Here is a 230686-nt window from a genome sequence, read left to right on the forward strand (position 1 = left end):
GGCGCCATGCTCATGACCTACCGCCCCTTCAAGGCGGGTGATTTCGTGGAAATTGGTGGCCAGACCGGGGTAGCAGAAACCGTAGGCATCTTCCACACCCGGATTCGCACCACCACTAACCAGGAAATCACCATTCCCAACTCGCGAATCTACGGGGATGTGATTACCAATTATTCCGCCCGGGACCGCCGCCGCATCGATGTGACCGTGGGCATCAGCTATGACGATGACATCGCCCAGGCCAAACAGCTAATCCGGGACGTAATGAGCGAAGACGAGCGACTCCACAAGGAACCTGAGCCGATTATCTGGGTCGGCGACATGGCCGATAGCAGCATCGACCTCTGGGTGAAAGTCTGGACCGACCTGGACCCCTTCTGGGATGCCCGCAGCGACTTGCTGGAAAACATCAAGCGGCGATTCGACCAGGAAGGGATTACCATTCCCTATCCCCAGCGGGATGTGCACCTCTACCAACAGGGTGATGCCTGATGCGTGAAGCGGTAGACCTGCTGATTGAAGCCGGCTGGGTGGTCCCGGTGGAGCCGGAAGGCTGGATATTGACCGAGCACACCGTGGCGGTCCGGGACGGCAGGATCGAAGGGATCCTGCCCTGGGCCGAAGCCCGGGAGCAGTATCAGGCCGAGGAAGTGGTACAGCTTCCGAACCATATGGTGACTGCGGGTCTGGTCAATGCCCACACCCATTCCGCCATGAGTCTGCTCCGGGGCTTTGCCGATGACCTGCCCCTGATGACCTGGCTCAACGAGCATATATGGCCGGCGGAAGGTGCCTTCGTGGGCCCGGATTTCGTCCGCGACGGCACCGAACTGGCCATTGCCGAAATGCTCCGGGGCGGGACCACCTGCTTCAATGACATGTACTTCTTTCCGGATGTGGTGGCGCGCACGGCCAGCCGGGCCGGCATGCGGGCCTCGGTAGGCATGATCCTGATCGAGTTCCCCTCGGCCTGGGCGGAAAAACCGGAGGAGTACCTGAGCAAGGGCCTTCAGGTTCGGGATGACTTCAAGGCCGACCCCCTGATCAGTTTTGTCTTCGCCCCCCATGCGCCCTATACCGTCTCGGATGCGAGCCTGGAGCGCATGCGCGGCTACGCCGACGAACTGGACACGCCCATTCACATGCACCTGCATGAAACCGCCCAAGAGGTGGAAGATGCCGTCCGCGAGCAAGGTGAACGCCCCATTGCCCGCATGGCTCGCCTGGGCTTGCTGTCTCCGTCCATGATGGCGGTCCACATGACCCAGCTTAGCGATGAAGAGATCAGGCTCATCTCGGAATGCGGTGCATCCGTCCTCCACTGCCCCGAATCCAACCTCAAACTGGCCAGCGGCTTCTGCCCGGTGGCCAGGCTCCAGGAAGCCGGGGTTAATCTGGGGCTGGGCACCGATGGGGCGGCCAGCAATAACGACTTGGACATGATCGGCGAGATGAGAACCGCTGCGCTGCTGGCCAAAACCGTGGCCGGAGACGCCTCCGCCCTGCCCGCAGGCCGGGTGCTGACCATGGCCACGCTGGGTGGCGCCCAGGCCCTGGGCCTGGATCATGCCATCGGCTCCCTGAAGAAGGGGAAATGGGCGGATATCATGGCGGTGGACATGCAACATTTCGCCACCCAGCCGGTTTACAATCCCGTCTCTCAGCTGGTTTACGCAGCCAGCCGGGACCAGGTGAGCGATGTCTGGGTGGCCGGACGGCGATTGCTACAGAACGGTCGCCTGACGGAAATGGACGAATCGGCCATTCAGCGTAAAACTCGTGACTGGGCGGCGCGGATCAGCCGCCACCGGGACCAGGCCATGCCGGAGCAGAGCCATAATGACTGAGCATTCCGAAAACGTTGATCAGGGGGAAATTGGCAAATTCGAGGCCCACGCCTCCCGTTGGTGGGACCCCCAGGGTGAATTCCGCACTCTGCACGAGATCAACCCCCTGCGAGTGGATTATATCGCCCGGCGCTACGGCGACCTGCAGGGTGTTCGTACCTTGGACGTGGGCTGCGGCGGTGGCTTGCTCTGCGAAGGCCTGGCCGAACGCGGTGCCGATGTCACGGGGATTGATCTCGGCCAAACCGCCCTGTCGGTGGCCGATCTGCACCTGCTGGAATCCGGCCTGAAGGTGGAATACCTGCGCCGCAGCGTGGAAGCCCATGCCGAGGAACGGCCGAGTGAATACCAGCTGGTAACGTGCTTGGAAATGATAGAGCACGTGCCGGATCCCGCCTCCGTGGTGGCGGCCTGCGCCCGTCTGCTCCGCCCCGGTGGCCAGATTGTCTTTTCCACCATCAACCGCACCCCCAAGGCTTGGCTGATGGCCATTGTGGGTGCCGAATACGTGTTGAACCTGCTCCCCCGGGGCACCCATGAATACGACAAGTTCATCCGACCCTCCGAACTACGGCGCTGGGCAGCGGAGAATGGATTGGTCCATCAGGACAGCTGCGGGCTGCACTACAACCCTTTGAGCCGGGAGTACCGCATGGGTGGCAATGTGGACGTGAATTACTTCATGCATTTCGAGAAAAACCAATGAGTATTTGCGCTCTGCTGCTGGACCTGGATGGCACCCTGGCGGATACCGCCCCCGATCTGGGCGGTGCATTGAATGAGATTCGGGCACAACGGGGCTACCCGGCTCTGGCGGCGGAGGTGATCCGCCCGGTGGCATCCAACGGGGCTAGGGGCTTACTCAAGGTGGGCTTTGACCTGGCCCCCGAACACCCGGATTACGAGGACTTGCGCGAGGCCCTGCTGGCCGCTTACATTCAGCGGATCGCCCAGAAAACCCGGCTTTTCGATGGCATGGCCAAACTCCTGAAACAGCTTCAAGACCGGGATGTTGTCTGGGGCGTGGTCACCAACAAACCCGCCTGGCTCACCGACCCCTTGATGGAAGCGTTGGCAGTAAATCCGGCAGCCGCCTGCATCGTCAGTGGCGATACGGTCAGTCGATCAAAACCCCATCCCGAGCCATTGCTGCATGCAGCAACAATCATCGGCTGCCAGCCACAAGAATGTATCTACGTGGGTGACGCCCCCCGCGACATCCAGGCTGCTCAGGCCGCCGGCATGGTGCCCCTGGCCGCCGCCTGGGGCTATCTCCCTCCTGCCCCGCCCATTGAGGGCTGGGGGGCCATGGAGGTAATACCGGACCCGGCGGCTTTGAGTGACTGGCTGCTTGCCCGCTTGGCGGACCACGATAAAACCATGAGTGCTTCCTGATGCCCGGCAAGCCACAACCATGACAGCCATCCCTCCTGACACCATTAATGATCCCGAGCTTTCGCTCCTTCGGCCCTTCGCCCGGAATGAAGCTAGCCAAGCGGCTTTGGCCCTATATGCCCTGACGGCAGAAATCCGACATGGGATTCTGTCGGTCAACGACGAATCCCTGGCCCGGGTCAAGCTGGCCTGGTGGCGGGATGAACTGCTGCGAATGCTCAAGGGAGAGACTAACCACCCGGCCTGTGTCCGGCTCTACCAGAATTTCTCCGTGGACCGACTGGACCCGGGGGAGCTGATGGAACCGCTGGAAGGTTTGCGCTTGCAGCTGGAAGCCCCCCTATACAATGACCGGGATGAACTGCTGCTGCATGCCTGGCGCCTGGAGGGGGCACTGTCGGTGTCTGCGGCCCGGCTAGCGGGCGGGGAAAGACAATCCACCCTGGACACTGCCCGCGACTTGGGATTGAGTCGGGCATTGGCCCAAGTGGTCATTCTGTTCGATGTCGAACGACGCGGGGGGCGTTGCTGGGTGCCGGCCGATCTCTGCAATGAGCACGACACCCGGCCGGAGGCCCTCCTTCAGGGCAGCATGGATACCTCGCTTCGCGTTAAAATACTCTCGGCCGTGGCCCGGCTGGCAAAGCACTATCACCGAGGCCCGGGAACGATCCGGCGTGAATCCGGGGATGAAGCAGTGGCCCTACAGATTTCAGCCACATTGTCCGCACTGGCCATGGCCGATCTGAAACGCAGTCAGGCTCGGAGCTTCCAGCCAAAACAGGCCGGTGCCATCACCCGCCTGTTCATCAGCTGGCGGCTCGCCCGCAGCCTGGGGGCCGGCCCATCAAAGAGGCCCACGGCCACGGCCGGCCATTAACTTAACCTTTCAAGGATCAATCCGGGAGACGGAGCCATGCCCCGCAATATGCGAAATTATGAAGCCCCCGCCGACCTGCTCAAGGATCGAGTCATTCTGGTGACGGGTGCCGGAGACGGCATCGGTGCGGCGACGGCCAAGACTTTCGCCGCCCATGGGGCCACCATCATTCTTCTGGGCCGGACCGTGAAAAAACTAGAGGCCGTCTACGACGCCATTGAGGAAGCGGGCCACCCTACCCCGGCGATTTACCCCATGAATCTGCTGGGCGCCAACCTGGAGGATTATCAGGAACTGGCCGGCAAGCTGAACGAGGCCTATGGTCGTCTTGACGGACTGCTGCACAATGCCGGCATCCTGGGATCACGAACCCCCATCGACCAGCATGATGAAGAAGAATGGCAAAAGGTCATGCATGTGAATCTGACCGCGCCATTCGTGATGACCAAGGCCTGCCTGCCCCTGCTGATGGCTTCCAAAGATGCCTCCCTGGTATTCACCTCCAGCGGTGTCGGACGCAAAGGCCGAGCCTTCTGGGGGGCCTATGCCGTTTCCAAGTTCGGCACCGAGGGCCTGATGGAGACCCTGGCCGATGAGCTGGAAAACAAGAAAAACATTCGGGTCAATGCCATCAACCCGGGTGCTACTCGCACCGCCATGCGGGCGGATGCCTACCCGGCTGAAGACCCCAAGACACTGCCGGCGCCGGAAGACATCATGGGTACTTACCTCTTCCTGTTCGGCCATGAGAGCCAAGGCATTACCGGCAAGTCTTTCGACGCCCAGTAAGATAATGGCTTTCCCGGGACAATTTGCCGTTCCATAAAACATTGAGCTTTGCCGAAGCGCCGTGGAGAATTACACGGTCGACATTGCTTAAAAACATCTACCTGGGCGCCCAGAGCCCCAGGGATGGGTCCACGCGTCCCTGGACAGTTCCACCCTGTGCTCGAGCCGTGAAGCACTGAAAGCAGTTCACTCCTTCCGGCTGGCGAAATCAGAACCTCTTCGCAGGGCTCAGTTCACACAATATTGCAGCATTGTGCAATGGAAACGCTGGTCCATGTTCGACTTGGGCAGGTTCAGTACGTCGTTACTTCGCAGTACTACGGATCGTTCCAACTACAACCAGTTGAGGGTGTTGGTTTCTGTTTAAGGTCCACGGCTTGATTCGGATGTAGACAGTTTCTAATAGAGCCAGCCTAGCGATACTCAGAAAAAACTTAAACAAAAGCCAAAAAAGCCGGGCCTTAGGGGCCCGGCTTTTTTGGCCGTTAACGTTGCCTTTAACCGGCTTCTTTCTCGCTATTGAGACGATAGTGAAGATAGGTGTAAATCAGACCAGACAGATGCGCCCGCTGTTCCAGGTTGGCGGCCCCGCCATGTCCGCCTTCTATGTTTTCATAGTAAAGCACATCGTGGCCTTGCTCTTTCATCCGGGCCACCATCTTGCGGGCGTGGGCCGGATGAACCCGGTCATCCCGGGTAGAAGTGGTGAAGAAGACCTTGGGATAGTCTTCCCCTTCATGGACGTTATGGTAGGGAGAGTACTCCCGGATATAGGCCCACTCCTCGTCCACATCCGGATTGCCGTACTCCGCCATCCAGCTGGCACCGGCCAATAGCTTGTGATATCGCTGCATATCCAGCAGCGGTACCTGACAGACCACCGCATTGAACAGCTCCGGTGCCTGGGTAAATGCCGCACCCACCAGCAGACCGCCATTACTGCCACCCTGAATACCCAGTTGCTCCGGGGTAGTAATGCCCCGATCCACCAGGTCACGGCCCACTGCGATAAAATCATCGAAGGCGTGCTGGCGATTCTCTTTCAGGGCCGCCTGATGCCAACGGGGGCCGAACTCGCCACCGCCCCGGATATTGGCCAGCACATAGACACCACCCCGTTCCAGCCAGGCCTTACCCATCACGCCCGAATAGAAAGGCGTGCGGGGCACCTCAAAGCCGCCGTAGGCATTGAGCAGGGTCGGCATCCCCTTCTCGTCATCCATTTCTTCGGGATGAATCACGAAATAGGGAACACGGGTACCGTCCGCTGATTCCACCTCATGCTGACTGACGGTCAGGCCACTGCTGTCGAACTGCTCGGGTTCTGAACGGACCGAAACATGTTCGTCACTGGCCGCGTCAGCCTGATAAAGCGTGGATGGTGTCAGGAAACCGGTGTAATTGTAGAAGAAACCATCGCTCTTGTCGTCGGTGGTCACCACTGACAGCGTGCCCATGTCCGGAGCACCCAGTACCTCACTCTCCCAGCCGTCCTCGGTCTGACGAAAGCTCACAAGACGGCCAATGACATTATCCAGGACTGACACCAACACCCGGTTCTCGGTGGTAGTGACACCCGACAAGGCTTCCTGCATGTCTGGTTGATAGAGAAGCTGGAAGTCAGCCTCACCGGCTCTCACGCCCGCCATATCGGCGACCAGCAAGGCCCCTTGGGCAAACTGGCGATCATCCTTCTCCCAGTCCGACTTGAGTTCCACCAGCAGTTGGCCGTTTAGGACACCGGCCAGCGAAGCATCCTCCGGAATATCGATACGGTGGGTTTCACCATCCTCGAACAGGTAATAATGGCGGGTAAAAAAACCAATGGAGCGAATAATCATGTCGTAGGGCGTGTCGCTATCCCAGAAGCGCACTCCGTTAACGGAAACGTCAGAGGCCTCACCCTCAAAAACCAGCTCCGCCTCTTCCACCGGCGTGCCACGCTCCCAGAGCCTGACCTGACGAGGATAACCGGAATCGGTGAGACTGCCTTCTCCAAAGTCAGTACCCACAAAGACACTGTCCCGGTCACGCCAGCTGACGCTGCTTTTGGCTTCCGGTAGCACAAAGCCATCTTCCACAAAGGCCCTTTTTTCGAGATCAAACTCTCGCCGCACGGCTGCGTCAGCACCGCCACGGGAGAGGCCCACCATACAGCGGTCATAATCCGGGTAACGGCAGCTGGAACCGGCCCAGACCCAGTTCTCCTCTTCCTCTTCGGCCAGGGCATCCACGTCCAGGATAATATCCCAGTCCGGATCATCGGAACGATAGGATTCCCGACTGGTGGTGCGCCAGATTCCGCGCACGTGGGTGTTGTCCCGCCAGAAATTATATATCTCCCCCCCCATTAGGGACGGATAGGCGATTCGGTCATCCGAGGTTAGGATTGCCAGGGCTTCTTCCTGGATCGGTTCGAAGAGTGGCTGTGATTCCAGAAAGGACAACGATTCCTTGTTCTGTTTTTCAGCCCATTCCAGAGCTTGATCGCTGTCCACCTCTTCCAGCCAGAGATGGGGGTCTTGTTCCGCCATAATGGGTGACACTGCAATGGTTGTGGCTATCAAGGCCAGTGAGGAGAAAACAAAGGTCTTTCTGAACATGAATCCAACTCCCTTTGCCGGGCAAAACCCGGTAGACATGACGTGATTGGAATCCATCTCAGGCCTCACGACCGGAATTGGATTCACGGGGAAAGGCAAGATTGTAATCACAAACGGTGGCCAAGGCACAATCCCGGCAACGGGGCTTGGGGCGACAGACTTGACTGCCGTGACGAACAATCAGGGCATGGAATTCATTGAAACGCCGGACCCGGGCGCAACGGCTCTTCCGGCGCGTTACCTTCTCCACCGCTGCTCGCAGTGCCTCGTAGCCAAGCCCAACGCCAATGAGACCGAGACGTTCAAATATCCGGAAGGTATACGCATCCACCACAAAGACCGGCCTTTGAAAGGCGTACAGGAGAATATCATCGCAGGTCTCCGGCCCGACGCCTTTCACCGCCAAGAGACGCTTGCGCAATACCTGGGTGGATTGTCGTCGCAAGCGCTCGAAACCGCCACTGGATTGATACCACGTCGTGAGATGCTTAAGCCGGTCCGCCTTGATATTGAAGTACCCGGAAGGACGGATCCGTTCCGCCAAGGATTTCATGGGAAGAGCGTGGATGGCCTCTGGAGACAGGGACTTGGAGGCCTCGAGACGGGCCAGGGCTTTTTCCACATTGGTCCAGGCGGTATTTTGGGTCAGCACCGCCCCTACCATCACCACAAAGGGCTCATCCGAGCCCGGCCACCAATACTGGGGCCCATAAAATTGATACAGCCGAGCAAATACCCCTTCAAGTCGCGCCGGATCGATCCCTGCCTCACTCACTGGAAGGCCTCCACCTCGAAACTGAAATCAAGAACTGATAGCTTATCCACATGTACTTGCCCCGTTTCATCGAAACGCGGCTCAAACGACGCCGCCAAAAGCACGCAGAGGCCTTGTTTCATCAATTACCACTGGGCCCGAACGACCTGGTTATTGACGGCGGCGCCAACGTGGGGAAAATCACTGCTCTACTGGCAGGCACGGGCGCAAAAGTCCTTGCCTACGAACCCAATCCGGAGGCCTTTGTTCAACTTCAGTGTGCCTTTGAAGGTCACCCTCGCGTGGAATGCGTCCCCCAGGCCTTGTCGGATCATAATGGCAGCGAACTGCTGTACCAACACAAACGGCATAAGCCCGGCTGTCTCGATCATTCGGAAGCCGCCAGCCTGATATCCGACAAGCGCAACATCGATCCCGACCACCCAATCAAGGTGGAATGTCGCGACATACGGAATCTCATGGATTCCTTGAACACCCGTGTGCGCTTGATGAAGCTGGATGTAGAAGGTGCGGAATTCGCCATCCTGCACCGGCTAATAGATACAGGTCATATCCACCAAATTGACCAGATCTTTTGCGAGACCCATGAGCTAAAGGCACGCTCTCTGCGAAAAGAAAGAGAGCATCTCAGGAAACGCCTCAGACGCGAGGAAATCCGGCACGTTAATCTGGATTGGGGCTAGCGGGCCTTTTCCGCCGTGTCTTTTTGGCCCGGGCCGGGTTGCCGGTGGATTGGGTGGGGGCCTCGGCCAGGGGGGCCTCCGGCACCAGTTCCGCCGCATCCATCAGAGCCCGGACCGGTCCCGGCTTGAGCTCCCGCCATTTCCCCCGGGGCAGGTCCGAAGGCAGCTCCACTGGTCCGTAACGCACCCGTATCAGGCGGCTCACAGTCGCGCCCACGGCCTCAAACAAACGCCGGACCTCACGGTAACGTCCCTCCCGGAGAATCACGTGATACCAATGGTTTTGGCCGCGACCGCCACCATCGAGAATTTCCTCGAAACGGGCCGGGCCATCCTCCAGGCGCACACCGGTGGTCAGCTTCTCTACGGCCTCGGGACTCAATTCCCCACGCAGGCGAACCGCATATTCCCGCACCAGACGCCTTGAGGGATGCATCAGACGGGCCGCCAATTGACCATCGGTGGTGAGGATCATCAAGCCGGAGGTATTGAAATCCAGGCGGCCCACCGAAACCCAGCGACCCCGGTCCAGACGTGGCAGCTGGTCGAATATAGTGGGCCGGCCCTCGGGATCCTTGCGGGTGGTCATCTCCCCCACGGGCTTGTGATAGATCAGGACACGGCGCTCGGGCATCATGGCCGCGTCCAGGTGGATCACCTTGCCATCCAAGGCCAGGTGATCTCCCTCGCCGGCCTGATCACCGGGGCTGGCCACTTTGCCGTTGAGCTTGATCCGGCCCGCTTCGAGCCAGCCCTCCACTTCCCGGCGAGAGCCCATCCCGGCATTGGCCAGCAGCTTCTGGATCCGCTGACGCGGCAGAACCTCAGTCTCCGCGTCGCTCCCCGTCTTCCGATTCGCGCTCTTCTTCGACGGTTTCGGATACTTCGGACCGGGACCCTTGCGTTTCCCCGGCCGCTTCCTCGTGGCTGTCTTCTTTACTGTCTTGCGCTTCTTCTTCGCCATATGCTTCCTCGAAATCGAGGTCCTCACCGTCATCGTTATCCCCGGCAAAGGGGCTTTCCTCGAAGGGGCTGTCTTCGGCCTGGCGGCCAAGATGCCGTTCATCTACCGAATCACCCTGCTCGGCGTCATCCACAATCCCTTCGGCATCAGTATCACCATCAGCATCCGACATCGGAGCGTCCTGTGCGGGAGCATCGGAGGGCGCTTCCTCTTCCGCCTCGGACCCCTCCGGCGACTCGGATTCGACGACTTCATTGGCATCATCCCCGCCGTCGCCACCTTCAACGGCTGAACTTGCGGCCTCCTCGCCCGACTCATCCTGCCCATCCTCACCGGCACTCCCCCGAGTGGATTTCCTTGAGCCATCCTGATCATCCGGATCCAGCTCCAATTCCACATTGATGCTGTCGATATCCCGAATCTCAGCCAACGACGGTAATTCGTCCAGGCTCTTGAGACCAAAATAATCCAGAAACTCCCGGGTGGTGCCGAACATGGCCGGCCGGCCGGGCACATCCCGGTGGCCCACCACCTTGATCCAGCCCCGTTCCTGAAGGGTCCGGATAATGGAACTGGAGACGCTCACCCCGCGGACTTCCTCGATCTCGCCCCGGGTAACGGGCTGGCGATAGGCAATCAGGGCCAGCGTCTCCAACAGGGCCCGGGAATACCGACTGGGGCGCTCTTCCCAGAGCCGGGAAACCCAGGGGGCGACCTCCTGCCTCACTTCAATGCGAAAACCGCTGGCCACCTGGCGCAGGGCCAGGGCCCGGCCTTCATAATCCGATTCCAGGGCCTGCAGGATAGCTCGCAAGGTATTGCGTTCGGGACGTTCATCATCCTTGAACAAGGCCTCCAGCTCGTCCAGCTTCAGCGGGCGACCGGAGGCCAGCAAGGCCCCTTCCACAATATTCTTGATTTGCTGTTCTTCCATCATTTCCCCGCGTTCAACCGATCTGACTGTCCTGGCCATCGTCGGCCGGCTCATCGTTATCTTGCTCCCCATCCTCGGGCGGCTCGGCCTCCGGATTCTCGGCCTCTGTAATCGCTCCGCTGGCACGAACATGAATGGGGGCGTACAGCTCGGCCTGGATAATCTCTACCAGCTGTTCCTTGACCAGTTCCAGCAAGGCCATGAAGGTTACCACCACCCCCATGCGCCCCTCCTCACTGGGAAAAAGGCTGGTGAATTCCCGGAAACGGCCGCTTTCCAGGCTGCTTAGCATTTCCGACATCCGTTGCCGGACAGACAGGGATTCCCGCTGGACATGATGGTGCTGGAACATGTCCGCCCGTTTGAGCACATCCTTGAAGGCCACCATCAATTCCTTGAGGGTAACCTCTGGAACCATCTGAACCACCTTGCGGCCCACCAGCTCCCCTTCGGCCTGAAACACATCCCGCCCCATGCGCGGCATGGCATCGATATCCTCGGCCGCGGTCTTGTAACGCTCGTATTCCTGCAATCGACGGATCAACTCCGCCCGCGGATCATCACCCTCTTCTTCCTCGCTGACACTGGGCCGTGGCAGCAGCATTCGCGACTTGATCTCGGCCAGCATGGCGGCCATCACCAGATACTCGGCAGCCAGTTCAAGGCGGAGCTCCTTCATGAGCTCCACGTATTGCATGTACTGGGTCGTGATCTGGGCAATGGGGATATTGCAGATATCCAGATTCTGCCGCTTGATCAGGTAAAGCAACAGATCGAGCGGGCCCTCAAAGGCCTCCAGAAAGACCTCCAGGGCGTCCGGCGGAATGTAGAGATCCTTGGGCAGGGTGGTATAGGGCTCACCCTGTACCAGCGCGAAGGGCATCTCTTCCTGGGTTCCTTCCTCGGCAACCGGCCCGACCACCGGCTCGGCTTCCCGGCCAGCGCCCTCAAGACGGTCCTGGGAGGCTGTCTCCTCGGGCTGATCCCAAGCCGGTTCACCCTGCTTGTCTGAATCGTGCATGCTCACCGGTACTGCAACCCCATGGCTTGTCGGGTTTCATCCAGTGTTTCCCGGGCCCGGGAACGGGCGTTTTCACAACCATCCTGAATGATGCGCCGTACCCCTTCCGGATCATTCTCATAATCCTTCGCCCGTTCCTGAATGGGCTTGAGTTCGCTGCAGACTGCTTCAATCACCGGTCCCTTGCATTCCAGGCAACCGATGCCCGCTGTGGTGCAGCCCTTGTGGACCCAATCCTGAGTATCCTTGTCAGAGTACACCTTGTGAAACTCCCAGACCGGACATTTCTCCGGCGTACCGGGATCGGCCCTGCGCACCCGGGCCGGATCGGTGGGCATGGTGCGAATCTTCTTCTCCACCGACTCCAGCGGTTCCCGCAGCTCAATGGTATTGCCATAGGATTTGGACATCTTCTGCCCGTCCAGCCCCGGCATCTTGGGTGTTTCGGTCAGCAAGACCTCGGGCTCCACCAGAATCTCCCGGCCCCCGCCTTCCAGGTAACCGAACAGGCGTTCCCGGTCCCCTTTGGTGATATTCTGCTGGGCGGAGAGCATGGCCCGCGCCACTTCCAGAGACTCTTCATCCCCCTGCTCCTGCCAGCGCTTTCGCATATCACGGAACAGACGGGCATTCTTCTTGCCGGTCTTCTTCAACGCGGTCTCCGCCCGGCTTTCAAACTCCGGTTCGCGACCAAAGATGTGATTGAAGCGCCGAGCAATCTCCCGTGTGATTTCCACATGGGAAACCTGGTCCTCGCCCACCGGCACCAAGCCTGGCTTGTACATCAGAATGTCCGCGCTCTGCAGCAGCGGATACCCTAGAAAGCCGTAGGTGGACAGATCCCGTTCCTTGAGCTTTTCCTGCTGATCCTTGTAGGTGGGCACCCGCTCCAGCCAGGACAGGGGCGTGACCATGGACAACAACAGATGCAGCTCGGCGTGCTCAGGCACCCGAGACTGGATAAACAGGGTGGAGGAACCCGGATTCAGACCAGCGGACAGCCAATCAATGACCATATCCCAGGCCCGCTCCGAGATGTCGCCGCTGTCTTCATAGTGGGTAGTCAGGGCATGCCAGTCGGCGACAAAGAAAAAGCACTCAAACTCGTGCTGTAACTGCACCCAATTCTTCAATGCGCCGTGGTAATTGCCCAGATGAAGACGGCCGGTGGGCCGCATACCCGACACGATCCGGTTGTTCTGTCCGTTCGCGGAAACCAAGTCACTCGCTCCTGATGTCAGTTCTGGGAATCTCCCGCCAAGCGGGCCAGCCGGGCATTATACTGGCTTGAGGCCGCTCAGGTCTCAAAAACCGCAGGATCGCCCCGCCCGTGCCGGCGAATTCTGGGCGGCCCATCGGACAAATCCACCACCGTACTGGGCTCTAGGCCGCAGTTGCCGCCGTCGATGATCAGGTCCACATGGTGTTCCAGGCGATCCCGGATATTCTCCGGATCGCTGAGTGGCAACTCATCGTCCGGCAACAGCAGGGTGGAACTGAGAATCGGCTCACCCAGCTCCTCTAGCAGGGCCCGGACTATGGCATTGTCCGGCACCCGGATCCCGATGGTCTTTCGCTTCGGATTCTGCAGCCGCCGGGGCACCTCCCCGGTAGCCTTAAGAATGAAGGTATAGGGCCCCGGCGTGTAGGCCTTGAGCAGCCGGAAAACCACATTATCCACCCGGGCATAGGTACCGATATCCGACAGATCCCGGCAGACCAGGGTAAAGTTATGGTCCTTATCCATCTGTCGCAGCCACTGAATCCGCTCCACCGCCGGCTTGCGCTCCAGACCGCAGCCCAGGGCATAGATGGAATCCGTGGGATAGACTACCACCCCGCCGTCACGGATAATCCGCACGGCTTGCTTGATCAATCGGGGCTGGGGATCCACCGGATGGATCTGGAAAAACTGGCTCATGGCCCCTCCTGCGCTGGCAACAGAAGGGATGCTAACACGGCCCACCAGACCCTATGATAGGCTTTGCGGGCAAATAACCCCTGAGCGGCCCAAGGGCCCCGTTCCAGCAGGAGATCAACGGAATGTGGTATGTCATTATCGGCCAGGACCGGCCGGACAGCATGGACGCCAGAAAACAGGCCCGACCGGCCCACCTAGCCCGGCTTGAGGCATTGCAATCAGCGGGACGCCTGCTGGTGGCCGGCCCCTGCCCCCGGGATGATTCCCCCACACCGGGCCCCTCGGGGATCAGCGGCAGCGTGGTGATCGCCGAATTCCCGGACTTGGCCGAAGCCCGGGCCTGGGCCGAAGCCGATCCCTATCTGGCCCAGGGGGTATTTGAATCAGTAGAGGTTCGCCCCTTCATTCAGGCATTACCCTAAATCAGCAGTGACAGAACCCATGAGCAACCCGGAACGTATCGAGAAAATCAGAGCCCGACTGCAGGAGGCCCTGCAACCAGAGGCATTGGATATCCGTGACGACAGCCATCTCCATGTGGGCCATCCCGGCGCGCGTGACGGCCGCGGCCACTTCCACGTTCGCATCGTGGCCCAAGCCTTTGAAGGGCAGAGAACCCTGGCCCGACACCGTCAGGTTTACGAGGCCCTGGACTCACTGATGGAGAGCGATATCCACGCCCTTCAGATCCAGGCTCAAACACCCGATGAATAACCTTACCTTCAACACTGAACGAGGACATCATGAATAAATCCATTATCAGTATCTGTGCCCTCTCCTGCCTGCTGCTTGTAGGCTGCGAGAACGGTGAGGAGCGTCAACCGTCCAGCGAGACACTGGAAGGCGAAACCCTGGCCACGGTGGATGGCGAACGGATCCCGGAAGCCCTTTTGCATGCCTTCGCCCGACAGTTTCCCAATGTTGACCTGGACTCCATGGACAGCGATCAGCGTGAACAGCTGGCCGACCATGTCATCAATCTGCATATTCTCGCCCGGGAAGCCGAACGCCGCGGGATGGACAATGAAGCGGATGTGGTGGCGGAACTGATCCTGGAACGCCAGCAAACCCTGGCACAGGCTTTAATTGAATCAGAAGCGGTGAGCGAGGAAGCCATCCAGCAGGTCTATGAAGAACGTTATGACGAGGCCCTGGAAGTCAATGCCCGGCATATACTGGTAGAGGACGAAACTCTGGCTCAGGAAATCATCGACCGTATTCAGAATGGCGAGGATTTTGCTGAACTGGCCGAGGAATATTCCCAGGATCAGGGTGGCGTTGATGGCGGCAGCCTCGGCTGGTTCTCCCCCCAACAGATGGTGCCCCCCTTCGCCGAGGCAGTCTCCAACATGGAAGCCGGCGAACTGACCGACACGCCGGTTGAAACCAACTTTGGCTGGCATGTGATTCGCGTTGACGATACCCGGGTTGAACGCCCGCCTCTGGCAGACGTCCGAGAGGAGATCGTGGAAAACCTGCGTCAGGAAAATACACAGCGGGTGATCACCGAGTTGCGCGAGCAAGTAGACGTTGAACGTTGATCTGCAGCGTTTCCATTAAAAAAACCGGCTCCACGGAGCCGGTTTTTTTTTGCGATCAGCACCACGCCGTGGCGCTAGAGTCGCAAGCTGGAGCTGCCAATTCGCTCCTGGAATTCCTCGAGCAGGGTCTGAAGGGCATCAAAACGGTCCTGGCTGCGCTCTTTGTCCAGAGGACCGGAACGTGCCGCTACCCTCACATGAATGACGCTGCGCTGGGGAGGGAAGTAAAATTCCATCTCGTCCACCACCGAATCGGTTTCAAAGAAGAACTCCTCACCCTCCCGAAGAATGGCCCCGGTAAACTCAACCCGCAGGTAGCTACGATGACTGGACACAATACGTGCGCCGGGAAAACCCTGAATCACCGCTGCCATGGCGGTACGGCCTTCGCGTCGAGTGCCTTCATAGCGCAAATGCTCCACCCGAGACTCTTCCTGTTCTTCAGGATGACTGGACATGCAGGTGCGGTGATCGGCACAGGGAGGCAGCTGCCCTTCCCGAATACCATAGGGGGGAACCTGGGTCCCGCTACAGGCCGCCATCAGTACGGCCAGGCTGGACAACAACATGCTCAGCTGAAGCTGCTTCAAGACAGCCCTCCAGGCAATCAGACCAATTCCGAAGGTTACTCCGGCACGATCAAAATGCCAAATCCCGCGCGTCGGCCACCCGCCAACGCCATTCTTTAAGCGCTCTCCAGCAGGCGAGACAGACCCGATTCATCCAGTACCGTCACCCCCAGCTTCTCGGCCTTGTCCAGCTTGGAGCCGGCGGCCTCCCCGGCCACCAGATAATCCGTTTTGCCGGAAACACTGCTTGTCACCTTGCCACCGGCCTTCTCGATGGCCGCCTTGGCTTCCTCCCGGGTCATTTCGCTGAGGGTGCCTGTCAAGACGAAGGTTCGACCCGACAAGGGGGTCTGCTCGGTGCCACTTCGGTAGTGGCTCCGATCCTGGCGCCAGTGGATCCCCCATTCCCGCAGCAAGGCCTCAACCTGGTCCAGAAGCGGGCGCTGATCCGAAGCCATCAGAATCACTGCTGCCTTGTGCGCTTTTGCCCGATCACCCCCTTGCAAGGCCTCGGGGGCTTGCTCGGCATCTTCGGCAAAGGCCCACACTGGCCGCAAATCCGGAAAATGCTGCCCCATAAGCTCCGCCGATTTACCCTTCGCGCCTTTGAGCCCGAGAGCCTCGAGCAGCCGGGCCAACGTCAACGACTGAACCCAGTTCGGGTCAAAATCCCCTTCGTCCTTCAGCTCAATGGGCTGATCCCCGGAAAACAGGCGGCTCAGTTCCTCGGCGTTACCGGGATCGTCAAAGAAGTCACGAATCGCCCCGGCCACGCCCCATCCCACATCGGGAACGGTCAGCAACAAGGGGATGGGGGCGCGCCGAATCCGTTCCAGTTGGCCGAACGTACTCGCCAAAGTCCGGGCCAGTGTGGCACCAACCGTGGGGATCCCCAGGGCAAAGAGGAATCGCCCCAGCGTCACCCGGCGTTTCTCATCGATCTCTTCCAGCAGCTTTTCTACCGACCGTTCACCAAAGCCTTCCAGTGCCAGCAAGGCATCACGGCGCCGATGGAGGCGAAAAATGTCCGAAGGCCGGCGAACCCACTCCAGCTCGAAGAAGCGCCCCAGGCTTTTCTCCCCCAAGCCCTCGATATCCAGAGCGCCCCGGGCCACGAAATGACGCAGCGTTTCCAACTGCTGGGCTGGGCAATTCATTCGCCCGGTGCAGCGATGGACCGCCTCCCCTGCCTCGCGCACCACATCCGAGCCACACACTGGGCAGTGGGCCGGAAAAGTAATCTTCTGGGCATCCTCTGGCCGACGGTCCATCACCGCTGACACCACTTCAGGGATCACATCCCCGGCCCGCCGAACGATCACGGTATCGCCGATGCGAATGTCCTTGCGTTGAATTTCGTCCAGATTATGCAACGTAGCGTTGCTGACAGTCGCACCGCCCACGAATACGGGCGCCAGACGTGCCACCGGCGTTACCGCACCGGTACGCCCCACCTGGAACTCCACGTCCCGCAGCACGGTAGTCTTTTCCTGGGCGGGAAACTTGTGGGCAATCGCCCAGCGGGGCGCCCGGGAGAGCTGGCCCAGTTGCTGCTGCCAGTCCCTGCGTTCCACCTTGAAGACCACGCCGTCGATGTCATACGGCAGCTGCCCGCGCTTTTCCAGAATGGACTGGTAATAGGCTTGGCAGGCCTCAAGCCCTTTCAACGATTGCGCCTCCGGAGAGACCGGCAGGCCCCAGTCCGCCAGTTGCGCCAGCATCTCCGACTGGGTGGCAAAATCAGGGCCCCCGGCCTGCACCCCGATGCCGTAGCAGAATATCTCCAGGGGACGCCGACGGGCGATACGGGGATCCAGCTGGCGGATACTGCCCGCGGCCGCATTACGGGGATTCACGAAGGTTTTCTCGCCCCGCTTGCGCTGCACCTCGTTCAACTGCTTGAAGCCTTCATGGCTCATGAAGATTTCACCTCGAACCTCCAGCCGCTCGGGGTGAGCGGAACCGCTGAGCTGCACGGGCACCGAGGCAATGGTGCGGACGCTGTGGGTGACATCTTCTCCAGTGGTCCCGTCACCCCGGGTGGCGGCCCGGCGCAATTGACCCTGTTCATAGAGCAGACTGACCGCCAGACCATCCAGCTTCGGCTCGCCGTGGTAGGTTACCGGCCCTTCAATGTCGAGTCGCTCACGTAACCGTCGATCAAACCCTTCCAGGTCTGACGTCTCGAAGGCATTGTCCAGTGACAGCATGGGGACTTCGTGCCGGACGGGATGAAAGGCACTATCGGCGGCGCCGGCCACACGGCGGGTCGGGGAGTCCGGGCTTTGCAGATCCGGGAACTCGGTTTCAATGGCTTGGAGTTCGGCCATCAAGGCATCGTATTCGGCATCCGGAATTTCCGGCTCGTCCAGCACGTAATAGCGGTGATCATGATGCCGAATGGTCTCTCGCAGCTCCCGGGCTCTCTGGTCAGCGGCACGCTTCGCCTGCTGGCTCATCGTCGCAGCCCCCTCCCCCGGGCCCGGGCCTGCCGGCGCAGCCGCTCAAACTCGGTAATTTCTTCCTCCACGTAGGTCGCCCGTTGACGACTGAAGGGATTTCGGGCCTCATCACAGACCTCGCCATTCACCTCTTCGGCCACAGTCTGGGCCAGGCTGAGCATCTCGTGGAAGGTCTTTACTCCGGGCAAGGGGCCGGGCAATACCGCGAACAGGCTGATACCCCGGAAATATTCCTCGTCCATGGTTTCCAGCTCGAAATATCCCGGTTCCATCATGTTCGCCACACTCAAGAGGAGCTTGGGTTGGCCCAAAGCGTCACGCTCACTGCGATGGAAGATATTGTATTGCCCGTGGCGGGTACCGGCGGTTTCCAGCACCTGACGCAAGCGCTCACCAGCCATGCCGTCCTCATCGCGGGCCATGACATGCATGGCAATGATCTTCTGGGATTCGGGATCGAAGTTGGCCAGGGCCTCGGCGGAGGGTGCTTCATCATCCGTTTCCGCAGTCGCCGCTGGCGCTTCCTCCGGCTCGGTGTATGGCCCGGCGTCTGGCTCAGCGGGCGCTTCCCCCGGTCGGCGCGCAAAACGTTTCAGACCCGACAGGGCCGAAGCCGCCGCTTCCCGGGGACCGCCTCGGCGCCCGCCGTGTTCGACTCGGGGCAAGACCGGGTCTGTTTCTGCGGGCTCGGAATCCACCTCTTCCGAAGCCTCTTGCTCGGGAGGCGCTGTCTCATCCGAACCCGTCCCGGGCCACTCCGTTTCAGCCGCTGATGGTTCCAATTCCTCAGCGGCTTCCCCGTCGGCGGGTGGCTCCGCTTCCGGCTCAGGCTGACTGAAGGCCGACGGCCGCGCTTCAATCTCGTCCCGCTGGCCCGCGTCAGGGGCCGTCGGGTCGATACTGGGCAAGTCCTGATCCTTGAATTCCGGCCGACGTCGAGACAGCGAATTTCGACGGCTATGGGACGATTCCCCCTGCAGTCGACCACTCTGCCAGCGGCTATAGAGATAAACCGCCAGGACCAGCACGATCCCCAATACGATCAGGGCAAGCCGAAGCTCCGGCATGAATCACTCGCCTCTTCCATGTTGTCGGGTCAGAACGGGCCTGTGACGGCCCGCTCACTCAAGCGGTGGCCATTTCCACCGCTTCATCCACATCCACCGAGACCAGTCGGGAGACGCCGGGTTCATTCATGGTAACGCCCAACAGCTGATTGGACAGCTCCATGGTGATCTTGTTGTGGGTAATGAAGATGAACTGAACCCGCTCGGACATCTCCTTCACCAGATCACAAAAGCGGCCCACATTGGCATCATCCAGCGGAGCATCCACCTCATCCAGCATGCAGAAGGGTGCCGGATTGAGCTCGAAGATGGAAAACACCAGGGAGACCGCAGTCAATGCCTTCTCGCCACCGGACAAGGCACTGATGCTGGAATTACGTTTCCCCGGAGGCCGTGCCATCACCGTTACCCCGGCGTCCAGCAAATCCTCACCGGTCATTTCCAGATAAGCATGACCACCGCCGAACAGGCGAGGGAAAGTTTCCTTCAATCCGGCATTGACCTTATCGTAAGTTTCCTTGAAGCGGGTCCGGGTTTCCCGGTCAATCTTGCGGATAGCGGATTCCAGCGTCTCCAGGGCCTCGGTCAGGTCGTCATACTGGGCGTCCAGATACGTCTTGCGTTCCGATTGCTCCTTGAATTCGTCGATGGCCGCCAGATTGATAGCGCCCAGGCGGCTGATCCGTCGTTCCACCGAACCCAGGGCCTCGGTCCAGGCCTGTACATTGGCCTCCTCGGGCAGTGACTGGCTGACTGCTTCCAGGGCCACCTCCAGCTCTTCCAGTTGCTCCACCAGGGTCTCCCTGCGAACCCGGGCTTCCTGACTGTCCAGACGCAGCTTTTCCAGATCGCCCCGCAACTCGGCGGCCTTCTGCTCGTGGGAAACCCGCTGCTTTTCCTTCTCCCGCAGATCGGCATCGATGGTTTCCATCCGCCGTCGCGCCGAGCCCAGCTCTTCATCCACGGCCTTGCGCCGCTCCAGCAGTTTTTCCAGTTGCTCTTCATGCCCGGCTACAGGATCACCTTGGTCATCCAGGGACTCACTCAAACGATTCTGACGCTCATGCAGCTCTTCCAACTGGGTCTGCATGCGCTCCAAACTGCGGCGGGTGGATTCCAGGCTGGAGCGGCGGGCCTCCACTTTCAATGCCAAGTCATGGGCCGCTGCCTGGTCTTCGCGGGATTTCTGGCGGGCCGCTTCCGCCGCTTCACGCAGTTCATCCCGCTCCTGCTCCAACTGCTTACGCTCGTCCTCGCTGGCCTGCATGGAATTCATGGTGGTTTCCAACTCGGCGCGAGCCGCCTTGAGCTTGTTCTCCTGCTCCCGAACCTGGGTCCGTAATTCCTCAGCTTCCTGATCCAGGGACTGACGGCGTTCATCGGCCTGGTTGATCCGCGACTGGATGGACTCCAGGCGGGCGTCCAGGTCGGAGATGCTGCGGTGAAGCTGGTTGAACTCTCGCTGCGCGTCTTCCAACGCCGCTTCCTTTTCCTTGACCCCGGCCCGGGCCGCCTCCAGGGACTCACCCAAGGCTTCACTTTCCTGCTCCAGGGTCTGCTGCTCGGCCTGCAGGGTTTTCAGCTGCTGCTCCCGCTCAAGTACCCCGGCTTCCTCGGACTCACTGCGGGTCACGCGCAGCCATTCACGGCCCAGCCAGGTGCCATCCGGGCAGACGATGGATTCCCCTTCGTTCAGTTCCGAACGCAGGCGATCGGCCTCTTCCAGGGAGCCAGCCACCCGGATACCGGCCAGCAACTCTCGCACCACGGCCGGGCCTTCCACTTTCTCCGCCAGGGTGCCGCTGGTGGCCTGGGCGATCACCGGCGCACTGCCCACCAGGCCCACGGAGCCGGCCTTGAGCTCAGCCAGCTCATCCATGACCAGGCTCATTTCATTAACCGTCACCGATTCCAGGTGATGGCCCAGCACCGTTTCCACGGCCCGCTCCCAGCCGCCGGCCACCTGGATCTTCTCGGCCAGGCGGGGGCGCTCGGCCAGCCCCTGACGAGCCAGCCACTCGGCGCCCTCGCCTCCATCCTTGTTCAGGGCGGCCTGTTGCAAGGCTTCCAGGGAACTGACCCGGCCACTCAGGCTTTGCAGGGCATTACGCTTCTCGTGCAGGCGGCGCCCCAGATCCCGCTCTTCCTGGCGGACCGATTCCAGCGCCTCGCGTTGCGCCTCCAGCCCCTCGGAAAGGACTTCGTGTCGCTCGGACTGGCGAGCCCGGTCCTCTTCCAGGGATTCCTTCTGGCGCTCCATGGCCTCGGTGGAAAGCTGACTTTGCTCTTGCTCAATCTTGTCCAGGCGATCCAGTTGGCGGCGAACCTGGGACTCCATATGCTCAATCCCGGTCCGAGTCACTTCCGCGCTCTGCTGATGCTCTCCGGCACGACGGCTGAACTGGTCCCAGCGCTCCTGCCATTCCGCCAGACGTGACTCGGTGGCCTCCTGTTCCCGGGCAGATTGTTCGGCGGCTTCGCGCAATCGTTCCAGTCCCGGCTCCATTTCCCCCAGGCTGTTCTGGGTATCCTGGAGATACTCCTCATCCCGGCGAATATGATTGCGCGTCTGCTCCAGGGCATGTTCGGCCCGCTCCAGGTCCTCCAGCTGCCGCTGGCGCATTTCCCGGGCGTGCTGGATGGATTGTTCCACCCGGGTGATCTCGGCGCCGGTGCTGTAGTAACGGGCCTGGACTTCATTGAAGGCTTCACTGGCCTCGCTCTGGCGCTCCCGTTCCTGCTCCAGAGCGGTTTCCATGCGTCGCTGCTCGGCGATTTCGGCCTGCATGCGGTTCTCGGTCTCCGCCAGGCGCCGGTCCTGGCTTTCCAGACCGCTGTCCAGGTCCTTGATACGAAGGGCAATCAACTGGCTGCGAAGCTCTCGTTCTTCCGCCTTCAGGGCCTTGTACTTCTCGGCGGTTCGGGCTTGGCGGTCCAGGTGGTTGAGCTGTTTTTCCACCTCTTCGCGCAGATCGCTCAGCCGCTCCAGATTTTCCCGGGTATGACGGATACGGTTCTCGGTTTCCCGACGCCGCTCCTTGTATTTGGAAATCCCGGCTGCCTCTTCCAGGAAAACCCGCAATTCTTCGGGCTTGGCCTCGATCAGGCGGCTGATCATGCCCTGCTCGATGATGGCATAACTGCGCGGCCCCAGGCCGGTCCCCAGGAAGATGTCCTGAATATCCCGGCGACGGCAGCGAGCGCCATTCAGGTAGTAACTGGAAGTACCGTCACGAGCCACTTGGCGACGCACGGAAATTTCATTGTAGCCAGCATACTGCCCGCCAACGGATCCATCGGAATTATCAAAGACCAGCTCAATGGAGGCCGTGCTCACCGGCTTGCGGCTGCTGGAGCCATTGAAAATCACATCCGCCATGGAATCGCCCCGCAGGTGCTTGGCAGAGCTTTCCCCCATAACCCAGCGGACCGCATCGATGACATTGGATTTCCCGCAGCCATTGGGACCGATAATCCCGGTCATGGCGGTGGGAAAGCTGATGGTGGTCGGATCCACAAAGGACTTGAAGCCAGCCAGTTTGATCTTGCTCAGTCGCATGCATGTTCCATTTTCATGTGGTGGGCCGGGAGGCCTCGCTGCCGCCAGCGATTCCAGCCCCCAGGACTGACGGCCGGCGAGCGGCCGGAGACAATCCCGCCATTGTAATGTAATCCCAGCTTCGGTTTAATCCCGGTTTCACCGCAACGCTCATTCGGCAACTGCCATTCATACCGAGGATGACCATGATCGCGCAACCCAGCAAGAATCTGGAAACCTTTCCCAATCCCCGCCCTGGCCGGGATTTCACCATCCGCATGGAAATCCCCGAATTCACCTGCCTCTGTCCCAAGACCGGGCAACCGGATTTCGCTACCATCCACCTGGCCTATGTGCCGGATGCCCTCTGTGTGGAACTCAAGGCCCTGAAACTCTATATCTGGTCCTTCCGGGACGAGGGCGCCTTCCACGAGGATATTACCAATCGCATCCTGGATGACATTGTTGCCGCCATTCAGCCGAAATTTCTGCAGGTCACCGGTGAATTCAATGTGCGCGGCGGTATCTGGACCAATGTGATCGCCGAATACCGCCAGCCGGACTGGCAGGCACCGAGCCTGGTTGACTTGCCTTGAAGCCTACGGCAATTAGTCGGGACAAGGGCAATACGCATCGCTTAAGCGGTAAGTTTTGCATCAGCTTGCGCCCACTGAGTCCTTTCTGTATAACCTGCCTCTGATCAGCATCCACGACTCTAGCCGTGGAGCAACGCCAAAGGCAGTAACCCACGGGAGATAGGGGGAAGGGCCATGGCCAAGAAGAAGCAGAGCAAGAAGACCACCAAAACCCGGAAGAAGGCCGCGAAGAAGACCGTGACCAAAAAAACTGCGAGCAAGAAGACCGCTGCCAAGAAGGCCAGCAAGAAAAAGACTGCCGGCAAAAAGACCAGCAACAAAAAAGTCTCGGCAGGCACTGTGGCCACGGATGCGGGGATCAAGCCCTATGAGCCTCGCAAGGGCGAGGAATACATGAACGAGGATCAGCGGGAGCATTTCCGACAGATCCTGATGGCCTGGAAACGGGACCTGATGGAAGAAGTGGACCGCACCGTCCACCACATGCAGGACGAGGCCGCCAACTTCCCGGATCCCAGCGACCGCGCCACCCAGGAATCCGAGTTCAGTCTGGAGCTGCGCGCCCGGGACCGGGAACGGAAACTCATCAAGAAAATCGATGAATCTCTTCAGGCCCTGAAGGAAGACGATTACGGTTTTTGCCATTCCTGTGGCATTGAGATCGGCATCCGTCGATTGGAAGCCCGTCCCACGGCCACCTTGTGCATTGACTGCAAGACGCTGGATGAAATTCGCGAGAAGCAGATGATCGGTTAGTCAGGCCATCGCCCGGACCACGCATGAAACGGTCCGGGCGGGGTCACTCGCTTACCGCTCCGGCCCAGGCCAAGCTGTCGCATGAATAGCGCTGACCCCCACACCGATGAACGTCCCCATGTAGGTCGCTTCGCACCCTCGCCCACCGGCCCGCTGCACTTCGGCTCCCTGCTCGCCGCCACCGCCAGTTATCTCCAAGCCCACCGGGCCGGCGGCCAATGGCGTCTGCGCATCGAGGATATCGACCCGCCTCGGGAACAGCCCGGCGCCCGGGAAGCCATACCCGCTGTTTTGTCCCGCTTCGGTTTTGCATGGGACGGGCCCATCCAGTACCAGTCGGATCACCTGCCCTGTTATCAAAAAGCCCTGGAACAACTGCTGGAATCGGGATGGGCCTATCCCTGCGCCTGTACCCGTCGCGAGGTCCGGGAGGCAGGCCGGCAGGGGCCGGATGGGCCTATCTACCCCGGCACCTGCCGACAGGGACTGCCACCGGGGCGTCAAGGCCGTTCCATCCGCCTATCCACCCAAGACAGCGAGGCGAGCTTCCAGGACAGCCTCCAGGGCCGAATCCAGCTTGATCTGGAGCGGGACATGGGCGATTTCGTCATTCGCCGTGCCGATGGTTTAATCGCCTATCACCTGGCCGCCGCGGTGGATGACGGCGACCCGGAGATTACCCATGTGGTGCGGGGCATCGACCTGCTCTACAGCACGCCGCGACAAATCTGGCTGATGCAATGCCTGGGCCTGACCCCGCCCCGCTATGCCCACATCCCCGTGGCGCTGAGCCTGGATGGCCAGAAACTCAGCAAACAAACCGGCGCCCAGGCCCTGGACCCGGAGCGGCCCTCACCATCGCTGCATCAGGCCCTGCAGGCCCTGGGACAAGCCATCCCGCCCGAGCTCCAGACCGCTCCGCTGGACGAAATTTGGGACTGGGCGCATGCCAACTGGGACCCCGCGCCCCTCAAGGGGCGAAAAGAGATTGACTATCCGGTTTGGGAAAAGGGCTCAGTGCGCTAAGCTCAAACGTAGTACGGTATCGATTCCGCCCCTTCATTCAGGCAGACGGAGGTTCCATGGTCGATCGCAATGCTGTCTACCCGGTCCCCGAAACCATCGCCAAAACGGCCCATCTTAACCAAGCCGATTACCAGACCCTGTATCGCCGTTCCATTGAGGATCCGGAGGGTTTTTGGGCGGAACAGGCTGATCGCTTTATTGACTGGTATCGCCCCTGGGACCGAGTCATGGACTGGGATTTCCACGAACCCCGCATCCGCTGGTTCGAGGGGGCCGAGCTCAATGTCAGCCACAACTGCCTGGACCGTCACCTGGAAACCCGGGGCGATAAGACCGCCATCATCTGGGAAGGCGACGAGCCGGGGGAAACCCGCACCCTGAGCTACCGCGAGTTGCACACGGCAGTCTGCCGCCTGGCCAACGGCCTGCGCATGCGGGGTGTGCGCCGGGGCGACCGGGTCTGCATCTACATGCCCATGGTGCCGGAAGCCGCGGTGGCCATGCTGGCCTGTACCCGGATCGGGGCCATCCACTCGGTGGTCTTCGGCGGCTTCTCACCCAATGCCCTGCGGGACCGGATTCAGGATGCCGACTGCAAGCTGGTCATCACCGCCGATGAAGGTATTCGGGGCGGCAAGCGTATTCCCCTGAAAGCCAATACCGATGCCGCCCTTAAGGACTGCCCGGGGGTAGAGACCGTGGTGGTCTACCGGCGTACCGAGGCCGAGGTTGAATGGGTCACGGATCGGGATATCGACTATCACGAGCTGGTGGCCCAGGCCGACGACGAATGTCCGCCGGAATCCATGGGTGCCGAGGATCCCCTGTTCATCCTCTACACCTCCGGCAGCACCGGCAAGCCCAAGGGCGTGCTGCACACCACCGGTGGCTATATTCTGCAGGCCGCCATGACCCATCATTATGTCTTCGACTACCACGAGGATGATATTTACTGGTGTACGGCGGATGTGGGATGGGTGACGGGCCATAGTTACATCGTCTATGGCCCCCTGGCCAACGGGGCCACCACGGTGATGTTCGAAGGTGTGCCCAACTACCCGGACGCCTCCCGGCACTGGGAGATGGTGGACCGCCACGGCATCACCATTTACTACACCGCCCCCACCGCCATACGCGCCCTGATGCGAGCCGGGGACGAGCCGGTCAAAAAGACCCGCCGGGACAGCCTGCGCATCCTGGGCACGGTGGGTGAGCCCATCAATCCGGAAGCCTGGAACTGGTACCACCAGGTGGTAGGGGAAAGCCGCTGCCCGGTGATGGATACCTGGTGGCAGACCGAAACCGGCGGGATCATGATCACCCCCCTGCCGGGCGCCACCGATCTCAAGCCGGGCTCTGCCACCCTGCCCTTTTTCGGTGTCCAGCCCGCCTTGATGGATGCCGATGGCCGGGAACTGGAAGGCGAAGCCGCCGGTAATCTGGTGATCAAGGCCTCCTGGCCCGGCCAGATGCGTACCGTCTACGGAGATCACGAACGGTTTGCCCAGACCTATTTCAGCGCCTACCCCGGCTGCTATTTCACCGGGGACGGCGCGCGCCGGGATTCGGATGGCTATTACTGGATTACCGGCCGGGTGGACGATGTGCTCAACGTCTCCGGGCATCGACTGGGCACCGCCGAGGTGGAAAGCGCCCTGGTACTGCATTCGACGGTGGCCGAAGCCGCCGTGGTGGGCTTCCCCCATGATGTGAAGGGCCAGGGCATCTACGCCTACGTCAGTCTCATGAGTGGCAAGACCCCCGACCCGGCCCTGAAACAGGAACTGATCGATCTGGTGCGCAAGGAGATTGGGCCCATCGCCACCCCGGATGTTATCCAATGGGCCGCCGGCTTGCCCAAGACCCGTTCGGGCAAGATCATGCGTCGTATTTTAAGAAAGATCGCCGCCAACGAGCTGGATTCTCTGGGCGACACCAGTACCCTCGCCGACCCGGCCGTGGTGGATGAATTGATCGATCAGCGAATCGAGCCCAAGGGGTAAAACTTGTAATGATCACGGCCAGTCGATTTCGGCCCGCCTGGTGGGCCAGGAGCCGGCATGCGCAAACCATCTATCAGAACCTGCTGCGGCGCCGACCCCGCCCGAGCACCCGCTCAGAGCGACTGGAACTGCCGGATGGGGACTTTCTGGACTTGCACTGGGCCCAGGCTCAGGATGCGGCCGAATCTCAAGGAGAGCGGCCCATTGTGCTTCTGCTCCATGGTCTGGAAGGCTCCATCCAATCCAAGTACGCTGTCGGCCAAATGCAGGCCCTATCCAAGGCGGGCCTGACCTCGGTGCTGGTCCATTTCCGCGGCTGCGGCGGCGAGCCCAATCGCCTGCGGCGGGGCTATCACTCCGGGGTCAGCGACGATGTGGCCCTAGTGGTTCGCCATATCCGAGCCCACTTCCCTGATTCACCCCTGGCTGCCGTGGGCTATAGCCTGGGGGGCAATGTCCTGCTCAAATGGCTGGGTGAAACCGGCGCCAACAATCCCCTGACAACGGCCGTGGCCGTATCCGTCCCCTTCCGGCTGGGGCATTGTGCCAAGGCCATCAACAAGGGGGTATCCAGACTCTACAATCGCTTCCTGATGCGGCGCATGAAAGCCAGCTATGCCCGCAAGTTCCGGCAACGTTCGGATCCGCCCTTCCCCCTGGACGCCCTGGATGGTTTGAAAAGCTTTCATGATTTTGACAATGCCATCACTGCCCCCCTGCACGGATTCGACAACGCTTCGGACTACTACCAGCAAGCCAGCAGCATTCATTACCTCCCCAATATCCGGGTCCCCACCCTGATCCTGCACGCCCTGGACGACCCCTTCATGACCCCGGACACGGCCCCCTCGGAGTCGGAAATCTCCGATCAGGTCCAACTGGAGCTTAGCCCCCGGGGCGGGCACGTGGGATTCGTGGCCGGCCGCTGGCCCTGGAAACCCCGCTGGTGGCTGGAAGAACGCATTACCGCCCACCTTATCGAGCAATTTCAGTCAGTGTGAAGTCGCTCCCACAATGGGGGGAGTCAAAGCGGTTCATCCATCACTCCTAAGGCCTGAAACACGATGCTGGCCCCTTGATAAACATACCGTCCATACGGTATGTTTATCACAGAAATCACGGGGGTTCCATATGACTGAGTTGATGCTTTACTTAGGCGTATTCATTGGCTCCGCCACCCCGGCTTTTGAGGTATGGGTAGCCGTGCCCCTGGGCGTATTAGCCGGTCTACCGTGGTTAGCGGCTGCCCTGGTTGGATTCGTCGGAAACTTTATCACCTTACTGCCGGTGGTTTATGCAGGAGAGAAAATACGGTTTTGGCTTAACCGTTGGCGCAAGCAACCTTTAATGGAAGGTGCTGACGGTATCGATGCAAAAGCCTCTCGCAAGCAAAAGATATTGGATTGCTTCGGTATACCGGGCCTCGCTTTTCTTGGCCCCTTCTTGATTGGTGTTCACGCCGCTTCCGCTTTTGCGATCGCTTCAGGGGCAAGCAAGCGAGATGTGATCATCTGGTTTACGGTTTCCATCCTGATCTGCTCACTTTTCTTTGCCATTCTGGCTGAGATCGGAGCAGCAAGTTTTGTCGAGGGTCGCTCATTACCGTTCTCCACTTAGAGCAATGTCCTCAATGCGCTGAAACCTGATGCCCAGTAAATAATATAGGTTACATACCAATGGAATCACAGCGTCGCAAAAAACAGCCGGACCTTGTGAGAAGACGCCTTATCGAAGCGGGGATTTCCATTGCTGTTGAACATGGCTTGGCTGCAGCAACCGTTCAAGCCGTATCTGATAAGGCCGGCGTCACAAAGGGCGGCTTTTTGCATCATTTCCCCAGCAAACGCGCGCTTATCACAGCCATAATCAAAGATCTCATTACCTCGGCTGAAAGGGAGATAAATGAACACATGGCCGAGGACCCAGATAAGTACGGCTCCTTTACCCGCGCATACATCGAATTCTCATTAAATTCTGCTTGGGAAGGCCTCTATGACAGACCGACGGCAATCGCAATACTCGCCATAAGTGATTCCGAGCTCCGCTCCATTTGGGCTGATTGGTACAACGAGATGCAAAGAAAACATCGCCAAACAGACGGAGATGAGCATTTAGCAATCATTCGATTGACTGCCGATGGATTGTGGCTGGCGGCATTATCCGATTTGGATATTCCCAATCTTGCGAAAATTCGGGAAAGGCTGCTCGATCGGACGCGCAACTGATCGATTGCTGCCCACGTATCCAGCCCAATCGGTCCACAAAGGAATCGGTCAGACTAGCCAAAAAAAGCCGCCCCGGCGAACCGGGGCGGCTTGATGGATCGATCCTTGGAAACAGGGATCAGGCCGCGTCGACAGCCTTCATGCTCAGGCGAACCTTGCCGGAGCGATCCACTTCCAGAACCTTGACCTTCACCACATCACCTTCCTGAACCACGTCGCTCACTTTCTCGACGCGCTCATCGGCGAGCTGGGAGATGTGAACCAGGCCGTCCTTGCCGGGCAGGATGGTGACAAAGGCGCCGAAGTCCATGAGGCGGGCTACTTTGCCTTCGTAAATCTTGCCCACTTCCACATCGGCGGTGATGTCTTCGATCATCTTCTTGGCCGCTTCACCCGCGGCGCGATCCACCGAGGCAATCTTGATGAGGCCGTCATCATTGATATCCACATTAGCCCCGGTTTCCTCGGTGATGCTGCGGATGGTAGCGCCACCCTTGCCGATCACGTCCCGGATCTTGTCCGAGGCCACCTTCATGGTGAGAATTCGCGGCGCCCAGTCGGACATTTCCTCACGGGGCTTGTCGATGACCTTGTTCATCTCATCCAGGATGTGGAAACGTCCATCCTTGGCCTGGGCCAGGGCGTCTTCCATGATGGCGCGGTTAATGCCCTCGATCTTGATGTCCATCTGCAGGGCGGTGACACCGTCTTTCGTGCCGGCGACCTTGAAGTCCATGTCCCCCAGGTGATCTTCATCACCCAGAATGTCGGTCAACACGGCATGATCGTCACCTTCCTTGATCAGGCCCATGGCCACACCGGCCACCGGGGCCTTGATGGGCACACCGGCGTCCATCAGGGACAGGCTGGTGCCGCACACCGTGGCCATGGAGGAGGAACCGTTGGATTCGGTGATCTCGGAGACCACGCGAATCACATAGGGGTATTCCTCCATGTCCGGCATCACGGCCTGCACGCCGCGCTTGGCCAGCTTGCCATGGCCGATTTCCCGGCGCTTGGGCCCGCCCATGAAACCGGTCTCGCCCACACAGTAAGGCGGGAAGTTGTAATGCAGCATGAAGGGTTGCTTGTGCTCCCCCTCAATGGCATCAATGATCTGGGCATCACGGCCGGTACCCAGGGTGGTGACCACCATGGCCTGGGTCTCGCCACGAGTGAACACGGCAGAGCCATGGGTCCGGGGCAAATCGCCCACAGTGACGTCGATGGGGCGAACCGTTTTGGTGTCACGGCCATCAATACGCTTCTCACCCTTGAGAATACGGCCACGGACCAGCTCTTTTTCCAGCTTTCCCACCGCTGCCTTGACTTCGCCGGCGGACCAGCGAGGCGCTTCTTCCTCTTCCGGCACCAGGGCTTCAACCACCGATTTCCGGATTTCGCTCAGGCGATTGCTGCGCTCCTGCTTGTCCGCGATCTGATAGGCCGCTTCCACATCGGAAAGGGCCTTGTCACGCACCGTGGTATCCAGATCTGCGTCCGCTTCCGCCGGTTCCCACTCCCAGCGGGGATTACCGGCCTCCTCGGCCAGTTCCTTGATGGCATTGATAGCGGTCTGCATCTGCTCATGGCCGTGGAGCACAGCACCCAGCATGGCCTCTTCCGGCAGTTCCTTGGCTTCGGATTCCACCATGAGGACCGCGTTCTCGGTCCCGGCCACCACCAAATCCAACTGGGATTGTTCCAGTTCACTGGCACTGGGGTTGAGCAGGTACTCGCCATCCCGGTAACCAACGCGCGCCGCGCCGATGGGCCCGTTAAAGGGAATGCCAGACAGCATCAGCGCCGCAGAGGTGCCGAGCAGGGCCGGGATATCGGGGTCCACCTCCGGGTTCACCGAGATCACGGTGGCAATCACCTGGACCTCGTTCATGAACCCTTTGGGGAACAGGGGCCGAATGGGCCGGTCGATCAGGCGGCAGGTGAGGGTCTCCTTCTCGGAGGGACGACCTTCACGCTTGAAGAAGCCACCCGGGATACGCCCGGCTGCATAGGTGCGTTCCTGATAGTTGACGGTGAGGGGGAAGAAAGGCCGCCCCGGATCCGCCTCGCGCTGGCCCACCGCGGTGACCAGCACCACGGTTTCGTCCATGTTCACGAGCACGGCACCATCTGCCTGCCGAGCAATCCGCCCGGTCTCCAGGGTCACCGCATGACCCCCGTATTGGAATGTTTTGCTGACTGCTTTCACGATATTTTGACCTATTGCCAGTGGTTCAGCGACGCAGACCGAGTCGTTTGATCAGATCCTGATAACGGCTGCGATCCTTGCGCTTGAGATAATCCAGCAGCTTACGGCGCTGGTTGACCATCTTCAGCAGACCACGACGGGAATGATGATCGTGCTTGTGCTCAGCGAAGTGGTCCGTCAATTCGGTAATTCGGGTGGTGAGAAGTGCCACCTGCACTTCCGGGGAACCGGTGTCGTTTTCTTCGCGGGCGTACTCGCGGATCACCGCTTCCTTCTTTTCTGCGTTGAGAGACATGACTCTGATTTTCTCCTAAAGTTACTTTGCATCGTTGCAAAGGGTTTCTGAATACCGGCCGGGCCTTTGCACGACCGAACTCACTACCCGGACCCCACAGTGAAGCCGACCAGCTTTCGCCTGTCGGCTACCGTATGGGCCGTCCCAAGCCCCCTATTGTACGCTTGCCGGGCTTTCGCCCACAAGCAAGAGGCCCCAGTGGGCCAAAAGCCCGCTAGTCCAAATTCAGAAGACGGCGGGGGGCGACCCGGCCGTCTTCCAGAATTTCTCCAATTCCCAAAAAGCGATGGGCCTCTCCATAGACCTTGACCCGGCCTTCCGGCGGGGCCCCCGGGCTCATTACCGGGTTGCCGCGACCAAAATACCAGGCCGCATCGCCGCTCAGTTGCACGGATGACCACTCCGGCAATGCCGTATCCAGGGGCTGAAGCAGGCTGTCCAGGGCCTCTGTCCCAGACTCGGCGGCCTGCTCCAGCTGCGCCAGCGTCACCAGGTCCTTCTCGGTGTAGGGCCCGGCGGCGATTCGTCGCAAATAGCTCACATGGCCCACGGTGCCCAATTCACGGGCAATATCCTCGGCCAGGACCCTGACGTAGGTACCCTTGCTGCAACAGACCCGCAATTGCAGCGCCAAACCATCCACCGCCAACAGCTCCAGGGACAAAATCCGGACCGGGCGTGGATCCCGCTCCACCTCCCGGCCTTCCCGGGCCAAGCGGTAAAGCCGTTCACCCTGGTGCTTGATGGCGGAATACATGGGCGGAATCTGCTGGATATCTCCACGGAAGGCGGCTAGTGCCGATTCCACCACAGCTTCATCCAGAGCCGGCACCGGGGCCTCCTCCAGGACCTCGCCCTCAGTATCGCCGGTGGCGGTCCGTTGACCCAGTCGACAATGGAAATCGTAGTGCTTGTCCGAATCGAGTAGATGGGCGGAAAGCTTGGTGGCTTCACCGAAGCACAGCGGCAGGACACCGCTGGCCAGGGGGTCCAGGCTACCGGTATGGCCCGCCTTCCTGGCCTGGTACAGCCGTTTCACCCGCTGCAAGGCGTGGTTGGAGCTTTCTCCCAATGGCTTGTCCAGGGGCAGAATGCCGTGGACATCCCTGCCCCGCTTTCCGCGCCTAGCCATCCTTGGGTGGGTCCCCGTCGTTCTCCGGCTCACCGTCATTTCCCTGACGACGACGATCATCGGATACCGCCTGATCAATCAGGGAACTCAGGTGGGAGCCGCGCTCCAGGCTGTCATCATGCATGAAGACAAGCTCCGGGGCCCGTCGGATATACATGGTCCGGCCCAGCCGGGCCCTCAAGGGGCGGCCAGCGGCTTTCAGGCTGTCCATCAGGTCCTCTGGCGGATCCCCCAGAAAATCCACCCAGACATTGGCCCGGGAGAGATCCTTGGCGACTTCCACCGCCGTGACCGTGACCTGCCAGGCTGCGTCATGATCCACCTCTTCCCGGATAATCAGGCTGAGGCGACGTTTCATTTCCTCCGCCAGCTTCCGCTGGCGGGCTGTTTGGGGTTCTTTCATGATTCAGCTCCAGTTAGAGGGTCCGTTCCACTTCCTGGCGCTCGTAACACTCAATCTGATCACCGGGCTTGACGTCGTTGTAATCACGCACACCAATGCCGCATTCGGTACCGGCCCGGACTTCATTGACGTCGTCCTTGTAGCGTCTCAGTGACTCCAATTCCCCTTCGTAGATCACCACATTGTCCCGCAGCACGCGTATGGGGTTGGCACGCTTCACACTGCCGTCCACCACAAGGCAACCGGCAATGTTGCCAAACTTGGGCGAACGGAAGACATCCTTGACCTCGGCCAGACCCACGATCTCTTCCCGCAGCTCCGGCGACAACATGCCGGACAGGGCGGCCTTGACGTCATCAATGGCTTCATAGATCACGCTGTAATAGCGAAGATCCACACCTGATTCGGCTACCTGGCGCTTGGCTGCGGAATCAGCACGAACGTTAAAGCCAATGATAACGGCGTCGGACGCCGAAGCCAGGTTCACATCGGACTCGGTGATGCCACCCACACCGTTGGTAATAATCTTGACCTTCACCTCGTCGGTGGAGATCTTTTGCAAAGACTCGGCCAAGGCCTCGGAACTGCCCTGCACGTCAGCCTTGATAAGCACATTGAGAATACCTACATCGGCACCCTCGCCCATCTGCTGGAACATATCCTCCAGTTTCGCGGCCTGCTGCTTGGCTAGCTTGGTATCCCGTTCCTTGCTCTGACGGAACTCCGCCACTTCACGGGCCTTGCGCTCGTTCTCGACCACCACAACATCATCACCAGCTTGCGGGGTGCCGGACAGACCCAACACCTCCACCGGGATTGACGGACCGGCTTCCTTCACCGGTTTGCCCGCCTCATCGAACATGGCACGTACGCGACCGAATTCCCGGCCGGCCAGCAACATTTCACCCTGACGCAGGGTGCCATGCTGGACCAGAACCGTAGCCACGGGACCACGCCCCTTCTCCAGCTTGGATTCGATCACGATGCCGTGGGCCACGTCACTGTCCACAGCCTTGAGCTCCATGACTTCAGCCTGCAACAACAGAGAGTCCAGCAGGTTATCGATGCCGTCCCCGGAATGAGCGGAAACAGGCACAAACTGGGTGTCACCGCCCCAGTCTTCCGGAATAACCTCGTGCTGGGCCAGCTCATTCTTGACCCGGTCCGGGTCTGCTTCCGGCTTATCCATCTTGTTCACGGCCACCACGATGGGCGTACCCGCAGCCTTGGCGTGCTTGATGGCTTCAACGGTCTGGGGCATCACACCGTCATCGGCTGCCACCACCAGAATGACGATATCGGTCAGTTGAGCACCACGGGCCCGCATGGCCGTAAAGGCCGCATGCCCGGGTGTATCCAGAAAGGTGACCATGCCGTTATCCGTTTTCACGTGGTAGGCACCGATATGCTGGGTAATGCCCCCCGCCTCACCGGAGGCCACTTTGGCCTTGCGGATGTAATCCAGCAAAGAGGTCTTGCCGTGGTCCACATGGCCCATCACGGTCACCACCGGAGCCCGGGAGACTTCCTCGCCCTCGGTGGGCACTTCCATGACTTTCTCTTCCAGCTCATTCTCCTTCTGGAGCTTGACCTTGTGCCCCATTTCTTCCACCACCAGGGCGGCGGTTTCCTGATCGATGGACTGGTTAATGGTAGCCATCACGCCCATCTTCATCATCGCCTTGATGACTTCATTGGCCTTGATGGCCATCCGTTGAGCCAAGTCCGTCACCGTAATCGTCTCAGGCACGATGACTTCGCGGACCACTGGTCCTGCGGGGCGCTCGAAACCGTGCTTGCCACCGCCACTGGGTGCACCACGGGTGGGACGATCTCCCCGCTTGCGGCGCCCCTGTTTGCCACGGGCCACATGCAGTTCCTGGCGACCTTTCTGAGCCTTCTTGCCCTTGCCACCACTGCGGGCTCGCTGCCGTTTCTCGTCTTCTTCTTCCTGCCGGCGAGCTTCCCGCTCGGCCTTAAGCCGCTCTTCCTCGGCGGCTCGTGCCCGTTCAGCTTCCTCGCGGGCCTTTTCATCTTCCTTGCTGTTCTGTTCGCTGCGCGCTTCTTCTTCGGCCACCTCCCCGATGGCGGCTTCAACCGCCGCTTCCTCAGGGGTTTCAGCCACTTGGGCTTCTTCAGCTTGAGGCTCTTCGGCGGTCTTGGCAGCCGCTTCCTCGGCTTCCTTGGCCTTGCGTGCCTCTTCCTCGGCCTGTTCCCGGTCTTCACGCTCCTTGCGTTCGGCTTCCTCTCGGGCACGCTGCTCGGCTTCCTGGCGCTCCAGCTCTTCTTCCCGCTTCTTGCGTTCCTGCTCGACGATATCGCTACGCTTGACGTAGGTCCGCTTGCGACGGACTTCCACGTTCACGGTCTTGGTCCGTCCCTGTGACCCTGAGGTTCGCAGTTCACTCCGAGAACGGCGGCGCAGGGTGATCTTGCTGGGCCCCGATTCCTCACTGGATTCAGTGCTGGCCGCACCCTTGCCTCGACGAAGATAAGCCAGGAGCTCCAGCTTCTGGTCATCGTCAATAGTACCGTCCGGATCCGTGATATCGATGCCGGCTTCACTCAATTGAGTCAGCAGGCGTTCAACCGGAACACCCACTGTTTTCGCAAACTCTTTAACGGTCACTTCCGCCATACGGCAAAGCTCCTCGTTCCAAATTCTGACCGGTTAACCCGGTACGAGTACCCGTCGCGCACGCCACGGGATGAGTCAGTCTCCGCTTCTGCTTATTGAGCGGACTGTTCCTCGTCACCCTCCTGTTCTTCAAACCAGGGCGCACGGGCCTCCATAATGAGTTCCGCGGCTCGCTTTTCATCAAGGCCTTCCACATCGGCGATGTCATCCACGGCCTGTTCGGCAAGGTCATCCATCGTGCGGATGCCTTTTTCCAACAGCTTGGCCGCCAACTCATCATCCATACCTTTCATGTTCAGAAGGTCATCGGCTGGCCGGCTGCTGTCATCACCTCCGGCAATGGCCTGGGTCAACAAGACATCCCGGGCGCGACCACGCAGTTCATCGACCACGCCTTCATCGAACTCTTCTACTTCCAGCAGCTCGCTGGCCGGCACATAGGCCAGCTCCTCGATGCTGGAAAAACCTTCCTGGACCAGGATCATAGCGACTTCCTCATCCACATCCAGTTGTTCCATAAAGCTTTCCTGGATCTTCCGAGCCTCGGACTCGCTTTTCTCGGTGGCCTGGGTCTCGGTCATGACGTTCAGCTCCCAGCCACTGAGCTGACTGGCAAGACGTACGTTCTGCCCGCCCCGGCCAATAGCCTGGGAAAGCTGATCCTCTTCCACGGCAATATCCATGGTGCCGGTGTCCTCATCCATTACGATAGAGAGAACCTCTGCCGGTGACATGGCGTTGACCACGAACTGGGCCGGGTTATCGTCCCATATGATAATATCGATCCGTTCACCGGCCAGCTCATTGGAAACTGCCTGGACACGGGAACCCCGCATACCCACACAGGCACCCACTGGATCAATCCGGTCATCATTGCTACGCACCGCAATCTTGGCCCGCAGACCCGGATCCCGGGCTGCGCCCATGATATCGATCAGACCCTGGCCCACTTCCGGCACTTCAAGCTCAAACAGCTTAACCAGAAATTCCGGGGCACTGCGGCTGATAAACAGCTGTGGTCCACGTTGCTCGGAACGCACTTCCTTGAGGTAGCCACGTACTCGGTCACCGGGGCGAACCGCTTCCCGGGGAATCATTTCCTCCCGGGGAATGAAGCCTTCCGCATTTCCGCCCAGATCAAGCCAGACATTACCTCGCTCCACCCGCTTCACCTGACCGGTGAGCAGTTCGCCCACCCGGTCCTGATAAGCGTCCACCACCTGGGAGCGCTCGGCCTCGCGCACTTTCTGCACGATCACTTGCTTGGCGGTCTGGGCTGCGATTCGCCCGAACTCCACATTATCCAGCGGCTCTTCCACATGAGAACCAGGTTCCACATCATCGCCATAATAAGCGCGAGCCGCCTCCAGGCTGATCTCTTTCTCCGGGTGCTCAATGTCTTCCTGATCTTCCACCACCAGCCAGCGACGGAAGGTCTCATAGGAACCATCTTCCCGGTTGATGCTCACCCGGGCTTCAACATCACCACCATGCCGCTTGCGGGTGGCTGATGCCAATGCCGCTTCGATGGCTTCAAAGATGATTTCCTTGCCTACGCCTTTCTCATTGGATACGGCCTCGGCAACCAACAGGACTTCTTTATTCATTGTCCCAGTCTCCAGTTCGTGACTTCCGACTCACTGCTTGGGTGCAAGTCGTGCTTTCTCGATACGCTCAAAGGGCAGCTCAAAGATGTTGTCATCCACCTGAACCTGCACCATCTCATCTTCCACACCGAGCAAATGCCCCTTGAAGCGACGGCGCCCCTCGAAGGGGCCATCAAGCTGAATACGGACCCGCTCACCGGAAAAGTGCCGAAAATGCTCCAGGGTCCTCAGGGGGCGATCCACACCCGGTGAAGAAACTTCCAGGGTATAGCGGCCTGGTATGGGATCTTCCACATCTAGGATGCCGCTGATCTGGCGGCTAACGGCTTCGCAGTCATCCACCGTAACGCCTCGTTCCACATCAATGAACACGCGCAGCAAATTACCGCCGGCACTGTACTCCAGCTCGATCAAGTCGAAGCCCATGCCTTTAATGGCAGGTTCCAGCAAATCAATCAGTTCATCTTTCATCGCGTGTCATGCAATCCATATAAAAAAAGGGCCGCACGGCCCTTTCAGTATCGACCCCTCAGGGCCCCGACTGTTCGGGATGGCATCCATCCCGGGCCGTGGCACGAAGCCCTGGCCGAGCCGCTAACGAAAAAGGCCCCAAAGGGGCCTTTCACGTAGAAAGTGGTAGCGGGGGCAGGATTTGAACCTGCGACCTTCGGGTTATGAGCCCGACGAGCTGCCAGACTGCTCCACCCCGCATCCGGCAAGACGCCATTGTAGGGACAAGGCGCTGCGTTTGCAAGTCCAATCAAGGGGTTCGCGTAAAAAGAAGCCCCTTCTGATCCGCCTGCATTGCCCCTCCCGGTCCAAAGGGGCCAGAAAGGTATTACTTGAGAGTGAAAGCCCGGAAAGAAGTTTCCCTTCCGGGCGAAAAATCACATAAAGGCTTGGGCACATACCGCCATAAGGGCGCCCGGGAAAATCCCCAGAGCCAGCACCGCCAAGGCGTTGGTGCTCAACAGTGCCCTGAAACCCAGGCTGGACTCGGTCACCGGGGGCTGCTCCCCTTCCGGCTGATCGAAGTACATGACTTTCACCACCCGCAGATAGTAGAAGGCACTGATGATCGCGAAAATCACGGCTGCCACCGCCATCCAGATCCAGCCGGCATCAATGGCCGCATTGATCACCTGAAGCTTGGCATGGAAGCCGGCCAAGGGCGGCACCCCTGCCATGCCGAACATGAGCATGGCCATGCAGGCCGCGAACCAGGGGCTACGCTCGTTCAAACCCTGGAAATCGGCAATATTTTCAGCCTCATGGCCCTTGCGGCTCAGCAGAATGATCATGCCAAAGGCGCCGGAAGCCATGAGGACATAAATCAGGGTATAAAACATAGCGGACTGATACCCCAGGGTGGTACCCGCCATCACTCCCATGAGGATGAAGCCCATATGGGTAATGGTGGAATACGCCAGCATTCGCTTGATGTTGGTCTGGGCGATGGCCAGGAAACTACCCACGGCCATGGACAGTACGGCCAGCACAATCAGCATGCCCTGCCAGGCCTCATGGAAGCCACCGAAACCATCCGCCAGCAAACGCATGAACAGGGCAAAAGCCGCGATCTTGGGTGCGGCCCCTACAAACAAGGTAACTGCCGTGGGTGCCCCCTGATAAACATCGGGAATCCACATGTGGAATGGCACCGCACCGATCTTGAACGCCAGACCCACCAGAATGAAGGACAGCGCCAACGCCAGACCAATATGGGAGATCTCGGCCTCTTCCACATAAGCGGCAATATCGGTCAGATCCAAAGAGCCGGTCACCCCATAGAGAATGGACATGCCGTAAAGCAGCACCCCCGAGGCAATGGCACCCAGGACAAAATACTTCATGGCCGCTTCCGAGGAATTCGAAGACTCCCGATTGAAGGCCACCATGGTGTAGAGGGAAAGGGACAGCAGCTCCAGCCCCAGGTAAACCACCAGCAAGTTGTGGGCAGACACCATGATCATCATGCCCAGCAACGAGGTCAGGCTGAGCAGGTAGTACTCCCCCTTGAACATGCCACGATCCATCAGGTACTGGCGTGAGTAAGCCAACACCACGGCCAGGGTGCCATACAGGAAGAATTTCAGGGTGTGGGCCAACTGGTCTCCGATGAACATGCCACCAAAGGTAAAGGTGGCCGCATCACCCATGATTCGCCAGGTCAACAAGGCCCCGCCAGCCAACGTGGCCATGGTGAGCCAATGGGTGATGAAACGGTTCCTTTCTGACAGGAACAGATCCACCAGCAGAACCAGACAGGCCATCCCGGCGACAAACATCTCCGGAATGACGGGCGTAAACTGAGGCATTTCAAAGTTCATGATCCCTGGGGACTCCTAGACTGGGACGCCTTAAAGCTTGCTCTGCATCATATGTTCCACAAGTGCTTCCACACTTGGAGCGATGACATCAATCAACGGCGAAGGCCACACCCCAAGCACAAGAGTGGGCACGGCCAATGCCGTCAAGAACAGAATTTCTCGTCCATTGATATCGCTAAGGGAGGCCACCTTCTCATTGGCCACTTCGCCAAACATGACCCGCTTGACCATCCATAAGGTATAGGCTGCGCCCAGAATCAGGGTCAGGGCAGCCACGAAGGCGATCCAGAAATCGGCCCGGAAACTGGCCAGGATCACCATGAATTCACCCACGAAGCCGGAGGTGCCGGGCAAGCCCGCATTGGCCATGGCAAACAGGACCATGAAGGCGGCAAAAATGGGCATCTTGTTGATCACGCCACCATAGTCCGAAATCTCGCGGCTATGAATCCGGTCATACATGACCCCCACACAGAGGAACATGGCGCCAGAGATGAAACCATGGGAAATCATCTGCACGATGCCGCCCTGAATGGCGAAGGCCGAACCGTCCGCACTGCCGGTACTGGCGAGAATCAAAAAGCCCACGAAAAAGCCCAGGGTCGCAAAGCCCATATGGGCAATGGAGGAATAGGCAATGAGCTTCTTCATGTCCGATTGGACCAACGCCACAAGACCGATATAGGCCACCGCCACAAGGGAGAGAATAACGATAAACCAAGCCAACTCGGCGCTGGCATCCGGCGTAATGGGCAGGCTGAAGCGCAGGAAACCATAGGCACCCAACTTCAGCAGAATGGCCGCCAGGATCACCGAGCCACCCGTGGGTGCCTGAACGTGAGCGTCAGGCAGCCAGGTATGCACCGGCCACATGGGGACCTTGACGGCGAAAGCCAGCAGGAAGGCCACGAAGATCAGCTTTTGTTCGATCATGCTTAACGGCGCCAGATGGAAATCCAGCACCGAGGTACTGCCGGTCTGCCCGTAAAGGTAAATAAAGGAGACCAGCATGAACACCGAACCGAAGAAGGTGTACAGGAAGAACTTGATGGTGGCGTACACCCGATCCGCCCCGCCCCATATGCCGATGACGATGAACATGGGAATCAGCAGAGCTTCCCAGAAGACGTAGAATAGAACCACGTCCAGGGAGGAAAACACGCCGATGGTAAAACCTTCCAGGAATAGGAAGGCGGCAAAATACTGGGCAGGCCGATACTGAATCACCACCCAGCCGGCAATCACAACCAGCACGGTCATGAAGGTGGTCAGCAGGATCATGGGCATGGACAAGCCGTCCACGCCCAGGTGGTAATAAGCACCCAGGGTCTCAATCCAGGGCAGCCGTTCCTCGAATTGCATCGCCGCCGTGGTGGTATCGAATCCAGTCCACAGGGGGATGCTCAGAATAAAGACCACGGAGGAAATGCCCAGGGCCCACCAGCGGACATCGCCCAATCCCAGGCGGTCCACGACAAGCACTGCGATCCCGCCGAAGATCGGCAGCCAGATCAGGAGACTGAGCAGTGGCAGGGTTTCAAACATTGCGTGCAATCCCTTTTCGTCCGATCAACGGAGGATGAGCCAGGCCAACAGGGCCGCAAGGCCGATGACCATGGCAAATGCGTAGTGATACAGGAAGCCGGTCTGGGCACGACGGGCCGCGCCCGCAATCCAGCCAACCAGGCGAGCGGAACCGTTGACGATAAGCCCGTCAATCAAGCGAACATCGCCCACCTGCCAGAACAGCCGGCCAAGGCCACGGCTGGCAGGTGCGATCACCTTCTCGTTGAAGGCATCGAAGTAATACTTGTTTTCCAGCAGGCGATGGACCGGCCCAAGGGCCGTGGCCAGTTTCCCGGGAAGATCAGGCCGCTTGAGATAGAGGAACCAGGCCACCACCACACCGGCCAAGGCCAGATAGACCGGCGCGGCCACCAAACCATGGCTCAGAAGCGCCATGGCCCCGTCATACTTTTCGCCCAACATGCCCAGCACATCCCGCTCGGGCGCCACATGAATGCTGTTGGTGAAGAAGTCTCCCAGTAGCATGGAGCTGACAAACGGGGCTCCAATGATGACCGAGGGAATCGCCAGCAGGATAAGGGGGGCGGTGACCACCCAGGGGCTTTCCTTGAGGTCATGCTTGGTATGTTCGTCCATGCGCTCCTTGCCGTGGAAGACCAGGAAGAACATCCGGAAGGTATACAGTGCGGTGACAAAGACACCGATCAGAACGGCCCAATAGGCAAAACCGGCCCCGGGGATCTCGGACAGGGCCACCGCCTCGATGATCCCGTCCTTGGAAAAGAAGCCGGAGAAACCCGGGAAGCCGATCAGCGCCAGCGCCCCCACTAGGCAGGTGACGTAGGTGATGGGCATGTATTTTCTCAACCCGCCCATCTGGCGCATATCCTGAATATGATGCATGCCGATAATGACCGAGCCGGCCGCCAGGAACAGCAACGCCTTGAAAAAGGCGTGGGTCATGAGATGGAAAATACTCGCCGCGTAGGCCGACGCCCCCAGGGCAACGGTCATATAGCCCAGCTGAGACAAGGTGGAATATGCCACCACCCGTTTGATGTCATGCTGCACCAGGCCCAGAAGTCCCATGAACAGGGCGGTAATGGCACCGATGGTGATCACCACGCTCAAGGCCGTCACGGAAAGCTCGAACAGCGGCGACATGCGGGCCACCATGTATATACCCGCAGTCACCATGGTGGCGGCATGGATCAAGGCCGAGATAGGCGTGGGGCCTTCCATGGAATCCGGCAACCAGACATGCAATGGCACCTGGGCCGACTTACCCATGGCACCAATAAACAGCAGGATGCAGATCACGGTGAGCACTGACCATTCCAGGCCGCCAAATATGGACATGGTCTCGCCGGAGACATCCGGTGCCGCGCCGAAGACCTCCATGTAATCCATACTGTTGAAATAGAGAAAAATGGCGGCAATCCCCAGCAGGAAACCGAAGTCACCCACCCGGTTCACCAAAAAGGCCTTGAGATTGGCATGGATGGCGGAGGGTCGCTTGTGCCAGAAACCAATCAGCAGATAGGACACCAGGCCAACCGCTTCCCAGCCGAAGAACAGCTGGAGAAAGTTGTTGGACATCACCAGCATCAGCATGGCGAAGGTAAACAGGGAAATATAGGCAAAGAAGCGCTGGTAGCCCGGATCATCCTTCATATAGCCGATGGTGTAGATGTGAACCATCAGGGAGACGAAGGTCACCACCACCATCATCATCGCCGAGAGGCGATCGATTAGAAAGCCCACCTCAAAACGGACACCTTCACTGACCATCCAGGTGTAGACAGAGCCGTTGAATACGGCGGCATCACCGACCCACTGCTGCCAAAACACCCAAAGCGACAGCAAAAAGGCGATGCCCACAGCAATGATGGTGGCCCAGTGCGCACCGGCCCGGCCCACCTTGTGACCAAAGAAACCGGCGATAATGGCGGCCACCAGGGGTGCCAGCACAATTGTCAGATAGACGTTTTCCATCCCAGACTTCCCAATCGAAGTAAGAATTGCCTTGTGTCCAAGCCCGTATCAGCCTGCGGACATCAACCGCGCATGGTATTCAAATCTTCCACATTGATGCTGTTCTTGTTTCTGAACAGAACCACGAGTATGGCCAGCCCGATGGCGGCTTCCGCCGCGGCCACCGTCAGAATGAAGAAGACGAATATCTGCCCGGCCAGATCCTGTAGAAAATAGGAAAAGGCGATGAAATTCGTATTCACTGCCAGCAGCATCAGTTCGATACACATCAGCAGCAGCAGAACATTTTTTCTGTTAATAAAGATTCCGGCCACGCTCAAGCTGAACAGAACGCCGCTCAGAATCAAATAGTGATAAAGCGTAATCATCAGACCCCCTGAAAGTCTGTTAAATGCTGCTGATCAATCTTTCTTTTCCGTCGGCATATCCACCAGCCGAACCCGATCTTCACGACGTGCCTGAACCTGTTTGGCCGGGTCCTGGTGCTTGGTTCCTTCCCGACGACGCATGGTCAGCCCGATGGCCGCCACAATGCCCAGCAGCAGAATCATGCCGGCAATCTCAAAGGGATAGACATATTCGGTGTACATCAGCTGGCCCAGGGCGCCGGTATTATCGTAATCCGCCGGTGCCCGTTCGGGCCGCTCCATCATTTCGATGCCCAAATCCCGAACCCAGATCACATAGACCATCATGCCCACCAGTGCGGCCGCCACCACGGCACCCAGCGGTGCATTACGGGCGAAGCTCCCCTTGAGAGACGCCAGATTGATATCCAGCATCATGACAACAAAGAGGAACAGCACCATCACCGCACCCACGTAAACCAGAATCAGGGCGATACCCAGAAACTCCGCTTCCAGCAAGATCCAAAGCCCGGCGCTGAACACAAAGGACATGATCAAAAAGAGCACCGAATGGACCGGGTTCCGCGACAGGATCACCCCGAACGCGGCCCCGACCACCAGGGCGGCAAATACATAAAAGACCACTAATTCCATGCCTAGATTTCTCCGCTGGGTTCTTTCGCGCCTCCGATAGGCGCCCCTTCAATCAGCGATACTGGTTTTCCACAGCCCGGTCAGCGGCGATTTGCGGTTCCAGCTTGTCACCAATCGCGAGCAGCTTGTCCTTGTTCAGGATCTGCTGGCCCCGCTCCTCGAAATGAAATTCCGTGAAACTCGTTTCCACAATGGCATCCACCGGGCAGGCTTCTTCACAGAAGCCGCAATAGATGCACTTGAACATGTCGATGTCGTAGCGGGTGGTGCGACGGGTACCGTCATCACGCATCTCCGAATCAATGGTGATGGCCAAGGCCGGGCACACCGCTTCGCAGAGTTTGCAGGCAATGCAGCGCTCTTCGCCATTGGGATACCGCCGCAGGGCATGCAGTCCGCGATAGCGCGGCGACTTGGGGGTCTTTTCCTCGGGATAGTGGATCGTGGTCTTCGCGCTGAAGAAATGCTTCAACGTCAGTCGTAGACCAGCCAGCAGCTCCAGCAGGAAAAGGCTCTTGATGTAGTTGCCAATAACTTTCATCTCAGCCTCAATTGAACCAGGGTCCGACTTCACCCATGATCAGGCCACCCAGCACCACGATCCAGACGATGGTGATGGGAATGAACACCTTCCAGCCCAAGCGCATGATCTGGTCATAGCGGTAGCGGGGGAAGGTGGCCCGGAACCACAGGAAGACAAACATAAAGAAGAAGGTCTTCACAGCGAACCAGAGAATACTGCTTTCACCCAGGAAGGTATCCCCGATCACTGGAACACCCTGGATGGGACTCAACCAGCCGCCAAAGAAGAACAGGGCCGTCAGCGCCGAGATCAGGATCATGTTGGCGTATTCGGCCAGGAAGAAGATCGCAAAACCGGTACCCGAGTATTCCACGTGGAAACCGGCCACGATTTCCGACTCCCCTTCCGGCACATCAAACGGCGCGCGGTTGGTCTCGGCCACGCCAGAGATGAAATAAACCAGGAAAAGCGGGAACAGGGGCAGCCAGAACCAGGTAAAGATATTACCTTCCTGGCGAAGTACGATGTCATTGAGGTTCAAGCTCCCCGAAGCCATCAACACCCCCACCAAGGCAAAACCCATGGCGATCTCATAGGCCACAATCTGGGCCGCCGAACGCATGGAACCCAAAAAGGCGTACTTGGAGTTGGAGGCCCAGCCGGCCAGGATCACCCCATAGACACTCAGGGAAGTGAGCGCCAAGAGGTAAAGCAGACCGGCATTGATGTCGGCAATCACCATGCCGTCATCGAAGGGAATCACGGCCCAGGCGGCAAAGGCCGGCGCCAGCGACAGCAAGGGGGCGATCAGAAACAGGAAGCGGCTGGAATTGCTGGGAATCACCACTTCCTTGAGCACCAGCTTGATGACGTCGGCGAAACACTGCAGCAGGCCCTTGTAGCCTACCCGGTCCGGCCCGATACGACCCTGCATGGCCCCAATCACCCGCCGCTCGGCATAGGTGTAATAAGCCACCAGCAGGATCAGCACCCCAAGGAGAAGGCCGATCTGCCCCGTCGCTACCATTACCGTCTGCAAGGCAGGCGGCAAGGCTTCCCACTGATTAATGAAAAAATCCGTCATCGCGTTCGTGATTCCTGTGTACTTCCGAACGGTTCCGGCTTCCGCCACATGGGCGGTGCCCCGACTGGGCCCGTGGGCCCCGATTCAGCAACTAAAGTCTTTCAACCTCGATCGCACCGTGGCGCGGGCCGAGTCCGGCCGTCACCGGTGTGCCCTGGGGCACCACCACGCTGCCGACGGGGACGCCCTCATCCACGCTCACCGGCAAGGCGACCCGGTGGCCATTGTGCCCCACCTGGGCCTGGCCCTCGTCTTCCAGACCGAGCTTTTGCGCATCCTTGGGATTGAGGCGGATCATGGCACGCCCGTCCACGGTGTTTTGCAGCGGGCGAGCCCGGCGAATCAATGCGTCCACTGCATACAACGGGACCTCGCCCACTCGCCAGAGTCCCTTGCCGACACGACCCTTCTCCAAGGTGACCTCGCCGCGACTGCGGGTGTTGCTATCCACCTCGCCGATTGCCTGGTGGGCATCCGCCAGAACGGCTTCGGCATCCATCTGCTCGAAGCCATCCAGATCAAACAGCTCGCCCAGGACACGCAGTACCTTCCAGGCGGGCCGGGATTCACCCACCGGATTGATCACACCACCACTACTCTGCCAACGGCCTTCGGCATTCACCAGGGTGCCGAAGCTTTCCGCATAGCTACCCACCGGCAGCACCACGTCGGCGTATTCTTCCAGGCCGGGGCTGCGGAAGGTGGACAGAGACACCACCATTTCCGCCTCATTCAGGGCCTTCATGGCCTGCCCGCCGTCCCAGGCTTCCCGTTCGGGCTCCACGCCCATCAGCAGATAGGCATGACGCGGCTGTTCCAGCATGGCACGGGCATGGAGACCGGCCGAGTCACTGGCCTTGGCGCCGGCCTGGCGATGGGGCAAGACCCCCGACAGCCAGGCGCCGACGGCATTGCCGCCTTCCGGCAGATGACCCAGGGTGGCACCGGACAACTCGGCCATGGCATTGGCCAGGGCTTCCAGCTCCGCCCACTGGGGATGGGAGCGAGCCAGCGGGCCCAGCAGCAGCAGCGATTTATCACCGTCAAGCAGGGCTTCGGCCAGGGAATGCGCCGTCTCGTCGGCCTTCACCCCTTCGGTCAAGCCGGCAACCGCTTTCGGCAAATCCTGCTTGGCGCGCTCAGCCAGGGCAACGGCCACTTCCGCCAGACCCTGGACCAGTTCCGCACCATGGCAGTTCTTGTACCCCGCCTGAGGGAAGAGGAATTCATATTCCGCCGGATTGACGAAACCCACCCGTGCGCCATTGAGGACCGCCTTGCGGATGCGGTGGGCCAACATGGGGGCTTCCTTGCGGGTGTTGGAACCCACCACCAGGGCGCTGTCCAGATCTTCCACTTCACTGATCTTCATTCCCAGGCCGGGGAAGGCCGGTGCGATATCGTCACTGCGGAAATCTCCCTGACCCAGGCGATGGTCGATATTGTGACTGCCCAGACCGCGAACCAGGCGTTGGAAGAGGAACAACTCTTCCAGGCTGGAACCCGGGGCTGCCAGGGCGCCCAACTGCTCGGCACCGTGCCGGTCAATGGTTTCTTTCAAGCCATTGGCCGCCGCCTCCAGAGCTTCTTCCCAGCTGGCTTCCTCCAGCACGCCATTGCGACGAAGCAATGGCTTCTTAATTCGTTCGGGGCTATAGATCCCTTCACAACTGAAACGGTCGCGATCGGCGATCCAGGTCTCGTTGATCCCCTCGTTCTCCCGGGGCACGGCCCGCAGGAAATCGCCGCGTAGGGTGTGCGCCCAGATATTGGTACCCACCGGATCATGGGGCGTCACGGTGGCATGCTGGGTCATTTCCCAAGAGCGGCCACGCATGCGGAAGGGCTTGTTGTTCAGTGCGCCCACCGGGCACAGGTCAATCACATTGCCGGAAAGCTCGTGATCCACCGTGCGCTGGATATAGGTACCGATACGCATGTGCTCGCCGCGACCGGTGGCCCCCAGTTCCTTGAAGCCACCTACTTCCTCGGTGAAGCGGACACAGCGGGTGCAGTGGATGCAACGGGTCATGTCGGTGGAGATCAGGGGACCCAGGTTCGGGTCGGAAACCACGCGCTTACCCTCGTTATAGCGGGAAATATCCCGCCCGAAACCCAATGCCAGATCCTGCAGCTCACACTCCCCACCCTGGTCACAGACCGGGCAGTCCAGGGGATGATTAATGAGCAAGAACTCCATGGTGTTCTTCTGGGCGGACAAGGCCTTGGCGGAATGGGTATAGACCTTCATGCCCTCCCCTACCGGAGTGGCACAGGCAGGCAACGGCTTGGGCGCCTTTTCCACTTCCACCAGACACATACGGCAGTTGGCGGCCACGGACAGCTTACGGTGATAGCAGAAGCGGGGAATACGCTCGCCGTATTCATCCGCCACTTCGATCAGCATCTGACCCTTGCGGCCTTCCACCGGCTTGTCATTGATTTCAAACTTGACGGTTTCGTCGCTCATATCCGCTTGCATCTATAAGGGGACCGGACATCCGCCCGGTCGAAACCATTGGCTGCCTCAAACGGCAAAACCCAGATTATGGGGACCGGCCTGGGGCAGCGCCGGACGGGCCGGACCCACCATGGGTCGACCATTCTCAATCAGGTATTCAAACTCTTCCGGGAACTGTTCCAGGAAACTCTTCACCGGCATGGCCGCGGCATCCCCCAGGGCGCAAATGGTATGCCCCATGATCCCGTTGGAAGCGCTAACCAGCAGCTCCAGATCCGAGGAGCGTCCCTGGCCCGCCAGCATGCGGCGCAGCACCCGGTTCAGCCAGCCGGTGCCTTCCCGGCAAGGGGTACACTGGCCGCAGGATTCGGCGAAATAGAAGCGGGAAATGCATTCCAGGGCGCGAACCATGCAGGTGGAGTCGTCCATAATGATCACAGCACCCGAACCCAGCATGGAGCCGTGTTCCTGAACGGACTCATAGTCCATATTGGCCTTGAGCATGTTCTCACCCCGCACCACGGGCACCGAAGACCCACCCGGAATCACGGCCTTAAGCTTGCGACCTTCACGGATGCCGCCGGCCATCTCCAATAGATCCTTGAAGGGCGTACCCAGGGGGATTTCAAAGTTACCTGGATTTTGAACATGCCCGCTGACGGAGAAGCATTTGAGGCCGCCGCTCTTCTCGGTACCGAAGGCCTTAAACCAGTCCGCGCCATTTCGAATGATATCCGGTACCTGGGCGAAGGACTCGGTGTTGTTCACCGTGGTGGGCTGGCCATACAAACCCTTCTGGGCCGGGAACGGCGGCTTGTAGCGCGGCAGACCCTTCTTGCCTTCCAGGGAATCCAGCAGTGCGGTTTCCTCACCACAGATATAGGCACCGGCACCCAGGTGATCGTAAAGATCGAAATCCACACCGGAGCCCAGGATATTCTTGCCCAGCAAGCCGGCTTCATAGGCTTCTTTCAGGGCCTCCATGAAGCGCTGATAGGGTTCGTGCTCGAATTCGCCACGGATATAGTTGTAACCGATGGTCGCACCCATGGCGTAACCGCCGATGGCCATGCCTTCAATCACGGCATGGGGGTTGTAGCGGAGGATATCCCGGTCCTTGCAGGTGCCCGGCTCACTTTCATCCGAGTTGCAAACCACGAACTTCTGCCCCTGGAAATCCTTGGGCATGAAGCTCCACTTCAGGCCGGTGGGAAAGCCGGCACCACCCCGGCCGCGCAGGCCGGACGCCTTGACTTCTTCAACCACGTCCCCCGGCGAAATCTTTTCCTTCAGGATCTTTTTCCAGGCCTCATAGCCACCCAGCTTGAGATAGGTCTCAAGGGTATGGGGCTTATCCTGACCCAGCGTCTTGTAGCAGATGGAAGTATCCTGCATCCCGATTACTCCAGGCCGTCGAGAATCTGATCCACTTTTTCCAGAGTCAGATTCTCATGGTATTCGTGATTGACCATCATCATGGGCGCCCCTTTACAGGCGGCCAGGCACTCTTCCTCGCACTTGAGGAAAATCCGATCATCTTCAGTGGTCTGGCCCACCTTCACACCCAACTTCTTCTCCACGTGCTCGACGATTTCATCGGAGCCATTGAGCATGCAGCTGATGTTGGTGCAGATGGAAATCTTGTTGCGACCCACCGGCTTGGTTTCAAGCATGGAATAGAAGGTGGCCACCTCATAGACATCAATGGGCGGCAGCCCCAGATGATGGGCCACCGCGTCCATCCACTCTTCAGTGAGATAGCCGCCGTTGTGATGCTGGGCTTCCCGCAGGGCATCCAGCACCGCGGAGCGCTGCTGCCCTTCCGGATACTTGCCGATGCAGCGATCGATATAGGCCCGCATGTCCTCGGGCAGGAATTCTTTCGTGGCCTTGTACTTCACCGGTCAATCTCCCCGAACACGATATCCTGAGTACCAATCACCGCCACCAGGTCGGCCAACATATGGCCACGACACATTTCATCCATGGCGGACAGATGGGCAAAACCGGGGGCGCGGATCTTCACGCGGTAGGGTTTATTCGCCCCGTCGGAGACCAGGAAAATACCGAACTCGCCCTTGGGTGCTTCTACTGCGGCATAGGTCTCGCCTTCCGGCAGCACATAACCTTCCGTGAACAGCTTGAAGTGGTGAATCAGGGCTTCCATGCTGTCTTTCATTTCCCAGCGACGCGGCGGCACCACCTTGTGATCGTCCCCCATCACCGGGCCGGGATTCTCCCGCAGCCACTTGATGCACTGCTTGGCGATCTTGGCGGATTGACGCATCTCTTCAATGCGGACCAGGTAACGGTCGTAGCAATCGCCGTTGGTACCCACCGGAATCTGGAAATTCAGCTTGTCGTAGACTTCATAGGGCTGCTTCTTGCGCAGATCCCACTCCACGCCGGAACCGCGCAGCATGGGCCCGGTAAAGCCCAGCTGCAGGGCCCGTTCCGGACTCACCTGGGCGATACCCACGGTACGCTGCTTCCAGATCCGGTTGTCGGTGAGCAGGGTTTCGTACTGATCCACACAGCCGGGGAAGCGGTCCACGAAGTGCTCAATGAAATCCAGCAGACTGCCTTCCCGAGCCTCATTGAGGCGGTCCACATCCTTCTTGCTACGCCATTTGGAGTAGTCGTACTTGGGCATGGCATCGGGAAGGTCCCGATAGACGCCGCCCGGCCGATAATACGTGGCGTGCATCCGGGCACCGGATACGGCCTCGTACATATCCATGATGTCTTCACGTTCCCGGAAGGCATACAGGAATACCGTCATGGCACCGATATCCAGGCCGTGGGCACCGATCCAGAGCAGATGGTTAGCAATGCGAGTCAGCTCGTCGTACAGGGTCCGGATATAGCGGGCCCGAATGGGCGGTTCCACCCCCATGAGCTTTTCGATGGCCATCACATAGGCGTGCTCATTGCACATCATGGACACGTAATCGAGACGGTCCATATAACCGATACTGTGGTTATAGGGCTTGTTCTCCGCCAGTTTCTCCGTAGCCCGGTGCAATAAACCGATATGCGGATCAACCCGACGAATCACCTCCCCTTCCATTTCCAGGATCAGGCGAAGCACGCCGTGGGCCGCCGGATGCTGCGGCCCGAAGTTCATGGTGTAACTTTGAATCTCAGGCATCGCGGGAGGACTCCTTGAAGCCTTCCACATGTTGGTGATCGTGACGGATCACCTTGGGAACGGTGGTACGGGGCTCAATGGAAACCGGCTGATAAACCACGCGACCCTTCTCCGGGTCATAGCGCACTTCCACATTGCCGATCAGTGGGAAGTCCTTGCGGAAGGGATGCCCCACGAAACCGTAGTCTGTGAGGATCCGCCTCAGGTCCGGGTGGCCACTGAAAAGAATACCGAAGAGATCGAAGGCTTCGCGCTCGAACCAGTTGGCGCCGGCCCAGATGTCCACCACGGAATCGATGACAGGCGGATCCTGGGGAGGACACCAGCAGCGCAGGCGCAGGCGCTGGTTCTGGGAAATCGACATCAGGTGATAAACCACCGCAAAGCGCTTCTCCATGTCCGCCGCCTCATCGGGCGTGGCAAAGGCATGGGATTCAGTTCGATCCACCCCCCGGCTGTAACCCAGGGAGGTGCTTTTATCGGTGGCCCACTGGCTCTTGCCGTAGGCGAGATAATCCACACCGCCGATATCAATCAACTGTTCAAAGTTGAATGGCTTCTCGTCTCGCAGCGCCTGGCAGACGGATTTCAGATCCTCCGGTGCCACCTCATAGGTGAGCTCTCCCACGTGGTTTTCCACGCGCTGGAGCTTGTCACCGAAGCGTTCGGAAACCGCCTCGTTCAGGGATTCAATCCACTTAGTCATGTCGCGACCTGATCAACGGGCAATAGTGTTGGTGCGGCGAATCTTATTTTGAAGCTGCATGATGCCGTAGAGCAGCTGTTCTGCAGACGGCGGGCAGCCGGGGACGTAAATATCCACCGGGACCACCCGGTCACAACCGCGTGTCACCGAATAGGAATAGTGATAGTAGCCACCACCATTGGCACAGGACCCCATGGAAATGACCCAGCGGGGCTCGGCCATCTGGTCATAGACCTTGCGCAGCGCCGGGGCCATCTTGTTGCAGAGGGTGCCGGCCACAATCATCACATCGGACTGACGCGGGCTGGGACGAAAAATCACGCCGAAGCGGTCCATGTCATAGCGAGCGGCACCACAGTGCATCATTTCCACCGCACAGCAGGCCAAGCCAAATGTCATGGGCCACATGGAACCGGTTCGGGCCCAGTTGTAGAGCTTGTCCACGCTGGTGGTGACAAAGCCCTTCTCAACAACGCCGTTTTCTACTCCCATTCCAGAGCACCTTTCTTCCATTCGTAGATAAAGCCGACTACGAGAACGGCCAGGAAGACCATCATGGCCCAGAAGCCGAAGAGCCCGATATCCGTCAAGGCAACTGCCCAGGGAAAGAGAAAGGCAATCTCCAGGTCGAAGATAATGAACAGGATGGCCACCAGATAATAGCGGACATCAAACTTCATCCGGGTATCTTCGAAGGCTTCAAAACCGCATTCATAGGGGGAATTCTTCTCCGCATCCGGGTTTTGCGGGCCCAGGATGAACCCCACCAGGAGCAGGACAATGCCCAGACCGGTGGCGATACCAAGAAAAATCAGGATGGGGATGTAATTTTCCAGCATATTACCCGTGTCCCAGTGTCACTGTAAGGACCTGGCCGGCAAGCTCACAACATCCGCCTGTGGATGTTGGGGCCTGGGACCCAGCGTCCGCGCGAGCGGCATCCCGGGTCACACCTCCGGCAGGCAACCGGACGACCTGACGGTCGAGATTGGCAGGCAATACGTCAAATACACCCGCCGTACAACCTGCTCAATTGGAAACCGCCCGGCTTAGCGGGCGAGCTTCTGGTGTTGGTGCCGAAGGCCGGACTCGAACCGGCACGGCCGTAAGGCCACTGCCCCCTCAAGACAGCGTGTCTACCAATTCCACCACTTCGGCTTGGCTTGCTCCTGCTGGCCCGGAATTGCGCATCCCGGAGGCCGGCATATTACCATGAACGGGCACGCTTAGGCACCCCAAAACCACAATGAAAGCGGGACTTTAACGACCGTCCGGGGGCGGCAGATCCAGCCCGTCATCGTCTTCTTCCTCTTCATCTTCATCCGCCGGCGGCGCCAATTCTTCCTCCAGGGCGGGAACCGGCTCAATGCGCTCCAGCAAGGAACCCGGCTCGGCCACATCCCTGGCCGCGATCCAGGCCAATGCCGCGCTATTGAGCATGAAGACCGTCGCCAGAACCGCCGTCATGCGACTCAGGAAGCTGGCTGCACCCCGGGCACCGAACACCGTGCCGGAGGAGCCGCTGCCGAAAGCCGCGCCGGCATTGGCGCCCTGCCCCTGCTGAAGAAGAACCGAGACAACAATAACGATGGCTACAACGACGTGTAGTACGAGCAAAATGCTGATGAGCATGTCAAATTCCAGATTTATTGAGTGCTGGCCGAATTGGCCGATTCACAGATACTCAGAAAGCTGTCCGCGTCCAGGGATGCCCCACCGATCAAGCCCCCGTCAATATCGGGCCTGGCAAACAACTCGGCGGCATTCCCGGCCTTGACGCTTCCCCCGTAAATAATTCTCAGGCGGTCGGCAATTGTATCATCGGCCTCCGCCACGCGAGCGCGGATCATGGCATGCACGGCCTGGGCTTGCTCCGGAGACGCGGTCTGGCCGGTACCGATGGCCCAGACAGGCTCATAGGCCACCACCGCCTCCACAAAGGCATGCACGCCCGCGGCGTTCAGTACCGCATCCAGCTGGCGGCGAATAACCTGCTCGGTCACATCCTGCTCGCGCTCCTCCAGGGTTTCCCCCACGCAGAGGATGGGCCGAAGGCCCTGACGAGCGGCCGCCATGAACTTGCGCGCCACAGTTTCATCACTTTCACCAAAAAGCCCGCGACGTTCGGAATGGCCGACAATCACATAACGGCAATCGAAATCCTGCAGCATGGACGCCGACACTTCGCCAGTGAAGGCACCCGACTCTTCCTCGGAGACGTTTTGGGCACCTAAAACCAATTCCGACCCCTTGGCAATCCGCAAACCATCCGCCAAATAGACATAAGGTGGGCAAACGGCCGCTTCACAGTGTGAAGAAACCAGACCCTGCACCACATCTTCCAGCAACTCGGTCGCCGTTTCACGGCTGCCGTTCATCTTCCAGTTGCCGGCGACAAAGGGCTGTCGCATGCTGCCTCCAGTCTATTTCGGATCAGAGCCGCACCCGGTAGCAGCCGGGACTCGCGGATGGCTAAAAGGAAAAAGCCGTCGAACTCGGGCCTCTTGGCTAACGGCGCGAGACTTTACCCGGTGTCGGCCAACAAATCAATTTGACAAGCATGAAAAAGCGCTTTCCATGATCCCGATCAAGCCCCGGCATCCTGGCGAACCGCGTTCGCCAGCGTATCCACCCAATGGCTGACCAATTCGTCATCCTGCCCTTCCACCATTACCCGCACCAAGGGCTCGGTACCGGAGGCGCGAACCAGAATTCGGCCGCGATCCCCCAGAGCCTGCTGCGCCGCCTCACTGGCCAGCCCCAGCTGAGCACCCGACAGGGCGGCGGCACGATCGATCACTCGCACATTCACCAATCGCTGGGGGTACTTGCTGACCGGCTTCACCAGTTCGGCCAGGCCCTGCTCACGCCGCTGAAGCTCGGCCAGGACCTCCAGCGCGGCGATCAAGCCATCCCCGGTAGTGGTCCGGTCCAAACAGATCAGGTGACCGGAAGATTCGCCTCCAATTATTCCGTCATTGGCATCCAGGCATTCCATGACATGACGATCACCCACCTTGGCACGCTGAAAATCGATCCCCAGAGCCTGCAGAGCGTGCTCCAGACCGAGATTACTCATCACCGTGCCCACCACCGGCCCTCGCAACATTCCGGCAGCCTGACGGGCTCTGGCGATGATATAGAGCAATTCATCACCATCCCGGAGGGTCCCCTGCTGATCCGCCATGATCACCCGGTCGGCGTCCCCGTCCAGAGAGATCCCAAGATCCGCCTGATGGGTCAGCACGGCGCGCTGCATGGCCTCAGGGGCGGTGGAGCCACAATCCTGATTGATATTAAAGCCATCTGGATCGCAAGCCAGCGTCACCACTTGCGCACCCAGTTCCTGAAGCACCGCAGGTGCAACATGGGCAGCCGCGCCATTGGCACCATCCAACACCACCCGAAGCCCGTCCAGACGCAGGCCGGAGGGGGCCGCATTCTTGCAAAACTCTACATAGCGCCCGCCCGCGTCCTCAATCCGGCGGGCCTTGCCAAGCGCATGGGGCTCCACGGTGGCAAAATCCGTATCCATCTGGTTTTCGATGGCCGCTTCACGGTCATCATCCAGCTTGCGGCCATCGGCGCCGAAGAACTTGATGCCGTTGTCCTGGAAAGGATTATGGGAGGCGCTGATCACAATACCAGCCTGGGCCCCCAGGGTTCGAGTGAGATAGGCAATACCCGGGGTGGGCAATACACCCAACAACTCCACATCCACACCGGCGCTCACCAGCCCCGCTTCCAGGGCTGACTCCAGCATATCGCCGGAAATCCGGGTATCCCGACCAATCAGTACCTTGCCCCGGCCCTCGCGGCAAAAAACGCGGCCAGCGGCCCAGCCCAGCTTGACCACCTGATCCGCCGACATCAGCCCCTCGCCCACCGGGCCCCGAATGCCGTCGGTTCCGAAATAACGTCGACTCATCCTCGCTCTCCCTGACCTGAAGCCTTCACGGCCGCCATCATCTTCAAGGCATCCCGGGTAGCCGCCACATCATGGACTCGCACCACACTGGCCCCCAGCCAGGCAGCCAGTGTGGCTACCGACAGGCTGCCATACAGCCGTTCATCCACTGGCCGGTCTATCACATGGCCGATCATGGACTTGCGTGACATGCCCACCAACACCGGATAGCCGCTGGCGCTAAAAGCACCCAGTTCTCTAAGCAGAGTCAGATTATGATTCAGGGTCTTGCCGAAACCGAAGCCCGGGTCCACCAGGATTCGTCGACGCGACACCCCCGCCGCCTCCAGGGTCTCGGCCTGGGCCATTAAAAAACCCCTGACTTCACGAACCACTTCCCGGTACTGCGGGTTGGCCTGCATATTCCGCGGCTCGCCCTGCATATGCATGACGCAAACCGCCACATCGCTGTCCTTCACCGCCTCGATGGAGGCCGGGTCCTTAAACCCCCGCACATCGTTGATCAAATCCACACCCGCCTCGAGGGCAGCCCGCATCACGGCCGGCTTGGTAGTGTCCACTGACAGGATGGCATCGGTTTCGGGGCGCAGACGTTCGAGCACCGGGATAACCCGATCAATCTCTTCCTGCTCCGATACCCCCCGAGAGCCCGGCCGGGTGGATTCGCCACCGATATCGATAATATCGGCACCAGCCTCCACCATGGCCTGGGCATGGGCCAGGGCCTTGTCTCTGTCAATATAATCGCCGCCATCGGAAAAGGAATCCGGTGTGCGATTCAGTACACCCATGATCCGCGCCTGCGACAGGTCCAGTTCACGGTGACCACATTGCAATCTCATGTTGCTTAAACTCCCTTGAAATCGCCCCTGCAGCCAGATAGAAAAAAGGCCGGCGGTGTACCCGCCGGCCGTATCGAGTCCTTGCAGTCAGGCTCGCCCTTAATGCTGGCGGGCCGGATCTCCTATCGGATCCTCACCTTCATCAGGCTTGCGATCATCGTCAGCAGCCGCCGATTGGCCGCCATCATCATCACTGGGATCGATCCAGCCCTTGGGCGGACCGGGTTCACGCCCAGCCATGATGTCATCGATCTGCTTGGCATCGATGGTTTCATACTGCATCAGGGCTTCCGCCATCACATGCAGCTTGTCTTCATGCTCACGCAGCAGACGTTCGGCCCGCTCGTAATTCTGATCAATAATGGCGCGTATCTCTGCATCGATCGCACGAGCAGTCTCGTCCGACATATGACTGGAGCGCTGCTGCATCTCACGCCCCAGGAAGGGTTGACCATCATCTTCCTCGTAAGCCAGGGGCCCCAGCTTGTCGGACAGACCCCACTTGGTCACCATCTTGCGGGCAATACCCGTAGCGACCTCGATATCATTGGACGCACCCGTAGTGACTTTATGCTTGCCATAGATCTGCTCTTCCGCGATCCGTCCACCAAAGAGACTGGAAATCCGGCTTTCCAGCTTCTGCCGACTCTGACTGTACTCATCCTGTTCCGGCAGGAACATGGTCACACCCAGGGCACGGCCACGGGGGATGATGGACACCTTGTAAACCGGATCATGGTCAGGCACCAGGCGACCGATAATGGCATGGCCGGCTTCGTGATAGGCGGTAAGGCGCTTGTCTTCCTCGCTCATGACCATGGAGCGGCGCTCGGCGCCCATCATGATCTTGTCCTTGGCCTGCTCCAAGTGGTTCATGGTGACGTACTTGTCATTGCCACGAGCCGCAAACAGGGCCGCCTCATTCACCAGGTTGGCCAGATCGGCCCCCGAGAAACCAGGTGTCCCGCGGGCAATTAGACGGGGCTCGATACCGTCTGCCGCCGGCACCTTGCGCAGATGGACCTTGAGAATCTGTTCCCGGCCGCGCACATCCGGCAGCGGCACCACCACCTGGCGGTCAAAACGGCCGGGGCGAAGCAGCGCTGGGTCCAACACATCGGGCCGGTTGGTGGCGGCGATCACGATCACGCCCTCATGGCCTTCAAAGCCATCCATTTCCACCAGCATCTGGTTCAGGGTCTGCTCACGCTCATCATGGCCACCGCCCATGCCGGCACCACGATGACGCCCCACCGCATCCAGCTCATCAATAAAGATGATGCAGGGTGCATGCTTCTTGGCCTGCTCGAACATATCCCGGACCCGGGAAGCGCCCACGCCCACGAACATTTCCACGAAATCGGAACCGGAAATGGTGAAAAACGGGACACTGGCTTCACCAGCAATGGCACGGGCCAACAGGGTCTTACCCGTCCCCGGCGGCCCCACCATCAGCACGCCCTTCGGAATCTTGCCGCCAAGACGCTGGAACTTGGACGGGTCCTTGAGGAAGTCCACCAACTCGGTCACTTCCTCCTTGGCCTCGTCGCAGCCGGCCACATCCGGAAAACGGACACTGACCTGCTCGTCGCTAAGCATCCTGGCCTTGCTCTTGCCGAAGGACATGGCGCCCTTGCCGCCAGCACCACCGCCCTGCATCTGGCGCATGAAATAAATCCAGAGGGCAATCAAGAGCAGAAACGGTGTCCAGGAAATGAAGATCTGACCAAGCAATGAGCCCTGATCCTCTTCCTTGGCCACGATTTCCACCCGGTTGTCTTCCAGCTCGCCGATCAATGCGGTGTTGTCCGTCTCCGGATTGACGACCTCAAAGCGGTCTCCACCGGATCGCATTCCCTCAATCCGGTTTCCCTGGAGCACCACCTCATCCACATTCCCGCCACGAACTTCACGCAGGAACTCGGAATAGGACAGCTCCTCCCGGGTTTCTTCGGTGGGCCCGAAGCTGTTGAATACCGACAGGAGGATGACCGCGATGACGATCCAGATAATGAGATTCTTGGCCAATTCGCTCAAGATTTACTCCACGCGCCTTCAGGACGCATTCGACAGAATGTATTTCGCACCCGCAAGGCCAGCCAAAAGCCCCGTCAGGCACAGGTTTAGACACTACACTACCCGGTAGTTCCGGGCCAACAAATAGACCTCCGGGGAGCGGTCCCGGGACGCCTTGGGTTTGCGCACTTGCACTTTCGCAAATGCCTTTCTCAGCTCCGCCAGAAACTCATCAAAACCTTCACCCTGGAAGGTTTTGACCAGCAGATTGCCGCCTTCAGACAAGACCTGGCGCCCCAGATCCAGGCTCAGCTCGGCCAGATACATGGTTGCCGGCTGATCCACGGCCTTCATACCACTCATGTTGGGGGCCATATCCGACATTACAAGGTCCACCCGGCGACCCCCAAGGGTCTCCAGCAAGGCCTTCAGCACCGATTGCTCGGTAAAATCCCCCTGGATGAAATCCACATCCGGCAATGAGGGCATCTCCAGGCGGTCCAATGCCACAATCCGGCCCTGCCCCTGCAATCGATGGGCAGCATACTGACTCCAGCTCCCCGGTGCCGCCCCCAGATCCACCACGATCATGCCGGGGCGGAAAAGGCGATCTTTCTTATCGATTTCTTCCAGCTTGAACACCGCCCGCGAACGCCAGCCCTCCTTTCGGGCCCGGAGCACATGCTCATCCCGGTGATGCTCTTTCAGCCAACGATGGCTGCTGCCCTTCTTGCCCATGTCCACATGCCCTGCATTTACCGTTCATACCGGCGTTTCCGGCCAATCATTGCCAAAGCCGTTCACGGGCCTCAGAATACGAACTTCGTTCTCACCAGAGGAGATCAGTGAGCACCGTGAGCGAGACCATTGCCCAACTGAATGAAGCCCAGAAGAAGCATCTCAAGCGCCTGGCCCATCACCGCAAGCCCATTGTGCAAACGGGTGCCAATGGCCTCAGCGATGCAGTTCTGGCCGAGGTGGAACGCGCCCTGCATGATCATGAATTGATCAAGGTACGCCTGGTGGCCGGTGATCGAACCGAACGCTCCGCCATGATCGGCGAGGTCTGCGAACGGACCCGCTCTGCTCTGGTTCAGCGCATCGGCCACGTGGCCGTCCTGTTCCGGGCCAACCCCGACAAACCTGTCATTGAACTACCCGGCAGCAACCGGGGCAAGGCAGACAAGGCCCGGCCCGGCAAGCGCACCGGGCGCAAGACCGCTCACTCGTAGCGCACTTCCACGATTTCGTAGTGGCGGACCCCACCCGGGGTCTCCACTTCGCACTCATCGCCCTCTTCCTTGCCAATCAGGCCACGGGCAATGGGGGAATTCACCGATAGCAGACCTTGCTTGATATCGGCCTCGTCCTCACCCACGATCTGGTAGGTGGCCTCCCGGTCATCCTCTTCCACATAGACATCCACAGTGGCGCCAAAGACTACCTTGCCCTTGGCATCCACTTTGGTCACGTCAATGACTTCCGCCGTGGAAAGCTTGCCTTCAATGTCTTTAATGCGGGCCTCGATCAAGCCCTGCTCTTCTCGGGCCGCATGGTATTCCGCGTTTTCTTTGAGATCACCATGCTCACGGGCCTCTGCAATGGCTTCCACAACCCGCGGCCGATCCTTTGATTTAAGTTTTTTCAGTTCAGCCTTGAGGCGTTCGGCGCCTCGAACAGTCAACGGTGTTCTTTTCATTGGGTGTACTCCCGATGCAGATCCTGAAGCCGATTCACATCGGCAACGTCCATATGGTCCATGGCCAGGCAGGTCGCTTTGCCCGCGGCAATGGTGGTGTAGTAAGCCACCTTGTGATGGACCGCTTCACTGCGAATAGAATGAGATTCACGAATGGCCTTCTTGCCTTCCGTGGTATTGACGATGAGGGTGATCTCATCGTTTTTGATCATGTCCACGATATGAGGCCGACCTTCACGCACCTTATTTACCGGCGTCACGCTCAGACCAGCTGCCTCCAGGGCTTTGGCCGTACCCCGGGTGGCCACCAGCTCAAAGCCCCGCTCCTGAAGCAGGCCGGCCAGCTCCACCGCCGCATCCTTGTCCGGGTCCCGAACGCTGAGAAAGGCTCGTCCGCCCCGGGGCAACACCATGCCGGCACCCAGTTGGGCCTTGGCGTAGGCCTCGCCAAAGCTGCGTCCCACGCCCATCACTTCCCCTGTGGACTTCATCTCCGGTCCCAGGATGGGGTCGGCACCCGGGAACTTGGCAAAGGGAAAGACCGATTCCTTCACGGAATAGTACAGAGGCAGGCGCTCCTCGGTCAGACCCTGATCCGGCAAGCTGCGCCCGGCCATGCAGCGGGCGGCGATCTTGGCCAAGGGCACACCCACTGCCTTGGAGACAAAGGGCACGGTACGGGACGCACGAGGATTCACTTCCAACAGGTAGATTTCTTCCCCGCGCACGGCAAACTGGGCATTCATCAACCCCACCACATGCAGCTCCCGGGCAATGGCAGCCATCTGGGCACGAATTTCCGCCTGAACCGTGTCCGACAGACTGTTGGGCGGCAGGGAACAACCGGAATCACCGGAATGCACCCCGGCCTGCTCCACGTGCTCCATGACCCCACCGATGACCACGGTCTCGCCATCGGAAACCGCATCCACGTCCACTTCCACCGCCTCTTCCAGGAAGCGATCCAGCAATACCGGCGAATCATTGGAAACCCGCACGGCATTTTCAATGTATTCGATCAGATCGTTCTCGTTGAAGACCACTTCCATGGCGCGCCCACCCAGCACATAGGACGGACGCACCACCAGCGGATAGCCGATTTCCTCGGCCAGGCGAATCGCTTCCCCCCCAGCACGCGCCGTGCGATTGGGCGGCTGCTTGAGGTTCAAGCGATTCACCAGCTGCTGGAAACGCTCCCGGTCCTCGGCCAGATCGATGGAGTCCGGCGTGGTACCGATAATAGGCACGCCGGCCGCTTCCAGATCCCGGGCCAGCTTGAGCGGCGTCTGGCCGCCAAACTGGACAATCACCCCGACCGGCTTCTCGGTTTCCACCACTTCGAGCACATCCTCGAGCGTCAAAGGCTCGAAATACAGGCGGTCGGAGGTGTCATAGTCAGTGGAGACGGTTTCCGGGTTGCAGTTGACCATGATGGTCTCAAAGCCGTCTTCACGCAGCGCCAGTGAGGCGTGGACACAGCAATAATCAAACTCAATCCCCTGGCCGATGCGGTTGGGCCCGCCCCCCAGGATCATAATCTTGCGGCGATCGGATGGCCGCGCCTCGCATTCCTCTTCATAGCTGGAATACATGTATGCGGTGGTGGCCTCGAATTCGGCGGCACAGGAATCCACCCGCTTGTAAACCGGCCGTACACCCAGCTCATGGCGCCGGGCGCGAAGGGCCCCTTCATCGCAACCCAGTAATTTCGCCAGGCGGCTGTCGGCAAAGCCCTTGCGCTTGAGGCGGCGCAGGTGATCGGCATCCAGGGCCGCCAAACCCAAGCCTCGCACTGCATCTTCCTCGCCAACCAGATCCTGTATCTGAACCAGGAACCAGGGATCGATGCCGGTCAGCGAGTAGATATCCTCCATGGCCAGGCCGGCCCGGAAGGCATCCCCCAGGTACCAGAGACGGTCGGGGCCGGGGTCCTGCAGCTCCTGACGCAGCCGGTCCATAGCATCCTCGCCGTGGTCCAACAGCTTCTCATTGAGACCATCGGCGTCGATTTCCAGGCTTCGGAGAGCCTTCTGGAAGGACTCCTGAAAGGTCCGACCCACGGCCATGGCCTCGCCCACCGATTTCATCTGGGTGGTCAAACGCGGCTTGGCCTGGGGAAATTTCTCGAAGGTAAAACGGGGTAGCTTGGTGACCACATAATCAATGCTGGGCTCAAAGGAAGCCGGCGTCACCCCGCCGGTGATCTCATTCTGCAGCTCATCCAGGGTATAACCCACCGCCAGCTTGGCGGCCACCTTGGCAATGGGGAAACCGGTGGCCTTGGAAGCCAGCGCCGAGGAACGGGACACCCGCGGGTTCATCTCGATGATGATCAGACGACCGTCTTCCGGATTCACGGCAAATTGCACATTGGAACCGCCAGTCTCCACGCCGATCTTGCGCAGCACCGCCAGGGAGGCGTCGCGCATCACTTGATATTCGCGATCGGTCAGGGTCTGGGCCGGTGCCACGGTGGCGGAATCGCCGGTATGGACGCCCATGGCATCGATATTTTCAATGGAACAGATGATGATGCAGTTATCCGCCTTGTCGCGGACCACTTCCATCTCGAATTCCTTCCAACCCAGCACCGATTCCTCGATCTGAACCTCATTGGTGGGGGACAATTCCAGCCCCCGGCCACAGATTTCCTCGAACTCTTCCCGGTTATAGGCGATGCCGCCGCCGCTGCCACCCATGGTGAAGGACGGACGGATAATGGCGGGGAAACCGATGTCGTCCTGCGCCTCCCAGGCTTCGGCCATATTGTGGGCGAGCCTGGCGCGCGGTGACTCCAGGCCGATCTCATCCATGGCCCGACGAAAGCGATCCCGATCCTCGGCCATATCGATGGCGTCCCGGCTGGCACCGATCATCTCCACGTTGAAACGCTCGAGGATGCCTTCCCGGTAAAGGTCCAGGGCACAATTCAGCGCCGTCTGTCCGCCCATGGTGGGCAGCAGGGCCTGGGGCCGTTCCTTTTCGATAATCCCGGCCACGGTACGCCAGTGGATGGGCTCGATATAGATGGCATCGGCCATTTCCGGGTCGGTCATGATGGTGGCCGGATTGGAATTCACCAGCACCACCCGGTAGCCCTCCTCCCGCAATGCCTTACAGGCCTGGGCACCAGAATAATCAAACTCGCAGGCCTGCCCGATGACGATGGGGCCGGCACCGATGATCAGAATCGTTTCTATGTCTGTACGTTTTGGCATCGTTTTACTCGACTCTCAGCCCCGTCCAATGACGGGACCCATGGTGCATATCAATCGTGAACGAAGCGGGCCGGAACCCGGCTGTCCGGCTCAGGCTTGCTGCCCGGCACCCGCCCTGACCTGCTCCATCAGACGGATGAAATGCTGGAATAACGGCTTGGCGTCATGGGGACCCGGACTGGCCTCCGGATGCCCCTGAAAACTGAAAGCCGGCTTGTCCCGGTGCGCCATCCCCTGCAGGGTCTGATCAAACAGCGAACGATGGGTCACCCGGATATTGTCGGGCAGGGAATCTTCTTCGATGGCAAAGCCATGGTTCTGGCTGGTGATCAGCACCTGGCCGCTTTCCACATCCAGCACCGGATGGTTGGCTCCATGGTGGCCGAATTTCATTTTCACTGATTGCCCGCCACTGGCCAGGCCCAGTAGCTGGTGCCCCAGACAGATGCCGAACAGCGGCACACCGGCGGCCAAAAACGCCTGGGTGGCCTCGATGGCGTAATCACAAGGCTCCGGATCACCGGGGCCGTTGGAGAGAAACACCCCATCGGGCGACAGGGACATAACCTCGGAGGCCGGGGTACGGGCCGGAACCACCGTCACACGGCAACCCGCATCCACCAACAAGCGCAGAATATTGCGCTTGACTCCAAAATCGTAGGCCACCACATGAAAATCCTGGCGCTGTGCCGGACGGAATTCATTGCCTTCCAGCTGCCAGCTGCCTTCATTCCATTCGTAACCAGTCTCGGTGCTGACCGCCTGGGCCAGGTCCATCCCCTTGAGACCGGGAAATGACCGGGCCTGCTCGATGGCCTCCGCCTCATCCAGCTCGCTGGTGATACAGCCAGACTGGGCCCCCTGATCGCGAATCAGGCGGGTCAGGCGACGGGTATCCACTCCGGCAATGGCCACGGTTCCTTGGGCACGCAGATAAGCGTCCAGAGACTCATGAGAGCGCCAGTTACTGGCCAGCAAGGGTAAATCCCGGATGATCAGACCGGCGGCCTGAACCCGATCGGATTCAGCATCCTGGGGGTTGGTGCCCACATTGCCGATATGGGGATAGGTCAAAGTCACCAGCTGACGCGCATAGGAAGGATCCGTAAGGATTTCCTGATAGCCGGTCATGGCGGTATTGAAAACCACCTCCCCGGTGGTGGTGCCATCCGCACCCGCCAATTCTCCCCGGAAGATCGAGCCGTCCGCCAATGCCAAAAGGGCTTTCTTTCGCACACCTTCCTCCTGATCGGCCCGCCGCTGGCTCACCGCCACCGGACTCCGCATACACAAAGCGGGAAAGATTCCATCGGAACCCTTCCCGCCTGTTCGAGAACTCACTGTCTGTGGCGCTGATTTTACTGCAACAGGCTGCGCGCTGTCCATGCACCGCCTGGCGCCAGACCAGCTTGCCAGTAACTAAAACCCAAGCACGTCCCGCATCTCATACAAACCGGCCCGACGACCCGCCAACCATCGAGCGGCATCCAGCGCCCCATGAGCAAAGGTATCGCGGCTGGAGGCCCGATGGGTCAACTCAAGTCGCTCCCCAGGCCCGGCCAGATAAACCGTGTGTTCCCCGGCGATATCTCCGCCACGAACCACGGAAAAACCGATATCCCCGCCCCGCCGGGGGCCGGTCTGCCCCTTGCGGTGATGAACCGAAACCGCATCCAGTCTTTTGTGACGCGCCTCAGCCGCTTCCTCGCCCAACCGCAGCGCCGTACCGGAAGGCGCATCATTCTTGCGTCCGTGGTGGGCCTCAAGGATCTCGATATCGTAATCCTCATCCAAGGCCGCCGCCGCCCGGTGGACCAGTTCCAGCAGAATATTGACACCCTTGCTGGTATTCGGGGCAATCAGTACCGGAATCTTTTTCGCGGCCTGCTCCAATACCTGTCGGGTGGAGGCTTCCAGGCCGGTGGTGCCCACCAGCAGGGGCAGACCATAGTCCACACAATGCCGCACCAGCCCGATTTCATCACTGGCGGCGGCGAAATCCAACACCACTTCCGCCTCGGCCAAGCCGGCACCCCGGTCGCTCGTGTAGCAGATATGGGGCCAGTCTGGCACTTCCTTGTCCTCGGCGGGGCTGCCCGGCCGGACCAGCGCCCCCACCACGGCCACATTACCCATGGATTTAGCCAGCCTGAGAATGGACTGACCCATACGCCCGGAAGCGCCTACCACTGCGATTTTCAACATGGCTTTACCCCCTGCGGGCCCACCGGTCAGCCCAGATTTTCGAAGAAGCGCTTCACGCCATCCAGCCAGGAGTCAGAGCGGGGATTATGCCGTTTACCCCCCTCATCCAGACTGGCCTCAAACTCCTCCAATAGTTCTTTTTGGTGCTTATTGAGCTTCACCGGCGTTTCCACGGTCACCCGGCATAGCAGATCACCCCGAGGCCCGCCCCGAACCGGCTTTACGCCCTTGCCACGCAGTCGGAACAACTTGTTGCTCTGGGTTTCCGCCGGAATCTTGAGATTCACCCGCCCATCCAGGGTCGGCACTTCCACTTCGCCGCCCAGCACGGCGGTGCCGAAGCTGATGGGCACCTCACAGAGCAGATCATTGCCATCCCGCTGAAAAATGGGATGAGGCCGGACGTGGACCTCCACATACAGGTCCCCAGGCGGGCCGCCGTTCTCACCGGCCTCGCCTTCACCAGCCAGGCGAATGCGGTCGCCGGTATCCACTCCTTCGGGGATACGCACGGACAGCTTTTTCTCTTCCCGCACCCGGCCACGACCATGGCAAGCCTTGCAGGGGTCCTTGATGATCTTGCCATCACCCCCGCAACTGGGGCAGGTCTGCTGCACCGAGAAGAAACCCTGCTGCATGCGCACCTGGCCCATGCCGCCACAGGTATCACAGGTTTCCGGCTGACTGCCGGGCTCGGCACCGGAGCCGTCACAGACCTCACACTCCCGGGTGCCGGGCACTGTGATCTGAATGGTGTCGCCCTGGACCGCCTGCTCCAGGTCCACCTTCAGGCGATAGCGTAGATCCGCGCCCCGAAAGACCCGGCTCCGGCCACCCCGGCGGCCCGCACCGCCGAAGATATCGCCGAACACATCACCGAAGATATCGGAAAAGGCATCGGCACCGCCGCCACCAAAACCGCCACCGGGACCACCGCCACCACCAAAACCGGCCTCGGCACCGGCATGGCCGAATTGGTCGTAAGCGGCCCGTTTCTGGGGATCCGACAAGGCCTCATAGGCCTCCTTGACTTCCTTAAAGCGGGCTTCGGTGTCCTGATCACCGGGATTGCGGTCCGGGTGGAATTTCATGGCCATCCGCCGGTAGGCCTTTTTGATATCGGCCTCCGAGGCGTCCTTTTCCACGCCGAGCACTTCGTAATAATCCCGTTTCGACATTGTCGATCCCCGTTCACTTGATCTATGGCTTTAGTGCGTAACCCAATCTTCTCCAGCTCCCACACAGGACCGGGGGCATCCCATCCGGCCACCTTCACCCGAATGCGATACCCCCGCCCTGCTGAAGCCGCAATCGATTACTTGCGGTTTTCCTTCACTTCCTCGAACTCGGCATCCACCACATCATCATCCTTGGCGGATTCTTCACCCGAGCCGGGCTCGCCCTCTCCGGCACCCTCGGCCGCACCCTCTTCGGCCTGGTCAGCATAGGCCTTCTGGGCCAGCTGGCCGGCGGCCTGGGTCAGGGTTTCGGTCTTGGCCTTGATAGCCTCCACGTCATCCCCCTTCATGGCCTCTTCCAGCTCGGAGATGGCGGTTTCAATCTGCGCCTTCTCGCCTTCCTCGGCCTTGTCGCCGTGCTCTTCCAGGGACTTGCGGGTGGCATGAATCAGGCCATCCGCCTGATTGCGGGTATTGACCAGCTCCTGGAAGCGCTTGTCTTCCTCGGCATGGGCCTCGGCGTCACGAATCCGCTCTTCGATCTCGTCCTCGGACAGACCACCGGAGGACTTGATCTCAATGCTCTGCTCGCGACCGGAGGCCTTGTCCTTGGCGGAGACGTGCAGGATGCCGTTGGCATCGATATCGAAGGTGACCTCGATCTGCGGCACGCCACGCGGGGCGGGCGGAATATCGGCCAGGTCAAAACGGCCCAGGGACTTGTTGGCTGCGGCTTGTTCCCGCTCACCCTGCAGCACATGCACGGTCACCGCACTCTGATTGTCCTCCGCCGTGGAGAAGGTCTGGTTGGCCTTGGTCGGGATAGTGGTGTTCTTGTCGATCAGCTTGGTCATGACACCGCCCAGGGTCTCGATACCCAGGGACAGGGGCGTCACGTCCAGCAGCAACACATCCTTCACATCACCGCCCAGGACACCGCCCTGGATGGCGGCACCAACGGCCACAGCCTCATCCGGGTTCATGTCCTTGCGCGGATCCTTGCCGAAGAAATCCTTTACTGCTTCCTGAACCTTGGGCATGCGGGTTTGACCACCCACCAGGATCACGTCATCTACGTCGTTGACCGACAGACCGGCATCCTTGATGGCAATCTTGCAAGGTTCGATGGTGCGCTTGACCAGGTCTTCCACCAGGGATTCCAGCTTGGCCCGGGTGATCTTGATGCTCAGATGCTTGGGCCCGCTCTGATCCGCCGTGATGTAAGGCAGGTTCACTTCGGTCTGCTGACTGGAGGACAGCTCGATCTTGGCCTTCTCGGCGGCTTCCTTGAGCCGCTGCATGGCCAGCGCATCCTGGCGGATATCCATGCCCTGCTCTTTCTTGAACTCGGCGGCCAGGTAATCAATGATCGCCTTGTCGAAGTCCTCGCCACCCAGGAAGGTATCGCCGTTGGTGGACATCACTTCGAACTGATGCTCACCATCCACTTCGGCAATCTCGATGATGGAGATATCGAAGGTGCCGCCACCCAGGTCATACACGGCCACTTTGCGATCACCGCGCTTCTTGTCCAGGCCATAGGCCAGGGCGGCAGCGGTAGGCTCGTTGATGATCCGCTTGACTTCCAGACCGGCAATACGGCCGGCATCCTTGGTGGCCTGGCGCTGGGAATCGTTGAAGTAGGCCGGCACGGTAATCACCGCCTGGGTGACCTCTTCACCCAGATAATCCTCGGCGGTCTTTTTCATCTTCTTCAGCACCCGGGCAGAGACTTCCGGCGGGGCCATCTTCTTGTCCTGGGCTTCCACCCAGGCATCGCCGTTGTCCGCCTTGACGATCTTGTAGGGCACCATGTCGATGTCCTTCTGCACCACCGCATCCTCGAAGCGGCGGCCAATCAGGCGCTTGACGGCGAACAGGGTGTTATGGGGATTGGTCACCGCCTGACGCTTGGCGGATTGCCCCACCAACTCCTCTCCTTCCTTGGTGAAGGCCACGATGGACGGTGTGGTGCGATCACCCTCGCTATTTTCGATGACCTTGGTCTCGCCGCCTTCCATGATGGAAACGCAGGAGTTGGTCGTACCCAGGTCAATACCGATGATCTTGGACATAATCAATTCTCCAGATAAATGCTTGCTGATTCGTAAACCGCTGAAATTCGTCTCTGCTCTGTAGATGGGGATGCACCGCGCGCTTTCAAGCGCCGCGCGCCAATCCCTTAGCTGTCATTTTCGGGGGCTTTGGCGACAATGACCCGTGCCGGGCGCAACAGGCGCCCCTTGAGCAGATAGCCCTTCTGGATCACCGTCACGACGGTATCCGGGTCCTGCTCGCTGGTTTCCTGCATGGTCATGGCCTCGTGGAACTCGGGGTTAAAGGGTTCACCCTGGGGGTCGAGCTCGGCCACGCCGGCCCGCTCCATCACACCGCTCAGCTGGCGCAGGGTCATTTCCTTGCCTTCCTTGAGCTGCTCCACATTGGGCTCTTCGTCCTCGGCGGCTTTGAGCCCCATTTCCAGGCTGTCCTTGACCATCAAAAGCTCCTCGGCCAGCTTCTCCACCGCGAACTTGTGGGCATTCTCCACATCCCGGCGAGCCCGCTTGCGGACGTTCTCCATCTCGGCCAGGATCCGCAATTGCTCGGCCTTGGCCGCTTCCAGCTCCTCGCGCAACTGCTCAACCTCATCCTGGTCCTTGTCCTCAGACTCGGCGGATTGATTGGTTTCTTGTTCATTGACGTCCTGCTCGGCGTGTTCACGAGCTTGAGTGTCTTGCTCAGACATTGGCTGTAACCCCTTGATACAAATAGATTCTGTCCCCGCAAAAGCTGCGAGGATCCAAGCGTCTGACAGGTATTTGGGCCCTATTGGCGAGAATTCAAGGCGTGACCCAGCAATCGGGCTGTCATATCCACTACCGGAATGACCCGCTCATAAGCCATGCGTGTGGGACCGATTACCCCGAGGACCCCCACCACCTGGTCATCGGCGGCATAGGGGGCGGTGACCACGCTGCAATCATCCAGCACCTGATAACCGGATTCTTCCCCGATGAAGATCTGCACTCCATCGGCGGCCACTGCCTGATCCAGCAGGTGGAGGATGTCGCGTTTCTGGTTGAAGGCACCGAAGAGACGGCGCAACTTCTCAACATCCGACAGCTCGGCGAATTCCATCAGATTGGTCTCGCCGGCCATTACATAACCGTCATCATCGGAATCTTCGTCAGTGAATACTTCCTCTGCCATGTTGATGGCGGTGAGCATCAGCTCATTCATGCTCTCCCGAGCCTGCTGCATTTCATCCAGCAGCGCCCGCCGAACTTCGGTGAGATCTCGGCCTGAAAACTGGGCATTGAGGTAATTGGCAGCCTTCTGAAGCTGATCCCGGTCATAGCCACCTTCCAGGTGGAGAATGCGGTTTTGCACATCCTGATCGCTGAACACCACCACGGCCAACACCCGGGTCTCGGAGAGGGGCAAAAATTCAATCTGCTGCCAAGAAGAACGCTCCCGGCGCGGCAGGGTCACCACGCCGGCCAGACGGGTGACACCGGAGAGCAGGTTGCTGGCAGAGCTGATCAGACTCTGGTAATCGCCGTCTTCATTACGAAGGCCCAACTCCAGACGGCTGACCTCCCGCCGATTGAGCTTTTTCACCGTCAGCAAAGTATCCACGAAGAAACGATAGCCCTTGACCGTGGGAATCCGGCCGGCCGAGGTGTGGGGCGATTGCACGAAGCCCATCTCCTCCAGGTCCGCCATTACATTGCGAACACTGGCCGGGCTCAGGGAGAGACCGGACTGACGCGACAGGGAGCGGGAACCCACAGGCTGCCCCTCATGGATATAACGCTCCACCAGAGTCTTGAGCAGGTGTTGGGCTCGATTGGAGAGCGGATTATCCATGGAAGATTATACTCATCGGTGAACGGGATTAGCACTCTTATGACAAGAGTGCCAGACTGGCGAAAAGCTAGCAGCGGCGTCACAATACTGTCAAGCTACTCTTCACAAAAAGTTTCCCGCAGACAGAGACTTGGACCAAGAAATGAAAGAAGCATTCCAGCGTGTGGGCCTGATTGCCAAAAGTGGCGACGAACGGGTCATCCGCGTGCTCAAGGAACTGGCCGGACTCCTGGACGGGCTAGGCATGGAAGCGGTGCTGGATAAGCGCCTGGCCGAAGCCCTGCCCAACTGGCAGAGCCAAATCAGCGACGCCGAAGTCATGGCCGAGAATGTGGACCTGATCATCGTGGTAGGCGGCGACGGCACGCTGCTGAACGCCGCCCGCCTGCTGGCACCCCGGCCCGTACCCCTGGCCGGCATCAACCTGGGGCGGCTGGGCTTTCTCACCGACATGGCTGCAGACCGGGCCGTGGAAGAAATGACTGCGGTTCTCCAGGGCCGATACACTCGCGATCATCGCCATATGCTCCATGCCCGAATTCGCGAAGGCGATTCAGTGGTGGCCGAGGATCTGGCCCTGAATGATGTGGTTATCCAGAAGGCCGATGGCGGGCGAATGATTGAATTCGAGACCTGGGTGGATGACCGATTTGTCTCCCTGCACCGTGCCGACGGCATGATCGCCGCCACGGCCACCGGCTCCACGGCCTATGCCCTGTCAGGCGGCGGCCCCATTCTGCACCCGGACGTGGATGCCCTGGCGCTGGTCCCCATTTGCCCCCACACCCTGAGTGACCGCCCCCTGGTCATCCCTGGAAAGAGCCGGGTGCATTTCATTCTGCGGGGTGAACGAAGCAATCAGGCCCAGATCAACTGGGACGGACAACAGACCAGCCCGGTGGCCCCGGGCCAGACCGTGGAGTTGCAGCGTTCAGAACAGACCACCACCCTGCTGCATCCGCCCTCCTATGACTATTTCGCCCTGCTGCGTTCAAAACTGCACTGGGGACGGTCTCAGGATGGCAATGTGCCCCGTTGAAGGGGTTTGATATGCTCTTGGGATTAATCACACACCGATTATTGGGGACAGGGGCCGCATGCTCACTCACCTGCGAATCAAGGACTTTGCCCTGATCCAGGAATTGGATCTGGAACTCACCGGCGGACTCAACGTGCTCACCGGCGAAACCGGTGCCGGCAAATCCATCCTGGTGGACGCCATCGGACTGGTACTGGGGGACCGGGCCGATGCCGCCGTTGTCCGCCACGGCAAGGAGCGCGCCGAGATCAGTGTGGAATTTGACCTGGAAGACGACCCCGACACCCGCGCCTGGCTACAGGAAGAAGAACTGGACGACGAGGACCAATGCCTGTTGCGGCGCACCATCAGCCGCCAGGGCCGCTCCCGGGCCTATGTCAACGGCCACAAGGTCCCGGTACAGCAACTCAAGCGCCTGGGCGAGCAGCTCATGGACATCCATGGCCAGCATGAACACCAATCCCTGCTCCGCGGCAAAACCCAGTTGGCCCTGGTGGACCAGTACGGGGACCACCAGACGGCCATCGAGGCGGCCGACCAGGCCTGGCGGCAATGGCAGCAGGCCCGCAAGCAGCTGGCGCAGTTGGAAGAGGATGCCGGGGGTGGAGAAAGCGGCGCGGAATTCCTGCGCCACCAGGTCCGGGAACTGGAAGCCCTGGAACTGGCCGAAGGCGAACTGGAGTCACTGGAAAACGAACACGAGCGCCTGCGCCATGGTGGCCGCCTGCTGGAAGAAGGCCAGCAGGCCCTGGGCCTGGCCTTCGAGGGGGAAAGCGCATCGGCCTCGGAACTTCTGAGCCAGGCCCTGCATCGCGTGGAGGCGCTGGTGACCCTGGATTCACGCCTGGAACCCATTCGCGCCGGTTTCGAGCAGGCCGGCATCCATCTCGACGAGGCAGCCGAATCCCTGCAACGCTACCTGAGCGATCTGGACCTGGACCCGGCCCGACTGGACTGGGTGGCCGACCGAATCGGCACCGCCCACGAACTGGCCCGCAAGCACCGCGTGGAACCCGCCGAACTACCCGCTACCCTGAGCCGCATGCAGGAACGCCTGGATGCCATCGAACACGCCGGTGAGCGCCTGAATGAAGCTCGAGAGGCCGTGGCCGCGGCAGAGAAGGCGTGGTGGAGCCAGGCCGACAAACTCAACGGCCTGCGCCAGAAAACGGCCAAGACCCTGTCGGACAAGGTCACCCAGGTCATGCAGGGGCTGGGCCTGGATGGCGGCAAGCTGTCCATCCAGGTGGAAGCGGAAGCGGAGTCCCCCCGCCGGGGCGGTGCTGATTCGGCCCAGTTCCAGGTCTCGATGAATGCCGGACAACCCCTGCGCAGCCTGGCCCGGGTAGCCTCCGGCGGCGAACTATCCCGAATTGGCCTGGCCATACAGGTGGTGGCCGCACGCCGGGCCAGCATACCGGCCATGATCTTCGATGAAGTGGATGCCGGGATTGGCGGCGGGGTGGCGGAAATCGTCGGCCGCGAACTGCGCCGGCTGGGCAGCCGATGCCAGGTTTTCTGTGTGACCCACCTGCCCCAGGTAGCCTCCCAGGGACACCATCATTTCAAGATTGCCAAATCCATCCGCCAGGGCGAGACCTTCACTCAGGTCACCCCCCTGGCCGACGGCGAACGGGTGGAAGAACTGGCGCGCATGCTGGGGGGCACGGAAATCACCGACACCAGCCGCGATCACGCCCGGGAAATGATGGAAAAAGCCGGCTGACGAGCCTGCGGGGTGGCCTCACCCCAAGGGGCCTAGGTCCGACGCCAATAACTGCTGTAACACGAAGGACACGAAGGAACGAGAGTGCTGCTCCGAAGAGGATCATGGCGATCAGCAGGCAAAGCGCTCAACAAATGGTGCCCGCCAAGCCCCAACCCCTAATTCCTTCGTGCCCTTCCCTTTCCCTTCGTGCCCTTCGTGCTTATGCCTTTTGGATAAACGGCCAATTCCGTACGCTTGGTTCAGGAGTCAGCTTTCCTCGCTGCCCTTGCCCTGGCATTCGGGGCAGATGCCATAGATGTAGAGGGAGTGGTCGGTCATCTTGTAGCCACGGCTCTCGGCAATGTGGACCTGGCGCTCCTCGATCACATCGTCCACGAACTCATCTACCCGGCCGCATTTGACGCAGAGAATATGGTCGTGGTGCTCGCCCTCGTCCAACTCGAACACCGACTGACCGCTTTCGAAATGATGGCGCGTAACCAGTCCGGCGCTCTCGAATTGGGTCAAGACCCGATAAACGGTGGCCAGGCCAATCTCTTCGCCAGCTTCCAGCAACGCCTTGTAGAGATCTTCGGCGCTCATGTGGCGCTTCTCGCTGCCAGCCAGGGTGTCCAGAATCTTCATCCTGGGCACCGTCACTTTCAGTCCAGCCTTGCGCAGATCCTGACTTTCCATCTGACCTCCACTGGTCATAGGTATGATAATTCCCGTATTATCCCCTAACTGTCCGCAACAACCAAAGACATTGACACCATGCACATGATTCGCACACTGCTCAGCCTGACACTGGTCCTTTTCCTGGCTGCCTGCGTCTATCGTCAGGACATCCCCCAGGGCAACTACCTGGACGACGAGGATATCGAGGCCGTGGAAGTCGGCATGACCCAGTCCCAGGTGCGCTTCCTGCTGGGCACCCCCATGCTCAAGACCCCCTTCCACGGGGATCGTTGGCTTTACCATTACTATCTCGACAGCCGGCGGGAGCATCGCAGCCATCGCCGCGATCTGACCGTTTTCTTCGATGAAAACGGGGTGGTGCGGGAAATTCGCGACAGCGCAGATAGCTAATCAGTCGCCCTTGCGCATGGTGCGCCCTTCCCGGGCGCGCTGGCGCCGGACCTCCTTGGGATCCGCCTTCAGGGGCCGGTAAACCTCCACCCGGTCCCCTTCCCGCAGAACCTGGTCCGCCTTCACCAGGCGGCCAAATATCCCTACACGGCTTTCCTTCAGATCGATCTCGGGAAATAGCTTGGCGATGCCGGAACGGTTAACCGCCTCCTCCGCCGTGGTGCCCACCTCCACCTCCAGGACAAGAATCTCCTGGCGTTCCGGGCGAGCGTAGGCCACTTCCACCGAAATTCGCGGTGATTGGTCCCCGTGGTTCGACTCAGCCATGCCGATCCTGAGCGCGGCGCACGAAAGCATCCACCAGGGAATTGGCGATCTGGTGAAAAACCGGCCCCAGCACCGCATCCAGCAGGCCAGCCACCTCAAAGCGCATATCCAATTTCACCTTGCTGGCGTCATCGCGCAGTGGCTCAAAGCGCCACTCCCCTTCCAGATGCCGGAAAGGCCCATCCACCAGCTGAATATCGATCAGGCGCCCCGGCTCCATGCGATTGCGGGTGGTAAAAGAGCGGCGCAGCCCACCCTTGATCAGGGTCAGGCTGGCAGTCAGCTCAGTGTCGGCGGATTCCAGCACCCGAGCCTCCCGGCACCAGGGCAGAAAATCCGGATACCGCTCAATGTCATTCACCAAGTCATACATGGCCTCGGCCGAATATGGCACCAGGGCTTCACGTTGTACACTCCGCATGGAAACCCCTTATGCCGGATGCTGTTCTGATTCGATGACCATGGCGGTCTCTTCCCCGTTACCGTTCTCATCCTCCACGCCCAGAATGCCGTCAAAGACCCCCAGGGCATGAAGGAAGGCGATAATCACCGCCAAGGGCGCCACAAAGCGAATGAAGAACAGCCAGAGCTTGTAGCCAAGCCCCACACCCATGCCCAGTTCTTCCGCCGTGGAAGCCCGAGACATGACCCAGCCGGCGAAAATCGCAATCAACAGGCCGCCCAGGGGTAGCAGAATGTTATCCGCCAGGGACTCCACATTGTCGAAGACGGTCCCCGCCAGGAAAGTGATCTCGGACCAGAGGTTGAAACTGAGGACGGTCCCGATCCCCAAAAACCAGATAATGCCGCCCACGGAGGCCGCAGCCGCAACCCGGCTCAAGCCCATGTTCTCCACCACCCAGGCCACGGCGGGCTCCATGAGACTGATGGAAGACGTCCAGGCGGCAAACACCAGCAACAGGAAGAACAGGGTGCCGAAGAGAATCCCCCCGGGCATCTGTCCAAAAGCAATGGGCAGGGACTGGAACACCAAACCAGGCCCAGCGCCGGGGGAGACCCCTTCAAAGGCGAACACAATGGGGAAGATGGCCAGGCCGGCCAACAGGGCCACAAAGGTATCGGCCACCACCACACCGCCGGCGGTACGGCCAATGGAGACGTTCTCCGGCAGATAGGCGCCATAGGCCATGATGGCACCCATGCCGAGACTCAGGGTAAAAAAGGCCTGCCCCACCGCAATCAGGACCGCGTTAGCACTGAGCGCCGAGAAATCCGGACGGAAAAGATAGCTGAAGGCCTCGGCGAAATTGGCCTGGGCAATGCCATAGCCGACCATGGCCAACAACAGAATCAGGAGCATGGGCATCAGCAGGCGCACCAGGCGTTCCAGGCCGCGTTGCACACCTCGGCCCACCACATAAACGGTCAAGCTCAGAAAGGCCGTGTGCCAGAACAGCATCCACTGCCAGCTCCCGGTAAACCGCTCCCAGATGGCGGTGGCCTCTGCACTGTCGATGCCCGAAAAGCCCGCCTGGATGGACAACGAAGTGTAATGCAGGGAAGCCCCGGCAATGACACTGTAGAAGGACAGAATCAAAAAGCCGGCGATCACGCCCATCCAGCCCACCAGCTGCCAATAACGGCTGCCCGATTCCTCCTCGGACAAAAGGCGCATGGTGTTAATCGGGCTGCGGCGCCCCCGGCGGCCCAGCATGATTTCCGACATCATGATGGGCAGACCAATGGCCACCACACAGATGAGATAGACCAGGACAAAGGCCCCACCCCCGTTATCACCCACAATGTAGGGAAAGCGCCAGATATTGCCCAGACCCACTGCGGACCCGGCAGCGGCAAGGATAAAAGCCAGTCGCGTGGACCAGAAACCATGGACCGAAGTGCGTTTGGCCATTGCTCAGAACCCCTGAATTGGAATGAAATCGTCGATACCAGGCCCGCACGGGCCAGGGCTAAAAATCCGCCAAAGGCGGGAATTCTGGTGGAATTTGCGCCGATTCACAAGGTGCAAGCCCCGATTTCAGCCTATATCACCCCATAAGCACCCCGGGAACGGTGCAGGGCATGATGTTGCGCCCGTATTCGTTATAATGCTCTGTTCGCCAGCAACATTCAGTCCAAGTCCGGGCCCAAGGGAGCAGCATGGCAGGCAAGAAGAAGCAAAAAGCGCCGAGCAACACCATCGCCCTCAACCGCAAGGCACGCCATGACTTCGGCATTGAAGAAGACATGGAAGCCGGTCTGGTGCTGGAAGGCTGGGAAGTGAAAAGCCTGCGGGCCGGACGGGCCAGCCTGCAGGAAGCCTATTGCATCATCCGCAACGGCGAAGCCTGGCTGCTGGGCGCCAACTTCACCCCCGCCCCCGGCACCTCCACTCATGTGAACCCAGACCCTCGCCGTACCCGCAAGCTGCTCCTGCACGCCCGGGAGCTGAGCCGACTGATCGGTCTGGTGGACCAGCGAGGCTACACCCTGATCCCGCTCGCCATGTACTGGAAACGGGGCCGAGCCAAGCTCAAGGTGGGCGTGGCCAAGGGCAAGAAGAAGCAGGACAAGCGAGCCGACCAGAAGAAAAAGGATTGGGATCGCCAGAAGGCCCGCATCATGAAAAGCCAAAACATGTGAAGGGCGAGCTTCAAGCCTCAAGCTACAAGCTTCAAGCGGCTCGGTGCCACTCCCCAACAGGGAACAAATCCCCTAGCCGCCAGTCTCACTACAGTGATACGATGGAGTTTACCAAAGGGGGCGACCTGGCTTCGACGCAGGTGGCGAAACCCAAGGTGCATGCCGAGGTTCAGTCCACCTCGTAAAACAGACTGACCAATGATAGTTGCCAACGACGACAACTACGCTCTGGCGGCCTAAAACGCCTGCCAGCTCTTCACCGGGACTCGCCCATGGGTCCCGGAAAAGCCTTCGGGCTTGAAGAGTCACCTTACATGGGCTCGCGGTGATGGGCGTCCGGCCCTGATCCGTTAAAACCTTACCGGACTAGCCGTAAGCGTTCCCTGCCTGGCGGGAAGCTTGCGGCGAATCTCAAAGTCAGGCTAAGCATGTAGAGCCGAGGGCGGAGTGCCTGCGGACGGGGGTTCGATTCCCCCCGCCTCCACCATTTAAGCAACATAATCAGTCGCTTACAGTCTGACTAGTCAGAAGCCCCACAACCCGCCCCCCAAAAAGGGATCGGTTGCAAAGGGGCCGACAGATCAAAGCGGGTTCGCATTTCAGCGAACCCGTTTTTTTTTGCTCCCACGCTCCAGCCGCCCCAGATCGCCCTGCAGTTGACCCTCCCGCGAATACCCGATGTCTATTTGTTCATACCAGTGAGTGGGGTTCCAGCCCACTCTCCCAAAGAGTGATGAGATCGGGCCATATCAATTGCTGGATGGTGCACGCCGATGGAGAAAATGCCACCGTGCCTAGGTCGGAGAAATTTCCACTCAACTATCGACGTTCAGCTTCATCTCCAGGAGGGAGCCCCGAAAGCCAAATTTCTCATAGGCTCGAACAGCGGATTCATTTCCCGCATAGACGTCCAGATGGAAGTTGGTGACGCCTTGTTGGCGGCCCCAACTGACCAGGTCCCGTAAAATCACCTTGTTCAGGCCTAGCCCTCTGTACTCCTCAGTCACATACATGAAACCCAAATAGCCATGGCTATCGTGATTCAAGGCAGGCTTTGACCGACGCACTTGGACATATCCTGTGGCGATTATGGAACCAGAAACCTCTCCCACCACCAACCTGGCATTCTGGTCGGAGATCAGCTTTTCGATATCGTAGTAGTAAGCGCCATTCTCTTTCAGAGATTCATCATAAGGACGCTCGGCGTCGATCACCTTTTGTTCCAATCCCACAAGGCAATCATAATCTTCACCCCGAGCTTCTCGCACTACTAACCCATCCAACTTCATCACTATTCCAGCCTCAGAACACAAGCAACAAAATGACTTTCTTAGGTGTGGATTGGCAATACAAAGCTCACTACCAGCGCGGCAACATAAAGCCCCACGCCAAAAGATGCATGAGCCATAAGGCTCCTGACCCGGGCTTGCTTCGGGTTTGGCGTCTTCGATGCGGCCATCCCCAATCCAAATGATGGTTGCATAAGGAAAAACGGAACAACCACGGTCACCAAGCCAAAAATTAAAGGCGGAATCATCGTGGGCTCTTTTAACCATGCGGGCGACATGATGGCGATCAGAATCGCCGCGAAAACCACACCAATCACATAGTGAGCAATCCAACCAACCTGGCACTCCAGAAACTTGGGCTCAGATTGCCCGATGTTCTTATGGGTGAAACGTCCATCAAGCATATGCTCAAGCCAGCGACCTACCAGGCAGTAGTTTAGTGATGGAATTGCGAAAGCCTTTTTTAGGAAAAAGGCCCAAATATCCATTACCAGAGTCGCCCCAATCCCAACGGATACGACGCTTAAGAACAAACTGACTTCCATGAGGCCTCCTGACGCCTATTATTGACTAACACCTAACAGCTGAGCTGGTCTTGTGGTCCCTTTTTTAGTTGGCCAGGCGGCGGTCCAGTGACCACAGGGCTAGGGGAGCGAAGACTACGATCAAACCCAGGGCCCATAACAAAGACCAGACCACGGGCTCCATGACGGCTTCGCCGGCCAGCAGGCCGCGGGAGGCATCGGAGAGTTGCGAGACCGGGTTTGCGCTGACCACGACTTGCAGCCATTCCGGCATGGTTTCGGTGGGCACAAAGACATTGCTGACGAAGGTCACCGGAAACAGGGCGGTGAAACCGAACAGCTGCACATGCTCCGGATCGCGGGCGATGACACCCACCCATACCATGATCCAGGAGAATGCCAGGGCAAAGACCAGCAATAGACCCGACATGGCCAGCAACCCGCCGATACCGGCTTCCAGGCGAAAACCCAGCAGGAAGCCGAGGCTGAACAGGAGCAGGATGGACCAGGCCTGTTTAACCATATCCGCCAGAATCCGGCCGGCCAGAGGTGACCAGCGGGTAATGGGCAGGGAACGGAAACGGTCGAATACGCCCTTGCTCAGATCGGTATTGAGGCCATGCCCCACATACACTGTGACGAAGACCATATTCATCACAATGATGCCGGGCAGCATGAATCGCAGATACTCGTCAGTGGAGCCGGCGATGGCATTACCGAATACATAGAGAAACAGCAGCAGGAAGAGAATGGGCTGGATGCTGAAATCCAACAGCTCCCAGGGATTGCGCCGAATCTGGAGCAGGGTCCGCCACGCCAATGTCAGGGTCTGCTGAAGGCCCTGGCCGAGCCCATTACCGCTCGCCATGCGCATGCTCGCCCTCCCCTTTGCCGTCATTGAGGGCCGGGTGGCCGGTCAAGGACAGGAATACATCGTCCAGGCTGGCACCCCGGAGGTTGAAGTCGCTCAAGGCAATACCTTCGGCATCCAGACGCATGACTACCTCAGTAAGTCGAGCGGTATCAGAAACCGCGATACTAGCCTGCTTACCATCCATATCCGCTTCCCGGCCCATCAGGGTATTGAGGATCTCCGCCACCTGGCCCAATTGTTCCCGCTGGCTGGGGCGGATGGTGAGCACTTGCTCACCCACCCGGCGCTTGAGAGATTCGGGGCTGCCCCTAGCAATCACCCGGCCATGGTCAATGACCGCGATGTCATCAGCCAAGGCATCAGCTTCTTCCAGGTACTGGGTGGTCAAAAGCACCGTGGTGCCGGCCGATACCAGGCGGCGGATAAGTTGCCAGAGCTCCATGCGGGCCCGCGGGTCCAGGCCCGTGGTGGGTTCATCCAGAAACAGGATATTCGGCTCACCCACCAGACTGGCGGCCAGATCCAACCGTCGCCGCATGCCACCGGAATAGGTCTGTACCGCCCGATGCCCGGCTGCTTCCAGACTGAAGTCCTGCAAAAGCTGTCGGGCCTGGCTGCGTGCAGCCTGGCGGGGCTTGCCCAGAAGCCGGGCGATCAGCACCAGGTTCTCCATGCCAGTAAGCTTTTCATCCACGGAGGCGTACTGGCCGGTCAAGCCGATCTGCTGGCGCACGGCATGAGCGTCGCTCATGACATCATGGCCATTGATGGTGACCTGACCCGAGTCTGGCGAGATCAGTGTCGCCAGAATCCGAATCATGGTGGTCTTGCCGGCTCCGTTGGGGCCCAGTAGCCCCAGAACCGTTCCCCGGGGAACGGAAAGATCGACCCCCTCCAGTGCTCGGGTGGCGCCGAAATGCTTGCAAACGCCCTGGGCGTGAATCGCATCCATTTTTTGACCCTGTTCGATAATCAAGCGGTATGCTAGCCCAGAGTTTCAATAACAACCACATCAAGCGCGATTGAGGTCCGATTTCAGGCCGACCAAAGCCGGGCACACTTGTCAGGAAAGGCGGAATATGACAAGAATCGTTGCCAAGACATATTCCTGCCACATTAGGTGTAAAGGGCAACGATGCTGATTGACGACATTCTGGAAGATCTCCGGGCCGAGGAGCGCACCATCGATGACGCCTTGAGCGAAATCCGCCGGCGTGCTTCCGAAGAAAGCGAGGCCTTGGACCTTCCCACGCTTCATGAAAGGGTCAACCAGTCCCAACAGAAGGGACTGCTCCCTGCCCATGCCCGCCAAATTCGACATTGCCTGGACGGGGCCATGTCGGCCATGGAACACCGGTTCCAGGAAAAGCCCCAGGAGAATTTCGATGACTGGGGTGACTATGAGCTGGAACTTACGCTGGAACCCATTGATGAGCCCGTCCCCAAAGACGAGCGGAGCGAGACCGGCGAAGAGGAGACGGGCAGCGAGGATGAGGAAGAGGAGAAGGATGGGCTGGAGCTCCCGCCCCTCAATCGCCCCTCAGCTGACAGCGGACGGCCGGCCGAGGCCCCATCCACCCCGGCCGCACAAAACCCTTCGGAAGACGATTCAGGTCCCCACAATTCTGGGGATGAACATCCGGGAGAGAATGGGGCGGCGGAGGGGCTGCCGTCGGTGGAAGATGATCCCGATGCGGACCATGAAGTCATCCTCGAGACCGGAAAAGATCATCACTCGGAACGTTTCGAGTCCGAAGAGGAAGAACAGGCGTTCTATACCACCATGGTGGGAGCCCTACTGGGGGGGCGGTTTGAGCTGCTGAACCGGATCAGCCAGGACCCCTACGGCACCGTCTATCGGGCCCGGGACCATGAACGGGATGTGGATGATGCCGAAGCCCAGCTCTGTGCCGTTCGGGTGCTGCCCTCGGCGCTCTCCAAGCAGAGCAAGGTGGTGGATCGTGTGGAAGCCGTGGTCCGGCGCATGCAGCGCTTACAACACCGCAATCTGCTGACCCAGCGGGAACTGTACCGGGACGGGGATCAGGCCTGGCTGGTTTCCCCGCTGCCTCCCGGCGGGACCCTGGCGCGATTCATTCGCCGGGAATGCGTCAAGGGATTGCCCCTGGATCGGGTCCTGAAAATTGTGCGCGAGATTGCCGAAGCCCTGCACGCAGCCCATGCTCAGGATGTGGCACACGGGGATCTCAAGCCGGCCAGCATCTATATTGGCGAGAATGACGAAATCAAGGTCGGGGATTTCGGCCTCAGAATGGCTCTATTCGGCAAGCAATCACCCGCCGGGCAAGCCGGTTCCACGGAAATGGAACAGATGGAACCCATTGATGCCTACCGCAGCATGGAAGCCATGGAAGGCTCGCCGCCCCAACCCTCAGACGATATCTACGCCCTGGCCTGTATCGCCGCCACCCTGCTGACGGGCAGTCACCCATTTAATGGCCAATCCGGTCTCCGGCGAATGGAGAGAAACACCTCCCTGCCCCGCATACGGGGCCTGAGTGGTAATCAGAACCGGGTGCTGAAACGGGCCGCAGCCATTCAACGCGAGGACCGTCCGGATTCGGTGATGGCCTTCCTAGCGGATCTGGAAAGCCGACACGGGGAACTGCCCAAGAAGCAGATCGGCGTCGGGGTGGCAGCGGTGATCGCACTGGCCGCGGCCTGGTTCCCCCTTCAAATATGGCTGGATCACCGAGACCAGCAATCCCAGATCAACGAAATTCTGGATGCGGATTGGAATGAGACCCGCGGCATTCTGAACCTTCTGGATGACGACGAGCTGGCTTCCATGCGGGATGATCTGGGTAATTCCCTGGTGCCGCAGTATGCCAGCCGGGTGCGGGATCATCTGGCGGATGAAGAACCTCTGGATGCCGCCGATCTGCTGGCGGAAGGACGTCGCTACTTCCCGGAATCCGAGACACTGCTGACCCTGCAAGGCGAAGTGGAAGAGAGTCGCGAACAGCTTAGCCAGGAGACCGCCACGCAACTGCGCAACCGCCTGGACGCCGGCGATCTGGTGGCCCGGGATGATGAGATGGATGCGCCCGAACTGGTGGGCCGCCTGGAACGGCTTGCTCCGAACCATGAACTGGTGGATTCGGATTTCCTCAAACAGCAGTATCGGCAAGCCGCCATCCGGGCGGTGGAAGCGGCAGATATGGACCAGGTGGAGGGCCTATTGGACGCCGCGCAAGCCCTCTTTGATGACAAGACCCTGGAACAGGCACTCCGGGAAGCTCAGGCCGAGGCGGAAACCCGGCGATCAGAACAGGCGCTGGAAACCCTGGCACCCCGTCTCGCGGATCAGCTCCCACCAGAGAATCTGGCCGACATTGAAGCACTGTCCGAAAACTGGCAGGCGCTACAGCGCATGAGTGGCCATCACCCCCTGTTCGCAGAGCACAATGAGGCCGTAATGAGCATTCTCAGCGCCTCCATCAATGAATTGATTGCGGCTGGTCACTGGTCCCAGGCCAATGATGAGCTACGGGAATACGCGCCCTTGTGGGTGTCGGATGAATTGCGCGCCCAACGACGGGAGCTGACCCGTTTGCAACTGGCCGCCAACTACCGCCCGGCCTCCCTCAGGGCCGAACGCCAGGGACTCAATGAACGCCGGGCCCGGGTGGAAGCCTTGATCGAAGAACCGCGAATGACACCGGTCTGGAGCGGGGAGCTGGTCATCGCCTGGCGGGATATGCTGGCCTGGATGCGGCCGGGCCGGGACTGGCTGACGGATCTGCGGGATGAAATCGAAACCCTTTATGTGACGGCCATCGAAGCACAGATCGAGGACGGTGATCTGGAGCGGGCCGAGCAGCTGGCCCGGGAAGGCCTGGCCGTGACCGCCGAGCTGCGTGAACTGAACCGCTACGTTTCGCCCTAGTCAGGATCAATCATGGTCCCGGCCCAATCATGATCGGCCGGGACCTTTGATTTATTTTTCAGCCACTACGTAGCAGATCCAGCCGGCGTCGGCCTCGCCATGGGCCGCCGGGGTAAACTCACCATCCCCCTCGCCGCTTTCTTCATCGGTGCCTTCCCAATACACCGTCACCCGGGCAAACCCGGCTTCCTCCAACAACTCTTGGATTTCCGGCAGGGTCCACATGCGCCAGTGATAGGTGAAGGCCTTCTTGAGCTCCGAACCATCCGGAAAGGCAAAGTGGATGTGGCAGGTCATCTCGCCAGTGATGGGATCGTAGTGCGCCTGGTCCCAGATATAATCAAAACCGTCGCACTCCCGCTCTTCTTCCAGTTCCCGAAAGGCGTCATAGCCACCGAAGGCATCCAGGAACAGGACCCCGTCTTCGGCCAGATTGGTGCGGGCCTTCTCGAAATAGGTCCTGAGCGCCTTGCGGGTCTTGAACAGGTAGTAGCTGAAGTTCATGGCCAACAAGGCATCTACCGGCTCAGTCTTGGCGGTCATCACATCGCCTTCGATTAGCTGGATGCGGGCCTGCTGTTCCTTCTCAAGACGCCCCACGTGGTGTTCACGCCCCCAGGCTAGCACCTCGCCGTCCAGGTCCACGCCCACTGCGGTGTGCTCCTCATGACGCCGCACCCACTCCGCGGAGGAGTTACCCGTTCCGCAGAAGTCTTCTCTCAGGGTGATGGGTTCCCGGCCGCGGATTTCCTCGAAAACCGATTCCACGAAATCCATTTCTGCTTCCGGTTCCTGCACCGATTGCTCATAGAGGATATGCCGGTCCGCCTGACTGGCCATGCTGTTTTTCTTTGACCCACGCTTGCTCTTTGCCATTTCCAACCCTTTAACGATTCAAGACGAACACACGATGGATGATTTTCCCGTGCTCAACTGAGATAATCCAAGCCGTTTGGCCGGTATTCAAAGGGCGCATTGTACGCAGAAATGCGCCGTGACGCCCTACCCCCTTTGGCCGGCCCCGGTATCCAAGACAACCCTTCGGAGTGCAATCGATGAATTCTGTTCGAATCACCAGCCTCATCGCCCTGCTGTTTCTGGCTACTGTCCTGTGGTCAATTCCCGCTCAGGCCGAGGAGGAAGAGATCTCGGAACTGGACGCCGAACTGGTGGATACCGCCAATACACTCAAGACCGCGGGCCTTGAGAGTGACCTGGCCTGGAATCTGACCGAAGACTTGCTGACCAAGGTGGGGCCGCGCTTTGCCGGTACCGAGGGTGACCGGGCAGCGGTGAGCTGGGCCTTGACCCAGATGCGTGAGCTGGGGTTCGAGAACATTCAGGCCGAAGAAGTGGAAGTGCCCCGCTGGGTGCGCGGCGAAATCGACGTGGAGATCACCGGCCCCTATCCCCAGCCATTGGTAGCCGTGGCCCTGGGTGGCAGCATTGGTACCGAGGATGGCGGCATTGAAGCCCCGGTTCGCAAGGTGCATGACATTGAAGAGCTGGAATCCCTGAACCGCTCCCAAGTGGAAGGGCATATCGTCTACTTCAGCCAGCGCATGGAACGAACCCGGGACGCCTCCGGCTACAGTGAAGCGGTGGCCAACCGTTCCTCCGGGCCGGCGCTGGCCTCGGAGATGGGCGCGGTGGCTGCGGTGATCCGCTCCATCGGCAGCTCGGATGAACGCGTGGCTCATACCGGCGGCACCCATTTCCCGGAGGACGTCAAGCGGATTCCGGCCGCAGCCCTGTCCAACCCGGATGCCAACCTGCTGGAACGCCAGCTGGCGGAAGGCCGGCCCGTGACCCTGCGAATGGAGCTGACCTCCCGCAATCTGGAGCCCACCAAGTCCGCCAATGTGATCGGCGAGATTCCCGGCACCGACCCCGATGCCGGTGTGGTGCTGCTGGGCGCCCATCTGGATTCCTGGGATATCACCCCCGGCGCCCATGACGCCGCAGCCTGCGTGGGCATTATCACCGCCGCCGCCCGGCTGATTCAGGAAATGGACGAGCCGCCCCGGCGGACCATTCGCGTGGTGCTATTTGCCAATGAGGAGTTCGGGCTCTCTGGCGCCCGCACCTATACCGAGAACCGCCGTCATCAACTGGATGATCACTTCGTGGGTATCGGGGCGGATCTGGGCGCCCATGCGGTTTGGCGCTTTGAAACCCGCATGAATGAAGACAGCTTGCCCCTGGGTCGAGCCTTTCATCAGGTGATCAAGGACATGGCCATGCACGATGACGAGACCATCGAGCTGGGCGGCAACGATGCCTACGGCATTCCGGATTTCATTCCCCTGCGGGAAGCCGGCCTGCCCATCCTGGACCCCATGCAGGACGCCCGGCCCTACTTCGACATCCACCACACCATCAACGACACTCTGGACAAGGTGGATCCGGAGGAGCTGAAGCAGAATGTGGCCATCTATACCGCCCTGACCTGGCTGGCGGCTAACGTGGACGGGGATTTCCGGCCGGTGCCGGAAGAGGATTGATACCTGCGGGCCGGGCCGGACCGCTTCAGGCAACGTCCGGCTCGGCCACCCGCCCCAGGGCCTCCAGGACAGTGGCCTCGGCCGAAAGATTCCGGCCCATGTTCTCGGCCAGGCCCCGGCGCCAGTGACGGGCACCCGGCACACCCTGGAACAAGCCGTGGATATTTCTCAGGAGCAGGCTTTTGGGAACCCCCTCGACTTCCATCCGGGCACAATAGGCCGCGTATTCCCGGGCCACCTCGGCCCGGCTCAGACTCGCCGCCTTGTCACCGAATAACCGTTGATCCGCCTCGGCCAGCATCCAGGGATTACTGCAGGCGGCCCGCCCAATCATCACCCCGTGGAAATCATCCAGCAGGGTTTCGGCTTCATCCAGGCTTTGAATCCCACCGTTGATCACGATCTCCAACTGGGGGAAACGATGGCGCATCAGGCGCACCCGATCGAAATCCAGGGGCGGGATGTCCCGGTTCTGCTTGGGGCTTAGGCCCTTGAGCCAGGCCTTGCGGGCATGCACGGCAAAGTGCCGGCAGCTGGTGGCCGAGACGGTATCAAGGAATTCACTGAGAGCGGCATCGCTGTCCTGATCGTCCACCCCGATCCGGCATTTCACCGTCACCGGAATGGAGACCGCTTGCTTCATGGCGGCCACGCAGTCGGCCACCAGGGCGGGTTCGCGCATCAGGCAGGCGCCGAAACGTCCGGCCTGGACCCGGTCACTGGGACAACCCACATTGAGATTGACCTCGTCGTAACCCTGCCCTTCTGCGATTCGTGCCGCCTCGGCCAGGACCTCGGGTTCGGAGCCTCCCAGCTGCAGTGCCAGGGGGTGCTCGATGGCCGAGAAGGCCAACAGGCGATCACGCCGGCCCTGAATCACCGCGCGGGCATGCACCATTTCCGTGTACAGCAACACCCGGCGGCTGATCAGCCGCAGGAAATAGCGGAAATGTCGGTCTGTCCAATCCATCATGGGCGCGACAGACAGACGATGATCCAGGGCTTGCGTGCTCATGTCAGGCAGACTTGCGGGATGCCTTTTTCCGGTCGCTTTCGGTAAGCCAGCGCTTGCGCACCCGAAGGCTGCCCGGGGTCACCTCGATCAATTCATCGTCATTGATGAATTCCAGGGCCTGCTCCAGGGTCAGGTTGATGGGCGGTGTCAGCTGAATGGCATCGTCCTTGCCGGAAGCGCGCACATTGGTCAGCTGCTTGGCCTTCTGGGGGTTCACGGTAAGATCGTTTTCCCGCGCATGAATCCCGATCACCTGCCCCTCGTACACCGGATCCCCGGGAGAGACGAACAGCTTGCCCCGGTCCTGCAGGTTGAACAAGGCAAAGCCCACGGCCTTGCCCTGGCCATTGGAGATGATCGCGCCGTTACGACGAGCGCCCAGATCGGCACTGCTCAGCGGGCCATACTGATCAAAAACATGGTGCATGATGCCAGTGCCGGAGGTGAGCGTCCGGAAATCGGTCTGGAAACCAATCAAGCCTCGGGCCGGGATCTTGTAATCCAGACGCACCCGGCCCTTGCCGTCGGGGGCCATGTTTTCCAGTTGGCCGCCGCGTTCGCCCAAGGCCTCCATCACCGCACCCTGGGTGGCTTCTTCCAGGTCCACGGTCAACAGTTCCCAGGGCTCCTGCTTGACGCCATCGATTTCCTTGACGATCACCTCGGGGCGGGAAACGGCCAGCTCGTAACTCTCGCGGCGCATGTTTTCCAGCAGGATCGACAGGTGCAGCTCACCCCGACCGGAGACCTTGAACTTCTCCGGATCGGCGGTTTCTTCCACCTTCAAGGCCACGTTGTGGATGGTTTCCTTCAACAGGCGCTCACGGACCTGGCGACTGGTGACGTACTTGCCTTCCTTGCCGGCGAAGGGCGAAGTATTGGTCTCGAAGGTCATGCTGATGGTGGGCTCGTCCACGGTCAGCGGCTTCATGGCTTCCGGGTGTTCCGGGTCGCAGACGGTGTCCGACACCCGGGGGAAATCCATGCCGCTGAAGGCCACGATGTCGCCGGCGGAGGCCTCCTCCACCTCGACCCGCTCCAGGCCCATGAAACCGAAGACATTCATGATCCGTTCCCGGCGTTGCTTGCCGTCTCGGTCAACCACCACCACCGGGCTGTTCTTGCGCATAGTGCCCTTGCGAATTCGGCCAATGGCGATGGCACCCAGATAGCTGGAGTAATCCAGGGAGGTCACCTGCATCTGCAGCGGTGAATCCGGGTCCACTGCCGGCGGCGGCACTTCTTCCACCAGGGTCTTGAACAGGGCCTGCATGTCTTCGGCCGGCTCAGGCTCCATATTGGCCCAGCCGTTCAGGGCCGAGGCATAGACCACTGGGAAATCCAGCTGGTCTTCATCGGCACCCAGGTGGTCCAGCAGATCGAAGGTCTGGTCCAGCACCCAGTCCGGACGGGCCCCGGGACGGTCGATCTTGTTGATCACCACAATGGGCTTGAGGCCGTGGGAAAAGGCCTTCTGGCAGACAAAGCGGGTCTGGGGCATGGGCCCGTCCACCGCGTCCACCAGCAGCACAAAGGCATCCACCATGGAGAGCACCCGTTCCACTTCCCCGCCGAAATCGGCGTGACCGGGAGTATCCACGATGTTGATACGGTAGTCCTGCCATTCAATCGCCGTGTTCTTCGACAGGATCGTGATCCCGCGTTCACGTTCGATATCATTGGAGTCCATGGCCCGATCAGGCAGGGTCTCGGCCCGCTCAAGGGTGCCGGACTGCTGAAGGAGACGATCCACGAGTGTTGTCTTGCCATGGTCGACATGCGCGACAATGGCCACGTTTCTGAGCTTTTCTATCACTGAAATACCACCGGAAGGGAAAATTTAATCCACCATTGTATCATTGCTCGCATCGCGAAGCTCCCATAGGATGAAAGGGATCATTCAATTCGCCCCTGAACCGGAGCAAAACCGCATGCTCAGCGCCAGTCACCTTACCTTCCTGCTGATCTTCGGGTTGGTTCTCTGGCTGTGGCGGGACAATCTCGCCGCTCGCGAAGTGGCCATTGAGGCCGTCAAGCGTACCTGTCAGCAGTTGGGCGTGCAGATGCTGGACCAGACCGTGGCCATTCAGCGTGTCCGACCCAATCTGAGCAGCCGGGGGCTGCGCCTACGGCGCAAATACCAGTTCGAATTCAGCATTGACGGCGGCGAACGCTTCCCGGGCCGGGCCGAACTGCTCGGCCAGCGCGTGATTTCCGTCCAACTGGACGGCCCCGAAGGCATGGTGATTTCATGACGGAACTGGAGCGCCGGGAGATCAGCGCTACCCGGGAAGGCCGAGGCCGGGCCGAACTGGTGCTGGAGATTGGACGTGCCCTGCTCCGCCTGGGAGCACCTGCCTATCGCCTGGAAGACACCATGCGGCTGGTGGCCCGACGCCTGGGGCTGGAAGGGCAATTCTACTGCACGCCCACGGCCTTCATCGCCGCCCTGGGGCGGGGTTCTCGCCAGCGCAGCTTCATGGCCCGGGTGGATGAATCCGAGATTCACTTGGGCAAGATGTCACGCATCCATGATGTCATCGAATCCCTTTCCCAGGGCATCCTCAGCCCGGTGGCCGCCATTCGCCAGGTGCGGGAGATCATGGACAGCGCCGTCCAATACCCCCTGCTGGTTCGCTTGATTGCCCCCGCCCTGTTCTCGGCCGCAGTGGCCATCCTGTTCGGCGGGGGCGTGATTGAGCTGGCGGTAGCCTGCCTGCTGGGCATGGTGACCGGCGGCCTGGGGCTGGTGATGAGGCGATCGGTCAATCTCGCCCGGCTCTACCCCCCCGTGGCGGGCATGCTGTCGGCGGTCCTCGCTGGCATGGCCCTGCTGGTCCTGCCGGATTTCTCCGTCTATCTTGCCCTGATCGCCGGGCTGATCGTACTCATGCCCGGCCTGGGCCTGACCTTGGCCACCCGGGAACTGGCCAGCGGCCATTTGGTCGCCGGCAGTTCCCGCATGGCCGGAGCGATAGTGGCCCTGGTCGTTGTCGGCTTCGGGGTGGCCCTGGGCAGTCAGATCAGCCAGGTGGTCAGCGGCCCCTGGCCACAGGAAATCAGCCAGGCGATTCCCGCCTGGACGCCCTGGCTGGCCATTCTGGCGGCGGGCATCGGTTTTACCGTGCTGTTCAATGCCACGCCTAACAAACTGGGCTGGATCCTAGCCGGCGGCATCATCGCGGTGGAAGTGGGTGGACGAGTCTCGGATTGGCTGAACCCAGGTCTGGGGGCGCTAGTAGGGGCCTTGCTGGTGGGCTTGCTGGGTAATCTCTATGCCCGCTACCGCAACCGCCCGGCGGTCATCATCCAGGTCCCCGGCATCATGCTCATGGTACCGGGCAGTCTCAGTTTCCGGGGCCTGAGCTCTTTGCTGGAGCAGGACGCACTGGGCGGGGTTCAGATTGGATTCACCGTGGCGCTGGTGGCCGCAGGCCTGAGCACCGGGCTAATTCTGGCCAGCGCCCTGCTCCCGCCCCAACGTGCGCTGTAAGCGACAACCAAGGCAACAACATGCAAAGTTATTCGGATCTTTCTCCGAGCACCATTCTCAACGCCGTGGAAGCCGCTGGCTTTGAGCCGGACGGACGCATTACGGCACTGAACAGTTATGAAAACCGGGTTTATCAGTTGGGCCAGGTTTCCGGCGGGCTGATCGTGGCCAAGTTCTATCGCCCGGGGCGCTGGTCCGATGCCACCATTCTCGAGGAACACGGCTTCGCCCAGGAACTGGCCGAAGCGGAATTGCCGGTGGTGGCCCCCCATGAACTGGCCAACGGCAGCACCCTGCTTCACCATGCTGAGCATCGCCTGACGGTGTTCCCGTCCATCGGGGGCCGACCCCCAGCCCTGGATCAAAGCGAAGACCTGCGCCAGATGGGACGCTTGCTGGCCCGCATCCACAATGTGGGCGCGACCCATCCCTTCGAGCATCGCGCCAGCCTATCACCGGCCCGGCTCGCCGCGGAAGCCGTGGAGCAGGTCAATCGACGCCAGCTGGTACCGGATCACCTCACCGAAAGCTGGCACAACCTGTCCGAGGTGATCACTCAGCGCATCCGGCAACGGATGGAAGAAGCCGGACCGTTGCGCACTCTCCGCATCCACGGCGACTCCCATCCCGGCAATGTGCTCTGGCGAGACGATGGTCCCTGGGTGCTGGATCTGGACGATGCGGTCAACGGCCCGGCCATCCAGGATCTGTGGATGTATCTCTCCGGTGACCGGGAATACCAGAGTGCCCGACTGCATGAGCTACTGGAAGGCTACAGCAGCTTCAGAAGTTTCGATCCCAGGGAGCTGTATGTGATCGAGGCCCTGCGGGCCATGCGCATGCTCTATTTCCTGGGCTGGATTGCCGGACGCTGGGATGATCCGGCCTTTCCCCAGGCCTTCCCTGACTTTGCCGAACCCCGCTATTGGGACCGGCAGATTCTCGGGCTTCAGGAGCAACTGGCCGCCCTCGACGAGTCACCGCTGGTGTGGCAAGGCGCTGGTTTCTAGCAGGTCCGCTACCTGTCATCGTGATGCTTTTTGATAAAGCTTGAAAAGCGCTCGGGCCAGTCCCAAGATTAAGTAACGAGGGGATGTTTCATTCACGCTCCGAAGACTTCCCCGGAGCTACGGCAAGGGAGCTAGTCTATGAAGGTCGATATGCCGCTCACCTGGGTTGTGGTGGCTGACGCCAGCCGCGCCCGTTTCCTGCATTTCAAGGGTCATGTCAGTGGACTTGAAGAGATCCATGACATGGTCAACCCCGAAGGAAGACTCCGCAACCAAGATCTGGTCACCGACAAGCACGGCACCACCAGTGACCGCAAAGGGGTAGGCACCCCGCAAATGGGCGATAACGCCGAAGCTGCCCACCAGGTGGAACGCGCCTTTGCCCAGGAAGTGGCCAAGGAGCTGGGCAAAATGAGCCGGGAAGCTGGCGTCAAGGCCTTGCATATCGCCGCCCCGCCCCGTTTCCTGGGTGATCTCCGAAAAAGCCTGGACAAGAACACCAACGGCCTAGTGAAACACGAAATCAACAAGGATATCTCAGCCCTGAGCCTGGACGAGATCAAGCGGCATCTGGACCGGGCCGCCTGACGCCAGACCGGGTCATGGTGGGGACGGTCAGTGGCCGTCCAACTCATGACCCGGTCTTTCATTGGCCCCTTGATGCCAGTTGCGGGCAGCCGCCCGAATACAATCAGCCAGCAGTCGAACCGCCGGGCCCATGGCTTGGCCCCGATTCTTGACCAGATAAAGATGGCTGCGCTTGCCGCCGCCATCCACCAGGGACAGAACAGACAGCGCGCCACTGGTCACGGCCGCCTCCACCTGATGCGCGGGCAGCCAGGCGAACCCCGTGCCGCTCATCACCACCGATTGCGCGGTTTCCAGGGAACCCACCGTCCAGCGTCGGGGTGAGGCCAGCCAGCCGGAATCTCGTCGATCCCGCCGGGCGGAATCACGAATCACCACCTGTAGCTCGCGGCTCAAGGCATCTCCGGTCAAGGCCCTGCCGGCCCGGGCCAGGGGATGGTCTGGATGGGCTACCGGCAGAAAGGCCACGTCCATCAAGGGCTCGCCCAGAAAACCGGCCGGGGCGGTAGGGGTTAGCGCCAGATCCACCGAACCCGCCTCCAGTGCTTCCCCCGCCCCCGACAAGACCTCCTCGAACAAGGCCACCCGGGTGCCGGAAGCCTCGCGGGCGAAGGTGGCCAGGGCATTCATAATCAGCGGGCGAGGACAAATGGCATCCACGGCCAGTGCCAGTTCCGCTTCCCAGCCTTCTGCCAGGGTGGCAGCAAAACCCTCCAGCTGCTCCGCTTCCGCCAGCAGGTTCCGGGCGCCGCGCAGCAACAGGGCGCCGGCCTCGGTCAGACGGGCCCGGCGTCCCTCCAGACGCAGCAGGCTCACGCCCAGGCTTTCCTCCAGACGCGCCACGGCATAGCTGATCGAAGACTGGCTGCGGTTCAGAACCTCGGCCGCCTGAGCATAACCGCCCTCGTCCACCACGGCCTGCAGGCTTCGCCACTGGGCTAGGGTTGTTTTGGGACTGGCCCCCATGACATCTCATCAAATTTATCGATAAAAGAGATCGTTATTTTGCATTTTTTAATCGACAATTCCAATTCATAATAGGGGTTCATGTTTACAACAGGATGATCATTATGGGTTTGCTAGTCGATGGTGAATGGGTTGATCAGTGGTACGACACCGAGAAGCACGGCGGCCGTTTCGTACGGGAATCGGCCCAATTCCGCAACTGGATCACGGCTGACGGCAGTGCCGGCCCCGACGGTGAAGGCGGCTTCAAGGCCGAGTCGGGCCGTTATCACATCTATTTCAGTTATGCCTGCCCCTGGGCCCACCGAACCCTGATATTCCGGAAGTTGAAGCAACTGGAAGATGTCATTTCCGCCTCCCCGGTAGATCCGGACATGCTGGAGAATGGCTGGGAATTCGGACCGGAAAGCGACGGCACGGCCGACCCCCTGTTCGGCAAACGTTTCTTGCGGGAAATCTACACCCAGGCCGATCCCAAATACACCGGCCGGGTCACGGTTCCGGTGGTCTGGGACAAGGTCCGGGAAACCATTGTGACTAATGAATCCGCCGAAATCATCCGGATGTTGAATACGGCGTTCCAGGAATTTACGCCGGTGGAGACCGATTATTATCCCGCCGAGCTCCGCCAGGATATCGATGAGATCAATGAACAGGTTTATCACCAGGTGAATAATGGCGTTTACCGCTGCGGCTTTGCCACCTCCCAAACCGCCTATAACGAAGCCTTCGACAATCTCTTCCGCGCCCTGGACCAGCTGGAAGACCGCCTGTCCCGTCAACGTTATCTGGTGGGCAATCGCCTGACCGAGGCCGATTGGCGGCTTTTCACGACCCTGGTGCGATTCGATGCGGTCTATGTAGGGCACTTCAAGACCAATCTGAGGCGGATAGCGGATTACCCCAACCTCCATAACTTCACCCGGGAGCTTTATCAGGTGCCGGGGGTAGCTGAAACCGTGAATATGCGCCACATCAAGCGCCACTACTACTACAGCCACGGCAACATCAATCCCACCCGAATCATTCCCCGCGGTCCGGAACTGGATCTGGAATCCCCCCATGATCGCGACCGCTTCAAATGATCCCGGTCCGGCCCGGCTCAACAAGGATGGTTGCGGGGGCTTGCCATGATCGTCTAGTCTTAAAGGCAGTTACTGCGCCTCGTCAGAATCCCCCGGGATACTGACGGGGCGACTTTTTGACAGGCCGCCACAGGCGGCCCGGGAGAAGGCAACTCTGGATGGATATTGCGTCAATCAAGTCAGCTTATCGCCGCTATGCACGGTATTACGACCGGGTATTCGGCCCCATCTTCGCCCCCGGGCGAAATATGGCCATAGAACAGCTTGATTCGCAAAATGGCAAGCGGATCCTCGAAGTGGGCGTCGGAACAGGCCTCTCCCTGCCACATTATGAAGATGACACCCGAATTGTAGGCATTGATATCAGCAGCGACATGCTCAATATCGCTCGGCAGCGCGTCCAGGATGAGAATCTGGGCCATGTGGAAGCACTGCTGGAGATGGATGCTGAAAATCTAAGCTTCGAAGACAACAGCTTTGATGCGGTAATCGCCATGTATGTGGCGTCGGTTGTTCCTAATCCCGACCGCCTGATGGCCGAGATGGCTCGGGTCTGCAAACCGGGCGGTGATCTCATGGTCATCAACCATTTTGCCTCCCACAACCCCCTGCTGAGAGGCATGGAACGGGGCTTGACCCCCCTGTCCCGATTCGTGGGATTTCGTCCCAGCATGGACTTGTCTGAACTGCCCCAGCCCCAAGGCTTTGAACAACTGGGCATCTATCGGGCAAACATGATGGGCTACTGGAAGCTGGTTCATTATCGCCACACAGGTAGCGCCCCCTCAGCCCCGGAGAGCAAAGGCAACGGTGCCGCTCATCCATCATCCTCCGCCCATTCATAAAAAACGGCGATAGCACCAAGCTGGCACCACCGCCGTCCCCGGTCCCATCCTTGACACGTCATTTGACGCTCGAATGGCCGGGTCCCCCACACCTGAAATATTTCAACGGGCGACTACATTCTGGGCAGCATTGTCAAACCAGACTGTGATATTCATCACACTATGAAATAAAAAGCCCGGCGCAAAACGCCGGGCTTCAGAACGCTGATAAAAGCGACCGTCTTACCAGTTTTCGGCATCCGCCGTGCGCTGGCGATCCATGCCATCGCTGTCGCCACCACCGGCATCCTGGTTGCCCTGGATATTATGGTAGGCCCAGCGATAATAGCCTCGGGCATTGGCGGAAACCGGCTCATCCACCAGACGCAGCTGGGGAATATGCTCACGCAGGTACTTCTCCAGCACCTGCCCACCACCACCGGTCAGCAGGACGTGATCGTAACCGGCCACCTGCCAGAGTGACCGGATCTCCACCAACAGCTTGGTGGCCACTTCACCGAAGACCTGATCCCTCAGACCGGTGATATCCACTTCCCGTCCGGACACGTTGATTTTGCCGTTGATCACAGCCTCGTCCAGGGTGTGGGTTTCGCACTCAAGGCCATACTGGGTAGCCAAGGCGCTGGAAATACCGTCATAACCCACCGAAATGCCAATGGGTACGGTGCGGGTGAAGGCTGGCGCATAGTCCCCATCGATGATGGTGGACAGGTCACTGGTTCGGAAACCGATGTCGATAATGCCGACCTTGCCCTTCATCAGCGGGCTTTCCGGCTGAATTCGGGCCTGTTGATCCAGCACTTCGGACCAGAAGGTGCCTACCGGCTGGGGAACCACTTCAATGTTGTCCAAACGCACATTGCAGTCAAAGCGGTTACCTCCCACTTCGCGAACAATCTGATGATCGCCGCGCATGAGGTTCACCAGTTCATGGGCCATGTGCATCCGCCCAGGGGGCAGCCCGGTGACCACATAGAAGGTGTTCATGGGATCAGTGCAATAAAGACTCAAGGCACCAAGAAACAGAATCTTGATGTCATTGCCTTCCGTCCGGGTGGCTGACAGCCCCCGGTGGGCAATGCGTGAATGGCGAATGGCCAAGTCACCCAAAAAGTAGGACTTGCCACCTACGGTGACACGGAGATCCTCGGTGATTTTAGGCTTGCGGAAACCCAGGGACATGGGCGCCCCGGAACCGCCCTCGCCCACCACAGAGGGGAAAGAATGGCTGTCACGACCGTCAAATACTTTGACGAAACCGTAACCCAGGTCAAGACCGATGCAACGTTCCACTGCGTAACCCCCTTGGCTCGCTAAATGGGTGATTGGGGGCCCGTATGGACCGACCCCACACTACCTGCCTAGTTTTAGCAGCTAGGGCCTTGCAACCGCAAGCACCCAAGGGCAATTTTGGCAGAAATTTCAACAAATCCCGGTCATGACCGGGATTATGCTCAGAGAATGGTTTCGGTGGTGGTGATGGTCCGGATCTTGTCTTCGCCGAATTCCGCCGGATCCAGGGCCGACTCGATCTGCCATTCGGCGCCCGAACTGCCCCGGGGACCGGCCAGATCAACCAGCGGCCGTTTGCGATAGGGCGTACCACGGGGATCCTCTACCATCATCAAAACCGGTTTGAGCCGGCTTGTTCGGTTATGGGAAACCACCATGCCCTTGGCACCGTTGCTGAGACGCACAACCGTGCCAATGGGATAGACTCCCATGCACTTGATGAACCGTTCGATCCGTTCCCGACCAAAGCCCTTCTCCTCCTCGCGACGCAGTTTTGCCAGCGCCCGATGGGGGGAGAGCGCGGGATTGCCCGGCCAATCGCCACACATGGCGTCATACAGGTCCACGAGACCAACAAGCAGGGCCAGGGAATCAATCTGGCGATCCACCAGGGAGCGGGGATAACCGCTACCATCCAGGCGCTCGTGGTGCTGCACCACGATTCGCTTGACCGGTTCGGGCACTCCGCCGGATTGTTCCAGCAGGCGAAGCCCTTGCTCCGGATGGGTCCGCATCAGCTTCAGCTCGTCCTCCGAGAGTGGGCCTTCCCGATGCAATACCGAGCGGGGCACTTTTACCTTGCCGATGTCGTGAAGCAAACCACCCATGCCCACCGATTCAATAGCATCCCGATCCAGGCCCTCATGGCGAGCGAAGATCATGCCAATGACGGCGGTATTAATGGCGTGCTGGGCGGTATGATGATCTTTCTCCCGAAGCTGAATCAGCCACAGGGAAGCGGAAGGATTGATGAGAATGGTGTCCAGCAGCTCGGTGACCACCGTTTTGACGCCCTGAACGCTGACATGCTTGCCAAGACGGGCATCATCCATCAGCACATCCACGTACTGACGGGTCTTCTCCCGAATATCCAGGGCACGGGCCAGCTCGCGCTTGATGGCCTTGAAACGATGTTCCGGCGGGGCTTCCTCCTGCACCGTCTGACTAGGTTTTCCCCGGTCCAGCACGGCTTGGCGCCGTATGCGCGACTGCAGATCGGAGCGGGACCGCTCCAGATCAACAAATACATACTGACAGGTCTCGCGCAGCTGGCTCAGCTCGCGACGGGACTCCACCGTGAAGCCCTGAAACAGAAAGGGGGATTCCAACCACGGGCGATCAAGCTCCGCAACATACATGCCCGTGGAAACATCCGTTACCCGCAACTTGCATTTCATCCTGGTTCTCCTGATGCAAGGAGGCACCCCCTATTTCGGCCAACCCCATTGCCGATGGCGAAGTATACCAGCTGGTTATCAGAGTGACGGCAAAAGTTGTACAAGGCGCAAGGCAAACCGCATCACCGGGTGGTTCAGACCGATAGACGGGAAAATACCGTTCATCACAGATGGACGGTATCGGGGTCGGGCCTGCTAAACTGATTCCAAAAAGCCATCAACACCAACAACCCGGTGATCAAGCCGGCCCAGGGGAAATGGGAATGCAGCTTTCCGAATATCTACCTGTCAGCGGTTCCTGGTGGATCGATGTCGCGGTAGCGGTCATCGTCGCCATGATCCTACTGTATCTGGCGCGTCAAACCGCTCATGAAATCATCGCCGGCACCAGCCGAAGCTTGTCCAGCATCCTGCGGGTTGCTGCCCGGGCCACCCAGCTCTGGGCCGACAATCTGCAACGCAATGGCCGACACGGCGCCCTGCTGCTGGTGGCCGAGCACCAGGAACGGCTGGCCACCCGGGAGTTATCCAACCTGCGCAAGGAGGTCCGCGTTGGGCTGAAACGGTATCCGGCGTTGCGGGATGCGGTGAACCAGAATATTGAGCGGATCGAGGCCGAATACCAGGCCAGTCCCGAGCGCCCGGAACCGCCGGCCGCCTGGCGGGAACTGATCGAAAGCGTGGCTGGCATCCGTGAAAACAGTGACCCGGCCCTCAAAGACACCCTGGAATCCATTCGCGAGACCATCGAGAAGGCTGCCCAGCGTCTCACCGATCAGCATCAACTCCAGAATCGGGCCGCGGAACGAAGCCTGGCCCGTCTGGAACCCCGATGGAGCGAGGCTGCTGAAGAACTGACTGCGGTCAACAAGACGCTCCAGCAATTACAGGAGCGCATTGACAGCACCAATCGTCGAATTCGGCGTTTCGAAACCATCCATAATCAGCGCCGTTCCCGGACCGCCCGCTTCCGGGGCTGGCTGGCGCTTAATTTCGTGGTGGGGAGTTTCCTGCTGGCGGTGGGCATCCTCATCGCCCTGGTGAACTTCCACCTGATCCACGCCCCGCTGGAGGAAGCCTTCGGCCGTCAGGCCACCACCGGCCCCTTTCACACCGCCCTCCTGACCGCAGTCACCCTGATTCTCGCTCAGCTGGCCCTGGCGGTCATTATTTCCGATACCGCCCGTCTCAGCCGCTTAATCGCCCCAATCGGACGACTGACCGCCCTCAAGCGGCGTGTGACGCTGGGCATAGCCAGTGTCCTGATTGTCTTGCTGGCATTGAGCGAGGCCAGCCTGGCCTTCATGCGCGACAGCATTTACCTGGAGGCCGAATGGCTGGCCCGGGAGCTGGAACAGGGAGTGGCAGCCGGCAGCCCGGATCTGCGCTGGGTCCCTTCCCTGGCCCAGATGGGCATGGGCTTTGTGCTCCCACTCACCTTCATTGCCCTGGTCCCTGCCCTGGAGTCTTTCTTCCAGACCGCTCGTATCGCATTCCTGCTCACCACCGGTTTCCTGACCGCCCTATTGGCGACGGGCTTTCGACTGTTCAGCCGTCTGATTTCCAGCGCAGGCCAGCTGCTCAACTACGGCTATGATTTGCTCATCGTGCTGCCGCTCAGCATCGAGCGGCGATTCCGACGGCGGGAACCGGCCCTGGATAGCGGGAGCGAGCAATGAGGCTCGCTCCGCTTCGGGCCATGATGATAACGGTGACATTGGGCCTGCTTCTGGCCTGCCAGGATCCAGGCTCGCCCGAGGATAAACTCACGGCCTTGCTGATTCATCCCGCCAGCCTGCCGGCCCACCGCCACCAGGATGCCCTGGAATCCCTGCCACGGGCCTTTCTGGCCTCACAAGCCCCCAATGACCGGATGATCATCGCTCAGTCAGCCGGGGCGGAAGAGGCGCCCGAGGGAACCGTCACCCTGCTTCGGGAGCTGCATTTGTCCGACCGGCCACTGCAAAGTACCCGCCAATTGAGGGCGCTTTATCGATGGTTCAATAGCCAGGAAGCCAGGCTGGAAAACGATCTGGAAGACGCCCTGATTACCCTTGGGGCGAGACTTCGGGAAAGCCAGGAAGAACAGGCCTGTCTCTATCTGGTCATCAATCCGGATCGCCGGCGTGTGCCGTCCACCGATGCCATCGATTGGCAGCGACCACCGCAACCCTTTAGCGGCTGGACGGCTTTTATTCTGGTCCCTGATAGGGATACCGAGCATGATGCCGCCCGGGACGACTGGATGGCTTATCTGCACACCCTCGGAGCCGGTCGCATGCAGGTCCGGACATTAAGCGAGCCATTGCCCGCTTGCCGCTGAAACCGGGGTATTCTTTAATATTGGCACAAAAAAAACACCGCCCGTATGGGCGGTGTTTTGAATAGTGGCGTCCCCAAGGGGATTCGAACCCCTGTCGCTGCCGTGAAAGGGCAGTGTCCTAGGCCTCTAGACGATGGGGACGCTGAAACAGCTCGGGCGTCCAATTGGATCACTACGGATCCGGGCCACGAATTGTTTGGTGGAGCCAGGCGGGATCGAACCGCCGACCTCCTGCATGCCATGCAGGCGCTCTCCCAGCTGAGCTATGGCCCCAGTCTTGAGTGGGCGTGTTGCTGCTCCCTCTCAATAAGGCGCGCATTTTGCAGTACCTCGCCGGAGCTGTCAAGCGCCTTCAGGAATTTTCCTTTCTTTCTTCGATATAAGCCAGCGCTTTCTCAATTCGAGCCAGTGTCACCTCTTTACCGAGCAGCGCCAGTGTCTGATCAATGGGAGGAGAAACCGGTCCACCGGATACCGCTACTCGAATGGGCTGGGCCACTTTCCCCAGCTTCAGCTCAAGCCGTTCCGCCACGGCGGTTACAACACCATGCACCTTTTCCGGCTGCCAGTCATCCAGCGCAGCCAAATCCTCCTTGACGACTTTCAAGGGTTCTTCCGCCACTGGCCGCAGATTCTTCTTGGCGGCCTTTTCATCAAAGGCGTCAAAGTCTTGAAAGAAGAACAGGCTGTTATCCGCCATTTCCACCAGTGTTTTCGCCCGCTCCTGCTGAGATACCACGATGGCTTCCAGGGTGGCGTCATCGTTCACTTCACATCCCCGGGCTTGCAACAAGGGCTTGAGGGCCTGTGCCACGTAATCCGGGCTGCTGTCCTTGATGTAATGCTGATTCAACCAGAGCAGTTTTTCCGGATTGAAGGTGGACGCTGAACGATTGACTTCATCAATATCGAACAGCTGAATCATCTCCTCCCGGGAGAATACTTCCTGATCCCCGTGGGACCAGCCCAGCCGGACCAGGTAATTGAGCAATGCTTCCGGCAGATAGCCCTCCTCCCGGTACTGCAGCACGCTAACCGCGCCATGCCGCTTGGATAAACGGGCGCCATCGGAACCCAGAATCATGGGCACATGGGCGTAAACCGGCGGTTCACCACCCAGGGCCTCAATCATGTTGATTTGCCGAGGCGTATTGTTGAGGTGATCATCACCACGGATCACATGGGTAATCCTCATGTCCATGTCATCCACCACCACGGTGAAATTATAGGTGGGCGTGCCGTCGGAACGGGCGATGATCAAATCATCCAGCTCGCTGTTATTGAACGTCACATGCCCCCGGACCTGATCATTGAAGGTCACGGCCCCATCCAGCGGATTCCGAAAGCGAATCACTGGCTCGACACCTTCCTTGGCTTCGCTTCTGTTACGGCAACGACCGTCGTAGCGAGGCTTTTCCTTGCGCGCCCGCTGGGCCTCCCGCATTTCCTCCAGCTCTTCCTTGCTGCAGTAGCAACGATAGGCCTTGCCTTCTTCCAGCAACTTGTCAATCAAAACCTTGTAACGGTCATAACGCTCAGTCTGGTAGAAAGGGCCTTCGTCCCAATCCAGCCCCATCCATTCCATGCCATCCAAAATGGCCTGAACCGATTCCGGCGTGGAGCGTTCCCGGTCGGTATCCTCAATGCGCAATACAAACTTGCCCTGATGCCTTTTCGCATAGAGCCAGCAGAACAGCGCCGTACGCGCCCCGCCGATATGCAGATACCCTGTTGGGCTGGGGGCGAACCGGGTCCGAATCGTCATGCCATTCCTCCGCGGACAAAAAAGCGCCATTTTAGCAGAGGAATCACCCCCCACGGCACCTTGATTGTTGTTTCCGAAACCCTCAGATTAGGAGTCAGGCGAGTTGAGGCTTCGGGCCGCCGAGGTCGCAGCCGCCCTCGCCAATCATCTGGATTACAAGGAGGCACTATGCAACTTCCCCTAGAGGTTCATTTCCACAACATGGACCACTCCGACGCCCTGGAAGAACGGGCCCGGGAAGCCGCCACCAAGCTTGAGAACGCCTGCCCCCAGTTACAGTCCTGCCGCGTTTTCATTGAAGCTGCCCACTACCGCAAGGGCACGGGCAATATGTACGAAGTCCGCATCGACATGCGTGTACCCGGCCAAGAGGTAGCCGTCCACCTGACCCAGGATGAAGACGCCACCAAGAACGAGGATGCCCATTCCCTGGTCACCCGCACCTTTAAATTGGCCGAAAAGCGCCTGAGAGCCTATCTGGACAAGAAAATGGACAAGCGTAAGGGCCGTGGTGACAAGCCCGGCAAGGCCGAAGCCGATGCGCAAGCCGCTCAAGACGCTCAGGATCAGGCGGGACTCTGAAATAGAGAGGATTATTGCCAGCGCCACCGGGTCCGGTCATTAGACCGGGCTTGGTGGGGCGATAGGGATTGGATTGAGCAAAAAACCCAGTACCCGGCGGTCGACAACCATAGACACGCAATGGGGTTGGCGGGTGCCTTAACCGCCGACCGCCAGGCACCAGATCCGGCCCAACCGGCTCAAAAGTCAGGCCTGTTATGCCGCTTCGCACCCTTCCTCTGCCATCACCTGAGCGGCCCAGGCGAGGCAGCCGAGATCATTCCCTGACAAGTCCATTTAATCCGGCTCTAGGCGAGCCGCATGACTTCCGCGTCATCCCTGACACGGAACAGCCCCTTCCCTGGAGCGCACCCGCTCCTTCCTTAGGACGGGCGGTCATTCCTCTAGGCGCGGTTTGGAGACGCCCCGCCCTCACAGCGGTGACAAACCCAGCCCCGCTCCATGACTCATTTGCAAAATTGGGCGACCCCCTGTCGATATTCTTGGCGGTTCATGCCCTCCTCATTTTCCGGCTGAATCCGATCGAAGTTGTCATGCAGGCATGGCACGCCAGAAACCTCGCTTTCGCTCAGATAGCCATTGCCATCCCTGTCCAGCTCTTCAAAACTGGGTACCCGCTCTCGCTCTTCAGGTTCCGAAGCAATTGCACCACCGGCCAGCAAGACAAGACTGGCACCAAGCCCTATCAGCAGCTTCTTATCCATTTTTGCCTCCTTAACCTCGTCACTGGATTCGAATGTCCGTTTCACCTAGAACAGAGCACGCCCAATTGGGCATAACCGTACTATGCAGAAGCTGTGCCAGTTCCATTTCACTCTTTATTTTCAATACGTTAGCGGACAAAGATAGACAGGCTGGGTAGTAATGGCCCGACAGACTGTCGCCATTGAGCGACAGTCTGTCGGTTAAAATTCATAACCTCATGTTCTTAATAAGAAAAAGGGCTGTCGCCAATCGGCGACAGCCCTTTTTGTACGACGTTTCCTGAGGTAAATCCCGCTTTTCAGCTCTTGAAACCCCGGGGATTGAGGTGATGGCGCTTGAGAAGACGATAAAACTCAGTACGATTGCGGCCCGCCAGCCGCGCCGCCTCACTCACGTTACCGTCCGTCAGACGCAGCGTCCGGGCGATATAATCCCGTTCGAAGTGGTCACGGGCTTGTGCCAGAGAAATCATCTCGTCCCTACCCTCCCGCAAGGCACGCTGAACCAGATTAGTTGGCACGGGCCCCTTTCGGCACAAGACACAAACCTGTTCGACCACATTCCTCAATTGCCGAACATTGCCGGGCCAGCTATAGGCCAGCAAAGCCCGAACCGCTTCCGGCGAGAAACTCCCAACACGCTGTCCCGCCGGCCGTCCGGCATCGATCTCGGCCAAAAAATGCTCTGCCAACAAGGGAATGTCCTCAGGACGCTCTCTCAGTGGTGGCAGATCCAGGCGGACCACATTCAGTCGGTAATACAGGTCTTCACGAAATGCCCCTTCCACCATGGCGGCAGCAATGTCCCTGTGGGTGGCCGAGACCACCCGCACGTTCACCGGCCGCTCTTCCCGACCACCCACTGGGCGGACTTTTCGCTCCTGCAAGGCGCGCAGCAGTTTGGCCTGGAACGCCAAGGGCATATCCCCGATTTCATCCAGGAACAGGGTGCCGCCCTCCGCTTCCTGGAACAGCCCCGACCGGGCACGATCGGCCCCGGTAAATGCCCCCTTCTCATGCCCAAACAGCTCCGATTCCAGCAAATCCGCCGGCACGGCGGCGCAGTTGATGGCCACAAAAGGATGATTGGCCCGGTTGCTGGCAGCATGAATCGCCCGAGCCAGGACTTCCTTGCCGGTACCGCTTTCACCCTGAATCACCACACTGGCATCGCTTTGAGCGACCAGACTGACATCGGACAGGAGGGTCGCCATTTCGCGGCTGCGGGTCACAATGCCATGGTGGCGTTCCGGCTGATGATTCGTCTGCTCCTGTCCACTGGCCGCGGCCTCGGCCACCAAATCCAGCAACTCAGTACTGTCCACCGGTTTGGTCAGAAAACCAAAGGCTCCTTCCCGGGTGGCGGCCACCGCATCGGGGATGGTTCCATAGGCGGTAATGATAATCACCGGCAAGGTGGGGAGCTCCTCCCGTAGGCGTCGGAACAAAGCCATACCATCCATGCCTTCCATACGCAGATCGGTCACCACTACCTGGGGTATGCGTGTGGCCACCGCGCCCAAGGCCGCCTTGGCATTCTCTGCCACATCCACTTGATAGCCGTGCCCCTCCAGTCGGAGCGAGAGCAAGCGACGCAAGCCCGGATCGTCATCCACCAACAATACCCGGGCACCATGACGCCGCTCTGTAGCCGCTTCAACGTTCATCGTCTGCATCACCCTCTTCAATCAGTGGATCACCCCGACGTCCGATCTCTTGTTCAATCTGTCGCAATGCCTCCAATTTCTCCCGGGTATCGGCATGAGCGGCCCGCTCTTCGGCAAGCTGTGCTTCCAGGACCTGCAATTGTGCCTCCAGGGAGCCATGCCTTTCCCAGTGTGCAAGTAAAACCCCCAACAGTTCATGGGTCTCTGAATGTCGAAAGGCCTCGGGATATTTCCCAAACTGTTGCAGCCCGCTCACGCCCTTTTCCTGGTCTGAAACGGTATCGGGTCCATACAGAGCCAACAGTGCCAGCTTTACCCGGGCATCATTGTCGATACGGTGGGCCAGTTCCACTTGATGATCCAGGGCCTGCTGGCCGGACATCTCGTCAAATCGCTGGACCGTGGTAATGACATGCTCTACATCCATGTCGACAGTGACCACCGCATCCATGGATACCGCGACCTTTTCTCTTTCCGGCACCAACCATCCACAGCCTGACAGCAACCCAAGCAAAAGCAGGCCCAATATCCTAGTCCGCATGCCTATTCCTCACATCATCCGTCCCGTTGGACAGACGAATTTCAAAAGTGGTTTTCCAGTCCCGGCTCCGGGCCAGGGTCACATCGCCCCCGTGGGCCCGGATAAGATCCCGGCAAATACTCAGGCCCAGCCCGCTGCCGGGCACGGCCCCCTCGGCAGAGGCAGGTCCTCGATAAAAGGGTTCGAAAACCCGGTGACGGTCACCGCCACCAATACCCCGCCCATTATCACTGACCCGGATCCTTACCGTCCCTTCCTCCCGGACAGCAAACAAGCCCACACGACTGCCGGCCGGAGAGAATTTGATGGCATTGGAAAGCAGATTATCCAACGCCGTGCGGAGCATGTCCGGGTCGCCCCACACCGCCAGGCCGTCGTCCAGATGGGTTTCCACCTGAATGTCCCGTGCCGACAAGCTCAGGGAATGGGTCAGCAAGGCCTCATCAAACAGGGCCCGAACCGCGACGGACTGCGTTTGGGCGGGCTGCAAACCACCTCGAATCCGGTTGAACCGTAACAGGGATTCAATCTGCTCCTCCAAGCGGGCCGTACTGGTTCCGAGGATGGTCACCACTTCCGATTGACGTGGCGCCAGAGGACCGAGCAATTCTTCCTCCAGCAGGCCAACCCCTTCCCGAATTGCACTCAAGGGGGTTTTCAGCTCATGGGAGACCTGCCCCAGCAGGCGTTGCCGATCCCGTTCGATTCTCGACAAGCGACGACGAGCCCATTCCAGGCGAACCGACAGGACCTTCAGATCACGCGGTCCCTTGACCGCCTTGATCGGGCCGGCCTCGGGATGGGCCAGGCTGCGAATACTATAATCCAGTTGTCGAATCGGGCGTGTAATCAGACCAGTGAAGGTCAAGGCCAGCAATATGGCGATGGGGATCACGGCAGCCATTTGGGCATAAACCAGATCCCGTGCCTGCTCGCCGAGCCGTTTCAAATCAAAGACCGCCGATTCCGCCACTGCCTCACTCTCGTCAAGCAATGCCACCGACATTTGATTCAAAATGGAAAACGGGCGTGCAAGGAACGCCGGCCACGGCTCGGGGGCGACTTCGCTCAGGACCTGATCGGCCAGCAGCGCCTCCCGAACCACGGCATTGACGAGGGTGACCCGAGGGGCTGTAGGCAAATCCAGCGCCAGCATGGTCTGGACCTGGCGCAGAAAGGATTCACGGCGGGCCTGGAAATGAGTCAGGGCCTCATCATCCTGCAGCACACGGTACTGACGAGCTGACCGTTCCAGGGCCTGCACCCGATCCATGGTCTCGCGGGCCTCGCGGGTAATACTGACGGCCTGCTCCAGGGACCGCTCCCCCTCGAATGTAAGACGCTCAATCTGCTGACCGGTCACCAATAGTCCGAGAATCAAAGGCGTCCCCACAAGGAGAAAGCCGAACAAGACCAGCCCGAGGACACTGCTTGGCCACAGGTATCGAAACAGTTTGCGCGTCACACAGGATCTCCAGAAGGATCAGGATCACTCTCCATTGTCGTTTATTTGGGGAAAACCGCGCAAACCAGTTCTCAGTTGATTTAATTTTAGATTTTGCTAATATAAATAAAAGAAAAGTTGACACGGGTCATCTGTAAGCAGGCCCAAGGAGACAAAACCATGAAACCAGAAGTGACATCCTTCTTCCACGAAGACACCAATACCTTCTCCTATGTGGTGAAAAATCCCGACAACCATGGGGCGGTGGTAATCGATCCGGTACTGGATTTCGATTACAAGGCAGCCCGCACCTGGACCGACACTGCGGACGGGATTCTTGAATTCATCAGGAAAGAAGGCTTGGCCGTGGAGTGGATTCTGGAAACCCATGCCCACGCCGATCACCTCTCGGCAGCGCCCTATCTTGCCAAGGCTTTGGGGGCCAAAATCGCCATCGGTGAAGGCATTCAGCAAGTTCAGGGTCGATTCATAAAGGTGTTCAACCTGCCCAATGAACATCAGCCCAACGGGTCGGAATTCGACCACCTCCTGAAGGATGGCGAGATCTTCGAAACGGCAGGGATGAAAATCGAAGTCATGCATACTCCGGGGCACACCTCGGATAGCAACAGCTTCCTGGTCGGAGATGCCGTCTTTGTCGGCGACACCCTGTTCATGCCGGATGCAGGCAGCGCCCGGGCAGACTTTCCCGGCGGCGATGCCGGCATGCTGTATGACTCCATGCAGAAACTGCTCTCACTACCGGACGAAACGCGCATGTTCATGTGCCACGACTACGCACCCGGCGGTCGCGAGATTAAGAACGAAACCACCGTGGCTGAGCAGAAAGCCCGGAATATTCATGCGGGCGCCGGCGTCAGCCGGGATGACTATGTAAAGATGCGTGAGGAGCGGGATGCCACTCTCCCCATGCCGCGCCTGATTATCCCGTCGGTTCAGATCAATATGCGCGCCGGCAAGTTGCCTCCGCCCGAGGACAACGATGTGAGCTACCTCAAGGTCCCCCTCAACCTGCTGGGCCCAAAGCCCGGGGAGCGCAGTGGTCATGACTGAATTCACGCCCATTTCAGCCTTGATTGGCGGAGCCTTTATTGGCCTCGCCGCCGTTCTGCTGATGGCCCTTAATGGCCGCATTGCGGGCATCAGCGGTATTGCCGGTGGTCTGTTGGAAAGCAGCAGTGGAGACCGAAGCTGGCGCTGGCTTTTCATCATTGGCCTGCTTGCCGGGGTCGTCCTCCATGAGCTCATACGGCCGGAGAGCTTTGCCCTTCGAGAAGGCTATCCGCCCCTGCTGCTGGTTGCCGCCGGCCTGATCGTCGGCATCGGCACCCGCATGGGAAGCGGCTGCACCAGCGGCCATGGTGTCTGTGGGATTTCCAGGTTCTCTGCCCGCTCTCTGGTGGCCACCATCGCCTTCATGATCACCGCCGCGATTACCGTCGCCGTGGTCCGGCATGGCTTTGGAGTTCTGTGATGAAAAGTATTGCCGCATTGATCGCCGGCGCCCTATTTGGCCTGGGCCTGGCCATCTCGCAAATGATCAATCCCTTGAAGGTCCTGGCTTTTCTGGATGTTCTGGGTCACTGGGACCCCAGCCTCGCTTTTGTCATGGGCGGTGCCATCGCCGTAACACTGCCCGGCTTTGCGCTGCTGAAACGATGGGAGCAACCAATCCTGGCCCCACGCTTTCAATGGCCTCAACGCGAAGACATCGACCTTCGCCTGCTCACAGGTGCCGGACTATTCGGCATCGGCTGGGGGCTGGCAGGTTACTGCCCAGGACCGGGCATCGCTGCCATTGCGCTGAATGTGCGGGAATCGGCCTTTATCGAGCCGTTTCTATTCACCGCCGCTATGGCCGTCGGCTTCCTGCTCTGGCCATGGATTGACCGTCTACTATCCAAGCGGCCACAGAAATAAGGGACGAGGGAGGCATCAGTGACGCGTGATCAGATTCGCTTGGCCGCAGACTGGTGGCAAGATGTTGTCCCAAGCACCCTTGCCCGCGATGCCATTGCGGGCCTGGTGATTGCGGCGCTGCTGGTTCCTCAGGGGATGGCCTATGCCATGTTGGCGGGTTTGCCCCCTGAGATGGGCCTCTATGCTTCGCTATTACCCCCCGCGCTTTATGCTGTATTCGGCAGTAGTCGTTATCTGGCAGTAGGCCCGGTGGCTGTCATCTCACTGATGGTGGCTACCGCCACGGCTACACTGGGGCAACGGCACGGAATCGACCCCATGGTCGCCGCCCCGGCGCTGGCCTTCATGTCCGGCCTGATCCTGCTGATCATGGGTCTGCTCAGACTGGGTTTTCTCACGCACTTTCTTTCTCGCCCTGTGCTTCTCGGCTTCATGACGGCCGCAGCCATTCTAATTGGCCTTAGTCAGCTCCCTCACGCCCTGGGCCTGTCTGTAGATGCCCGGGCACCACTTGGCCAGATCCAGGAAGTGTTCGGGCAGCTAGGCGCAGTCAGCATGCTCACTGCGGGACTCACCGTGGGCACCATTCTGCTCATCCTTCTCATCGGTGGCCCCCTCGCCCGCCGCCTGCGTCAGCTCTGGCCACATGCCGGCTCTATCGTGGGCCGCATGGGTGCGCTTTTCGCTGTCACTTTCGGCATTGGACTGGCCATGTTTACTGGCCTCTCAGATCACCTCAGCCAGATCGGCGAAATCCCCCGGGGGCTTCCACGGCCGGAATGGCCAGCGCTGGAAATCGTCTGGATACTGGAGCTGAGCGGCATGGCCTTCCTGATCTCATTGGTTGGGCTGATGGAAAGCGTCTCGATTGGCCGGGGCCTGGCCGCTCGCGATAATGAAGATGTACAACCGAATCGGGAGTTACTGGGCATCGGCCTGTCCAACCTGGGGGCCGGTCTCAGTGGTGCCTACCCGGTCACCGGCGGCCTTTCCCGCACCGTGGTGGCAAAAGATGCGGGTGCCGTCACACCACTGGCTGGATTATTCGCCGCCCTGGCCGTATCACTGGTCCTGCTGTTCGCGACACCCTTGTTGGCAGAACTCCCCCGGGCTGTTCTCGCGGGAATCATCCTCCTCGCGATAGTGCAGCTGCTGGACGTGCATGCGGTTCAGGAAACCTGGCGATACAACCGGGGCGATGCGGCGGTGATCGGTATCACCTTTTTCGGGGTGTTATCGCTTGGTGTGGAAGTGGGGTTGATCGTTGGGATCATGGTCTCTATCGGCCTCCTGCTGTGGCGCATTAGCCAGCCTCATGTGGCCATGGTTGGCCGGGTTCCCGGTAGCGAGCATTTCCGCAATAGAGAGCGTCATGCGGTGGAAACCTTGACTGGCGTCTGCTTTATTCGCGTGGATGAAAGCCTGCAATTCCCCAATAGCCGCTTCTTGAGAGATACCGTGTTGGAGACCATTCGCGATAACAGCGATATCCAATCCATCGTGCTGGTCTGCAGCGCAATCAATGACATCGATAGCACCGCCCTGGCAACGCTAGAAGAACTCGATCTTTCCCTCAAGGCCAGAGGCATGGTCATGCACCTGTCCGAGGTAAAGGGCCCAGTGCTTGATCAACTCCTGAAAGTAGATTTCCCGTCCAAGCTCTCACCTGGCCGAATCTTTTTCACTAACCAGGATGCCTTTAGTGCCTTGCAGGAAAACCACTCCCGATGCAGATCCAAAAAGGAAATTAAATCATGAAAACATCAACCATCAGGATAATCAGCAGTCTTGCTCTTTCCCTGGTCTTATCGCTAAGTGCAGTGCAAGCTGGCGAAAACCAAGGCCATAAGAAAGGCCGCCACATGGATGGCAGTCAGAAAGAACTTTTCGTGACAGTCACCTCTGACGACAACATGACCCAGGGCATGGCCCTGGTTCTAGCCAATCAATCGCTGGACCAAGGGGCCGATGTTCGTATTCTGCTCTGCGGACCAGGTGGACGGCTGGCCATTGAAGGCGAAACCGGCGAAGCCCTGGCACCCCGGGATGTCACCCCTCAGCAGCTCCTGCAGCGACTCATGGATGAAGGTGCCAAAGTGGAGGTATGCGCCATTTTCCTCCCCAATACGGATTACGGAGAAGATCAGCTACTGGAAGGCATCGGGTCCGCTAATCCAACTGATGTCGCTGAACACATGCTGAAACGCCATGTGCATTTTTTCACTTTCTAAACCATTGGAAGGACGGATAATGCTGACACCACCATCGAATGCACTATGATTTGCGCAGTGAGAAGATAAAACATGGATATTCGCAGGCTCGACAAAAAACTCTCGGTCAGCCCACAGATTAGCGCTGGCGATCTTGTCGCAATATACGCTACAGGCTTCCGCACCCTCATTTGCAACCGTCCCGACGGCGAAGAACCCGCGCAGCCGGATTTTGAGGAAATCGAGACGGCGGCGAAGAACACAGGATTGGAGACGCGGCATTTACCGGTCACCTCAGGCATGGTGAGCGACAAGGATGTCGCAGAGTTCGAGCAGGCGCTGCGCGAGCTGCCCGGACCGGTTTTTGCCTACTGCCGGTCTGGCATGCGCTCGGCCATACTTTGGGCATTGAGTCAGGCAAGGCACAAGTCATCGTCTGAGATCCTGGGAACCGCCAGGGCAGCGGGTTACGATCTTGGAAAGATTGAACAGCGCATTGCTAATGTTGCCAACGCTACCAGCAATGCGGACGGTTTCCATTCCATGGGGAATGCACCATACATACCGCATGAGCATTTTTCAGGGCAGTTTCTTATTCGGCGATCGTAGTTCATAACAAGTCCTCGTAAAAACCAATTTAATTGTTATGCCAATCAAGCAATGTGCGCGATCTTCGAAAAATGCGCGCCCCCTTGGTCAAGGCAATTGAAGTTGGCATGATCGCCCAAGTCTATTTATTCGCGGGAGCGTTGCGGATGTCACTTGAGTTAGCCAACAAGGTAATGCAGGGGAGTCGAGATCTTTTTCCCGGTCTACGCTTTGACGTTTATGCCAACCATGCCTCGATCTCGCCGTTGAGTGAGCCGGTTTGCACGGCAATCAATGAGGTAATGGCAGCCCAGGCGCGTGAGGGGGTGGCTTTCTTTCCTGCCGAAGTGGCGCGGCGCGAGCGGCTTCGGGGGCAGCTGGCCAGCTTGGTGGGTACGGAGGCTGAGGATATCGCTCTGGTAGAAAATACCACGGCGGGGGTGGTGGCCGTTGCCGGCTCCCTGCCCTGGCGACAGGGTGATCGGGTGCTGGTGTTTTCCGGAGAGTTCCCCACCAATATCACCCCCTGGCAGCAGGCGGCCCGACGTCATGGGCTGGAGCTGGTCTGGATGGATGCCGACGATTTTCGTCGTGACCGGGCCGCAGCGCTTGAGGCCTTCGAGCAGCATCTGGCTCAAGGCGTGCGCCTGGTGGCCGTCAGTGCGGTGCAGTTCACCACCGGCCAGCTGATGCCGCTCGCCACCATGGGATATCTATGCCGTCGGCATGGCAGCGAATTCTTTGTAGATGCCATCCAGGCAGCCGGCATCGTGCCGCTGGACGTGAAGACGATGGATATTGATTACCTGGCCTGCGGCAGCCACAAGTGGCTGATGGGCCCGGAAGGAGTGGGCTTTGTCTATATTGCCCCGGAGAAAGCCGAAACGCTTGAGCCTAATCTGGCCGGCTGGATCAGCCATGAGGACGCATTTGAGTTTCTTACAGGCGGGCCGGAAACCCTGCGTTATGACCGTCCCTTCCAGCGTGGTGCCCGCATGCTGGAAAGCGGCACGTTCAATTCCATCGGCTGCGCCGGGTTGGAGGCCAGCCTGGGCCTGATCCAGTCCATCGGGGTGGAAACCATCCACGCCCATGTACAGACATGGCTGGATGTCCTGGAGTCGCAACTGCTGGAGCGGGGTTTTGAAAGCGCCCGCATGCCCGAAACGGAGAACCGCTCGGGGATTCTCAGTGTATGGCCGCCGGATCACCGCCCAGCGGCAGACTGGGCGGCGGACCTGGCCGAAGAGGGCATTTCCTGTGCCAGCCCCGCCGGCTGGCTACGCTTTGCGCCCCACTGGCCCAATGCCGTCGAGGAAGTGGCAAGCGTGGTGCAGGCGGTGGATCGTATCCTGGCCCGCTAAGCCGAATCTCGCGCAAAGCCCTTAGTCAATCCAACCTTGCTTTCTGGCATGCACGGAAAGCCACAATAGCAAGGCCCCGATCGCGAAAATCACCAAGGGAAACGGCAGGGCCTCCGCCGGCCCGAGCAAGCCGATGGCATCCAGCACAAACAAGACATAGACAAACTGGATGATCACCGCCACCAGTGATACGGCAAACACCCCGACGGCCCAGGCCTTGCGAAACAGCAACCCCAGGCTACCGCCAAGACCGGTAAAAATGGCCAGGGCATACAGGGCGAATATCCAGCCCGGGCGTGCCTCATAGAGATGGCGCTGGGCCTCACTCATTTCCTCCAGTGCCGCCTCACTGGTCATGGGATCCATAATCAGTGACAGCAATCCAAACAGCATCCAGACCAGCGCAAGCCCGGACACAAGCCAGTACCAACGTGGTGGTCTTGCCAAATCAGTACCCATAACGTCCCCTTTATCAAAGGTTCGATTCGCCCTTTTCCAGTACCGAGCGCATCTCCGCTTCCCTTTCCCGCAACTCTGGCATCATCGCCTCACCAAAACCCTCGGCTTCAAAGACTGGGCGAATCTCGATCTCCGCATCGCTACCCGGCATGGGGTGGGGACAGCGTTTCAACCAGTTTATGGCTTCGTCCAGGAAATTTACCTCCCATAGCCAGAAATCCGCAATCAGTTTCTTGGTTTCGGCGAATGCCCCATCAATAACAGCCCGCTCATCACCGGAAAAGCGGATCCTGACGCCCGTGCAGCTTGGTTTGAGGCCCTCCCCGGCCTTCATCCGCTAGCCCACTCTGATTCACTCAGGCGCGCAATACAGTTCGTAGAGCTTGCCCATCAACTCCAGCACCTTGGGGTCGGCTATTCGATAAAAGATGGTCTGGGATTCACGCCGAGTTTCCACCAGGCCCTCCTGGCGAAAGCGGGCCAGGTGTTGTGACAAAGCTGACTGGCTAAGGGGAACCTCCTGATTCAACTCGGAAACCGACCGCTCCCCCTCCACCAGGGCACACAACACCATCAAGCGATGGGAATTAGCCAGTACCTTAAGGATACGGGCAGCTTCTTCGGAATGCGCCGACATTTCCTTTGGAGAGGGCATATGTGAGGCAGAAGACATTTCAGTCGTTTTCCCCTGATCATACAAATGGCGCGACCCATCATATTAGCAAGTGCTGAAAAGGAATCCCAGCCTCCCATGGTCCCTACACAGGAAGACGAGGCATTGACCTGCCCCCCGCCATCCCCTACAATGCTGCGCTTTCGGGCGATTAGCTCAGTGGGAGAGCACTGCCTTCACACGGCAGGGGTCGCTGGTTCAAGTCCAGCATCGCCCACCAGAATTGCCAAGCCGGATCCAGTGGATCCGGCTTTTTTTTGGCTCGCCTGAGCATACCTTTACCTGAACTAGTTGATCGGCATTTCCCTGCCAAGGCGGGCCTGTGTAGACTCGGTTCATGCTAGCCTTGGGGAAGGACTCCCGGGAATCTGAGTATTCAGACTGGGAGGGGGCATGCGGGATAAATTACAAACATTTCAAGAATACTACTTCCCCAGCGTTCCACCGGCGCTCCATCCGGAGTTCGAACATTTCCAGCAACAAGTCGCCCGCCGACTGTCGGTTCTTGCGGCCGGGCTTATCCTGCTGATATTGCCCCTCTTCCAGCTCTTCGAGACCACCAGTGGCCACTTTAGCACCACAGCCTTGTACCACCAGGGCCAAATGCGTCTCCCCGTGGTTGTCCTGGCCATGCTGGTGATCATGCTGCGTCTGCTCCGCCCCCAGGGTCAATGGCCACGACCGGCCATGCTGACGCTGGGTTTTGCCCTGATATGCATGGTCCTGGGCATGCTCCTCTATCATCTTCACTGGGGGACCGGGTATGCCATGACCCTTTTCAGCGGGCTGGTCATGTCCCTTGCCGTCACGTCGATTCTCGCCACCCGCGGATCCCGGGACCTGCTGATCATCTATCTAATCCCCGGCTTGTTTTTCATCGCCGGTTTAGCCTTATTGGAAATCCCGCTGAGAAGTGAAGGACTGACACTGATCGTTCCCCTGATGACCGTCGTCATTGGCGTGATATTGGCTGAGAACCACTATCGTGGCTTTGTCACGATGTTTCTGCTTACCCACCACCTGAAACGCAGCGCCACCACCGACCCTCTGACCGGATTGCTGAATCGTCGGGCCACACAATCCATTCTTGATCTTGAATGTGCTCGGGCCAAACGTCACGACCTACACTTTGCCGTGATTATGGCCGATCTTGATCGTTTCAAGCGGGTAAATGATCAGTACGGGCACGAGGTGGGCGACGAAGTCCTGCGGGAACTGGCCGGCCGTCTAAGCGCCTCAGTCCGGAAAGAAGACTCGGTGGCTCGCTGGGGAGGCGAGGAGTTTCTGGTGCTGTTGAGGGAGGACCGACCAGAACTTGTCATGCAAGTAGCGGAGAAGATTCGCCAAGCCGTGGCCGGACAGTCCTTCGCCACCAAGGCCGGGCCGCTTTCCATCACCATCAGCCTGGGGGGGGCCTGTCACACCGGGGAAGAGCCCGCCGAGGCCACCATTTCCCGCGCCGACACGGCCCTTTATCAGGCCAAGGAAGCGGGTCGCAACCAAACAATGCTGGCTAAACCGGAGTCCTAATCCAAACCTACCAAGGGGGGACGACAGCAAGGGCCTTGCCTTATACTGGCACCCATCCATACGGTTTTTGGAGGTGGCTTTGTCCCGCCCATCGTCACAGTCCAGTCCATCCAGCCTGCTCGGCCTGGCCGTCATCCTCTTGAGTCTGACCCTGGTGGGCGGCTGCGCCCAAGTCAGGGAGTGGACCCAATGGGAGGACGATGAGGCTGATACCACCGCCGAAGCGCCGGATAGCGAGCGTAGCCCTTATCGCTACCAGCAAGTGGTCCAATGGCTGCAGGCCGGCGAGGTGGATGTGGCCGAAGGGGCATTGGCCCGACGTCTGGACAACGCGCCGGATGATGCCCGCGCCCAGCTGTTGATGGAACAGATCCAGGCGGATCCGGGCACCTATCTGGGGCGTGAAAACATTCACTATGAGGTGCAACCCGGTGACACCCTCTCAGTAATCGCCCAGCACTTTTTGGACGACAACCGGTTGTTTTTCATCCTGGCCCGCTACAATGATATCGAGGTGCCGGCGCATCTGGAGGCCGGCGAGACCTTGCGCATCCCCAGCGACTTTCGTGATATCGACGCACAAGCCCGCTTGGCCAAGCGGCATTCCGACACCCGTGACACCACCGGTGACGTTTGGGGCCATCTGGAACGCGGTGAGCCCGATGAAGCACTGGCCCTGTTCGAGGACCAGACACCAGATTCGCTCAACAGTGACGAACAGCGCGCCCTGGCCGAGGCCCATGAGGCCTGGGTGGAAAGGGCCCTCAGCCAGGGCGAACTGACCCTGGCGGCCAATCGCCTGGAACGGGCCCGGGAAGACGAACCAGACACGGCGGACTGGTCCGACTGGATCGGCCAAGCGGAAAACCGCATGGAATCGGAAACGCTGTATCGGGACGGCCGCGTCCGAATGAGCGAATCCCCCACCATGGCGGCCAGGCACTTCGCCCGGGTTCTGGAAATCAACCCCGAGCACACCGGTGCCCAGGCCGGGCTGGATGAGCTGCGCGACACCGTCGTACCGCAGCTCCATCGGGAAGCCATTCTGCTGTATCGCAATCATGAGCTGGATGGCGCCATCGAAACCTGGGAGGCCCTGCTGCGGGTCGACCCGGATTTCGAACCCGCCCAGGTCTACAAGGCCCGGGCCACCGAGCTTAAGGCGCGTCTGGAGGAATTGGACGAATAGGCACTCATTCCGAATCAATGGGCTGGGTGCCCTGGCCCCGGGAAAGGCGCTGTCGGACTGCCACCGAGGGGTCCCGGCGCTGCTGGCTCCTCTCCGACTCCTGCTGTCCCTGGAGCGACTCGGTCATCAGATTATAGCGAGCGAAAGCCTCGCCAAATTCGTCCCGGCGGCGCATGCGGATGCGATAGCTGTAATCCCCGGCCGCCACCCGGTCGAGACCACTACCCAACACCCGCAATGGCAGCTTGAGCCGGCGGCTCAATACATAGGCCCCCAGCAGCACGGTGAGGATAGTGGCCACCATCAAAGCGCCCATGGCCACCAGGCTGGTACGCAGCGCCCCGCTCAAGGGGCGCGCCGATATGCCCAGTGCCAGTCCGCCGATCACCCGGTCCTGGTAAATCACCGGTGATTGAAACAGAAAGCGTTCGGCCCCGTCGTCTCGGTAGCGTCCAACCTGCTGTTCCCCTTCGCCCCGGGCCAGAATCTCCCCGGTGAAGAGATTGGATGCGAGCTCGCCCCGCTCGTCGGCTTCGGTACTGGCCATCACCCGACCGTTGTGATCCGACAATCTGAGATAGACCATCTGCTGATTACGCTGCATGTCTTCCACCATGGCCTGGACCGCCACCGCATCCCCCAGCAGCAGATCTTCCGCCGACTCGGTGGCAATGACTTCCGCCATGCTGCCCCCGTAATCAAAGACCAGCTGGGTCATCACCGCACGCTGATGGTAATAGACAGCCGTGGCCCCCAGCACCAGGATCAGGGCTACCATCAAACCCAGGGCGGCCGGCCATTTCACGCTGATAGGCATGCCCCAGCCGGCCTGCCGTTTCTGACTGTCCATCTCCAGCTGGACCTGACGCAGGTCCTCGGCCAATTCCGCGCCGGTCTGGTAACGATCGACCGGCAGACGCGACATGAGAGTTTCTACAATACTGATCAGGGCGTCCGGGGTCTGCTCATCCCGCGATCTCAGCCGGGGCGCGCGTTTGTTCAGGATGGCATCCAAGGTGGCCCGCGTTGTCCCACGGGCGAAGGGAAGCCGGCCGCTCAACAGGCGATACAGCAGGACGCCCAGGGCGTAGAGATCCGCCCGGCCGTCCACGGCCTCATCCCGGATCTGCTCCGGCGCCATGTAATTGGGGGTCCCCACCACGGCGCTCACCGCCTCGCCTTCCTCCGCCCCTTCCTGAAGCAAACGGGCAATGCCGAAGTCCGTAAGCTTCACGCCCATGGCCTGTCCAGTCATCACCACGTTCTCGGCCTTCACATCCCGGTGCACGACACCCGCCCGATGGGCGTAATCCAGGGCCTCGGCCAGCTGAATACCAATATCCACCACTTCACGGGCAGACAGAGGCCCTTCAGAGTCCAGGCGCTGTTGCAGAGTGGCCCCCTCCAGGAGCTCCATCGCCATGAAGGGCTTGCCGTTGGATTCGCCCACATCATGAATGGTGGTAATGCCCGGATGGGAGAGACGCCCCGCCGCATGGGCTTCGGCCAAAAAGGCCCGGCGATGGCGTTTTTCACCGGAGAACTCGGCATGCAGGATCTTGACGGCGAGCTGGCGTTGCAGGCGTGGATCAAAAGCTCGGTGCACCACCGCCATATTGCCGCGGCCAATCTCCGGCCCCAGCTCATAACGCCCCAGATTCAAAGCCATGACCGCCCCCTCACAGCAACCAGAATAGAAGACCCACGGCAATCGCCCCGGCGATGGCCACGGCAGCGGCCACCTGTTTCTGGCGTCTGGTTACGGCTTGGGGGTGGAAGGAACGGGGCGAGGGATCCACCGAATCACTGGTGGCAAAGAGAAAGGCGGCATTGCCAAAGGCCAGACGATCACCATGCTCAAGGCGTGACTGGTGAACCTTCTGGCCATTGACGAAGGTACCGTTGGTGGAGAGCAGGTTCACCACCCGCCATTCCCCCGCGGTCCGGACGATACGGGCATGTTCAAAGGACACACTGGCCTCATCCAGCACAATATCGTTATGCGGCTTGCGTCCCACCTGGGTACGCTCGGGTTGCAGGCGATACCAGTGGTCGGAAAAAGGGGGGGCCAGGCCCACAAGGGCCGGAGACTCCGGCGTGATCCGCTCACCGTCTCCACCCTGATCCAAATCCGGCAGGTCCGTCGGGGCCACGAACACCGTGCCCTGGGGCCCTTGCTCCCGAAGCTTGCGCGTCCCCTCTGTGTCGTCGTGCTCAGTCAAGCGGACCTCCTGAATAGCTTACGATGCCGCAGGCATAATCAGACCACACCCGCCAACAACCCCAAACTTTAGCATAGCAGGGTTTGCCTATTGCCTTGCAATCCCCGGCACAGTGCAAGATCATCTTCGGCCAAACCACGACGAATGCCCGATATGCAGCCACCCTTTTCCCCGCGCATTATTCTGAATATGACACTCAGTGCTCTATCAGGCCTGTTGCTGTTGTTCGCCCAGCCCCTGGTCTCAACGGAACTCCAGGCGCCGTATATTCAGACACCACAGTCGGTGGTGACTGAGATGCTGGAGATGGCCGGGGTGGGCCCGGAAGACCGGGTACTGGATCTGGGGTCCGGAGACGGTCGCATTCCCATTCTGGCCGCAAGGGATTTCGGGGCCCGGGGCCGGGGCATTGAAATCGATCCCGATCTGGTGGGTTTGGCGAGACGCAATGCCGAGGCCGCCGAGGTATCGGGGAAGGTGGAATTTGAACAGGCGGATCTCTTCGAGGTGGCACTCGGTGATGCAGATGTCATCACCCTGTACCTCCTGCCCGAGCTCAATCTTCGCCTGCGCCCCCGGCTTTTGGCACTTGAACCGGGCACCCGGGTGGTCTCACACGAATTTGACATGGGCGATTGGCCGCCGGACCAAACGCAAACTGTCCGCAACCGCCCGCTCTATCTCTGGGTTATTCCCGCCGACGTGGAAGGCCGGTGGCAGCTAAGCCACGCTGACCAGCAAATGGATGTCAAGCTGGAACAGCATTTTCAGTCCGTCATGGGCCATGCCCGAATCGGGGGTGAGCAGTACCCGCTCCGCGACATTCGCCTGGAAGGAAAGGACCTGGGGTTTCGAGTCCAGCGGGACGGCCCCGACTCTGTATTCCAGGGCCAGGTCAAGGGCGACAAGATGACCCTGGAAGCACGCCCTGCCTTGAGCGGGCATACGGCCAGCCGTTTTTGGTCGGGCCGACGGCTCACCCCGGAAGACCAAGCAGAATGAGCCCTATTTTCCACCCCGTCGAAACATGCTTCACACCCCATTTTGAACCAAATTGACTGATTCACTTACTGGAAGCTCGGGCGCTGCCCCAATTCGATTTCCACCGTCTGGCTACGGCCACCACGCCGAATCCGTAATTCGGCACGATCCCCCGGGCGGGTCTCCTCCAGCAAAGCGAAAAGCTCGGCTACTGAAGCCACCGGCTCTCCGTTGATGGCGGTGATCACATCCCCTTCCACCGGAATACGGTGGGCCCCGTGGCGAATCATCCGCCCATCCTGGCCGTCCCGAAGGCCGGCCCGCTCGGCATTACCCCCCGGCTTGACCCGGGTAACCAGAATCCCCTGCCCGGGGGGAATACCCGCCTGACGACTCAGCCGCTCATTCAGGGCCAGGCCTTCGATCTCGATCCAGCCTCGCACCACCCGGCCTTCCTTTAGAATTTGGTGAGTGATACGTCGAACCGCATTGGCAGGAATGGACAGACTGATGCCGACACTGCCGGCGGAAGGGCCGATCAGCATGGAATTGATACCCACGAGCTGGCCCTGGCCATTGAGCAGAGGTCCACCGGAGTTACCCGGGTTGATGGCAGCATCCGACTGGATCAAATCCCGAATGATAAAGCCGGACTGCAGCTGCACCGGCCGATTGAGTGCCGAGATCACCCCAGCAGTCAGGGTGCCTTCCAGGCCAAAGGGGTTACCCATAGCCAGCACCGATTGCCCTACCTGAAGCCGGCCACTGTCGGCAAAAGGAAGCACCGTCAAGCTCCGACCCATGGGATCAAATCGCAAAACGGCCAAATCCATCTCCGGATCGGAGCCAATCAGCCGGGCCGGATACAGGCTGCCGTCGTAGAGGGTGATAATTAGCCGCTGGGCACCTGCCACCACATGGTGATTGGTCACCACTACCCCGCGTCCATCTACAATCGCCCCGCTGCCCGCCCCGGCAACGGGCACCGTGCCCGCCCAGCGGCTGTGATATGCGCTCAAAGTGGTCACACTCACCACGCCCCGATGGGCCTGACGATGCACCTGAATCCGGGACAGCTCTTCCTGGGACAAACCATCCTGGATCAGCGGCGGCAGCGGCTGCTCCTCCGGCACGCCCACCGTGAACAAGGGGGCCATGGCATCGAAATACTCCGGCGCCGGCGTGACATCCGTGTAACGGGCACAAGCGGAGAGCGATACAGCAACAAGCAAGAGGAGGGTCACAGCAGGCCGCATGACTTTTCCATTTTTCTATAGATTGGGATGCTAGGATAAGCCCATGATACCGCGAGCGTCGAGCTGGCCTACCCTCTTGCTGACGGCGATCACCGCCCTGGGAATGATCGCCTGTGCCTCATCGCCTTCTCTGCCACCCCCGGCAGCGGATCATCACCTTCATATACGCAGCGACACCGGTGGAGAGGCCCTGCCCCGGGTGCAGCTTGCCCGGGGAAAAAGCCGATCGGAACTGAGCCCGGGCCGGCAGGATGCCGATGATGTGCTGAAGGAGATGGACCGCCATGGCATCCAACAGGGCGTGCTGCTCTCGTTGGGGTATATGTATGCCATTCCGGAGATCAACTTCGAGAATGAATACAGGAAGGTTCGACAGGAGAACGATTTCGTGGCTGAGCAGGCCGCCCGTTATCCAGATCGGTTGATCGCCTTTTGCGGGATCAGCCCGATCCGGGATTATTCCCTGAAAGAGATCCAGCGCTGTGCTGGAATGGATGTGACCGGAATCAAGATGCACATGGCCAATTCCGGTGTGGATCTGGATAACCCACGCCATTGGGCATCACTGGAGGCTGCCTTTCGCGAAGCCAATGCCCGTGGTCTTGCCATCGTGATCCATTATCGTCCCCGGAACGGCGGTTACGGAGCAGCTGAAGCGGAACGATTCATGACATCGTTGATGCCCCTGGCATCGGATGTAACCGTACAGCTAGCCCACATGGGGGGTGGCGGCATCATCGATACAGCCACCATGTCGGCCATTCGACGTTTTGCGCAAGATCTGGACGATTACCCAAACCTCTACTTCGATATCTCTGCTGCCTGGGCCCGGGAACAGGATGTCCCTGCAAGCGTGGAACGAATAGAGCGCCATCGAAATCGTCGAAATGTCGCTCGGGCCGTGGAATGGCTGGGAACGGATCGAATCCTGTTTGGCTCTGACTGGGACAGCATCGAATTCCAGGATACCCTTCAGCCTCTCCAACGGACACAAGGCCTGACAGCGGAAATCGCTAAAGAAATCCTTTCTAACCGGGCACCGTATCTCCCGCAAGTCGACTAGGCCTGCCTCCGAATCCTCACCCGGTGGAGGACGGCCTATACGCGCTGGCCGGCCTCCAGCCAACTCACCAGCTCGCGAGTTTCTTCCTCGTCGGCCGCTCTAGTCGTTCGCCAAATGGTGCGTTGCAGCCGTTCTTCCTCGTCCAGAGGGGTTTCGGGGCTGATATAGCCCTCTGCCTCCAGCCATTCGGCCAGCTCTTCCCGCTTGTCATTGCGAAATCCACTCACCGCCTTGTTGGCCAGGGCCTCAATCAGGGCCCCGCCATCGCCACCCAGGGACTCGGCCTGTTCGCATACCCGTTCCATGAAGGTCTCGCTTACGGCCCCGGACGCTTCCAATGCGGCCCGGCCCACGGGCTTGCCGCGCCCATGCTGCCAGGCCTGCTGCCAGGCCCGGGCCGCGGCACAGCGGCTGGCCAATTGTCGGCGCCAGTTCTCATCAGGGATGGCCTTCTCGGCCACATCCGAGTTCAGCAGGCTTTCAAGCTGGCCAAGGCCCCAGACCCGATAGCGCTGCATCAGGCGATACAGCAAGGCCAGATCATCCCGCAGCAGGTGAAAGAGCGGCAGGCCGCCCACCGGCTGGCGGGGGTCAATAGCCGGAATGCCTACCCGGGCCGCCCACTGCTCCGGGCTTTCATCAACGGGTTCCGGCAATGTCTCCACCGCCGGCAGTCTGTAATCGGCCGCACCGAGATCACTTTGTCCGAATCGGATTTCGGCAAGATCCAGGTGATGGGGAGTGAGCCCGGCCAGCTGCTCCCACAGGGCCCGTTCCTGCTGGCGTGCGCTGAGGTAGAAGATCTGTCGTCCCTCTTCCCGAGCCAGGCTCGCCAGGTTCTGGGCCACTTCACGGAAACGGCTTTCATCGCTGGTGGTCAAGGCCTCGTCCAGAAACAGCGGCAAGGGTTCACAGCGCTCCTCCAGACGCCGGGTCCAGGCCAAGCGGACGGAGAGCAACAACTGCATGCGAGTGCCGGACGACAACTCGGACAAGCGGCGACGGCCGCTCTGGGTTAAATCCCGGGCAAGCAGGCCGGCGTCTTCGTCCAATGCCAGATCGAAGGCATGGTGAGTGAAGCGTTGGAAAAGCCGGCGGGCATCGGCCAGCACGGCGGGTTCGTGTTCGTTCTGATATTCGGCTTCCACATCATCCAGCAGAAACTGGCCGGCCTCGGCCAGCATGGCTTGCTGATGCTGCTCGCCGAGGGCATTTCTTGCCTGGGCCGCCGCAGCCATGGCACTTTCCAGGGCCTGGTCCTTGCCGGCGCTGCGCAGCCGTTCGCGGGTGGCACTCACCTCTTGCAGCAGGGACTCCAACAACTCGGCCTGCTCGTTGGCCCGCTGCAGCCCTGTTTCCAGGACCTCCCGCTCACCGGCTTCCGCCTGTTGCAGGCGTTCCGGGGCATTGACCAGGGTTTCGCGCAATTCCGCCTCCCGCCGATCCAAGACCCGCAGACTGTCCTGGGTCTGGCGCCACTCCGACAGCTGAGCGAGACGCTCGGCCAGACCGTTTCGATCGCTTTCATCCAGGCCCAGGCGCGCAAAGAGGCTGCGGCGTTCAACTCGGCGCTCCTCCAGTTGCTGCTCAAGCTGGCGCTGACGGTCCTCGGCCTCTCCCCACTCCCGCTCGGCAGCCTCCGCTTGTTCACAGCGGGCATCAAGGGCATTCAAGGCCTCGTCCAGCGCGGCCTCTTCAGCCGGAACCGACATGCCCCAGGCCTTGAGCCGCTGCTGCACCGCCTGCAACTCGCTTTGCTGTTCGGTTTCCAGCTGCTCGAGATGAGCCTCAACTTTCGCCACCTCGGTCGCCGCCCTTTGCCATTGGCCCAACACCCTGGCGATGAAATCCACGCTGGCCGCCGTCAGGGCCGGATCGAAACCGATTTCCCGGGCCAGCTCGGCCTTCTCCTCATTGAGGGCATTCAACTGTTGTTGCAGGCGGTCGCGCTCGGCCTGATCCTCGCTCACGGCATCGGCTCGACGCCGGGCCAATTGCAGTTCCGCCAGATCGGACTCCAGCTCGGATAGACGTTTCTCCACGGCCTCACGATGCCAGCCTGAAGGGCCCGCCAGGCCGCTGCGCTCAAACCGAGCGCGAGTCTGGCGACCATCGCTACTCACCGAGCGATTCACCATCACCCCGGCCGCGAACAATGACAGTGCCGCCGGGGCTAACAGCCACCAGAGACTCAGCCAGAGAGCGGCGGCTGCCGTAGCCAGCCCCCCCAGCGCGGCCAGTGCCATACCCAGACGGGAAGCGCCTGCCTCAGGTTGGCCAACCAGGCAGCTTCGCAAGGCCGCCACGGCCTGCTGGTGGGCATCCAATTGCCGCGCCTCCGGGGCTTGGCCCGCCGACTGGATGCGGCTGTCCAGGCGTTCGACATCGATCTCCAGCTTCCGCAACCGAACAGCCAGTTCGCTGGCCCGTTCCAGCGTCGCCACGGCGATATCCGGGGCCGAATCAGCGCCCCCTACCACTGTGTCCCGCAAGGGCTGACACGCCCGGTCCAGTTCAGCCTGCAGCCGGACCAGCTCCGACTGCTGACGAGCTATCTCCCCGCTCCGAGCCTTGACGCTCTCCAGTTGCCAGCGCGCTGCCCGGCGCTCATGGTTGACCGGTGGGTTGTCACCAAGCCCGGCCCGGCTCAGTTTCCGGTGGGCCGCATCCCCTTGCTCGCGGATGCGCAGCTGCTCTTCCTCCAGTTCATCGATCCGTCGGTCAAGCTGCTCCAGGCGTTCCTGCTCGTCACCCCGAAGCTTCTCCATGCCCTTCGGAAAACCGGCCAGTACCGCTTCCAGGGAACGGCGTTCGCTCAGGATCTTCTCCAGTTCCAGCGAACCCATCAGGGTGTCGCGTTCACGGGCTCCCTGCCGGGCGGCGTCCACCTCGCCTTGCAGGCGGTCCAGGTCTTGCTCGTCACGCTGCAACGCCTGATTCTCGGCCTCCACCTCACCCAGACGCTGCCGGGCCTCCTGCAGCTCACGGCCTTCCTTGCGCCCCCGGGCCGGACCGAAATCAAACGCATCACCCCGCAATGCGGCCAGATCAAAGCCACCGGCCAGGGCGGTGCGGATCTCGGCCACCAATGCGGCGTCCTGTTGGCCGTCCTCGGCCAGCAGGTCTTCCACCTTGAGCCAGTAGCAATGCAATTCATCACGGGCCGGCAGGCGCGGGCCGGTCGTCGCCGGCTCGCCATCCCGATACCACTGCACATGGCTGGCGGTGCGCTTCACTGTCCAGCGGACGTCATTGTCGAAATCCGCTTCCAGCACTAGATCACGCGGGTCTGCTGTGCGGACACCACCGGCCAAATACTCCAATGCCCGGATCAGGCTGCTCTTGCCAACGGCATTGGGACCGGTGATCAGGTTCAGACCCGGGTCCAGGTCCCGCAGGTGGATAGTGCCCTGGATGCCGGGCAGGCGGGTGATTTGCAGACGGGTCAACTTCATGCTGCTTGTCCCCCGTCCTGCTGGCGCAGCATCTGTTCCAGCAGCCGTCGCCCGGCCTGGCGCAGCCAGTCGGCCACGGCAGCATCGTCGAGCGACGGCTCGCCAAGGCCTTGCCAACGCGGGTCGCGGGCCCGGGCCATCAACCGCTCGCGGCCCTCGGCCAAAAGACGCCGCCGTGCCTCGCTATCTCCATCACTGTCCAGCAGCAAGAGACGACGGGCCAGCAGCCCGGCCGGGTCCTGGCGGTCGGCGAGTTCGGCCAGGGGAATCTCCGGCAGGGTATGGGGAATCAGTTTTTCAATGAAGTAGCGGATCGAGCTGCCGCCGGGACTCACATTATTGGCCCCCTGGCGTTCGCTTTCCAGAATGGCCAGGGCCTGTTTGCCGAAACGGCTGCGGCCATTAAGAGTGACGCGAAGCCCGACGGCATCAGGCGGCCTGAAGGATTGACTGATGCGGGCATCGATCTGCCGCAAGCACTCTGCCAGACGGCTACGAACTGCTTCGGCTTCTTCCAGCTCAGTGAGATCGAGCTGCAGGGGTTCGAAGCGGATGGGAGCCAGAACCCATTGCTCCAGCGACGCCAGGCGGCCGCGCTCGATTTGCAACAGCCAGGGACCCCGGTCACCGGCCTCGCCCGGGTCCATGCCGGAGACCGACCCCAGATAGCCGGAAGGGTTCTCAAGGGAGAGGGCATCGGGCTTGTGAATATGGCCGAGCAACCAGCCATCCAGGCCGGCGCCCCGCAGCTCGGCACTGCTGATCGGGCCGTAATGGCTGCCCGGTTGGTCGCGGTCGCAATGCAGCAGGCCCAGGTTCAGACCCGGGCGTCGTTGGAAGGTCTGCCCGGCCAGCGGGCTGTCATGCACCTGCTTGCGGGGAAAGGACCAGCCCCAGAGGGTGAGGGTCTCGCCGGCTTGCTCCAGCGACCAGGGCTCCCACTGGCCGTTGGCACCGATGAGTTCGAAATCAGGCAACTCCCGAACCAGGCGTGGCAGGACCTGCACATCGTGGTTGCCGGCCACGCCCACCACCCGGATACCGGCCGAGGCCAGCCGGGCCACCCCTGCATGGAGCTGGCGGCCAGCCTCGTAGAAATCATCCTCCCGTTCCACCACATCGCCGGCCAGGGCAACCACATCCACGTCCTCATCGATGGCCGCATCCACCAGCCGGGACCAGGCCACAGCCGGGCTCAACTCACCGCCCTGCTGGGTCAGATCGTCCGGCAGGCGGGACGGCCGTCGCCCCAAATGCATGTCGCCAACCGCCAACAGTTTCAAGCTCATCTTGCATCCTTCTCTTGATCGTCGGCGCACAGGATACCGAATAAGGCGACAGGGATTGTCGTGAAATCGCCCTGAACAACAGTCAGTCTTTATCCGACCCGTCGTCGGCCGCCCAGTAGCCCGGCTACCGCCAGCAACAGCATGGCGGCCAGTAAGGGATCAAAGCGATCAACCACTTTTGTTTGTCCGGCAAGCGGGCCCCTCTGGCTGATACTGCAGCCAAAGCTCGAAGATGAGCTGTCGGCCGAATCACGGGCCGGTGCAGAGACACTCACCGTGCGGCTGGTCTCCGCATTCTCATCGGCTTCATTGTTCACAGTCAGGGTGACGGTGTATTCCCCACCCTGGGGATATTCATGGCTGATTTGCTCACCCTCGCCCGTGCTGCCGTCACCAAAGCTCCAAGACAGCGATTCAATACCTGTTGTCCCGCCCTTTGAATCCGAAGCATCGAATTCACAGGACAAGTCATGACAGTCATAACGGAAACTGGCAATGGGCTGACTGGCCTGGCCATCCCGGGGCAGCACCTGACGGTTATTCGCAGTATCCGGATCATGCTGATCGGAAACCGCCCATACGATCAAACCCTCATCCACTGCCTCGTCTGCTTCTGCTGTCAGGTCCACCACAAAGGACGCCCCCGTGGCCAACGTGCCATAGCGACATCGCAGTACCCGCTCGCTGCTGTCACACGCCCCTGGCTGCTCGCCCGTAACAGCCAGTTCTCCACTGGCAGGCAAACTGGCCACGAACTCCACCCCCGATGCATCTTCCGGCCCCAGGTTCTCAACCGTTATCCGGGTACTCAGGGCAAAATCCTGCCCATTCGAGCCATGGGACTCAATCATGCCGCTGACTGAAAGGTCCGCACCATCGTCACTGTCTTCAGGCAAGCGGGGTCGTACAACGAACAGACCGTCCTCAATATCAGTGAACACCACCGTGCCGCTCTCAAACCAGGGATAGTTACTCCAAGTGCCACGAAAGGTGTGCTCTTCGCTATCGGGCTGGGTATCCAGATACGCCGCTTCCACGGGTCGATCCGGCGTACTGACATCCAGAATCCGGAGTCCGCTGGTGTAGTTGCTCTGATAAAGGTAATCGCCACGGACATAGTTATTATGGGCAATGGCAAGATCCGGGCTGTAGTACTCATAGGCCAGTTCGGGGGCCGCCAGTTCCGCCACATCGAACACCAATGTACGGGTGCGGCTATTATCGTTGAGATCAGCGGTCTCATCATTGAGATAGAACCAGCGATGATCTTCACTCAGCCAACCCTGGTGGGTATAACCGACCCGGGGATAGTCGCTTCGACTGATTAGCTGGGGTGAATCATGGTCACTCACATTAACCAGCGTCAATGAATCTTCATTGCTGTTAAAGCAGATTTCATCCCCCTGAAAGCCTTCATCCGGGCCTTGATAGATCACGCACTGGGCATCATGGGTATAACCATCCCCACCGTACCCCCCTGCATGACTGGGCATCAGCGGGTCCGACACATCCACGAAATGCGGCCCGCCATTGTAGTTGTGCCGGGCATCAGCATTGCTGGTCCCCACGGCATAGGCCATACCCGTCTCGCTGTTGAGCTCGAGATTGTGGGCGTTGCCAAAGCCATCATAATGGGCATCTTCATCAAAGGTTTCGGGAGCGCCCGACTCCACATCCAATAGGCGGGTAAGATCAAATATCTGCAAGCCATGACCTGCTTCTTCACTGACGATCAGAGCATAGTGTTGGTAAACCTTGGCATCGCGCCAAGCGCCTCCGGGGGCATCGCAGTCGTCGTGGCAAAACAGCCGTGCATCCCGACCATGAACCGGTTGTTCTGTCTTCTGCATGGCCAGGCGTGGCTCACCGGGCCGGTGGGTGGTCAGGCTGCGGGTGGGCAGATCCCCCAGATAAACCGGACTGGCCGGATCGCTGACCTCCACGAAGCTGGTTCCACCGGAACGGCCCACGAGGGCAAATTCACGGCCCGAATCCGGATCGGTCCAGCCCCAGACATCATTCAGGCTCTGCCCTTCGCCACCGATCTCTTCAATCGGCATAAAGGCGGCCAAATCCACCCGGCTACAGGGATAAGGCCCTGCCGTACCGTCTTCGCAGGGTTGTTCCCCCGCAACGGCGAAGGAAGACAACAATAGGGCCGTGATTGTGATGGATATACGCATTGACTCCCCCCGGAGATTGATCGATAAATCATGAATTGGAGCTTATCATGAAGACCTCGCTTGATCCCTTCCGGGCAGGCAGACACAATGACTTGCCCACATCCCGAAAAGGCTATTCTGATCCCATGGAACACTGCCCCTACTGCGACACCCCCATTGAAGCCGGTGTTGTGGTCTGTCCCAAATGCCGGGCCGAGAAAGGCTATGCCATGCGCAGCAACGGCTCCATCCGCCACTCCCCCATGCCCTGGCCGCTGGTGGGTCTGCTGGTACTGTGCAGCTTTTCCGTTGCCGCCGTCCTGATTTACACGGGGATTCTTGGCCTGATGGAGGAAGCCGATATCTGGGGGATCGTGGTCATCCTGCTGGGGCTGCTGTTTATCGTGCTGGGCGGCATGGGGCTCAGACCGCAAAGACCCAAATGGTTTCGCCCCTACCGATGATTTATCTCACGCCAATGAAGGGCCATCATGTCACTGGATTTTTTTCGCCTTAGCGACCGAACCGTTCGACGGCTGCGTATCACCTTCATCGCCCTGATTGTCCTGTCGCTCGCCGGCCTGGGCATTTTCCTGCTACTGGATTGGTTGGGGCTGAGCACATTGGAACACCCTGCCGTATTGCTATTGGTCGGCATGCTGCTGATTGCCGCTGTTCTTGAGTTCGGCCTGGAGAGCCTGCGCCAGGCCGGACGCCATGAAGACGGGTGGTGGCGTCCCTGACCCACCCGAAATAAACTCAGTGCACCAGGGCTAACTGCTTGCGACCACCTTAGCTTGGCCTGATATGTCGATTCATCCTCACGCAAATGCTCCCTATGCGTCGAATTCCAGTGCAGTCGTGCCATAATGCCGATTGCTTGCCTGAAAACGGTTTCAACAATCGCCTGAAGGGAGGATGGACAATGCGTGAGCCCAAATGGATGGTCCTGGTGGCAGCCGCTGCACTGCTCATGGCTTGCAGCGACGATCCGGACACCGTATCGGTTTCTGGAACCGCAGAACGGGATTTCATGCCCGACTACTACGATTTACATCTGCTGCTGGAAGTACGCGGCGATGATCGCGCAGCACTCAGCGAGGAACTGGAAAGCAATCTAGATGCGCTGATGCGCGTAGCCCAGAACCACGGACTGGAAGAAGACGATATTCGGGCCTGGGAAGTGCAATTGCGGCAGGAGAGCCATTATGATGCCGACGAACAACGCCGGATCATCACCGGCCTGCGACTGTCCCGCGAAGTTCGCCTGCGAGCGGATGCCGATCAGGACATGGGACGGCTCATCCGCGAGGTATTGGTGACGGAGATGACGCAAATGCGGCGCATTCAACCGGGCCTGGAAGACCGGGACAGCCGTCGCCAGACCCTGCTGGGCGAAGCGGTGGAAAATGCCCGCGCTCAGGCTCAGGCCCTGGCGCTTGGGGACGACCGTGAAGTGGGACGCCTGAAGGATGTCCGTCTTGCCGGGCCTGCCGGGCCCGGCTTGCGGGCCCATCAGATGACGGATCAGGAGGACGCCTCGGTGAGTTTTGAACCCGAGCCCATCACGATTTCGGCCCAGGTAGAGGCGGTTTTCGTACTGGATTGATCAACATTGCTGTGGAACCTGACGGACGGCGCAGCGTCTGAAGCAAGAAAGCATGCCCTTGCCCCGGAGAGGCAAACATCATGAATTGGAAATTGCTGATTCCCTTGATTGCATTGACGGTGCTGGCAGCGCTGGCCGCCATGGTCTGGTCGTCCAGTGGCGAAGAAACGGACGGCTCAACCCTGCCGGAGATGACGGTTTACAAGACGCCTGAATGTGGCTGCTGCAGCCTGTGGGCGGATCATGCCGAGCAAGCCGGATTTCCGGTAACGGCCCGGGACGTTAGTCACCGTGAGCTGAACGGGAAAAAGGCCGAGGCCGGCCTGCCCCATGGGCTGGGTTCCTGCCACACCACTTTCGTGGACGGCTACGTCATTGAGGGTCATGTGCCGATCGAGCAGGTTGAGCGCCTGTTGCAAGAACGCCCTGATGCCCTGGGGCTAGCCGTCCCCGGCATGCCAGTGGGTTCCCCCGGCATGGAAATGGGCGACCGGCAGGACCCCTACGAAGTGGTGAAATTCGATGCTGAAGGAGGGACTGAGGTATATGCCCGCTACCCTCAGTAAATGATGCATTCGGCCGGATTTTCAACGCTCAAACTGTTGACAAAATGGGTAAGCCAAGGCTGAAAACCCGGCTTGTGGAGAAATCAGCTGTTTTTTCCGGACTTTACATAAACGATTTCAAAAGACGCCCAGCCAATCTCCCACAATCGATTCAACCGCCCTCAAAACACCACCATTTATTTATTTCATTCAAGTAGTTATAAAGCATCTCCACCCAACTCGGGTGATACCGACCGTCAAATTCGGGAAATATTCACCTTGTAAGTCTTCCACAAAATCTGTGGATAAGTCTGTGAATAGATGCCGCAAACGGCATTCCTGACCACTCCTCATTTGGATTGGCGATTTTTTAACCACTGGGTCTTTCGGGCGGCTTAAACCCCGGTCCTGTTTTTCTTCCCCATTTTCTGTGGATCACCCTGTGGAAAACCTCGAGAAGCAGGCGCTCTCTCCCCATCCGTTTGGAATGGCGAAAGATTGGCCATTGTTGCCAATTCGCCACAGTAGTCCGAATCAACCATCCAGAGATCACTTTCCGGTGGGGCCTGCCCCACACACCGATGCCCGGCTATGCCACACTGTGCGCCATCCAACCACCCACCTTGTGAACAACTTGAGGACAAGCAATGGAAGCAGGATTGAAGCATTTGCACATGAGCCTGGCACTACTCAGCATTCTTGGTTTCCTGGCCCGCGGCGGATGGTTGCTGGTCACCGGCGAGAAACCCCAGCACAAGCTAGCCAGAATTCTTCCCCATGTAGTGGATACCTTTCTGCTGCTCAGCGGCATTGCCCTGTTGGCCGCCACCAGCTGGGTTTTCCTGACTCAACCCTGGATGCTGAGCAAGTTCGCCCTGCTGGTCTGTTACATCGGCTTCGGTGTGGTGGCTTTCCGGAGTCAGAGGCCGGCCATGCGCTGGGGGTTTTTCTGGCTTGCCGTGCTGACCTTCCTACAATTGATGGTCACGGCCTTCAGCAAATCACCGGCCGGCCTCCTGCTCACCTTCCTTTGAGGGCTCCTATCCAGCTGCGCGGGCGCCACCGCCGCCACCATCCCCGGGCGGTGGCGTCCAGCAATTGGAGATTGCCTGGCGGGTACCTTCGGGCAGATCCCGGCTGAAATTCAGGTATTGACGCCGACCCCGCCCCATAACCTCTACCCGACCACTTTGCACGCGGTGAAGCCGGGCAATATCCCGGCACCCGGCCAACAGTGCCGCGGGAACCCAGCCACGGGTTTCGACTACCTGACCGCCGGAGAAACGGATCATTCCCACCACGCCCCTGAGGCGGGCGATCAGACTGGGGGCTCGCTTTACCGTCAAAATACGCTCCTGTTTTCTTCATCGACACGGGAACCGTGCCAAAGTCGGCGATAATCGCGCATATTTGTGCCCCCGACAATGGTCAGGCATGGCCCGAGTGAATAACCGCGACACTTATTATATATACGCGGATTGCGCATAAATGTTCCCAAATTGCAGGGACTTGCCCCGAATTGGCCGTCTCGGTAAACTGCCGCCTCGCATTTTGCGATGCATCCCGGTTCGCGGAATCGTTCCGCGACATCCCGCTGCTTCAAGGAGCTGATCGTGCTGAAGTACACCGTCAGCCTGGCTGTCATTCTGGCCATCATCTGGCTTCTCTTCTCCGGCATGTGGACACATCCCATCATCGTGCCGCTGGGTGCGATATCGGTCCTGCTCACGGTTTACCTGGCAGCCCGGATGAAGATCGTGGATCGCGAAGGCCATCCCCTGCACCTGTTGCTGCCCTCGCTCAAGTACTGGGCCTGGCTGCTGGTGGAGATCACCAAGTCCAATCTGGTCGTCGCGCGTCATGTGCTGGCCGGAGAGAAAAGCATCAACCCGAGGATGGCCCGGGTCAAGGCCAGTCAGAAAAGCGCCCTTGGCCGCACCATCTTCGCCAACTCCATCACCCTCACCCCCGGCACGGTCACCGTACATGTGCGGGACAATGAGATCTGGTTCTATGCCCTGACCGAAGAAATCGAACAGGGCGTAAAGAATGGTGAGATGGACCGTCGGGCCACTGAATTTGAGGGGGACGCATAATGGAATTTGCCTTTATCGGTGCGGCGCTGGCTATTCTCGTCACCATGGGGCTTGCCCTGGTACGCGCCTTTATCGGCCCCGACACCTACGATCGGATCCTGGCGGTCAACGTATTCGGTACCAAGACGGTCCTCATCATTGCCGTGATCGGCTTTATTGTGGGGCGGCCCGAGTTCATCGACATCGCTATTGTCTACGCCCTGATCAATTTCATCGGCATCGTGGCCGTACTCAAGTTTTTCGAGTACGGCAGCTTTGCCGGGCAGTCCACCGACAAGCATGAGGGGGAAGACAGCTGATGGAACTGTTCATCAATCTAATCAGCGGCACCATGCTGGCTGTCGGCTCCCTGCTCCTGTTGATTGGCGGCGTGGGCCTGATTCGTTTTCCGGATTTCTACTCCCGGATTCAGGCCGCCGGCATTACCGACAGCCTCTGCTCCATCCTGATTCTGGTCGGGCTGATGCTCCAGGCTGACACCATCCCGGTGGCCGCCAAGCTACTGTTCACTCTGCTCTTTCTGCTGTTCACGGCGCCCACCGCCAGCCATGCCCTGGCCAAGGCGGCCCGTCACAGCAAGCTGGATCCCTGGCAGCCCGGGAAAGGGGGTGCGTCATCGAAACGTTAATCGACATTATTCTGCTGGCCTTTCTGGCCATGGTGGCCATTGCCATTGTGAAGATCCGTGATCTTTTCGCAGTCACCATGCTCACGGGGATCTACAGCCTGCTGGCGGCCTCCCTGTTCGTCGTCCTGGATGCGGTGGACGTGGCCCTGACCGAGGCCGCCGTGGGCGCGGGCATCATGATCATCCTGATGCTGGGTACCCTGGCCCTGACCACCAGCAAGGAGAAGGTGCACCGGAAGCCCCAGAATGCCCTGGCCCTGGTGGTGGTATTCATCACCGGCGCCGCACTCATCTACGGCACCCTGGACATGCCCCACTTCGGGGACCCGGAAGCGCCGGCCCACACCCATCTCTCGCCCCATTTCACCCAGGAATCGGTGGACGAGATCGGCATTCCCAATATGGTGACCTCCGTTCTGGCCAGTTATCGGGGTATCGATACCCTGGGTGAGGCCGTGGTGATCTATGCCGCCGCGGTGGGCGTGCTACTGGTGCTGGGCAGTGGTGCTGTGCGTCGTCGGCGCAAGGAAAAGACTGACAGCGGGGAGGCACAATCATGAACCAGTATGTGGTGCTTCGGGTCGTCACCAAGCTGATGATCCCGGTGATCCTGCTGTACGGTCTCTATATTCAGTTCCATGGCGAGTACAGCCCGGGTGGCGGTTTTCAGGCGGGCATCATCTTTGCCGCCGGTTTTGTCATTTACAGCCTGATTTACGGGCTGGACAAGGCCCAGGACGCCATCTCCCCGGAAGTGGCGCATGTCTTCGCTGCCTTGGGCGTGCTGCTGTACATCGTCATCGGCATTGCCTCCTTCTTCCTGGGAGGCAATTTCCTGGAATACAAGGTTCTGCTGCCCGATGACCATGCCGGGGAGACCTTCGGCATCATCGGCATCGAACTGGGCGTGGGCATCACCGTGGCCACGGTGGCCCTGACACTGTTCTACTCATTTGCAGGCCGGGAGCGTGACTGATGGAATGGCTTGGCCTTTATAACTACTGGGTTGTGGTTGTCCTGATGATGGTGGGTTTCTACATCGTCATCGCCCAGGGCAATCTGGTGAAGAAGATCGTGGGTCTGAATATCTTCCAAACCTCGGTCTTCATTTTCTTCATCAGCCTGGCAAAACTGGATGGCGGGACGGCCCCGGTCTATGTGGAGGGCGTCACCGACTACTCCAATCCCCTGCCCCACGTGCTCATCCTCACCGCCATTGTGGTCGGCGTTGCGCTGACCGCCATGGGCCTGGCCCTGGTGGTTCGGGTCCATGAACTGTATGGCTCCATCGAGGAAGACGAGATTCACGAACAGGACGGGAAACACTAATGGACCTTCTCATCCAACATCTACCTGCTCTGCAGGTGGTGCTGCCCATGCTGGCCGCACCCATCGTGATGCTGATGGCGCGAACACCGCGTCTGGCCTGGGCCGCCACCACGCTGGTGACCTGGCTGACCCTGGGGGTTGCCATCCTCCTGGCCCAGCAAATACTGGCCACCGGCCCCATTTCCTACCACATGGGTGGCTGGATGCCGCCGGTGGGGATTGAGTATTACGTCGATTCAGCCAATATCTTCGTGCTGCTCATCATTTCCCTGATGGGCGCCATCTCCATGCCCTTTGCCCTGCGCAGCGTGGAGCAGGAAGTCGACAAGACTAAGCATGGCCTCTTCTATGCCGCTTTCCTGCTGGCCAATTGCGGTCTGCTGGGTATCACCATCACCGGCGATGCCTTCAACATCTTTGTGTTCTTTGAGATTTCGGCCCTGGCCTCCTATGCCTTGATTGCCATGGGCAAGGACCGGCGGGCGGTGATGTCGTCCTATCAGTATCTGGTGATGGGGACGGTGGGCACCACCTTCCTGCTTATCGGCATTGGCTTCATGTACATCATGACCGGGACGCTGAACCTGATTGACCTGGGTGAGCGCCTGCCGGAGGTGAACGACACCGCCACCATCCGGGCTGCTTTCGCCTTCCTGGCCGTGGGGATTTCCCTCAAACTGGCCCTGTTCCCGCTGCACTTGTGGCTGCCCAACGCCTATACCTATGCGCCGTCCATGATCACCGTGTTCCTGTCGGCGACGGCAACCAAAGTGGCCATCTATGTATTGCTGCGCTTCATCTTCAGCGTCTTCGGCTACGAGTTCAGCTTTGAAGAGCTGAACATGGGCTATGTGCTGATGCCTCTGGCATTGCTGGGCATCCTGATTCCGTCGATCGTTGCCATTTTTCAAACCAACATCAAGCGCATGCTGGCCTACTCCAGTGTGGCCCAGGTGGGCTATATGATCCTGGGCATCAGCTTTGCCAGCACCCTGGGCTTGATGGCCTCTGTGGTTCACCTGTTTAACCATGCCATCACCAAGGCTGCTCTGTTTATGGCTTTGGCCTGCATCATCTATCGGGTGGGCAGTGTGTCCCTGGACCGCATGAGCGGCATTGCCAAGCAAATGCCCTGGACCATGGCGGCCTTCGCGCTGGCCGGCCTGTCCCTGATCGGCATCCCCCTGACCGCGGGCTTTGTTACCAAGTGGCATCTGCTGCTGGCGGCCCTGGAAGGCGGCCTGTGGCCGGTGGCGGTGTTCCTGCTGGGCACGTCCCTGCTGGCCACCATCTACATCTGGAAAGTGGTGGAGGCGGCCTATCTCAAGGAACCCGCGGAGGGTGTCCAGCCCGTGCGGGAAGCACCGCCGAGCCTGCTGCTGCCCACCTGGGCACTGACCCTGGCCTGTCTCTACTTTGGTATCGAAACATCTCTGCCGGTGGATATGGCCACCCGTGCTGCTGAAACCCTGATGGGAGGTTACCTGTGAATCAGGTCGTGTTCCTGGATCCCGCGCTGGCCATTCAGCTTGCCCTGGCCGTCCCGGCCCTGGGCGTGGTGCTGATCGCCCTGACCGGCCGCTGGCCCAACCTGCGCGATACCATCATGGTGGCCACCGCTGTAGTCATGTTCACCATGGTCCTGCAGGTCCTGCCGGAAGTGCTGGCCGGCGGTCGGCCCGGCGTTACCCTGTTTGAGCTTTTCCCCGGCCTGCGCATTGCTTTCGAGGTAGAGCCCCTGGGCATGCTCTTCGGCCTGGTGGCCTCCGGTCTGTGGATCATCACCTCCATTTACGCCATCGGCTATATGCGGGGCGCGGGTGAGGCCAATCACACCCGCTTTCACGCCTGTTTTGCGGTGGCCCTGTTCGCGGCGGTGGGCATTGCCTTTGCCCAGAACATGTTCACCCTGTTCATCTTCTACGAAATCCTCACCATCTCCACCTATCCCCTGGTGGCACACAAGCAGAACCAGGCGGCCAAGATGGGGGCGCGGACCTATATCGGTCTGCTGTTGGGGACCTCCATCGGCTTCCAGCTGGTGGCCATCATCGCGACCTGGTGGATGACCGGCACTCTGGATTTCACCGACGGCGGCATCATGGAAGGCCATGTGGGTCATGGCATGGGTGCCCTGCTGCTGGTGCTGTACATGTACGGCATTGGTAAGGCAGCCCTGATGCCCTTCCACCGCTGGCTACCCTCGGCCATGGTAGCGCCCACTCCGGTGTCCGCCCTGCTGCACGCCGTGGCGGTGGTGAAGGCCGGGGTGTTCACCGTTCTCAAGGTGGCCACCTACCTCTTTGGCCTGGACTACCTGTCCAATCTCTGGACCACGGAAGTGATCATGTATATCGCCGCCTTCTCCTTGCTGGCGGCATCCACCGTTGCCCTGCAGAAGGACAACCTCAAGGCCCGGCTGGCCTACTCCACCGTCAGCCAGCTGTCCTACATCACCCTGGGCGCCATGCTGGCGGTTGAACTGGCGGCCATCGGCGGCGGCATGCATATTGCCATGCATGCCTTCGGCAAGATCACGCTGTTCTTCTGTGCCGGCGCCATCTATGTGGCCAGCAAGAAGACCAATATCAGCGAAATGGACGGGATTGGACGGCGCATGCCCTTCACCATGGGCGCCTTCTTGCTGGGGGCCCTCTGCGTCATCGGGGCGCCGCCCATGGGTGGCCTGTGGAGCAAGTGGCATCTGGTCATCGGCGCCGCCGATGCCGGACAGGTGCTGATGATCTTCGTGTTCATGATCAGCACCCTGCTCAACATCGCCTACCTGCTGACGCCGGTGGTGCGGGCCTTCATGCTGCCCCCCACCGACGGCTACAAGGGCGGCATCAAGGAGGCACCACTGTTCTGCGTGGTTCCGCTTTCCATTACGGCTCTGGGCTGTGTGGCGCTATTCTTTGCCGCGGATCCGCTGCGGGCCATGCTCGCCGGCATGTTTGCCGGATGATCGAACCAAACTGCGAGACCTGACATGATCGTAAAGCTTTTGGACATGCTGGTACGACACGGGGCGGTGCTCAAATGGGCAACCCTGGGCTTCATGCTCACCCTGGTGATCATAGACCTGATCCTGCCCTCGGCCTATGACCGCTTTGTGTGGGAGACCTGGGGTGGCTTTGGTGCCTTTTTCGGCATCGTCGCTTCCCTGATTTTGATCCTTCTGGCCAAGGGCCTGGGTTTCGGCCTGGTCTATCGCTCGGAAGACTATTACGACGAGGAATTGAAAGGCCGGGAGATGAGCGGCGATCCCCGTGCCGAAGATGAAGAAAAGGACACGCTGAACAGGGAGGAAAACAACCATGCATGAGCTGTTCAGCATTAACTGGCCCGGCTTGGCGTGGCTGCACCCCTCCCTGATCTTGATCCTGGGGGCGCTGCTGATCCCCGCCTTCCGGGGGACGGTACAGCAGGTCTACCGCTTGGTTCTGGCCGCCCTGTTCATGGTGGCGGTGTTCAGCACCGTCCCGGGGACCTATGCCAGCTTCCAGTTCCTGAACATGGACATGGTCATGGGTCGCGCGGATCAGCTGAGCCTGGTCTTTGCCTATGTCTTCGCCATCATGGCCATGATCGGCACCATTTATGCTCTGCATGTAAAGGACAATGTCCAGCACATGGCCGGCTTCATCTACGCCGGCTCCGCCGTGGGCGTGGTTTTCGCCGGGGATCTGCTCACCCTTTATATCTTCTGGGAGCTCATGCTGCTCTCCTCGGTGTGGCTGATCTGGCGTAACCGCAATCCCATCTCCTTTGCCTCCGGTTTCCGATACCTGCTGGTCCACGCCGTCAGCGGTGTGCTGCTGCTGGCCGGTATCGTGCTGTATTTCAACCAGACCGGCAGCTTGGCCTTTGAGCGCATCGATGTGGAGGGCGCCGCCTTCTGGCTGATTCTTGTCGGTTTCATGGTGAACGCGGCAGTTCCGCCCTTGCATGCCTGGCTCACCGATGCCTATCCGGAAGCCACGGTCACCGGGGCGGTCTTTTTGAGCGCGTTTACCACCAAGACAGCGGTCTACACCCTGATGCGGGGCTATCCGGAAACCGAAGCCCTGATCTGGATGGGTGCAATCATGACCATCTGGGGCGTGACCTACGCGGTGCTGGCCAACAACATCCGCCGCCTGCTGGCCTACCACATCGTCAGTCAGGTGGGTTACATGGTGGCGGGCATCGGCCTGGGCACGGCCATGGCCCTGAACGGCTCCGCCGCCCACGCCTTCGCCCATATTCTCTATAAGGCGCTGCTGTTCATGGGGGCCGGCGCCATCATCTACATGACCGGTCGGGCCAAGCTAACTCAGTTGGGCGGGCTCTACCGCTACATGCCCCTGACCTTTATCTTCTACATGATTGCGGCTTTCTCCATCTCGGCCTTCCCGCTCACCAGTGGTTTTGTCAGCAAGACCATGATTCTGGAAGCCTATGCCGAGAACCACATGGCCATCATCTGGCTGATGCTTTCCCTGGCCTCCGCCGGTACCTTCCTGAGTGTGGGTCTCAAGCTGCCCTGGTTCGCCTTCATGGGTAAAGACAGCGGCCTGCGGCCAAAGGAAGCGCCCACCAATATGCTGGTGGCCATGGGCATTGCCGCCTTCTTCTGTATCTACATCGGCGTGCGGCCGGAATGGCTATACCAGTTCCTCCCCTATCAGCCGGTGGAGTACAACGCCTATACCACGGGCCATCTGCTCTGGGAACTGCAGCTGCTGCTCTTCGTGGGCCTGGTGTTCTTCGTGGGGCTGAAGTACATGGCCCCCAAGGACAAGATCACCATCGATACCGACTGGGTCTACCGCAAGGCGGCGCCGGTGGCTGTGCGCTTTGTTCATCAGCACGGCACCGTGGCCTGGCATGCCTTCCTGGCCGGCCTGCGCTGGCCCCTGGAGCGGATCGTGGAGGCCGCCTCCCGCCACCATGGCCCCCAGGGCACCCTGGCACGAACCTGGCCAACGGGGAGCATGGTGCTTTGGGTAGCGGTATTGCTGGCCGCCTCCCTGTTGATCTATTACTTGTAAGCTGCGAGCCAAGCGCAAAAAAACGGGGCCCAAAGGGCCCCGTTTTTTATGGTCGTCATCGACGATCGAAGGATTATTCAGATGTCGCCGTCCCGCCAGGCTTGCTCCCGTTCCAGGCGTTCCTGTTCTTCTTCCCGGGAGGCTTCGATTACCGCCAGCAAGTCGCCCATGTCCACCGAGGCCCTGTCTCGATCAAAGCGGCCGCTCAACTCAGCGTCCAAGCTCAGCAAGCCGGCGGCATAAAGGGACCAGATCTCAAGACCATATTCGGTGTCCAGAAGCTCCGGGGCAAAGCGGCCAAAATAGCGGCGCATATTGTCCACATCCCGAATCAACATCATGGCCGCGCTGTTGTTGTGTGCCGCGTTCACCGCCTGTGGCAAGTCGATGATCACTGGTCCATCCGGCCCCACCAGCACATTGAATTCAGAAAGATCACCGTGAATAAGGCCGGCATCCAGCATTCGCACCACTTCCGAAATCATCCGAGCATGGAAAGCCCTTGCCTGCTCAGGGGAAAGCGTCATGTCATCAAGCCGCGGCGCCACATTGCCCTCGCCATCTCCGACCAGTTCCATTAACAGGACACCATCCACAAAACCCATGGGCCGAGGCACGCGAACCCCGGCGTCCGACAATTTGTACAAGGCATCCACCTCGGCATTCAGCCAAGCGGCTTCCTGCTCTTTCTGACCATAGCGGGTTCGCTTGGCCATTGCCCTGGCACGTCGACTGTTACGGACCTTGCGCCCTTCCTGGTATTGGACCGCCTGCTTGAAGCCACGCTTATTGGCCTCCCTGAAGACTTTGGCACAACGGAGCTCGTCACCGCAGCGCACCACATAAACCTGAGCCTCCTTGCCGCTTTTCAATTCATTAACGACTTCATTGATCAAACCGTCGTCCATCAGTGACTGCAATCGCTTCGGTGTTTTCATACGAGCCTTTGTCGGACCAAAATGGTTCCAAAGCAGTCATTATGGTGACTTGTGGTCCGGCCGTCGAGGAAGGGACCTGTTTAGCGGAGAAGTTTGATAAGGACACGGTCGCAGCGACGGGTGGCGACGGCGTCGGGAGCGGAGGTATAGCCGGCGGACTCGTAGAGGGCAATGGCTTCTTTGAGGACGGCAGCAGTTTCCAGGCGGGCATGGCTGTAGCCTCGCTCCCGAGCCCGGTCCTCCAGGAAGCGGAGCAGCCAGCGGCCAAGGCCCTGGCCGCGGGCGCGGGGTAGCAGATACATTTTGCGAATCTCGGCCACCTCCGGCCGCCCTTCCAGGGGATAAAAGGCGGCGGTACCCAGCAGTTCGCCCTGCTCTTCGATGACCCAGAACTCGCCGCCGATATCCCAGTAGTGGCCTTGCACATCCACCACGTCCCGGTCGGCCTCTTCGGGTTCAAAATTCAGGCCGTATTCACGCAGCACCCGGCCCAACACGGAGAGCGATGCCTCCCGATCTGCCGGCGTCCACGGGCGTATGGTAAAGCCCTTGTACATCACCGCTTCGGGCTGTTGCTCAGGAATGCTCATACTGTTCCGCCTCCTGTAACCAGACGGCGCCGCCGCTTTTTTCATTTATAGCACGCATTCGCTCATCATGGACCCGGCGCTCTTCCTCGGAAGCCTGAAGCACCCGCAGCTGCATGCCTTCCCGCTTGACCCGTCGAATCCGGCTGTGGCGAGATTCGGCCCCATCGGTCTTGTCTTCCTCTCCGTCCAACAGCAAGGTCTTCTGACCACCGGTCATGGCCAGATAGACATCCGCAAGAATCTCCGCATCCAGCAAGGCGCCGTGCAGATCGCGGTTGGAATTGTCTACTTCATAGCGCTTGCAGAGGGCGTCCAGGCTATTGCGCTGGCCCGGATGCATGCGCCGGGCCATGACCAGGGTATCCAGCACACTGCAGCATCCCTCGATGCGTTGATCACGGCGCAGCAGCTTAAGTTCGTTGTCCAGAAAGCCCACATCGAAGGGGGCATTGTGGATAACCAGTTCCGCGCCGTGGATATAGTCGATGAAGTCATCCACCACTTCCTCGAAGCGGGGCTTGTCTTCCAGGAAGTCATTGCTGAGACCGTGAACCTCCACTGCCCCGGCATCCACCTGGCGGTCTGGATTCAGGTACTGGTGGAAATTACGACCGGTCAAGCGGCGATTGATCATCTCCACACAGCCAATCTCAATGACCCGATGCCCATCGCTGGTTTCAAGGCCGGTGGTTTCCGTATCCAGTACGATCTGACGCGTCATAAGCCGTGACTCCTGCAATATTTTTCAAGCCAGCATCTCATCAATGCCCAGATTGGCCAGTTCATCGGCCCGCTCATTGCCGGGGTTGCCATCGTGCCCCTTGACCCAGTGCCAGTTCACGGTATGGCGTTGGCATTGCGCATCCAGGGCTTCCCAGAGCTCACGATTCTTCACCGGCTTACGGTTGGCGGTCTTCCAGCCCCGGGCCTTCCAGTTGTCCATCCACTGAGTGATGCCCTGGCGGACATATTCCGAATCCGTGTAAAGCTCCACCCGACAGCGCCGCTTCAAGGCAGCCAGTGCTTCGATGGCGGCCTTTAGCTCCATGCGATTATTGGTGGTTTCGGCTTCACCGCCCTTCAATTCCCGGCAGTGTCCGTCCCATTCCAGCACGGCGCCCCAGCCACCCGGGCCGGGATTGCCTCGACAAGCTCCATCGGTATGCACAATGACCGCTTTCTCCGCCAAGCTACTATCTCCTGTTTATCTCCCCGAGAAAGCGCACAGGGTACTACAAGCGGCGGGATCGAGCGCCCCCTTGAAAGCTGTCCGGTACCGCAGCCGGGCCCAGATTTCGGCGCTGCTCCCATCGCGGACGAATCACATTCCCGGCCAAATCCCGCTTCTGCAGTAGCGCCGCATACGCCGCAGAAGGCCAGGGCCCAGGGATCATGGAATGCCCCCAATGCTCCAGCCAACGGCCTCGGCGCAGCAGCAGATCGATGTTCAAGGGCGGCCGGTAGAGATAACGCTCCAGGGTCAGAAGTTCCAGGCCCATCAACGCCATCCAGTCACCGATGCGGCGCTCGGCCAGCAATTCGGTTCGATCTGCGAAGGGAGCCCGTCTCAGTAGCGCTCTCAAGCCCCAAAAGCTATAGGGGCTGAACCCCAGCAGCAGGAGATGGCCGCCCGGCGCCAGCACTCGCTCTGCCTCCCGAATCACCCCGTGCGGGTCATCACAGAATGCCAAGGTATGGGGCATAAAGACCACTTCCATACTACCGCTTTCCACGGGCAGGGCTTGAAGGCGACAAAGCAGGTCTGCCGGCGCCCGGGGGCTGGCCAGGAGGCAGTGGTTGACCCGGCACTGTTCCAAAAAGGCGCTGGTTTCCGGCCAATGCCCCAGTTGTAGCATTCGCCCGCCGAAAAGTCGCTCGGCCAGGGCGGCGGTAATACGGCGCTCACACGCCAGCGCGGCCCTCCCTAGGGGGCTGTGGGACCAGTCTTCAATGTCACGCGATGGCACCGTCACCAGCGGGTCTCCTGTACTTCCCCCTCGAGCCGACGCCCGATTTCGTCTACCAGCATACCGTTTGTGGCCGGCTTGCGGGAGGTTTACTCCAGCGGCTCAAGGAGATTAGCCAAGGCCCTATTTTTGTTGACCTTTTCTGCAGTCCCGGTAGGATATGCGCCATGCATAAGGTGACCCCTGTTTCCGCCCTCAGCGACAACTACGTCTGGTTGATCCACGGCGAGGACCCCAGCCGGGTGGCCATCGTTGACCCGGGAGAAGCGGCCCCGGTTCAGGCGAAGCTGTGCGAGCACGGGCTCACCCCCGAGGCTATCCTGATCACCCATCGCCACTGGGACCATGTCAACGGCATTGAGGACCTGCTGGCGGTATACGACATCCCCGTTTACGGGCCCGCCGAGGAACCGGTTCCCTGCCGCAGCCAGGGCCTTCGGGATGGCGATACGGTGTCTCTGGACCACCTGGGCCTCACATTCCGGGTCCTGGGCATTCCGGGACACACCCTGGGCCATATCGCCTATCATGGCCATGGTCTGTTGCTGAGCGGAGATACGCTCTTTGCTGGAGGCTGTGGGCGCATGTTCGAAGGAGAAGCTGCCCAGATGCTGGCATCACTGGACAAGCTGGCGGGCCTGCCGGACAAGACCTATCTGTATTGTGGTCATGAATATACACTCAAGAATCTGGCTTTCTGCGAAGCGGTCGAGCCGGACAACCCGTGGCTACATAAATTGCGCCAGCGAGCCGAACAGCGTCTGGCCGCGAACCAGCCCACCTTGCCCACCATGCTGGGCGAGGAGAAGCAGTACAACGTCTTTCTCCGCTGCCGCGAGGCCGCGATCCAGGCCAGTGCCAGCCGCAAGGCCGGCCAGGAACTGCATCGGCCTGATGGCGTCTTCGCAACGCTTCGCCAGTGGAAAGATCAATTCTGACTGATTCAACCCGAGACCGAGTTATCATGACATCCCAAGTCACCATGGATTGTGCCCGTCCCTTACATTCACTGCTCCGTGCCGGACTGATGGCCCTCATCCCTGTGGCCCTGCTTGGCTGCGCCGCCCTGCCCTGGCAGCAAGAGGGTGATGAAAGTGAGCATGGGGATCCGGATGTGGGCCTGGGCGAGTACGCGGGCGTGGAACTGGATACCAGCTCCCCCGTTCTGGATACCACAGCCCACCTGAACTGGCAGGACCATGCCGATCATCTGCTGGATGAGGATGGCGAGTTGCGTGAGCCTGCTGATGTCTGGGAGCGGATTCGGCGAGGCTGGGGCATGGAAGGCGTGGTCAATAGCCGGGTGGAGCCCCAGCTGCGCTGGCATGAGCGGAATCCGGCCTATATGGACCGGGTAGCCACACGGGCGGAACCCTTCCTAGCCTATATCCTGGATGAGATTGAGGAGCGCGGCCTGCCCACGGAACTGGCCTTGCTGCCCATCGTGGAAAGCGCCTACGATCCTTTCGCCTACTCCCATGGCCGGGCGGCCGGCATGTGGCAATTCATCCCCTCTACCGGGCGTCATTTCGGTCTCAAGCAGAACTGGTGGTACGACGGCCGCCGGGATTTCATCGCTTCCACGGACGCGGCCCTGACCTATATGGAAAACCTGGCCGAACGGTTTGACGGCGACTGGGAGCTGGCCCTAGCAGCCTATAATGCTGGAGGTGGCAATGTTTCCCGCGCCATTCGCCGCAACCGTCAACAGAGTCGGGACCTGGATTACTGGAGCCTGCGCCTGCCCCGGGAAACCATGCATTATGTGCCCAAGATGATGGCGCTGCGCGAAGTCATCGAAAATCCCGAGAAATACGGCGTTTCACTACGCCCCATCGACAATGAACCAAGAATTGCCGTGGTAGAACTGGATGGGCAACTGGACCTGGCCCTGGCAGCCGAATTAGCGGAGATGGATATTGATGAAGTCTACCGCCTGAATGCCGGCTTCAACCGCTGGGCCACCGACCCGGATGGCCCCCATCGCCTGGTGGTCCCTATCGACCGAAAGAAGGCGCTGAAATCCGGATTGGCGGATCTGGACCCGGAGGAGCGGATCAGCTGGCACCGCCACGAAATTCAGCCGGGGGAAAGCCTCAATGTCATTGCCCGACGCTACAATATCACCGTGGAGATGCTCCAGGACGTGAACGAGCTGCGGGACAATGTGATTCGGACCGGGGATCACTTGCTGGTGCCCCAGGCTATGGCTTCGGCGGATGCCTACAGCGGCAGTGTCAGCCAGCGACTGGAACGTATACAGAATACTCAGCGGGGAAACCGAGAACGAGTCAACTATCAGGTACAGCCGGGCGATTCGTTCTGGTCCATCGCACAGCAGTATAATGTGAATGTGCGCCAACTAGCCCAGTGGAATGGCATGGCGCCCGGAGACACCCTGCGCGTCGGTCAATCATTGACTGTCTGGGTAGACGACCCCGCGCTGGCCCAGGCTGGTAACCGGCTGCGTAGCGGCCCGGCGGATCGGGAACGGCAGGTCAACTACCAAGTCCGCAGTGGTGATTCTCTAGCACGGATTGCCAGTCGCTTCGGCGTCAGTGTCAATGACCTACTGCGCTGGAATAGCCTGTCGGCCGATGATTATCTGCAGCCAGGGCAAAAGCTCACCATTATCGTGGATGTGACCAATACGTCCGGCAGTTGAGGTAGGAAAGCTCAAAAGTATCCTGTTCGTTTTTCATCGGGCCCTTGGCCCGGTATTGTTTTCAGACATCTCGCTCAAGGGGAGACGGAAATGGCATTTCTCAAAGGCAAAAAAGCCCTGATCGTTGGCTTGGCCAGCAATCGTTCCATCGCCTATGGCATCGCCCAGGCCATGCATGAACAAGGCGCCGAACTGGCGTTCACCTATCAGAATGAGAAGCTCAAACCACGGGTGGAGAAAATGGCCGCCGCATTCGGTTCTGAGCTCTGCTTCCCCTGTGATGTCACCAGCGACGATGAAATTCAGGCGGTCTTCGACGGACTGGGCCAATCCTGGGATGGCCTGGACGTCCTGGTCCACAGCGTAGCCTTCGCACCCCGGGAATCCCTGCAGGGTGGTTACCTGGAGAGCGTCACCCGCGAGGCCTTTGCCATTTCTCACGACATCAGCGCCTATAGTTTTGCGGCCCTGGCCAAGGCGGCTCGCCCCATGATGGAAGGTCGCCAGGGTGCTCTGATCACCATGAGCTATCTGGGTGCCGAACGGGCCATTCCCAACTACAATGTCATGGGCGTAGCCAAGGCCAGCTTGGAAGCGAATGTGCGCTTCATGGCCGCTGACCTGGGTGCAGAAGGCATTCGTGTCAACGCCATTTCCGCCGGCCCCATCAAGACCTTGGCAGCAGCCGGCATCAGTGGCTTCCGTGGCATGCTCGATCATGTCAAGCGAATCACGCCCCTGAACCGCAATGTGACCACCGAAGAGGTGGGTAACACCGCCGCCTTCCTCTGCTCCGATCTAGCCAGCGGGATTACCGGCGAAATTGTGCATGTGGACAATGGTTACAGCATGATGGGGATGACCCTGAACGACGACTGAGGGCGGAGCCCTCAGTCGCCAGCTGCAAGCTACAAGTCTCAAGCTGCAAGCTAAATACCAAAAAAGCCGGGCCCCGTAGGGCCCGGCTTTTTTTCTTGTGGCTTGAGGCTTGTAGCTTGGCGCTTAGATATTCACGTTACCCTGGGACTTGGGGAGAAGGTCCTTCTCACCTTCCAGATGGGCCACGATCAGGGCACAGACACCATCACCATAAATGTTGGTGGCGGTGCGCAGCATATCCAGGATCCGGTCAAAGACAAACAACAGACCCAATGCCTCAAGGGGAAGCCCCACGGCCGTCAGTATAATACCAATGGCCACCATGGAGGCCATGGGCACACCGGCTACGCCAATGGAAGTGACCAATGCCGCCACCACGATGGTGAACTGCACACCGAAGGTAAGATCCAGACCATAGGCCTGGGCAATAAAAATGGCCGCTACGCATTCATACAAGGCCGTGCCATTCATATTGACAGTGGCGCCCAGAGGCAGGACAAAACTACTGGTCTTCTGTGAAACACCCACATTCTTGCGAACACAATCCATGGTTATAGGTAGCGTTGCCATGGAAGAGGCCGTAGAGAAAGCGGTGAGCAAGGCAGGTCCCATGGCCATGTAAAGACGATAGGGGTTATGGCCCGTAATGACCCGGATAATGATGGGCATCACAATGAACACATGAGCCGCTAGGGCCGCCACTACCGTCAAGGCAAAGATAGCCAGTGGTCCGGCCGCATCCACCCCTGTCTCAGCTGCAACCTTTGCCACCAGCCCGAAAACACCAATGGGGGCGAACAACATCACCAGATAGGTGATCCGCATCATGACGTCAAATACGCCGTCCCAAAAACGATATAGGGTGTCGGCATTTTCCTTCTTCGCCCGGGTCATGAAAAAACCGAATAACAGCGCAAAGAAAATCAGGCCCAAAAGCTCATTGTCAGCGGCGGCGCGGATTACGTTCTCTGGAATCATGCGGTGGAAAATATCCACCAGTTCTCCAGCACCCCCCTCTTCCACCTGATCGACAACCTCTTCCGCACCGCGATCAAGAGCCAATTGATCACCGGCCGGTTCACCATTGATGAAACCAGGCCGTGCCATGTTCACGGCAACCAGACCGACAATCACCGCTACCAGGCCGGTGAAGATATAAAAGCCCAGGGTTTTGCCCCCCAGCGCACCCAGTCGTCCCTCTCGGGCGATACCGGCTATGCCAATGATGATAGAGGAAACGATCAAGGGGACGATGATCATCAACAAAGCGCTGATGAAAAGCGTGCCGAAGAAGTCATAGACCTCCACCGCTCTCGCCCCCAGCGCAGTCTCGTCCGGGTGACCGGTTATCAGACCCGCCACCACGGCCAGGGCGATAGCAATCAGAATTTGCCAATGGAGCTTGATTTTGGGCATACGGTACTCCCGTCTTCGGCTGACATCCGCCCCGATACGACACTGGAGAATCGGAGCTCAGGTAAAGACAAGGCCCCGGGTCCGGCATGGTGCCAGACCCGGGGCCACATCCGATCAACGCCGATTTGTCCTATCCAGCACAGGACAGCGCCTCGTTATCTGCAATACTTTATTGTTCGAAGAGTTCTTCTTCATCGTCCGCGTCAAACATCACTTCCACATCTGATACACGACGCAGTTCCTGAACATACGTCATGAACTCCAGATTGGACAGTTGACTGCGGGCGTCGTCCGCACGACTCCGGCGTTCATCTTCCGCCAACTCCACTGAATCAGTATCCACGGAATGCAGGGCAATCAATGACCAGTCTCCATCGCCCCGCTCAATCATTTCGTGGCGAGGCCCATTATCGGGAAGCGCCATGCGGAAAAGGCGCTGGCCCAGTTGTGAGTCCAGCCCTTCGTGGTTTCGGGAAACCCATTGACGCTCAGAGTAACGCAAGGCATCGGTCGGGGTATCGTCCCGATCCAAGAGCGTTTGCAGATCTGCGTCTGCATCAAGTTCTTCCTTCAGAGATTCAGCCAGGCTTCGCACTTCATTCCGTGCCTTTTCATCCCGCAACAATGAACGAACCTCATCCGCCACATCCTCCAGGGGACGTTGCTCCGGTTCATGATGGACACCCACGCGAATGACCACAAGGGTATCCTCATCCAGCTCAATGGGATCACTGTTCATCCGATCCCCCAGCACCATGTCGCTGAAGGCCTCCTGGCGAACCTGTGGGTTCTCGGCAATCCCCTGTCCTTCATCCCGGGTTACCCCTTCCACGGTCCGGATTTCCAGGTCCAGCAGATCAGCCAAAACATTGAGCTCATCCGGATTTGCATAAGCGGCTTCGCCCATTTCTTCCCGAAGTTCAAAATAGTAGCGTTCGGCCTCCTGCTCCTGAAGATCGGCACGGATTTCATCCCGCACTTCTTCATAGGGCAAGGGCTCGGGTGTATCAATCTCGTCCACACGAACCAGGTGGTAGCCGAACTCACTGCGAATAGGCTCACTGACTTCGCCGGTCTCCAGCTCAAAAATAGCTTCATCCACGGACTCCACCATATCATCCTGGTAGACCCATCCCAGGCTGCCACCGTCATCGGCGGAAACGGAATCTTCCGAATACTCGCTGGCCAGTTCCTCAAAGGACTCGCCGTCCCGGATTCGCTCACGAAGTGCTTCAATCTCTTCGCGGACCGCCTCTTCATCCTCGCCAACGGAAAGCAGAATATGGCGACTCAGACGCCGCTCATCCTCCATATACTCTTCCTGGCTTTGCTCCCAGGCCGCCCGAACCTCATCCTCTGAAATTTCCATCCGATCACGGACATCTTCCAGGGAGAGCTTCACGTAGTCCAAGTCCACAGCCTCGGGGGTCATGAAGCGATCCTGGTTGGCCTGATAATAATCGGCCACTTCCTCCTCGCTAACCGCCACCTGATCCCGGAAGGTTTCCAGAGAGACCCGAAGCTCCTCGAATTCCCGTCGCTGATTCTCCAAAGCCGCCATGCGCTCGACTTCATGGCCAGTCACGAAGGAGGAATTCACCAAGGCATTCTGGATGCGCTGACCCAACAGGTCCCGTTCAATATTGCGCTCGAGTTCACTTGGCGACATGTTCTGTGCGCGCAATAAGGCACGGTAGCGCTCCATGGAGAACTGTCCGCCTTCATGGAAGGCTTCCACGGAACGAATCTGCTGGACCACTTCCTGTTCCGATACACGCAACCGCTGGTCCTCGGCTCGATGAATCAGCAATTCTTCCTGAATCATCTGATCAAGCACCTGGCGACGCAGCTGACTCTCGTCAATCATGTCCGGATCGAATTGCTCCCCGAACATTTGCTGAACCTGCTGATACTGGTTCTGATAGCGATTCTGGAAGTCTCGATTACCGATTTCCTCGCCTTCCACCTGAGCCACGGCATCGGAGAAGCGCCCTTCGAAGTAGCTGTTGATACCGAACAGGGCAAAGGGGATGCTGAGCAGGATGACGACCACCCAGGCAATCCAGCCGGTAATGTTATCTCTGATGGACTGAAGCATAAGATCTCTTCGTGATTTGTTCGTCCCCGAACACGCCCGGGGTCCCCTGGCAGTTTGACAGACATTCTGTACGATTTGATCCGGGCCGTCCGCAACCGAAACACCCGAACCAAGCCTACTAGGATGCCACCAACCGGGCCGTGGGCCAAGCGTATGGGACCGTATCAGGGGATAATAAGCAAAAAAAAGGCGCCCCGTGGGGCGCCTTTTTCGTTTTGGCGGAGTGGACGGGACTCGAACCCGCGACCCCCGGCGTGACAGGCCGGTATTCTAACCAACTGAACTACCACTCCGACTTAACTGGTGGGTGCTGGAGGGCTCGAACCTCCGACCCTCGCCTTGTAAGGGCGATGCTCTCCCAACTGAGCTAAGCACCCTCAAGGAAAGCGTTTAGTTTACCGCATCCTTGAGCGCTTTGCCAGCCTTGAAACCCGGCACCTTGCTGGCAGCGATCTGGATGGTCTGACCAGTCTGCGGGTTACGGCCAGTACGTGCAGCCCGCTCCTTGACGGAGAAGGTGCCGAAACCGACCAGCGTGACTTGATCACCCTTTTTAAGAGTCTGAGTCACGGTGTCGACAACGGAATCCACGGCGCGAGTCGCATCGGCCTTGGACAGGTCCGCGGACGCAGCCACGGCTTCAATCAGTTCCTGCTTATTCATAGAACCCTTTCCCCTGTTTGCGGTGGAATATCCGCGACACAATCTGAAGGCAGGTATCTTGTTCGGTATCCGACAAAAAACCCGCCGGCCCCGACTACTCACCTCCATGAGGCGGGGCATTATGTCAGTGATCTTGATTCGCGGCAACTCTGAATCACTCATTGGCCAAAGGCCCAAGATGAGTGTCCTTGGGGTTATACCAAGGGGCTGAATTCAGTGTCAACCGAAACTTCAGCCCCTTGGGACAACCTGAAAACAGCTTACCACGGCGGCAGCAAAATACCATGGCATTTCCATGATTCGCCGGGATGCCCGCCATCAATCTCAACCATCAATGGGGACGAACACTATCCTCGTCCGATGCCTTGGCTTCGTCCTTGGGTGATTTCTTCGCCTTGGGCTCGTAATCCGCCCGCGGCTCGGGCATCCGCACCAGGGTTATCTGCAAGACTTCATCAATCCAGCGAACCGGACGAATCTCAAGCTTACCCTTGATATTATCGGGGATGTCCGCCAGATCCTTGCGATTTTCCTCCGGGATCACCACCGTGGTAATACCGCCCCGATGGGCGGCCAGCAGTTTTTCCTTGAGGCCACCGATGGGCAGAACTTCACCGCGCAGGGTGATCTCGCCAGTCATGGCCACGTCCGCCCGGACCGGAATACTGGTCAGAGACGACACCAGGGCGGTGCACATGCCGATACCGGCACTGGGCCCGTCCTTCGGGGTGGCACCCTCGGGCACATGGACGTGGACATCATTTTGTTGGTGAAAGTCAGGGTCGATACCCAGCACTGCCGTACGACTTCTCACCACGGTCATGGCCGCAGAAATGGATTCCTGCATCACATCGCCAAGCTGACCAGTCTGGATCAATTTCCCCTTACCAGGGACCACTGTGCTCTCAATAGTGAGCAATTCCCCGCCCACTTCCGTCCAGGCCAGACCAGTGGATTGGCCAATCTGGTCATTCTCTTCGGCCCGACCATAGCGGAAACGCTGGACACCGAGGAAATCCGACAAATTTTCCGGCGTTACCTCAATCTGCTTGAGCGAACGGTCCAGCAGCAGCTTCTTGACCACTTTGCGGCAAATCTTGGCCACTTCCCGCTCCAGATTCCGCACACCAGCCTCACGAGTGTAATGGCGAATCACCGCCATCAGCGTCTCGTCACTGATCTCCACCTCATCCTTCTTGAGACCATTATCCCTCAGCTGCTTGGGCAGCAGGAATTCCCGCGCGATATTCATCTTCTCGTCTTCGGTGTAACCCGGCAGACGGATCACTTCCATTCGGTCCAGCAAGGGAGCCGGAATATTCAGCGTGTTGGCGGTGCAGACGAACATCACATCGGAGAGGTCGAAATCCACTTCCAGGTAGTGATCCCCAAAGGTGGAATTCTGCTCCGGATCCAGGACTTCCAGCAGGGCCGAAGCCGGATCACCGCGGAAATCCATGGCCATTTTATCCACTTCATCCAGCAGGAAGAGCGGGTTTTTCACCCCCACCCGGGACATATTCTGGGTAATCTTGCCCGGCAAGGAACCGATATAAGTGCGCCGATGGCCGCGAATTTCGGCCTCGTCCCGCACCCCGCCCAGGGACATGCGAACAAACTTGCGGCCCGTGGCGCGGGCAATACTGCGTCCCAGGGAGGTCTTGCCGACGCCGGGCGGACCCACCAGGCAGAGAATCGGACCCTTGAGCTTTTTTACCCGCTGCTGGACGGCGAGATACTCGAGAATGCGCTCCTTGACCTTCTCCAGACCGTAATGGTCTTCATCCAAAATACGCTCGGCCCGAGCCAAGTCCTTGCGAATACGGCTACGCTTCTTCCAGGGCACGCTGGTCAGCCAGTCGATATAATTCCGAACCACAGTAGCCTCAGCGGACATGGGCGACATCAGCTTCAGCTTGTTGAGTTCATTGTTCGCCTTGTCCAGGGCTTCCTTGGGCATGCCCGATTCTTCAATCTTCTTTTCAAGCCCCTCGATTTCATTGGGAGCATCTTCCATGTCGCCCAGCTCTTTCTGAATGGCCTTCATCTGTTCATTCAGGTAGTACTCACGCTGGCTCTTCTCCATCTGCTGCTTCACGCGCCCACGAATCCGGCGTTCCACCTGCAGGATGTCGATCTCCCCTTCGATCAGGGCCAAGACATGCTCGAGACGCTGGCGCACATTGTCCAGCTCGAGAATCTGCTGTTTCTCCTCCAGTTTCAACGACATATGCGCCACGACGGTATCCGCCAGGCGGCCCGCTTCATCGATGCCGGACAGGGAGGTCAGCACCTCGGGGGGCACCTTTTTGTTGAGTTTCACATACTGATCGAACTGGGTCATGACCGAACGCATCAGAACATCCACTTCGCGCTCGTCATAATTGGCATCCTCGGCGACGGCTTCTGCCGAGGCCTGGAAATACTCATCGGCATTCAGATCCACAATGCGAGCCCGCTGTATACCTTCCACCAACACCTTGACGGTGCCGTCGGGCAGCTTCAGCAGTTGGAGAATCTGGGCCAGGGTGCCCACCCGATAGATATCCTTTTCGGCCGGATCATCCACTTCAGCACTCTTCTGCGCCACCAGCAGAATCTGCTTGCCAGTCTCCATGGCCTTTTCCAGGGCCTCGATGGACTTTTCCCGCCCCACAAAGAGGGGGATGACCATATGGGGATAAACCACCACATCCCGCAGGGGCAGCACGGCAACATCCATGCGCTCCCCTTCGTTCAGGATGGGTTCCTTCTTTTCGTCACTCATGCGTTCATCGCTCATCACTGCGACCTCTCATAGGGCAAACGGGCGTCCTCTTGGAGAGCCTATCCATTCACCGTGAATTCTTTCGTCATCTGGAGTCGATGTGGGGGCAGACAAGGCAGGTTTCAAGCATAAACTGCCGACCGTGTCACCACGGCCGGCAGCTGAGGGGCAATCATTCCTCTCCGGAGCCGGCCGCGGCCTTCTCCTCAGAACGGTAAATGATGTAAGGCCGGGCCTCGCCGTTGATCACGGCCTCGTCCACCACGACCTTTTCCACATTTTCCATGGAAGGCAGATCGTACATGGTGTCCAGCAGCACCCCCTCCAGGATGGTCCGCAAACCCCGGGCCCCGGTCTTTCGCTCCATGGCCTTGCGGGCGGCAGCCCGAATTCCGTCCTCGCGGAAATCCAGCTCCACCCCCTCCATATCGAACAACTTGCGATACTGCTTGACCACGGAATTCTTGGGCTCGACCAAGATTTCCATGAGGGCTTCCTCGTCCAGCTCCTCCAGCGTGGCCACCACCGGCAGACGCCCCACAAACTCGGGAATCAGACCGAACTTGATCAGGTCTTCCGGTTCCACGTCATGCAGCACCTCGCCCACATTGACATTGTCATCCCGAGAATGGACTTCGGCGGCAAAGCCGATGCCACTCTGGCGGGAACGATCACGGATGACCTTCTCCAGGCCGGCAAAGGCCCCGCCCACGATGAACAGGATATTGGAAGTATCCACCTGCAGAAATTCCTGCTGGGGATGCTTGCGCCCGCCCTGGGGCGGCACCGAGGCCACCGTGCCCTCAATCAGCTTGAGCAGGGCCTGCTGAACCCCTTCCCCGGAGACATCCCGGGTTATGGAGGGGTTATCGGATTTGCGCGAGATCTTGTCGATTTCGTCGATGTAAACAATACCGGTCTGTGCCTTGTCCACATCGTAATCGCATTTCTGCAGCAGCTTCTGAATGATGTTTTCCACGTCCTCACCCACATAGCCGGCCTCGGTCAAGGTGGTGGCGTCGGCAATGGTGAACGGGACATTCAACAATCGGGCCAGGGTCTCCGCGAGCAAGGTCTTGCCGCAACCAGTGGGGCCAATTAGCAGGATATTGCTCTTGGAGAGCTCAATATCATCCTTCCGTTGCACAGAATCCAGGCGCTTGTAATGGTTGTAAACCGCCACGGAAAGCACTTTCTTGGCCCTTTCCTGACCAATAACGTACTCGTCCAGGACGGAATTGATTTCCTGGGGGGTGGGCAGTTCGCTGCGACCGGTTTCGGCCGTTTCCTGCATTTCCTCGCGGATAATGTCGTTGCAGAGCTCAACGCATTCGTCACAGACGAATACGGAAGGCCCGGCGATCAGCTTTCGAACCTCATGCTGACTCTTTCCGCAAAAGGAGCAATAAAGCAGCTTGCCGTCTTCGTTTCTGCCGCCCTTCTCGTCGGTCATCGCTGGTCGGCCTCAAATGGCGGTGACTTTCGGCCCGCCACGTTCCGCAGCGAGCCTCGATTTCCTGATCCAATCCGCCCTTTTCAAGGGCATTGGGACCAGTGTATGCCATACGTCAATGTATATCATGGGTCCGGCGGCGGCCCAAGCCGCTCAAGGCCGCCCGGCTGTCACGCAGCGGACCAGCGGTACGCGGGCCCGCTTGATCCGCCCGCGCAGCCAGTCACGCCCGTCGGACTCAGGCCGGCATGTCCCGGCGGTTGAGCGCGCCGTCAATCAGGCCATACTCGGTGGCTTCCTCGGCACTGAGGAAGTTGTCCCGGTCGGTATCCTTGCGCACCTGATCGATGGTTTGACCGGTGTGATCCGCGAGAATCTGGTTCAAGCGCTCCCGGGTCTTGAGAATCTCCTTGGCATGGATGTCGATATCCGATGCCTGCCCCTGAAAACCGCCCAAGGGCTGATGAATCATCATCCGGGAATGCGGCAAGGAGTAACGCTTGCCCTTGGCACCCCCGGCAAGCAGCACCGCACCCATGCTGGCGGCCTGCCCCACGCAGATGGTGCTCACATCCGGGCGAATGAATTGCATGGTGTCGTAGATAGCCAGGCCGGCACTCACATGCCCCCCGGGAGAGTTAATGTAGAGATGGATGTCCTTGTCCGGATTATCGGACTCCAGGAACAGCAACTGAGCCACGATTACATTGGCCATGTAATCCTCCACCGGACCCACGGCAAATACCACCCGCTCTTTGAGCAGGCGGGAGTAAATATCATAGCTGCGCTCACCACGCGCCGTCTGTTCCACCACGATGGGGACCAGATTCAAAGCACTGGTATCCAGGGCACCGCCGCTACTGTAGTTGCTCATAATAAAGGCTCTTCCTGATTGATTTTGAACGACTTTACTGCTGGAAGTTCATTACGTCGCGGAAACCCTTTTCAACGTCCTTGATTTCCACTTCACCCAGCAGGGCATCCACCACCTGTTCTTCCAGGGCCATGGACTGAATCTGCTGCATGGCCTGGGGGTTGGCACGATATTGCTTGGCCATTTCCTCACCATTGGGCTGACCGGCAGTCAATCGCTCCAGCACCTTGGTGATGTGGGGTTCTTCGGGCTTGAGTTCGTGCTTTTTGATCACCTCACCCATGAGCAGCCCCAGTTTCACACGGCGACTGGCCTGCTCCTGAAACATGTCATTGGGCAGCTCCGGCGCCTGGCTGGGATCCTGAATACCCATCCGCTGCATGGTGTCCTGCTTCAGGCTTTCGATTTCCTGGTCCACCATGGCCTGGGGCACATCCACTTCATGCTTGGCCAGCAGCTTCTCCATCACCGCTTCCTTGACCTGGCCGCGAACGGTCTGATCCAACTCCCGACCCATATTGTCCTTCACTTCCTCACGCAGCTTGTCCACGCCGCCTTCGGTGATGCCGAACTTTTCACAGAATTCATCATTCAGTTCGGGCAGATCCTTCTCCTGAACTTCGTGCACCTTGACGCTGAACTCGGCCTGCTTGCCGGCCAGGTCTTCGCTGCCATAATCCTCGGGGAAGTTAACCTTCAAGGTCAGGTCATCACCAGCCTTGGCCCCCTTGAGACCTTCCTCGAAATCCTTCAGCAAACGGCCGGCGCCCAACTCAATGCTTACGTCTTCTCCGGAGCCGCCTTCAAAGACCTCGCCATCGATCCGGCCTTCAAAATCCAGACGGACCTGGTCGCCTTCCTCGGCCCCACGCTCCACCACCTTCCAGTCGGCATGCTGGCTTCGCAGGTTCTCGAGCATGGCATCCACGTCGTCCTCGGTGATCTCCACCTTGGGCCGCTCCACCGTCTCGCCGGCGATGCTCTCAAGCTCGATTTCCGGGTAGATCTCGAAGGAAGCCTCGTATTCCAGCTCTTCGCCCGGCTTGCTGTGCACTTCATTGATCTCCGGACCACCGGCGGGACGCAGGGATTCCTGTTCCAGGGCCTCGGACCAAGTGGAACGAACCACCTCGTTGATCACTTCGGCCCGGACCTGATCGCCGTATTGCTGGCGCATCACCTTGAACGGAACCTTGCCCGGTCGGAACCCGGGCAGCTTGGCCTTGCGACCCAAGTCACGCAGCCGGCTGTCCACTTCCTGGTCTACCCGCTCGGCGGGGACCTGGACCTTCATCCGGCGCTTGAGGCCACCATCGGATTCAACTGAAACCTGCATCATCAACTCCATCAAGAAACAAAGATCGGCCGTGCTCCCGGCAAACGGCCGTTCATGAAGGGCACGACCCCGGCTATCCCCAGGGTCACCTGACAATCTGGTGCGAAAGGAGAGATTCGAACTCTCACGGGGCGTCAACCCCACTGGGACCTAAACCCAGCGCGTCTACCAGTTCCGCCACTTTCGCAAGCTCGCCCGCTCAACCGGGCTGGTCACCCGCATAGCACGAATCCGGCATCCAGCGTCGGCCGAAATACGGCTCCATCGGCGCCGACCAAGCGGGTTCCCGAAACCAACTGACAATTATACCGGCTCGCAACGCCCCGGCGAAACCCCGCCCCCTCAAGCCCCAAGCTGCATAAAGGGGTAGAGCATCAGATAAACAATGAATACAACCGTCGCCAGCGCACCCAGATACAGTACAGGCTTTTTGCGCAAACTATCCCAAAATGTTTCCAGTTCACCGGATTGCCGCCGGGCTTCACGATCCGCCAGCACACGGGCCCGCCGCTCCATCTGATAATCCGCCATCAGGGCCTTGGCCCTGGGCAAATCATCGGCAGACCGAACCCAGATCCCGCCCATCGTAATGCCCCAGCGATTGGGCGGAGTTTCATAGTATTCAATATCCGCCTCTTCCAGCATGGCCCGCACATCGTCGGCTTCATCTTCCGGCACGTGCCGGAGATTGAGCAATAATCGCCCCATAGAACCTCCTAGGATCGGCTCTCTATTGTACGCCCACACCCGACGGCAGCCCACACGGGCAGACGATGTAGCGATTTTCCTACACATAATGGCGCCGGATTCGGGCATTCAAGACCTAATACTTCACATAAGCTTTGCATCAAATCCCGACATGCCGGAGAGGACCAATGATGAGCATGCCGCAAAACCAGGATGAGCAGCCCACCCTGATGGGCAGCCTCCTGCCCCAAGACAGCGCGGAAAAAACGCTGTGGAAACGACTCCGCCACCACCAACTGGGCGTCCTTTTCCGTCGCCGACACCCCCTGGGCAGTCAGCGGGTGGATTTCTACTGCCCGGATGCCGCCGTGGTGGTGGTAGTCGAACAGGAAACAATCGACTGTGAAGAGCAAGCTGCCCGGATTCGAGAAGAGGATGACCGCTTTCGGCGCTTTGGCCTTGAAACCCTGCGATTCAGCGATGAAGAAGTGCTGGAGAACACCGACCGGGTGGTGGTAGATATTTTCCGGGCCGTTCAAAAGCGCCTGATGCCTTCAGCCCGACTAGGCTGAATACAAGCCCTGGGCAACAAATCAGCCCGCCTGATACAGGCGGGCCAGTAATGCCTCCAGTTCCACACGGCGATCCAGGGGCGTTTCCTGAAGCAAACCGGCGGCTTGCAAGACCTCAATCAGTTTGACCGGTGGCTGATCGGCATCCCCGACAATTTCCACGTGGCCGGCCCGCACTTCCACATTACTTACCCGCGGATCGGCATCGACGCCTGAAAAATACTGCTCCTCCAGACCGAAGACCCCATCCCGGCTAAGGCATTCGCCCGAATCATTCTGTATGCGACAGCTGTCCCGTTCATCGGTCACCACCTTCAGGTGGCGCCGGGTCTCGGACACCAACTGACCGGGCTGGCGGATGAAGTCCGAGCTGGAGGTAATCTCCCACCACTTGTCCCCGCTGATGTAGCGGCAGATGCCCACAGTGATCCCCAGGGACAGCACATGCTTCAACCGGGAGCCGCAGGGACTGGCTGCGGAAATCCCGGCAAAGGGCGCAGAAACCGTCACAAGCTCTTCAGGGGCATGTTTAATCCTACGCCCATCCGGCCGGTTTTCCACCGCAGCCCGGCGAGCGATCAAGCCACCCTGGCTATGGGCCAGCACATTGATGGAAACTCCAACCTCCAGGGATTCCGCCAGGGCATCCAGGGCCTCTATCAGCTCTGCTGAACTCTTCTCCAGGCTGTCCCGATCATCGTATTCAAAACAGATACTTTGCTGACCGTGGAAGGCGTACACCTCGGACAAACTCCGCAGCCGCCCAGCAGAACCATAGCAACCATGGACAATAACGGTGACCGGCTGACTGCCATCCAGGGAAAAGTCACGATCCTCCCGGTCCGAACAGGGGCCCAGCCCGGCGATCTCTAGACTACGATCCGGCTCCGGCAGCCAACTGCGGTCAATATCCTCCAACCCCACCGGCGAAATGGTCGGCCGAGGCGCGCAAGCCGCAACAAACACCAAGATCAACATCATCCCCAAGACCCTAACCATCCCCGATCTCTCCCAATCCAGCATCTCGCCCAATACTAGCCGAGTCCACCCCAAACAAAAACGGCCCACCCAGACCGGGTGAGCCGTTCAAGCTTTATGGTGGGCCGCCAGGGACTCGAACCCCGAACCAATTGATTAAGAGTCAACTGCTCTACCAGTTGAGCTAGCGGCCCGAAAATGGGGTGGACGATGGGACTCGAACCCACGACGACCGGAATCACAATCCGGGGCTCTACCAACTGAGCTACGCCCACCATTGAACTGCTTGTCTAAAAGCCCTGAATACCCGGGCCGGGGACAATCCGGGCCGGAGGCAATCCGGGACTGGCGCGCCCGGCAGGACTCGAACCTGCAACCTACGGCTTAGAAGGCCGTTGCTCTATCCGGTTGAGCTACAGGCGCAAACCCTGTTTTCCTGCCTTTGGTCCCGACCGGAAAAATGGTCGGGGCAGAGGGATTTGAACCCCCGACTTCCTGCTCCCAAAGCAGGCGCGCTACCAGGCTGCGCTATGCCCCGTGCCGACCTGTCAGGCGATGATGCCGCCCGCTTCGGCAGACCGGGAATGATACGTGGTGGATCTGCGAGCGTCAATTGCCCGGATGCGGGAATTGCCCAACTATGCGAAAATCCCGCCCTCCTCGTCGGCATCGCCGATCCCGTTACTCCGTTTCACCTGGGGCAGCATCGCCATGAGCGCGCAATTGATTGATGGCAAGGCCCACGCGGCCAATATTCGCTCTGACATCCAACGCAGCGTGGATCAACGCATCAAGCGTGGCCTGCGACGCCCTGGCTTGGCCGTGATTCTGGTAGGCGATGACCCGGCCTCTTCCGTCTATGTCGGCCATAAACGGACCGATTGCGAACAGGTGGGGATCGACTCCCGGGTGCTTGAGCTGCCCTTCTCCACCACCCAGGCTGAAGTACTGCACCACATTGATGAATTCAATGCGGATGACAGCGTAGACGGGATCCTGGTTCAGCTGCCACTGCCACGACACATTGATTCCACCCGGGTCATCGAACGAATTCGGCCGGACAAGGATGTGGATGGCTTCCATCCCTACAATATCGGGCGCCTGGCTCAGCGGATTCCGGCCCTGCGGCCCTGCACCCCCTTCGGCGTAATCCGCTTGCTGGAGTCCATCGGCGAACCCTTCAAGCAGAGAGATGCCGTGATCGTGGGGGCCTCCAACATCGTGGGCCGGCCCATGGCCCTGGAACTGCTGTTGGCAGGGGCTACCACCACCGTCTGCCATCGCTTTACCCGGGATACCGAAGCCCATGTCCGCAATGCCGACCTGGTGGTAGTGGGCGTAGGCAGCCCTGCCCTGGTCAAAGGCGAATGGATTAAGAAAGGAGCCACCGTGGTGGATGTGGGCATCAATCGCATGGACGACGGACGCCTGGTGGGGGATGTGGAATTCGAAGTTGCCCGGGAAAGAGCCGCCTGGATTACACCGGTGCCCGGCGGCGTAGGGCCCATGACCCGAGCCATGCTGCTACAAAATACCCTGGACGCGGCACGTCACCATGATGGCTGAATGGCGGGCTTTTTTGGCCCGCCCACCATCAGCCTCGCTTCCACTTGGTACCATCCGGCCCGTCTTCCAGGATGATGCCCTGGGATTGCAGTTCATCCCGAATCCGGTCCGCCTCGGCAAAGTCCCGGTCCTTGCGGGCCTGGGTCCGCTGCTGAATCAAGGATTCAATGGTCTCGGCATCCAGGCCATCCTCGCCACCGGATTGCAGAAATGTCTCCGGCTCGTCTTGCAGAATCCCCAGCACGTCCCCCAACTCGACCAGTAACGCCACCTGGGCCGAGGCTCCGCCTCGATCGCCCTGGTCCCGCAGACGGTTGGCGTCCCGCACCAGGTCAAACAAGACCGCAATGGCTTCCGGGGTATTGAAATCATCATCCATGGCCGCCTGAAACTGATCTCGATAGGAGGAATCCGCCGGGGCCTGACCAGGTTCGATTTCCCGCAATACCGTGTAGAACCGCTCCAGGGCGGCGCGGGCAATATCAAGATTGTCGGTGGTGTAATTCAGGGGACTACGGTAATGGCTGTTCAACATGAACATGCGAATAATCTCGGCGGGATAGATCTTCAATACCTCCCGCACGGTGAAGAAGTTACCCAATGACTTGGACATCTTCTCTTCATCCACCTGCACAAAGCCATTGTGAATCCAGTAATTCACATAGTCCGAATCATGGGCGGCACAGGACTGAGCAATCTCATTCTCATGGTGGGGGAACTTAAGATCCATACCGCCGCCATGGATATCAAAATGCTTGCCCAGGTGGCGGGTGGACATGGCCGAGCACTCAATATGCCAGCCCGGACGTCCGTCTCCCCAGGGGCTGGGCCAGGCCGGCTCACCGGCCTTGGCCTGTTTCCAGAGGACGAAATCCAGCGGGTCCCGCTTGGCCTCCTCCACCGCCACCCGGGAACCGGCACGCAGGTCTTCGGTGCGCTTGCCGGACAGGCGGCCATAGTTCTTGAACCGGCTGACACTGTAATAGACGTCACCGCTCGCCCCCACATAGGCATAGCCTTTCGCTTCCAGCGTCTGAATCAACTCGATGATGGCATCCAGATGCTCCGTGGCCTTGGGTTCCACATCCGGAGCGAGCACATTCAAGGCCCGTTCATCTTCATGCATGGCGTCAATGAAGCGCTCGGTCAGGACATTAACATCTTCATCATTCTCCGCCGCTCGCTGAATAATCTTGTCATCGATGTCAGTAATATTCCGGACATAGGTCAACTCATAGCCCCGATAGCGCAGATAGCGGGCAATCACATCGAAGACCACCATCATGCGGGCATGGCCGATATGGCAGTAGTCATACACGGTAATGCCGCAGACATACATGCGGATCTTGCCGGCTTCCAGGGGCTTGAAGGGTTCCTTGCGGCGGGTCAGTGAATTATAGATTTCCAGCATAGCGTCGGACCGGGCAAATGGTTGCGATAATGTCCCCGGCACAGAACCGGCCCGGGGAACAGCAGATGGGGCACTTGATCAGCTAAGGCTGATACATCGTTCCAGACGACGCATGGCCTCACTCTGACCAATCAGGGCTAACACCCCATCCAGATCGGGGCCCGAACGCTGCCCGGTCAAGGCCACCCGCAGGGGCAAAAATAGCTTCTTGCCCTTTGCGCCGGTCAGTTGACGGATTCTCTGCGTCCAATTGGTGTAATCCAGGCCCGTTGCCTCCAGGGCATCCAGTGCGGTCTCGAAGAAATCCCGGCCACTTTCCTCAATCACGGCCTTGGCTGCCTCATCCATGGGAGCAGCGCCATTGAATAGGCGGTGGGCCCAGTCCCGGGCCTGCTCCGGGAAAGTGACATTAGGCTTGATCAAAGTGGCAAAGGCTTGAGCCTTGCCCGGTGGTACCGCGGTGGATACCGCATCGGCCATCCAGTTCCAAGCGGCTTCCGTATCCAATTCGGCCACCGCCTGCTTCTGCCAATAGAGAAGTTGATGGGCATCATAGCGGGCCGGCGCCTTGCCAACCCGTGCCACGTCAAAATCCCGGGCCAGTTCCACCAGGCTGCGCAGCCGCTCCTCCTCGTCGTAACGGTGCCCAAGACGGGCCATGTAATTGAGAATGGCCAGGGGCAAGTAGCCCTCCCGGCGCAGATCCCGAAGGCCAAGGCTGCCGGCCCGTTTGGAGAGCGGGCCGCCATCGCTGTCAGCGATCAATGGCAAATGACCATAGGCTGGCGTGGGCAGGCCCAGGGCTTCCAGCAACATCAGCTGCCGGGGGGTGTTGGTGAGATGGTCTTCACCTCGCATGACATGGCTGACCCCCATGAGAGCATCATCCACAGCATTGCTGAAGAAGAAGGCAGGGGTGCCATCGGTGCGGCGAATCACGAAATCACCAATATCATCGGTGGCAAAATGCTGGGGACCGCGAACAAAGTCCTCAAACTCGATCCGCTGACCGCTGGGCACCCGGAAGCGCCAGCTGGCCGGCTCTCCGGCATCCAGACGTCGCTGGGCCTCGGCGGGATCGAGCCGGGCACAGGTACCGGCGTAACGCGGCGGCTTGCCCGCAGCCCGCTGAGCCTGGCGACTGAGTTTCAGCTGTTCCTTGCTGCAGAAGCAGGGATAACTCAAACCCTGTTCTTGCAACTGGGTAAAATAGCGCTCGTAGATGGCCTGTCGCCGGGATTGACGATAGGGTCCCTGATCGCCCCCGGCATCGTGGCCCAGCTGCCAATCCAGTCCCAGCCAGCGCAGGTCACGCATTAGCGCTTCCAGGAATTCGTCCCGGGACCGCTCCGCATCGGTGTCTTCCACCCGCAACATGAACTGTCCCCCCTGGCCGGTGGCATACAGGGCGTTAAACAGGGCTGTCCGAGCATTGCCCAGGTGGATATGACCGGTAGGGCTGGGCGCAAACCGGGTGACGGGCTGGGGGATTGTGGGCTGCGTATTCATGGCGGGGCATCATAGCCGATCCAGCCTCCGCAAACAAAGCCTACGCCTGCCCCGGGAGAGTCAGTAGAATACGTCCTGCTGCGGATTTCCCATCAACTGCTGGAGACCTTGATGCCTGACCGAAAATATTGCCAGTGGCTTGCCCTGCTGTTTTTTCTCACTCCCTGGGCCATCGCCGCCGATGACCGCACCAGTCATCTGCTACTGGAAAGCAGCCACGGGGATATCATGATCGAGCTCAACCCCCAGCGCGCTCCGCTGACGGTGGAGAATATAGTGACCCATGCCCGGGAAGGTTTTTACGATGGGCTGATCTTTCATCGAGTCATTGAAGACTTCGTGATCCAGACCGGTGGCTACGATGCTGACTTTCAGTCCAGAAGCTCGGAAAGCACCGTGCACAACGAGTCCGGAAACGGCCTGAGCAATCAGCGTGGCACGGTGGCCCTGGCCCGGGGTGATGACCCCCATTCGGGCAGTGCCCAGTTCTACATCAATCTGGATGACAATGAGCGCCTGGATCCCAGCCGGGCCCGCTGGGGCTATGCCGTGTTCGGCAGAGTAGTCCATGGAATGGAGACGGTAGAGACCATTGGTGCTCTGCCCACCGAGGCCCGGGGTGGCTTGCGCTCGGATGTGCCGGAGGAAAATGTCATTATCGAGAAGGTGGAGGCCATGGATCGCAGCATGGCCTTCGAATGGCTGGATGAACAGGAAAGGGGCCAGGAGGAATGACCACACTTTTCATTTCAGACTTACATTTGCACGAAAGTCGCCCGGAAATCACGAAACTGTTTCTGGATTTTCTCGCCGGAGAAGCTCGGGACGCCAAGGCCCTGTATATCCTGGGGGATCTGTTCGAGGCCTGGATCGGCGATGACGCCCCCACTGAGCATGACCGGGAAGTCATTACCGGCATGGCGGCGCTCACCCGGGCCGGTGTTCCCGGCTATTTCATGCGGGGTAACCGGGACTTTCTGATCGGCGAACGCTTTGGCCGGGAAACCGGCTTCCAGATTCTCCCCGACCCCACCGTCATCCAGCTTCGCAATGAGCCGGTGCTGCTCATGCACGGAGATTTCCTGTGCCTTGACGACGAAGAATACATGGCCTTCCAGCAAGTCGTCCGCAGCGAAGCCTGGCAGGCAGACTTTTTGTCCAAGTCCATCGAGGAACGGATTGAGTTCGCCAAGCGGGCCCGAGCGGAGAGCGCCGCCCGGGGCCAGGAGAAGTCCATGGACATCATGGATGTGAACAAGGAAGCCGTAAGCCGGGCCATGCAGGAAGCGGGTGTACGGCGTTTCATCCATGGCCATACCCACCGCCCCGCCATTCACGAGTTCCAGCTGGCGGGTGAGCCGGCCCAGCGTATCGTGCTGGGAGACTGGTACGAACAGGGCAGTGTGCTGCGCGTCAATCAGGAAGGCTACGAGCTAGAAAACATTCCGCTGTAAGAATTAGATGTTTTGCTGGGGCGGTCCTGAGTGGAAACGGAACTGTTCATCGGGCCGGGTGACCAGCTCGGCTTCCTGCTCGGCGAACACCGCCACCCGATCATCCACCGGCCCGTCATTAGCTTGTTCCGCCAGAATCAGATAGTCCCGAAAATGTCGGGCTTCGGAGTTGAGCAGCCGCTGGTAAAACCCGGCGACCTCCTCATCCAGCACCGGAATCAGGCGTTCAAAACGTTCACAGGAACGGGCCTCGATGAAGGCGCCACAAACCAAGAGGTCTACCAGCTTGCCGGGTTCCTGCTTGCGCATGCATGCCCGCAGGCCGGACGCATATCGGGAGGGGGGAATCCGCCGGTAGCGCATGCCCCGCTGCTGAATGATTTTCAGTACCTGTTCGAAATGGCGCAGTTCTTCCCGAGCCAGCCGCGACATCTTTATCTGGAGCTCACTGTGGCTCGCATAGTCATGCATCAAACGCATGGCGGTGGCGGCAGCCTTGCGCTCGCAATGGGCATGATCCAGCAATAGCAACTCCATATGCCGTGGAGCAGTCTGGACCCAGGCCTCCGGCGTGGCGCATGGCAGAAAGTCGTGGATGGTTTTGGCTTGTGGCATGACTTACCTGCTCGGCAATTTCAAGCCGATAATCAGATCATTGATATTGGTTTCGGTGGGGCCGATATGGACCAAATCCCCGGCCGCGCCCAGAAAACGTCCCGCATCGGCCCAGTCCAGGGCATCCTCTGCCGTCAGCTCACCACTCGAACCCCGGGCCACGGTTTCCCCGTCCACCACCGCACCGGCGTCCCCTGACGGTCCATCCAGACCATCACTACCACAGGCGAGAAAATAGACATTACTCTGACCCTCGAGCCGCTCAGCCGCTGCCAGGGCCAACTGTTGGCACCGCCCCCCCTGCCCGGAGGCCTGAGGCAGGGTCACTGTGGTTTCACCACTCCAGACATGAATGCCGGGCGGGGCCTCAAGAACCGTCTCGGCCAATCGGCGCCCCACATCAGCGGCATCTCCTTCCAACCACTCATCCATGACCCGTACTGGCAAATCCCAGTCCTCGCACATGGCCGCGACCTGATTGCGCAGCGTGGCGGCATCGGCCAGCAAGTGATGTCGGATTGCGGCTGTGGCATCAGATCGGTAATCCCCCACCAGTACCGAAATCCAGTCCGGCAACGGTGGAAGGGAACCCCCGAGCGGCGGCAGAAAGGGTCCGGATGCCAGGGCGGGTAGCTGCCCCGGTGGTACATCAGACAGACACAAGACCTGGGCCGGGCAACCATTCAAACGTCGCGCCAAGGCACCCCCTTTCACGGCCGACAAGCACTGGCGGACTCGATTAACATCCACGATATCCAAGCCGGACCCCAATAGCCATTCATGCACGGCATGCAGGTCCTGTTCTGAAACGCCCTTCCGGGGTGCTTCCATCAAACTGGAGCCACCACCGGAAAGCAACACCAGCAAAGGCTCGTCCAACGGCAGGGAATCCATAAAGTCGAGCACGGCTTTGCCTGCACGAAAACTACCTGGTCCCGGCAGGGGGTGTTCCGCGGGTAGGGTGGTGAAGCTATCCGGTGCCTGTTCGGCGGACTGCTGCAACGGGTGAATCACCAAGCCGGAGCGGAGGCAATCGCCACCGACCTCATGTGCCCCTTCCGCCATTGAGAGTGCGGCTTTACCCACCGCCAGTACATGAAAAGGGGAATTGAATGGATGATCAAAAAGGAACTCAGCCACTTGGCGTCGGCCCGACAGACGGTCAACCGCTTGTCGGTACACCTTCATCAATTCCGCCCGCAGCGTGATAGCGCCCCCCGGCATCATGATCCCCTTCAGGAGGCGTTATGAAGATCAATGATACCGCGATACTCGGCATATTTGCCCTGCTTGGCGGCATCCGATCGTTCCTGGGCGAGTTGCGCCAAATACGCATCATCCACATCACCGGTCACATATTGACCATCGAACACCGAGGTATCGAATCCCTTGATCCGGGAATTGCCTTGATGGACGGCTTCAATCAAATCCGGCAAATCTTGGTAGACCAGCTTGTCGGCTCCGATCAGCTCACAAATCGCTTGGGTGTCTCTTTGATGGGCGATGAGTTCCTCGGCCGCCGGCATGTCGATACCATAGACATTGGGGTAGCGTACCGGCGGCGCGGCGGAGGCAAAATACACTTTCCGGGCACCGGCATCACGAGCCATCTGGATAATCTGACGTGAGGTAGTCCCGCGCACAATGGAATCATCAATCAATAAAACGTTCTTGCCTCGGAACTCCAGATCAATGGCATTGAGCTTCTGGCGAACCGACTTCTTTCTCTGCTTCTGACCGGGCATGATGAAGGTCCGCCCAATATAGCGGTTCTTCATGAATCCTTCCCGATATTTCACACCTAGCTGGAAAGCCACCTGCAATGCCGCGGTCCTGCTGGTATCCGGAATGGGAACCACCACATCAATATCATGCTCGCCCCACTCACGGACGACCTTCTCAGCCAGGGTATCCCCCATGCGCAGGCGTGCCTTGTAGACCGAGACATCGTCAATAATGGAATCGGGCCGGGCAAAATACACGAACTCGAACAGACAGGGGTTGGCGGAGGGTGATTCGGCACATTGACGGGTATGCAACTCCCCTGACTGATCAATGATAATGCCCTCACCCGGAGCCACATCACGAATCATCTTGAAACCAAGCACGTCTAGGGCAACACTCTCCGAGGCCACCATGTATTCCTTGCCATGCTCGGTCTCCCGGGAACCGAAAACCAGAGGCCGGATGCCCCAAGGGTCCCGGAACGCCACTAGACCATAGCCATTGATCAGGGCCACGGAGGCATAGCCACCACGGCAACGATGGTGGACGGCACTGACCGCTTGAAAAACATCCTCGACGGAGAGTTTGAGCTTGCCAATGCGCTGAAGCTCGTGGGCGAAGACATTGAGCAGGATCTCGGAATCCGATTCGGTGTTCAGATGCCGAAGGTCCTCCCGATAAAGCAGATCTCGCAGTTCACTGGCATTGGTCAGATTACCGTTATGAGCCAGGGCGATGCCATAGGGGGAGTTGGTGTACAGCGGTTGAGCCTCGGAAGAGCTGGAACTGCCAGCGGTGGGGTACCGACAATGCCCAATCCCCATGTTGCCACGCAAGCGCAGCATATGTTCCTGTTGGAAGACATCCCGCACCAGGCCATTGCTCTTGCGCAGAAAGAATCGATCGTCCTCGCAGGTCATGATGCCCGCTGCGTCCTGGCCGCGGTGCTGGACCACGGTCAACGCTTCGTAGATTGCCTGGTTGACGGGGGAATGCCCCGTCAGGCCCACGATGCCACACATGCGCTCGTCCTCTAGAAATTCTGGAATTCGATGATGTCCAGGTCTTGCACCAGATTCTCCGGCAAAAACCCGGCCATCCATGCCGAGATGGGTTCAATCAGGGGAATAAAGGTCGACTCGCCCCACCAGGGGTCGTGATTCAGCTCTGTGAGCATCCCCAGAAGGACCAGGGCCGCCACCACCACAACGCCTCGGGCGAGACCGAACAACACACCGATCATGCGATCCGTCCCGCTCAGGCCGGTCTTCTTCACCGCCAGGCTGACAAAATGATTCGCCATGGCACCAAGTACCAGGGTCACAATAAACAGGGCGGAAAAGGCCACCAATACCCGCAGGGAGGGAGTCTCAATATGCCCAGCGAGCCAGGCATCCACCATATCTGTAAAAGTCAGTGCCACCCAGAAAGCCAGGATCCAGGTCGCCAGGGACAGGGCCTCCTTGACGAACCCCCGCATGAGGCTGATCAAAGATGATAAAACTACCAACGCAACGATGACGTAATCGACCCAGACCATGCCCCATCCATTCCCCGTGAATACCGGCGGTGCCGACCTTTCCCTTAAGAAGCGCGAATTCTAACAGATTGCGCACGGATCCGGCGTGTCGGAAGCCATCAGGGATGGGGAACCGGGGAGGCTTCGTGCCCCGTCTGCTCTAGAATTCGCTCGGCCAGTGCCTGGGCATCATCACGCTCCGGCTCCAAGCCTACCCGAACCCGGTAGAGAACCCGGTCATCCGATTCGTAACGCATCAAAAAGGACTGAAACCCCTCTGCGCGCAAATCTGAAACCAGTCCCTCGGCATTTTCCCGATCGGCAAAGCTGCCCACCTGGGCCGCCCAACCGCTCCCAGAAGGCACATCATCCGCGGGAGCTTCCTCGGTATCGGTATCCGTCTCGGGCTCCCCTTCCGGCTCCGACTCGGGCTCGGTTTCGGGCTCAGGCTCGGCCTCCCGCTCATCTTCCCGCTCCGGCTCGGCTGGCGGCGCCTCCTCCTCCGGCACACGGGTGTCAAGCGTGGTCTCATCCGCTAATGCGTCTTCCCGATCGCCTGTCTCGTCCATCCCCCGGGCTTGTGCCGGCTCATCCTCCGTCTCATCACGGGCCGGTTCGGCCTCGTCCCGGGGACGGGGCCTGAACAGGTCATCATCAGGGGCTTCTTCCGCCTCGGTGCTTTCCTCCCGCAAATCCATCCGAGTCACCGGCAAGTCCTGGTCGGCATCGGGTCTATCGAGTCGGACCGAACGCTCGCTGTCGTCCGGCCCGCCCAACATCATGGGCAGGAAAAGGACGGCAATGGTGAGCAACACCACCAGGCCGATAATGCGTTCCTTAAGCTTGCGGTCCAATTCAGCGACTCCCAGGGTTCGCGGACGGCTTGTGGGTCTCAGTGTGCCGCGTCTGCCGCCATTCACGCAATACTGGGCCAACCGTCATGAACGAGCCCATCACCAGGACCTGGTCCTCGGGCCTACTGGCGGCCAGTGCCGCCTGCCAGGCCTCAAGCGGTCCGGGCGATGCCTCATCCGGGTTCAGGGGCGCCAGGCGAGCCAGGACTAACTCCGGACAATGGCGTTTTAACTGTTCCAGGCTCAGGCCGCCGATTTCCGATAAATCCGCCAGCCACCATTCATCCACTACCGCCTCCAAGGCGCCCAATACACCGGCCACATCCTTGTCACCCTTCATGCCCAGCACGGCCCGGCGCTTTCCGGAGACCGGATGCTTCTCGAGCCAGGAAGCCAGTGCGGTGGCGGCATCGGGATTATGGGCAACATCCAGCAGAGTGTCCGGGGCGCCGCCCAACAACTGGACCCGCCCGGGCAACTGGATATCGGCCAGCACCCGTCGAACCTTGTGGCTGTCCAATGCCTGCGGACGCAGTTGGGCCACTGCCGCCAGTGCTCCGGATGCGTTGTCACGCTGCCAAGGCAATTGCCACCAGGGCTGGGACGGCAAAGCACTCAGGGTTTGCTCCTCCGGTCCCCACCAGGTCCAGTCACTGCCCGGTCCATCCCGCCAGCCAAAGGCCTCGCCGGCGCACAGGAGTTCGACGGAGTGGGCCCGCGCGGCAGCAGGCAGTGGTCCCTCGGGTGAGGGGTCCGCAATGACGGCCGGTCGACCAGGGCGGCAGATACCGGCCTTTTCCCGGGCAATGCCATCAAGGTCATCTCCCAACCAATCCGCATGATCCACCGCCACCCTGGTCAGCAAGGCCACATCGGCATCCACCACATTGACCGCATCCAGGCGTCCGCCCAGCCCCACCTCCAAGACGGCATAATCCACCCCCTGCCGACGAAACAGATCCAACGCCGCCAGGGTGGTGAATTCAAAATAGCTCAGGGAAGCCCCGCCCCGGGCTTCGTCCACCCGGGCCAGAGACGCGATGATGGCGCGATCCGTGGCGGGCTGGCCGTCCACACGGATCCGTTCATTGAAATCAATCAGGTGAGGCGAGGTATAGGCCCCGACACGGCAACCATCGGCACGCAGCAGCCCCTCGGCCACAGCCACGCTGCTGCCCTTGCCGTTGGTCCCGGCCACGGTCAGCACCCCATAGGAGAGCTTGTCGAGGCCCATGGCCCCGCACACCGGTCGCAGGCGATCCAGTCCCAGATCCACCTCGACCGGATGCAAGCCCTCCAGCCAAACCAGCCAATCATTCAGGGAGGCGGTAGCCGCCGGTGCGCGGGAGTGTCCGGATCCGGCATTCACAATGGGCTCTGTACCTCAGCTGCCGGTAGCATCCAGCGTCTGACGAGTCATCATGGACAAAACATTGGCCAGACGATCCCGCATCTCCCGGCGGTCCACGATCATGTCCACTGCCCCGTGATCCAGCAGGAACTCACTACGCTGAAAGCCCTCGGGCAGGGTCTCGCGCACGGTCTGCTCAATCACCCGGGGCCCGGCAAAACCGATCAGCGCCTTGGGCTCGGCCACATTAATATCGCCGAGCATGGCCAGGCTGGCACTCACCCCCCCGGTGGTGGGATCGGTCAGCACGGAGACGAAGGGCAAGCCCTCCTCGGAAAGACGCGCCAGAGCGGCACTGGTTTTTGCCATCTGCATCAGGGACAACAAAGCTTCCTGCATGCGGGCCCCACCACTGGCGGTAAAGCAGATCAGCGGGCAGTTGGCCTCGGAGGCCGCGCGCGCAGCACGCACGAATCGTTCCCCCACCACCGAGCCCATGGAGCCCCCCATGAAGGCAAAATCGAAGGAGCAGGCCACCACGGGCATGCCCTTCAGGCGCCCTTTCATGACCACCAGGGCATCCTTCTCACCGGTCTTTTTCTGAGACTGGACAATGCGGTCACGGTACTTTTTTGTATCCCGGAACTTCAGCGCATCCACCGGTTCCACGCCGGCGCCAATTTCCGCCATGGAATCCGCATCCAGGAAACGTTCCAGACGAGTGCGGGCCCGCAGACGCATATGGTGATTGCATTTGGGGCAAACATGCTCGTTACGTTCCAGATCGGAACGATAAAGCACCGCATCGCAAGCCGGACATTTGGTCCACAAACCCTCGGGGACATTATGGCTGCGCCCTTGGGTCTTGATGCGGGAGGGGACGAGTCGCTTAAACCAGTTCATGACAGTGCTGCTTCCTTTTGATCGTTACCGCTACCCCGAGCCTGGCTAATGGCCTGGCTCAGGGGCTGAATAAAGGCTTCCGCGGCCCGAGCGAGATCCTCACCCCGCTCCGCCGCAGCCTGCAAATGGGCCACCAGGCGGCTGCCGACGATCACGGCGTCGGCAAAGCGTGCCACGCTGCCGGCGGTTTGTGCATCACCAATACCGAAGCCCACGCCCAGGGGCAAATCGCTCACCTCGCGCAGGGCCATCAGTCCTTTTCGGACCGCTTCGGTATCCAGACCGCCGGCACCGGTCACCCCCTTGAGGGACACATAATAGATGAATCCGCCCGCCAGGTCTGCCAGGCGGCGGCGCCGGGCCTCGCTGGTAGTGGGTGCGACCAAAAAGATCATATCCATTCCGGCCTTTTTCAAGGCCGGTGCCAAATCGGTGGACTCTTCCGGCGGGGCATCCACCAGCAAGACAGCATCCACGCCGGCATCAGCCGCCGCCTCGACAAATGCCGCTTCCCCCATAATCTCCACGGGGTTGAGATAACCCATGAGTATCACGGGGGTGTCACCATCGGATTCCCGAAAGCGTTTTACCGCGGCCAGGCTATGGCGCAGGCGCTGACCGGCGGCCAGGGCCCGTTCACCGGCCGCCTGAATCACCGGGCCGTCAGCGACCGGATCCGAAAAGGGCATGCCGAGCTCAATCATGTCGGCCCCGCCCCGGACCAGTCCCTGCATCACCAAGACGGTGGCCTCCGGGGATGGATCGCCGGTCATGACATAGGGAATCAGGGCCGCGCGGTTTTCTGATTTCAGGGCCTTGAAGCGTTGCTCGATACGACTCACAGGGACACCCCCTCTTCCGCGGCCACGGTGTGCATGTCCTTGTCCCCCCGACCCGAAAGATTCACCACCACATCCTTGCCAGGGCCCAGCTCACGGGCCAGCTCTATCGCCCGGGCGACGGCATGGGCGGATTCCAGGGCCGGGATAATGCCTTCGGTTCGAGACAGGCGATGGAAAGCCTCCAAGGCCGCCTTGTCACCAATATGGCCGTACTGGACCCGACCACAGTCCTTCAGCCAAGCGTGTTCGGGACCGACCCCGGGATAGTCGAGACCGGCGGAAATGGAATGGGTATGGATGATCTGGCCGTCTTCATCGGTCATCAGATAGGTGCGGTTGCCGTGCAGAACACCTGGGCGCCCCGCACTAAGGGGGGCAGCATGACGGCCGGTTTCCACACCTTCGCCGGCAGCTTCCACCCCGTGGAGCGCCACCTCAGGGTCATCCAGGAAGGGATGAAAAATGCCGATGGCATTGGAGCCGCCTCCCACACAAGCAACCACCGCATCCGGCAAACGGCCGGTGAGGGATTGCATCTGATCACGGGCCTCGACCCCGATCACCGACTGAAAATCCCGCACCATCATGGGATAGGGATGGGGCCCGGCCACGGTTCCGATGATATAGAAGGTATCATCCACATTGGCCACCCAGTCCCGCATGGCTTCATTGAGGGCGTCCTTGAGGGTACGGGAACCGGAGTCCACCGGGACCACTTCGGCCCCCAATAGGCGCATGCGAAACACGTTCGCCTCCTGACGACGCATATCCTCGGCACCCATATAAACCACGCAATCCAGACCCAGGCGTGCGGCCACCGTGGCTGAGGCCACACCGTGCTGGCCGGCACCGGTCTCGGCAATCACCCGGGGCTTGCCCATGCGTTTGGCCAGCAATGCCTGGCCCACAGTGTTATTGATCTTGTGCGCGCCGGTATGACAGAGGTCTTCGCGCTTGAGCCAGATGCGGGCACCACCCGCCCATTCACTCAGGCGGTCGGCCGGATACATGGGCGTAGGTCGGCCTACGAAGCGGGACAATTCTCGGGCGATCTCCGCCTGGAAGTCCAGTTCTTCACGGGCGGCTTCATAGGCCTTGCGAAGTTCCTCCACCGGACCCATGAGGGTTTCGGAAACAAAGGTACCGCCAAAGATACCGAAATGCCCGCGAGCATCCGGCAGCTGACGAAACCCCTTGGAACCCGTTTCTTCCGCTGTGCTGGCTTTAACAGACACGATGGACCTCATTGATGAAATGCGACATTTTCACCGGGTCTTTCACCCCCGGCGCCGATTCAACCCCCGAACTGACATCGACCCCCCAGGGGCGCACCTGTTCCACGGCCCGCGCCACATTCCCCGGGGACAACCCCCCGGCCAGCACCAGGGGCCGTTGCAAGGCCTGTGGCAGCCGTTGCCAATCAAAGACCTCGCCCGTTCCACCGGCGCGATTTCCGGCATGGCTGTCCAGCAGCAATGCAGCGGCGTCCTCGTATTCGCCTGCCAGGGTCATGGGGTCAACACCGCCGGACATGCCCAGGGCCTTGATATAACGGCGCCCGAAAGCGCGGCAAAAGGCGGCGGATTCCCTGCCATGAAATTGGAGCATTTCCAGTGGAACCCGGGCCAGAACCTCGTTAACCCTTGCTTTCTCGGGATCCATGAACAGACCCACCACAGACACGAACGCCGGGATGGCTCGGGAGATTTCAACCGCCTGGGAGAGTGTAATGGCCCGCGGACTGTTGGGATGGAAGACCAAACCCAGGGCATCGACACCGGCCTCGGCAGCGGCTTCCGCCTGGGAGGCGGAGGTTACACCGCAAATCTTGATCCGGGGCCGCATTACCGTTCTCTCCGTGTCACATCGTCATTGCAACGTATTAAGGTAACAGAAAGCGGATAAGCAGGCATCCCGGGACGACCTGCATAACCATCGCTTCTAAAGCGGCCCGGGCAGCATGGGCTCCTGGGCCGGGCGAGTTTTGTCGTCAACCTCGGGATAATCCGGATAACGCACACCCACAAAATACAATCCCTGAGCGGGGGCCGTGATGCCGCCTTGTCGGCGGTCCCGCAGACCAAGCAACCGGGCCGGCCAGTCTTCACTGGCTTCACCCTTGCCCACCGTCATCAAAACACCGGCGATGTTACGAACCATGTGGTGTAGAAAGGCATTGGCCCGAACATCCATAACCACCAGATCATCGTCTCGACGAATCTGTATCCACTCAAGACTCCGCCAGGGCGTGGGCGATTGGCAGGCCACCGCCCGGAAACTGGTGAAATCGTGTTCCCCCACCAGGCCCTGGGCGGCCCGATGCATGGCATCGGCATCCAGGCGATGATAGACCCAGGCAGCGCGATGGCGACCCAGAGCGGTCCTGGTCGGGCGATTCCAGATCACGTAGCGATAGCTCCGGGAACGGGCCGAATAACGGGCATGGAAGTCAGCCGCAACGGGTGCCACCCAGCGCACATTGATATCGTCCGGCAGGCGACTGTTACTACCCAGGACCCAGGCCCGCTCGGGCCGCCGAGAGTGACTGTCAAAATGCACCAATTGATTCAGGGCATGGACACCGGCATCCGTGCGACCGGCACAGACCACCTCCACTGGATGATCCGCTACATAACTGAGGGCATCCACCACCAGGGCCTGTACCGTGCGCACCCCCGGCTGCTGAGCCTGCCAACCGCGAAAACCGCTGCCATCATATTCAATGGCCGCACACCAGCGTTGTTGAAGCGGTTCAGACACAATCCTTTACCTCAGTACAGCAAAACCAGAAGCAACATCGTCCAGACAAACAGTAAGAACAGCCATTGCCACCAGGGGCTGGGGCCCAATACGGGGAATTGACGGTCTTCAGCTTCCACCGAGGCCGCCTCCTGCTCCACCTGGCGGATCTGCTCTGCCAGCAAGCGTGGCAGGCCCCGGAACCAGGATCGTCCCCGGGGACGAATGGCCGCCAGGCGCTCCCGCTCAGCCAGGGCGATCTCCATCAACAGGGCCAGACGCCGGGAAAAGGCGGTACCCGGCAGGCCCAAGCGATCCAGCTTCCCCAACCCTTCGGCCAGGGCCGCTCCCACCATCATGGCGGAGTGGCGATACAGCAGGGTATGGACGACGGCGAACAGGGTCATCAGCATCAAGGCCCGTTCTCCGGCAAGCTGCCAGTCGGGCCGTGACTCGGCCTGGGTCGGTAGCCAGAAATAAACGATCATAATCGCCACCAGCAGCCACTTTAGACGCCAGATGCCACGCAATAGACCAGCCAAAGCGGGCCTTCCCTGTCGCAAATGCCACAGCAAGACCATGATCGCAATTACACTGGTTTGCCACCAGGCAAACCACGGCAGGCATATCACCAGGCTGAGGACCAACAACAGATGGGTGCGCACGTGCAGCACAGCAACCCCGCTACAGAAAAAGCCGCCGCCCCTTGCTGGGCGGCGGCTTGAAGGTGTCGGACGGGATGGGTCCTAGATGGAATCCATCAGGGAGCGGGCTTCCTTTTTCTGCTCATCATTCCCCTCCTCAATGACTTCTTCCAGAATGCCCCGGGCCCCGTCACCGTCTCCCATGTCAATGTAGGCCCGGGCCAAGTCAATCTTGGTATCGATTTCCTCGCCCTCTTCGCCTTCATCATCACCCAAGTCCAACAGATCATCATCGTCATCGCCGAAATCGATGCCTGCCGGTGCGGCGTCATCCGGCGTAACCTTACCGGCCTGATCGCTTGCCTGGGCCTGGCTTTCCCTTTCTTCCGGGCCCATATAGCTGGACAGCTCTTCAAAGGCTCGCTCAAATTGAGCCTGGGATTCCGTGCCAAAGGCCTCGTTGGCCTTTTCCGGCGGTACGTCCACGGTGGGGAAATCGAAATCATCGGAATCGCTGTTGTCGCCCTGATCCGCCGCCTTGTCCAGCACCGAGGCACTGTCGTCATCCAGCGAGAAGTCCTCCGAGGCATCAGACTCAGACGGCTGTTCAGCGTCGCCCTCATCCAGATCCGGCAGATCAAAACTCAGATCATCATCACCGTCATCACTGGCCGCAGGTGACGCTGACCCTCTGTCCGACTCCGATTGTTCATCAGGCAAGGCATCTGAAAGATCCAGATCAATCCCCTCTTCACTGTCATCGGCTACACTCGACTCGCCGCCCACATCCAGATCCAGGTCCAGGGGGGCATCATCCGACATCTGGCTTTGTGAGTCTTCCAGACCCTGCCCTTCCGGTGGGGTGAGATTCTCCGACATGGGCTCGGCCGGGGCTTCCACCGGTTCATCGCCACCAAAGAGCGATTCACCCGGGGTTATCTCGCGGCCCAAGCGTGCCGCCTGGCGCCACTCATCACTGTCTTCGTCCACATTGCCATGCATACGTTTGGCCGCCGCCAGGAATGCGGCCGCATTACTGGCGGCAAACTGGGTTTCCAGCAACTTGAGGTGCAGGCGTGCGTCCTGTGGATGCCCCTTCAAAGCGTCTTCCAGCAATGTAGCCGCCTTGTCGTAGGTACCATAGGCGATATGGAAATCCGCTTCCTCCAATGCATCACCCACGGCCATGCTTTGCTCTTGGTCAGCGGCCAGTCCTTGCTCATCGCGGCTGTCGTGCTCACCGCCTTCCTCCAGATCACTGGATAAATTGACGTCTTCGATATCCCCCGATGCTTCATCATCCGAACTGAAGGCGAATGATTCCTCGTCGGCAAGCCCTTCTTCAGCAGTGCTGCGTCGGCGGCGAACCGCCACCAACCCAGCCGCCGAAGCGAGAATCAAACCGCCCAGAATGCCGATACCCACTGGCGACGTCACGGCCCCAACCAGACGGGACAGCATGGTCGGCTCATCGGCGAAACGGGTCTGAGCTCCTGGCGCTGCCTCTTCCTCGGCCGCCTCATCGGCCGCCGGGTCGTCCGCAGCCTCCTCGGCAGCGGCGACGGCTTCTTCCTCTTCCCGCTCGTCCTCGGCCGGTGTCTCTTCTTCCTCGGCAACGGCGACTTCGTCCTCGTCCGCGAACACCGGTTCATCCAGTGCCGCGTCCAGATCATCATCACGAACCCGTTGCTGCAGGGCGGCCAGCTGATCGTCCTTGAGCTCCATCATGCGACGAAGCTCTTCAACCTCAGCTTCCAACTCACTGATCTGGCCGGACAGGGCCTCGCTGTCTTCCTCAGCCCGATCCCGCTCGGAACGTGCCTGACTGAGCTCGCTCTCCAGCTCGGCGACTCGCTCCTCGGCATCATCCGTTCCGACACCGACACTTTCCGCATCGTCCTCGCCCGGCGCCACCAAACGTAGCTCGTCCTGCTGTTCACGTTCCGGTGCTTCCGCGACCTGGGCACGACCTGTCTGCCAGGCCTCGTTCTGACGACTGACTTCCTGGTTGGCGTGGGAGGCTGTCACCTGCCCCAGGTCCGCACGCTCGGGCACCCGCAACACGGCTCCCTGACGCATACGATTGATATTACCCTCGAAGGCACCCGGATTGGCCTCGAACAAGGCAATCATCATCTGATTAATGGATACGCCTTCCGGTCGCAGCCGATCGGCGATATTCCACAGGGTCTCATTACGACGAATGGGGCCGTATTGGCCCCCGAGTTCCCGTTCCGCCCGCAGCGCATCCCGTTGTCGATCTGGCGCCGCCGGTTCACTATCCGGCCTGGGCTCCTCCTCCCGGGGTTCGCTGACCGGCTCCCTTTCGGCCCGTTCTTCCTCCTGGCGGGGGTCCGGATCACTGACCGGGCGTTCCGTCTCCGCGGCTTCGCCGGGGCCGAAGGTCGGGGGATCCAGCAGCAAGGTGTATTCCCGCAACAGACGACCACTGGCCCAGCGGGCCTCTACCAGAAAACTGACAAAAGGCTCACGGATGGGGTCTTCTGTACTTACCTGGATATAGGCATCAGCACCCTCTGTGACCACTTCGAATTCAATGCGCGCATGAATGGCACCCCGATCCAAGCCATAACGTTCGAAGTGGTCCGTCGAGGCCATGCTGACCTGCAGGGCCTCCAGCTCTTCGGCTGTCGGTGACACCAACTGAATGCGGGCATCCAGTGGCTGGTTGAGCGCGGAGCGCAGATCGACCTCGCCCAGGCCCAAGGCCCAGCTCATTGGGGCCCAGACCAGGGCCAAAAACGCCGCGGCGCACACCTTTGGTGAAATCTTCGTCACTCCGTCACTCCCCGTTTGCTTCGGTCAGGCCCAAAGCAGATACCGCTACCCCCGCAGGAGATATCGGTCTCCACTCATGGGCCTGGCGCGAATTCCTCACCAGTTTTCTTATGACAATGGGCTAAATATAGCTCACAAATAGTCTTTTACCAAAAGCTCGGCAATTTGAACACTGTTCAATGCTGCCCCTTTTCGCACATTATCGGCCACAATCCAGAGATTAAGTCCCTTGGGATGGGAGATATCCTCCCGAATGCGCCCCACATAGACTGGATCATTGTCCGCAGCCTCGGTCACGGCCGTGGGATAACCCGCCGGCTCGCGGCGGTCCATCACTTCCACGCCCGGCGCTGCTTTCAGCAGACGCCGCGCTTCATCCGCACTGACGGCCTTCTCGAGCTCGATATGCACCGCTTCGCTGTGCCCATAGAAAACCGGGATACGAACCGCGGTGGGATTGACCACGATATTGGGGTCCAGGATCTTCTGGGTCTCCCACACCATTTTCATTTCTTCCCGGGTATAACCATTGTCCTGGAAGGTATCGATGTGGGGCACGGCGTTGAAGGCGATCTGCTTGGGCGAGATCTTGTTCTCAATGGGCATTCCATTGAGCAGCTTCGCCGTCTGATCCGCCAGCTCTTCCATGGCCGATTTACCACCACCGGAGACCGCCTGATAGGTGGCCACATTGATGCGGGTAATGGTACCGGCATCATGCAGAGGCTTGAGCGCTACCAGCATCTGAATGGTGGAACAGTTCGGATTGGCGATGATACCCCGCTTCTTGTACTCGGCGATCTTTTCCGGATTTACCTCCGGGACCACCAGCGGAATGTCTTCTTCGCGGCGAAACTTGGAGGTATTGTCGATCACCACGCAACCAGCCGCAGCCGCCTTGGGAGCGAACGCTTCGGAAATACCGCCACCGGCGGAGAACAGCGCCACCTGAACCTTGGAAAAATCAAACTCGGCCAGGTCCTCGACGGTGATTTCCTTGCCGGCAAAGCGTAGTTTCTTACCGGCGGAACGGCTGCTGGCGAGGGGGTAGACCTTGCCCACCGGGAATTTGCGCTGCTCCAGAATGGACAGCATGGTCTCACCCACTGCGCCGGTGGCGCCCACAACGGCAATATCAACTTGCTTGCTCATGCAAATTCACTCCTGATTGGAAGTAAGTTCTCGGGGCTGTTCCGCAGGGACCTGTGTCTGAACCGGATCCCGGCGAGGCAGGCCGAACCAGGCGACGACAAAGGCCACAGCGGCCGCCGCGCCCGCCAGGGCAAAAACCTGAGCTGCCCCCAGGCCATCCCATAGATAGCCGCCAGCGAGACTACCCAGGGCGCCGCCGGCGCCGAAACTCAGGCTACTGTACAAGGCTTGGCCCCGCCCCTGATAGGGTCCTGCAAAGAAGCGGTGAATAAAGTGCACCGCCACCGCATGGTAAAGGCCAAAACTGGCCATATGGAGAAGTTGAGCCCCGACTAAGACCCCTATTTTATCAACAAAACCGGCGATCAGCAGCCAGCGAATGGCCGTCAGGCCCAAGGCGATCAACATCAAAAGCCTTGGACCGGCCCAGGGCAGCAGACGAGGCATCAGCAGAAACACCCCGATTTCCGCCACTACACCCAGGGCCCACAGAGCTCCGATCACCCCGCCGGAATAGCCCACATCCTGCAAATGAATGGTGAAAAAGCCGTAGTAGGGGCCGTGACTGGCCTTGGCCAGAAAACAGGCGATGAACAGACTCACCACCTCCGGACGCCGCAGAATCCCCGTAATGCTGCCCCTGGCGCTCACCTGGCGACGATCCCCCCGGTCGGGCACCGTCAGCGTGCTGAACCACAAGAGCAGCAACAGCCCCCAGACGATCCAGGGCAGGATGGCCTCGCCCCGGGCATCCAGCACCGGTCCGATAGTCACCACCGAAGCAATGAAGCCCACCGAACCCCAGAGCCGGATCCGGCCATAGCGATCCACGCGTTTGCCCAGATGATTGAGGGTAACGGCTTCAAATTGGGGCAGCGCGGCGTTCCAGAAAAAGCTGAAACTCATCATCACCGCCGCCATCCAGAGGTAGCTGTCCCCCAATAGGAATCCGGCAAACAGGGCCGCGGCCAGAAACCCGGCCAGGCGAATGATGCGCATGCGCCGCCCACTGCGATCGGCTATCCAGCCCCAGAGATAGGGGGCCACAAGCTTGGTACCCAGCAGGATGGCCATCAATTCGCCGATCTGGGCGGCGCTGAAACCTATCGAGCGCAGGTAAGGTCCCCAATAGGGCACCATCGCCCCCAGAACGGCGAAGTAGAAGAGATAGAAGCTGGCCAGTCGAGCGGAAACCATTCTCCCGCCGGTCATTCTCCGGGCGAACCGGGAATGCGCGGCCCGGGCGGCGTCACATCGGCATTCTGGGCCCGGTGGCGAAGGTAGTGATCCATCAGGACCAACAGGGCCATGGCTTCGGCGATCGGCACCGCCCGCAAGCCCACACAGGGGTCGTGGCGGCCCTTGGTCACCACCGACACCGGCTCACCATCCACAGTAACGCTGTCGCCTGGCAGTCTGAGACTGGAGGTAGGCTTGAGCGCAATACTGACCCGCAGGTCCTGCCCGGTAGTGATACCGCCCAGCACGCCGCCGGCATGGTTGCTCTGGAAGCCTTCCGGGCGCATTTCGTCGCGATGCTCGGTCCCCTTCTGGTGAACACAGGCAAATCCATCGCCAATTTCAACGCCCTTGACCGCATTGATGCTCATCATGGCCTTGGCCAGATCCGCATCCAGGCGGTCAAACACCGGCTCGCCCAAGCCCACGGGGACCCCTGTAGCCACCAGGTTGATCCGGGCCCCCACCGAATCCCCGGATTTACGCAGGTGGTGCATATAGTCTTCGAGTTCATCCACGCGGGCAGGATCAGCACAGAAAAAAGGGTTCTCATCCACCGCTTGCCACTCGCTAAAGCCCAGCGGGATCTCCCCCAGTTGAGCCAGGTAGCCCCGAACATCGATACCCAATTGCCGGCTCAGATAGCGGCGAGCAATAGCGGCCGCGGCCACCCGCATCACGGTTTCCCGTGCTGAGGATCGGCCACCGCCCCGGTAATCCCGCAGACCGTACTTGTGCAAATAACTGTAATCGGCGTGACCGGGCCGAAAGCGGTCGGCAATCTCACTGTAGTCCTTGGGCTTCTGATCCTGATTCTCCACCATCAGACCGATGGGCGTGCCGGTTGTGCGGCCTTCGAACACGCCGGACAGGATGCGCACCTGATCCGGCTCCCGGCGCTGGCTGGTGTGACGCGACTTGCCCGTCCGGCGTCTCTCCACATCTGCCTGTATGCAGGCCTCATCCAGCGGCAAGCCAGGAGGACAACCTTCCACGATGCAACCCAGGGCGGGGCCGTGACTCTCGCCGAAAGTGCTGACCCGAAAGCGTTCCCCAAATCCGTTACCGGCCATCAATCACTCCCTGTTTCTGCTTGCCGCAATACGCCCAGATCGGCTGCCTGAATGACACAAACCCCCTGCCCGCCCTGCTCGAAGACCGGCCAGTCCATAGGCAATTCCTCAAAACGCTCGGCCAGGGCCTCGGCGGCATTGCCCACTTCAATCACCAGCAGACCATCCGGCGCCAGATACTCATGGGCCTTTTCAATAATGCGGGCCGCTAGCGCCGTGCCCTCTTCATCCGCCGCCAGTCCCAAGGATGGTTCCCGGTGGAACTCTTCCGGCAGATGGGGGATTTCCGCAGGATCCACATAGGGGGGATTGCTGACAATCAGATCGAAACCCGCTTCAGGATCGGCAACAGGAGGGATATCGGCAAAAAGATCCCCCTCATGCAGGGTCACCACCGCGTTGAGCCCGTATCGCCCCACATTGCGTCGGGCCACCGCCAGCGCCTCGGGAGAAAGATCGGTGGCATCCACCCGCTCCAGGCCCAGATGCAGGGCGCAGGCAATGGCGATACAGCCGCTCCCCGTGCACAAGTCCAGCGTGGAATGGATCTCCCGGCCTTCACGCCAAGGCTCGAAACCCTGGCGGATCATTTCCGCCAGGGGTGAGCGGGGCACCAGCACCTGTTCATTCACCCAGAAATCCAGATCCGCGAAACGGGCCTCGCCAATCAGGTAGGCCGCAGGTTTGCGGGAACGAATCCGTTCAGCCACCAGGGCCTGAACCCGCTCCACCTCTTGCTCGGTCAAACGCCCCTGAAACAGGGCATCCGGGAGTGGCGGCTTCAGGGCCAGTCCATGCAAGACCAGCCAGAGGGCCTCATCCACTGCATTGTCGGTACCGTGGCCAAAATAGAGCCCAGCACGATTGAACTCACTGGCAGCCCAGCGGACAAAATCGGCAACCGTTGCCAGCCCGCTGGGATTCAGTATTTCGGGTCTGGCGGGTTCGACAGAACCTTGCACGGCGAAATCTCCCCGATTGTTGTAAAACAGGCATGATACCGCAGCCGGGCCTGTTACTGCTCAAGGCGCTGCATGCCCGGCTCTGCTATGGGATAATAGGCCTTATGAAAGCGTTCAAAACACCCCTGATCATTGTTCTCGCACTGGTATTCGCCGCCACCGGCGGGCTGGCGGCGCATTTCCTGACAGACCGGACGGTAGGAACCCCGGACACCGAAGCGGTGATCCTGGAGCAACCCCGCCTGATTCCGGACCGGATACTGCTGGACCATCATGGCAGCGCCTGGAGCCCCAAGCGTCTGGAAGGCCAATGGACCTTGATCTTCTTCGGCTTCACCCATTGTCCGGACATCTGCCCGGAGACCATGGTGGTGATTAACCAGGCCCATCGGATGATCGAAGAGAATGGCAAGGCCCTGCCGCCTTCGGTGGTTTTCATCTCCGTTGACCCGGCGCGGGATACGCCGGAACGACTCGCCAATTACGTGCCCTATTTCAATCAAAGCTTCCTGGGCGTGACCGGGGACCAGGAGGATATCGAAGAGCTTGCCTCGGCCATGGCGGTCCCCCTGCAGATTCCCGATGTGGACCCCGACCAGGATTATGAAGTGGACCATGGCTCCCAGCTGATACTGGTGGGCCCGGACGGCCATATACGGGCCTTTTTCACGGCCCCGCACCATCCCCGGCAAATCGCCCAGGATTACGAGGCCATCGTGCGTTATCTCAATCCTTCTTGAAACCATACACAGCAAAGGGAGCTCGTCAATGAATCGTGTCATGCACTCCGCACTACTTCTCCTCTGCCTGCTCGCGCCCTCTGCCTGGGCTGCACCCCAGGTTCTGGTTGAGGACCCCTGGGTCCGCGAGGCGCCACCAGGAACCTCGGTCACTGCGGCTTACATGACACTCACAAACCAGGGCGAGGAAGCGGTTGAACTTGTCTCGGTCTCTGCACGTGAGTTCGCCCGGGCTGAGCTGCACGAAACCGTTCATGAAAACGACAGCGCGAGCATGCAGGCAATCGAATCATTGAGCATCCCGGCAGAAGGCCAAGTGGCACTGGAACCCGGCGGCAAACATCTGATGCTGCACGAACCGAGAGACGAGCTGGCGGCCGGAGACTGGGTCACACTGATGTTGACCTTTGACGATGGCCACCTACTGGAAGTCACCGCACCGATCAAACGCCGCACCGGTCAGGATGAAGACCAGGACGAGGGTGAGGGTGAGGGTGAGGGTGAGCATCACCATCATGGAGGACATCACTGATGCAGGCAGGAGCCCCTCCCTCAATGGGCGATTTTTTCAGATCCTTGCCGCAATATTTGCTGCCCCATCACGGATTGTCACGACTGGTCCATGCCGCCACCCGCTCCCGTAGCCCCTGGCTCCGGGGCTGGCTGCTGGGACGCTTTCTGGATCGCTTCGAGGTGAATCTGGACGAGGCGGAGCGGACGGATCCGGCCGACTATCAAAGTTTCAATGACTTTTTCACCCGCACGCTCAAGCATGGCGCCCGCCCCATCGAGGATGCCCCCCTCGTGTCACCGGTTGACGGATATGTCAGCCAGCAGGGCGATATTAATGGTCAAAAAATCTTTCAGGCCAAGGGGCGCCAGTACAGGCTGGATGAATTGCTGGGGCGGAACTGCAATATCCGCGGGTATAGGGACGGGCGCTTCTGCACCCTTTACTTGGCCCCCCACAATTATCACCGAATTCACATGCCATTGGCCGGACGGGTCAGCCAGATCGAACATCTTCCCGGACGCCTGTTTTCGGTCAATCCCGCCACCACGCGGGTCATTCCTCGGCTATTCGCCAGAAACGAACGGGTAGCGGTCCATTTCGAGACTGATTACGGGCCCATGGCCATGGTCCTGATCGGCGCCCTGCTGGTGGGATCGATTGAAACCACCTGGACCGGGGAGATCACCCCCCCCACCCGCCTATCACCGCGAATCCTGCCGCTACCCCCCGGCCCTTCCCGGCAATTGGCCAAGGGTCAGGAGATGGGGCGCTTCAACATGGGCAGCACGGTGATCTTGATTTTGCCCACCGGCGCACCAAATATCTCCAGACGCTTGCATCCGGGGGCACGGGTTCAGATGGGCCAGTCCCTGGTGGAATAAGCCACATCAAAACCTTCAAGCACAAGAGAGCCGATCATGATCAGCCTGCCGGAACTCGATTACAGCGATAAAGACCGTTTCTACGATGACCTTCGCCTCTCCGCCAAGGGCCTGGTCCTGGATGAATCCGACCGGATCGCCAATTTCGCGAATCTGGCCGCCCTGATCTATCACAGCCTGCCGGACATCAACTGGGCGGGATTTTACCTCCTCAAGAACGGCGAGTTGGTGGTGGGCCCCTTTCAGGGCAAACCGGCCTGCGTGCGGATCCGTCTGGGTGAAGGCGTATGCGGTACCGCAGCCAAAGACCTGAAAACCCTGGTGGTGGACGATGTCGAGGAATTCCCTGGGCACATTGCCTGTGATGCAGCCAGCCGCTCCGAGATCGTCATCCCGCTACTGCGGGACCAACAACTGATTGGTGTTCTTGATATCGACGCCCCACTCCCCGCGCGCTTTGACGACCAGGACCGAAAAGGCCTGGAAGCCGTGGCGGAAATTCTTCCCTGAGACCGTCCCCTCCGGTGCTAGAATACGATTAAGCTTGCCATTTCAAGGTCGAAGGCAACCACCGCCACCCACGATCGGTGGAGGTGGCGAATCAGGGTGGGACAGGGGGGTCCGATTTGACTTATATCCGAAAATCCGTCCATGAGCTGCGCTTGGGCATGTACGTGGCGGAACTGGATCGATCCTGGCTGGAAAGCCCCTTCCTGTTCCAGGGCTTCGTCCTGGAGCGGGAGGAAGATATCCGCACCCTCACGGACCTCTGTCGCTATGTGCATGTGGATCCGGAACGCTCCACCATCCCCATCACTGAAAGCAATTCCCGCCCTGCCCCATCCGCTGGTACAAAAGCCTTTACCACAAACCCATCAAATACCTCAGGTCCCAAGGATACCCAGGCACTGCTGCACGCCACGGCCGAAGTGAAGGATAAGCGCATCCAGACCCATGATTATCTGCTCAATCTCTTCGATGATATTCGCCTGGGCCACACCGTGGATTCCGAGGAGGTCAAAGAGCGGGTAAAGGGGGTGGTGGAGACCATTACCCGCTTCCCCAATGTGGCCATCTGGTTAACACAAATGAAGAATCGGGATGAATACACCTCCCTGCATTGTCTCAATGTCTGCGTACTGACCGTCGCCTTCTGCCACCACCTGGGCTACAGCCAGAGCGATTTGGAGACCATTGCCATCGGCGCCCTGCTCCACGATATCGGCAAGGCCAAGATACCGGATGCCGTGCTAAACAAGCCTGGTGCTCTGAGTGATGATGAGTGGCGGGTCATGAAACAACACCCGGAAATCGGCCATCAGTTGATGGCCAAGAGTGGTGGTATTCCGGACGTGGCCCTGCACATCATCCTGGGCCATCATCGGCGGATAACCGGCGCCGGTTATCCGGATAAATTTCCCAGCCGGGAGCTGGATACCCCTATCCTGGCCAGCGCCATTGCCGATGTTTATGACGCCATGACCAGTGATCGTCCCTATCATCGGGGACTGGCGGCAGACCGCGTCCTTCGGGACATGCAGAAAAGTGCCAAACAAACCTTTGGCAGCGATCTGATGGATGCCTTTATTCGTTGCGTGGGCATTTTCCCGGTGGGCAGCGCCGTGGAACTGGGCAATGGCTTCATCGGAATGGTGATTTCACCGGGACGCAAGGCCAAATTGCTGCCCCAGGTGGTCTTGTTCCGGGATGCCAAGGGAATCCCCCTGGCCCAGCAGCAGCTAGTGGATTTGTCACTGGCCGCCGCCAAGGACCCCGGCGGAAACTGGCATATTCACCGAGTGGTGGAACCGGCCCTCCATCAGATCAGCCAGCGGGAACTGACCCTGGGCAATGTCAATCCATAAGCGCTCGGGACATTAGACCACTTCACCGGCCGCCCGACCGGAGGCCCAGGCCCACTGGAAGTTATGCCCGCCCAGATGGCCGGTGACGTCCACTACCTCTCCGATGAAATACAAACCCGGCACCAATTTGCTCTCCATGGTTTTGGAAGACAGGGCATGGGTGTCCACCCCACCCAGAGTCACCTCCGCCGTCCGGTATCCCTCGGTACCCGAGGGAACCAGGGACCAGGGCTGGAGATGCGAAACGGTGAAGGCAATCTCCTGGTCAGAAATATCGGCCATCAATGGATTCCCCAGATGACGGTCACACCAGTAATCCGCTACCCGCCGTGACAAGGGCTCGGCCAACAAGCGCTTCAAGTGAACCCGAGGCCGTTCTCGCCGCTGGGTTCGCAACCACTCGGCCAAGTCGTAATCGGGGAACAAATCCAGCGCAACGTCCTGCCCAGGTGCCCAATAGGATGAAACCTGAAGAATCGCCGGGCCACTGAGCCCCCGATGGGTAAACAGCAAGTTCTCCCGGAACAGGCCTTCTCTGGTCCGGGCATGCACCTCCAGAGATACCCCGGCCAGGGCAGACAGATCCCGCAGCTTGCGTTCATCCAAGGTAAAGGGCACCAAGCCGGCCCGGGTAGGCAGACAGGGAATATCGAATTGTCGGGCGACTTCATACCCGAAACCACTCGCGCCCATCTTGGGGATGGACAGGCCACCGCTCGCCACCACCAGGGTATTACAGTAAAAAGTTTGTCCATTACTGCTCAGACGAAAACCGCTGTCGCATTTTTCGATGCCGGAAACCGGACTATGGGTGCGAATCTCAACATTGCCGCTACGACACTCATCCAGCAGGAGCTGGACGATATCCCGGGACTTTCGATCGCAGAATAGCTGGCCCAGCTTCTTTTCGTGGTAGGGGATGCCGTGCCGCTCCACCAGGGAAATGAATTCCCAGGGCGTATACCGGCTCAAGGCGGATTTACAGAAATGCGGGTTGGCGGAGAGAAAGTTCTCCGGGGTGGAATACATATTGGTAAAGTTACAGCGCCCACCCCCGGACATCAGGATCTTCTTGCCAACCTTGTTGGCGTGGTCCAGCACCAGCACCCGCCGGCCTCGCTGCCCGGCCGTAAGCGCGCACATGAGACCGGCGGCACCGGCGCCGATGATAACAACATCGTATTCCAAGGCGTCGGTCAACTGTCCAAAAAGGCCCGGTATTCATCCAGCAAATCGGCAATACCGGCCTCGAACAGGGCCTTTCCGGTTTCCGGATTGGCCAGGCCGGAGGCAGCCCCGATACGGCCATCGGGGAACTGGCGACGGAAATCCACCGCATCCCGGAAGTGGCCTTCAGGTGCCTGCTCCGGAGACAATCCCACGTCCTTGATGGATTCTGGATAAGCGTATTGGGTCAGGGAGATTTCCGAACAGGTGGCGTGGGAGCCTTCCTTGTCGCCAAAGCGTTCTGCCGAGATTTGCTTGACCCGACCACCGGCAAACCAGTTGCCCATCTTCAGCCGTGTTTGGGCCTCACAACTCGGTCCTTTGTGAAGACTGTAATCGGAATAGTACTCGGCAAATGCCGCCTGAACGGTATTGATATTGCCGCCATGGCCATTGAGGAAATAGATATGACTAAAGCCATGCCGGGCCAGGGACTGGACCACATCGTATACCACCGCCATCAACGTGCGCGGCCGCAGAGTGATGGAACCGGGGAAATCCAGGTGGTGCTGGGCCATGCCGATGGACAGGGTGGGTGCCACCATGATGCCTTCCCGTTCACCGGCTGCTTCCGCCAATACCTGCGGACAAAGAGCATCGGTACCCACCAGGCCATTAGGACCATGCTGTTCCGTTGAACCAATGGGGACAATCACCCCGGTGGACTTCTCCAGATAGGCCTCTACCTCCGGCCAGGCACAATGTTGCAATAGCATGAAATACTCCCGATACGGTCCAAATAACGATAGTGTAACAAGACAAGTCTCTCGCTGATCTATCCGTCCAGCCGCTTCACACTGAATACAAGCACTTGCGGGATCAGCAGGGGGCCAAACTGGTTGTAGATGGGCACATCCGCCCCATCCCGGCCCACAGCCAGAATGATTCGTCCCCCTTTCCGGCCAGCCTGGGTAGGATCAAAGCCCTGCCAGCCATTATCCAGCCAGGCCTCGAACCAGGCATGCAGATCCATGGGGTCCAGGTCTTGCAAATAGCCACTGACGAAGCGGGCCGGAATACTCAAGGCGCGGCACAAGGCCACACCCAGATGGGCGAGGTCACGGCAGACCCCCTCCCCGCGGTCCAGTACTTCCCTGGCTGTAACCAGTGTGTTGCTGCTGCCGGGCCGGTAAGCCACCTGACGGGAAAGCCATTGGCAGATCCGTTCCACCTGGGCATATCCCGGCTCCGAATCCGACACAATCTCCCGGGCCAACTCCCCCAGACGATCGGACTCGCAATAGCGGCTTGGCAGAAGATAATGGATCACCTCGTCCGGCAATGCCTGAATGGGTACAAAGCCGGCGGACCGGTCCACCGGCATCTCAGCGGCCACTGACGCCTCAAGGGAGCCGGACAGCTGACAAGGCCCCGGCGGAAGTGTCAGGCGTTGACAGCGATTACCATGATCATCCACATACTCTGAAACCGGTACATCCGGATGGATAAAAAAGTGATCCTTCATGATCCACTGGCGGACGTCGATCCGGGGACGAAGCACCATTAGCATGGGTGTTGCCTGCTCCACCTGAAAACGCATGTCGAACCGCGCTTCCAATCGCACGGTTCCCGTCCGCCAGGGGGAAGTGGCGAAATGGCCCTGATCACCCATCAGCCACTCCTCGCGGGGCCGGCAAGGGTTCACCCTCCGGGACGAAACACAGGGCCAAGCCGTTATTGCACCAGCGCTGACCGGTGGGCTCGGGGCCATCATTGAAGACATGGCCCTGGTGCCCTCCGCAGCAGGCACAATGGTATTCGGTTCGCGGCATGATCAATTTGAAATCCCGCTTGGTGCTGATGCGCCCCGGAATGTGATCAAAGAAGCTGGGCCAGCCGCTACCACTGTCATACTTCATGGTGTGCTCAAACAGGGGCAGATGGCAGGCAGCACAAATATAGAACCCGGGACGTTTCTCGTGATTCAGGGCGCTGGAATTGGGGCGTTCAGTCTGCTCTCCGAACAGGACCTGGTAAACCTCCGGCGCCAGCACCGAGCGCCATTGTGACTTATCCCAGGTGCTGCCAGCTGGCGCTGAGGTATGGCTTGGATCTGTCACGGCGCACCTCCATTTTATTGGGACCTGAAGCAGATCCTCATGATAACAGCTCCCCCTTTTGCAGAACGGCAGGCCCAAGGGATGGAAAAAACGCGCGCAATGGCCGAAGTGTGGTATAGTGCCCGCCGCGTTGTCCCTCCGTCGTACATCACTGCTCCCTGCAGTGTTGTCAGCATCACTTGCGCCGGCCGGTCTCCGCAAGCTGATCGCGGACTGTTTTTGCCAAGGCCTTTCCCCGATAAGCCAAACCTATCGCCGACATCCCCGGATGCCGGTCTTTTGCCTTGGATTTAAAACAGGAACTCGCATTAATGTCGTTTGACACTCTCGGCCTCAACGCCGATCTGCTCAAGAATATCGCCCGACAGGGCTATGAAACCCCCACGCCCATCCAGGCCAAGGCCATACCCGCGGCGCTGCAAGGCCGTGATCTCATGGCCAGTGCCCAGACCGGCACCGGCAAAACGGCGGCCTTTACCCTGCCCATGCTGGAAAAGCTGGGACGAAACAAGGCCCGTGGTTCGCGTCATCCCCGAGCTGTGGTACTGACACCCACACGGGAACTGGCGGTCCAGGTCAGTGACAGCGTGCGGGATTACAGCCGGGGCATGGGCATTGACAGCACCGTGATTTATGGCGGAGTCAACATCCGGCGTCAGATGGATCAGCTGCGCCGCGGCACCGATATCATTATCGCCACCCCGGGACGCCTCATGGATCACATGAGCCGCCGTACCGTGGATCTGTCCCAAGTGGAGATACTGGTCCTGGACGAAGCCGACCGCATGCTGGACATGGGCTTTCTGCCCGCCATTGAGGCCATCCTCAAGACCATGCCCAAGCAGCGTCAGACCCTGCTGTTCTCGGCCACTTTCTCCGGCACCATTTCCAAGCTGGCCCAGCGCTTTCTGGACAAGCCAGAGCGGATCGAGACCGCCGCACCCAACGCCGCCGCCGTGGATATTCTGCAAACGGCCTACCGGGTGGACGGGCACCGCAAGCGGGAATTGCTCAGCCATCTGATTGGCAGTGAAAACTGGAAGCAGGTGCTGATTTTCACTCGCACCAAGCGTGGGGCCGACCGACTCTCCAAGCAACTGGACCAGGACGGCATCAGCAGCACAGCCATCCATGGCGACAAGGGCCAGGGTGCTCGTAATCGGGCCCTGCGGGACTTCAAGCAGAAGAACATCCGGGCACTGGTAGCCACTGATGTGGCCGCCCGCGGTATCGATGTGGACCACCTGCCCTATGTGGTGAACTTTGATATCCCCAACAACCCCGAAGATTACGTTCACCGCATCGGTCGCACCGGTCGACGTGGTCGCCAGGGGGCAGCCGTATCCTTCATTGGTGCCGATGAACAACGGCTTTTCCAGGGCATTCGTCGCCTGCTGGATCGGGATATCCCGTCCGAAGTGATGGGCGGCTTTGAACCCACCGCCAAGGCAAGCCCCGGACCGGATATCCGGAACAAACGCAAGCCCCGCCGGGGTCCGCCCAAGCCGCGCGCTGGTGGCCGCCATCGGTCCCGCAGCGGTGGTGAACGGACCCCCAGGGCCAGCTAGGCAAAGCTAGCCAGGCCCCATCAGACCCCGGCATAACCGCCGGGGTCTTTTTTTTTGTCTTTTCTATTTAACCAATCCGGCAAACCATTGAGGCAAAGCAGCAACCCAGAGAAGGACTACCATTCCAATCTGCAACATTGTCCATCAGGCCCGTTCCCAAGGAAAAGTCAGTACGGCATCAATACCGTCGGCACCCAGGGCGAGGGCCAGCAGCCGATCCAATCCCAATGCCACACCGGCGACATCCGGCAGACCCGCCGACAGGGCAGACAGCAAATGTTCGTCAACAGGCATGGACGCCAATCCTTCCGATTCACGGCGGGCATTATCGCGCTCGAAACGTCGACGTTGCTCTTGGGCATCAGCCAATTCATGAAAGCCATTGGCCAGTTCCACCCCATCCAGTATCACCTCGAAGCGGGCCGCCCGACTGGGGTCCTCCGGCCGGAGCCTGGCCAATGCCGCCTGCGAAGCGGGAAAATCCGTCAACACGGTAATGCAGCCCCTTCCCAGAGCCGGATACACCCTTGCGCTTGCCAAGAGGTCCAGCCAATCCTCGCGCGTCCAGCTAGCCGGCCCGCCGGTTCCCAGCGCCGCGATGGCCTGCTCGGCAACATGCTCATCACTAACCTCGAAGGGATCGAGATTAGCGTGTCGTAAAAAGGCCTCCCGATAAGTGAGGACCTCCATTGGCAACAACCCATCACGATGCGGAACCCAGTCCTGGTTGAGCACTTCACGAATCAAGGACACCGTTTCAATCGCCAGGTCATGGTCATCAAAGCCCAGTCGATACCATTCCAGCAGTGCAAATTCCGGATTGTGCCACTGCCCTCTCTCCCCATCCCGAAAAACGGGGCAGACCTGATAGATATCGCCACTGCCAGCCGCCAGCAAGCGCTTCATGGGAAACTCGGGCGAGGTCTGTAGCCAACGCCTGCCATCCTGAGCCTGAGCAGCCAGGCTGGGAATATCAGGATCGGTAATGGTGGCTCGTGACACCACGGGGGTGCTGACTTCCAGCACGCCCCGAGCCCGGAAGAAGTCACGGATACAATCCAGGGTCGCGGCCCGAGCCTCAAGCACCGACCGGGTGGCCACCGGCCACCAGTCCGAGTGAAAACCGCTCAATCTCAGTCCTTCACCCGGGACACATACTCGGCCTTGCGGGTATCGACCTTGATCACTTCCCCCTGATCCACGAACAGGGGGACGCGCACCACGGCACCGGTTTCCAGAGTGGCCGGTTTGCCACCACCACCGGAAGTATCCCCACGTACACCGGGATCCGTCTCAGTAATGCGAAGCTCCGTGAAGGCGGGTGGCTCAATGGAGAGCGGCGAACCCTCATACAGGACCACCTTGCACAGGTCCTGCTCCCGTACCCATTTCATGGCATCCCCCATGGCCTCCGGCGAGGCCTGGTACTGCTCGAAGCTTTCAGGCTCCATGAAATAGTAGAATTCGCCGTCTGTGTACAAATACTGCATATCCATTTCAAAGACGTCAGCCGCTTCCACTGACTCCCCGGACTTGAAGGTCTTGTCGATGACCCGGCCGGTCTTCAGGTTGCGTACCTTGACCCGACTGAAGGCCTGCCCCTTGCCCGGCTTGACGAACTCATTCTCGATAATGTTGTAAGGATCGCCATCCAGCATGATCTTGAGACCACCCTTGAATTCATTGGTACTGTAACTCGCCATTTGATAACCCCGATGTACAATGCAAAATGGCGGCGCCGGACCCGAGGCCCGCCACCGGTCAACGAATGCTTGAGGACTGAAGCGCGCATGATAACGCCTGGCACCACTGCCCGTCAGCCCACATCTGCCCCACCCCACTGGCAAAAGCTGCTCCAGGCGGGTTATCGGGATGCCGGGGAACTGCTTTCCACCCTCGACCTGGATCCGCAAGCCATGGGGCTGTCGGAACAGGCGCAGGCCCAATTCCCGACCCGGGTGCCGCAAGGCTATGTCGCCCGCATGCGGTACCGTGACCCGGAGGACCCCCTGCTCCGCCAAGTCCTGCCCGTCAAAGCTGAAACCCGGGACCACGCTGGTTTCGTCACTGATCCCGTGGGGGACATGGCCAGCCGGCAATCCACCGGGGTACTGAAAAAGTATCCCGGGCGGGCCCTGCTGATCACCACCGGCGCCTGCGCCATTCATTGCCGCTACTGTTTCCGTCGCCATTTTCCGTACGGCGAGGAAAATGCCGCCCGGGGCCGCTGGGAAGGCGCCTTGAATGCCGTCGCCGCCGACCCCGATATCCGCGAGGTGATCCTCAGCGGCGGCGATCCCCTGTCCCTGTCCGATCAAAAGCTGACCCCCCTGATCCAGGGTCTGGGGCAAATTGACCACGTAAAACGCTTACGAATCCACACGCGGCTACCCGTGGTCTTGCCTGAGCGAGTGGATGACGATTTCATCCAATTGCTGTCAGGCTTTCCAGGTCCCGTCACGGTGGTATTGCACGCCAACCATGGGCGGGAGATCGATGATTCTGTAGCCAGTGCAGTCCACCGGCTTCAAGGACGTGGAATCCTGCTGTTGAATCAGGCCGTCCTGCTCCGGGGGGTAAACGACGACGTTCACTCCCAGCAATCATTGTCAGAGGCCCTAAGCGCCATCGGCGTCGCCCCCTATTACCTGCATCAGCTGGACCCGGTGGCTGGCGCGGCCCATTTCCAGGTTTCCGACCGGGAGGCTCTGTCCATCATGGCGGCGCTTCGCCGCCAGGCGCCAGGCTACATGGTGCCCAGATTGGTCCGGGAAGTCCCCGGCGAAGCCAGCAAAACCCCCATTGAATCCGCCGGACCACTGGAAACTGACGACTGATTCAGTTACAAGTGGCCTCCTGATTCTTTTATTTCCCACGGTCCAGGCAAAAGATCCAATAATGAAGAGAAGCTACCTTCCCGCCATAGTTCTGACCCAGTCCCAGGATGATGCCGAGGTCTTGAACCGGCTGCTGAGGAATGCCGGCCATGCGGTACGCCCCAAGTGGATCAGTCGCTTCGAGGACCTGGAGAAGGAACTGACCGGCGAAGAACCCGACCTCATTGTTTCTTACACCAAGGGGGCCGGGGCGGGATTGTCCAAGGTGATCGAACTCCGAGATCGGCATACCCCCCTGGTGCCCGTCATCGCCATCAGTGATGACGTCTCCGAGGAAGCCGTGGCCAAGGCCATCCAGAATGGTGCCCGGGATCTGGTTTCCCTGGAAAAGACGGAACGCCTGGTGGCGGTGGTGTCACGAGAACTGGAAGTTCTGGCCCAACGCCGTGCCCTGAAACAGGCCCGAGACCAGCTGAAGGAGTACGAGGCACGCTTCGAGGGCATCATCGACAAGACAGCCAATGCCATTGCCTACATTCAGGAAGGCATCCACGTAAATGCCAATCCAGCCTACGTGGAGCTGTTCGGCTTCGAGGATGCCGATGAAGTGGAAGGCATGCCTGTGATGGATTTCTTCAGCAAGGAATCCCAGGACGCCGTCCGCAAGGCCATCAAGAATACCCTCAAGGGAAAGGGCAGCGAAGAGCCTCTCGAGCTAAAGGGGCGCCGGGATGATGGCAGTGAGTTTGAGCTTGCTGTGGAGCTGCGGGCCCTGGAGATGGACGGTGAGCCTGCGGTGGAAATGGCCATTCCCAGCGAGTCCGGTGGCGACAGCGAGGAATACGAGCGGCAATTGGCCGAACTGGAGCGCCGGGATTCCCTCACTGGTCTGTTCAACCGCAATTACTTCAATCAGGTTCTCACCCAGCGCTTCGAAAGCCGGCAAAAGGATGACAAGGCCCGCGTGTTGATGATGGTGGAACCCGACAAGTTCGATTCCATCAGAAAGAAGATTGGTGCTGTGGCTTCTGATCAGGTCCTAAAGGGTGTGGCTTCACTGGTAAGCGATTATATTGACGACGCGGATCTCCCGGGTCGCACCGGTGATACCACCGTGGCAGTACTCATGGAACGGGGCAATATAGCCACCATCAAACAGCTGGCCGATGACCTGAACAAGCGTATCGCGGCGCATGTATTCGAAGCAGGAGGGCAGTCCACCGCAATGACCTGCTCCATCGCCATCAGTGAAATGTCAGAGATCATCGAAACCGCGGATGACCTGGTGGCCACGGCGGAAGAAGCCATCGGCCAGGCTCAGAAAGCCGGTGGTGGCAAGGTGGTTGTCTATGAACCACCGGAGACCGATGCCGAGGGGCAGCTATCAGACCATGCCTGGAGCAAACGCATCAAGGCGGGTGTTGAGCAGGATCTCTTCCAGTTGGTCAACCAGCCCATTGCTGACTTGACCGGCGGCGATTCAGATCTGTTCGATATCCTGGTTCAGCTGCGAACGGAAGATGGCGAGGAATTCCAGGCCAATGAATTCATGCCTGCCGCCGAACGAAATCGTCTGGTGGGCCTAATTGACCACTGGGTCTTGGATCATGCCATCGAGGTTCTGGTTGAACGGGTCAACAAGGGCAATGGGGGTCGCTTCTTCGTGCGACTCTCCCACCAGTCCCTGGCTGATCCGAAATTGACCAAATGGGTTCTGAACAAGGTCAAAAACATGCCGGTGCCACAGAAGCATCTGGTGTTTGAGATATCCGAGAACTCCATCGATAAACGACTGAAGGAAGCCAAGTATTTTGTGGGCGAAGTGCGAAAGCTTGGTTGCGGCTTTGCCATCGAGCATTTTGGTGTGGGACTGAACTCCATGCAAACCCTGGAACACCTGGAGATGGACTTCCTCAAGGTGGATGGCTCATTCATGCAGGGCATTGACAGTGACGATGCCAAACGTGAGCAGGTGGAGCAGTTTATCGAGTTGGCAAAAAACAAGAACATTGCCACTGTGGCTGAGCGGGTGGAAGAAGCCAACACCATGGCCGTTCTGTTCCAGCTGGGTGTGGCCTATATCCAAGGCAACTACGTTCAGGAACCTGAAGTGGTGATGGAAGAACAGGACTGACCGGCCCTTAGAATCAGCCAACACAAAAAAAACCGGGGACTAGCCCCGGTTTTTTTGTGTTGGCTTGGCCTACGATCACCGCATCTGCTGGAGTGCATGGATGCGTTCCTCAATGGGCGGATGGGTCATGAATAGCCGCTTGATGCCCTGCCCCGGGCGTCCGAATATACCGAAGGCCGCCATCTGATCCGGTAACTCCTGATTCTGAACACCACCCAGGCGCTTCAAGGCCGAAATCATCTTCTCCCTTCCTGCCAGCGCAGCACCGCCTTCGTCAGCCCGGAACTCCCGATAGCGGGAGAACCAGAAGACAATGGTGCTGGCCAGGATACCCAGGACCATCTGGGCGATGAACGCGGTAATAAAGAAGCCGATACCATGACCGGATTCATTCTTGAAAATAACCCGGTCCACCAAGTGACCAATCACTCGTGACAGAAAGATGACGAAGGTGTTGACCACGCCCTGCACCAGCGCCAATGTCACCATGTCGCCATTGGCGACGTGGCTCACTTCATGGCCCAGGACCGCTTCCACTTCGTCACGGCTCATATTGCGCAACAGGCCCATACTGACTGCCACTAGGGCCTTGTTCTTGTTCATGCCGGTAGCGAAGGCATTGAGCTCCTCGCCGGGATAGATGGCCACCTCGGGCATGGAAATATTGCACTGGCGTGCCTGATTCTCCACCACCCGAAGCAGCCACGCCTCGGTCTCGTTCCGGGGTTGGGTGATGACCTGTGCCCCGGTCATCTTCTTGGCGGACCATTTGGATATGGCCAGGGAGATGAAAGAGCCCCCCATGCCAAGGATGAAAGAGAAGATCAGCAGGGCCTGAAAATTGATCCCACCCTGCTCATCCAGGTAACGGTCCACCCCCAGAATGGAGGCGACAATAAACAGCACGGCCACAATGGCCAGGTTGGTCAGGACAAAAAGGCCGACTCGCTTCATTGTTGTTCACGCTCCAACTCGATTAACTCTCTGGACAAGATAGGGTCGCCACTTGAAAACTCAAGGCAATGGACCCCGGTTTCCTGGAAAGGTTCTCCGCTTTCCCGAACCGGCTATACCCTATTTGCCACTGAGACGGGCCTGGGGCACCAGATCATCCACCTTGCGCCAGCCCTGGGGCAACTTATAGCCACGGCGGCCCCGCTCACCCACATACTCTTCCAGCTCCGTGGGGCTAAGCCGCTTGTAGCGCTGTCCGCTGTAGAGAACCAGTGAGTCGGCCTCGTCGAAGGCGGTGGCAGCCACCACCCGTTCTTCCCCGGCTTTGAGCCTCTTCGGCGGAATGCCCATGAGCTTGTTGCCCTTGCCCCGGCTCAGCTCCGGCAAATCCACCAGGGGGAAGGTCAGGAAATGCCCCTCGCTTCCGGCCACGGCAATCCAGTCATGCTCCGGATCCACCACCGGGGTAGGCGGCAACACCTGGGCCCCCTTGGGCACGGTGAGCACGGCCTTGCCCTTGCGGTTACGTGAATACATATCGCCCAGACGACAGACAAAGCCGTGACCCTGGTCCGTCACCAGCAACCAACGGTCATCTTCCTGACCGATCATGACGCCGGCAAATTCCGCCCCATCGGGTGGATTGACCCGGGCCGACAAGGGCTCACCCTGCCCCCTGGCGGAAGGCAAGGTATGGGTGGGCACCGTATAGCTGCGTCCGGTGGAATCCATGAAGACCGCCAGCTGGTTACTGCGGCCTTGGGCGGAGGCCAGATAACCATCTCCGGACTTGTAGTTGAGACCCACCGGGTCCACATCATGGCCCTTGGCCGCCCGGGCCAGGCCCCGCTTGGAAAGCACCACGGTCACCGGTTCAGACGGCACCAGGTCGGTTTCATCCAGGGGCTTGGCGGCACTGCGGCTAACGATGGGCGAACGCCTGTCATCGCCATAGCGTTCGGCATCCGCCAGGATTTCCTTTTTAATCAGGGTTTTCATCCGTTGCGGGGAGCCCAGGGTCTTTTCCAGCTTTTGACGCTCGGCCTCCAGCTCGTCCTGCTCGCCCCGGATCTTCATTTCCTCCAGCTTGGCCAGGTGGCGCAGCTTGAGTTCCAGGATGGCTTCGGCCTGGTGATCGCTCAGGCCGAAGCGTTTCATCAGAACGGGTTTGGGCTGGTCCTCATCGCGAATAATCTGGATGACTTCATCAATATTGAGATAGGCCACCAGCAGGCCTTCCAGGACATGCAGACGGGCCTGAACCTTGCCCAGACGATGCTGTAAACGCCGGGTAACGGTCTGCAGGCGGAACTGCAGCCACTCGCTCAGCAGCTCCTTCAGGTTACGAACCCGAGGCCGGCCATCCAGGCCGATCACGTTCAGATTGACCCGATAGTTGCGCTCCAGGTCGGTAGTGGCGAACAAATGATTCATGAGCTGTTCTGAATCCACCCGATTGGAGCGGGGCACCACCACCAGACGCACCGGGTTCTCATGGTCTGACTCGTCCCGCAGATCGGCCACCAGCGGCAGTTTCTTCTGCCGCATCTGCTCGGCGATCTGCTCCAACACCTTGCTGCCGGAGGTATGATGCGGCAGACCGGTGATCACGATCTCACCCTCTTCCTTGTTCCAGGCGGCACGCATACGGATGGAACCATTGCCGGTCTCGTAGACCTTTCGGATATCCTCCCGGGAAGTGATGATCTCCGCCTCGGTGGGGTAATCCGGCCCCTGGATGTACTCGCAAAGCTCTTCCAGAGGCGTGCGGCTGTTCTCCAGCAAGCGCACACAGGCGCTCGCTACTTCCCTCAGGTTGTGGGGCGGGATGTCGGTGGCCATGCCCACGGCGATCCCGGTGGTGCCATTGAGCAAGACATTGGGCAGCCGCGCCGGGAGTACCTCCGGCTCTTCCATGGTGCCGTCGAAGTTGGGTCCCCAGTCCACGGTCCCCTGCCCCAGCTCGGACAGCAAGACCCCTGCATAAGGCGCCAGCCGGGCCTCGGTATAACGCATGGCGGCAAAGGATTTGGGGTCATCCGGAGAGCCCCAGTTACCCTGCCCGTCCACCAGGGGATAGCGATAGCCAAACGGCTGGGCCATGATCACCATGGCCTCGTAACAGGCGGAATCCCCATGGGGGTGGTACTTGCCCAGCACGTCACCAATGGTACGGGCGGATTTCTTGGGTTTGGCGGCAGCGGTCAGCCCCAGCTCGGACATGGCATAGACAATCCGCCGCTGCACCGGCTTCAAACCGTCACCCACATGAGGCAGGGCCCGGTCCAGGACCACATACATGGAGTAGTCCAGATAGGCTTTTTCGGAGAAATCCTTAAGTGACTGACTTTCCCAGTTGGCCTCGTTTTGGTTCAGCGTCTCGGTCATTGAACTTCCTTCAGAGAATTTCGGTGTCGGCCAGGTTGCCCTTGGATTCCAGCCACTGACGGCGATCCGGGGAACGCTTGCGGGACAGGAGCATATCCATGACGCGGTAGGTATCGTCGCCGTCGGCGATGGTCAGCTGCACCAGACGCCGGGTCTCCGGGGCAATGGTGGTCTCACGCAGTTGCACTGGGGACATCTCACCCAGCCCCTTGAAACGGGTCACTGCCAGCTTGCCCTTGAGCTTTTCCGCCTCGATACGGTCCAGCACGCCCTGCTTCTCCGCTTCGTCCAGGGCATAGAAGACCTGCTTGCCCACATCAATCCGGTACAGGGGTGGCATGGCCACGAAGATATGCCCCTGAGCTACCAGAGGACGGAAATGACGCAAGAACAGCGCACACAGCAAGGTGGCGATATGCAGGCCGTCGGAATCGGCATCTGCCAGGATGCAGACCTTCTGGTAGCGAAGGTTCTTGAGATCCTCCGAGCCCGGGTCCACGCCCAAAGCCACGCTGATATCGTGGACTTCCTGGGAGCCCAGCACCTGTGCCGGGTCCACTTCCCAGGTATTCATGATCTTGCCCCGCAGGGGCATGACCGCCTGGAATTCCCGGGCGCGGGCCTGCTTGGCGGAGCCGCCGGCCGAGTCCCCTTCCACCAGGAACAGCTCCGTGCGTTCCGGATCCTGGGCGGTACAGTCGGCCAGCTTTCCCGGCAAGGCCGGGCCCTGGACCACCCGCTTGCGGACCACCTTGCGGCTGGCCTTCAATCGCTTGTGGGCATTACTGATGGCCAGCTGGACGATCTTGTCACCGGCGTCGGAATGTTGGTTCAGCCACAGGGAGAAGGCATCCTTGACCACACCGGAGACAAAAGGCGCGCATTCCCGGGAACTGAGTCGCTCCTTGGTCTGGCCCGAGAACTGGGGGTCGTTCATCTTGACTGACAGAACGAAGACACAGTTTTCCCAGACATCTTCCGGCGTGATCCGCAGCCCGCGCGGCAAGAGGTTTCGAAAATCGGCAAATTCCCGGATGGCTTCGGTGAGACCGGCCCGCAGACCGTTCACATGGGTGCCGCCCTGGATGGTGGGGATCAGGTTCACATAGCTCTCATTGACCGGATCGCCCCCCTCGGGCAACCAGGCAATGGCCCACTCCGCGGCCTCATTGCGGCCGTCGATCCGCCCATCGAAAGGCTCATCCGGCAAGGTCTCCTGCCCGCCCATCTGTTCGGCCAGGTAATCGGCCACCCCGCCCTGATAGCACCACTCCTCGGTTTCAGCACCCGGATGGTCAAAGCGAACCGTCAGCCCCGGGCAAAGTACCGCCTTGGCCCGCAGGGCATGGCGCAAGCGGGGGATGGAAAACTTGGCGGATTCAAAATAGCTGGCATCCGGCCAGAAGGTCAGGCGCGTGCCCCGATTCCGGGGGCCCACCTTGCCCACTTTCTTGAGTTTTTCCACCGGCTTGCCGTTCTCAAAGGCCATGGCCCATTCATGGCCATCGCGCTTAATCAGCACCTCCAGCCGTTTGGACAGGGCATTGACCACCGAGACACCGACCCCATGCAAGCCGCCGGAAAACTGGTAATTCTTATCTGAAAACTTGCCGCCCGCATGGAGACGGGTGAGGATCAACTCCACCCCCGGCACCTTTTCCTTGGCATGCATGTCCACCGGCATGCCCCGGCCGTCATCTCGAACCTCCAATCCCCCATCCTTGTGTACGATCACATGAATCAGCTTGGCGTGGCCGGCGATGGCCTCGTCGACACTGTTGTCGATGACCTCCTGGGCCAGGTGGTTGGGTCGGGAGGTATCGGTATACATGCCTGGCCGCTTGCGCACAGGCTCCAGGCCGGTGAGGACCTCAATACTGGAGGAATCGTAGGTCTGGCTCATGGGACCTCATTATTCAGGGGTTAACGAACAGCAGGGATTCTAAACGACTGTCCCGGTCGGCGACAGGTCTTGACGGGAAGCAGAAGAAGAGTTCCAGGGAGGTAGCAAGCGGAGGGAGACAATATCCAGCCCCCGGCGCAAGGCACCGGAGGCTGGATGTGTCATAAATCAGGCCTATTCTTCCAGAAAGAGGGCACCCAGCATTTCCATCTGCTCACCATCCAGTTGACCGACGGCCCGTTGCAGGCGCAGGGTATCGATCAGATAGGCATAGCGGACTTCGCTCAGCTGTGTCCGGGCATTAGAGAGCTCCCGGCGGGCATTAAGCAGATCCACGGTGCTTCGCGTCCCCACTTCCACACCGATCTCGGTGGCCTCCACCGCCGCTTCACTGGATCGCACCGCCTGCTCCAGGGCCGAAATCTGTGCCACGCTGGAACGAATCCCCAAAAAGGCGTCCCGGGCACCCCGGCGCACTTCCCGCATGGCGATCTCCACCCCGGCCCATGCTTCCCGCTCCCCGGCCTGTGCCTCTCGAACCTGGGAGCGGGTCTGACCACCGGCGAACAGCGGCACATTCAGCTGAAGCTGAATATTGTCATTAACCGTATCCTGATTCTGGAAGGGATTGTCACCGGAGCTGTCCATCCACTGCCGGGATGCCACCAGATCCAGGGTGGGATAATGCCCGCTACGTGCCTGACGTACCTGCCCTTCGGCCGACTCCGCCAGAAAACGGGCCGCCACCACCTCCGGGTTATTGTCCAGCGCTCGTTCCACCCAGAAATCGATATCACCTGGCTCCGGCAAACTGGGCTCCACATCACTACCCGGCCCCTGAACCTGCTGGATATATCGTCCGGTGAGTTCATACAGCGCTTCCCGTGCCCCTTCCAACTGCCGTTCCGCGGCAATCTCATCGGAGCGGGCACGATCCAGGGCCGCCCGGGCTTCCTCCACATCGGTTCTGGAAGCGGTACCCACTTCCCGGGAAAACTCGGCCCGCTCCTTCTCCATCTCGAAGGACTCCCGCGTTGTCACACGGGTGGCCAGGGTTTCCTCCGCCACCAGAAGACCGAAATAGGCCTCGGCCACCCGAATCAACAGGTCCTGGAGAGCTCCGTCATAGCGGGCTTCGGCTTCAGCCACCCGGGCCTCCGCCTCACTCAGGCCGACCCAGGCGTCCCACTGGAACAGTGTCTGGCGGATCTCCACCCCATAGCTGGTGGTTTCCGTATTGGACTCGAAGTCCACCAGGCCCACATCCTGGGTAGCCGGATCAAAACCAATCTGCTCACCATCCGACCAGCTTTCCTGTACCTGCCCGGAAAGAGAGACCGAGGGCAGCAAGCGAGCTCTGGCCTGAGGTGTGGCTTCCTGGGCCCGCTCCAGTTGTGCCCGAGCCTGATGAATGCGCGGGTCGTTTTCCAGCGCCATCTGATAGATTTCCACCAGACCCAGACCCTCGGCTTTCAACGGCGAGGTCATCAATACGCCCATCGCCAACAAACATGCTATTAGCACTTTATGCAGCTTGACCATCTTCCTGTCTCCTTTATCGCTGCTTTATTCCTGAGCCGCGGGTTCAACGGACTGGCGTTTACGGGCCAGGTAATTTTCCACCAGTGAGTAGGCCGTGGGAATCACCACCAGGGTCAACAATGTGGAAGCCATCATGCCGAAGATAATGGCCACCCCCATGGCGGAGTTGCCCTCGGCACCGGCCCCGGTATCCAGGGCGGCCGGCACCATGGCCAGAATCAGCGTCAATGATGTCATCAACACGGGCCGCAGACGTATCGGACAAGCCTCCTTCAAGGCTTCATCCACCGACAAGCCCCGCTTGTCCCGGAACTGATTGGTCAGGTCTATGAGCAGAATCGAGTTCTTGGTTACAACACCGATAAGCAAGACCATCCCGATCATGGAGAAGATATTCAGACTCTGACCGGTAATAAAGAGCCCCACCAGGGCCCCCATGATGGCCAGGGGCATGGCCAGCATGACAATGACCGGCTGGATGAAGGAATTGAATTGGCTGCCCAGCACCATGTAGACGAGAATAATAGCCATGGCAAAGACAAATAAAATCGCGAAAATGGTTCTTTCGAATTCCCGTGCCTCGCCAGTGATTTCCACGTTGTAACCCAAAGGCAATACTTCTGCCGCCAGATCATTGAGCTTGTCCACGGCTTCGCCCAGCGGTACATCCGGATCCACATAGAAAGGCGCACTATAGTCCAGGTTGAAGCGCGAAATCACCGCCGGCCCAATACTCTCTTCAAGACGGGCTACCTGATCCAGCCGGACCAGATCACCGTTAGCCGTCCGAAGTTGTATACGGCGGATGTCATCCATCACTTCAAACTGATCCTCCCGGCCCTTGAGGCGCACGTCATAGCGCTCACCACCGCCGAAGTCATCGTCATAGCGGGCCACATCGATACCGCCCACCAGAACATTGACCGCCCGTGCTACATCGAAGGTGGTCAAACCCAACATCCGGGCTTCTTCACGATCTACATGGAGGTTGATCTCCGGTTGATCCAGACGTAGGTCCAGATCAACCCGCCCCATACCATCCACTTCATTCAAGCGGTTCTCGAAATCACGGGCCAGTTCGGCCAGCTCTTCCACGTCCGGCCCCTGGAGGAAGAACTGTAGGGGCTCACCCCGCTGTCCCCCAACCAGACCGGGGGGAGAGGCAAAGGCTCGAACGCCGGACAGATCTTCAAACCGTTCCGAAATACGGGCCATCACTTCCTGCTGACTGGCATCCCGCTCGGAATAATCCTTCAGGCGAACAAAGGCAATGCCTTCGTTGACTTGGCCAGTGCCCTGACCAAGACCAATAGCGGCGAAGAAGGCATCTACTTCGGGCTGCTCGGCCACAATGGCCTCGATTTCCTGCAGCCTTTCATTGCTGTAATGAATACTGGAACCCAGGGGCACCCGGTAATTGACGACAAACTGACCTTCATCTTCTTCCGGTGCGAATTCCCCCCCCAGCTGTCCAGCCAGCATGAAAGCCGGTACCACCAGCACCACGGCCACGAGCATCACGAGAGCACGATGGGTCAGAGCCCGGGATAACAGGCCCCGATAAAATCGATCCATGGCCCGAAAACCATTTTCCAGTACCCAATAAGTTTTCCCATGGGCCTTGGGCACATGAAGGAACCGCGAGCAGAGCATGGGAATCAGGGTCAACGCCACGAAGGTCGAGGCCAGTATCCCGAACACCACCACCACGGCAAAGGATTCAAAGAAGCGACCTATGATCCCCTCCATGAAGATCACCGGGCCAAAGATGGAAATCAGTGACAGGGATGAAGCGATGATGGCGAAAAATACCTGATTGGAACCATCGATCGAGGCCTTGACCGGATCTTCCTCGCCTTCCTCCCGGTGTCGGTAAATATTCTCCAAGACCACAATGGCATCATCCACGACCACCCCAATCAACAATAGAATGGCCAGCATGGTCATGGAGTTCAGCGTATAGCCGAAAAAGTAGATCACCGAGACCACGGCCAGCAACGACACCGGAATGGAGGCCGCGATGATCAGCGTGGAGCGCAAACTCTTGAGAAAGAACCACATCACCAATGCGGCAAGAATCACCGCCAGAATCAGGGTCCTTTCCAGATTATCAATCAAATTATTGATGAAGACCGACTGGTCCGAAGACACCGTCAGCTGCATGCCGGGGGGGAGCTGGGGTTCGATTTCTTCAGCTACCCGGCGTCGAACTTCATTGACAATCTCCACGGTATTGGTGCCGGCGATTTTCACCACACCAATACCAATGGTCTCCTCTCCCTGGAAGCGGGCGAGACTACGGTAGTCATCCAGGCCATCTACAATCTCGGCCACATCACCCAGGCGGACCAAATGGCCTTCCCGATTAGCGATGATCATCTGGGCAAGTTCATCTGGATCGTCATACTCCATATCCAACTTGACCAGCTGTTCCCGAACACCCCCTACCAGGAAGCCGCCCGGTAACTGAAAGTGCTCGGATTCCAGCACATCGATCACATCCTGAACAGCCAGCCGTTCAGCAGCCAGATCCTCCATGTCCAGCTCAATCCGGATATTACGCTCCCGGCCACCGCCGATAAGAACATCCCCCACACCGGAAACGGTTTCCAGGCGTCGCCGGATATTATTATCGGCATAGTCGGAAAGTTGCTGCAGCGTTCGATCACCTTGCAGGGAAAGCCACATCACCGGCTGGGCATCGGCTTCCACCTTGCTGATAATGGGATCTTCCGCATCGGTGGGCAGCTGATTGACCACTTCCCGGACCTTGGCCTGGACATCGTTAAAGGCGACATCGATATCGACGTCCAGATCAAAGGTGATAGTAACCGAGGAAGTCCCCGGCGAAGAGGTGGACTGGAGGTCTTCGATACCCGGTACGGTATTAACCGTACGCTCGATTTCCCGAGTCACACTGGCATCCACAATATCCGGGTCTGCCCCCGGCATGACGGTCACCACCGATATAATGGGGAAATCAATATCCGGCAGACGATCGGTGCCAATATCGTTATAGCCAATGAGACCAAAGAGCACGAGGACCGCGCTCATCATGAAGGCCATCACATGGCGTCGAACGGAAAACTCTGGGAGTGTCATATCAGTCGTCCTCCCTTACCCGGATAGCGGCTCCATCCGAAAGAAAGTTGGCACCGTCGGTCACCACCACATCGCCGGGCTCCAGCCCGGAATGAATCTCCACCCATTCCGAGGTCCGAACACCGGTTTCCACTTCGGTCTCGACCACTTCCTCGTCATCCACGAGATAAACCACCGTACCGGCAGGTCGTTGAACCAGGCTGATGGTGGGCACTCGGATGGCCTCTTCACGCTGCTCCACCACCACACGGGCTTCCACGGTCATTCCAGAACGCCAATTGCCGGGGTTCTCAAACTCCACAATGGCCCTAACCGAGCGTGACCCCGGATCCACCGCAGGCTGCAGCCGTGTCAGCTCACCCCTGACTTCACCACTGCGTCCGCCTCGCGGATGGAGAATGACTTCCATACCCCGGGAGAGGCGATCTCCCACACTCTCGGGATAGGAAACGACCGCCCGATAGCGATCACGGGGCTGAATACGAAAAGCGGACGAGCCGGCGCTGATGTAACTGCCTTCCGAAATCATGCGCTCGTCCACCACGCCCGAGGACGGTGCCACGATTCGGGTCAGACGGAGGTCCCGCTCGGCCTGGGCAAGCTGATGTCTGGCACTGCCAAGTTGTTCCCGGGTGGCATCCAGCTCGGCAGACAAGGCATCCCGATCCTGCTCGGTGGCATACTCCCGCTCCGACAAACGCTCCAAGCGCTGCAAATCCATTTCCATGCGCCGTACCTGAGCTTCCAACCGCGCCACTTCGGAAGCGGCCACATTGCGACCCAGTTCAAAGGGCTCACGCTCAATTCGTGCCAGAACGTCTCCTTCTTCCACCTCATCCCCTACGTCAGCCTCAATCCGGCGAATCTGACCCGCCACTTCGGCCGCAACGGTTGGGCTGGAGAAGGTCTCCACCGTCCCCATGGAGCGCTCCACCTCGTCCACGGTAGCCACTTCCACTTCAGTCACTCGTACCGGGGTGCCCTCAGGACCTTCGTCATCACCATTATCCTCTGCCTGGTTGTCCCCGCAGGCCGACAGCGAAACGGCCAGGACAAGCAACATCAAGACTGGCAGCCGCCAGAGTGCCGACGTCATTCCCGGCGTCATGGGCATGCTGGTTTCCTTATTCATCGGCAGTCCTCTTCTTCTCTCTTGGATTGGAATCTTGGGGTTCGGTACAGCAGGCTTCCGAAAGGCAGCCATTAATCAGTAATTTCGCCATCAGGCGGCTAAAGCGGTCGGGGTCAACGGCCAAGTCAAAACCGGGAATACGAGTCAATACCCCACGGCCTTCGTGATAGCTGACACCCACTTTCATCAGCAACCAGGCGAGGAGATTGACGTCCAATCCGGCGGGCAGATCACCCTTCTCCTGACGGCGCTCCAGATGGCCTCTGAGCCGGGTAAAGGGTTCGGAAATCATTTCCGAAATCTGGGCCAGGGATTCGGGATTCCCTGCCATCATTTCCCGACGAACCAGTCGCAGCAGATGGTCACCATCATGCTCAAACGTCTGAAGCTGGTCCCGGATAAAACCCGCCATGCAATCTTCCAAAGTACCCGCCTCCCAGGAGCGATCCTCTACCAACCAAAGGACACGCTGATTGACCTGCCAGAGCACGGCCCGATGCAGGGCATCCTTGCTGGGAAAGTGATGGAACACCGTGGCCTTGCCCACGCCCGCTTCACGGGCGATGCGGGAAATGGAAACGCCTTCCACGCCGTGTTCCGCAAACAGACGAATCGCCACCTCCAGAATATTGCACGCCCCCTCCGAAAACGTTTCGGAAGAGCCGGGCCGGACGGGGCAGCGGGAAGGGTTATCGGCCATGGGTACCTCGAATATTCAACGACCGACCGACCGGTCGGTCCGGGATGGGTCGGGATTCTACCCCTCAATCCCGCCATGTCAAGGAAAACGGGATCATGGATTGCGACACGGGGGTGGACGCGGTAGGGTTAGCCGCGATTTCACTGGCATGGAAGAGGACACAGACCATGGCGGAAAAGAAAGACAAACAGGTGGATTTCGAACAATCGCTCAATGAGCTGGAAGCCTTGGTGGAGCGTCTGGAGGGTGGCGATCTCAGTCTGGAAGAATCCCTGAAGGCGTTTGAATCCGGGGTTGCCCTGACCCGGCAATGCCGGGATGCCCTAACCCAGGCCGAACAGAAGATTCAGAAGCTGAGCGGAAATGGTGAGGATACGGAATTGAGCCCTTTCGAGGAAGATGAGGATGGCGAATCCAACTGATTCCAGCACGGCAGGATACACGGTGGAAGGCCATTTGAACCGATTGCAGGCCCGAATCGAAACGCAACTGAGCCAATGCCTCCCTGAGTCCCCGTCCCGGCATCAGCTGCTGGCTGCCATGGACTACGGCTTGACCGGTGGCGGCAAGCGATTGCGCCCCCTACTGGTCTACGCAGCCGGCGCCCTGCTGGACGCGCCCCAGTCGAGGCTGGATACGGTCGCCCTCTCGGTGGAAATGATCCACGCCTATTCCCTGATCCATGATGATCTGCCGGCGATGGATGACGACGACCTTCGCCGAGGACGACCCACCTGCCACCTGGCCTTTGATGAGGCCACGGCGATCCTGGCCGGCGATGCCCTGCAATCCGAGGCCTTCCGCCAGTTGGCCGGGATTACTCATCCCGACCCCGCCCGTCCTGCCCGCATGATCGCCCTGCTCGCCGAAGCCGCCGGCCCACTGGGCATGGCCGGCGGCCAGGCGCTTGACCTGGCCTTGACGGGCGGCCCGGCGGATGAAGCGGCCTTGACCCGTCTGCATGAACAAAAGACCGGCGCCCTTATCGCCGCAGCTCTTCAACTAGGCGGGCTGGCGGCGGATGAAATTCCGGATTCCCGGCTGGATCAGCTGGGTCATATTGGCCGGGACATCGGCCTGGCTTTTCAGATCCAGGACGATGTACTGGATGCCACCACCAACACCGAAGTCCTGGGCAAGCGACAAGGCGCCGATGCCGCCCGGGCCCATCCCACCTTCACCAGCCTGCTGGGCACCGAAGAAGCCACACGACGCTACCGACAGCTTTACGCTGAAGCACTCTCGGCCCTGGCCCCCTTTGGTCAGCGGAGCGAGCTCCTGGCAGGTTTGATCGATGCGATGATGCAGCGATCGCATTGAACAATCATTTACCGACAATCCGGTGTTCAACTTGATTGCACCCCCCTTGGGGGCGGATAATTTGCCCTTGTCCCACTAAGCGTCCGCACAATGACCCGAACTGACACCCAATACCCACTGCTCTCCGGTATCGAGAGCCCGGAAGACCTGCGCGCCCTGGACCGGGCCGAGCTGCCTGCAGTGGCGGAGGAATTGCGCCGCTTCATGGTAACGACACTCAGTGCCAGCGGCGGTCATTTCGCTGCCGGCCTGGGCGTGGTGGAACTGACGCTTGCCCTGCACTACGCCTACCGGACACCCCATGACCGGATTGTCTGGGATGTGGGCCACCAGGCCTATCCGCACAAGATTCTTACAGGCCGTCGCGAACAACTGCATACCATCCGCAAGCCCGGTGGCCTCGCCCCCTTTCCCAAGCGGGCGGAAAGCGAGTACGACACCTTCGGGGTAGGCCACTCCTCGACGTCCGTAAGTGCGGCCCTGGGCATGTCACTGGCCAATCGGGTGCAAGGCGGCGATCGCAAGGTCGCGGCCGTCATCGGTGACGGTGCCATGACTGCCGGCATGGCCTTCGAGGCCCTAAACCACGCCGGCTCAAGCAAAGCGGACATGCTCATCATTCTCAACGACAATGACATGTCCATTTCCGAGAACGTGGGGGCCCTGTCCAACTATTTCTCCCGGGTGCTTTCAGGTCGCCTCTATGGCGGCTTCCGGGAAGGCAGCAAGAAGGCACTGGAACTGGTCCCACCCCTGCGGGAGTTGGTGCGCCGCTCCGAGGAGCATTTCAAGGGCATGGTACTGCCCGCCACCCTGTTCGAGGAACTGGGCCTGAATTACATCGGCCCCGTGGATGGTCATGATGTGGACACCCTGGTGGAAACCCTGAGCAATCTCCAGGAACGCCCCGGTCCGCAGTTTCTGCATGTGGTGACCCGCAAGGGCAAGGGTTACGGACCGGCGGAGCTGGATCCCATCACCTGGCATGGGCCCGGCAAGTTCGACCCCGAGACCGGCAAGATGGCCCCAAAGGGAGCCAGCGGCCCCAGCTATTCCCAGGTCTTCGGTGAGTGGGCTTGCGACATGGCAGCCAAAGACGAGCGTTTTGTAGCTATCACCCCGGCCATGCGGGAAGGCTCGGGCTTGGTGGACTATCACAAGCGATTCCCGGACCGCTATTATGATGTGGGTATCGCGGAACAGCATTCCGTCACCCTGGCCGCGGGTCTAGCCTGTGACGGCATCAAGCCGGTAGTGGCCATCTATTCCACCTTCCTGCAACGGGCCTACGATCAGCTCATTCATGATGTGGCGGTACAAAACCTGCCGGTTCTGTTTGCCATCGATCGGGCCGGTCCAGTGGGCGGCGACGGCTCCACCCATGCCGGCAGTTTCGATATCAGCTTCCTGCGCTGCATTCCCAATATGGCCGTCCTGGCACCGGCTGACGAGAACGAATGCCGGCAACTACTCTATACCGCCTATTGCCATGAGGGGCCGGCCGCGGTTCGCTACCCCCGGGGCCAGGGGCCGGGCGCCGTCATCGAATCCGAGATGAGCGAACTTCCCTGGGGCAAGGCCAGACAGATTCGGCAAGGCAAGGGACTGGCCATATTGTCCTTTGGCGCCCTGTTGGCCGAGGCTGTAGAGATTGCCGAATTACTGAATGCCAGTGTCTGGGACATGCGGTTTGTGAAACCCCTGGACCGGGATGCTGTCGAATCGGCAGCCGGGGAGCACGAAACCCTGGTTACCATTGAGGACAATACGATTCAGGGCGGTGCGGGAAGCGCCGTGCTGGAATGCCTGTCGGAATTGGGCGTTGAACGCCCCACGCTGACCATCGGCCTACCGGATGATTTCCTGGGCCATGGTTCCCGTGGGGACGTTTTAGGGGAAGCCGGCCTTACGGTCGAGCAAATGCACCGGCGTATTGAGCGTTGGCTGACGACGCATCTATCCGCTGAAAAGAAACAGAGCCAGGTTTCCTGAAACCGTCCAGGCCACTTCTGACACAAAGAGGAATTTTCGGATCATGAGCAAACAGACCGAGGCCAACGTCACCGCCATCGATGATGTCCAGGGCAGCGCCGATACCCGTCAGATCCCCATCAACAAGGTGGGCATCAAGGATATTCGCCATCCGGTGCGCGTCCGCGACCGCAGCGGCGGCGAGCAACACACCATTGCCAACTTCAATATGTATGTGGACCTGCCCCATAACTTCAAGGGCACCCATATGTCCCGTTTCGTCCAGATCCTGGAAAACCAGGACCGGGAGATCACGGTCAAATCCTTCAAGGATATGCTCGGGGACATGACCGAACTGCTGGAAGCCGATGCCGGGCATATCGAAATGCGCTTCCCCTACTTCGTCAACAAGAAAGCCCCCATCTCGGGCGTGGAAAGCTTGATGGATTACGAAGTAGGCTTTCTCGGCGAGCGCAGTAATGGCCAAAACCACATGACCGTGGAAGTGGTGGTTCCAGTCACCAGTCTCTGTCCCTGCTCCAAGAAAATTTCCGACTACGGCGCCCACAATCAGCGCTCCCATGTAACCATCAAGGCTCGGATTCAAGATTTCGTCTGGATCGAGGAGCTCATCGACCTGGTGGAAGCCGAGGCCTCCTGCGAGCTGTATGGCCTGCTCAAGCGGCCTGATGAAAAGCATGTGACCGAACGGGCCTACGATAACCCCAAGTTCGTGGAAGACATGGTCCGGGATATTGCCGTAGCCCTGAATCGGGATGAGCGGATTGTCGCTTACACCGTGGCCTCGGAGAATTTCGAATCCATTCACAACCATTCCGCCTATGCCTTGATTGAGAAAGACAAGGAAGCGGAACAAAAGCACTGATTCATGAGCACCGGGAGAGCGGCCCTTGCCGCTCTCCCGGTCACTCCGGATCGCCTCGGGTCACCTTCATGCTGGAGATTTCCAATAACGTTCATCTTCCCGACGAGGAGATTGAACTCACAGCCATTCGTGCCCGTGGCGCAGGGGGCCAAAACGTCAATAAAGTTTCCACCGCCATTCAGCTGCGATTTGATATCGCCGCCTCCTCCCTGCCGGATTTCTACAAGGAACGGCTACTGGCATTGAGCGACCACCGCATCACCAAGAGCGGCCTGGTGGTCCTCAAAGCCGACGAGACCCGCAGCCAGGAAGACAACAAGGCCGCCGCCCTGGCCCGCCTGCAACAGCTCATCCGCAGCGTGGCCATCACCCCCAAAAAACGCCGCCCCAGCAAACCCAGCAAACGCGCCAAAGCCCGTCGGGTGGACGAAAAGAAAAAACGGGGCAAGAACAAACGCCTGAGAAAACCGCCCGGCATGGATTGATTCCTGCCCTTCTGCCTTTCTTCGTGCCCTTCGTGTTCGCCTTTGTATTTAAAATCAATCACGAAGTACGCGAAGAAAGGCAGAAGGACACGAAGGGGGGATTAGCTTAAGAAAGCTCTTCGAGCTCTGCGGATGCTCTGTGACCTCTGTGTTGCAAAGTACCCAGACCGCTCACAGCCGAAAGCGTCGGGCCAGGAATGGCCCTCCCACAGCGGTACCACCGTAGGAGCGGATTCATCCGCGATTGGCTTGACAGAGGGAATGGCGGTGGCTCAAAGCCCATCGCGAATAACTTCGCTCCTACGGGCTTTTCCACCTTGGCGTCTTGGCGTGGGCCAAGGCTTTTAGCTGCTTAGTCGGGCCAGGAGCATACGCAGGAATTGGCGCATGAAGCGCAGCTGGCAATCCGAGGAACAACGATCCACGGCGGTGGCGGTGAGCCGCAGGACCTCCACCTCCTCTGCGGCCACGATACTGGAATCCCGCCGGACTTCATCCAGATAACCGGCCTCGCCAAAGCACTGACCGGCCCGCAACTGCCCCACCCGCTCGCCGCTTCGCTGAATGGCCACGCAGCCACTGACCAGTACGAAAAAACTCTGGTCCAGCTCCCCGGCCCGTACCACTGTTTCGCCTTCCCGGAATTCTTCCCAGCTGCCGGCATTGAGCAGCTCCCAGATATCGGGATAGGCGAAATCCCGAAAGAAACTCAAATGGCGCAACTGGCGGAAACGCTCCTGCTCCACCAGCTGCTGACGCAGACGGGCGGCCTGCTTGAAGGCCTGGGAGAGATCAGCGGCAAATTCCAGCCCGGAGCGATAGCGCCTCCCGGGCTGCTTTTCCAGCGAGCGGTTGACGATTCGCTCCAGCTCCGGCGGCACTTCTTCACGCAGGCGATGCACCGGCATGGGAGAGGCATAGCTCACCTGCTGGCGAAGCTTTTCCAGAGTATCGCCGTAGAAAGGCCGTTTACCGGTCAACAGTTCGTAGAGGACCACACCCAAGGCATAGAGATCCGTTTCCCGGGTGGTGATATGTTTTGTCAGTTGTTCGGGGGGCATATAGCTGGGCGAGCCGATCAGGCCTCGTACCTGATTCAGCCCCCCCAAAGCCGTTCGGGCCACCCCGAAATCCACCAGGCGAACATCACCATCGCGGGTCAAGAGGATATTGCCGGGCTTGATATCCCGATGGATGACTCCTTGGCGATGAGCATATTCCAGGGCCCGCGCGCACTTAAAGGCCACTTCGACGGCCTTGCCCACGGGCAGCAGATGATCCGGGTGAGTGTGTTCGGACAGGGGGCGGGCACCGCTGATGTATTCCATCACCACATAGCGAACATCATCCAGCTCGCCGGCATCGAGAATCGGTAGGATATTGGGGTGATCCAGCATCCCCGCCATCTGGGCTTCATTGAAAAAAAGCCGGCGCCGGATTTCGGCCTCTTCCGAGCTCAACTCATCGCTCGAGGTATAAAGCTTGACCGCCACGTCCCGGCCCCGATAAGCATCGTGGCAAAGATAGACGGTACTGGTACTGCCACGACCCAGCTCACGGGTCAGAATGTACTTCCCAATGCGCTTGGGTGCGGGCTTGTCCAGGGGGACAATCCGTTCCTTTCCTCGTTTCCGGCTCGTCATGGTGTTATTTCCCCAGGCGGATTGGGCCTCTTGATAAGCCACTACATAATGTAAACACGAATACCCACCGTCCACCAGCCCGCCCCGGGCCGGCGACACGATGGACAAGGAGCTACCAGTAGAACACCCAGAAGGCATAACCACCCCAAAGCAGGACCGCCGCCATGACACCGGCCAGCACATCATCCATCATGATGCCGACACCGCCACCAACATGCCGATCCAGCAGGCTGATGGGCCAGGGCTTGAGCACATCAAAAAAACGAAAAAGCAGGAAACCCGCCACCAGAGTCCAGAGGGTTACCGGCACCACCAGCATGGTAATCAACCAGCCGGCAATCTCATCCCAGACGATACCCGGATGATCGTGACTGTTCAGGCGCCGGGCGCTTTCCCCGCAAATCCAGAACCCCGCCAGCGTAACCAACAATGCCAAAAGCCCCTGTGCCCAGAGTGGCCAAGTAGCGGAAAGCAGGATCAAGGGCAAAGCGGCCACCGTACCCACGGTACCCGGGGCCTTGCGGGACAGACCCAGACCGAAGCCGAAAGCTAAAAAATGAACCGGCTGAGTGAATACCGTGACCGCTGGCGGGAAAGGCGCATGCTTACGCATCGTCATCTCCAAAATGGGAAAAACCAGCTTCCAGGGGCACAGGCTGGCCATCGCGATCCAGCACCGTCAGTTCCGGACCTTGGGTGATCTCGCCAATGTCGCTCAGCATGATTCCTTCTGCGGCGGCCTCTCGAACCAGGGTCTCAACCGCCTCCGGAGCTACGGCGCAGAGGATCTCGTAATCATCGCCGCCGGACAGAGCCAGGGCATCGGACTCTTCTTCGGCATGGGCCATGAGCGCGCGGGAACGGGGCAGACGTTGACTGTGGATCGTGGCCCCCACACCACTGGCCGACAACAGATGCGTCAAGTCCCCCACGAGGCCATCGGACAAATCGATAGCAGCCCGGGCATGACGGGCCAACAGCGGCGACAGCGCCAGACGGGCCTGGGGGTAGAGGTAGCGCTTGAGCAGTTCTGATTCCACCGCATCCGCCGCATGCCCATCCCCCAGAGCGATGTCCAGGCCGGCACGGGCATCCCCCAGGGTGCCGGACACCAGCAGACGGTCACCAGGGCGCGCCCCGCTGCGCTGAACCGCCTGACCATGCAGGGGCCCGAGCAGGGTCACGGCCACGGAAAGCGGTCCCCGGGTGGTGTCACCGCCAGCCAGGGTGACACCTGAGTCGCGGGCCAGGGACAGCAGACCATCGCTGAAATCGGCCAGCCAGGCCTCATCCACTTCCGGCAGACAGAGGGAGAGCAACATCCAGCGCGGCTGGGCCCCCATGGCCACCATGTCACTGAGATTCACGGCCAGCGCCCGATGGCCCACGGCCGCTCCGGGCGCATCATGCGGGAAATGAACATCTTCATTGATGGTGTCCATGACCCAGGCCAGATTCGTATTACCGGCCAAGACCACGGCACCATCATCACCGATACCAACAGGCAGATCCGCAGCCGGTGACACCGCCTGCCGGAAATAGCGCTGGATGAGGTCGAATTCCCGCTGACTCATGGCCGTTCACTCACTGATGGGTGCCTAGCCTCGATCCGGCTTTTGATACCAGCGCGGATAGTGCTCCCGGACCACCGGGCCGTCCGAACGCAGGGCATGACAGGAATCGATATGACGGGGCTTGCCCCGACTGGCCACAGTGGGGTCTTTCTTCTTGAGCGGCCCGATGGTCTGAAAGGCCACGATGGCCAGGTTGTCCAGCAAGGTCACCAGATGGGTGCAGCCCTTAACACCTCCTACCTGCTCACGCATGGCCCGTGACCAGCCCGGTTTGACCACCAGACCCTCAACCCGGCGGAAGGCGGCGGTGATTTCCGGGCAAACCGCGAAGGGATGATCATCCATGGCCGCTTCCACCCGGTGAATGAGAAAATCATCATCCAGGGTCATGCGCAGCCCCATTCGATGAATGAATTCCCCCGGCTGGATAACCCCCCGATACTGGTTCTCGAAGGGGTAGGTTTTTTCATCGGTGAGCCGGCCCTCGATATCCCAAAGACCGTCGTCCCGCTGAAAGCCCTCGCAAATGATCCGGCGCTCATGAATTTTGCGCCGGCCAGACTGACTCTCCGGGAGCCCCACTTATCGGCCTCGCTCGGTCTTGCGCAACTCGGCGGCGGCCCGATCCAGTACCGCATTGATGAAACGGTGGCTGTCATCCGCGCCGAAGCGCCGAGCCAGGGAAACCGCCTCATCCAACACCACCCGCCAGGGCACTTCAATTCGATCCCGCAACTCCAGGGTAGCTACCATGAGGATAGCCCGCTCCACCGGGTCCAATTGCACTTCGGGCCGATCCAGAAAGGCATCGAATTGGGACTTGATGGTCGCCGGATCGGCCAGGCACTGGCGGACCAGGGCATCGAAATACTCCCCGTCCGCCCGGTCCATGCCGTCTTCCTCGTGGAACTGGGCCAGCAGATCCGCCGTGTCGGTGTCGGCCAGCTGCCATTGATAGACCGCCTGCACGGCCAGATGGCGGGCCCGGCTGCGGCGCTGGGCTATTTCTCGCGTTTCGCTCATCAGCTTCCGATCCGCTTTAGCAGATTGACCATTTCGATCACGGCCGTGGTGGCTTCCACGCCCTTGTTGCCGGCCTTGGTACCGGAGCGCTCCACGCCCTGCTCAATGGTATCCACCGTCAACACGCCGAATCCCACCGGCAGCCCGGTTTCGTCCGACACCCGGCCCAGGCCGCGGGTGCATTCGCCGCAGACATAGTCAAAATGGGGCGTGGCCCCACGAATGACACAGCCCAGGGCCACAATGCCATCGTACTGGCCGGTGGCCGCCACCTTGCGGGCCGCCAGGGGCAGCTCCCAGGCGCCGGGGACGCGAATGATTTCGATATCCGCTTCCCGAGCGCCGTGGCGACGCAGGGTATCCACCGCGCCTTCCACCAGCCGTTCCACCAAAAAGCTGTTAAAGCGAGTGGCCAGGATGGCGAACTTCGCCCCCTTCACCACCATTTCACCTTCCACTGTCTTGATATCCGCCATGATTCCCGTTCCTGCAATTATTGGGGGCTGTCCCCATTGTTACATTCCACCGAGGCAGGAACCGATCATCTCCCCGCCTCGGAAAGCGTTCCTTTAATCCCCGGTGCCCACGTACTCCACCACTTCCAGTCCGAACCCGGAGATGCCCTGCATGCGTTTCGGCGCCGAGAGCACCTTCATCTTGCGGACACCCAGATCGGCCAGGATCTGGGCGCCAATGCCATAGGTTCTGAGCACGGTGGCCCCGTCATCACCCGGCGCCTCGTCGGGCTCGGGCAAGTCCGGCCCATGCTGCAATCGTTCAATCAGATCACGGGGGTTGTCCTCGGGCCGCAGAATCACCAGCACCCCGCCATCCCGGGCAATCTTTTGCATGGCGTTACGCAGCGGCCAGCCCATGGACTGCCACTGAATGCCCACCACATCGCCCAGAGTATCCTGCAAATGCACCCGTACCGGCACTGCGGTCTCAGGGTCGATGTCACCGCGTGTCAGGGCCACATGCACAGTCTTGTGCAGATGATCCTCATAGGCATGCAAATCGAACTCGCCGAACTCGGTGGGTACCTTGCGGCTGTAAATCCGCTCCACCGTGTGTTCATTGTCCATGCGATGACGAATCAAATCGGCAATGGTGCCGATCTTGAGATTGTGCTCGGCGGCAAAGCGCTCCAGATCCGGGCGGCGCGCCATGGTGCCGTCTTCATTCAGGATCTCCACGATGGTACAGGAGGGAATGGCGCCACTCAGGCGGCCCAGGTCACAGCCGGCTTCGGTATGCCCGGCCCGGGTCAGCACGCCACCGGGCTGGGCCATGATGGGAAAGATATGCCCCGGCTGAACCAGGTCCTCGGGCTTGGACTCCGGATCCACGGCCACCTGTACAGTGCGAGCCCGGTCGTGGGCGGAGATGCCGGTGGTTACCCCTTCGGCCGCCTCCACCGAGACCGTGAAGTTGGTGCCGAAGGAGGCATCGTTCTCGCTCACCATCAGGGGCAGGCGCAGTTGCTGGCAACGCTCCCGGGTCAGGGTGACGCAGATCAGGCCACGGCCATAACGGGCCATGAAATTAATGTCTTCCGGTGTGACCCGCTCTGAAAGCATCATGAGATCGCCTTCATTCTCCCGGTCCTCGTCATCCACCATGATGACCATCTTGCCCGCGGCCAGGTCTTCCAGAATTTCATCGATATTGTTGAATTCAGTACTCATCTCGCCTCATCGACAGATAGGGGTGTACCGTGAACTGCGGCGCTTGACCGCCCACAGTGCCTGTTCATGACTTTCCGGCCAATAAATCGTCCCGCCAGTCACCATCCGGGCCACGAGCATCCAGGCCCATGAGCCGTTCCAGATAGCGGGCCACCAGATCAATCTCGATATTCACCCGACTGCCCACCTGACAGCCGCCCAGATTGGTTTGCTCGAGGGTGTGGGGGATGATGTTCACCTCAAAACGGTTCCCGCTGACGGCATTGACGGTCAGGCTGATGCCATCCACGGCAATGGAACCCTTGCGGGCCACATAGCGACTCAGCTGGGGCGGGAGCTCAAAGGCAAAACGCCAGGATCCACCATCCCGGCGACGCTCGCTGCAACGGGCCAGGCCATCCACATGACCGGTGACGAAATGCCCGCCCATGCGGCTGGCCGGGGTCAGGGACCGTTCCAGATTCACCTTATCTCCGCTGGAGAGTGCCCCCAAGCTGGTCAGCGACAGGCTCTCCCCAGATACATCAGCGGCAAAGCCGCCTGCACTGGGGTCCAGGGCGGTCAAACAGACCCCATTCACCGCAATGCTGTCCCCGACCGCCACGTCCTCGAAACCCAGGCCACGGGTATCAATCAGCAGACGGGCATCCCGCCCCTGATGCTGGATTGACTGCACCTTGCCCAGACCTTCCACCAATCCGGTAAACATTGTCCTACTCCCCTGCTCCGCCGGCACCCGGGCGCAGCAGCAATCGAATATCCTCGCCAAGCCGGCGCACATCAACAATCTCCAGCGGCACACGATCCTCCATCGCCGCCAGGCCCGGCAGGTGAAACAGTCCCCGGGCCGCATCCCCCATCAAATGCGGGGCCAGGTAGAGACAGATCTCATCCACCAGGCCCGCCGACAGAGCCACACCGGCCAGCTTCGGGCCGGCCTCCAGCATGACCTCATTCACCTCATGACTTTGGGCCAATGCCTCCAGTACCTGACGCAAATCCGGCCGCTGACCACTCAGACGCCAGATCTCGGCACCGGCCTGTTCCAGAGCCGCTGCCCGCGCCTCTGAGGCCTGCTCGCCGCAGACCAGCAGTAAGGGCGCCTCCGACTCGAACAAGCGGGCATCCGGCGGCGTCTGCAATGTACTGTCCAGAATCACGCGGCGCGGCTGGCGGCAGGGCTCGGCCAGCCGGGCATCCAGGCGCGGGTTATCCGCCAGCACCGTACCGCTGCCACTCATCACCACCGAGCTCCAGGCCCGGCGCCGATGAACATCATCCCGTGAGGCCGCCCCGCTGATCCAGCGGCTTTCGCCACTGGCCATGGCGGTCCGGCCATCCAGGCTGGCCGCCAGCTTGACCGTCAACCAGGGCCGGCCCCGCCGCATGCGGCTGAAAAACCCCCGGTTCAGGGCCTCGGCCTCCTCCGCCAACAGGCCGTGGGCCACATCAACTCCCTGCTCGGCCAGATAGGCCAAGCCCTTGCCAGCCACGGCGGGATTGGGGTCCTGGACGGCGGCCACCACCCGTTTCACGCCGGCCTCGGCCAGGGCCACACAGCATGGCCCGGTACGGCCCTGATGGGAACAGGGCTCCAGACTGACATAGGCGGTCGCACCCTGTGCTGCCTCACCCGCCTGTTGCAGGGCATTGACCTCGGCATGCGCCTCGCCAGCCCGTTGATGCCAGCCCTCACCCACGATCTGATCGTCCCGGACCAGCACACAGCCCACCCGCGGATTGGGTTCCGTGGTGTAGATCCCTCGCTTGGCCAGAGACAGGGCCCGGCGCATGGCGTCAACATCGGCCGCAGAGAAAGTCATGAGCGCTTCTTGGACGAGCCCTTGCGGGGCTTGCCACTGCCCTCCGGCAACAGGGTCAGCTGCTGACGACGGGTAGCTGGATCGGGCGTGGCCCTCAGCCGTTCAATCTCCTCGCTGAAGGCATCCACATCCTGGAAGCTGCGATACACCGAGGCGAAGCGCACATAAGCCACTTCATCCAGGCCCCGCAGCTCTTCCATGACCCATTCGCCAATCTGGCGGGAGGGGACTTCCCGCTCCCCGGTGCCGCGAATCTGCTGCATGATGCGGGCCAGAGAAGCATCGATCGCCTCGGTATCCACCGGCCGCTTTTCCAGGGCCCGAGTGAAGCCGCCCCGCAGCTTTTCCTCGTCGAAGGGCACACGTGAGCCGTCCTGCTTGACCACCCGGGGCATCACCAACTCCGCACTTTCGAAGGTAGTGAAGCGTTCGCCGCAATGGGCACACTCCCGACGCCGGCGTACCTGACTGCCCTCGCCGGCCAGGCGGGAGTCAATCACCCGGGTATCGTCGTGATCACAGAAGGGGCAATGCATGCCGTCTTCGCTGCCTCGTTGCCGTCAGGGGATTCAGTCGGACGCTTCGTAAACCGGGAAGCGCTGACAGAGTTCCTGGACCTCGCCCCGAACCCGCCGGATACGGCCCTCATCGTTGACGTCTTCCAGGATATGGGCCATCCAGTCCGCCAACTGCTTCATTTCCGCCTCACCCATGCCGCGGGTGGTCACCGCCGGGGTGCCGATCCGCAGACCGCTGGTCACGAAGGGAGAACGGGGATCATTGGGCACGGTGTTCTTGTTCACCGTGATGTTAGCCGCCCCCAGGGCAGCATCCGCTTCCTTGCCACTGATGTCCTTGTCGATCAGGTCCAGCAGAAAGAGATGGTTATCCGTGCCACCGGAAACAATATTGAAGCCCTTGTCCGCCAAGGCCACGGCCAGGGTGCGGGCATTATCCACCACCTTCTGCTGGTAATCCTTGAACTCGGGCTTCAAGGCTTCCAGGAAGGCCACGGCCTTGGCGGCAATAACATGCATGAAGGGTCCGCCCTGGGTCCCGGGAAAGATCAGGGACTGGAGCTTTTTGGTGATTTCCTCGTTCTTGCGGGCCAGAATGATGCCGCCCCGGGGGCCGCGCAGGGTCTTGTGAGTGGTGCTGGTGACCACATCCGCGTGAGGCACCGGGTTGGGATAAACACCGGCCGCCACCAGCCCGGAGACGTGGGCCATATCCACCACCAGATAGGCGCCCACCTCATCGGCAATTTCGCGGAATCGGGCCCAATCCATCACCCGGGAATAGGCGGAGAAGCCGGCCACAATCACCTTAGGCTTGTGTTTTTTGGCCAGCTGGGCCACCTGTGCGTAATCCACCTCGCCGGTGGCCGGGTCCAGTCCGTACTGATTCACGTCAAAGAGCTTGCCGGAAAAATTGGGCTTGGCCCCGTGGGTGAGATGCCCGCCATGATCCAGGCTCATGCCCAGCAGGCCATCACCCGGCTTCATCAAGGCCAGATAGGCAGCGGCATTGGCCTGGGAGCCGGAATGGGGCTGCACATTGGCGTAATCCGCCCCGAACAGCTGCTTGGCCCGCTCAATGGCCAGGTTTTCGGCCACGTCCACATGCTCACAACCACCGTAATAGCGTTTGCCCGGATAACCTTCCGCGTACTTATTGGTCAGCACTGAGCCCTGGGCCGCCATCACCCGGGGGCTGGCATAGTTTTCCGAGGCAATCAGCTCGATATGCTCTTCCTGGCGGCGGCGCTCGGCCTCCATGGCCTCGTGAAGCTCTCGGTCGAAACCGGCGATGGTCATGTCGTTGCTGAACATGGCGCGAATTCCCTAGGTTGCTCTGGACTGGGTTGTTCTGGATTTTGACGTAAAGCGGCATTGTAACCGACACAGGCTCCGAGCCCCAGCCATGCGCCCTGGCAAAGCGATAAAGGCCCCATTGAACGGAATCACGCTCCGGAGGTTCAGCGGCTCGATCCACTTTCGATCAGGGCTTTCAGCACTGCGCTCCAGGCAATGCCAATGTTTTCGCGATTGTAGCCACCGCCCCCAGTCGCCAGCAGGCGCCCCTGGGCGTGTCGATCCGCGATTCGGGCCAGACTCAGACTGGCGTGGTAATGGGCGGCGGCGCTATAGCGAAGATGGGTAATGGGATCCCCCGCCAGGGGATCGGCGCCGCATTGGAGCAGAATGAATTCCGGTTGCCAGGATTCCAGGAAATCCTCCACCTCTGCCCAGGCTTCGAAGAACTCCCGGTCACCGGCCCCCGGAGCCAGGGGCAGGTTCAACTTGGCCCCGTCAGCGGCACCCCGTCCGCTTTCCCCCGCACGCCCGGTACCGGGAAAGAGAAAGCGGCCGTCTTCGTGGATATCGGCAAAAATCAACGCCGGATCGTCCTCAAATCCGTAATACACCCCATCCCCGTGATGGGCGTCGATGTCCACATAGGCCACTCGTTGCAGGCCGTACTGGCGCTTCAGGTGCTCAATCACAACCCCACAGTCATTGAAGACACAAAACCCCGAGGCCCCATCACGGGCCGCGTGGTGAAGCCCGCCGATGGGCAAAAAAGCCCGGCGGCAATCCCCATGCATCAGGGCATCCGCAGCGGCAACAGCCGTACCCACCACATCCAGCGCGGCCTCATAAATGCCGGACTCCGCAGGGGTATCACCGCTATCCAGATAGCCCGTGCCAGCCCGGCTGCGCTCGGCAACGAAATCCACGTAGTCATCGTCATGAAATAGCTTGGCCTGAAATTCATCCCCCGCCCGAGCCCCCAGTCGCTGAACCCGGTCCAGCAAGCCCTGATCCTCGGCAGCCCGCAAAAAAGCCGCCTGTCGATCCCGGCCGAAAGGATGCCCATCACTGAATCCATATCGGGCCAGACGCTCATCAGCATAAAGCTGGATTTGCGAGTGGGATTCAACCGCGTTATCGGGCATGCTCTTCTCCTATGCTTTCCCAGTCGGGGGGGCGGCCAGTATAGTGGCCCTGAGTTCAGACGATACCCCCAAATTATCAGAGCGAGATCATAGCCATTGGGCAAGGCCAGTGAAAAGCGGGGCAACCAAAAGCAGCTACTGACCGTAGGCTGGCGGGAATGGCTCGCACTACCGGAACTGGGCCTGAATCGCATCAAGGCCAAGGTGGACACCGGCGCCCGGACTTCCTGCCTGCATGCCTTTGACCTGGACCGTTTCCAGCACAATGGCGCGCCCTGGGTTCGCTTCGGCATGCATCCACGCCAGCTGGATAATGAACAGGTGATCTATTGCGAGGCACCCATCGTGGACCAGCGACCCGTCACCGACTCCGGTGGCCATCGAGAAGACCGCTTGGTTATTCAGACCCCGGTGCGGCTGGGCCAGCAAGAGTGGCCCATCGAGCTGACTCTGACTGATCGGGATATCATGCGATTCCGCATGCTGCTGGGGAGAACGGCCATGCGGGGGCGACTCCAGGTTGACCCGGGACGCTCCTTTCTCTGTAGTGAACCCGCCAGCGGGGATCTGGATTCCGACGACGAAACTGCGGAAGAGGACTGACTAACGCTTATGAAGATTGCCGTGCTGTCGCGCAATGCACGCCTTTATTCCACCCGGCGACTGGTGGAGACTGCCCGTGAACGGGAGCATGAAGTCCGTGTCATCGATCCCCTGCGGTGCTATATGAGCATTGCCGGACACAATCCGGAAATCCACTACAAGGGTTCCAAGCTGGATCCGGTGGATGCAATCATTCCAAGAATCGGAGCTTCCATCACCTTCTACGGTACCGCGGTATTGCGCCAGTTCGAGATGATGGGAGTATTCCCCTTGAACGAGTCCGTCGCCATCTCCCGCTCCCGGGACAAGCTGCGCTCCCTGCAGCTGCTTTCCCGGCGCGGCATTGGCATGCCTGTTACCGGCTTTGCCCATTCTCCCGACGACACCCAGGACCTGCTGCGACTGGTGGGCGGCCACCCGGTGGTGATCAAGCTCACCGAGGGCACCCAAGGGGTCGGGGTGGTGTTGGCCGAGACCCGCAAGGCAGCGGAATCGGTGATTGATGCCTTTCGCGGCCTGCACGCCCACTTCCTGGTCCAGGAATTCATTAAGGAAGCCGGGGGTTCGGATATTCGCTGTTTCGTGATCGGCGGCAAGGTGGTGGCCTCCATGAAACGCCAGGCCAAGGAAGGCGAATTCCGCTCGAACATCCACCGGGGCGGCAGCGCCGAGGTTATTCGTATTACGCCGGAAGAACGCTCCACGGCAGTGCGCGCGGCCCGCATCATGGGCCTGAATGTGGCCGGGGTGGATATTCTTCGCTCCAACCACGGACCGGTGGTGATGGAAGTCAACTCCTCCCCCGGCCTGGAAGGTATTGAACGGGCCACCGGCAAGGACATCGCCGGCAAAGTCATCGAATTCATGGAAAAAAACGCCAAGGCCGGCAAGACCCGCACCCGCGGGCGCGGCTAAACCGAGACAGCAACCATGCCACGCGCGTCCATTCGGATTGGAAACACCCAGGTCAAACCCGGCAGCCGGGAGACCATTGATCTGCCGCTGGGCCAGCTCTATACCCACAACCCCATCACCATGCCGGTGCACGTGGTCCATGGTAAACGCCCGGGGCCGACCCTGTTCGTCTCTGCGGCCGTCCATGGTGATGAGCTCAACGGCATCGAGATCATCCGCCGCGTCCTGCTGCGCCGCCACCTGCAACGGCTTAAGGGGACCCTGATTGCGGTCCCCATGGTGAATGTCCTGGGCGTGCTTCACATGTCCCGCTATCTGCCGGACCGCCGTGACCTGAATCGCAACTTCCCGGGGAGCGAACGGGGCTCCCTGGCGGCCCGCCAGGCCCATCTTTTCATGCGGGAGATCGTCTCCAAGGCCAATTACGGTATTGATCTGCACACCGCGGCCATCCACCGCTCCAATCTGCCCCAGATCCGTGCCAACCTGGATGACCCGGAAGTCATGGAACTGGCCGAGGCCTTCGGTGCCCCGGTGATGATGAGCTCAGATCTGCGGGAAGGCTCCTTGCGGGAACAAGCCTCGGCCAAGGGGATCAAGACCCTGCTCTACGAGGCCGGCGAAGCCCTGCGTTTTGACGAAGTTTCTATCCGGGCGGGTGAGCGCGGTGTCATCAATGTCATGCGCAAGCTGGATATGCTCAGCCCCACCCGTCGCAGAAAGACCCAGAAACAACCGGTGGTGGCCCGTTCCAGCCTCTGGGTCCGGGCCCCGGCCAGCGGCATCGTGCGCATGAACCTGGCCCTGGGCGCCCACGTTAAAAAGGGCCAGGTGCTCGGCCGCATCGCCGACCCCTTCGGTGAAAGCCAAACAGAGATGCACGCTCCCGCCTCAGGGGTCCTCATTGGCCGCTCGGAACTGCCCCTGGCCTATGAAGGCGAGGCCCTCTTTCATATCGCCCGCTTCGAAAGCGCCCGGGAAGCCGCCGCCAGCGTGGAGGCCTTCCAATCCACCCATGATCCGGATGCCAACGAATACGGGGAACCGCCCATCCGGTGAAGGCCCTTCGGGACAGTCTCAAGCTACAAGCCTCAAGCTACAAGCCTCAAGCTACAAGCAAACCCGGCGGAATTCACGCCTTTCCATGTCGATCTCGGTCCGACGGTAGGACGTTCTCGACAGACTCGGAGTCCTAAAAACCTAATGATGCGCTTGTAGCTTGTAGCTTGAGGCTTGAAGCTCTGGTGTTAGTCCCGGATAATCCCGGGCCACATTCCATTCCCGACATTTCCTGGCGAGAACCATGGCTCAATACGTTTACACGATGAACCGGGTGAGCAAGATTGTTCCCCCGAAAAAACAGATCCTGCGCGATATTTCCCTGTCCTTCTTCCCCGGCGCCAAGATCGGTGTGCTGGGCCTGAACGGGTCGGGCAAATCCACTTTGCTGCGGATCATGGCTGGTATCGACACCGAGATTGAGGGCGAGGCCCGGCCCCAGCCCGGTATCAAGATCGGCTATCTCTCCCAGGAACCGGAGCTGGATCCCGAGAAAGACGTCCGCGGCAACGTGGAAGAAGGCGTGGCCGAGGTCAAGGCCCTGGTAGATGACTTCAATGCCGTCTCCGAACAGATGGCCGATCCGGATGCCGACTTCGAGGCCCTGATGACCAAGCAGGCCGAGCTTCAGGACAAGATCGATTCGGCCAATGCCTGGAACCTGGAACGCCAACTGGAGCAGGCCGCCGACGCCTTGCGTCTGCCGCCCTGGGATGCGGATGTGACCAAGCTATCCGGGGGTGAAAAACGCCGGGTGGCCCTCTGCCGCCTGCTGCTGTCCGCTCCCGACATGCTGCTGCTGGATGAGCCCACCAACCACCTGGACGCCGAATCCGTGGCCTGGCTGGAGCGCTTCCTGGAGGAATACCCGGGCACTGTGGTGGCGGTCACTCACGATCGCTACTTCCTGGACAATGTGGCCGGCTGGATTCTGGAACTGGACCGGGGCCATGGGATTCCCTGGGAAGGCAACTACTCCTCCTGGCTGGAACAGAAGGAAAAGCGGCTGGAGCTGGAAGAAAAGCAGGAGACCGCCCAGCGCAAGGCCATGCAGGCCGAGCTGGAGTGGGTCCGCCAGAATCCCAAGGGCCGCGCGGCCAAGTCCAAGGCACGACTCAAGCGCTTC

The 230686-nt window shown here is 59.7% G+C and carries 213 protein-coding genes, 12 tRNA genes, 1 other RNA gene and 3 pseudogenes (2 of these 229 cut by a window edge); 85 read left to right on the top strand and 144 right to left on the bottom strand.

From position 1 onward, the window contains the following. The 6 genes in view from J2T60_RS04550 to J2T60_RS04575 are tightly spaced (at most 48 nt apart) and all read left to right on the top strand, a layout consistent with a single transcriptional unit that may run on beyond the window. Nucleotides 1–492, top strand: partial view of a mechanosensitive ion channel family protein gene (locus J2T60_RS04550; RefSeq protein ID WP_253446012.1) — the 3' portion only. It extends 339 nt beyond the left edge of the window; the window shows 492 of its 831 coding nt (coding positions 340–831); the start codon falls outside the window, past its left edge; the stop codon is at nt 490–492. Next, a complete protein-coding gene (locus J2T60_RS04555; RefSeq protein ID WP_253446015.1) occupies nt 492–1847 on the top strand; it encodes a TRZ/ATZ family hydrolase in 1356 nt (451 codons plus the stop codon). The genes J2T60_RS04550 and J2T60_RS04555 overlap by 1 nt, the downstream gene beginning before the upstream one ends. Beyond that, a complete protein-coding gene (gene ubiG, locus J2T60_RS04560; protein WP_253446018.1) occupies nt 1840–2553 on the top strand; it encodes a bifunctional 2-polyprenyl-6-hydroxyphenol methylase/3-demethylubiquinol 3-O-methyltransferase UbiG in 714 nt (237 codons plus the stop codon). Before J2T60_RS04555 ends, ubiG begins: the two co-directional genes overlap by 8 nt. Next, nucleotides 2550–3242, top strand: coding sequence for an HAD family hydrolase (locus tag J2T60_RS04565; protein ID WP_253446021.1), 693 nt, complete (start codon nt 2550–2552; stop codon nt 3240–3242). The genes ubiG and J2T60_RS04565 overlap by 4 nt, the downstream gene beginning before the upstream one ends. A gap of 19 nt (nt 3243–3261) precedes the next feature. After that, nucleotides 3262–4122 carry a squalene/phytoene synthase family protein gene (locus J2T60_RS04570; protein ID WP_253446024.1) on the top strand — a complete coding sequence of 287 codons (861 nt, stop codon included), beginning with the start codon at nt 3262–3264 and terminating at the stop codon, nt 4120–4122. Between the two features lie 48 nt (nt 4123–4170). Beyond that, nucleotides 4171–4911 (top strand): YciK family oxidoreductase, encoded by a 741-nt coding sequence (locus J2T60_RS04575; RefSeq protein ID WP_301288366.1) that lies wholly within the window; start codon nt 4171–4173, stop codon nt 4909–4911. A 497-nt stretch (nt 4912–5408) separates the two neighbouring features. On the opposite strand, the gene J2T60_RS04580 is transcribed toward J2T60_RS04575, so the two are convergent. Next, nucleotides 5409–7514 (bottom strand): prolyl oligopeptidase family serine peptidase, encoded by a 2106-nt coding sequence (locus J2T60_RS04580; RefSeq protein ID WP_253446030.1) that lies wholly within the window; start codon nt 7512–7514, stop codon nt 5409–5411. Between the two features lie 58 nt (nt 7515–7572). Then, the gene (locus J2T60_RS04585; RefSeq protein ID WP_374728467.1) at nt 7573–8289 is read right to left on the bottom strand and encodes an endonuclease III domain-containing protein; all 717 of its coding nucleotides are present in this window, start codon (nt 8287–8289) and stop codon (nt 7573–7575) included. 50 nt (nt 8290–8339) lie between these two features. Between J2T60_RS04585 and J2T60_RS04590 the strand changes: the two genes are divergently transcribed. Continuing rightward, nucleotides 8340–8972 carry an FkbM family methyltransferase gene (locus J2T60_RS04590; RefSeq protein ID WP_253446032.1) on the top strand — a complete coding sequence of 211 codons (633 nt, stop codon included), beginning with the start codon at nt 8340–8342 and terminating at the stop codon, nt 8970–8972. Here the strand turns inward: J2T60_RS04590 and J2T60_RS04595 are convergent. The 5 genes from J2T60_RS04595 to J2T60_RS04615 all read right to left on the bottom strand — a co-directional run bounded on the left by J2T60_RS04595 (nt 8953) and on the right by J2T60_RS04615 (nt 13812). After that, a complete protein-coding gene (locus tag J2T60_RS04595) occupies nt 8953–9750 on the bottom strand; it encodes a pseudouridine synthase (RefSeq protein ID WP_253446035.1) in 798 nt (265 codons plus the stop codon). The two genes, J2T60_RS04590 and J2T60_RS04595, sit on opposite strands and share 20 nt — an antisense overlap. A gap of 46 nt (nt 9751–9796) precedes the next feature. Next, nucleotides 9797–10924, bottom strand: coding sequence for an SMC-Scp complex subunit ScpB (scpB, locus tag J2T60_RS13450; protein ID WP_374728468.1), 1128 nt, complete (start codon nt 10922–10924; stop codon nt 9797–9799). Continuing rightward, nucleotides 10884–11891, bottom strand: a complete 1008-nt coding sequence (locus J2T60_RS04605; RefSeq protein WP_445376040.1) for a segregation and condensation protein A — start codon at nt 11889–11891, stop codon at nt 10884–10886. The genes scpB and J2T60_RS04605 overlap by 41 nt, the downstream gene beginning before the upstream one ends. Nucleotides 11892–11893: 2 nt before the next feature. Further along, nucleotides 11894–13111 (bottom strand): tryptophan--tRNA ligase, encoded by a 1218-nt coding sequence (locus tag J2T60_RS04610; protein ID WP_253446038.1) that lies wholly within the window; start codon nt 13109–13111, stop codon nt 11894–11896. A gap of 77 nt (nt 13112–13188) precedes the next feature. Beyond that, a complete protein-coding gene (locus J2T60_RS04615) occupies nt 13189–13812 on the bottom strand; it encodes an L-threonylcarbamoyladenylate synthase (protein ID WP_253446041.1) in 624 nt (207 codons plus the stop codon). 122 nt (nt 13813–13934) lie between these two features. Between J2T60_RS04615 and J2T60_RS04620 the strand changes: the two genes are divergently transcribed. Genes J2T60_RS04620 through J2T60_RS04630 form a run of 3 tightly spaced genes read left to right on the top strand, consistent with a single transcriptional unit; the run spans nt 13935 to nt 15353 of the window. Next, nucleotides 13935–14234, top strand: coding sequence for a YciI family protein (locus J2T60_RS04620; RefSeq protein WP_253446044.1), 300 nt, complete (start codon nt 13935–13937; stop codon nt 14232–14234). A 19-nt stretch (nt 14235–14253) separates the two neighbouring features. Further along, entirely contained in the window at nt 14254–14526 is a 273-nt protein-coding gene (locus J2T60_RS04625; protein WP_253446047.1) for a BolA family protein, read from the top strand. A 29-nt stretch (nt 14527–14555) separates the two neighbouring features. Beyond that, nucleotides 14556–15353, top strand: coding sequence for a peptidylprolyl isomerase (locus J2T60_RS04630; protein WP_253446050.1), 798 nt, complete (start codon nt 14556–14558; stop codon nt 15351–15353). A gap of 74 nt (nt 15354–15427) precedes the next feature. Here the strand turns inward: J2T60_RS04630 and J2T60_RS04635 are convergent, their stop codons facing one another. The 4 genes from J2T60_RS04635 to smc form a co-directional block, all read right to left on the bottom strand. After that, nucleotides 15428–15943 carry a DUF1499 domain-containing protein gene (locus tag J2T60_RS04635; protein WP_253446052.1) on the bottom strand — a complete coding sequence of 172 codons (516 nt, stop codon included), beginning with the start codon at nt 15941–15943 and terminating at the stop codon, nt 15428–15430. Between the two features lie 95 nt (nt 15944–16038). Then, complete coding sequence (gene ligA / locus J2T60_RS04640) at nt 16039–18381, bottom strand: NAD-dependent DNA ligase LigA (RefSeq protein ID WP_253446055.1); 2343 nt, start codon at nt 18379–18381, stop codon at nt 16039–16041. Further along, nucleotides 18378–19451: a cell division protein ZipA gene (zipA, locus tag J2T60_RS04645; RefSeq protein WP_253446058.1), complete on the bottom strand. Its 1074-nt coding sequence runs from the start codon at nt 19449–19451 to the stop codon at nt 18378–18380. Before zipA ends, ligA begins: the two co-directional genes overlap by 4 nt. A gap of 58 nt (nt 19452–19509) precedes the next feature. Further along, nucleotides 19510–23010: a chromosome segregation protein SMC gene (gene smc, locus J2T60_RS04650; protein ID WP_253446061.1), complete on the bottom strand. Its 3501-nt coding sequence runs from the start codon at nt 23008–23010 to the stop codon at nt 19510–19512. Between the two features lie 185 nt (nt 23011–23195). On the opposite strand from smc, the gene queF reads away from it, so the two are divergent. The 7 genes from queF to J2T60_RS04685 all read left to right on the top strand — a co-directional run bounded on the left by queF (nt 23196) and on the right by J2T60_RS04685 (nt 29595). Then, a complete protein-coding gene (gene queF, locus J2T60_RS04655) occupies nt 23196–23585 on the top strand; it encodes a preQ(1) synthase (protein WP_253446064.1) in 390 nt (129 codons plus the stop codon). A 174-nt stretch (nt 23586–23759) separates the two neighbouring features. Further along, on the top strand, nt 23760–24341 hold the full coding sequence (dksA, locus tag J2T60_RS04660) for an RNA polymerase-binding protein DksA (protein ID WP_445376041.1): 582 nt from the start codon (nt 23760–23762) through the stop codon (nt 24339–24341). A gap of 81 nt (nt 24342–24422) precedes the next feature. Next, nucleotides 24423–25367 carry a tRNA glutamyl-Q(34) synthetase GluQRS gene (gene gluQRS / locus J2T60_RS04665; protein WP_253446067.1) on the top strand — a complete coding sequence of 315 codons (945 nt, stop codon included), beginning with the start codon at nt 24423–24425 and terminating at the stop codon, nt 25365–25367. 56 nt (nt 25368–25423) lie between these two features. Further along, entirely contained in the window at nt 25424–27370 is a 1947-nt protein-coding gene (gene acs, locus J2T60_RS04670) for an acetate--CoA ligase (protein WP_253446069.1), read from the top strand. Nucleotides 27371–27378: 8 nt separating this feature from the next. After that, nucleotides 27379–28371 (top strand): hydrolase, encoded by a 993-nt coding sequence (locus tag J2T60_RS04675; protein WP_253446073.1) that lies wholly within the window; start codon nt 27379–27381, stop codon nt 28369–28371. A 130-nt stretch (nt 28372–28501) separates the two neighbouring features. Then, the gene (locus tag J2T60_RS04680) at nt 28502–28987 is read left to right on the top strand and encodes a small multi-drug export protein (RefSeq protein WP_253446076.1); all 486 of its coding nucleotides are present in this window, start codon (nt 28502–28504) and stop codon (nt 28985–28987) included. Nucleotides 28988–29046: 59 nt separating this feature from the next. After that, nucleotides 29047–29595, top strand: coding sequence for a TetR/AcrR family transcriptional regulator (locus J2T60_RS04685; protein WP_253446079.1), 549 nt, complete (start codon nt 29047–29049; stop codon nt 29593–29595). 118 nt (nt 29596–29713) lie between these two features. Here the strand turns inward: J2T60_RS04685 and pnp are convergent, their stop codons facing one another. From pnp to rlmE, 29 genes are all read right to left on the bottom strand, one after another. Beyond that, nucleotides 29714–31807 carry a polyribonucleotide nucleotidyltransferase gene (pnp, locus tag J2T60_RS04690; RefSeq protein ID WP_253446082.1) on the bottom strand — a complete coding sequence of 698 codons (2094 nt, stop codon included), beginning with the start codon at nt 31805–31807 and terminating at the stop codon, nt 29714–29716. Nucleotides 31808–31832: 25 nt separating this feature from the next. Continuing rightward, nucleotides 31833–32102 carry a 30S ribosomal protein S15 gene (gene rpsO / locus J2T60_RS04695; RefSeq protein WP_253446084.1) on the bottom strand — a complete coding sequence of 90 codons (270 nt, stop codon included), beginning with the start codon at nt 32100–32102 and terminating at the stop codon, nt 31833–31835. Between the two features lie 214 nt (nt 32103–32316). Next, a complete protein-coding gene (truB, locus tag J2T60_RS04700) occupies nt 32317–33234 on the bottom strand; it encodes a tRNA pseudouridine(55) synthase TruB (protein ID WP_253446087.1) in 918 nt (305 codons plus the stop codon). After that, nucleotides 33227–33637 (bottom strand): 30S ribosome-binding factor RbfA, encoded by a 411-nt coding sequence (rbfA, locus tag J2T60_RS04705; protein WP_253446090.1) that lies wholly within the window; start codon nt 33635–33637, stop codon nt 33227–33229. The genes truB and rbfA overlap by 8 nt, the downstream gene beginning before the upstream one ends. Nucleotides 33638–33650: 13 nt before the next feature. Continuing rightward, entirely contained in the window at nt 33651–36275 is a 2625-nt protein-coding gene (gene infB / locus J2T60_RS04710) for a translation initiation factor IF-2 (protein WP_253446093.1), read from the bottom strand. Between the two features lie 92 nt (nt 36276–36367). After that, the gene (gene nusA / locus J2T60_RS04715) at nt 36368–37882 is read right to left on the bottom strand and encodes a transcription termination factor NusA (protein WP_253446096.1); all 1515 of its coding nucleotides are present in this window, start codon (nt 37880–37882) and stop codon (nt 36368–36370) included. A 30-nt stretch (nt 37883–37912) separates the two neighbouring features. Further along, nucleotides 37913–38353, bottom strand: coding sequence for a ribosome maturation factor RimP (gene rimP / locus J2T60_RS04720; RefSeq protein ID WP_253446098.1), 441 nt, complete (start codon nt 38351–38353; stop codon nt 37913–37915). 163 nt (nt 38354–38516) lie between these two features. After that, nucleotides 38517–38593, bottom strand: a tRNA-Met gene (locus J2T60_RS04725). A 176-nt stretch (nt 38594–38769) separates the two neighbouring features. After that, on the bottom strand, nt 38770–40212 hold the full coding sequence (nuoN, locus tag J2T60_RS04730; RefSeq protein ID WP_253446101.1) for an NADH-quinone oxidoreductase subunit NuoN: 1443 nt from the start codon (nt 40210–40212) through the stop codon (nt 38770–38772). A 30-nt stretch (nt 40213–40242) separates the two neighbouring features. Beyond that, nucleotides 40243–41757, bottom strand: coding sequence for an NADH-quinone oxidoreductase subunit M (locus tag J2T60_RS04735; protein WP_253446104.1), 1515 nt, complete (start codon nt 41755–41757; stop codon nt 40243–40245). Nucleotides 41758–41781: 24 nt separating this feature from the next. After that, nucleotides 41782–43734, bottom strand: a complete 1953-nt coding sequence (gene nuoL, locus J2T60_RS04740; protein ID WP_253446107.1) for an NADH-quinone oxidoreductase subunit L — start codon at nt 43732–43734, stop codon at nt 41782–41784. Between the two features lie 62 nt (nt 43735–43796). After that, nucleotides 43797–44102 (bottom strand): NADH-quinone oxidoreductase subunit NuoK, encoded by a 306-nt coding sequence (gene nuoK / locus J2T60_RS04745; protein WP_253446110.1) that lies wholly within the window; start codon nt 44100–44102, stop codon nt 43797–43799. Between the two features lie 33 nt (nt 44103–44135). After that, entirely contained in the window at nt 44136–44735 is a 600-nt protein-coding gene (locus tag J2T60_RS04750) for an NADH-quinone oxidoreductase subunit J (protein ID WP_253446113.1), read from the bottom strand. A 52-nt stretch (nt 44736–44787) separates the two neighbouring features. Then, nucleotides 44788–45276, bottom strand: coding sequence for an NADH-quinone oxidoreductase subunit NuoI (gene nuoI / locus J2T60_RS04755; protein WP_253446116.1), 489 nt, complete (start codon nt 45274–45276; stop codon nt 44788–44790). A 7-nt stretch (nt 45277–45283) separates the two neighbouring features. Further along, nucleotides 45284–46342 carry an NADH-quinone oxidoreductase subunit NuoH gene (nuoH, locus tag J2T60_RS04760; protein WP_374728469.1) on the bottom strand — a complete coding sequence of 353 codons (1059 nt, stop codon included), beginning with the start codon at nt 46340–46342 and terminating at the stop codon, nt 45284–45286. Nucleotides 46343–46433: 91 nt separating this feature from the next. Then, on the bottom strand, nt 46434–48812 hold the full coding sequence (gene nuoG / locus J2T60_RS04765; RefSeq protein ID WP_253446119.1) for an NADH-quinone oxidoreductase subunit NuoG: 2379 nt from the start codon (nt 48810–48812) through the stop codon (nt 46434–46436). A 57-nt stretch (nt 48813–48869) separates the two neighbouring features. Next, a complete protein-coding gene (nuoF, locus tag J2T60_RS04770) occupies nt 48870–50198 on the bottom strand; it encodes an NADH-quinone oxidoreductase subunit NuoF (protein ID WP_253446122.1) in 1329 nt (442 codons plus the stop codon). A 5-nt stretch (nt 50199–50203) separates the two neighbouring features. After that, nucleotides 50204–50665 carry an NADH-quinone oxidoreductase subunit NuoE family protein gene (locus J2T60_RS04775; protein ID WP_253447651.1) on the bottom strand — a complete coding sequence of 154 codons (462 nt, stop codon included), beginning with the start codon at nt 50663–50665 and terminating at the stop codon, nt 50204–50206. A gap of 35 nt (nt 50666–50700) precedes the next feature. Further along, nucleotides 50701–51954: an NADH-quinone oxidoreductase subunit D gene (locus J2T60_RS04780; protein ID WP_253446124.1), complete on the bottom strand. Its 1254-nt coding sequence runs from the start codon at nt 51952–51954 to the stop codon at nt 50701–50703. Continuing rightward, nucleotides 51947–52660 carry an NADH-quinone oxidoreductase subunit C gene (locus J2T60_RS04785; protein WP_253446127.1) on the bottom strand — a complete coding sequence of 238 codons (714 nt, stop codon included), beginning with the start codon at nt 52658–52660 and terminating at the stop codon, nt 51947–51949. The genes J2T60_RS04780 and J2T60_RS04785 overlap by 8 nt, the downstream gene beginning before the upstream one ends. 12 nt (nt 52661–52672) lie before the next feature. Further along, on the bottom strand, nt 52673–53152 hold the full coding sequence (locus J2T60_RS04790) for a NuoB/complex I 20 kDa subunit family protein (RefSeq protein WP_253446130.1): 480 nt from the start codon (nt 53150–53152) through the stop codon (nt 52673–52675). Continuing rightward, the gene (locus J2T60_RS04795) at nt 53143–53499 is read right to left on the bottom strand and encodes an NADH-quinone oxidoreductase subunit A (RefSeq protein ID WP_253446133.1); all 357 of its coding nucleotides are present in this window, start codon (nt 53497–53499) and stop codon (nt 53143–53145) included. The genes J2T60_RS04790 and J2T60_RS04795 overlap by 10 nt, the downstream gene beginning before the upstream one ends. A gap of 232 nt (nt 53500–53731) precedes the next feature. Further along, nucleotides 53732–53818, bottom strand: a tRNA-Leu gene (locus J2T60_RS04800). A gap of 102 nt (nt 53819–53920) precedes the next feature. Continuing rightward, nucleotides 53921–54292: a preprotein translocase subunit SecG gene (gene secG / locus J2T60_RS04805; protein WP_253446136.1), complete on the bottom strand. Its 372-nt coding sequence runs from the start codon at nt 54290–54292 to the stop codon at nt 53921–53923. A gap of 14 nt (nt 54293–54306) precedes the next feature. Further along, nucleotides 54307–55071, bottom strand: a complete 765-nt coding sequence (tpiA, locus tag J2T60_RS04810; protein WP_253446139.1) for a triose-phosphate isomerase — start codon at nt 55069–55071, stop codon at nt 54307–54309. Nucleotides 55072–55247: 176 nt separating this feature from the next. After that, on the bottom strand, nt 55248–56588 hold the full coding sequence (gene glmM, locus J2T60_RS04815) for a phosphoglucosamine mutase (protein ID WP_253446142.1): 1341 nt from the start codon (nt 56586–56588) through the stop codon (nt 55248–55250). Further along, nucleotides 56585–57430, bottom strand: coding sequence for a dihydropteroate synthase (gene folP / locus J2T60_RS04820; RefSeq protein ID WP_253446145.1), 846 nt, complete (start codon nt 57428–57430; stop codon nt 56585–56587). Before folP ends, glmM begins: the two co-directional genes overlap by 4 nt. A gap of 99 nt (nt 57431–57529) precedes the next feature. Further along, nucleotides 57530–59467 (bottom strand): ATP-dependent zinc metalloprotease FtsH, encoded by a 1938-nt coding sequence (gene ftsH / locus J2T60_RS04825; protein ID WP_253446148.1) that lies wholly within the window; start codon nt 59465–59467, stop codon nt 57530–57532. Nucleotides 59468–59560: 93 nt separating this feature from the next. Further along, the gene (gene rlmE, locus J2T60_RS04830; protein WP_253446150.1) at nt 59561–60184 is read right to left on the bottom strand and encodes a 23S rRNA (uridine(2552)-2'-O)-methyltransferase RlmE; all 624 of its coding nucleotides are present in this window, start codon (nt 60182–60184) and stop codon (nt 59561–59563) included. Between the two features lie 137 nt (nt 60185–60321). Between rlmE and yhbY the strand changes: the two are divergent. Beyond that, nucleotides 60322–60603 (top strand): annotated as a pseudogene (gene yhbY, locus J2T60_RS04835) (ribosome assembly RNA-binding protein YhbY); the annotation flags it as partial. Nucleotides 60604–60668: 65 nt separating this feature from the next. Here yhbY and greA read toward each other — a convergent pair. The 8 genes from greA to hrcA form a co-directional block, all read right to left on the bottom strand. After that, entirely contained in the window at nt 60669–61145 is a 477-nt protein-coding gene (gene greA / locus J2T60_RS04840; RefSeq protein ID WP_253446153.1) for a transcription elongation factor GreA, read from the bottom strand. Continuing rightward, nucleotides 61142–64363, bottom strand: coding sequence for a carbamoyl-phosphate synthase large subunit (gene carB / locus J2T60_RS04845; protein ID WP_253446156.1), 3222 nt, complete (start codon nt 64361–64363; stop codon nt 61142–61144). Before carB ends, greA begins: the two co-directional genes overlap by 4 nt. Nucleotides 64364–64453: 90 nt before the next feature. Next, nucleotides 64454–65599, bottom strand: coding sequence for a glutamine-hydrolyzing carbamoyl-phosphate synthase small subunit (carA, locus tag J2T60_RS04850; protein ID WP_253447654.1), 1146 nt, complete (start codon nt 65597–65599; stop codon nt 64454–64456). Between the two features lie 183 nt (nt 65600–65782). Beyond that, nucleotides 65783–66568 (bottom strand): 4-hydroxy-tetrahydrodipicolinate reductase, encoded by a 786-nt coding sequence (gene dapB, locus J2T60_RS04855; protein ID WP_253446159.1) that lies wholly within the window; start codon nt 66566–66568, stop codon nt 65783–65785. 26 nt (nt 66569–66594) lie between these two features. Continuing rightward, nucleotides 66595–67746 carry a molecular chaperone DnaJ gene (gene dnaJ / locus J2T60_RS04860; RefSeq protein ID WP_253446162.1) on the bottom strand — a complete coding sequence of 384 codons (1152 nt, stop codon included), beginning with the start codon at nt 67744–67746 and terminating at the stop codon, nt 66595–66597. Between the two features lie 137 nt (nt 67747–67883). Next, entirely contained in the window at nt 67884–69821 is a 1938-nt protein-coding gene (dnaK, locus tag J2T60_RS04865) for a molecular chaperone DnaK (RefSeq protein WP_253446165.1), read from the bottom strand. Between the two features lie 107 nt (nt 69822–69928). After that, nucleotides 69929–70492 (bottom strand): nucleotide exchange factor GrpE, encoded by a 564-nt coding sequence (grpE, locus tag J2T60_RS04870; protein ID WP_253446168.1) that lies wholly within the window; start codon nt 70490–70492, stop codon nt 69929–69931. Nucleotides 70493–70572: 80 nt separating this feature from the next. Beyond that, the gene (hrcA, locus tag J2T60_RS04875) at nt 70573–71616 is read right to left on the bottom strand and encodes a heat-inducible transcriptional repressor HrcA (protein ID WP_253446171.1); all 1044 of its coding nucleotides are present in this window, start codon (nt 71614–71616) and stop codon (nt 70573–70575) included. Nucleotides 71617–71758: 142 nt separating this feature from the next. Between hrcA and J2T60_RS04880 the strand changes: the two genes are divergently transcribed. Next, nucleotides 71759–72655, top strand: a complete 897-nt coding sequence (locus tag J2T60_RS04880) for an NAD(+) kinase (protein ID WP_253446174.1) — start codon at nt 71759–71761, stop codon at nt 72653–72655. Nucleotides 72656–72713: 58 nt separating this feature from the next. Continuing rightward, nucleotides 72714–74381 carry a DNA repair protein RecN gene (recN, locus tag J2T60_RS04885; RefSeq protein WP_253446177.1) on the top strand — a complete coding sequence of 556 codons (1668 nt, stop codon included), beginning with the start codon at nt 72714–72716 and terminating at the stop codon, nt 74379–74381. Between the two features lie 249 nt (nt 74382–74630). On the opposite strand, the gene fur is transcribed toward recN, so the two are convergent. Further along, nucleotides 74631–75059: a ferric iron uptake transcriptional regulator gene (fur, locus tag J2T60_RS04890; RefSeq protein ID WP_253446180.1), complete on the bottom strand. Its 429-nt coding sequence runs from the start codon at nt 75057–75059 to the stop codon at nt 74631–74633. Nucleotides 75060–75137: 78 nt separating this feature from the next. Here fur and J2T60_RS04895 point away from each other — a divergent pair, with 78 nt between their 5' ends. Beyond that, a complete protein-coding gene (locus J2T60_RS04895) occupies nt 75138–75452 on the top strand; it encodes an outer membrane protein assembly factor BamE (RefSeq protein ID WP_253446182.1) in 315 nt (104 codons plus the stop codon). Here the strand turns inward: J2T60_RS04895 and J2T60_RS04900 are convergent, their stop codons facing one another. From J2T60_RS04900 to J2T60_RS04910, 3 genes and pseudogenes are all read right to left on the bottom strand, one after another. Continuing rightward, nucleotides 75453–75779, bottom strand: a complete 327-nt coding sequence (locus tag J2T60_RS04900; protein ID WP_253446184.1) for an RnfH family protein — start codon at nt 75777–75779, stop codon at nt 75453–75455. It lies immediately after the preceding gene. Next, nucleotides 75772–76200 carry a type II toxin-antitoxin system RatA family toxin gene (locus J2T60_RS04905; RefSeq protein WP_253446187.1) on the bottom strand — a complete coding sequence of 143 codons (429 nt, stop codon included), beginning with the start codon at nt 76198–76200 and terminating at the stop codon, nt 75772–75774. Before J2T60_RS04905 ends, J2T60_RS04900 begins: the two co-directional genes overlap by 8 nt. Before the next feature lie 102 nt (nt 76201–76302). After that, nucleotides 76303–77652: pseudogene (locus J2T60_RS04910) on the bottom strand (sodium-dependent transporter); the annotation flags it as partial. 248 nt (nt 77653–77900) lie between these two features. On the opposite strand from J2T60_RS04910, the gene smpB reads away from it, so the two are divergent. Beyond that, nucleotides 77901–78383 (top strand): SsrA-binding protein SmpB, encoded by a 483-nt coding sequence (smpB, locus tag J2T60_RS04915; RefSeq protein ID WP_253446190.1) that lies wholly within the window; start codon nt 77901–77903, stop codon nt 78381–78383. 116 nt (nt 78384–78499) lie between these two features. Beyond that, nucleotides 78500–78870: a transfer-messenger RNA gene (ssrA, locus tag J2T60_RS04920) on the top strand. Between the two features lie 328 nt (nt 78871–79198). Here ssrA and J2T60_RS04925 read toward each other — a convergent pair. From J2T60_RS04925 to J2T60_RS04940, 4 genes are all read right to left on the bottom strand, one after another. Next, entirely contained in the window at nt 79199–79672 is a 474-nt protein-coding gene (locus J2T60_RS04925) for a GNAT family N-acetyltransferase (protein WP_253446193.1), read from the bottom strand. 41 nt (nt 79673–79713) lie between these two features. Beyond that, on the bottom strand, nt 79714–80217 hold the full coding sequence (locus tag J2T60_RS04930; protein ID WP_253446196.1) for a DUF2938 domain-containing protein: 504 nt from the start codon (nt 80215–80217) through the stop codon (nt 79714–79716). A 64-nt stretch (nt 80218–80281) separates the two neighbouring features. Further along, entirely contained in the window at nt 80282–81064 is a 783-nt protein-coding gene (locus tag J2T60_RS04935) for an ABC transporter permease (RefSeq protein WP_253447657.1), read from the bottom strand. Continuing rightward, on the bottom strand, nt 81051–82022 hold the full coding sequence (locus J2T60_RS04940) for an ATP-binding cassette domain-containing protein (protein ID WP_253446199.1): 972 nt from the start codon (nt 82020–82022) through the stop codon (nt 81051–81053). Before J2T60_RS04940 ends, J2T60_RS04935 begins: the two co-directional genes overlap by 14 nt. A 183-nt stretch (nt 82023–82205) precedes the next feature. Between J2T60_RS04940 and J2T60_RS04945 the strand changes: the two genes are divergently transcribed. Further along, the gene (locus J2T60_RS04945) at nt 82206–84980 is read left to right on the top strand and encodes a serine/threonine-protein kinase (RefSeq protein WP_253446202.1); all 2775 of its coding nucleotides are present in this window, start codon (nt 82206–82208) and stop codon (nt 84978–84980) included. Nucleotides 84981–85031: 51 nt separating this feature from the next. On the opposite strand, the gene J2T60_RS04950 is transcribed toward J2T60_RS04945, so the two are convergent. Then, a complete protein-coding gene (locus J2T60_RS04950; RefSeq protein WP_253446204.1) occupies nt 85032–85820 on the bottom strand; it encodes a class I SAM-dependent methyltransferase in 789 nt (262 codons plus the stop codon). A gap of 215 nt (nt 85821–86035) precedes the next feature. On the opposite strand from J2T60_RS04950, the gene J2T60_RS04955 reads away from it, so the two are divergent. Continuing rightward, entirely contained in the window at nt 86036–87484 is a 1449-nt protein-coding gene (locus J2T60_RS04955) for a M28 family peptidase (RefSeq protein ID WP_253446207.1), read from the top strand. Between the two features lie 25 nt (nt 87485–87509). Here J2T60_RS04955 and dusA read toward each other — a convergent pair whose 3' ends face one another. Together dusA and typA are read right to left on the bottom strand one after the other, a co-directional pair. Further along, nucleotides 87510–88499 (bottom strand): tRNA dihydrouridine(20/20a) synthase DusA, encoded by a 990-nt coding sequence (dusA, locus tag J2T60_RS04960; RefSeq protein ID WP_253446210.1) that lies wholly within the window; start codon nt 88497–88499, stop codon nt 87510–87512. Between the two features lies 1 nt (nt 88500). Then, entirely contained in the window at nt 88501–90315 is a 1815-nt protein-coding gene (typA, locus tag J2T60_RS04965; RefSeq protein WP_253446213.1) for a translational GTPase TypA, read from the bottom strand. Between the two features lie 70 nt (nt 90316–90385). Between typA and J2T60_RS04970 the strand changes: the two genes are divergently transcribed. The 4 genes from J2T60_RS04970 to J2T60_RS04985 all read left to right on the top strand — a co-directional run bounded on the left by J2T60_RS04970 (nt 90386) and on the right by J2T60_RS04985 (nt 93590). Further along, nucleotides 90386–90754, top strand: coding sequence for a DUF3301 domain-containing protein (locus J2T60_RS04970; RefSeq protein WP_253446216.1), 369 nt, complete (start codon nt 90386–90388; stop codon nt 90752–90754). Beyond that, nucleotides 90751–91992: a threonine/serine exporter family protein gene (locus J2T60_RS04975; RefSeq protein ID WP_253446220.1), complete on the top strand. Its 1242-nt coding sequence runs from the start codon at nt 90751–90753 to the stop codon at nt 91990–91992. Before J2T60_RS04970 ends, J2T60_RS04975 begins: the two co-directional genes overlap by 4 nt. A gap of 20 nt (nt 91993–92012) precedes the next feature. Next, nucleotides 92013–93002, top strand: a complete 990-nt coding sequence (locus J2T60_RS04980) for a serine/threonine protein kinase (RefSeq protein ID WP_253446223.1) — start codon at nt 92013–92015, stop codon at nt 93000–93002. A gap of 138 nt (nt 93003–93140) precedes the next feature. Further along, nucleotides 93141–93590 carry a host attachment protein gene (locus J2T60_RS04985; RefSeq protein ID WP_253446225.1) on the top strand — a complete coding sequence of 150 codons (450 nt, stop codon included), beginning with the start codon at nt 93141–93143 and terminating at the stop codon, nt 93588–93590. A gap of 27 nt (nt 93591–93617) precedes the next feature. On the opposite strand, the gene J2T60_RS04990 is transcribed toward J2T60_RS04985, so the two are convergent. After that, the gene (locus J2T60_RS04990) at nt 93618–94556 is read right to left on the bottom strand and encodes a LysR family transcriptional regulator (RefSeq protein ID WP_253446228.1); all 939 of its coding nucleotides are present in this window, start codon (nt 94554–94556) and stop codon (nt 93618–93620) included. Between the two features lie 104 nt (nt 94557–94660). On the opposite strand from J2T60_RS04990, the gene J2T60_RS04995 reads away from it, so the two are divergent. Both J2T60_RS04995 and J2T60_RS05000 read left to right on the top strand, forming a co-directional pair. Beyond that, nucleotides 94661–95641: a glutathione S-transferase family protein gene (locus J2T60_RS04995; protein WP_253446231.1), complete on the top strand. Its 981-nt coding sequence runs from the start codon at nt 94661–94663 to the stop codon at nt 95639–95641. Nucleotides 95642–95799: 158 nt separating this feature from the next. Further along, entirely contained in the window at nt 95800–96486 is a 687-nt protein-coding gene (locus J2T60_RS05000) for a class I SAM-dependent methyltransferase (protein ID WP_253446234.1), read from the top strand. 222 nt (nt 96487–96708) lie between these two features. On the opposite strand, the gene J2T60_RS05005 is transcribed toward J2T60_RS05000, so the two are convergent. Together J2T60_RS05005 and J2T60_RS05010 are read right to left on the bottom strand one after the other, a co-directional pair. Further along, entirely contained in the window at nt 96709–97779 is a 1071-nt protein-coding gene (locus tag J2T60_RS05005; protein ID WP_253446237.1) for a ParM/StbA family protein, read from the bottom strand. A 161-nt stretch (nt 97780–97940) separates the two neighbouring features. Beyond that, nucleotides 97941–99176, bottom strand: a complete 1236-nt coding sequence (locus J2T60_RS05010; protein ID WP_253446240.1) for an HD-GYP domain-containing protein — start codon at nt 99174–99176, stop codon at nt 97941–97943. 263 nt (nt 99177–99439) lie between these two features. On the opposite strand from J2T60_RS05010, the gene J2T60_RS05015 reads away from it, so the two are divergent. Further along, a complete protein-coding gene (locus J2T60_RS05015; protein ID WP_253446243.1) occupies nt 99440–100855 on the top strand; it encodes an AAA family ATPase in 1416 nt (471 codons plus the stop codon). Then, entirely contained in the window at nt 100852–101499 is a 648-nt protein-coding gene (locus tag J2T60_RS05020; protein WP_253446246.1) for a hypothetical protein, read from the top strand. Before J2T60_RS05015 ends, J2T60_RS05020 begins: the two co-directional genes overlap by 4 nt. Nucleotides 101500–101564: 65 nt before the next feature. Here the strand turns inward: J2T60_RS05020 and J2T60_RS05025 are convergent. From J2T60_RS05025 to gltX (J2T60_RS05035), 3 genes are all read right to left on the bottom strand, one after another. Continuing rightward, a tRNA-Glu gene (locus tag J2T60_RS05025) sits at nt 101565–101640 on the bottom strand. A 56-nt stretch (nt 101641–101696) separates the two neighbouring features. Beyond that, a tRNA-Ala gene (locus J2T60_RS05030) sits at nt 101697–101772 on the bottom strand. Between the two features lie 79 nt (nt 101773–101851). Beyond that, entirely contained in the window at nt 101852–103264 is a 1413-nt protein-coding gene (gene gltX, locus J2T60_RS05035) for a glutamate--tRNA ligase (RefSeq protein WP_253446249.1), read from the bottom strand. 168 nt (nt 103265–103432) lie between these two features. Here gltX (J2T60_RS05035) and J2T60_RS05040 point away from each other — a divergent pair, with 168 nt between their 5' ends. Then, on the top strand, nt 103433–103846 hold the full coding sequence (locus J2T60_RS05040) for an HPF/RaiA family ribosome-associated protein (protein WP_253446252.1): 414 nt from the start codon (nt 103433–103435) through the stop codon (nt 103844–103846). Nucleotides 103847–104292: 446 nt separating this feature from the next. On the opposite strand, the gene J2T60_RS05045 is transcribed toward J2T60_RS05040, so the two are convergent. The 4 genes from J2T60_RS05045 to J2T60_RS13395 form a co-directional block, all read right to left on the bottom strand. Further along, nucleotides 104293–104550, bottom strand: coding sequence for a hypothetical protein (locus tag J2T60_RS05045; RefSeq protein ID WP_253446255.1), 258 nt, complete (start codon nt 104548–104550; stop codon nt 104293–104295). 299 nt (nt 104551–104849) lie between these two features. Beyond that, complete coding sequence (locus tag J2T60_RS05050) at nt 104850–106217, bottom strand: sigma-54-dependent transcriptional regulator (RefSeq protein WP_253446259.1); 1368 nt, start codon at nt 106215–106217, stop codon at nt 104850–104852. After that, entirely contained in the window at nt 106207–106758 is a 552-nt protein-coding gene (locus J2T60_RS05055; RefSeq protein ID WP_253446262.1) for a hypothetical protein, read from the bottom strand. Before J2T60_RS05055 ends, J2T60_RS05050 begins: the two co-directional genes overlap by 11 nt. Beyond that, nucleotides 106748–108223: a sensor histidine kinase gene (locus tag J2T60_RS13395; protein ID WP_253446265.1), complete on the bottom strand. Its 1476-nt coding sequence runs from the start codon at nt 108221–108223 to the stop codon at nt 106748–106750. The genes J2T60_RS05055 and J2T60_RS13395 overlap by 11 nt, the downstream gene beginning before the upstream one ends. Nucleotides 108224–108382: 159 nt before the next feature. Here J2T60_RS13395 and J2T60_RS05065 point away from each other — a divergent pair, with 159 nt between their 5' ends. The 7 genes from J2T60_RS05065 to J2T60_RS05095 all read left to right on the top strand — a co-directional run bounded on the left by J2T60_RS05065 (nt 108383) and on the right by J2T60_RS05095 (nt 114305). Next, entirely contained in the window at nt 108383–109276 is an 894-nt protein-coding gene (locus J2T60_RS05065; protein WP_253446268.1) for an MBL fold metallo-hydrolase, read from the top strand. Next, complete coding sequence (locus tag J2T60_RS05070) at nt 109269–109697, top strand: YeeE/YedE family protein (RefSeq protein ID WP_253446270.1); 429 nt, start codon at nt 109269–109271, stop codon at nt 109695–109697. The genes J2T60_RS05065 and J2T60_RS05070 overlap by 8 nt, the downstream gene beginning before the upstream one ends. Next, nucleotides 109697–110143, top strand: coding sequence for a DUF6691 family protein (locus tag J2T60_RS05075; RefSeq protein WP_253446273.1), 447 nt, complete (start codon nt 109697–109699; stop codon nt 110141–110143). The genes J2T60_RS05070 and J2T60_RS05075 overlap by 1 nt, the downstream gene beginning before the upstream one ends. Nucleotides 110144–110161: 18 nt before the next feature. Next, on the top strand, nt 110162–111901 hold the full coding sequence (locus J2T60_RS05080) for a SulP family inorganic anion transporter (RefSeq protein WP_253446276.1): 1740 nt from the start codon (nt 110162–110164) through the stop codon (nt 111899–111901). After that, nucleotides 111898–112374 carry a DsrE family protein gene (locus J2T60_RS05085; RefSeq protein WP_253446279.1) on the top strand — a complete coding sequence of 159 codons (477 nt, stop codon included), beginning with the start codon at nt 111898–111900 and terminating at the stop codon, nt 112372–112374. The genes J2T60_RS05080 and J2T60_RS05085 overlap by 4 nt, the downstream gene beginning before the upstream one ends. A 72-nt stretch (nt 112375–112446) precedes the next feature. Further along, nucleotides 112447–112962: a protein tyrosine phosphatase family protein gene (locus J2T60_RS05090; RefSeq protein WP_253446281.1), complete on the top strand. Its 516-nt coding sequence runs from the start codon at nt 112447–112449 to the stop codon at nt 112960–112962. A 146-nt stretch (nt 112963–113108) separates the two neighbouring features. After that, nucleotides 113109–114305, top strand: coding sequence for an aminotransferase class V-fold PLP-dependent enzyme (locus J2T60_RS05095; protein ID WP_253446284.1), 1197 nt, complete (start codon nt 113109–113111; stop codon nt 114303–114305). Nucleotides 114306–114326: 21 nt separating this feature from the next. On the opposite strand, the gene J2T60_RS05100 is transcribed toward J2T60_RS05095, so the two are convergent. The 3 genes and pseudogenes from J2T60_RS05100 to J2T60_RS05110 all read right to left on the bottom strand — a co-directional run bounded on the left by J2T60_RS05100 (nt 114327) and on the right by J2T60_RS05110 (nt 115437). Beyond that, entirely contained in the window at nt 114327–114764 is a 438-nt protein-coding gene (locus J2T60_RS05100; protein ID WP_253446287.1) for a hypothetical protein, read from the bottom strand. A 13-nt stretch (nt 114765–114777) separates the two neighbouring features. Next, nucleotides 114778–115098, bottom strand: a pseudogene (locus tag J2T60_RS05105) (YciI family protein); the annotation flags it as partial. Nucleotides 115099–115116: 18 nt separating this feature from the next. Continuing rightward, nucleotides 115117–115437, bottom strand: a complete 321-nt coding sequence (locus tag J2T60_RS05110; protein ID WP_253446293.1) for an ArsR/SmtB family transcription factor — start codon at nt 115435–115437, stop codon at nt 115117–115119. 145 nt (nt 115438–115582) lie between these two features. Between J2T60_RS05110 and J2T60_RS05115 the strand changes: the two genes are divergently transcribed. The 3 genes from J2T60_RS05115 to J2T60_RS05125 all read left to right on the top strand — a co-directional run bounded on the left by J2T60_RS05115 (nt 115583) and on the right by J2T60_RS05125 (nt 118156). Next, nucleotides 115583–115657, top strand: a tRNA-Val gene (locus J2T60_RS05115). Nucleotides 115658–115830: 173 nt separating this feature from the next. Beyond that, nucleotides 115831–116967: a GGDEF domain-containing protein gene (locus J2T60_RS05120; protein WP_253446296.1), complete on the top strand. Its 1137-nt coding sequence runs from the start codon at nt 115831–115833 to the stop codon at nt 116965–116967. A 79-nt stretch (nt 116968–117046) separates the two neighbouring features. Then, a complete protein-coding gene (locus J2T60_RS05125; RefSeq protein WP_253446299.1) occupies nt 117047–118156 on the top strand; it encodes a LysM peptidoglycan-binding domain-containing protein in 1110 nt (369 codons plus the stop codon). Between the two features lie 4 nt (nt 118157–118160). Here J2T60_RS05125 and J2T60_RS05130 read toward each other — a convergent pair whose 3' ends face one another. After that, nucleotides 118161–119825 (bottom strand): protein kinase domain-containing protein, encoded by a 1665-nt coding sequence (locus J2T60_RS05130; RefSeq protein ID WP_253446301.1) that lies wholly within the window; start codon nt 119823–119825, stop codon nt 118161–118163. Nucleotides 119826–119835: 10 nt separating this feature from the next. Beyond that, entirely contained in the window at nt 119836–120378 is a 543-nt protein-coding gene (locus tag J2T60_RS05135; RefSeq protein WP_253446303.1) for an FHA domain-containing protein, read from the bottom strand. A gap of 153 nt (nt 120379–120531) precedes the next feature. On the opposite strand from J2T60_RS05135, the gene J2T60_RS05140 reads away from it, so the two are divergent. Continuing rightward, entirely contained in the window at nt 120532–121380 is an 849-nt protein-coding gene (locus J2T60_RS05140) for an SAM-dependent methyltransferase (RefSeq protein WP_253446306.1), read from the top strand. Nucleotides 121381–121445: 65 nt separating this feature from the next. Here J2T60_RS05140 and J2T60_RS05145 read toward each other — a convergent pair whose 3' ends face one another. After that, nucleotides 121446–122615 carry a S1C family serine protease gene (locus tag J2T60_RS05145; RefSeq protein WP_253446308.1) on the bottom strand — a complete coding sequence of 390 codons (1170 nt, stop codon included), beginning with the start codon at nt 122613–122615 and terminating at the stop codon, nt 121446–121448. A 43-nt stretch (nt 122616–122658) separates the two neighbouring features. Here J2T60_RS05145 and J2T60_RS05150 point away from each other — a divergent pair, with 43 nt between their 5' ends. Next, a complete protein-coding gene (locus J2T60_RS05150) occupies nt 122659–123678 on the top strand; it encodes an amidohydrolase family protein (protein WP_253446310.1) in 1020 nt (339 codons plus the stop codon). 35 nt (nt 123679–123713) lie between these two features. On the opposite strand, the gene J2T60_RS05155 is transcribed toward J2T60_RS05150, so the two are convergent. The 3 genes from J2T60_RS05155 to J2T60_RS05165 all read right to left on the bottom strand — a co-directional run bounded on the left by J2T60_RS05155 (nt 123714) and on the right by J2T60_RS05165 (nt 130605). Beyond that, nucleotides 123714–127133 carry an ATP-binding protein gene (locus J2T60_RS05155; protein ID WP_253446312.1) on the bottom strand — a complete coding sequence of 1140 codons (3420 nt, stop codon included), beginning with the start codon at nt 127131–127133 and terminating at the stop codon, nt 123714–123716. Next, nucleotides 127130–128422 carry a metallophosphoesterase family protein gene (locus J2T60_RS05160; RefSeq protein ID WP_253446315.1) on the bottom strand — a complete coding sequence of 431 codons (1293 nt, stop codon included), beginning with the start codon at nt 128420–128422 and terminating at the stop codon, nt 127130–127132. The genes J2T60_RS05155 and J2T60_RS05160 overlap by 4 nt, the downstream gene beginning before the upstream one ends. 89 nt (nt 128423–128511) lie before the next feature. Continuing rightward, nucleotides 128512–130605, bottom strand: coding sequence for a choice-of-anchor B family protein (locus tag J2T60_RS05165; RefSeq protein ID WP_253446317.1), 2094 nt, complete (start codon nt 130603–130605; stop codon nt 128512–128514). A gap of 47 nt (nt 130606–130652) precedes the next feature. Between J2T60_RS05165 and J2T60_RS05170 the strand changes: the two genes are divergently transcribed. From J2T60_RS05170 to J2T60_RS05190, 5 genes are all read left to right on the top strand, one after another. Beyond that, nucleotides 130653–131048: a zinc ribbon domain-containing protein gene (locus tag J2T60_RS05170; RefSeq protein ID WP_253446320.1), complete on the top strand. Its 396-nt coding sequence runs from the start codon at nt 130653–130655 to the stop codon at nt 131046–131048. Nucleotides 131049–131075: 27 nt separating this feature from the next. Continuing rightward, the gene (locus J2T60_RS05175) at nt 131076–131327 is read left to right on the top strand and encodes a hypothetical protein (protein WP_253446323.1); all 252 of its coding nucleotides are present in this window, start codon (nt 131076–131078) and stop codon (nt 131325–131327) included. 182 nt (nt 131328–131509) lie between these two features. After that, nucleotides 131510–132193 carry an SIMPL domain-containing protein gene (locus J2T60_RS05180; RefSeq protein WP_253446326.1) on the top strand — a complete coding sequence of 228 codons (684 nt, stop codon included), beginning with the start codon at nt 131510–131512 and terminating at the stop codon, nt 132191–132193. Between the two features lie 80 nt (nt 132194–132273). After that, a complete protein-coding gene (locus J2T60_RS05185) occupies nt 132274–132759 on the top strand; it encodes a DUF411 domain-containing protein (protein ID WP_253446329.1) in 486 nt (161 codons plus the stop codon). Nucleotides 132760–133385: 626 nt separating this feature from the next. Next, nucleotides 133386–133772, top strand: coding sequence for a SirB2 family protein (locus J2T60_RS05190; RefSeq protein WP_253446332.1), 387 nt, complete (start codon nt 133386–133388; stop codon nt 133770–133772). A gap of 6 nt (nt 133773–133778) precedes the next feature. Here J2T60_RS05190 and J2T60_RS05195 read toward each other — a convergent pair whose 3' ends face one another. Next, entirely contained in the window at nt 133779–134084 is a 306-nt protein-coding gene (locus tag J2T60_RS05195) for a DUF3634 family protein (RefSeq protein ID WP_253446335.1), read from the bottom strand. Between the two features lie 267 nt (nt 134085–134351). Between J2T60_RS05195 and J2T60_RS05200 the strand changes: the two genes are divergently transcribed. From J2T60_RS05200 to J2T60_RS05245, 10 genes are read left to right on the top strand one after another with little or no spacing between them, the layout of a single operon-like run. After that, nucleotides 134352–134834 carry a Na+/H+ antiporter subunit E gene (locus J2T60_RS05200; RefSeq protein ID WP_253446338.1) on the top strand — a complete coding sequence of 161 codons (483 nt, stop codon included), beginning with the start codon at nt 134352–134354 and terminating at the stop codon, nt 134832–134834. Further along, entirely contained in the window at nt 134834–135133 is a 300-nt protein-coding gene (locus tag J2T60_RS05205) for an MrpF/PhaF family protein (RefSeq protein ID WP_253446341.1), read from the top strand. The genes J2T60_RS05200 and J2T60_RS05205 overlap by 1 nt, the downstream gene beginning before the upstream one ends. After that, nucleotides 135133–135462: a monovalent cation/H(+) antiporter subunit G gene (gene mnhG / locus J2T60_RS05210; protein ID WP_253446344.1), complete on the top strand. Its 330-nt coding sequence runs from the start codon at nt 135133–135135 to the stop codon at nt 135460–135462. Before J2T60_RS05205 ends, mnhG begins: the two co-directional genes overlap by 1 nt. 29 nt (nt 135463–135491) lie before the next feature. Next, nucleotides 135492–136022 carry a DUF4040 domain-containing protein gene (locus J2T60_RS05215; protein ID WP_253446347.1) on the top strand — a complete coding sequence of 177 codons (531 nt, stop codon included), beginning with the start codon at nt 135492–135494 and terminating at the stop codon, nt 136020–136022. Then, nucleotides 136019–136438, top strand: a complete 420-nt coding sequence (locus tag J2T60_RS05220; RefSeq protein ID WP_253446350.1) for a Na(+)/H(+) antiporter subunit B — start codon at nt 136019–136021, stop codon at nt 136436–136438. The genes J2T60_RS05215 and J2T60_RS05220 overlap by 4 nt, the downstream gene beginning before the upstream one ends. Beyond that, nucleotides 136438–136791 carry a cation:proton antiporter subunit C gene (locus J2T60_RS05225; RefSeq protein ID WP_253446353.1) on the top strand — a complete coding sequence of 118 codons (354 nt, stop codon included), beginning with the start codon at nt 136438–136440 and terminating at the stop codon, nt 136789–136791. Before J2T60_RS05220 ends, J2T60_RS05225 begins: the two co-directional genes overlap by 1 nt. Continuing rightward, nucleotides 136791–138281: a monovalent cation/H+ antiporter subunit D family protein gene (locus J2T60_RS05230; RefSeq protein ID WP_253446355.1), complete on the top strand. Its 1491-nt coding sequence runs from the start codon at nt 136791–136793 to the stop codon at nt 138279–138281. The genes J2T60_RS05225 and J2T60_RS05230 overlap by 1 nt, the downstream gene beginning before the upstream one ends. Then, nucleotides 138278–139756, top strand: a complete 1479-nt coding sequence (locus tag J2T60_RS05235) for a proton-conducting transporter transmembrane domain-containing protein (protein ID WP_253446358.1) — start codon at nt 138278–138280, stop codon at nt 139754–139756. Before J2T60_RS05230 ends, J2T60_RS05235 begins: the two co-directional genes overlap by 4 nt. Before the next feature lie 24 nt (nt 139757–139780). Further along, entirely contained in the window at nt 139781–140116 is a 336-nt protein-coding gene (locus tag J2T60_RS05240) for a hypothetical protein (protein ID WP_253446361.1), read from the top strand. Next, nucleotides 140109–141824, top strand: coding sequence for a Na(+)/H(+) antiporter subunit D (locus J2T60_RS05245; protein ID WP_253446364.1), 1716 nt, complete (start codon nt 140109–140111; stop codon nt 141822–141824). The genes J2T60_RS05240 and J2T60_RS05245 overlap by 8 nt, the downstream gene beginning before the upstream one ends. A 77-nt stretch (nt 141825–141901) precedes the next feature. On the opposite strand, the gene J2T60_RS05250 is transcribed toward J2T60_RS05245, so the two are convergent. The 5 genes from J2T60_RS05250 to J2T60_RS05270 all read right to left on the bottom strand — a co-directional run bounded on the left by J2T60_RS05250 (nt 141902) and on the right by J2T60_RS05270 (nt 145325). Then, nucleotides 141902–142762, bottom strand: a complete 861-nt coding sequence (locus tag J2T60_RS05250; protein ID WP_253446367.1) for a PA4780 family RIO1-like protein kinase — start codon at nt 142760–142762, stop codon at nt 141902–141904. 80 nt (nt 142763–142842) lie between these two features. Next, the gene (locus tag J2T60_RS05255) at nt 142843–143352 is read right to left on the bottom strand and encodes a GNAT family N-acetyltransferase (RefSeq protein WP_253446370.1); all 510 of its coding nucleotides are present in this window, start codon (nt 143350–143352) and stop codon (nt 142843–142845) included. Beyond that, nucleotides 143339–144073 (bottom strand): DNA polymerase III subunit epsilon, encoded by a 735-nt coding sequence (gene dnaQ, locus J2T60_RS05260; protein WP_253446373.1) that lies wholly within the window; start codon nt 144071–144073, stop codon nt 143339–143341. The genes J2T60_RS05255 and dnaQ overlap by 14 nt, the downstream gene beginning before the upstream one ends. A 24-nt stretch (nt 144074–144097) precedes the next feature. Beyond that, on the bottom strand, nt 144098–144541 hold the full coding sequence (rnhA, locus tag J2T60_RS05265; RefSeq protein WP_253446376.1) for a ribonuclease HI: 444 nt from the start codon (nt 144539–144541) through the stop codon (nt 144098–144100). A gap of 43 nt (nt 144542–144584) precedes the next feature. Then, nucleotides 144585–145325, bottom strand: a complete 741-nt coding sequence (locus J2T60_RS05270) for a class I SAM-dependent methyltransferase (RefSeq protein ID WP_253446379.1) — start codon at nt 145323–145325, stop codon at nt 144585–144587. A gap of 161 nt (nt 145326–145486) precedes the next feature. On the opposite strand from J2T60_RS05270, the gene gloB reads away from it, so the two are divergent. The 3 genes from gloB to J2T60_RS05285 all read left to right on the top strand — a co-directional run bounded on the left by gloB (nt 145487) and on the right by J2T60_RS05285 (nt 148863). Next, nucleotides 145487–146257, top strand: a complete 771-nt coding sequence (gloB, locus tag J2T60_RS05275) for a hydroxyacylglutathione hydrolase (RefSeq protein WP_253446381.1) — start codon at nt 145487–145489, stop codon at nt 146255–146257. Between the two features lie 26 nt (nt 146258–146283). Further along, nucleotides 146284–147984: a LysM peptidoglycan-binding domain-containing protein gene (locus J2T60_RS05280; protein ID WP_253446383.1), complete on the top strand. Its 1701-nt coding sequence runs from the start codon at nt 146284–146286 to the stop codon at nt 147982–147984. 90 nt (nt 147985–148074) lie between these two features. Then, nucleotides 148075–148863, top strand: a complete 789-nt coding sequence (locus J2T60_RS05285; RefSeq protein WP_253446386.1) for an enoyl-ACP reductase FabI — start codon at nt 148075–148077, stop codon at nt 148861–148863. A 123-nt stretch (nt 148864–148986) separates the two neighbouring features. Here J2T60_RS05285 and J2T60_RS05290 read toward each other — a convergent pair whose 3' ends face one another. The 11 genes from J2T60_RS05290 to J2T60_RS05340 form a co-directional block, all read right to left on the bottom strand. Next, nucleotides 148987–150279 (bottom strand): dicarboxylate/amino acid:cation symporter, encoded by a 1293-nt coding sequence (locus J2T60_RS05290; RefSeq protein ID WP_253446389.1) that lies wholly within the window; start codon nt 150277–150279, stop codon nt 148987–148989. A gap of 169 nt (nt 150280–150448) precedes the next feature. Beyond that, complete coding sequence (locus tag J2T60_RS05295) at nt 150449–152377, bottom strand: SurA N-terminal domain-containing protein (RefSeq protein WP_253446393.1); 1929 nt, start codon at nt 152375–152377, stop codon at nt 150449–150451. 216 nt (nt 152378–152593) lie between these two features. Then, nucleotides 152594–152670: transfer RNA gene (locus J2T60_RS05300), tRNA-Asp, on the bottom strand. A gap of 8 nt (nt 152671–152678) precedes the next feature. Beyond that, nucleotides 152679–152754: transfer RNA gene (locus J2T60_RS05305), tRNA-Val, on the bottom strand. 13 nt (nt 152755–152767) lie between these two features. Beyond that, nucleotides 152768–153040 (bottom strand): non-specific DNA-binding protein Hbs, encoded by a 273-nt coding sequence (gene hbs, locus J2T60_RS05310; protein WP_253446396.1) that lies wholly within the window; start codon nt 153038–153040, stop codon nt 152768–152770. Between the two features lie 331 nt (nt 153041–153371). Next, nucleotides 153372–155807, bottom strand: coding sequence for an endopeptidase La (lon, locus tag J2T60_RS05315; protein ID WP_253447660.1), 2436 nt, complete (start codon nt 155805–155807; stop codon nt 153372–153374). A gap of 172 nt (nt 155808–155979) precedes the next feature. After that, a complete protein-coding gene (gene clpX / locus J2T60_RS05320) occupies nt 155980–157260 on the bottom strand; it encodes an ATP-dependent Clp protease ATP-binding subunit ClpX (protein WP_253446399.1) in 1281 nt (426 codons plus the stop codon). Between the two features lie 238 nt (nt 157261–157498). After that, the gene (clpP, locus tag J2T60_RS05325) at nt 157499–158134 is read right to left on the bottom strand and encodes an ATP-dependent Clp endopeptidase proteolytic subunit ClpP (RefSeq protein WP_253446402.1); all 636 of its coding nucleotides are present in this window, start codon (nt 158132–158134) and stop codon (nt 157499–157501) included. Between the two features lie 34 nt (nt 158135–158168). After that, nucleotides 158169–159470 carry a trigger factor gene (tig, locus tag J2T60_RS05330; RefSeq protein ID WP_253446405.1) on the bottom strand — a complete coding sequence of 434 codons (1302 nt, stop codon included), beginning with the start codon at nt 159468–159470 and terminating at the stop codon, nt 158169–158171. A 98-nt stretch (nt 159471–159568) separates the two neighbouring features. Next, nucleotides 159569–159657 (bottom strand) — tRNA-Leu (locus J2T60_RS05335). 155 nt (nt 159658–159812) lie between these two features. Continuing rightward, nucleotides 159813–160178 carry a DUF6164 family protein gene (locus J2T60_RS05340; RefSeq protein WP_253446408.1) on the bottom strand — a complete coding sequence of 122 codons (366 nt, stop codon included), beginning with the start codon at nt 160176–160178 and terminating at the stop codon, nt 159813–159815. Nucleotides 160179–160345: 167 nt separating this feature from the next. Here J2T60_RS05340 and J2T60_RS05345 point away from each other — a divergent pair, with 167 nt between their 5' ends. Beyond that, nucleotides 160346–160729, top strand: coding sequence for an endonuclease domain-containing protein (locus J2T60_RS05345; protein WP_253446411.1), 384 nt, complete (start codon nt 160346–160348; stop codon nt 160727–160729). A gap of 21 nt (nt 160730–160750) precedes the next feature. Here J2T60_RS05345 and J2T60_RS05350 read toward each other — a convergent pair whose 3' ends face one another. From J2T60_RS05350 to J2T60_RS05370, 5 genes are all read right to left on the bottom strand, one after another. Continuing rightward, nucleotides 160751–161710, bottom strand: coding sequence for an esterase/lipase family protein (locus tag J2T60_RS05350; protein ID WP_253446414.1), 960 nt, complete (start codon nt 161708–161710; stop codon nt 160751–160753). 115 nt (nt 161711–161825) lie between these two features. Beyond that, nucleotides 161826–161901: transfer RNA gene (locus tag J2T60_RS05355), tRNA-Lys, on the bottom strand. 5 nt (nt 161902–161906) lie between these two features. Further along, nucleotides 161907–161982 (bottom strand) — tRNA-His (locus tag J2T60_RS05360). Between the two features lie 71 nt (nt 161983–162053). Beyond that, nucleotides 162054–162130 (bottom strand) — tRNA-Arg (locus J2T60_RS05365). Between the two features lie 38 nt (nt 162131–162168). Beyond that, a tRNA-Pro gene (locus J2T60_RS05370) sits at nt 162169–162245 on the bottom strand. 173 nt (nt 162246–162418) lie between these two features. On the opposite strand from J2T60_RS05370, the gene folD reads away from it, so the two are divergent. Further along, entirely contained in the window at nt 162419–163273 is an 855-nt protein-coding gene (folD, locus tag J2T60_RS05375) for a bifunctional methylenetetrahydrofolate dehydrogenase/methenyltetrahydrofolate cyclohydrolase FolD (RefSeq protein WP_253446417.1), read from the top strand. Nucleotides 163274–163301: 28 nt separating this feature from the next. Here folD and cysS read toward each other — a convergent pair whose 3' ends face one another. Further along, nucleotides 163302–164684: a cysteine--tRNA ligase gene (gene cysS / locus J2T60_RS05380; RefSeq protein WP_253446420.1), complete on the bottom strand. Its 1383-nt coding sequence runs from the start codon at nt 164682–164684 to the stop codon at nt 163302–163304. A gap of 78 nt (nt 164685–164762) precedes the next feature. After that, nucleotides 164763–166193 (bottom strand): glutamate--tRNA ligase, encoded by a 1431-nt coding sequence (gene gltX / locus J2T60_RS05385; protein ID WP_253446423.1) that lies wholly within the window; start codon nt 166191–166193, stop codon nt 164763–164765. Nucleotides 166194–166304: 111 nt separating this feature from the next. Here gltX (J2T60_RS05385) and J2T60_RS05390 point away from each other — a divergent pair, with 111 nt between their 5' ends. Next, nucleotides 166305–166928 (top strand): peptidylprolyl isomerase, encoded by a 624-nt coding sequence (locus tag J2T60_RS05390; protein WP_253446426.1) that lies wholly within the window; start codon nt 166305–166307, stop codon nt 166926–166928. Further along, nucleotides 166925–167647 carry a UDP-2,3-diacylglucosamine diphosphatase gene (locus tag J2T60_RS05395; protein ID WP_253446429.1) on the top strand — a complete coding sequence of 241 codons (723 nt, stop codon included), beginning with the start codon at nt 166925–166927 and terminating at the stop codon, nt 167645–167647. The genes J2T60_RS05390 and J2T60_RS05395 overlap by 4 nt, the downstream gene beginning before the upstream one ends. A 3-nt stretch (nt 167648–167650) precedes the next feature. Here the strand turns inward: J2T60_RS05395 and J2T60_RS05400 are convergent, their stop codons facing one another. The 17 genes from J2T60_RS05400 to prmB all read right to left on the bottom strand — a co-directional run bounded on the left by J2T60_RS05400 (nt 167651) and on the right by prmB (nt 186064). Beyond that, nucleotides 167651–168262 (bottom strand): MiaE family protein, encoded by a 612-nt coding sequence (locus J2T60_RS05400; RefSeq protein ID WP_253446433.1) that lies wholly within the window; start codon nt 168260–168262, stop codon nt 167651–167653. Nucleotides 168263–168265: 3 nt separating this feature from the next. Further along, nucleotides 168266–169489, bottom strand: coding sequence for a glycerate kinase type-2 family protein (locus J2T60_RS05405; RefSeq protein WP_253446436.1), 1224 nt, complete (start codon nt 169487–169489; stop codon nt 168266–168268). A gap of 8 nt (nt 169490–169497) precedes the next feature. After that, a complete protein-coding gene (purF, locus tag J2T60_RS05410; protein ID WP_253446438.1) occupies nt 169498–171009 on the bottom strand; it encodes an amidophosphoribosyltransferase in 1512 nt (503 codons plus the stop codon). Between the two features lie 11 nt (nt 171010–171020). Beyond that, the gene (locus J2T60_RS05415; protein WP_253446441.1) at nt 171021–171527 is read right to left on the bottom strand and encodes a CvpA family protein; all 507 of its coding nucleotides are present in this window, start codon (nt 171525–171527) and stop codon (nt 171021–171023) included. A gap of 98 nt (nt 171528–171625) precedes the next feature. Continuing rightward, nucleotides 171626–172360 (bottom strand): SPOR domain-containing protein, encoded by a 735-nt coding sequence (locus J2T60_RS05420; RefSeq protein ID WP_253446444.1) that lies wholly within the window; start codon nt 172358–172360, stop codon nt 171626–171628. Between the two features lies 1 nt (nt 172361). After that, a complete protein-coding gene (gene folC / locus J2T60_RS05425; RefSeq protein ID WP_253446447.1) occupies nt 172362–173729 on the bottom strand; it encodes a bifunctional tetrahydrofolate synthase/dihydrofolate synthase in 1368 nt (455 codons plus the stop codon). 15 nt (nt 173730–173744) lie between these two features. Next, nucleotides 173745–174614, bottom strand: a complete 870-nt coding sequence (gene accD, locus J2T60_RS05430) for an acetyl-CoA carboxylase, carboxyltransferase subunit beta (RefSeq protein WP_253446450.1) — start codon at nt 174612–174614, stop codon at nt 173745–173747. Beyond that, nucleotides 174611–175456, bottom strand: a complete 846-nt coding sequence (gene trpA / locus J2T60_RS05435) for a tryptophan synthase subunit alpha (RefSeq protein ID WP_253446453.1) — start codon at nt 175454–175456, stop codon at nt 174611–174613. The genes accD and trpA overlap by 4 nt, the downstream gene beginning before the upstream one ends. Next, nucleotides 175453–176703: a tryptophan synthase subunit beta gene (gene trpB, locus J2T60_RS05440; RefSeq protein ID WP_374728470.1), complete on the bottom strand. Its 1251-nt coding sequence runs from the start codon at nt 176701–176703 to the stop codon at nt 175453–175455. The genes trpA and trpB overlap by 4 nt, the downstream gene beginning before the upstream one ends. Then, the gene (locus tag J2T60_RS05445) at nt 176681–177301 is read right to left on the bottom strand and encodes a phosphoribosylanthranilate isomerase (protein ID WP_253446458.1); all 621 of its coding nucleotides are present in this window, start codon (nt 177299–177301) and stop codon (nt 176681–176683) included. Before J2T60_RS05445 ends, trpB begins: the two co-directional genes overlap by 23 nt. Before the next feature lie 96 nt (nt 177302–177397). Further along, complete coding sequence (truA, locus tag J2T60_RS05450) at nt 177398–178216, bottom strand: tRNA pseudouridine(38-40) synthase TruA (protein WP_253446461.1); 819 nt, start codon at nt 178214–178216, stop codon at nt 177398–177400. Between the two features lie 11 nt (nt 178217–178227). Beyond that, entirely contained in the window at nt 178228–178737 is a 510-nt protein-coding gene (locus J2T60_RS05455) for a hypothetical protein (protein WP_253446464.1), read from the bottom strand. Between the two features lie 204 nt (nt 178738–178941). Beyond that, nucleotides 178942–181638 carry a FimV/HubP family polar landmark protein gene (locus tag J2T60_RS05460; protein WP_253446467.1) on the bottom strand — a complete coding sequence of 899 codons (2697 nt, stop codon included), beginning with the start codon at nt 181636–181638 and terminating at the stop codon, nt 178942–178944. Nucleotides 181639–181770: 132 nt separating this feature from the next. Then, nucleotides 181771–182790, bottom strand: a complete 1020-nt coding sequence (locus tag J2T60_RS05465) for an aspartate-semialdehyde dehydrogenase (protein WP_253446470.1) — start codon at nt 182788–182790, stop codon at nt 181771–181773. A gap of 6 nt (nt 182791–182796) precedes the next feature. After that, the gene (locus tag J2T60_RS05470) at nt 182797–183987 is read right to left on the bottom strand and encodes an MFS transporter (protein WP_253446474.1); all 1191 of its coding nucleotides are present in this window, start codon (nt 183985–183987) and stop codon (nt 182797–182799) included. An 11-nt stretch (nt 183988–183998) separates the two neighbouring features. Beyond that, nucleotides 183999–185102, bottom strand: coding sequence for a chorismate synthase (aroC, locus tag J2T60_RS05475; protein WP_253446477.1), 1104 nt, complete (start codon nt 185100–185102; stop codon nt 183999–184001). Then, nucleotides 185102–186064, bottom strand: a complete 963-nt coding sequence (gene prmB / locus J2T60_RS05480; RefSeq protein WP_374728471.1) for a 50S ribosomal protein L3 N(5)-glutamine methyltransferase — start codon at nt 186062–186064, stop codon at nt 185102–185104. Before prmB ends, aroC begins: the two co-directional genes overlap by 1 nt. A gap of 104 nt (nt 186065–186168) precedes the next feature. Here prmB and J2T60_RS05485 point away from each other — a divergent pair, with 104 nt between their 5' ends. From J2T60_RS05485 to J2T60_RS05505, 5 genes are all read left to right on the top strand, one after another. Further along, complete coding sequence (locus J2T60_RS05485) at nt 186169–186804, top strand: SCO family protein (protein ID WP_253446479.1); 636 nt, start codon at nt 186169–186171, stop codon at nt 186802–186804. A gap of 28 nt (nt 186805–186832) precedes the next feature. Then, nucleotides 186833–187336: a copper chaperone PCu(A)C gene (locus J2T60_RS05490; protein ID WP_253446482.1), complete on the top strand. Its 504-nt coding sequence runs from the start codon at nt 186833–186835 to the stop codon at nt 187334–187336. Between the two features lie 23 nt (nt 187337–187359). Beyond that, a complete protein-coding gene (asd, locus tag J2T60_RS05495; protein ID WP_253446485.1) occupies nt 187360–188199 on the top strand; it encodes an archaetidylserine decarboxylase in 840 nt (279 codons plus the stop codon). 36 nt (nt 188200–188235) lie between these two features. Continuing rightward, complete coding sequence (msrC, locus tag J2T60_RS05500) at nt 188236–188709, top strand: free L-methionine (R)-S-oxide reductase MsrC (RefSeq protein ID WP_253446488.1); 474 nt, start codon at nt 188236–188238, stop codon at nt 188707–188709. A gap of 116 nt (nt 188710–188825) precedes the next feature. Then, nucleotides 188826–190064 (top strand): cyclic di-GMP phosphodiesterase, encoded by a 1239-nt coding sequence (locus J2T60_RS05505; protein ID WP_253446491.1) that lies wholly within the window; start codon nt 188826–188828, stop codon nt 190062–190064. A 12-nt stretch (nt 190065–190076) separates the two neighbouring features. Here J2T60_RS05505 and J2T60_RS05510 read toward each other — a convergent pair whose 3' ends face one another. From J2T60_RS05510 to msrB, 4 genes are read right to left on the bottom strand one after another with little or no spacing between them, the layout of a single operon-like run. Next, on the bottom strand, nt 190077–191252 hold the full coding sequence (locus J2T60_RS05510) for a BaiN/RdsA family NAD(P)/FAD-dependent oxidoreductase (RefSeq protein ID WP_374728483.1): 1176 nt from the start codon (nt 191250–191252) through the stop codon (nt 190077–190079). Nucleotides 191253–191260: 8 nt separating this feature from the next. After that, the gene (locus tag J2T60_RS05515) at nt 191261–192007 is read right to left on the bottom strand and encodes a creatininase family protein (RefSeq protein WP_253446496.1); all 747 of its coding nucleotides are present in this window, start codon (nt 192005–192007) and stop codon (nt 191261–191263) included. Nucleotides 192008–192066: 59 nt separating this feature from the next. Next, nucleotides 192067–192903, bottom strand: coding sequence for a transglutaminase-like domain-containing protein (locus J2T60_RS05520; RefSeq protein ID WP_253446499.1), 837 nt, complete (start codon nt 192901–192903; stop codon nt 192067–192069). After that, complete coding sequence (msrB, locus tag J2T60_RS05525; RefSeq protein WP_253446502.1) at nt 192896–193351, bottom strand: peptide-methionine (R)-S-oxide reductase MsrB; 456 nt, start codon at nt 193349–193351, stop codon at nt 192896–192898. Before msrB ends, J2T60_RS05520 begins: the two co-directional genes overlap by 8 nt. Before the next feature lie 311 nt (nt 193352–193662). Between msrB and J2T60_RS05530 the strand changes: the two genes are divergently transcribed. Then, nucleotides 193663–194919, top strand: a complete 1257-nt coding sequence (locus tag J2T60_RS05530; protein WP_253446505.1) for a DEAD/DEAH box helicase — start codon at nt 193663–193665, stop codon at nt 194917–194919. Between the two features lie 144 nt (nt 194920–195063). Here J2T60_RS05530 and epmA read toward each other — a convergent pair whose 3' ends face one another. Next, a complete protein-coding gene (epmA, locus tag J2T60_RS05535) occupies nt 195064–196050 on the bottom strand; it encodes an EF-P lysine aminoacylase EpmA (RefSeq protein WP_253446508.1) in 987 nt (328 codons plus the stop codon). Nucleotides 196051–196052: 2 nt separating this feature from the next. After that, nucleotides 196053–196622 (bottom strand): elongation factor P, encoded by a 570-nt coding sequence (efp, locus tag J2T60_RS05540; protein ID WP_253446512.1) that lies wholly within the window; start codon nt 196620–196622, stop codon nt 196053–196055. 87 nt (nt 196623–196709) lie between these two features. On the opposite strand from efp, the gene epmB reads away from it, so the two are divergent. Both epmB and J2T60_RS05550 read left to right on the top strand, forming a co-directional pair. After that, the gene (gene epmB / locus J2T60_RS05545; RefSeq protein ID WP_253446515.1) at nt 196710–197756 is read left to right on the top strand and encodes an EF-P beta-lysylation protein EpmB; all 1047 of its coding nucleotides are present in this window, start codon (nt 196710–196712) and stop codon (nt 197754–197756) included. A 61-nt stretch (nt 197757–197817) separates the two neighbouring features. Next, entirely contained in the window at nt 197818–199890 is a 2073-nt protein-coding gene (locus J2T60_RS05550; RefSeq protein WP_253446518.1) for an EAL domain-containing response regulator, read from the top strand. Nucleotides 199891–199965: 75 nt separating this feature from the next. On the opposite strand, the gene htpX is transcribed toward J2T60_RS05550, so the two are convergent. The 7 genes from htpX to J2T60_RS05585 all read right to left on the bottom strand — a co-directional run bounded on the left by htpX (nt 199966) and on the right by J2T60_RS05585 (nt 211611). Beyond that, nucleotides 199966–200844, bottom strand: coding sequence for a protease HtpX (gene htpX, locus J2T60_RS05555; RefSeq protein ID WP_253446521.1), 879 nt, complete (start codon nt 200842–200844; stop codon nt 199966–199968). A 120-nt stretch (nt 200845–200964) separates the two neighbouring features. Next, nucleotides 200965–203232: a DNA topoisomerase IV subunit A gene (gene parC / locus J2T60_RS05560; protein WP_253446523.1), complete on the bottom strand. Its 2268-nt coding sequence runs from the start codon at nt 203230–203232 to the stop codon at nt 200965–200967. A 10-nt stretch (nt 203233–203242) separates the two neighbouring features. Then, nucleotides 203243–205135 carry a DNA topoisomerase IV subunit B gene (gene parE / locus J2T60_RS05565; protein WP_253446526.1) on the bottom strand — a complete coding sequence of 631 codons (1893 nt, stop codon included), beginning with the start codon at nt 205133–205135 and terminating at the stop codon, nt 203243–203245. A gap of 174 nt (nt 205136–205309) precedes the next feature. Further along, on the bottom strand, nt 205310–206677 hold the full coding sequence (locus tag J2T60_RS05570; protein ID WP_253446529.1) for a TolC family outer membrane protein: 1368 nt from the start codon (nt 206675–206677) through the stop codon (nt 205310–205312). 24 nt (nt 206678–206701) lie between these two features. After that, the gene (locus tag J2T60_RS05575) at nt 206702–209779 is read right to left on the bottom strand and encodes an efflux RND transporter permease subunit (RefSeq protein WP_253446532.1); all 3078 of its coding nucleotides are present in this window, start codon (nt 209777–209779) and stop codon (nt 206702–206704) included. 1 nt (nt 209780) lies between these two features. After that, complete coding sequence (locus J2T60_RS05580) at nt 209781–210911, bottom strand: efflux RND transporter periplasmic adaptor subunit (RefSeq protein ID WP_253446535.1); 1131 nt, start codon at nt 210909–210911, stop codon at nt 209781–209783. Next, nucleotides 210904–211611: a TetR/AcrR family transcriptional regulator gene (locus J2T60_RS05585; RefSeq protein WP_253446538.1), complete on the bottom strand. Its 708-nt coding sequence runs from the start codon at nt 211609–211611 to the stop codon at nt 210904–210906. Before J2T60_RS05585 ends, J2T60_RS05580 begins: the two co-directional genes overlap by 8 nt. 167 nt (nt 211612–211778) lie before the next feature. On the opposite strand from J2T60_RS05585, the gene J2T60_RS05590 reads away from it, so the two are divergent. The 5 genes from J2T60_RS05590 to arfB all read left to right on the top strand — a co-directional run bounded on the left by J2T60_RS05590 (nt 211779) and on the right by arfB (nt 216273). Further along, the gene (locus J2T60_RS05590; protein ID WP_253446541.1) at nt 211779–212033 is read left to right on the top strand and encodes an exodeoxyribonuclease VII small subunit; all 255 of its coding nucleotides are present in this window, start codon (nt 211779–211781) and stop codon (nt 212031–212033) included. Next, nucleotides 212011–212931 (top strand): polyprenyl synthetase family protein, encoded by a 921-nt coding sequence (locus tag J2T60_RS05595; protein ID WP_445376042.1) that lies wholly within the window; start codon nt 212011–212013, stop codon nt 212929–212931. The genes J2T60_RS05590 and J2T60_RS05595 overlap by 23 nt, the downstream gene beginning before the upstream one ends. Before the next feature lie 90 nt (nt 212932–213021). Then, entirely contained in the window at nt 213022–214923 is a 1902-nt protein-coding gene (gene dxs, locus J2T60_RS05600) for a 1-deoxy-D-xylulose-5-phosphate synthase (protein ID WP_253446545.1), read from the top strand. A gap of 43 nt (nt 214924–214966) precedes the next feature. Next, complete coding sequence (gene folE2, locus J2T60_RS05605; protein ID WP_253446547.1) at nt 214967–215788, top strand: GTP cyclohydrolase FolE2; 822 nt, start codon at nt 214967–214969, stop codon at nt 215786–215788. A gap of 68 nt (nt 215789–215856) precedes the next feature. Next, entirely contained in the window at nt 215857–216273 is a 417-nt protein-coding gene (gene arfB / locus J2T60_RS05610; RefSeq protein ID WP_253446550.1) for an alternative ribosome rescue aminoacyl-tRNA hydrolase ArfB, read from the top strand. A 344-nt stretch (nt 216274–216617) separates the two neighbouring features. Here arfB and J2T60_RS05615 read toward each other — a convergent pair whose 3' ends face one another. The 12 genes from J2T60_RS05615 to J2T60_RS05670 form a co-directional block, all read right to left on the bottom strand. Next, nucleotides 216618–217916 (bottom strand): serine/threonine-protein kinase, encoded by a 1299-nt coding sequence (locus J2T60_RS05615; protein WP_253446553.1) that lies wholly within the window; start codon nt 217914–217916, stop codon nt 216618–216620. A gap of 112 nt (nt 217917–218028) precedes the next feature. Further along, a complete protein-coding gene (locus tag J2T60_RS05620) occupies nt 218029–218535 on the bottom strand; it encodes a phosphatidylglycerophosphatase A family protein (RefSeq protein ID WP_374728472.1) in 507 nt (168 codons plus the stop codon). Beyond that, nucleotides 218522–219490, bottom strand: coding sequence for a thiamine-phosphate kinase (gene thiL, locus J2T60_RS05625; protein ID WP_253446559.1), 969 nt, complete (start codon nt 219488–219490; stop codon nt 218522–218524). Before thiL ends, J2T60_RS05620 begins: the two co-directional genes overlap by 14 nt. 24 nt (nt 219491–219514) lie before the next feature. After that, on the bottom strand, nt 219515–220072 hold the full coding sequence (locus J2T60_RS05630; RefSeq protein WP_253446562.1) for a DUF2889 domain-containing protein: 558 nt from the start codon (nt 220070–220072) through the stop codon (nt 219515–219517). Further along, on the bottom strand, nt 220073–220513 hold the full coding sequence (nusB, locus tag J2T60_RS05635; protein ID WP_253446564.1) for a transcription antitermination factor NusB: 441 nt from the start codon (nt 220511–220513) through the stop codon (nt 220073–220075). Further along, nucleotides 220513–220989, bottom strand: coding sequence for a 6,7-dimethyl-8-ribityllumazine synthase (ribH, locus tag J2T60_RS05640; RefSeq protein WP_253446568.1), 477 nt, complete (start codon nt 220987–220989; stop codon nt 220513–220515). The genes nusB and ribH overlap by 1 nt, the downstream gene beginning before the upstream one ends. A gap of 93 nt (nt 220990–221082) precedes the next feature. Beyond that, on the bottom strand, nt 221083–222201 hold the full coding sequence (gene ribBA / locus J2T60_RS05645; protein WP_253446571.1) for a bifunctional 3,4-dihydroxy-2-butanone-4-phosphate synthase/GTP cyclohydrolase II: 1119 nt from the start codon (nt 222199–222201) through the stop codon (nt 221083–221085). 64 nt (nt 222202–222265) lie between these two features. Continuing rightward, nucleotides 222266–222910, bottom strand: a complete 645-nt coding sequence (locus J2T60_RS05650) for a riboflavin synthase (protein ID WP_253446574.1) — start codon at nt 222908–222910, stop codon at nt 222266–222268. A 4-nt stretch (nt 222911–222914) separates the two neighbouring features. Continuing rightward, the gene (ribD, locus tag J2T60_RS05655) at nt 222915–224024 is read right to left on the bottom strand and encodes a bifunctional diaminohydroxyphosphoribosylaminopyrimidine deaminase/5-amino-6-(5-phosphoribosylamino)uracil reductase RibD (protein WP_253446577.1); all 1110 of its coding nucleotides are present in this window, start codon (nt 224022–224024) and stop codon (nt 222915–222917) included. Then, nucleotides 224021–224560, bottom strand: coding sequence for a transcriptional regulator NrdR (gene nrdR, locus J2T60_RS05660; protein ID WP_253446580.1), 540 nt, complete (start codon nt 224558–224560; stop codon nt 224021–224023). Before nrdR ends, ribD begins: the two co-directional genes overlap by 4 nt. 33 nt (nt 224561–224593) lie before the next feature. Next, complete coding sequence (gene glyA / locus J2T60_RS05665; protein ID WP_253446583.1) at nt 224594–225856, bottom strand: serine hydroxymethyltransferase; 1263 nt, start codon at nt 225854–225856, stop codon at nt 224594–224596. 146 nt (nt 225857–226002) lie between these two features. Continuing rightward, a complete protein-coding gene (locus J2T60_RS05670) occupies nt 226003–226983 on the bottom strand; it encodes an arginase family protein (RefSeq protein ID WP_253446586.1) in 981 nt (326 codons plus the stop codon). A gap of 96 nt (nt 226984–227079) precedes the next feature. On the opposite strand from J2T60_RS05670, the gene J2T60_RS05675 reads away from it, so the two are divergent. From J2T60_RS05675 to ettA, 4 genes are all read left to right on the top strand, one after another. After that, nucleotides 227080–227586: an ATP-dependent zinc protease family protein gene (locus J2T60_RS05675; protein WP_253446589.1), complete on the top strand. Its 507-nt coding sequence runs from the start codon at nt 227080–227082 to the stop codon at nt 227584–227586. A gap of 9 nt (nt 227587–227595) precedes the next feature. Then, entirely contained in the window at nt 227596–228501 is a 906-nt protein-coding gene (rimK, locus tag J2T60_RS05680) for a 30S ribosomal protein S6--L-glutamate ligase (RefSeq protein ID WP_253446591.1), read from the top strand. 15 nt (nt 228502–228516) lie between these two features. Next, on the top strand, nt 228517–229560 hold the full coding sequence (locus tag J2T60_RS05685; protein WP_253446594.1) for a succinylglutamate desuccinylase/aspartoacylase family protein: 1044 nt from the start codon (nt 228517–228519) through the stop codon (nt 229558–229560). A 244-nt stretch (nt 229561–229804) separates the two neighbouring features. Next, a protein-coding gene (gene ettA, locus J2T60_RS05690; protein WP_253446597.1) for an energy-dependent translational throttle protein EttA crosses the window boundary here: on the top strand, nt 229805–230686 show its 5' portion. It continues 786 nt past the right edge of the window; the window shows 882 of its 1668 coding nt (coding positions 1–882); the start codon lies at nt 229805–229807; its stop codon lies beyond the right edge, outside the window.

The sequence above is a fragment of the Natronospira proteinivora genome (assembly GCF_024170465.1).
Classification (GTDB): domain Bacteria; phylum Pseudomonadota; class Gammaproteobacteria; order Natronospirales; family Natronospiraceae; genus Natronospira; species Natronospira proteinivora.

Excerpts from the sequence above, each read along its gene's own strand:
- J2T60_RS04555 (WP_253446015.1), top strand. The coding sequence starts at position 492 with ATGCGTGAAGCGGTAGACCTGCTGATTGAAGCCGGCTGGGTGGTCCCG.
- ubiG (WP_253446018.1), top strand. The coding sequence starts at position 1,840 with ATGACTGAGCATTCCGAAAACGTTGATCAGGGGGAAATTGGCAAATTC.
- J2T60_RS04565 (WP_253446021.1), top strand. The coding sequence starts at position 2,550 with ATGAGTATTTGCGCTCTGCTGCTGGACCTGGATGGCACCCTGGCGGAT.
- J2T60_RS04570 (WP_253446024.1), top strand. The coding sequence starts at position 3,262 with ATGACAGCCATCCCTCCTGACACCATTAATGATCCCGAGCTTTCGCTC.
- J2T60_RS04575 (WP_301288366.1), top strand. The coding sequence starts at position 4,171 with ATGCGAAATTATGAAGCCCCCGCCGACCTGCTCAAGGATCGAGTCATT.
- J2T60_RS04580 (WP_253446030.1), bottom strand. The coding sequence starts at position 7,514 with ATGTTCAGAAAGACCTTTGTTTTCTCCTCACTGGCCTTGATAGCCACA.
- J2T60_RS04590 (WP_253446032.1), top strand. The coding sequence starts at position 8,340 with ATGTACTTGCCCCGTTTCATCGAAACGCGGCTCAAACGACGCCGCCAA.
- J2T60_RS04595 (WP_253446035.1), bottom strand. The coding sequence starts at position 9,750 with ATGGGCTCTCGCCGGGAAGTGGAGGGCTGGCTCGAAGCGGGCCGGATC.
- scpB (WP_374728468.1), bottom strand. The coding sequence starts at position 10,924 with ATGAGCCGGCCGACGATGGCCAGGACAGTCAGATCGGTTGAACGCGGG.
- J2T60_RS04605 (WP_445376040.1), bottom strand. The coding sequence starts at position 11,891 with ATGCACGATTCAGACAAGCAGGGTGAACCGGCTTGGGATCAGCCCGAG.
- J2T60_RS04615 (WP_253446041.1), bottom strand. The coding sequence starts at position 13,812 with ATGAGCCAGTTTTTCCAGATCCATCCGGTGGATCCCCAGCCCCGATTG.
- J2T60_RS04620 (WP_253446044.1), top strand. The coding sequence starts at position 13,935 with ATGTGGTATGTCATTATCGGCCAGGACCGGCCGGACAGCATGGACGCC.
- J2T60_RS04625 (WP_253446047.1), top strand. The coding sequence starts at position 14,254 with ATGAGCAACCCGGAACGTATCGAGAAAATCAGAGCCCGACTGCAGGAG.
- J2T60_RS04630 (WP_253446050.1), top strand. The coding sequence starts at position 14,556 with ATGAATAAATCCATTATCAGTATCTGTGCCCTCTCCTGCCTGCTGCTT.
- ligA (WP_253446055.1), bottom strand. The coding sequence starts at position 18,381 with ATGAGCCAGCAGGCGAAGCGTGCCGCTGACCAGAGAGCCCGGGAGCTG.
- zipA (WP_253446058.1), bottom strand. The coding sequence starts at position 19,451 with ATGCCGGAGCTTCGGCTTGCCCTGATCGTATTGGGGATCGTGCTGGTC.
- smc (WP_253446061.1), bottom strand. The coding sequence starts at position 23,010 with ATGCGACTGAGCAAGATCAAACTGGCTGGCTTCAAGTCCTTTGTGGAT.
- queF (WP_253446064.1), top strand. The coding sequence starts at position 23,196 with ATGATCGCGCAACCCAGCAAGAATCTGGAAACCTTTCCCAATCCCCGC.
- dksA (WP_445376041.1), top strand. The coding sequence starts at position 23,760 with ATGGCCAAGAAGAAGCAGAGCAAGAAGACCACCAAAACCCGGAAGAAG.
- gluQRS (WP_253446067.1), top strand. The coding sequence starts at position 24,423 with ATGAATAGCGCTGACCCCCACACCGATGAACGTCCCCATGTAGGTCGC.
- acs (WP_253446069.1), top strand. The coding sequence starts at position 25,424 with ATGGTCGATCGCAATGCTGTCTACCCGGTCCCCGAAACCATCGCCAAA.
- J2T60_RS04675 (WP_253446073.1), top strand. The coding sequence starts at position 27,379 with ATGATCACGGCCAGTCGATTTCGGCCCGCCTGGTGGGCCAGGAGCCGG.
- J2T60_RS04680 (WP_253446076.1), top strand. The coding sequence starts at position 28,502 with ATGACTGAGTTGATGCTTTACTTAGGCGTATTCATTGGCTCCGCCACC.
- J2T60_RS04685 (WP_253446079.1), top strand. The coding sequence starts at position 29,047 with ATGGAATCACAGCGTCGCAAAAAACAGCCGGACCTTGTGAGAAGACGC.
- rpsO (WP_253446084.1), bottom strand. The coding sequence starts at position 32,102 with ATGTCTCTCAACGCAGAAAAGAAGGAAGCGGTGATCCGCGAGTACGCC.
- truB (WP_253446087.1), bottom strand. The coding sequence starts at position 33,234 with ATGGCTAGGCGCGGAAAGCGGGGCAGGGATGTCCACGGCATTCTGCCC.
- rbfA (WP_253446090.1), bottom strand. The coding sequence starts at position 33,637 with ATGAAAGAACCCCAAACAGCCCGCCAGCGGAAGCTGGCGGAGGAAATG.
- infB (WP_253446093.1), bottom strand. The coding sequence starts at position 36,275 with ATGGCGGAAGTGACCGTTAAAGAGTTTGCGAAAACAGTGGGTGTTCCG.
- nusA (WP_253446096.1), bottom strand. The coding sequence starts at position 37,882 with ATGAATAAAGAAGTCCTGTTGGTTGCCGAGGCCGTATCCAATGAGAAA.
- rimP (WP_253446098.1), bottom strand. The coding sequence starts at position 38,353 with ATGAAAGATGAACTGATTGATTTGCTGGAACCTGCCATTAAAGGCATG.
- nuoN (WP_253446101.1), bottom strand. The coding sequence starts at position 40,212 with ATGAACTTTGAAATGCCTCAGTTTACGCCCGTCATTCCGGAGATGTTT.
- J2T60_RS04735 (WP_253446104.1), bottom strand. The coding sequence starts at position 41,757 with ATGTTTGAAACCCTGCCACTGCTCAGTCTCCTGATCTGGCTGCCGATC.
- nuoL (WP_253446107.1), bottom strand. The coding sequence starts at position 43,734 with ATGGAAAACGTCTATCTGACAATTGTGCTGGCACCCCTGGTGGCCGCC.
- nuoK (WP_253446110.1), bottom strand. The coding sequence starts at position 44,102 with ATGATTACGCTTTATCACTATTTGATTCTGAGCGGCGTTCTGTTCAGC.
- J2T60_RS04750 (WP_253446113.1), bottom strand. The coding sequence starts at position 44,735 with ATGGAATTAGTGGTCTTTTATGTATTTGCCGCCCTGGTGGTCGGGGCC.
- nuoI (WP_253446116.1), bottom strand. The coding sequence starts at position 45,276 with ATGAAAGTTATTGGCAACTACATCAAGAGCCTTTTCCTGCTGGAGCTG.
- nuoH (WP_374728469.1), bottom strand. The coding sequence starts at position 46,342 with ATGACGGATTTTTTCATTAATCAGTGGGAAGCCTTGCCGCCTGCCTTG.
- nuoG (WP_253446119.1), bottom strand. The coding sequence starts at position 48,812 with ATGAGCGACGAAACCGTCAAGTTTGAAATCAATGACAAGCCGGTGGAA.
- nuoF (WP_253446122.1), bottom strand. The coding sequence starts at position 50,198 with ATGCAGGATACTTCCATCTGCTACAAGACGCTGGGTCAGGATAAGCCC.
- J2T60_RS04775 (WP_253447651.1), bottom strand. The coding sequence starts at position 50,665 with ATGCGGGCCTATATCGATCGCTGCATCGGCAAGTATCCGGAAGGGCAG.
- J2T60_RS04780 (WP_253446124.1), bottom strand. The coding sequence starts at position 51,954 with ATGCCTGAGATTCAAAGTTACACCATGAACTTCGGGCCGCAGCATCCG.
- J2T60_RS04785 (WP_253446127.1), bottom strand. The coding sequence starts at position 52,660 with ATGACTAAGTGGATTGAATCCCTGAACGAGGCGGTTTCCGAACGCTTC.
- J2T60_RS04790 (WP_253446130.1), bottom strand. The coding sequence starts at position 53,152 with ATGGGAGTAGAAAACGGCGTTGTTGAGAAGGGCTTTGTCACCACCAGC.
- J2T60_RS04795 (WP_253446133.1), bottom strand. The coding sequence starts at position 53,499 with ATGCTGGAAAATTACATCCCCATCCTGATTTTTCTTGGTATCGCCACC.
- secG (WP_253446136.1), bottom strand. The coding sequence starts at position 54,292 with ATGCTCATCAGCATTTTGCTCGTACTACACGTCGTTGTAGCCATCGTT.
- tpiA (WP_253446139.1), bottom strand. The coding sequence starts at position 55,071 with ATGCGACAGCCCTTTGTCGCCGGCAACTGGAAGATGAACGGCAGCCGT.
- glmM (WP_253446142.1), bottom strand. The coding sequence starts at position 56,588 with ATGAGTCGACGTTATTTCGGAACCGACGGCATTCGGGGCCCGGTGGGC.
- folP (WP_253446145.1), bottom strand. The coding sequence starts at position 57,430 with ATGAGATTGCAATGTGGTCACCGTGAACTGGACCTGTCGCAGGCGCGG.
- rlmE (WP_253446150.1), bottom strand. The coding sequence starts at position 60,184 with ATGGGCAAGAAGGGCAGCAGCCATCGTTGGCTGAAAGAGCATCACCGG.
- greA (WP_253446153.1), bottom strand. The coding sequence starts at position 61,145 with ATGAAAAGAACACCGTTGACTGTTCGAGGCGCCGAACGCCTCAAGGCT.
- carB (WP_253446156.1), bottom strand. The coding sequence starts at position 64,363 with ATGCCAAAACGTACAGACATAGAAACGATTCTGATCATCGGTGCCGGC.
- dapB (WP_253446159.1), bottom strand. The coding sequence starts at position 66,568 with ATGTTGAAAATCGCAGTGGTAGGCGCTTCCGGGCGTATGGGTCAGTCC.
- dnaJ (WP_253446162.1), bottom strand. The coding sequence starts at position 67,746 with ATGTCGAAACGGGATTATTACGAAGTGCTCGGCGTGGAAAAGGACGCC.
- dnaK (WP_253446165.1), bottom strand. The coding sequence starts at position 69,821 with ATGTCCAAGATCATCGGTATTGACCTGGGTACGACCAACTCCTGCGTT.
- grpE (WP_253446168.1), bottom strand. The coding sequence starts at position 70,492 with ATGTCTGAGCAAGACACTCAAGCTCGTGAACACGCCGAGCAGGACGTC.
- hrcA (WP_253446171.1), bottom strand. The coding sequence starts at position 71,616 with ATGGATAATCCGCTCTCCAATCGAGCCCAACACCTGCTCAAGACTCTG.
- J2T60_RS04880 (WP_253446174.1), top strand. The coding sequence starts at position 71,759 with ATGAAAGAAGCATTCCAGCGTGTGGGCCTGATTGCCAAAAGTGGCGAC.
- recN (WP_253446177.1), top strand. The coding sequence starts at position 72,714 with ATGCTCACTCACCTGCGAATCAAGGACTTTGCCCTGATCCAGGAATTG.
- fur (WP_253446180.1), bottom strand. The coding sequence starts at position 75,059 with ATGGAAAGTCAGGATCTGCGCAAGGCTGGACTGAAAGTGACGGTGCCC.
- J2T60_RS04895 (WP_253446182.1), top strand. The coding sequence starts at position 75,138 with ATGCACATGATTCGCACACTGCTCAGCCTGACACTGGTCCTTTTCCTG.
- J2T60_RS04900 (WP_253446184.1), bottom strand. The coding sequence starts at position 75,779 with ATGGCTGAGTCGAACCACGGGGACCAATCACCGCGAATTTCGGTGGAA.
- J2T60_RS04905 (WP_253446187.1), bottom strand. The coding sequence starts at position 76,200 with ATGCGGAGTGTACAACGTGAAGCCCTGGTGCCATATTCGGCCGAGGCC.
- smpB (WP_253446190.1), top strand. The coding sequence starts at position 77,901 with ATGGCAGGCAAGAAGAAGCAAAAAGCGCCGAGCAACACCATCGCCCTC.
- J2T60_RS04925 (WP_253446193.1), bottom strand. The coding sequence starts at position 79,672 with ATGAAGTTGGATGGGTTAGTAGTGCGAGAAGCTCGGGGTGAAGATTAT.
- J2T60_RS04930 (WP_253446196.1), bottom strand. The coding sequence starts at position 80,217 with ATGGAAGTCAGTTTGTTCTTAAGCGTCGTATCCGTTGGGATTGGGGCG.
- J2T60_RS04935 (WP_253447657.1), bottom strand. The coding sequence starts at position 81,064 with ATGGCGAGCGGTAATGGGCTCGGCCAGGGCCTTCAGCAGACCCTGACA.
- J2T60_RS04940 (WP_253446199.1), bottom strand. The coding sequence starts at position 82,022 with ATGGATGCGATTCACGCCCAGGGCGTTTGCAAGCATTTCGGCGCCACC.
- J2T60_RS04945 (WP_253446202.1), top strand. The coding sequence starts at position 82,206 with ATGCTGATTGACGACATTCTGGAAGATCTCCGGGCCGAGGAGCGCACC.
- J2T60_RS04950 (WP_253446204.1), bottom strand. The coding sequence starts at position 85,820 with ATGGCCAGTCAGGCGGACCGGCATATCCTCTATGAGCAATCGGTGCAG.
- J2T60_RS04955 (WP_253446207.1), top strand. The coding sequence starts at position 86,036 with ATGAATTCTGTTCGAATCACCAGCCTCATCGCCCTGCTGTTTCTGGCT.
- dusA (WP_253446210.1), bottom strand. The coding sequence starts at position 88,499 with ATGAGCACGCAAGCCCTGGATCATCGTCTGTCTGTCGCGCCCATGATG.
- J2T60_RS04970 (WP_253446216.1), top strand. The coding sequence starts at position 90,386 with ATGAAAGGGATCATTCAATTCGCCCCTGAACCGGAGCAAAACCGCATG.
- J2T60_RS04975 (WP_253446220.1), top strand. The coding sequence starts at position 90,751 with ATGACGGAACTGGAGCGCCGGGAGATCAGCGCTACCCGGGAAGGCCGA.
- J2T60_RS04980 (WP_253446223.1), top strand. The coding sequence starts at position 92,013 with ATGCAAAGTTATTCGGATCTTTCTCCGAGCACCATTCTCAACGCCGTG.
- J2T60_RS04985 (WP_253446225.1), top strand. The coding sequence starts at position 93,141 with ATGAAGGTCGATATGCCGCTCACCTGGGTTGTGGTGGCTGACGCCAGC.
- J2T60_RS04990 (WP_253446228.1), bottom strand. The coding sequence starts at position 94,556 with ATGGGGGCCAGTCCCAAAACAACCCTAGCCCAGTGGCGAAGCCTGCAG.
- J2T60_RS04995 (WP_253446231.1), top strand. The coding sequence starts at position 94,661 with ATGGGTTTGCTAGTCGATGGTGAATGGGTTGATCAGTGGTACGACACC.
- J2T60_RS05000 (WP_253446234.1), top strand. The coding sequence starts at position 95,800 with ATGGATATTGCGTCAATCAAGTCAGCTTATCGCCGCTATGCACGGTAT.
- J2T60_RS05010 (WP_253446240.1), bottom strand. The coding sequence starts at position 99,176 with ATGAAATGCAAGTTGCGGGTAACGGATGTTTCCACGGGCATGTATGTT.
- J2T60_RS05015 (WP_253446243.1), top strand. The coding sequence starts at position 99,440 with ATGCAGCTTTCCGAATATCTACCTGTCAGCGGTTCCTGGTGGATCGAT.
- J2T60_RS05020 (WP_253446246.1), top strand. The coding sequence starts at position 100,852 with ATGAGGCTCGCTCCGCTTCGGGCCATGATGATAACGGTGACATTGGGC.
- gltX (WP_253446249.1), bottom strand. The coding sequence starts at position 103,264 with ATGACGATTCGGACCCGGTTCGCCCCCAGCCCAACAGGGTATCTGCAT.
- J2T60_RS05040 (WP_253446252.1), top strand. The coding sequence starts at position 103,433 with ATGCAACTTCCCCTAGAGGTTCATTTCCACAACATGGACCACTCCGAC.
- J2T60_RS05045 (WP_253446255.1), bottom strand. The coding sequence starts at position 104,550 with ATGGATAAGAAGCTGCTGATAGGGCTTGGTGCCAGTCTTGTCTTGCTG.
- J2T60_RS05050 (WP_253446259.1), bottom strand. The coding sequence starts at position 106,217 with ATGAACGTTGAAGCGGCTACAGAGCGGCGTCATGGTGCCCGGGTATTG.
- J2T60_RS05055 (WP_253446262.1), bottom strand. The coding sequence starts at position 106,758 with ATGCGGACTAGGATATTGGGCCTGCTTTTGCTTGGGTTGCTGTCAGGC.
- J2T60_RS05065 (WP_253446268.1), top strand. The coding sequence starts at position 108,383 with ATGAAACCAGAAGTGACATCCTTCTTCCACGAAGACACCAATACCTTC.
- J2T60_RS05070 (WP_253446270.1), top strand. The coding sequence starts at position 109,269 with ATGACTGAATTCACGCCCATTTCAGCCTTGATTGGCGGAGCCTTTATT.
- J2T60_RS05075 (WP_253446273.1), top strand. The coding sequence starts at position 109,697 with ATGAAAAGTATTGCCGCATTGATCGCCGGCGCCCTATTTGGCCTGGGC.
- J2T60_RS05085 (WP_253446279.1), top strand. The coding sequence starts at position 111,898 with ATGAAAACATCAACCATCAGGATAATCAGCAGTCTTGCTCTTTCCCTG.
- J2T60_RS05090 (WP_253446281.1), top strand. The coding sequence starts at position 112,447 with ATGGATATTCGCAGGCTCGACAAAAAACTCTCGGTCAGCCCACAGATT.
- J2T60_RS05095 (WP_253446284.1), top strand. The coding sequence starts at position 113,109 with ATGTCACTTGAGTTAGCCAACAAGGTAATGCAGGGGAGTCGAGATCTT.
- J2T60_RS05100 (WP_253446287.1), bottom strand. The coding sequence starts at position 114,764 with ATGGGTACTGATTTGGCAAGACCACCACGTTGGTACTGGCTTGTGTCC.
- J2T60_RS05110 (WP_253446293.1), bottom strand. The coding sequence starts at position 115,437 with ATGTCTTCTGCCTCACATATGCCCTCTCCAAAGGAAATGTCGGCGCAT.
- J2T60_RS05120 (WP_253446296.1), top strand. The coding sequence starts at position 115,831 with ATGCGGGATAAATTACAAACATTTCAAGAATACTACTTCCCCAGCGTT.
- J2T60_RS05130 (WP_253446301.1), bottom strand. The coding sequence starts at position 119,825 with ATGGCTTTGAATCTGGGGCGTTATGAGCTGGGGCCGGAGATTGGCCGC.
- J2T60_RS05140 (WP_253446306.1), top strand. The coding sequence starts at position 120,532 with ATGCAGCCACCCTTTTCCCCGCGCATTATTCTGAATATGACACTCAGT.
- J2T60_RS05145 (WP_253446308.1), bottom strand. The coding sequence starts at position 122,615 with ATGCGGCCTGCTGTGACCCTCCTCTTGCTTGTTGCTGTATCGCTCTCC.
- J2T60_RS05150 (WP_253446310.1), top strand. The coding sequence starts at position 122,659 with ATGATACCGCGAGCGTCGAGCTGGCCTACCCTCTTGCTGACGGCGATC.
- J2T60_RS05155 (WP_253446312.1), bottom strand. The coding sequence starts at position 127,133 with ATGAAGTTGACCCGTCTGCAAATCACCCGCCTGCCCGGCATCCAGGGC.
- J2T60_RS05160 (WP_253446315.1), bottom strand. The coding sequence starts at position 128,422 with ATGAGCTTGAAACTGTTGGCGGTTGGCGACATGCATTTGGGGCGACGG.
- J2T60_RS05165 (WP_253446317.1), bottom strand. The coding sequence starts at position 130,605 with ATGCGTATATCCATCACAATCACGGCCCTATTGTTGTCTTCCTTCGCC.
- J2T60_RS05170 (WP_253446320.1), top strand. The coding sequence starts at position 130,653 with ATGAAGACCTCGCTTGATCCCTTCCGGGCAGGCAGACACAATGACTTG.
- J2T60_RS05175 (WP_253446323.1), top strand. The coding sequence starts at position 131,076 with ATGTCACTGGATTTTTTTCGCCTTAGCGACCGAACCGTTCGACGGCTG.
- J2T60_RS05180 (WP_253446326.1), top strand. The coding sequence starts at position 131,510 with ATGCGTGAGCCCAAATGGATGGTCCTGGTGGCAGCCGCTGCACTGCTC.
- J2T60_RS05185 (WP_253446329.1), top strand. The coding sequence starts at position 132,274 with ATGAATTGGAAATTGCTGATTCCCTTGATTGCATTGACGGTGCTGGCA.
- J2T60_RS05190 (WP_253446332.1), top strand. The coding sequence starts at position 133,386 with ATGGAAGCAGGATTGAAGCATTTGCACATGAGCCTGGCACTACTCAGC.
- J2T60_RS05205 (WP_253446341.1), top strand. The coding sequence starts at position 134,834 with ATGGAATTTGCCTTTATCGGTGCGGCGCTGGCTATTCTCGTCACCATG.
- mnhG (WP_253446344.1), top strand. The coding sequence starts at position 135,133 with ATGGAACTGTTCATCAATCTAATCAGCGGCACCATGCTGGCTGTCGGC.
- J2T60_RS05215 (WP_253446347.1), top strand. The coding sequence starts at position 135,492 with ATGGTGGCCATTGCCATTGTGAAGATCCGTGATCTTTTCGCAGTCACC.
- J2T60_RS05220 (WP_253446350.1), top strand. The coding sequence starts at position 136,019 with ATGAACCAGTATGTGGTGCTTCGGGTCGTCACCAAGCTGATGATCCCG.
- J2T60_RS05225 (WP_253446353.1), top strand. The coding sequence starts at position 136,438 with ATGGAATGGCTTGGCCTTTATAACTACTGGGTTGTGGTTGTCCTGATG.
- J2T60_RS05230 (WP_253446355.1), top strand. The coding sequence starts at position 136,791 with ATGGACCTTCTCATCCAACATCTACCTGCTCTGCAGGTGGTGCTGCCC.
- J2T60_RS05240 (WP_253446361.1), top strand. The coding sequence starts at position 139,781 with ATGATCGTAAAGCTTTTGGACATGCTGGTACGACACGGGGCGGTGCTC.
- J2T60_RS05245 (WP_253446364.1), top strand. The coding sequence starts at position 140,109 with ATGCATGAGCTGTTCAGCATTAACTGGCCCGGCTTGGCGTGGCTGCAC.
- J2T60_RS05250 (WP_253446367.1), bottom strand. The coding sequence starts at position 142,762 with ATGAAAACACCGAAGCGATTGCAGTCACTGATGGACGACGGTTTGATC.
- J2T60_RS05255 (WP_253446370.1), bottom strand. The coding sequence starts at position 143,352 with ATGAGCATTCCTGAGCAACAGCCCGAAGCGGTGATGTACAAGGGCTTT.
- dnaQ (WP_253446373.1), bottom strand. The coding sequence starts at position 144,073 with ATGACGCGTCAGATCGTACTGGATACGGAAACCACCGGCCTTGAAACC.
- gloB (WP_253446381.1), top strand. The coding sequence starts at position 145,487 with ATGCATAAGGTGACCCCTGTTTCCGCCCTCAGCGACAACTACGTCTGG.
- J2T60_RS05280 (WP_253446383.1), top strand. The coding sequence starts at position 146,284 with ATGACATCCCAAGTCACCATGGATTGTGCCCGTCCCTTACATTCACTG.
- J2T60_RS05285 (WP_253446386.1), top strand. The coding sequence starts at position 148,075 with ATGGCATTTCTCAAAGGCAAAAAAGCCCTGATCGTTGGCTTGGCCAGC.
- J2T60_RS05290 (WP_253446389.1), bottom strand. The coding sequence starts at position 150,279 with ATGCCCAAAATCAAGCTCCATTGGCAAATTCTGATTGCTATCGCCCTG.
- J2T60_RS05295 (WP_253446393.1), bottom strand. The coding sequence starts at position 152,377 with ATGCTTCAGTCCATCAGAGATAACATTACCGGCTGGATTGCCTGGGTG.
- hbs (WP_253446396.1), bottom strand. The coding sequence starts at position 153,040 with ATGAATAAGCAGGAACTGATTGAAGCCGTGGCTGCGTCCGCGGACCTG.
- lon (WP_253447660.1), bottom strand. The coding sequence starts at position 155,807 with ATGAGTGACGAAAAGAAGGAACCCATCCTGAACGAAGGGGAGCGCATG.
- clpX (WP_253446399.1), bottom strand. The coding sequence starts at position 157,260 with ATGACCGACGAGAAGGGCGGCAGAAACGAAGACGGCAAGCTGCTTTAT.
- clpP (WP_253446402.1), bottom strand. The coding sequence starts at position 158,134 with ATGAGCAACTACAGTAGCGGCGGTGCCCTGGATACCAGTGCTTTGAAT.
- tig (WP_253446405.1), bottom strand. The coding sequence starts at position 159,470 with ATGCAGGTTTCAGTTGAATCCGATGGTGGCCTCAAGCGCCGGATGAAG.
- J2T60_RS05340 (WP_253446408.1), bottom strand. The coding sequence starts at position 160,178 with ATGGGGCGATTATTGCTCAATCTCCGGCACGTGCCGGAAGATGAAGCC.
- J2T60_RS05345 (WP_253446411.1), top strand. The coding sequence starts at position 160,346 with ATGATGAGCATGCCGCAAAACCAGGATGAGCAGCCCACCCTGATGGGC.
- J2T60_RS05350 (WP_253446414.1), bottom strand. The coding sequence starts at position 161,710 with ATGATGTTGATCTTGGTGTTTGTTGCGGCTTGCGCGCCTCGGCCGACC.
- folD (WP_253446417.1), top strand. The coding sequence starts at position 162,419 with ATGAGCGCGCAATTGATTGATGGCAAGGCCCACGCGGCCAATATTCGC.
- cysS (WP_253446420.1), bottom strand. The coding sequence starts at position 164,684 with ATGCTGGAAATCTATAATTCACTGACCCGCCGCAAGGAACCCTTCAAG.
- gltX (WP_253446423.1), bottom strand. The coding sequence starts at position 166,193 with ATGAATACGCAGCCCACAATCCCCCAGCCCGTCACCCGGTTTGCGCCC.
- J2T60_RS05390 (WP_253446426.1), top strand. The coding sequence starts at position 166,305 with ATGCCTGACCGAAAATATTGCCAGTGGCTTGCCCTGCTGTTTTTTCTC.
- J2T60_RS05395 (WP_253446429.1), top strand. The coding sequence starts at position 166,925 with ATGACCACACTTTTCATTTCAGACTTACATTTGCACGAAAGTCGCCCG.
- J2T60_RS05400 (WP_253446433.1), bottom strand. The coding sequence starts at position 168,262 with ATGCCACAAGCCAAAACCATCCACGACTTTCTGCCATGCGCCACGCCG.
- J2T60_RS05405 (WP_253446436.1), bottom strand. The coding sequence starts at position 169,489 with ATGATGCCGGGGGGCGCTATCACGCTGCGGGCGGAATTGATGAAGGTG.
- purF (WP_253446438.1), bottom strand. The coding sequence starts at position 171,009 with ATGTGTGGCATCGTGGGCCTGACGGGGCATTCCCCCGTCAACCAGGCA.
- J2T60_RS05415 (WP_253446441.1), bottom strand. The coding sequence starts at position 171,527 with ATGGTCTGGGTCGATTACGTCATCGTTGCGTTGGTAGTTTTATCATCT.
- accD (WP_253446450.1), bottom strand. The coding sequence starts at position 174,614 with ATGAACTGGTTTAAGCGACTCGTCCCCTCCCGCATCAAGACCCAAGGG.
- trpB (WP_374728470.1), bottom strand. The coding sequence starts at position 176,703 with ATGAGGTCCATCGTGTCTGTTAAAGCCAGCACAGCGGAAGAAACGGGT.
- J2T60_RS05445 (WP_253446458.1), bottom strand. The coding sequence starts at position 177,301 with ATGCGGCCCCGGATCAAGATTTGCGGTGTAACCTCCGCCTCCCAGGCG.
- J2T60_RS05465 (WP_253446470.1), bottom strand. The coding sequence starts at position 182,790 with ATGAGCAAGCAAGTTGATATTGCCGTTGTGGGCGCCACCGGCGCAGTG.
- J2T60_RS05470 (WP_253446474.1), bottom strand. The coding sequence starts at position 183,987 with ATGGTTTCCGCTCGACTGGCCAGCTTCTATCTCTTCTACTTCGCCGTT.
- aroC (WP_253446477.1), bottom strand. The coding sequence starts at position 185,102 with ATGGCCGGTAACGGATTTGGGGAACGCTTTCGGGTCAGCACTTTCGGC.
- J2T60_RS05485 (WP_253446479.1), top strand. The coding sequence starts at position 186,169 with ATGAAAGCGTTCAAAACACCCCTGATCATTGTTCTCGCACTGGTATTC.
- J2T60_RS05490 (WP_253446482.1), top strand. The coding sequence starts at position 186,833 with ATGAATCGTGTCATGCACTCCGCACTACTTCTCCTCTGCCTGCTCGCG.
- asd (WP_253446485.1), top strand. The coding sequence starts at position 187,360 with ATGGGCGATTTTTTCAGATCCTTGCCGCAATATTTGCTGCCCCATCAC.
- msrC (WP_253446488.1), top strand. The coding sequence starts at position 188,236 with ATGATCAGCCTGCCGGAACTCGATTACAGCGATAAAGACCGTTTCTAC.
- J2T60_RS05515 (WP_253446496.1), bottom strand. The coding sequence starts at position 192,007 with ATGCTATTGCAACATTGTGCCTGGCCGGAGGTAGAGGCCTATCTGGAG.
- J2T60_RS05520 (WP_253446499.1), bottom strand. The coding sequence starts at position 192,903 with ATGGGTGATCAGGGCCATTTCGCCACTTCCCCCTGGCGGACGGGAACC.
- J2T60_RS05530 (WP_253446505.1), top strand. The coding sequence starts at position 193,663 with ATGTCGTTTGACACTCTCGGCCTCAACGCCGATCTGCTCAAGAATATC.
- efp (WP_253446512.1), bottom strand. The coding sequence starts at position 196,622 with ATGGCGAGTTACAGTACCAATGAATTCAAGGGTGGTCTCAAGATCATG.
- epmB (WP_253446515.1), top strand. The coding sequence starts at position 196,710 with ATGATAACGCCTGGCACCACTGCCCGTCAGCCCACATCTGCCCCACCC.
- J2T60_RS05550 (WP_253446518.1), top strand. The coding sequence starts at position 197,818 with ATGAAGAGAAGCTACCTTCCCGCCATAGTTCTGACCCAGTCCCAGGAT.
- htpX (WP_253446521.1), bottom strand. The coding sequence starts at position 200,844 with ATGAAGCGAGTCGGCCTTTTTGTCCTGACCAACCTGGCCATTGTGGCC.
- parC (WP_253446523.1), bottom strand. The coding sequence starts at position 203,232 with ATGACCGAGACGCTGAACCAAAACGAGGCCAACTGGGAAAGTCAGTCA.
- parE (WP_253446526.1), bottom strand. The coding sequence starts at position 205,135 with ATGAGCCAGACCTACGATTCCTCCAGTATTGAGGTCCTCACCGGCCTG.
- J2T60_RS05570 (WP_253446529.1), bottom strand. The coding sequence starts at position 206,677 with ATGGTCAAGCTGCATAAAGTGCTAATAGCATGTTTGTTGGCGATGGGC.
- J2T60_RS05575 (WP_253446532.1), bottom strand. The coding sequence starts at position 209,779 with ATGACACTCCCAGAGTTTTCCGTTCGACGCCATGTGATGGCCTTCATG.
- J2T60_RS05580 (WP_253446535.1), bottom strand. The coding sequence starts at position 210,911 with ATGAATAAGGAAACCAGCATGCCCATGACGCCGGGAATGACGTCGGCA.
- J2T60_RS05585 (WP_253446538.1), bottom strand. The coding sequence starts at position 211,611 with ATGGCCGATAACCCTTCCCGCTGCCCCGTCCGGCCCGGCTCTTCCGAA.
- J2T60_RS05590 (WP_253446541.1), top strand. The coding sequence starts at position 211,779 with ATGGCGGAAAAGAAAGACAAACAGGTGGATTTCGAACAATCGCTCAAT.
- J2T60_RS05595 (WP_445376042.1), top strand. The coding sequence starts at position 212,011 with ATGAGGATGGCGAATCCAACTGATTCCAGCACGGCAGGATACACGGTG.
- dxs (WP_253446545.1), top strand. The coding sequence starts at position 213,022 with ATGACCCGAACTGACACCCAATACCCACTGCTCTCCGGTATCGAGAGC.
- folE2 (WP_253446547.1), top strand. The coding sequence starts at position 214,967 with ATGAGCAAACAGACCGAGGCCAACGTCACCGCCATCGATGATGTCCAG.
- arfB (WP_253446550.1), top strand. The coding sequence starts at position 215,857 with ATGCTGGAGATTTCCAATAACGTTCATCTTCCCGACGAGGAGATTGAA.
- J2T60_RS05615 (WP_253446553.1), bottom strand. The coding sequence starts at position 217,916 with ATGACGAGCCGGAAACGAGGAAAGGAACGGATTGTCCCCCTGGACAAG.
- J2T60_RS05620 (WP_374728472.1), bottom strand. The coding sequence starts at position 218,535 with ATGACGATGCGTAAGCATGCGCCTTTCCCGCCAGCGGTCACGGTATTC.
- thiL (WP_253446559.1), bottom strand. The coding sequence starts at position 219,490 with ATGAGTCAGCGGGAATTCGACCTCATCCAGCGCTATTTCCGGCAGGCG.
- nusB (WP_253446564.1), bottom strand. The coding sequence starts at position 220,513 with ATGAGCGAAACGCGAGAAATAGCCCAGCGCCGCAGCCGGGCCCGCCAT.
- ribH (WP_253446568.1), bottom strand. The coding sequence starts at position 220,989 with ATGGCGGATATCAAGACAGTGGAAGGTGAAATGGTGGTGAAGGGGGCG.
- ribBA (WP_253446571.1), bottom strand. The coding sequence starts at position 222,201 with ATGAGTACTGAATTCAACAATATCGATGAAATTCTGGAAGACCTGGCC.
- J2T60_RS05650 (WP_253446574.1), bottom strand. The coding sequence starts at position 222,910 with ATGTTTACCGGATTGGTGGAAGGTCTGGGCAAGGTGCAGTCAATCCAG.
- ribD (WP_253446577.1), bottom strand. The coding sequence starts at position 224,024 with ATGACTTTCTCTGCGGCCGATGTTGACGCCATGCGCCGGGCCCTGTCT.
- nrdR (WP_253446580.1), bottom strand. The coding sequence starts at position 224,560 with ATGCATTGCCCCTTCTGTGATCACGACGATACCCGGGTGATTGACTCC.
- glyA (WP_253446583.1), bottom strand. The coding sequence starts at position 225,856 with ATGTTCAGCAACGACATGACCATCGCCGGTTTCGACCGAGAGCTTCAC.
- J2T60_RS05670 (WP_253446586.1), bottom strand. The coding sequence starts at position 226,983 with ATGCCCGATAACGCGGTTGAATCCCACTCGCAAATCCAGCTTTATGCT.
- rimK (WP_253446591.1), top strand. The coding sequence starts at position 227,596 with ATGAAGATTGCCGTGCTGTCGCGCAATGCACGCCTTTATTCCACCCGG.
- J2T60_RS05685 (WP_253446594.1), top strand. The coding sequence starts at position 228,517 with ATGCCACGCGCGTCCATTCGGATTGGAAACACCCAGGTCAAACCCGGC.